Consider the following 226999-nt stretch of genomic DNA (forward strand, 5'->3'; position numbering starts at 1 on the left):
TATGTCCTCACCGTCCATCGACCGGTCGAAGACGCTCGCCAGGCTGAAGACCTGCGGACGCCCCCAGCGCGGGGTGAGCAGCTCCGAGAGGCCGTCCCGATCGGCTTCGTACTGCTCTTCCGTCTTCTCCCGCGCCGTGCCGTCGTCCTCCCAGAATTCCTCGCTCGTCGCCAACTCGGCGATGTGGTAACCGAGTCCTCCGGTGCCGACGTCCGAGCGGCTGTCCTCCGCGGGGAAGTCCTCGGAGCACAGCCGCAAGATCGTGGCGAGGTACAGCGCGCTGGTCATGAGATCCAGTAAAGCGGCCGCCACTGACAATTGGCGTGGCGTCAGGACCGCCCAGTGACGTCAGGCGTCCCGGCGTCGCACGCTCCACGCGCCGGCCGCCAGCGCCGCCGCTGCCCAGGCCGCGGTCACGGCGAGCCCCGTCCACGGACCGAGAGCACCGTCCCACGTCTCGTGGAGGACCACCTGCCCCGCCTTGTCCGGCAGGTAGTCGGCCACGGTGCCCGCCGCCGACCCGACGACGAACGACACGATCAGGAGGAACGGGATCAGGATGCTCAGGGTGGCGACTCCGCTGCGCAGGAGGGCCGCGAGTCCCGCCGCGAGCAATGCCATCAGTGTCAGATAGATACCGCAGCCGACCACACCGCGCAGCCCCTCGCCCCAGGTCAGCCCGTTCGCCCTGGTCCCGAGGACCGCCTTGCCCACGACCAGGCTCACGCCCCCTGTGACCAGGCCGACGACCAACGCCGGTACGCCGATGGCCACCGCCTTGGCCGCGAACCACCGCACTCGGTCCGGTACTGCTGCGAGCGTGACGCGCAGGGCGCCGCCCTGGAACTCGGCCGAGACCGCCTGCGCGCCATAGGTGATCGCCGCGATCTGTCCGAAGCTGACACCGAAGAACGCCGAGAACAGCGGGTCGAAGTCCTGGTCCCCGGAGTCGTCGAGACCGGCGAGCGCGGAGAACGCCGCGGTGGCGAGCAGGACGGCGGCCAGTCCCCACAGGAGCGACCGCAGCGTACGGATCTTGATCCACTCCGCGCGGAGTACGGGTGCGAAGGTCATGGAGAAGCCCCCTTGGGATGTGTCCGGCGTGGTCGGGCCGCTTGAGGCTGAGCCCGCCTCGGTGAGGCCTCTCGAGGCTGTGTCCGTCATGGTCAGGCCTCCTGAGCCTGGGGTGTGGTGGGCGTGGCGGCGAACTCGGTCTCGGCTGCCGTCAGATCCAGGTAGGCCTGCTCCAACGTGCCTTCCTCCGGCGCGAGTTCGAGGATCGGCAGGCCCGCGGCGGACGTGAGGCGGCCGATGTCCTCCACGCGCGCGTCGAGAGCGGTCCAGCAGCCGCCCTCGCCCTCGACGGCCTCGATACCGTGCCGCGCGAGCAGGTCGCTCAACGCGCCGCCGTCCGTGGTGCGCACCCGCACGCGGGGCTGCACGCGCGCGGAGATGAACTCCCGCATGGGCATGTCGGCGAGGAGCCGGCCCCGGCCGAGGACGACGAGGTGGTCGGCGAAGGACGCGGTCTCGTTCATGAGGTGGCTGGAGACGAGGACGGTGCGGCCCTCGCGGGCGAGTCCGCGCATCAACTCCCGGATCCAGATGATCCCTTCGGGATCCAGCCCGTTCGACGGTTCGTCGAGGAGCACCACGGGCGGGTCGCCGAGGAGCGCTGCCGCGATGCCCAGGCGCTGGCGCATGCCCAGGGAGTACGTCTTCACCCGGCGCCGCGCGACGGAGGCGAGCCCCGCCTCCTCCAGCACCTCGTCCACGCGCCGTTCGGGGATGCGGTTGCTCGCGGCGAGCGCCCGCAGATGGTCGCGGGCGGACCGCGATCCGTGCGCGGCCCCCGCGTCGAGCAGTGCGCCCACCTCCCGCAGCGGTTCGTGGAGGGTGGCGTAGGCGCGGCCGCCGACGGTGGCGGTGCCGGACGTGGGCCGGTCCAGGCCCAGTACGAGCCGCATGGTGGTGGACTTTCCGGCGCCGTTGGGACCGAGGAATCCGGTGACACGGCCCGGGAGAACGCTGAAGGTGAGGTGGTCCACGGCTCGCGTGCTGCCGTACTCCTTGGTCAGGTCTTGGACGTCGATGCTGGTCATGGCCCCAGCGTGGCCGGTGCTGACCGCTCGTCACCTCCCCCACCGGTGGAGATCCTCTCCCCCGCTCGGGGGAGGCCCGTTGTCAGTGCCGGCTGGCACGATGACGCAATGGCCCGCTTTCTGCACCCGCTGGTCCGGGGGACGACGTACACACGCTGGCTGCACCTGTGGGTGCCGATGCTGTTCGAAAGTGTGTGGCTGTTCATCGACATGTCAAAGCCGTGGGTGCCTGCGGTCCTGCTGATTCCGCTGGGGCTGATCCCGGCCGTGCGGCCGGGCGAGGGTGTGCAGGCGCGGTTCATGCTGGCGCGGGACGGCGGGGACGCGGCGTTCTCGATCTCGCCCTCGACCACGTGGCGGGACCGCTGGCGGACCGTGCTGTGGCTGGAAGTACGGATGGTCCTGAGCGGGGTGGCATCCTTCATCACCGTCTGGTTGCCCGCGGCAGCCGTCCTCCTGGTCAAGGCCGCGATCGACACGGAACCGATCCACACACCGGTCATGACGGTGACGCTTCCGCAGTGGGCCTACGCGCTGCTCGTTCCGTTGCCGCTGCTCGCCCTGTACGGCTCGGTGGTCGGCCTGGGCGAGTTGATCACGACACTCGCGCGCCGTCTTCTCGGTCCCTCCCCCACCGAGCGGCTCGCCGCCCTGGAGGAGCGCACCGAGCAGCTCCTGGAGCGCAACCGCATCGCCCGGGAGCTCCATGACTCGATCGGCCACGCACTGACCGTGGCCGTGGTGCAGGCAGGCGCGGCGCGGGCGGCCGGGGACCCGGCGTTCACCGATCGGGCCCTGAGCGCCATCGAGGACACCGGCCGGGCCGCGCTGGAGGACCTGGAGCGGGTGCTGGGCGTACTGCGCGAGGCGGAGCGTCCCGCGAGCAGCCGCCCGACGCTGAACGAGGCCGACCGGCTCCTGGAATCGGCGCGTGCGTCCGGGGCGAAGGTCGACGCCGAGGTGACGGGCGCGTTGGAGACCGTGCCGGGTCCGGTCTCCCGGGAGGGCTACCGCATCCTCCAGGAGTCCCTGACCAATGTGCTGCGGCACGCGGGGAGCGTCCCAGTCCGGGTCCGCATCGAGGTCGCCGACGGCACGCTCGGCCTGGAGGTCCGCAATCCGCTGACCGCGGAGATACCCGGGCCCGGCCGGGGCAGCGGCCTGCGCGGCATACGGGAACGGGCCGCACTGCTCGGCGGCCGCGCACGGACGGGACCGGACGCAGGTGACTGGCAGGTGCATGTAGAGCTGCCGTTGCGCTGATCTACGCTGGCCGGATGCCGGTCACCGTTCTCCTTGTCGACGACGAACCCCTCGTACGCGCCGGTCTGCGCGCCGTCCTGGAGGCGCAGCCCGACATCGAGGTCGTCGGGGAGGCGGCCGACGGCGCGGCGGTGATCCCCTTGGTGCGGCAGCTGCGGCCCGACGTGGTCGCCATGGACGTCCGCATGCCCCTCCTGGACGGCATCGAGGCCACACGCGCGGTGCTGCGCACGGTGAGTGACCCGCCGAAGATCCTCGTGGTGACGACGTTCGAGAACGACGAGTACGTCTACGAGGCGTTGCGCGCGGGTGCCGACGGTTTCCTGCTGAAGCGGGCGCGGCCCGCCGAGATCGTGCACGCCGTGCGGCTGGTCGCCGAGGGCGAGTCGCTGCTGTTCCCCGCCTCCGTACGGCAGTTGGCCGCCGAGTACGGGGACGGCGCCGGGAACGCGGCGGCGCGTGCGGCCATGGAGCGGGCCGCCCTGACCGAGCGGGAGGCGGAGGTGCTGCGGTTGATGGCCAGGGGGCTGTCGAACGCGGAGATCGCCGCGCGGCTGGTCGTCGGGACCGAGACGGTGAAGTCCCACGTCAGCGCCGTACTGGCGAAACTGGGAGCCCGGGATCGTACGCAGGCGGTCATCGCGGCGTACGAGTCGGGGTTCGTGGCACCCGGCTGATTCCGACTCGTCGGTAGCAAAGGGGGTCCCCGGCACTCGCCGGGGTCCACCGCGCCGAGTACGATCCGGCCAACACGCGCACGAGCTGGGAGGACGGACGTTGGGGCGGTTGACCGGCGGGGACCCCTCTCTGCTGCGAAGGATCAATTCCGCGGTGGTGCTGCACGCGCTGCGTGCAACGGACTGCGCGACCCTCACCGAGATCACCCGGGTGACGGGCTTGTCCCGGCCCACGGTCGAGGGCGTCGTCGAAGGGCTGATCGAGAACGGACTCGTCGTCGAGAAGGCGGCCGAGGAGGGCGCTGCCCGGCGCCAGGGGCGTCCGGCACGCAGGTTCCGGTTCCGGGCCGAGGCGGGCCATCTGCTGGGCCTGGAGATAGGCCCGCACCGCGTCGCCGCGCTGCTCGCGGATCTGGACGGCCGTGTGCTGGGTGCCATGGCCAAGGACGTGGACGAGAGCGCTTCGGCGGACGAGCGGCTCGAACGGCTGCGGATGGCGGTCGCCGAGCTGCTGCGCCGCGCGGGCATCGCCCGAAGCTCCCTCCGGGCGGTCGGCGTGGGCAGCCCCGGGATCGTGGAGGCGGACGGCACCGTGCGGCTGGGCACGGCGCTGCCGGAGTGGACGGGCCTGCGGCTCGGCGAACGGCTGAGTCGTTCCTTCAAGTGCCCGGTGCTGGTCGAGAACGACGCCAACGCCGCGGCGGTCGCCGAGCACTGGAAGGGCGCGGCCACCGAGTCCGACGACGTCGTGTTCGTACTGGCGGGGCTGAGCCCGGGCGCCGGTTCGCTGATCGGCGGGCGGCTGCACCGGGGGTACGGCGGCGCGGCCGGCGAGATCGGCGCGCTGCATCTGCTGGGCCGCGAGGTCACTCCCGAGACGCTGCTCTCCACCACGGACGAGCCGCTCCACCCGCTCGACGAACAGGCCGTCGCCGAGGTCTTCGCGCTCGCCAAGGGCGGTGACCAGCGGGCCCGTGCGGCGGTCGACCGCTTCATCCAGCGCCTCGTGCACGACGTCGCGGCGCTCGTCCTCGCCCTCGACCCCGAGCTGGTCGTCATCGGCGGCTGGGCGGCCGGCCTGGACGGCGTACTGGAGCCGCTGCGGCGCGAGTTGGCGCGCTACTGTCTGCGGCCGCCCAAGGTGACCCTCTCTCTCCTGGGCGAGGCGGCGGTGGCGACCGGAGCGCTGCGGCTGGCTCTCGATCATGTGGAGGAGCAGCTGTTCGCGGTCGAGGGGACCGTGACGGCGCGCCGTTGACCCAGCACCCCTTGAACGACGTCGCGCCCCGGATTTCTCCGGGGCGCGACGGGTGCGGTTCTGCGGGCCGCTCGGCTCAGGAAACGCGGCGCTCCGGGTCGTGGTGGATCTCCACGCCGCCGGAGTCGCCGAAGGTCAGCCGGCAGGTGTCGGCGCGGTATGTGGCCACCGAGACCGCCGCGGTGCGCCCCTCGGCGAAGAAGCGGGTCGTGACGACGAGGACGGGCGCTCCGGGAAGCCGGTCGAGTTCCTTGGCGTCGTCCGCGCGGGCCGAGCCGAGCTCCACGGCGCGGTCCTGGCCCTCCAGCTCCAGGCGCTGCAGCTCGCGCAGCACGGCACGCGCGCGTGCCGCACCCGAGGGCGCGTCGATCGCGGACAGGTCGGGCACCGAGGACGCCGGGACGTAGAGCAGCTCGGCGGCGACCGGCTGGCCGTGCGTCACGCGCGAGCGGCGCACCGTGTGCACCTGCTCGCCGTGGACGGTCTCCAGAATGTCGGCCACCGACGCGGGCGGGACAGCCACCGCGCAGTCAGCGGGCTGCCAGGCGTCGCCGACCGCGCCCGGCCACACGTGCTGCTCGGATCCGACGGCCACGCCCATGCGCGGCGGGGCGACCGTGGTGCCCACTCCGCGGCGGCGCTGCAGCCGTCCTTCCAGTTCGAGCTGCTCGAGAGCCTGCCGCAGCGTGGCTCGCGCGACGCCGAACCGGGCCGCCAGGTCGCGCTCGTTGGGCAGGATCTCACCCACGGAGAACTCAGAGTCCAGTGCCTCACTGAGCACGGTCTTGAGATGCCAGTACTTAGGCTCCGGCACCGATTCCAGCTGCTGGGTCCCCACCCTGTCCTCCGCAATCGCCGTGGCCCGGCGGCGTTTTAGCGCCCTTGTTTATTAAAGGTTCTTGCACTATCTCTGCGACCATAGGGCCGCCCCCACCCTTGGTCAAGACCAATCCTCGATCGCTTACGGATTGCACAGGTGCGTTGCCGCAGAGCGTTCACAGGGCGTTCGTGCTGGGCGATGTCCGTGACACAACGCCGAAAGCCCCCGTCCAGGAGACGGGGGCTTCGGCGTCGTACGGGTACGGGGCCCGATGCGGCACGGAGTGCCTATGTGGCGGACAGGGACACCAGCTTCTCGGGATTGCGCATGATGTAGACGCACTGGATGCGGCCGTCCACGACGTCCAGCTGGAAGACGCTGTCCGGCTTGCCGGCGGAGAGGACGAGCACCGCGAACCCGCCGTTGATCTCCAGGAAACGGAACGAGGGGGCGGGCACGCCCTTCTTGGCCGCGCCGATGAGGAAGCGCCCCACCTTGTCGGCGGTATCGAGGACCCGCCGCGGTGCCTGGGACAGGCCGCCGCTGTCGCCGACCAGCCGCGCGTCCGGCGCCAGCAGGGACATGAGCCCTTCCAGGTCGCCCTCGGCGGCAGCGGCGAGGAACCGCTCGGTCAGATCGCGGCGTTCGACCGGGTCGACCTCGTAGCGCGGCCGCCGTTCGTCGACGTGCTTGCGCGCCCGCCCGGCGAGTTGCCGCACCGCGGGCTCGCCGCGGTCGAGGACGGCGGCGATGTCCGCGTACGGATAGCCGAACGCCTCCCTGAGGACGAACACCGCGCGCTCCAGGGGCGACAGCGATTCCAGGACGACGAGGACGGCGAGCGAGACCGAGTCGGCGAGCACGGCCCGCTCCGCCGTGTCGGCAACGGTGTCCCCGAAGTCGGTGACATACGGCTCGGGAAGCCACGGTCCCACGTACGCCTCGTTGCGCGACCGCACCTGGCGCAGCCGGTCGATGGCGAGGCGCGTGGTGATGCGGACCAGGTAGGCGCGCGGCTCGCGCACCTCGGTCCGGTCGGCGCCGGACCAGCGCAGCCACGCCTCCTGGACCACGTCCTCCGCGTCGGCCACCCGCCCCAGCATCCGGTAGGCGACGCCCATCAGGATGGGACGGTGCTCTTCGAAGACATCGGTCGCGGTGTCGATCGTCACCGTCCCATCCCACCCGACGCGTCTTGCCGTGTCCAGGCGGAATCGGCACTCACTGGAGCACAATGACCCGCGGGCCACCGGTGGCCCGCGGCCTCGACACTGGAGGAGTGACCATGCGGTACGCGGTTCTGGGCACGGGCGAAGTGGGGCGCACCCTCGGCGGCAAGCTGATCGAACTGGGTCACGAGGTGTCGTTGGGTTCGCGCACGAAGGACAATCCGGCCGCGGTGGAGTGGGCCGACAGCGCGGGACCCGGGGCGGGCCACGGCACGTTCGCGGAGGCGGCCGCCTTCGGCGAGGTGGTCGTGAACGCGGTGGGCGGACAGGTGGCCGTCACCGCGCTGCAAGCGGCCGGCGAGGAGAATCTGAACGGCAAGGTCGTCATCGACGTCTCCAACCCCATCGGGTTCGAGGACGGTCAGGTGCGCCTCTCGCCCGTCGAGTCGGACAGCGTGGGCGAACAGATCCAGCGCTCCTTCCCGCACGCGCGCGTGGTGAAGAGCCTCAACACCGTCAACTGCCATGTGATGGTCGACCCCGCGCTGGTGCCGGGCGAGCACCAGATCTTCGTCTCCGGGGAGGACCAGAGCGCGAAGGAGCAGGTGACGGCGCTCCTCGGTGAATTCGGCTGGCCGCCGCACCGCGTGCTCGACCTGGGCGGCATCCGGACGGCGCGGGCCGCGGAGATGTACCTGCCCATGTGGCTGACCCTGTTCCAGCAGATCGGGCACCCGGAGTTCAACGTGGAGGTACGCAGGGCGCGTTGAGGGACACGCGCGCGTGCCGCTGGACGACACGCGTAGGCGCGTCGCGCGGGTTCGTGGCGGCCGGGGGCTACCCGTCGGTAGCAGTTGCTGACAAGCTGTCTACAAGACTGTCCGTCAGCGTGTCCCAGACGACGAGGAGCAGCCCCATGTCCGCCACGGTCTCCTTCAGCCTCCCCTCATCGCGCGGCCCGAGGACCGTGACCATGTCCTACGCGCGCGTGGGCACCGGAGAACCGCTGCTCCTGCTGCACGGCATCGGTCACCACCGGCAGGCCTGGGACCCGGTCATCCACATCCTGGCGGCCGAGCGCGACGTCATCGCCGTCGACCTCCCGGGGTTCGGCGAGTCACCGGCGCTGCCCGAAGGACTCACGCACGACCTGTCGACGGTGGTGCCCGCGCTCGGCGCGCTGTGCGAGGCGCTGGAGATCGAGCGGCCGCATGTGGCGGGCAACTCCCTGGGCGGGCTGCTGGCCCTGGAGCTGGGCCGGGAGAAGCTCGTACGGTCCGTCACTGCGCTCTCGCCCGCCGGGTTCTGGTCGTCGGTCGAGCGGCGGTACGCGTTCGGCGTGCTGATCGCGATGCGGCAGGGCGCCCGACGCCTGCCGCTCCCGGTGGTGGAGCGGCTCTCTCGTACGGCAGCCGGGCGCGCGGCGCTGACGAGCACCATCTACGCCCGCCCCGGCCGCCGTTCACCCGAGGCCGTCGTCGCGGAGACCCTCGCGCTGGCCCACGCCGAGGGCTTCACCGATACCCTCCGGGCGGGCTCCACCGTCCAGTTCACGGACGACATCCCCGGGCTTCCCGTCACCGTGGCCTGGGGCACCCGCGACCGGCTGCTGGTGCGCCGCCAGGGAATCCGCGCCAAGCACATCATTCCCCGGGCGCGGCTGGTGCGGCTGCCCGGCTGCGGGCACGTCCCGATGAACGACGATCCGGCGCTCGTCGCCCGCGTCATCCTCGACGGCAGCAGCTGAGCGGCGCCCCACAAGGGCCAACGCACCGGATCCCAGGGCGACTCCCGCGCCGACCAGGGCGCTCCCCGCGGCCTGGGCGGCGCCGTACGCGCCCGTGCCGACGAGCGGCGCGGTGCAGGCGGCCGCGACGGGGATGAGCCCGGAGAAGAGCGTGGCGCGCTCCGCACCGATGCGCTGCATGCCCATGTACCAGCACACGAAGCCGACGACCGTGACGACCGCCGCCTGCCACAGCAGTGCGGCGCCCTCGGTCGCGTCCGGCGTCCGCAGCCACGCCCCTCCGCCGGTGAGCACCCCGGCCACCGCCGACTCGACCGCGGCGATCGCGCAGACGGTGGCCGACAGCAGCCTTGGCCCGAGGGGACGCAGCACCGGCACGGCCAGGACCGCGAAGCCGACCTCTCCGGCCAGCGCGCACACCGAGTACGCGATGCCGGCCGCGTCCGTACGACCCCATCCCTGGACAGTGAAGGCGCCCAGCGCGACGAGCAACGCCCCGCACAGGACGCGACGTTGCGGACGACGCCCTTCCTGAAGGGGTACGACAACGGCCACGACCACCGGGGCGCAGCCCACGAAGACGCCGGGAACCGCCGGTTCCGCCGAGCGTTCGGCGGCGATCACCGCGAGGTTGAAGCCGACCATGCCGACCGCCGCGAGCAGCGCGAGGCGCCCCCACTGACGGGCCGCGAGCCGCCTCAGCGGCGCCCCGCCACCGCGGCCGACCAGCGGCAGGAGCAGGACGCAGGCGAGGCCGTAGCGGAGGAACTGGCCACCCGCGTACGGGTAGTGGCCCAGGACGCTGTTGGCGGTGAAGGAGCCTCCGACGAGAACACAGGCGAGGGCGGCGAGCAACGCGCCCCGGGTGGTGGTGGCGTTCATGACGCTGACGCTAGGAAGAGACGTGGTCCGGTTTAAGGTCCACTTCCATGACGTCATCGGGGACCAATTCGAGCGGCCTGTCATCCGGATCGTCGGGACCCTCGCCTTGGGCCGCCGCCTGGGAGCTGCTCGTACCCGCCGCTTCGGCCCCGGCACGCGCACGTGGCCGGACACTCCAGGCGGCGCTGCGCGAGGCGGTCCGTTCCGGTCGGCTCGCTCCGGGCACGCGGCTGCCGTCCAGCCGTGAGCTCGCCGCCGATCTCGGCGTGTCGCGGGGATTGGTCACCGAGGCCTACGAGCAGTTGACGGCCGAGGGGTACCTGCGCAGTGACCGGGGTGCCGGGACCTGGGTCGGCGGCGCGGCCAGGGCGGCGAGTCCCCGCGCGCGTGATCTCGCCCCACGGCCGGCCGGAGCGCGGGCCGACTTCGTTGCCGGGACGCCGGACCTGTCGCTGTTCCCGCGCGCCGCGTGGGCGGCCGCGCAGCGCGGGGTCCTGGCCGAACTCCCCCACCACGCACTGGGCTACCCGGATCCTCGCGGGCTGCCCCGGCTGCGCACCGCCCTCGCCGCATTGCTCGCCCGGCGCCGGGGCGTGGTCGCGGACCCGGAGCGGATCCTCGTCATCTCCGGAGTCGCGCAGGCGATGGCACTGCTCGGATTCGTGCTCCACGCGCGCGGGGTGCGCGATGTCGGCGTCGAGGATCCGGGGAGTCCCGAGCACGGCGCGCTGTACGCCTCGGCCGGCGTCGGCACCGTACCGCTGCCCCTGGACAAGGAAGGGCTGGCCATCGGGCCGCTGGAGGCATCGGGCGTACGCGCGGTCGTGACGACACCCGCCCACCAGTTCCCCACCGGGATCGCGTACTCGGCGCGGCGCCGCGTGGAACTCCTCGACTGGGCGCGCTCGGTGGACGGTCTGGTGATCGAGGACGACTACGACGGCGACTTTCGCTACGACCGTGCCCCGGTGGGCGCCCTGCAAGGGCTCGACCCCGAACACGTCGCCTACACGGGTTCGGTCAGCAAGTCCCTCGCACCGGGGCTGCGGCTCGGCTGGCTGCTCGTCCCCGCTTCCCTGTCCGCCGAGGTCGTCGAACGCAAGCGCACGATGGATCTCGGGAACCCGGTCGTCGACCAGGCACTCCTCGCCCGCTTCGTGGAACGGGGTGACTACGACCGGCAGCTGCGCCGCTGCCAGCGCGCCTACCGGGAACGGCGCGACGCGCTCGTGTCCGCCCTGGAGGAGCACTTTCCGGGCACGAAGGTGTCCGGAATCGCGGCGGGTCTGCATGCGATCGCCGCGTTGCCCGACCGGTACGGTCCTCGGGACCACTTCCTGGAGCGGGCCGCCGCGGCCGGAGTGGCGGTGCGCCCGCTGGCCCACTACGGGGAGCCGGTCGAGGACGGCGTACGGCTGGTGCTGGGGTACGCGCACATGTCGCCGGCTCGGATCCGCGACGGGGTGCGGTTGATGGCGGAGGCGGTGCGCGGCTGAGGCACCTCGGGGCGAGAGCGGAGGCGGTACGTGGCTGAGCCGCCCCGGAGCCCCGGGGGGAGGGCGGAAGGCTCGCGCGGCCGAACCGCCACGAAACCGAGGGCGGAGGGCTGACGCCTCGCGCGGCCGAGCCACCACGAGGCAAGGGCGATTGCTGTGCGCGGTTGATGCGCCCCGCCGTCGTACACCTGTCGCACACCGGTTCCCTTGTCCCTGGGGTCAGTTGTTCACTTGCGGTTTCCGTGTGCGCTGCGACGCCCCAGTAGTTGTGGCATTGCACACTGGCCGAATCCGTCCCTGGAGGCGCATTCATGTCACACCGTCCGCAGAGCCCCTTCCCCGGTCGCCGCAGCGTTCTGCGCGGCTCCCTCGTCGCGTCCGCGGCGCTGGCCCTGCCCACCGCCCTCGGCGCGGCCCCGGCGCTCGCCCTCTCCGGGCGGCCGAAGGCGGGGTGGGGCGTCCAGGCCGGCGACGTGACCTCCAACTCCGGCCTGGTGTGGGTCCGTTCCGACCGCCCCGCCCGGATGATCGTCGAGACGTCCGCGACCGAGTCGTTCCGCAACCCGCACAGATGGCACGGTCCGCTGCTCGGCGCGGACACGGACTTCACGGGGACGACACGGCTGCGCGCGCTGCCCTCGGGCGAGCAGATCCACTACCGCGTTCTGCTCGCCGACCCCGACGACCCGCGGCGCACCGGTGAGCCGGTGGCCGGCACCTTCCGTACGACGCCGGTCGGTCGGCGCGGCGGGGTGCGCTTCCTGTGGTCGGGCGACCTGGCGGGGCAGGGCTGGGGCATCAACCCGGAAATCGGCGGCTACCGGATCTACGACGCCATGGCCAAGCTCGACCCGGACTTCTTCCTGTGCAGCGGTGACAACATCTACGCCGACGGGCCGATCGCGGCGACCGCTGCGCTCCCCGACGGCAGCACCTGGCGGAACATCACGACCGAGGAGAAGTCCAAGGTCGCCGAAACGCTGGCCGAGTTCCGCGGCAACTTCCGTTACAACCTGCTGGACGAGAACCTCAAGCGCTTCAACGCCCAGGTGCCGTCGATCATCCAGTGGGACGACCACGAGGTACGCAACAACTGGTACCCGGGCGAGGTGATCGCGGCCACGGACACGCGGTACACCGAGAAGAGCGTCGACGTACTGGCCTCCCGGGCCCGTCGCGCGTTCAGCGAGTACTTCCCCATCTCGACGCTGCGACCGGGCAACGAGGACGGCCGCGTGTACCGGGTCATGCGCCACGGTCCGCTGCTGGACGTCTTCGTACTCGACATGCGGACGTACCGCAACGCCAACTCGCCCGACAACCAGACCACCGACCCCCAGGGCATCCTCGGCGCCGAGCAGCTGGAATGGCTCAAGCGGGAACTGTCGCGGTCGCGGGCCGTGTGGAAGGTGATCGCCGCGGACATGCCGCTCGGCCTGGTCGTGCCGGACACCACCGAGGGCAAGGCGAACATCGAGGCCGTGGCGCAGGGCGACCCGGGCGCGCCGCTCGGGCGCGAGCTGCAGATCGCCGAGCTGCTGCGGTTCATCAAGTACCGGAAGATCACGGGCACTGTCTGGCTGACCGCCGATGTGCACCACACCTCGGCCCAGCACTACCAGCCGTCGCGGGCCACCTTCACCGACTTCGAGCCGTTCTGGGAGTTCGTCTCCGGCCCCCTCAACGCCGGTGCCTTCCCGGCGAACGCGCTCGACAACACGTTCGGTCCGGAGCGTGTGTTCGTGAAGGCGCCGACCGCCTCGAACGTCTCGCCCGCCGGCGGCTACCAGTTCTTCGGCGAGGTCGACATCGACGGCGACAGCGGCGAGCTGACGGTGCGACTGCGCGAGCAGGACGGGACCGTGCTGTTCACGCAGGTGCTGCAGCCGGGGCACGTGGGGCAGTAGCACGGGCGGGGTGGGAGGCGCGCCGGGCACGGAGGGTCCTGACGCCCTTCGACTCCCGTACCCTCGAACCGCTGGGCCGCGCACCGGAGTCATCCCCCGGTGCGCGGCCCCGTTCGCCCGTCGCCGCACCCCGTTCGCGAGCAAGTTTCCGCAGGTCAGAGCCGATTGTCAGTGGTCGCCTCTACGGTTTTTCCATGACGCGATCTCTGCAGGCCGTGGCCTACACCCGATCCTCCGCGCTGGAATCCGCACCGGGCGGACGGCGCCTGGGACTTGAGACCTCGCGGGGTGCCACGCCCACGGGGTTGGAGGACCATCCGCGGTTCTTCGCGGGCTTTTTGACCTCGCCTCAGGTGGCCGCCGCCGGGTTGCTCGCGGTCGCCGACGTGGCAGCGGCCCGTTACTACCACCGTCAGCTGCGCGCCTCACTGGACCCGGTGGTCACGGGCAACGGCGACCGGCTCCGCTTCGAGTCCTTCTCCGGCTGCGGCGGGGTGTACGCGCGTCTGGACGTACTGACGGCGGGCCTCGACGGCGGCGAGGTCGGACACGGGACGACCAATGTCGACGTCAACAACCCACTGCGCGAGGCACTTTCGCGCATCGGCACGGACGATCCGCTGCACCTTCGGGTCGGCCCCGACGAGATGGCCGTGACCACCCTGGACGGCCCCGTGGTGGAGAAGAAGGTGCCGTTGCCCGACCGCTGGCTGCGCGGTTTCGCCGAGGCCCAGGTGATTGCGGCCGGGTTCGACCTGCGGGCCGAGCTGACGGCCACGGAGGCCGTGCGGTTCCTGCGCTCGCTTCCGCGCGGCACCACGCGCGGGGCCTCCCGCGGCGCGCAGTGGGTGGTACCCGCGGGGCGTGGCCTGCGGCCGACCACCCGGCCGGTGCCGGGAGCAGTCTGCCTGCCCGGCCCCGAGCGGCTGATCGCCCTGCAGCGGGTGCTGCGCCATGCGACGGCCCTGCGGGTGTACGGCCCTCCGATCACAGGTGAGGTCACTGCCGCCGCCGCGTGGGAGGCCGTCCTGCCCGGAATGCGGCTCACGCTCACGCTGTCGCCGGACGCCTCGCGCGGGTTCTCCGGGGAGGGTGGGGTGCTGGACGCCCTCGCCACCGACGAGGCCGCCGAGGACGCGGAGTTGATCGCCGTCCTCCTCGCGTGGGAGCCGCGCATCGACGTCGGCGAGCTGGCCGCCGCCTCGGGCCTGCCGGCCGAGCGGGTGCGGGCCGCCCTGGTGCGGCTCGGCACGTCGGGGCGCGTGGGGTACGACACGGCGGAGGCGGCGTACTTCCACCGCGAACTGCCCTACGACGCCGAGCGCGTGGAACGCCACAATCCGCGGCTGCGTTCGGCCCGCGCCCTTGTCGCCGCGGGGGCGGTCGCCCTGGACGGCGCCCTCGGCACGGTGACCGCCGACGACGGACATGTGCACCGGGTCCGCGACGCGGCCGGGACGCTGAGCTGCTCCTGTTTGTGGTGGGCGAAGTACCGGGGTGGGCGCGGGCCCTGCAAGCACGCGCTGGCGGTGCGGATGGTGCGGCGGGGAGCGCAGGCACGACACGAACAGGTTCTGGTCGACGGGGGCGATGTGCGATGAGCGGCGAAGCGCTGATGAAGGCCGTACGGGCGGGGCAGACGGTAGAGGCAGCGGGTCTCCTTGACGGGATGACCGATGCCGAACGCCGGGCCTGTCTGCCCGCGTTGAAGGAACTCCGCAAGGAGCTGCGCACCGCGCAGTGGAGCGAGTCGTCCCGCAAGGCCTATCCCGCGCTGCACGCGGCGGGGGCCGCGTGTCACACGGGCGCCGCGGGCGCGGCGACCTGGATCGCGGCAGCCGACATGCGCTGGTCCCAGGCCTCCCCCGGGGTGTTCCTCCACGTGCTGGGCGACCGCGAGTCCGCATGGCTCGGCGACGTGGCGCACCGGCTCGCCGAGCGGCCGGTGACATCCCGGATCCCGTATGGGCTGCTGGCCGGGCTCGTGCAACTGTCCGGCTGTGAGGTACCCACCACCGATGCCTATGTGGAGGGCTGGTTCGAACACATCGGCGGTACGTGGCACCACGGGGGCACCGTGGTGGAGCGGCTTCGCCAGGAGCCGCACTTGGCGCTGATGATCGCCGCGCTCTTCGATTCCCTGGACGTGACCGGCCGGGTCGCCTGGCTGTTCGGCGACGGGCCGGGCAGTTGGTACAACGCGCTCGCGCAGCTGGCCAAGGAAGGCACCCTCGACCGCAAGGTGCTGGTCGACGCCTGTGTGGCCCGGCTGCTGCGGGGCGGTGCCCCCGCCGATCAGCGGGTGTTCCTGAAGCTGTTGACCTGCCTCGACCTGACCCGGGACGAGGAGCGGGAGCGCTCCACCGACTGGATCGCGCTCGCTTGCGAGGCGACATCGACGGTGGCGTGGCACGCCCAGTCGATCCTCGCCACCCTGGCGCTGGGCGGCGAGTTGACGCCCCGACAGCTCGCCGAGATGTCGTCCGGCGTGCTCTTCCGCACCGAGAAGAAGCTCGTACGGGCGCAGCTCATCCTGTTGGGCAAGGTGCTCAGGCGCGATCCGTCCACCGCGGCCGAACTGCTGCCGACGGTGGCGCAGGCCTTCGGGCACGAGGACACCGACGTGCAGGAGCGTGCACTGAAACTCGTGGAGCGGCACTTGGCCGGGCTCGACGCCTCTGGCGGCATCCGTGAGCAACTCGCCGAGGCGGCGTCCGAGTTGAGTCCCGGTGTGCGGATCCACGCGGAGAAACTGCTCGGCGCCGGGGCGCTGAGCCGCGCGCCGGTGATCCACGAAGAGGTACTGCCACCCGTGCCGCAGCGCGAGCGGCTCGCTCCGGCGCCGGTTACGGCGGCCGAACTGGCCGAGGAAGTGGGCGCCCTGCTGGCATCGGGCGGCGACGTGGCGGCCTTCGAGCGCACCTTGGACGGTCTGGTCCGGCATGCGTACGACGATCGCGACGGCCTGGTGGAGGCCCTGCGCCCGGTGGTCGCCCGACGCTGGTGGATCGACGCCGATCCGCATTACCCCAACGTGGACGAGTACTTCCGCGAGGCGCCGTACGGCTTGGAGGTCATCCTCGCGACCCTGCTCGGTCAGGTGCGCACGGACACACTTCACGCCGCAGTGCAGCAGGGCACCACGAGAAGCGGCTGCCAGCACGCCGCTCTGTCGCGCGCCTTCGAGGCGCGCCTGTGGGAGGTTGCCCATCGAGTCGCTACCGAACCACTGCCGTTCCTGCTGGCCACACCCACCTGGGGCACGGGGCTGGTGGAGCCGGAGGAGCTGGTGGCCCGCCTCACCGCCTACCGACAGCTCGATGCCCGGCCGGGGACGGCCGACTTCGCGCAGGCGCTTCTGAGGGTGCGACGGGACGACCGTGCGACGGCGGCGGCAGCGGCGGTGCGGGCCCGGGCCCTCGGCACCCCTGAGGGGTACCGGCTGGCCCAGTGGCTCACCGCCGAGGGGCCGGACCTTCCGCTGAGCCGGCGGCGGACCTCGGGCGTTCGCATCCTGGTGGAATTGGGGGAACTCGAAGAGCTGCAGGGACAGTTCCCGCCGGAGTTCCGCCGGCTGGGACGTCCGCTGGCCGTCTTCAAGGACCGCTGGTACTGCCCGCACTGGGACGAGTCGGATCGGCAGCATTGGTCGGCCGTCGTGCCCGAACGGCGGGAGTTGGTGGCCGCTCGCGTACTGGGTGACCTGTCCTCGGTCGCCGTGGACGACAGCCGGCGAGGAGCAGCCGTCCTGCCGCTCCTCGCCGAGGCCGACGGTGAAGCGGGCGAGGCCCTGCACCTGTGCCTGGCGTATGGGCTCGGGGCGCGGCATGCGGAGGACCGGCTCTCCGCTGTGGACGCCTTGCTGGTGCTGGCCGCGCGGGGGCAGCTCGACGCGGGGCGGCTCGGCGGTGACCTCGGGCAGTTGGTGCGCCGGGGGGCAGTGAAGCCGCTGCGGCTGGCCGAGTCCATACGGACGGCGGCGGCCACGGGCGCGTACGCCACCGTCTGGTCGGTGCTCCGCGAGGCGCTGCCGATCCTGCTGGCCGATCTCGCGACGGACGCGACGAGCGGTACGCCCGCGCGCGGGCTCGGGGATCTGCTGGCCGTCGCCGCCGACTGTGCTGAGCGGTCGGGGGCGCGCGGTGATCTCGCGCATCTCTCGCAGGCGGCCGGACGCCGCGGCTCGTCGAAGTTGGTGGCTCAGGCCCGTCGGCTGAGGACCGCGCTGACGCAGGGCGTCGCCGCCTGACCAGGGTCGTCAGCCCAGCCGTCCAACCCGAGCAAAAGAACTGTAAAAAGAACTGCAAAAGGGGCAGAAGTACACTTAACCGATCAGTCACAAACCGTTCGTGATCACGCAACACCCTTCCTTCACAGTGGTTGCATGACTCCAGACATCTCTGATGTGACCCGTGCGAGGCACGGTCGACCCGTCCACCACTGGCGGCGGGACGTCGTCGAACTCGCCGCACTGTTCACGGCCGTCGCGGTCGCGGACGCCGTCGCCAACCTGATCGGGCACGGACCGGATGGCCCCGCCCTGCTGTTGATCTCGGCGATGATCCTTGTCGCCACGGCCGGGTTCCACACATGGTGGGCACGATGCCACGGTCACGCACCGCCGGCGGACGATACCGGCGCCCGGCCGATCGCCGACGTGCGACGGGCCGGGCCGTCCGAGGAAGCCGCCGCGCCGTCGGAGGCTGTCGCCGGAGAGACCGTGCTGTGGCGGATGCGGACGACGGTGAAGGACGCGCCGGGTTCGCTGGCCGCGCTGTGCACGGCGCTGGCGCAGCGGCAGGTCGACATCCTGAGCCTGCAGACGCACCCCCTGGCGGAGGGCACGGTGGACGAGTTCCTGCTGCGCGCCCCCGCGGAGCTGGCCGCGTCCGAGATCACCCGTTCGGTGTCGCAGGCCGGCGGCGCCGGCATCTGGATCGAGCGGGCCGACGCCCACGACCTGGTGGACGCGCCGACGCGGGTGCTCGGCCTGGCCACCCGTACCGCCCTGGACGCCGCGGAACTGCCGCTCGCACTGCGGCAGTTGCTCGGCCGCTGCACCATCCGCTCGCTGCCCGCCAAGTCCCCGGGCTCGGGGCGGGCGCAGGAGGGTGCTCCTGTGGAAGGGGCGCTCGAGGACACGGTGATGCGGCTGCGGGCGCCGGAGGGTGGGGTGATCACGGTGGAGCGGCCGTATCTGCCGTTCACACCGACCGAGTTCGCGCGGGCGCGGGCGCTGGTGGAGCTGGACGCGCGGCTCGGTCCGCGGATCCCGCGCAGCCAGGACATGTTGACGTTGCCTCAGGGCAAGGCCATCACCGTGCGACGCGCCGACGTCTCCGACGTCGAGGCCGCCAAGGCGATGCACGAGCGCTGCTCGTCCCGCACGCTGAGCATGCGCTACCACGGCCCGGTGGGCGACGCGGACCGCTACCTCAACCATCTGCTCAGCCCCCGTTTCGGACGCACCCTCGCCGTGCAGACGGCCTCCGGGCGGATCGTCGGGCTCGGCCACCTTCTGTGGGACGGCGACGAGACGGAGATCGCGCTCCTCGTCGAGGACGACTGGCAGCGACGCGGCGTCGGCAACGAACTGCTCGGCCGCCTCGTGACGATGGCCGTCGAAGCCGGCTGCGAGAGCGTGTACGCCGTCACGCAGGCCTCCAACACCGGCATGGTCGCCGCCATGCGCGGCCTCGGCCTCCCCCTCGACTACCAGATCGAGGAGGGCACCCTGGTCATCACCGCCCGCCTGGACGCGACTCCGGTGGCTTCGCGACTGCCGTACGACGAGGGGCAGCGGGGGGAGCACGCGGTGCGGGAGTAGGTCGAACCGGGAGCGGTCCCGGGCTGGGCGGCACACCTCCGGGCGACCGCCGGGGCCCGTGGCTTCGGATGGTTCGGGAGCCCCGGACCGCCCGCCGTACGGCCACGCGGCTCAGGCACGCATCGCGTGAGGCGCGGGGCCGCGGGGGGATCCATTTGCCCGGGACCAGCACCGCGCAGTCCGGCGGCGGGACCGGCACGGCCAGCGGCTCAGGCAGCCAGGGGCGTGCCGGACGGCCCACCGCACAGGCACCCGGCCGCGCCGCTCAGGCACACATCGCGTGCCGCGCGGAGCCGCGGGGGGATCCATTTGCCCGGGACCAGCCCCGCGCAGTCCGGCGGCGGGACCGGCTCAGGCAGCCAGGGGCGTGCCGGACGGCCCACCGCACAGGCACCCGGCCGCGCCGCTCAGGCACACATCGCGGGCAGCGCGGAGCCGCACACGGGAAGCAGGTACGCCCGCCGCGCGGCCGGGCAGCTCAGGCACGCATCGCAGGCGACACGGGGGCAGGTCACGAGCCTCGTCCCAGCCGCCGCTCAGCCGGTCCTGTGCTAGGCCGCCGCGCAGCCGGTCCAGCCACCGGCCACCAGCCACCAGCCACCAGCCACCAGCCACCGTGTCCCGCCCCCGGCGGCTGCCCAAACCGCAGCGCCCCCAGCCACTACTCAGCCCCCGAGTCCCACCTCACCCCCCTCACTCCCCTCCCCCGATCCCCTCCCCCAACCCCATCAAGCCCCCAACGCCCCCTCCAGATCCCCCCAAAGGTCCTCCACATCCTCCAGCCCCACCGACAGCCGCAGCAGGCGGTCGCTGACCCCCGCGTCGTGGCGGTCCTGGGCAGGGACGATGCGGTGGCTTATGGAGGCGGGGTGCTGGATGAGGGTGTCGACGCTGCCCAGGCTCACGGCGGGGGTGATGAGGCGGACTGCGGCGATGACGTCGTGCGGGTCGCCGTGGACCTCGAAGGCGATCATGGCGCCGCCGATGCGCGGATAGTGGACGCGGGCGACGCGCGGGTCGGCGGCGAGGCGGCGGGCGAGTTCGGCGGCGTTCGAGGACGCGGCCCGGACCCGTACGGGCAGGGTCGCCAGGCCGCGCAGCAGCAGATAGCCGGCCAGCGGATGCAGGACACCCCCCGTCGCGAAGCGGACTTGGCGCAGCCGGCGGGCGAACTCCTCGTCGCAGGCCACCACTCCGGCCATCACGTCGCCGTGTCCGCCCAGGTACTTGGTCGCACTGTGCAGGACGAGGCGCGCGCCGTGTTCGGCGGGGCGTTGCAGCACGGGCGTGGCGAAGGTGTTGTCGGCGAGGAGCGGAACGCGGCCGCAGGCGTGCGCGACGGCGCGCAGGTCGACTTCGGCGAGCGTGGGGTTGGCCGGGGACTCGACCATCACCAGGCCGGTGTCGGGGCGCAGGGCGTCCGCGATGCCCGCCGGGTCGACCCAGGTCACCTCGGTGCCCAGCAGCCCGGCCGTGAGCAGGTGGTCGCTGCAGCCGTACAGGGGGCGGACGGCGACGACATGCCGCAGGCCCATCGCGTTCCGCACGAGCAGTACGGCGCTCAGCGCGGCCATGCCGCTCGCGAAGGCGACCGCGCTCTCGGTGCCTTCGAGGCGTGCGAGGGCGGTCTCGAAGCGGGAGACGGTCGGGTTGCCGAGCCGGGCGTAGACGGGCGGCCCCTCCGGTTCGGCGCCGTCGGCCGCGAACGCGTCGATCCGGGCGGCCTCACCACGGCTGTCGTACGAGGGGTATGTGGTGGACAGGTCGATCGGTGCCGCGTGCAGCCCCTGTGCGGCGAGATCCTCCCGCCCGGCGTGCACGGCCTCGGTGGCCAGCGCCCGAGCCGTGGGCGCGTCGAAGACCTGGCCGGTTCCGTTCAGTCGGTCCGGAGCTTCGTATGTGTCGTACACAACGGAATCCATGGGACGAAGCCTGAACACCGGCCGGGGTCCGAGCGCCGAATCCCGTGTTACGTTCGCGCCATGGCCGATTCTGTCGTACTCGATCCGGTGGATCTCCATCTGCTGCGACTGTTGCAGAACGACGCACGGACGACGTACCGCGATCTCGCGGCCCTGGTCGGTGTCGCGCCCTCGACCTGCCTGGACCGGGTGACGAGGCTGCGCAGGGCGGGAGTGATTCTCGGCCATCAGCTGCGGCTGGACCCGGCGAAGCTGGGGCGAGGTCTGGAGGCGTTGCTGTCCGTGCAGGTCAGGCCGCATCGGCGAGAGCTGGTGGGGCCCTTCGTGGACCGGATAAGGGCGCTGCCCGAGTCCCGTACCGTCTTCCATCTCACGGGGCCCGACGACTACCTCGTGCATGTCGCGGTCGCGGACATGGCGGATCTGCAGCGACTGGTGCTCGACGAGTTCACCTCGCAACGCGAAGTGGCGCGGGTCGAGACGCGGTTGATCTTCCAGCAGTGGGACTGCGGCCCGCTGCTGCCACCCCAACGGGATCCCCACCCCGCCAAGACGCCCACGGACAAGCCCTCGGCGAAATCAGGTTGATACGGGCGCAAGGTCCGGCTTATCGGGCTGACGCCGACCACCTCCTCGTATGAGGATGTCCGCATGTCAGAGACGAAGAGCCCGCTGCCCCGAGAGGTCGCCGACGCCTATGTCGACGATCTCATCGCCCTCGACCCGGTTCTCGGTACGTACCTCGGTGTGAAGGAGAGCTACAGCAAGCTCCCCGACACCTCGCCCGCCGGCCAGGAGGCCGTCGCCGAGCTGGCGCGGGCGACCCTCGCGCGGCTGGACGAGGCGGAGCGGCAGCCCGGCGCCGACCGTGACATAGAGCGCCGCTGCGCCCGGCTGCTGCGCGAGCGCCTCACCGCCGAACTCGCCGTTCACGACGCCGGCGAGGGCCTGCGGTCGGTCGGCAACCTGCACACGGCGGCGCACGGGGTGCGGCAGGTCTTCACCCTCACGCCGACCGATACGGACGAGGACTGGGCCGCGATCGCCGAGCGGTTGCGCGCGGTGCCGGCCGCGCTGGAGGGGTACCGCGAGTCCCTCGCACTCGGTCTGGACCGCAAGCTGTACGCGGGCCCGCGCCCGACCGCGACCTTCATCGAGCAGCTCACCGAGTGGTCGGACACCGACGGGCAGGGCCTCGGCTGGTTCGAGGACTTCGCGTCGGCGGGCCCCGACGCGCTGCGCGACGAGCTGGACACGGCCGCCCGCACCGCCACCGAGGCGCTGGTGGCCCTGCGGGACTGGATGCGCGACGTGTACGCGCCCACGATCGAGGGCGCGCCCAACACGGTGGGCCGTGAGCGCTACGCGCGTCTGGCACGCTACTTCAACGGTACGGATCTGGACCTCGACGAGGCGTACGCGTACGGCTGGGCCGAGTACCACCGGCTGCTCGCCGAGATGAAGGCCGAGGCCGAGAAGATCCTGCCCGGCGCCGAGACTCCGTGGGTGGCGCTCGCGCACCTCGACGAGCACGGCAAGCACATCGAGGGGGTCGACGAGGTCCAGGCCTGGCTTCAGAGCCTGATGGACGAGGCGATCGAGGCCCTGGACGGCACGCACTTCGAACTCGCCGAACCGGTACGGAAGGTGGAGTCCCGCATCGCGCCGCCCGGCGGTGCGGCCGCCCCGTACTACACCGCGCCGTCGGCGGACTTCTCGCGCCCCGGCCGTACGTGGCTGCCCACGATGGGGCAGACCCGCTTCCCCGTCTACGACCTCGTCTCGACCTGGTACCACGAAGGCGTGCCGGGGCATCACCTGCAGCTCGCGCAGTGGGTGTACATCGTCGAGGACCTGTCCCGCTACCAGGCCACCGTCGGCCGGGTCAGCGCCAACTGCGAGGGCTGGGCGCTCTATGCGGAGCGCCTGATGGACGAGCTGGGCTTCCTGACGGACGCCGAGCAGCGGCTCGGTTACCTCGACGCGCAGATGATGCGCGCCGCCCGGGTCATCGTCGACATCGGCATGCACCTGGAACTGGAGATTCCGGCCGACTCGCCCTTCCACCCGGGCGAGCGGTGGACCCCTGAGCTGGCGCAGGAGTTCTTCGGCGCGCACAGCAGCCGTCCGGCGGACTTCGTGGAGAGCGAGCTGACCCGCTACCTCACCATCCCCGGTCAGGCCATCGGCTACAAGCTCGGCGAGCGTGCCTGGCTGCTGGGCCGCGAGAACGCGAAGAAGCGCCACGGCGACGCCTTCGACGCGAAGGCCTGGCACATGGCTGCCCTGTCCCAGGGCTCCCTGGGCCTGGACGACCTGGTGGACGAGCTGTCCCAGCTCTGACGAGACTCGCGGCGGCCGGGCTCACGCCCGGCCGCCATGGGTCGTCCTCCCGTCACCGGGCCTCCGTGATCGACCGCGGGCGTCAGCGGCGGAATCCGCCCTCCGAGTTGATGACCTCCCCGGTGATCCACGCCGCCTCGTCCGTGGCGAGCCATGCGATGAGCCGCGCGGGATCGTCCGGCTGCCCCCAGTGTCCGGCGGGAAACATCGCCGCGACGGCCGAGTGGGCGTCGCCCGTCAGGTAACCGGTGTCCACAGGCCCGGGGTTGACGGTGTTCACGGTGATCGTGTGCTCGGCGAGGGTGGTCGCCAGCGACCGGGTGATCGACGCCAGGGCGCCCTTCTGCAAGGCGTACGCGATCTCGCCCGGCATGCCGCCGGCGATGTCCTGGCCGGAGGTCATCATGACGACGCGGCCGCCCGGCTTGCCCGGCGGCCCTGCGGCCCGGAGTCGGACGTAGGCCTGGACGAGGAGGATCACCGAGCGGGTGTCGACCGCCCAGTGGGCGTCGAGCATCGCGGCGTCGATGGTGTCGAGGGTGCCGTCCGACCCGCTCAACGCGTGGTTGGCGACGAGGATGTCGACACTTCCGCCGAGCGCGTCCGCGGCCGTCCTGATCAGCCGGGCCGCCGCCGTCGGGTCGGACAGGTCGCCCGGCCCCTCGACGACCCGGGCCGCGGGGTCGCCGAGCGCCTCGCGCACCGCGGCGGCCACCTCCTCGGGGCGGTCGGCACCCCACGGCATCGCGGCATCGTGCGGCACGTGGTGGTGCAGATACACGCTCGCCCCGTACGCGGCGAGCCGACGGGCCACGGCACAGCCGATCCCTCCGCGTCTGCCCGCCCCGGTGACAAGGGCGGTCCGGCCGCGCAGCGGGAGCACGTCTCGACGGAGTTCTTCGGGGGTGGGGTACGGGAGTTGGGGCATGACGGACCATGATGAGCGGTGTGCGGTCGTGGTGCACGTGAATTCCCGCGCACCACGCCCTTCCTCAGGACGTCAGCCGGCGCAGTTGTACGAGGCCCAGCCACGTCTCGGGTCCCGGCTCCACGTACGCCGCGCGCACCCCGTACCGCCCCGGCTCCAGCGCGACCCTCAGGTGGTCCGTGCGCGCCGAAGCAGTTCCCGGCCAGGCCGCGTCGAAGAGGACCACGGGACCGGGCACGTTCCACTGCACCTCCGGCTCCCACACCGCCGCCGCCAGCGCCGCGGGGACACCGGAGAGCAGTTCGTCCTCCGACTCGGCGGCGCACCACCGTACGAAGGTGCCGTGCTCGGGCAGGTAGGAGGTCGACGCGGGCTCGTCCCCGAGGACCAGGGCCCTGGTGTCGCCGACGGGCACGAGGCCGATGAACCCGTCGACGTCACAGGCCCGGTCGTAGTCCGAGGACATGTCGTCGCCGTCGGCCCCCGACCAGAACGGCAGCACGACTTCCGGGATCGCTATGAGCGGTCCGCCGCCCGACTCCACCCACTCGACCGCACCCGGGTCCGCGTATCTGGCCATGCGCAGAAGCTACACGGCTGGAATCCCGAGTCGGTCAGCAGCCGCAGTCCTCCGCGTCGACCGGCGCCGTCAGCGGGTCCGCGGCGCGCCGCTCTCGTCCCTCCCAGGTCTGGAACTCGAAGCCCTCGCGTGCCCAGTACTCGAAGCCGCCGAGCATCTCCTTGACCTGGAAGCCGAGTTCGGCGAGGGCGAGGGCGGCGCGGGTCGCGCCGTTGCAGCCGGGGCCCCAGCAGTACGTGACGACGGGCACCGACTTGTCGAGGAGCTGTTCGGCGTGCTCGGGGATGAGCGCGGTGGGCAGGTGGATCGCGCCGGGGATGTGTCCCTGGTCCCACGACTCGGTGGAGCGGGAGTCGAGGACGACGAAGCCGGGGTCGCCGTCGGCGGCGAGGGCGGCGGCGACGTCGGACACGTCGGCGTGGAAGGCGAGGCTCGCGCCGAAGTAGGCGGCGGCCGCGGCCGGGGACGCCGGCGCGACGCGCAGAACGGGGTTCGTCACCGTCACGGAGCTGGTCGCGGCGCCGGTCACAGCGGTGTCAGCGGTCACAGTCATGGTCTGGCCTTCCCTCCTGGGTCCCGCGGATCCGGTGCCGCTGCGCGCACACCAGGTGCCGCTTCCGGCATCCTCCGGTGCTTCTTCCGCACCGGCCCAGCGGGACTTCCTGGCCAAAAATCTACGTCCGGTGATCCACTTCCTGAAGTGGCGATCCACGGCATCACTCTTGATCGGCCGGGGATTTCCCTGCTATCCATCGCACATGACCGCGTATTCCCCGGACGCCACCGACTGGCGCATCCTCGATGTCCTCCAGCGCGAGGGCCGGTCCAGTTTCGCCGAGCTGGCCCGGGCCGTCTCCATGTCCGCGAGCGCGGTCACCGAGCGGGTACGGCGCCTGGAGGAGGCGGGGGTGATCCAGGGATACGCGGCTGTCGTCGACCCGGAGAGCCTGGGCCTGCCGATCCTCGCGTTCGTCCGCCTCAGGTACCCCAACGGCAACTACAAGCCGTTCCACGACCTGGTAGAGGCGACGCCCGAGATCCTGGAGGCGCACCACGTCACGGGCGACGACTGCTTCGTCATCAAGGTCGCGGCGCGCTCGATGAGCCACCTGGAGGAGGTGTCGGGAAGGATCGGTGCCCTGGGTTCGGTCACGACGAGTGTCGTGTACTCCTCACCACTGCCGCGGCGGCCGCTGGGCCACTGAGCCGGGCCCTGTGGGCCGGACCTTGCCGGTCGGGCCCTTTCGGACCTTGCCGGTCAGGCCTTGGCGCACGGGGCCTCGTCAGCCGGGCCTCGTCAGTCGTCGACGCCCCGCTGCCGCACGGCCGACCCCGTTCTCCCCTTCACCACCTCCAGCTGGGCGTGGATGCGCCGGCGCAGGTCCGCGACGTGGCTGACGATGCCGACGCTGCGATCGCGCTCCCCCAGTGAGTCGAGGACGTCGAGAACCTCATCGAGGGTCTGGTCGTCGAGACTGCCGAAGCCCTCGTCGATGAACAGGGCGTCGGAGATTCGGGCCCTGTGGGTACACGAATCCTGACCAGGCAAAACAGGGATTGAAAAGCCCCTCGGAGCGATCTCCGAGGGGCTTTTCATGCTGCCGGGGGACAAGCGGGGGATAACACGATCAAGCGGCGCCCTGCGCCTCATCCCGAGGGTCGGCCCGAACAACCCGCAGATGCCGATCCCCTGTTACTCCCGCGCCCGAGGCGGGTGTCGCATCTTGCTGTACCTCTTCTACCTCATGGATTGGGGCGAGGGGCTGCTGGATTGGGGCGAGGGGCTGCGTGGGGTCTGCCTCGACTGCAGGGGCTTGCTGATCGATGGGCTTCTCAACGCCGTTGCGGCGCGGCACCAGGTCAACGGGTGCAGGTCAACGGGTGCGTTGGCGGCGGCCTGCTCGAACTGTGGCAACAGGCTGGTGTAGGTGTCGGCGGTGAGCTGGTAGCTGCTGTGGCCGAGCAGGGCTTGGATCGCTTTCATCGACAGGCCGGCGGCGAGGCTGAGTGATGCGGCGCAGTGGCGCAAGTCGTGCAGGCGGATTGGTGGCAGGCCAATGCGCTGGATGATCTGTTGAAGGCCTGGAAGACGTTTGTGGGGTGGTGGGGGCGGCCGTCGGGCCGGGTAAAGACGTAGCCGGAGGCGACATATGGTTCGTACTTCTTGGGGCGTTGGCGGTGCTTGTTCTCCCATTCGGCGCGCTGAGCTTGCTGTACGTCGCGCCAGGCAGTGAGCAGAGCCAGAGTGGCGTAGTCGAGAGCGATGGCACGACGGCCACTGCGGCTCTTGGGGGTGTCCTCCCACACGTTGTAGTTGGAGTCGGTGACGAGTTGCCCGGAGATGTAGGCGACGCCTTTGGCCATGTCGAGGCACGGGTTCAGCGGCGGCGAAAAGGTGACGGAAGTCGGCGGGCTCGACAGCGAGTTCTCGTACTGGATCAGCGTGTCGCTGGAGCACGCCGGCTCACCGTTGCCGACGCCGCACCAGAGCGGGCCGGAGACAACCCGAGGAGCATCTGCAATCGCAACCTGTCCGGGCGCGGCGTTCAGCTGGAACTGTCGACGGCTCAGAGGGCAGCGTTCTTCAAGGACGGCGATATGGGCATGGCCAACCGCTCCAACCGATCGGAGGAATTCAACCGGTACGTCGCTGCCGTTCAAACCGCCTACCGGCGGCTGCGTGCCTGAGCCCTGCATGTGGCCCGCCGCCGACTTCCGCTAGCAGGTACGACCTGTGAGGCCTTCGGATGCTGACGCATGGAGCGTGCACTCGGGATGTACGCAGCGCGTGTGTCAGGGCCGCCGTTTCTGTTTCAGTTAATGTGTGGACATGCCGGGCGGATGGGTGTGTGCCAGCGTCCGCACGGACGGCTTCGGCACCAGCGACGCCAGGGGGTGAGAATGTCTCGCGGACGGGCGAATTCCGACTCTCTGACGGCGGTACGTGCGGCAGGTCTCGCCATCCGAAACTGGCCCGGTGCGGCCGCGCTGACTGTCGCGATTGTGGTTTCCATTCGCGACGCTGACCGCGACGGGCCTGCATGTGATTGCGGGCCTGGCAACCTCAACGAGCGTGATCGTGGCGGCGACGGTCGGTCTTCTGATACTCGGCCTTGCCGCAGCGGTCGCATCCCTGGTGCTCCGCTCAGCCGTGTTCCTGGCCAAGGTCGACAAGCACGGGCAGGAGGGTGCCGTCGGACCGGCCGTTCATGTCTCTGGCAACATTCCTCCGGCCGCGGCCTCCAACCCCGGCTCGATCACCCCCGAGGTGGAGACCGAGGACACGACGGAGGTATGGGAGTGAGCACGACCGATCCAGCCCCGTTCCGTGCGAGGACTGCCTGCGCTACCGCGAGCGCACGCACGAGGAGCGACTCGCGTTCCGGAACTTCCTGCACGAGGTCGTCCGCGCCACACACGAAGACCCGTGGTCACCCGAGATCGTGCCGCGGATCGAGGAGCAGATCGCATCAGCCCGACAGGAGATCCGCGACCATGCCCAGTCCCTGCGCGACATCTATCGCACCTTGTTCCATCGCACCCTGGCCGGACTCGCCGTGACTGCCGCGCCCGCCCTGGTGACAACGGTCTTCCCAGTCGTTTCCCCGCTCACCGTCCTGCTCTTCGGCGGCGGGCCGCTCACAGCCGTGCTTCAAGAACCGGTACGCGAACTCCTGACGCACTGGCTGAAGAAGGACCGAGGCACCAGCAGCCTCGCCTACCTCATGGACCTGCCGAAGGCGACGTGAGCTTGCGATTGAGCACCTCGCGATCGAAGGCCTATCGCCGATCGCCTGGGCACCCGCGCGCCTTACGAAGAGGCCGCAGGTCAGCTGGGACGCGGGTCATCACCAAGAGCGAGCGTTCCGCAAAATGACGCAACGGCAGGACGTCTGCGGGCCATGAGCAACTCTGGCCGGGCTCCGACAGGCCTTAGTTATTGGCTGCCTTGCGGAGGGCCGTGATGCACGTGGCGATGGCCGTCTGGAGTTCCTCCAGGCGCTGAAGCATGTCGTCCTCATAGATGGTGTCGATGTCTTCCACGTCGTCGAAGGTCAATTCCTCGAAGACCTTCGTCGCCTTCTGCAGGCTGCTGTAGAACTTCGAACGGCGCTCCTGAACGCGGAGTTCCGGGTCGGCCTCGACGGTCTGGACGACGAGATCCTTCACGCTGTCGTACGCCTCCGAGGCCCACTGCCCGGCCTCTTCGTCGTCGTCCAGCTCATCGATGAGGGACAGATGACGCTCGGCCTCCGCGCGGAGTTCAGCGGGGGCGTCGATCGTCTGCCCGGCCGGGGTCTTGACCTGGCCGTTCTCGACGATCCCGCGGACATAGCCGATCCGGCTGGCCGCCTGCGTCGCGCTGGCGACGGCCTTCTTCAGCTCGTCGGTGCGGGCGATGTCGCGGGCCAGCTCGGTCTGCAGGGCCGGGTCCTCCTTCACCCGGTCGAGGAGTGCGGTCCGCGCGGCCTGGGCGGTGGAGGGGTCGGCGAGGATTGCGGCGCGCAGCGCGGTGGGGTTCTCGGCGACCTCCAGCGCCTTGGTCGGCCGGATGCCCTCGGCCTCGGCCGCCGCGGTGATGGCGGTGCCGCGCTCCGAGGCGGCCCTGGAACGGGAGGAGTAGTACGACAGCCACACGTCGGAGTCCGGCAGCTCGATGTCCTTGCCCGGGACGAGCACCTCAAAGTGCGGGACAAGACCGTCGTCGGCCGCCTTGTCCCACGCCTTGTAGTAGCGCATGACCCGCTCCGCTGAGCAGCCCGCCAGCTCGGCGAACTCCTTCGCGGAGACCTTCGGCGTCTCCCCCGCCACCTGCCCGCCCGGTCGCACGCTCCGCGCCACCTTCAGCGCGAAGGCCCAGCCGCCGGTCCGTGCGTACTCGCCGAACTCGCGGGCGTCCCGGGCCACTGCCTCCGGGATATCGAGCGACGTGACCTCGTCCTCCGCGGCAGTTGGCTCGACCCAGAACTCCTCGTTTCCGGGCAGCCCGGCGGTGGACGGGTCGGTCGCTTCAGATGGAGGGATCACCACGGTCACGGAAACTCTTCCAGTCGGTAGGGGGCGCAAAGCGTCGTGCAGCCTATATGAACGTGCCAGTGCGGCTTTGCTCGCATTGGTTCGCGTGCACGGCAGGCAGACCACCACCCCAGACGTGCTTGGCCCGGAACTCTCCTCCTGCCTCAGCCGTTGTTGAAGTTGAGGCTCCGCGGCATCCCCCGTCTGCGGAGCCTCACCAGCACCTACCCTGCGAGCGGCTCGTACCCGCCTGTCCCGATGTCAGTGGTTGCCACGATGATCGGAGGTGGAGGTGGATGTCGGATGCCATTGACGGCGCAGCACGCTACCCATGGATCAATGGACGCCACGCTGTTGGACCTGGGCTGTGGCGTCGACTGGATGCTCATACATCGTGCTCGGCCCCGAGCGCCGCTCCGGTGCCCAGCTTGCGCCGAGCCCATGCACGCCAAGGTCTCGCCGCGAGGACTGCGCTTCTTCGCGCACGATCAGCTCAACCCTGATTGCGCACACAACGGAGAGAGCATCGAACACCATCTCCTCAAGACCGAGCTGGCCAACCACGTCAGGGCGGCGGGATGGCACGCGCAGCTTGAGGTGAGCGGGTCGGGGTGGCGTGCTGATGTACTCGCCACGTCCCCGGACGGGCGACGCCGCATCGCCTGGGAGGCTCAGTTGTCATCCGCTACGGGAGCGGAACTTGCAGAGCGGACAGAGCGAATGACATCGGAAAACGTCGAGGTGTGCTGGGTGACAGATCGCCGCACACGCCGGCTCGGGACCGTTCCTGGGATACGAGTCGAATGGCGTGACGAAGTGGCTCGCGTTATCGAGGGACACCGCAAGCTCGTCGTTCCGCCCCGGCACCCGCTCTTGGACGAGCAGATACCCGTGGTTGGGGCGGCCTCCGCCGTGGGCCACACCACTCAGCCGGCCAGCGACGAGATGACGTTCACCGAGTACGTCCAGGCGGTTCGCCGGGCGAAAGCGGCGAACACAGCCATCCCTTCGTCACGGTCTTCAACCCAGCTGGCCACCCAGTTACTCATCCAGCCCCTTGCCTACTGGAAAACCGCCGAGCCCATCCTCCTCGCCTCGTTCGTCCGAGCCGTCCTCACCGGAACGGTTGCGTCAGCCCGGCACGGCCCCAGCAACGACAGCCTCGAGACTCTCGCGCGACGCGATGCACGCAGCGTATGGACGACCCAGCGGTACATAGAGCAGGCACGCGCAATCCAAGCCCGAGCTCGGACGCAAGCTGGCCTGCGATAGTTCGGGCCTGTCAGACGGCTGATCAGCCAGGCAGGCGAAGGCTGGACATCCAGCGCGTGGCGAGTGATCACCTAGGCTCGACGGTGGGCGCGGGGCTGGAGCCTCGTGTCAGCTGCTGCATCCCGTATCCCGGCCTCACTCGCGCACTTGACCGTCCCGCTCGATGACCTCACCCCGTACCGGCGGCGCCCCCGACATTGAAGGTCTTTCCCCGGTCTCACCTGGCCGCAATTCGGCGTCCCAGTGAAGGCGGCACCAGACCAGACCCTGGTCGCCCCGCCTCGCAGCGGCGCCCCGCGATCACGCGGCCATCATCAACAGCATCGCGGACATGGCCCCGCCCATGCCGATGTGCGCCGCCAGCGCGGCATCCGGCGCGGCTCCGAGTTTGCGCCGCCGACCATGGCCCGGCCGCGGCGCCGTCCTGGCCCTGTCCCACACCGCGAGCGTCAGGGACGTCAGGAAGACGAGGACCGTGTCCGGCATGGCAAGCAGCCAGCGGCCCCAGCTGAACCGCGAGTCGGAACCCCGCCGACCCTGACTCGTGCCACGGACCCTCGCCCACACTGACGCGCCGATCGACAGCAGGAAGTACACGGCGAGCCCCGCGATCACGAACCGCCACCCGGTGGCGGACCCCGTGGAGGCACTGGTGTCGGCGGCGGCCTTCCCCATGCCCGGCATGTCCATCCCGGACATGGAGCCCATCCCGTGCATCGACTCCATGTCAGCCGCCTGGGCCACGCCCGTCATGCTCGCCATGCGCTCCATCCCCGGCATGTGCGCCATGGAGGAGCCGCCCAGCGCGAGCACCGGTCCGGACGACGTACTCGTCATGGCCAGCGTCATGATCACCATGCCGGCGCTGCCGATGATGAGGTGCACCCAGTGACGGCCCTGCTTCCATCCACATTCGCGCGTGTGCTTGACCGCCATCGCCACACCGCCGAGTCCGAGCAGGCCGAACGCCAGTGCCCACCACATGCCGTAACCCGCGTACCAGCCGACCGTCGCCGGCAGGGCCATGGCGGCCATACACAGACCCATCAGCAGGTCACCACCCGCCGCGAACCGGATCCCGCCGCTGGTGGTCACCACCCGAACCGCACTGACGGCGGCAACCAAAGCGGCGACCACCGCCACGGCCCAACTGAGCGCCACAGTTCCCATGTTCACCATCCCGATGGACCGCTAATTACTAGTGCCCTTAGTACGTCCCGGGGGCGGAAGGCGTTCAGGAAGCCTTTAGTGAACCGGCGCGTCAGTCGAGGGCGCTGCCCTTCTGCCAGGTCTCCCAGTCGACGTTCCAGTCGCCGTAGCCGTTGTTGACCGCCACGGTGTCGACGGAGTTGACCACGGTGACCGGGTCACCGAGGTGGACCTGTTCGTAGAACCACTTGGCGTCCGCCGTGCTCATGCCGATGCACCCGTGACTGCCGTTGACCACGCCGAACTTGCCCTCGTTCCAGGGCGCTGCGTGCGCGTACGTGCCGGACGGGGTGAGCTGGACGTCCCATTTCACCGAGCCGAGGTCGTATGCCTCGGGGCCGAAGATGCCGACGGTGTCGGAGTTCATGCGGATGGTCGGCACCTTGCTCAGGACGACCATCGTGCCGTTCCAGGTCTCGAAGCCCTTCTTGCCGGTGGAGACCTTCAGGGTTCGCAGGGTCTTGCCGTTCTTCGCGACCGTCATGGTTTTCTTCTTGACGTCGACGGTGCTGGTCACGGCGTCGCCGATGGTGAAGTTCACGACGCGCTGCTGGGTGCCGTACACGCCACCACCCGCGTTGACGCCTGCGAGGTCCATGCGCAGGGTGACGTTGGTGCCGGGCTTCCAGTACTTCTCGGGGCGGTAGTCGATGAGGTCTTTGCCGTTGCGGTCCTTCATCCAACTCCAGGCGCCCTCGACCACAGGGGAAGAGATGACCTTGAGCTTGCGCTCGACCGCCGCCTTGTCGTGGATCGGCTTGTTGAACGTGATCGAGACCGGCATCGCGACGCCGACCTTCGTGCCCCTGTCGGGGTAGTACTCGCCGACGAAGGTGTTCTTCGCCGCCTCCGTAGTGAATGAGGCGGTCTTATTGAGGGCCGATCCGCCGGACGCCTTGCCGGTGGCCTTCACTGTGTAGATGGCTCCCGGCGCGAGCGGTGTCGTGGAGGTCCACACGGACTTGCCCTTCGACCAGGTGCCGGCGAGCGTGCCCGGACCGGGTGACCTGACCTCGACGGACGAGAGGGATCCACCCTGGGCGCGCACTGTCACCTTGCGGCTGACCGGAATCTTGGCGTTCGTGTCGCCGGGCTCCACGACTATCGCGGCCGGTGCGCCGTTGTTGCCGTCGGCCCCCGCCTTGCCCGAGTCGCCGTCCGCCTTGCCACCGGCGCTGCACGCGGCCAGGACGACGACGGCAGCCGAGGCGAGCGCAAGTGGCTGCGCGATCCGGCGGCCGAGCCGCGATGTCAGGCACTGTCGCATGAGACTCCCCCTCCCACTCTCTAATAACCTAAGTGCCTTAGTAGACGATCAGCGAGACTTCCCAGTTCCCCTCACGCTCGCCGCCGCCCTCGGATCCCGAGTACCCAGGAAGGGCAACGGCCTGCCCGGCGGAAGGGACTGCACCGAACGTGCAGGTACCCCAAGGGGCAAGACGCCGATCTGGTAATCACGGCACAGGTAGAGCGCCGTCGTCGGCATTGCGTGCCGCGATCCAACGCCGCAGCGGCATTCACAGCGACTCCTCCAGCAGGCGCCGCAGTCGGTCACGGAGACCGGGATTGAGGGCAGCTTCAGTTGCGAAGTGCACGACGACGACGTCCCAATGCTTGCGCAGGACCTCCCGTACGGCGAGGGCGGCCTCGTCCGGCACCGCAGGGGTGTACGCGTAGGCGCGGCGGCGAGGCACGATCGAGCACACCCTTCTCTGCGAGCCGACTCATCATCGTCATCACAGTTGCGTACGCCAGCGGCTGGGCTCGGTCCGCGTTCAACACGCCCATGACCTGACGGTCCGTCACCGGGTGCTCCGTGCCCCCAGCACACCCGCATAACCTCTCCCTCCAGCGCTCCCAGAACCATCGTCAGCGCCTCCTTGAGGCCCATTCCTGCAACGCGAACGTGGGACGCGGAGCGTCCGCCGCCTAGGCGATTCCAGGATCGAGACAACATGGATTGACATAGACACCGTGTCTCGATAAAGCTGGTGGTCGTCACCAGCACCCGGACAAGAAACCGGAACGCCAGACGCAACGGGAAGGACACCGGCATGGCCGGCTCACTCCGCCACCCGCACCACCATCCCGATTCCGCAGGACCGTCCGGGCCCGACGACCTGTACGCCAGCCCACCGCCCTGGGACATCGGCCGGCCACAACCGGCCTTCCTCGCCCTCGCCGAAGCGGGCGCCATCCAGGGCCGGATACTGGACGCCGGCTGCGGAACCGGCGAGCACGTGCTCATGTGCGCAGGTCTCGGCCTGGACGCCACAGGCGTCGACCTTGCCTCACCGGCCTTGCGCAACGCCGAGGAGAAGGCGCGCGAGCAGGGCCGCACGGCGAGGTTCCTCCACTGGGACGCCCTGAAGCTGGCCGATCTCCGGGAAACCTTCGACACGGTGCTCGACTGCGGGCTCTTCCACATCTTCGGCGGCACCGACCGCGCCACTTACGTCGACAATCTCCGAGCCGTGATCCGGCCGGGCGGCCGCTACCTCATGCTGTGCTTCAGCGACCGGCAGCCCGGCGAGTGGGGACGGGTGCACAAGCTCGCACGGGACGAGATCGAAGCCTCGTTCACCGAGGGATGGCGCGTCGACTCCATCGAACCCAGCACGATCGACATCACCACCGACCCGGGCGGCATCCGGGCTTGGCTCGTCGCCCTCACCAGGGTCTGAACATCTCAACTCCCCCCGATCGAACGGGAGGAGCTCGGAAAGGAACTCCATGCCGATCGCGGAAGCCCGTGTCGAGACCGATCGTGCGAGCCGCTACCTCGCCCAGCTCGCCCAGCACGCCCAGCAGATGGGCCGCCACGCGAACTACCGGCCGCGCGCCCACACCAGCGGCAATAGTCACACACCCCCCGAGGTGCAGCACGCCGAATGGACGGACACCCACGGGATCGTGCGCCTGAGCCTGGGCCAGTGGACCATGCAGGCCGCCGCCGACACCCTGATGCTGCGAGCCGAAGCCGACAACGAGGAAGACCTGCAACGGATCCAGGAGCTCCTTGCCCTGCGCCTCGAAAAGATCGGCAGGCGTGACCATCTCACCGTGACCTGGCAACGGCTTGAGGCGACCGGTCTTCAACCGGGCGAGCCCGCCCCGGCGGAAATCCCCCAGCCGAAGAACGAGCTACAGCACACCACGGGCGCCAGACGGCGCTGGCCCATGGGGGTGGTTGGCGGAGTCGTTGCACTGCTCATCCTCGCGCACCTGGTGCTCGGCGGGTCCGTGCTGGCAGTTTCGCGGTGGCTGGGCTGGGGCGCTGGTGCCGTTGTCCTCGTGATCGTCCTCGCGAAGGTCATCGGGATCGGAGCTCTGGCCGCCCGCCACGGCCACCTGCACACCCGAAAGCGCAAAGAGACGGCATGAGGACCGCCCTGTCACAGCTCACCCAAGACAGTGAGTTCCGGGAGGAGTTCGTAACCACCGTCTGCCGTGGTGCCGGAAGTGACCGCGATGGCTCTTCGGGCCGGTCCCGCCACGCGGCGCTGCGGCTCCAGCCGGTCGGCGAGGGCTCTTCAGCCATGTGAGGGATGGGCTGCCGCCTCTGAGTGCGCAACCCTGAAGAACGTGGCAGATAGCGCACCAGCAGCCTTGTCGTCCGTCTCCCCCTTGTCCCCGGCATCTGCCACGGAGGCCGGTGCCCCTTCCCCCGTCTCCCGTACGCCGTCGACAGGACGGCTGATCGGTATCGACCTGGCCCGCGGGCTCGCGGTCTTCGGCATGTACGCCGCCCATATCGGCCCGGAACCTTCGATGGGCGGGCCGCTGGGCTTCGTAATGGAGCTGGCGCGCGGTCGCTCCTCCGCGCTCTTCGCCCTGCTCGCCGGTTTCTCACTCGTGCTCATCACCGGCCGCCCGCACCCGCGGACCGGCCGTGCAGGCCGACATGCGGTGGGCAGGATACTCATCCGCTCCGTCGTCCTGATCGCGCTGGGCTTCGCCCTGACCGCCCTGGGCACCAACGTCGATGTGATCCTCGCCTACTACGGGCTGACCTTCCTCGTCGTCCTGCCGCTGTACCGGTTGAGTGCCGGGGCGCTCGCGGTCATCGCCGCCGCGGGCGCAATGGTGCTGCCCCAAGTCCTGTACGTGATCAATCAGTCGATCGACGGGGGAAGCTGGGCGGACACCGTCATCGGCTGGGACCCGCTGGCCCGGATCAGCGACACGGACGGCTTCATCGACCTGCTGTTCACCGGCGAGTACCCGGTGCTGACTTGGATGCCGTTCGTGATCGCGGGCATGGCGATCGCCCGGCTCGACCTCACCCGCGGCAAGACCCGTGCCCGGCTGGCGCTGGCTGGAGGCGCGCTGGCCGTGCTCGGCTACAGCGGCTCATGGCTGGCCCTGCACCTTGTTCCGCACGCGCTCACGTCCGTCGCTGCCGCCACGGACGGCGGTTCGGCGTCGTCGGCCTGGTGGTCCGACACCGTCGGTGATCTCACCGGTGACACCCGGGCCTGGCTGCTGGTGGCCGCGCCGCACAGCCAGACGACCTTCTCCATCCTCGGCAATACAGGCGTCGCGCTCGTCGTCGTGGCCGCGTGCGTCGCCGCCACGGACCGGATGCCGCGCTTCACGCGTCTGGCCACACCGATCTCCGCGGTCGGCATGGCATCGCTAACCGCCTACGTCCTGCACATCCTCGCCATCCGTGCGGTCGGCATGGAGGAGCAGACTCTTCCGGCACTGGTCGCACTGCTCGCTTTCGTCGCGACCGCCATGCTGCTGGCGACCGTCTGGACGCGACGGTTCCGGCGTGGCCCGCTGGAGTACCTGCTCTACGCCACGACCCGCCTCAGCCGCCACATCAAGTGACCGCCTGGCAGGCGCCGCTCAGTCCTCCATCGGCGCGAGCGCCCACTTCTCCTCGATCCGACCGTAGCGCCAGATCAGCAGCGCGGCCGCCCAGGTGACGACGAAGAGGAGGACGACGGCGTACCCGACGCTGTTGAGGTCGATGCCGCCGACCCACTCCCAGAAGGCGCCGTGCAGGGAGAGCTTCTCCGCGGCGATCGACAGGAGCTCGACCGTGCCGATGATGAGCGCGGCGGCGACGGACAGGCCCGTGATGGTGATGTTGTAGAAGACCTTGCGGACCGGGTTGGAGAAGGCCCAGGAGTACGCGAAGTTCATGAATGAGCCGTCGATCGTGTCGAGCAGGCTCATTCCGGCCGCGAACAGCACGGGCAGGCACAGGATCGCGTACCAGGGGATGCCAGCCCCCGCGGCGCCGGCGGCGAGAAAGAGCAGGGAGACTTCGGTGGCGGTGTCGAATCCGAGGCCGAACAGGAAGCCCAGCGGGTACATGTGCCATGGCTTGCCGACGGCCCGGGTCGCCCGGCTCAGGATCCGCGTCATTACGCCGCCGCCGACGTTGAGTTGGGCCTCCAGGTCCGCCTCGGTGTGGCGGCCGGTGCGCATCCGTCGGAAGACCTTGAGGATGCCGACCAGGGCCACGAGGTTGAAAGCGGCGATGACGTACAAGAAGACGCCGGAGACCGAGGTGCCGATGAAGCCGAGCGTGGCGTGCAGGCTGGAACCGTCGTCCTGCACCGGTCCGGCGAGCGAGCGCACGCCGAGCGCGAAGAGCAGGGCCAGCAGGAAGACGACGCTGGAGTGTCCGAGGGAGAAGAAGAACCCGACGGACAGCGGGCGTTGTCCGTCCGAGATCAGCTTGCGCGTGGTGTTGTCGATTGCGGCGATGTGGTCCGCGTCGAAGGCGTGCCGCATGCCGAGCACGTATGCCGTCACGCCGAGGCCTATACCGAAGGCTCCCTGGCCGCCGCCGAGCTCGAAGTGCTGGGGGACGACGATGAGCAGGAGCGTGCCCCAGCCGATGACGTGCAGAGCGAGGATCGCGGCGGCCAGTCCGCCGGCCCGAGCCCATTCGCGCGGGGTGAGTGCTCCGCGTATCCGCCGGAGGAGGCCCGGCTCGGGCTGGGTCGCAACGGTCATCGTGGTGTCCTTGGTCCAGGTGGTGCGTGAGGTCGTGGTCCATCCTCCAAGGCATTCGATGCTCAGGTGCAAAAGGATTGCAATAACTAAGATGAGTCTGCTGCCAGGCTGATGTGAGCGTTCGGGAGCAGCCGGGGAACTCAGTGACCGGAGTGCCGTGCGCGATGGCCGTGGTGTTCGGGGTGTTGGCGTGGGCTCGTCGACTTCCGCTTGTCCGTTTCGGGGTGGGCGTTGCCCAGCCCGGACAGGGTGACCGTGACCAGGCGGTCGGCGGCGTCGTCGGAGGGCAGGGCGGCAGCAGCCGTGAGGGCGTGGAGGCAGTACGTCGCGAGCTCGTCGGGCGCGACATCGTCCCGGAAGTCGCCTGCCTGTACGCCTGCGGCAAGCAGGTCCCGGATCATGCCGTGGAGCTGCTGCTCGGCGTGGGCGACCCGCTCGTCCCGGTGAAGGAACGCCGCGAGGTCGGTGCCGTGGTGCCCGCGGGAGTGGCGTGAGATGTGAGCGAACGCCCTGAGGACCGCTTCGAGCTGTTCGCTGGCTCCGTCGACCTGGTCACGGACTTCCGCCAGCTGTCCCAGGTGCTCGGTGATCTGGCGGTCGTGCCAGGCGAGAAGGATTGCCTCGACGTCCGGGAAGTACTTGTACAGCGTGGCCCGGCCGATGCCGGCCTGCTCGGCGATCTGCGACATCGTCACGGACCGCACCCCGTGCTCGGCGGCCAGCTCCGCCGTGGTGTTCAGAATCGCGTCGCGCACCGCGCGGCGGTGCGTCTCGATCGTCTCGTTCCACAGCTTCGGCACCGCATCAGTGTACGTGGCGGCGATGTCGATACACGCTCGTGGACATCGTGGACATCGTGTCTCGTAAACTGCGGCCGTCGTCGACCGCTCGGCGACCGAGCACAACGAAGGACTCACCCATGACCGATTCGCCGTCGCCACGGTTCTGCTGCTCGTGCACATGCAGGTGGTCGGGCACGTCGCCGACGCCGCGGCCGAGGCGAGCCTGTCCAGCGGTGACCTCTTCGGGATGAGGGTTCAACTGCTCGCCGATGCCGCCGCAACCCTGGTCGTGCTTCTGGTCGCGGTGGTGCTGTCGGTGTACAAGCCGAGAGGGCTGACCCGCCACGGGTGGCGCAGGCAACAACGCCTGCGCGAGCCGCAGCCCGCTACCGGCAGCGATCAGACGGCAGGGCTTGCAGCTCGCTGAGGCCGATTCATGAAGCGAGCGGCGCGAGTTCGGTGAACGTCTTGCCGCCGTCGCGGGACTCGTACAGGCCCGTCATCGTCGCGGCGAGGATGTGATCGGCGTCGACGGCGGTCAATGCCTGAGGTTGTCCGCCGGGTACGGCCGTGAGCTGCTTCCACGTCCTACCGCCGTCCGCGCTCGTGCTCAGCTTTCCGGACGTGTCGATGCCGAACAGAGCCTTCTCCGTGGGCCAGGACACGAACGCCTGGACCGGACCGGCGCCCTTGCCGAAGGTGCGGCCGCCGTCGGTGCTTTTGACCACGCCCTCCGCCGTGGTGGCCAGCAACTTGTCGCCGGAGGGGCTGACAGCGAGGTCGAGGGCCTCCAGCGTGGCCCGGTCGTCCCAGTTCTTGAGGTCGGTGCTGACTCGGATCCGGCCGCCCTCATAGCCGTAGACGGTGCCCTTCGCCGAGTCCAGGGAGTGGAAGTCGGCGTCTCCGGACAGCGATCGGGACGTCCAGGCGCGGCCGGAGTTCTTGGTCTGGATCAGGCCGAGGTTCCCGGGGCGGTCGCTTCCTTCGGCGCCGTGTCCGCTGGCGATGAAGGTGTTCTTGCCGATCACCGTGAAGCCCATGAAGTCATCCTTGCGGTCGCCGACGAGCTTCGGCTTCTGCCCCTTGGCCACCGTGTGCAGGCCGTCGTGAGTCGCGACGTACACGCGCCCGTCGGCCGGGTCGACGCCCAAGCCGTGGACGTGGGATAGCTCCGACGCCGAGGTCGACGCCGCCGCTTCCTCGCCCGTGTCGGACGACCCGCCCCCGCAGGCCGCGAGGACCAGGGAGGCGAACGCGGCCCCCGCTACGGTGAGCAGGGCGCGGGTGGTCGAACGTGCGGTCACGGAAGTTCCTCAGGTGGTGCGGGTGTTGGTGCTCAGGGCCTGGACGCGGCGTAGAACGGCATGTAGCTGACCTGGGTGATCTCGATGTTCTTGCCCGTGCGTGGGGCGTGAATGGCCTTGCCGTCGCCGATGTAGATGCCGTTGTGCTGGCTGTCGTTGTACCAGTAGATGATGTCGCCAGGTTGCAAGTCCGACTGCGCCACCTTGCGGCCCGCGTCATACATCTGCTTGACGGTGCGCGGCAGCGATACGCCCGCCGAGCGCCAGGCCGCACCCACCAGGCCTGAGCAGTCGTAGGAGTTGGGACCCGTCGAACCCCACTCGTAGGGCTTGCCCAGCTGGGCGTACGCGAAGTCGATGGCGGTCTTGGCGCGACCGCTGGCGGGACCGTTGTAGCTCGCGGGCGCGTCGCTGGTGCCCGCGGCGGCGTCATCGCGCTCCTGGGCGGCCTCCATCCTGGTCCGCTGCTCGGCGGTCAAACTGTTCAGGAGCTTGCGCGCCTCGGTGAGCTTGCCCTGGACCTCGTCCTTCTTCTTCGCGGCCTCGGTCCGTGCCTCATTCAGGGCCTTCAGGCGCTTCGCGGCGTCCGCGCGTTCCTGGGCGAGTTCCCGCTGCTTGCCCTCCAGAGCCCGCAGCGCGGCGGCCTGCCGGTCCCCCGTGCGGCCGAGCGCCTCGGCCTTGTCGAGGTAGTCGTCCGGGTCGCTGGAGAGGAAGAGCTGCACGCTCGGGTCGATGGCCCCGCTGCGGTACTGCGCGGCGGCCAACGGGCCTACTTTCTCCCGCAGTTCGTTGATCTCCTCCTGCTTCCGGGCCAGCCGGTTCTGCGCCCCGTCCACCTCGCGCTGCAGCTTCTCCTGCTGCTCGCGGATGCCGTTGTACTCCTCGGTGGGAGCCTCGGCCTCCTCGTAGAGCTTCTCCACCTGCTTACGCACTTCGTCGAGGGTGGGCTTCGGGGCCGCCTGGCTCTGCGTCGGCAAGAGACTCACGGCACCGGCGGCGACACCGAGGGTTGCTATCCGGGCACGGCTGGGCGACTTCGGCCGACGGTGCGTTCCCATCGCGAGGTGACTCCTCTGCACGTTTGTGGACCGATCGACGGGCCGCGGCCGCCGGGTTGGCGCCGCGGCATCGACCAAGGCAAGTTCGCTAGAACTTAGTAGTTTAGTAGTTCGAGCCGCAAGTGAGCCCGAGTCACAGGGGCCCTATCTGGTGTCGGTCAGCTGAGGCCGGGCGGACAAGCGGCCAGCAGCGGCAACAGCGGCACCACCGCGGCCACGGCGGCCACAGACCCCCAGAACGCGGGGTGAGGGGCCTTACGCGGGCCGAGAACCCGCTTCAGACGGATCAGGACCGTGTGCCCGCCAGCCGCGAACGCGCCCTTCGGGGCGCGGGCCGCCGCCATCTCGTACATCGCCGTGGCCAGCGCCTCAGTGGAGTGACGGCGCAGAGCGCGGTCATCGGCGACCATCTCCAGGAGGAGCGCCGTCTGTTCCCGGGCATGGCGGGCCAGCGGGGTCAGGCAGAACACCGAGTGGAACGCCTCCGCGGCGGCCAGGGTCAAGTGGTGACGTCCTGCGATGTGGCCCTGCTCGTGTTCCAGTACGGCACTGAGCTGCTCTGGCGTGAGCTCGCGTACGGCCGCGTCGCTGATCACGACCCGGGCGTGGCGGCCGGGCAGGCAGTAAGCGGCGGGGATGCCGTACGGCAGGACGGTGGCGCGCAACTGGGCGGAGTGGTGGCCCACCAGGTCCACGGCCTCGCGGTGTCGCGTCCGCGTCCGGCGGGCTCGTACGACGTGGACGACGAAACTCGAAACCAGGGCGACACCGATGGCGGCGGGCAGCGCGACGGCGAGCCGATGCGCCGTCCCGGGGTCGGGCTCGCCCGGGCCGACATGCATCCCACAGGAGTGCAGCAGGCCCACCAGCCCCGCGTGTAGGTGCTCGGCCGGCATGGCCAGGTTGTACGCGGCGAGCGCGGCACCGATCGAGAACGAGACCATCAGCGTGTGCCACACCGCCGCCGCCAGGGCCGGGGCCCGGTACGGCCAGCCGGCGCGCAGCAGCAGGTGCGGAGCGACGAAACCCACGGCCGCCGTGTAGCCGACCAGGACTGGGGCCGCGTTCACGACTTCGCCTGTCGTCCTACGTTCCGCAGGGCCTTGCGCAGGGCGGCCACTTCCTCCTCGGACATTTTCTCGACGAAGTGGACCAGCGCGGCCGGGCGGTCCTTGCTCTCCCCCAAGCCGTCCTCCATCAATGCGGCGGCGTATGCCTCGCGGCTGCGGACCGGCGAGTACAGCCAGGCCCGTCCCTGCTTGCCTCGGAGCAGCCAGCCCTTGTTGTAGAGGATGTTGGTGACGGTCATCACCGTCGTGTAGGCGATGGGGCGGGTCTTGTTGATGTCGTCGACGACCTCACGCACCGTCGCCGGACGGTTCCACGTCCACAGGCGATCCATGATCTCCGCCTCGAGATCCCCCAGCCGCCGCATGGCCCCGACTTCCTTTCGCCACCGAATGCGCAAGCGAGTACGCAGGGCCATAGTAGACGGCTGACCTGCCAGGCTTCCGGGGCGTAAGGGCAGGGTCACAACCGCCCAGTGAGCTCGTAACCCGCTTTGTCGATCGCCTCGCGTACCGGAGCGTCGTCGAAACCTCCTACTTCTGCGGCGTATCGCAGTGTCCGCATGTCGCTGCTATACCCTCGGTGGGTATTACGTGTCCGTGTCCACTCCGGTGATACCCGGGATGCAAGGGGCCGATGATCCATGCCTACGATGGGGCCGTGACACGCCCCGGACAGCTCGCCCGACCGCAATTGGCGTTGCGGTCCTGCGTGCTGCTCGCGTGCACCCTGCTGCTGGGCCTGCTTGGCATGCACGGTCTCGGACCGGTCCCCGCCGCCGCCGGGGCCTCCAAGCACCACCGGATGGGGGCGACCGCGCAGACGAATGTCACGGCCTCGATGCCGGACGAATGCGATCACGGTGACGGCGGCTGCACGGGTCACGCCGCGCATGCGGACCCGACCTGCGCCTCCGCATCCGTCGCCGGGACTCCCGTGGTGGTACCCGTGCTGCTGCCCGATGTGGTGACCTGCACCGAGCAGGCGCAGGCAGGTACCTCTTCATTCGGCAGCGGCCCTGACGGCGGTCGCGCCCCGCCCTCACTCTCCGAACTCCAGCTCCTGCGGATCTAGAGCGGCCCGCACCTCGCCGCGCCCCCTTACGGATGCGGCGCCGTGCTCCGGCATGCCCTTCCCCAGAATCCGAACGCAGGAGCTCAACCATGACTGCACACCGCAAGCTCATCCGTCGTACCGCCCTCGCCGTCACCGCCGGTGCGGCTGCGCTCGTACTGGCCGCCTGTGGCGGCGACAGCGACAGCGGCGGTCACGACATGGGGTCGATGAACTCCGACTCCAGCCCGTCCGCGACCGCTTCGGCCAAGGCCGGCGCCCACAACGACGCGGACATCTCCTTCGCCAAGGAGATGATCGAGCACCACCGTCAGGCCGTCGACATGGCCGAGCTGGCCGCCGGCCGCGCCTCCTCTCAGGAGGTCAAGGACCTCGCCACGAAGATCAAGGCGGCGCAGGACCCGGAGATCAAGACGATGTCCGGCTGGCTCACCTCGTGGAGCGAGAAGGTCCCCGAGGACATGTCGTCGGCCATGCCCGGGATGGACCACGACATGTCGTCCTCCATGCCCGGCATGATGAGCAGCGAGGACATGGACAAGCTGGAGAAGGCCTCCGGCACCGAGTTCGACAAGATGTTCCTCGAGATGATGGTCGAGCACCACGAGGGCGCCATCACGATGGCCAAGACCGAGAAGGCCAACGGCAAGTACGGTCCCACCGTCAAGCTCGCGGACGACGTGATCACGGCCCAGACGGCTGAGATCGAGCAGATGAACAAGATGCTGGGCAAGAGCTGACACATCGCCGGACGGCTGGTAGAGGGAGGAGGCCGAAACCGGTCGGCCTCCTCCCCCGCTCCATCAGACGGGAGCGAGTCGCGGTTCCCCTCGGCACCGGATGCGATGGTGACACGGGCAGGGCTCCGGCCCCATGATGGGTGGGTTATGGGGGGTTCGGTGCGTGTGTCCCTTGCGTGCCACCGCGGCTGGGTGCCGCGTGTGGTGCCGGTGGCGGCTGTCCGGGCCGGGCTGTTTTCCATGCTGGGTACGGCGGTAGCCGTCACCGTCCACCATCTGGCGTTCGACTCCGGGCCCTCGTGGGGCATGCGCGCTCTCGCTGCGTGTCTCCTCTTCGGTGTCGCGTTGCCGGGCGCGGGTCAGGACAAGCCGCTGTCGCGGCAGTTGATGCTCGCGATCGGGACGCAGGCAGTCGTGGGCTACTGGTTCGTACGAACCGATGACGCGGTCACCGTCCCGGCACACGCCGTGTGGCCGACCTCCGTCCACGCGGGCTGGCCCGTGGTTGTCGCCCATGTCGCGCTGACCGTGCTGTGCGCGGTGCTGCTGCATGGCGTCGATACCTGTCGACGGCGTGTGTTGTACGCGGCCGGGCGCGAATGGGAGCACCTGCGCGAGCTGGTGCTCAGGCTGTTCACGCCGGTCCACACTCCCCTCGACCTGAGCGTGGCCGGCGCCGGGTGGCGCCCCGGTCCGCGGCGGGCACCCGGCTGTCGGGTTCAGGTCCTCCTCGCGGACGCGGTCGTCCGGCGCGGCCCGCCCTGCTCCTCCCTGCCGCTCGCGATCTGACGGCCGTACGGCGCACCGGGTGCGCCATGGCTGATGACCTGCGGCGGCAATCGGCATGAATCCGAAAGTTCTGACCTGCCATGCCGGAGCGCGGGCTGCTCAAGGGCGCCGCGCCAGGGGGGAATTCATGTCCAAGACTGTCGTCGTCATAGGGGCGGGCCCGTACGGCCTGTCCACCGCCGCGCATCTGAAGGCGCGCGGCCTAGGTGTCAGGGTGTTCGGCTCGCCGATGGCGAGCTGGGCCGAGAACATGCCGGCGGGCATGCTGCTGAAGTCACCGCCGAGCGCCTCCGTGCTGTCCGCGCCGAAGCCGGGGTTCACGCTGGACGAGTACGCCCGGCAGACAAGGGAGACCCGGCTGACCGGCCACGACCAGGTTCCGGTCGAGATGTTCGTGCGATACGGGCGATGGTTCGCCGAGGAGCTGGTGCCCGAGGTGGAGGACGTACGGGTGCTGGCGGTCGACCGGCAGCACGACGGCTTCCGGCTCAAGCTCGCCTCCGGGGAGGAGGTGCAGTCGTCGGTGGTCGTCGTGGCCAGCGGCATGGACGGGTTCGCGTACGTTCCTGAGCCGCTGGCCGGACTCGTCCCGGACGGGCTCGTCTCACACAGTTCGCTCCACGCCGACCTCGGGAAGTTCGAGGGCCGGAATGTGGTCGTGGTGGGCGCCGGGCAGTCGGCGCAGGAGAGCGCGGCGCTGCTGCACGAGGCCGGGGTCAAGGTCCAACTGCTGGCCCGGACGGACAAGTTGGTGTTCGGGGCGGGGCCCACGCCGGGGCCGCACTGGCAGCCGGACACCCCGCTGGGGCGTTCCTGGGCGCTGCACGCGATCGTCCATCAGGCGGCGGCCTTCCGTTTCCTGCCTGAGTCCACCCGGCTGCACCTGGTGCGGCGGGTGCTCGGGCCGTTCGGTTCGTGGTGGCTCAAGCCGCGCCTCGACGGGGTTGTGCCGGTGCGGCTCGGTCAGCACCTCACAGGCGCCCGGCGCGACGGCGACCGGGTCGTCCTCACCACCCGCGACGGGCAGGGGGATACGCACACACTGGAGACGGATCACGTCCTGGCCGCCACCGGCTATCGCGTCCGCCTCGACGGGCTGGACTTCCTGGCCCCCGAACTGCGCGCCCGGTTGGCCCGCACAGGCGGATTCCCGCGCCTCGACCAAGGTCTGCAGTCGTCCGTGCCCGGCCTGTACTTCACCGGCATCCAGGCGGCGGCCGCCTTCGGTCCGCTGCTGCGGTTCACCTGCGGCACCGAGTTCGCGGCACCGCGGCTGGCGGGAGCAGTCGCGCAGCATACCGCCAGCGAGTAGAAGCGAGCGGAAGGCAGAGAACAAGATCTTCGACCGGCTGTGACCCGCAGGAGGTGGGCCTTCGTCTCCGCGAGGGCCCCCACCGGAAGGCCAGCCCGTAGGCGCCGTGCTGCACGCCCTGTCCATCACCGGGTCCATGACCTGGGAAATCACCCGGGCGTGATCCTCGGCTTCGCCCTGTCCTCCGAGCGGCAAGGACCCTGCTCATCGCCCTTGCCCTCGCTGTCGGGGCTTGTGCCCGGCCCTGTTCTCCGGGCCGCTCAGCCTGTTCGCCCTCCTTGTCCGACTGATATGGCCGGGGGGTCACACCCGGGCGATGAGGTCGTACTGCTCGTCGCTCGCCGCCTCGCCCCGCAGGAGCACCCTCTGATCCTGTGCAGCGTCACAAGGCATAGGAACAGCACGAGTGGTGCCGGCTCTTACAGGGGTGAGGCGGCCGGGCTGAACGTGCCAGCGGCCACCACGCAAGGTGAGGGAGACCGCGGACAGGGGTGGCACCTCGAATTGCCAGAAGGCTGTCGCTGGTGCGCACAGAGCATGGACGAGCGAGGCCCGGACTATGGCCGGTTCGGTGATGACCAATGCGCGGCCCATGTCAGGCGACACGCTGCTCAGCCAGTGGGCGGTCCGACGGCAGAGCCGGCGTACGGACTCGCCTCCGGGCGGCGCGGCATCCGGGTCGGTAAGCCAGGCGGCGTACCTATAGGGGTCGTCCGCGACGACTTCGCCGACCGTGCGACCGTGCCACGTGCCGTAGTCGAAGTCGCGCAGTGCGGGCTCGAGCGTGGCCTCCAGGCCGAGAGCGCCAGCGGTCTCCGCGCAGCGGATCGACGGTGCCCGGACGGCCAGCGAGTACGGAGGAAGTGTTGCGCGGGCGGCGCGTGCCTCACGAACGCCCCCCTCACTGAGGAGACCCTCACCGAAGACTGCATCCCTGGTGGTATGCCCGGCTGGCGTGCACATGAATGTCAGGCTGACTGACATCGGCTTGCCTCCGTCCTGGCCCGGCATGACGCCGGATGGCCTTGTGATCCAGGGTCGGAGATGCGGCCGGTCAAAACTATCCGGCAGGTGTCCGGAACCGCCCCCGCCAACGGGCTGGCGCAGCCCCGCCACCCGGCCGGCTTGGGTGTCGGAAGCCTGCAGGGTGGCCCTCACTGTGACACGCATCGAACAACGGTTCGATAGCAAGGGAGCACGCGTGACCCGGGTATTGGCAAGGGAGCACGCGTGACCCGGGTATTGGTGTTCGACGACGAGGCCCCGATTCGTACGGGTTTTCAGCACATCCTCGATACGGCGGACGACATCGAGGGTGAGACGGCGATTCCTGACGTCGTGCTGCTGGGCATCCGGATGCCGGACGTCGACGGCCTCACTGTCCTTGCAGGCCCCGTCGGAGCATACCGACCGCAGCGGACGCAGGCATGACTCCTCACACCACCACCACGACGACCCGGGTGTCGGCTTGCACGAGGGCCACCACTGACGCACACGCATCTCCACCCGAGGATGCACCCGCTGCTCCACCCCCGGGCCGATCCACCACATATCCCTCCCGTGCTCAACTGGCCTACGTGACCGCCACCTTGCCGCGCATCATGCCCAGTCCCCACGGCAAACCCCTCCCGCCCAAGGAATCGGCAGACCTCTTCCGCGCCTTCGCGCGCGATCTGGCCGCAGGCCGACGCCCCTGGACAGCCGAGACCGCCCGCTTCCTCTCCGACCTGTTCGACCAGCTCGCCAGCTCCTGGGACACCGCCCAAGCCACCGGCCGCGACGATCCCGTACGCGACGCCCTCACCCGCGGTGGCCCGTTCCCTCACGGCCCCTGCCTGGAACTCGGCTCCGGCACTGGCCTGTTCACCCCGCGGCTCACCGCCTCCTTCCCCACAGTGATCAGCATCGACCTGTCCGAGGAGATGCTCCGTCACGCCGCCCTGCGCTCGCCGACCCGCGTGCGCGCTGACGCCAGCGCCCTGCCCGCCGCCGACGCCTCGGCCGCGGTCATCGTCGCCATCGACATGCTCCTGTTCCCCCAGGAGACCGCCCGGGTGCTGGCTCCGGACGGGGTACTGCTGTGGATCAACCAGCTTGGCCAGGACGGGCCGCTGTATCTTCCGGCTCAAGACGTCGCGGACGCCCTTCCCGGCCGCTGGACCTCCGTGGAAGCCGCCGCAGGCTGGGGGAGCTGGGCCACACTACGGCGCATCCGTACGGAGGCCAGTACCTCCTAGGCTCGCAATGGGTCGTCAGCGGGCCACCGAAGATGTTCGAACGGTTCCCCCCGACTCGGCGGGGCTATCCAGCAGCTGCGAGGCATGGGGCCGACCCCGAGTGTGTCGTGGCGGCGGCAACGCCCCCGCCACCGCTACGGGCTCTCCGACGTGCAACGACGATGGCACGGCTATGCCCGTGCCCAAGAAGGGGGCGGCGCACTAACTGCCTGCCGGTTCATAGGCGCTGATGACGTAGAGGGCTTCGTCGTCGATCGCGTTCTTCTCCCAGTCCAGCGATATCCGCACCGGGTACCCGTCGGTCGCGTACTCCGCTTCCGCCGTGTCCGCCTGGTCGCGCCGTGCCTGGTCCAGCTTCTTCAACAGCTCGCCAATGGTGGGTACTTCACCGGGTGACTGCTTCACCACCCGCCGACTGCTCTCGTCGAGGCCGACCGCGTCGGCCACCCGGCCGTCCCGGACCGTCACCCGGAACGTCCCGATCAGGGACCGTTCCCCTTCACTCGACGACAGCGTGTAGGCGTACGAGGGAGGCTCCTGCCACGTGGCCTCGCTCTGCGCTGTGGCGCTCTTCGTCCCAGTGCCTGCAACGGATCCCTGAGACGTCGAACTCTCGGCGCCACAGGCGGTAGTCGCGCACATCAGCGCCCCGATCAGCGCGGCAGCGGACACGAAACGCGGGCTGGAGGTTACAGCGATCACGGTGGCTCCTTCGGAGACGGCTACCGCTACGACGTCGGTCCACACACGAACGTTCGGGCAGCTGCGGCACCTGGAGCCGGACTCCGCTGCCGTATCGCACTCGTCATCGCATTCGTCGGTGCCGCCCGCACTCACGGCCGCCTCGCAATGACCGTAACAACCGTTGCCCACAAGGAAGTTGACGCCGAAAAGCCCCGGCCACTAGCCAAGAACGTCGCCCTCAGCTGCGTCTCCCAGGCGGAACCAACTCCGCGTCGCCGGCCGACCCCATCGCCGCCCTCGTGGTCACCGTCGTCGCGGTCAAGGAAGGCCGCGAGGCATGGCGCGGCGACAACTGCTACGCGGTGCAGATCGGGAGCATCACACAAGCCGAGGAGGAGCGGGACGGCTGCGGATGCGGGCCGGGCTGCTCATGGTGCTCCCCCACCGCACAACTATCGCGGAACATCACACGAGGCACGCTCAGACGTGCCCAACAATTCGAACACATGATTGAATTTCAATCATGGCGCACCACACTTTCCCCGACGATCTGGTCGAGGCCCAGCGCGACTGGAATCGCACGTACGAAGCCCTCGCCCGCCGCAATCCGGCCCGCACGAGGGTGCTGCGTCGCCAGCTGCTGGAGCTATCGCGCCAGCTCGTGGGCCATCCGTTCTGGTCCACCACGGCAGGCAGTTCTCGGACAGCGTGGGCGGAGCTGCGGCGTGAGGCACGAGCCCAACCGGAGTCAGAGGGGTCGTGAAAGCATATTTTGCCCGTACCGCTCAGCCACCGACTCCTTGCATCGCCATCCGGCTGGCAGCGGCCGCGGAGGCCCGCCCAAAGGCCGACGAGGGACGGGAGCGCATGACGAGGAGGAGCGCACGAGCGTCGCCCCCAGACTCAGCAAGTCCGCGAATTCGGAGCGGTAGTCAATCGAATCTATCGGGGCTCGCTACCTGCAGGGACGGACGAACCATCCATTCGACCAAGGTGGCAGCGGCCCTGGAGGCAGTCCGGGGGACGCCCGGGGGACACAAAGACGAAGACGATCAAGGACAGAGCGGGCAAAACAGGGAAAGATTCCATCCTGACAGCCGCCACGCACTGGCGGGTCAGTCGTCGACGCCCCGCTGCCGTACGACCGACCCCGTTCTCCCCTTCACCACCTCCAGCTGGGCGTGGATGCGCCGGCGCAGGTCCGCGACGTGGCTCACGATGCCGACGCTGCGGTCGCGCTCCCGCAGTGAGTCGAGGACGTCGAGAACCTCATCGAGGGTCTGGTCGTCGAGACTGCCGAAGCCCTCGTCGATGAAGAGCGTGTCGAGCCGCACGCCACCGGCCTCGTCCGTGACGACGTCCGCGAGGCCGAGGGCGAGCGCGAGGGAGGCGAAGAACGTCTCGCCCCCGGAGAGCGTCGCCGTGTCGCGCTCCCGGCCGGTCCAGGCGTCGACGACGTGCAGCCCGAGCCCGCTGCGGCCACGGCCCGCACGATCGTCGGAGTGCACGAGGGTGTAGCGCCCGGAGGACATCCGCTGCAGTCGCATCGTCGCGGCGGCGGCGACCTGCTCCAGGCGTGCGGCGAGGACGTACGCCTCCAGGCGCATCTTGCGTTCGTTGTCCGCCGACGTGCCCGCCGCGAGGCCGGCCAGTCGGGCCACCCGGTCGTACTCCTCACGCAGCGGCGCCAGACGGCGGACTCCTCTGGCCGCGCGCGCGGAGAGCCCGTCGAGCTCAGCGCAGCGCCGCGCGGCCGCGTCCTGTGCGGAGGCGGCGTCCCGCAGGCGCCGGGCGGCGGACTCGGCGGTCTGCTCCGCGGCCCTCAGGTCGGCGGGCGGCTGCTGGGCCGCGGCCGCCGTGTCGGCCTCGGCGAGTACGGCGCGTACCGCGGACTCCTCCGACTGCCAGGCGTCCAGCCGCCGTTGGAGCTCCCGGTGGGACGCGTCGTCGAGCAGCGCGGTGGCCGCCGCCTGCGGGGTGTCGAACCCGGTGCGGAAGGCCGCGTCGGCGAGTCGCGCGTCGGCGTCCTTGAGGCGCTGCGCGGTGTCCTCGGCCCCGCGCACGGCATCCGCGGCCTCGGTGAGCAGCGCGACCTGCCGCTCCAGCTGCGCGGCCCGCGCGGTGACGCTTCCGGCGGCGCCGCGCGCCTGCTCCAGCTCCCCTTCCAGACCGGCTCTCTCGCGGTCCAGTGCGTCCCTGAGCGAGGCGCGTGACGCGACGCGGCGGGCGGCCGCCTGTTGTGCGGACAGCCGCCGCTCGTGCTCGCGTTCGGCCTGCTCCCGTGCCTCCCGCGCGGCGTGCAGCCCGGAGGCGGCGGCGCGAGCCTCGGCGTACTGCCGCTCCAACTCCTCGCTCTGTTCGGCGAGTTGTGCCGTCGGCGTGTCCCCCGCCTCGGCACTCGCGGCGGCCAGCGCCTCGCGTACGACACCGAGCCGCCGCTCGTCCTCGGCGACCTCCTCGTCGGCGCGGTGATACGCGGCGAGGGCCCGCTCCTCCGCCTCCCGGTCGACATGTCCGGCGATCTTCCGTGCGGGCGCGGGGTGTTCGGTGGCGCCGCAGACGGCGCAGGGCTCGCCGTCGACGAGACCTGCGGCGAGTTCCGCGGCGATGCCGTTCAAGCGCTGTTCCTTCAGGTCCAGCCAGTGGGCGCGCGCCTGCGTGGCGCGTTCGCGCGAGGCGAGGGCACGCACGGCGGCGGCGTCCGTGTCCTGGGCGAACTGGTCACGCTGTCGGGCCGCGTTGAGCCGCTTCAGCGCCGGTTCGCGCTGGACGGCGAGCTGCTCGGCGAGCGTCGCGGCCTCCTGCGCGGACTCGATCCGTGCCTCGACACCCGCGCGGGTTGCCTCCCATGTGGCCAGCCAGCTCTCGGCCTCCTGGAGCACGTCCTCGTCGGCGCGCTCCTGCCGGTCCAAGTCGGTGCGCTCCTCGACGAGTTCGGTCACTCTGCGCTCGGCCCGGCGTGCCGACTCCAGGCCGCCCAGTTCCTCGGCCGCCTTGCGCGCCGCCGCCGCGAGTCCGGGCACACCGGCGCCGGCGAAGGTGTCCGGCAGGGCAGCACGCGCGTGTGCCTCCTCGGCCGCCGCGCGCCGGTGCTCGGCCTCGGCGGCCTCACGCAGGTCGAGCGCGGGGGCCACCGCCTCGGCCTTGCGGGCGCGCTCCATCCGCGCCTGGGCCTCCCGGTGGGCGTCGGCCCGCTCCTCCAGGCGCGCGGCACGCTCCCGAGCCTCCGCGAACCGGCGCTGCAGGCGGGCCACTTCGCGTACGTCGTCGAGCACCCGGTCCGCCGCGGCCTGCGCGGATTCGGCGGCCATACGGGCGCAGTGGGCGATCGTGAGCCGTTCACGGGAGGTACTGCGGGCCACGGCGGCCCAGGCCAGGACGGAGTCGGCGAGGCCCGGATCGCCGGGCGCCAGGTCGGGCAGGTGAACCTGGACGCTGTCCCCGGCCTCCTGCTGCATCCGGTGCGCGTCGGCCAGCAACGCGGCATCCCCGGCGCGCACTTCGGCTTCGGCCGCCCGCCGCCGCTCGGCGAGGCGCTTCTCGACCTCAGCGAAGCGGTGGGTGTCGAAGAGGCGGCCGAGCAGCTTGCCGCGGGCCTCGGCGTCGGCCCGCAGGAAGCGCGCGAAGTCGCCCTGGGGCAACAGCACGACCTGGCAGAACTGCTCGCGGCTCATGCCGAGCAGCTGGGTGATCTCCTCGCCGATCTCCTGGTGGGAGCGGCTGAGGTCCTTCCAGGAGCCCGCCGTCGCGTCGTACTCCCGCAGCCAGCTCTGCGCCTTTTCGGTCGTCGTGCCGATGCCGCGCTTCTTGGGACGCTCCCACGGCGGCTGCCGGGTGATCTCCAACCGGCGGCCGGCGACGGTGAGTTCGAGGCGGATCTCGGAGCGCGTGGCGGGTGCCGCGTGGTCGCTGCGCAGACCAAGACCCTGGCCACTCTGGCGGGCGCCGGGCACCGCTCCGTACAGCGCGTAGCAGACGGCGTCCAGGACGGAGGTCTTGCCCGCGCCCGTCGGCCCGTGCAGCAGGAACAGACCGGCGGCGGACAGCTCGTCGAAGTCGACCTTCTGGGCCCCGCCGAAGGGTCCGAAGGCGGTGATGTCCAGACGGTGCAGCCTCATCAGTCCCCCTCGCAACCCAGCAGGCGTCGGGCCTGCTCGGAGCCCGAAAGCCATCGGGCCTTTTCTGAGCCCGAAGAGCATCGGGCCATCTTGGAGTCCGCAGGGCGTCGGACCGCCTTGGAGTCCACAAGGCATCGAGCCTTCGTGGAATGCAGTGCGCGTGATGTCACCGGGCGCCCTCCATATGCAGCAGCCGTCGCTTCACCTTGCGACCTCCCGTACGGCCTCGTCGGCGCGGACGGCGTCGAACGCGTCCCGCAGCACGGCCTGTTCGTCCGCGTCGGGGCCCGCGCCGCGCACATGGGCCACGAAGTCCTCCGCGATCTGCTGCTCGCTGCGGCCGGCCAGACGCCGGGCGTAGGAGATGTCCGGGTCCTCGGGCGCCCGCTCCGGGTCGAAGACGAGACTGAGCGTGTGCGGGAAGCGCTCCGTCAGCCGCGCCATGGGGTCGGCCGGGCGCACCGGGTCGGTGAGGGTCGCCTCCATCCACGCCTCCTCGTGGCGCTCCAGCTCCGGGTCGGCGAGCAGGTCGTCCAGGTGGCCCCGGACGCGGGCGAGCGCGCGGGGGACGGGGCAGTCGATCCGCTCCGCGCTCAGGGATCCTTCGGGGCCCAGGTCCACGAGCCACATGCTCTTGCGGTGGTCGGTCTCCGAGAACGAGTACGGAAGCGGGGAGCCCGAGTAGCGCACGCGCTCGGTGATGGTCTGGCTGCCGTGCAGATGCCCCAGCGCGGTGTAGTCGACGCCGTCGAAGACGCCGGCGGGCACGGAGGCGACCCCGCCGACGGTGATGTCCCGCTCGCTGTCGCTGGCCTCGCCGCCGGTGACGAAGGCGTGGGCGAGCACGACGGAACGGGTGCCCGGCGCGCGCGTGGCGAGGTCGGCGCGGACCCGGTCCATGGCGGCGGCGAGCACGGCCTCGTGTCCGGCCTTCTCGACCCCGAACTCGTCCTTCACCAGGGCCGGTTCGAGATACGGCAGCCCGTAGAAGGCCACGTCGCCGTGGGCGTCGGCGAGCACCACGGGTGTGCCGCAGGCCGAGGCCGCGGTGCGCAGGTGTATGCCGGCGCGCCCGATGAGACCCGCGCCGACACCGAGCCGGCGCGCCGAGTCGTGGTTCCCGGAGATCATCACCGTGGGCACACCGAGGTCGGCCAGCCGGTGCAGGGCGTCATCGAAGAGCTCGACGGCGGCGAGCGGCGGCACCGCCCGGTCGTACACGTCCCCCGACACGACCACGGCGTCGACGTCACGCTCGCGCGCGGTCGTGACGAGGTGGCCGATGAACTCGGCCTGGGCGCCGAGCATGTTCACCCGGTGGAACGCCCGGCCGAGATGCCAGTCGGAAGTGTGCAGAAGCCTCATGATCCCCGAGACTAACGGGCGGGTCGGACATCACGGGCGGCTACTCCCGTATCGGCCCGTGCTGCCCCGCCTATGCGTCCCCGTATGCCTCTCCGCCCAGTTCGAACCCGGCCGTCCCGGCGGTGACGTCGGCCAGCCACGCCCGGAAGGCCTCCACGTCGGAGTCCGGCAGCCCGATCTCGATGGTGACCGCCTCTTCGTAACGCACGTCACGCACATCGATCCCGGTGGACCGCAGGTCGTTCTGCACTTTGCCGGCCCGCTGGTGGTCCACCGTCACCGCGGCCAGACGAAAGCGTTTACGCGTGATCGTGCCGAGTGCGTCGAGCGCCTCGCCCACCGAGCCGCCGTACGCCCTGATCAGTCCGCCCGCGCCCAGCTTGACCCCGCCGTAGTAGCGGGTCACGACGGCGACGACGTACCGCATGTCGCGGCGCAGCAGCATCTGGAGCATGGGGACGCCGGCGGTGCCGCCGGGTTCGCCGTCGTCGCTCGCCTTCTGGACGGCGGCGTCGGCGCCGACGACGTACGCGTAGCAGTTGTGCGTGGCGTCCGCGTGCTCCTTGCGGACGCCGGCGATGAACTCCTGCGCCTCCTGCTCGGTGGCGGCCGGGGCGAGGGCGCACAGGAAGCGGGAGCGGTTGACCTCGGTCTCGTGCACGCCGGCCCGGGCCACGGTGCGGTACTCGTCCTGCATCACGCCAGCGTATGCGCTGCACGCGCGCGTGGAGGACGGCGGATCCTCGCGGGGCCGCCCCCGACAGCGGCGCGGGCGACGATGTGGTGGATACTCGCTCGTCGTTGTCCAAAGGCCCCGGCCAGACCATCGGCCCCACGGGGCCCGACCGATCGCAGGGAGATCGCAGCATGACCGGCACCCAGGTGGAGAGTAAGGACGCCGCCGAACCCGACGAACCGGGGCCCTCCGCTGCCACGCCCCGCTGGCGGGCATGGCTCCTGGAGGGCCTGAGCGAACAGTCGGCCCGGCACCCGGGCCCGCACGCCACCCCGGACACCGAGCACCAGGGCCACAAGTGGTGGCGGGTCATGTGCCTCACCGGCGTGGACTACTTCTCCACGCTCGGCTACCAGCCGGGTATCGCCGCACTCGCGGCCGGACTGCTCTCCCCGCTCGCGACGCTCGTGCTGATCGCGCTGACCCTGCTCGGCGCGCTGCCGGTCTACCGCCGCGTCGCGCACGAGAGCCCGCACGGCGAGGGCTCGATCGCGATGCTGGAGCGGCTGCTGCCCTGGTGGGCGGGGAAGATCTTCGTTCTCGTGCTGCTCGGGTTCGCAGCCACCGACTTCATGATCACCATCACGCTGTCGGGCGCCGATGCCGCCGCGCACGTCGTGGAGAATCCTTTCGCTCCGCACTGGATGCACCACGCCAACACCTGGATCACCCTCGTCCTGGTCGCCGCCCTGGGTGCGGTTTTCCTGAAGGGCTTCAAGGAGGCCATCGGCATCGCCGTGGCGCTCGTGGCGACGTATCTCACACTCAATGTCGTCGTTCTGGCCGTCGCCGCCTGGGAGGTGCTGAGCCACCCGGTCAGGATCGGCAACTGGACCGACGCGATGACGGCCGAGCACTCCTCGCCGCTCGCCATGATCGCCGTGGCGCTCCTCGTCTTCCCCAAGCTGGCGCTCGGCATGTCCGGCTTCGAGACGGGTGTGGCGGTGATGCCGCAGGTCACGGGCGACCCGACGGACACGCACGCGAAGCCGGTGGGCCGGATCCGGGAGACCCGCAAGCTGCTCACCACGGCCGCCGTGATCATGAGCGGTTTCCTGCTGCTGTCGAGCCTCGCGACGACGATCCTGATCCCGCAGGACGCGTTCAAGAGCGGCGGCCCGGCGAACGGGCGCGCTCTCGCGTATCTCGCGCACGAGCACCTGGGCGAGGCCTTCGGCACGGTCTACGACCTCTCGACCATCGCGATCCTCTGGTTCGCCGGCGCCTCCGCGCTCGCCGGACTCCTCAACCTCGTGCCGCGCTATCTGCCGCGCTACGGAATGGCCCCGGAGTGGACCCGCGCGGTGCGCCCGCTGGTCCTGGTCTTCATGGCGGCCGCGGTCTTCATCACGCTGTGGTTCCACGCGAACGTCGACGACCAGAGCGGCGCCTACGCGACCGGTGTGCTGGTCCTGATGCTCTCCGCGTCCTTCGCCTCGGCGGTCGCCGTGCACAGGCGGGGCCGGCGGGCCGCCGCGATCGGCTTCGGCGCGATCACCGCGGTCTTCGGATACACCCTGGTCACCAATGTGATCGAGCGTCCGGACGGCATCAAGATCGCGCTGATCTTCATCCTCGGGATCCTGATCACCTCGTTCGCGTCCCGCGTCCGCCGCGCCTTCGAACTGCGCGCCGCCGACGTCACGTTCGACGACGCGGCGGCCCGGTTCATCGACGAAGCCGCCGCGAGCGGCCCCCTGCGGCTGATCGCGAACGAGCCGCAGGAGCACAGCACCCGGGAGTACCGCGCCAAGGAGTACAGCCAGCGCGAGCACACCCACATCCCCGACGGCCGCCCGGTGCTGTTCCTGGAGATCTTCGTCACGGACTCCTCGGACTTCACGGCCGACCTGGCCGTGCACGGTGACGAGAAGCACGGCGTGCGCAGGCTGCGGGTGGAGGGCGCGACCGTGCCCAACACGATCGCCGCCGTCCTCATGCAGCTGCGCGAGCGAACCGGCCAGGTGCCCAACGCATACTTCAACTGGACCGAGGGCAACCCGCTGAGCCACCTCGTGCGCTTCCTCGTCTTCGGCGAGGGCGAGGTCGCCCCGGTCACCCGCGAGGTGCTCCGGCGCGCGGAGCCCGACCCGGAGCGCAGGCCCCGGGTCCACGTCGGCTGAGCCTCAGGGGTGCTTCTTGCCCCTCGGCACGATCAGGTCCGTCAACAGGGCTGTGCCGGGGGTGAGTTCCCGCCAAGTGCTGCCGTGCCAGGCGAGGACCGCGACTGCCGAGGTCGGGAACTTCGTGCGTACGTGGTCCAGCGCCTCGTCGAGCCCGTCCCCGGCGAGTTCGAGGACCAGCTCCTCGAGGCCGGGGTTGTGCCCGATCAGCAGCAACGTCCGGACCTGGTCCGCGACTTCGTGCACGGCCTCCAGCAGCTCCGGTACGTCCGCGCCGTACAGCCGCGCGTCCAGCCGTACGGGCGGCGGGGTGCCCCACTGCTCCGCGGCCAGCTCCCAGGTCCGGACGGCGCGTGCCGCGGTGGAGCACAGCGCGAGGTCCGGCAGGCAGTCGGCCTCGACGAGGGCGCGCCCGGCCGCCGGGGCGTCGCGCCGGCCGCGCGGTGCGAGGGGCCGCTCGTGATCGGCCACGCCCGCGGGCCAGGCGGACTTCGCGTGCCGCAGGACGACGAGTCTGCGCAGCGGGCCGGCTCCGGCGCGCGCCATCACAGCGACGCCCCGATCTCCCGGGTGAGTTCGAGCCCGAGGAGACGGTCCGCGTAGGCGTACGTCTCGAAGCGGGCTCCTTCCGGCACGTCGGACGTCTCCACCCAGCGAAGCACGCCGAGCACACCGGGTACGTCCAGGTCGTCCTCCCAGGCGGCGCGCAGCCGTTGGCGTACGTCCTCGGGGACGGGCCGGGACGGCCGGGTCGCCCAGCCGGCGACCGCACCGCGCCAGCGCGTGAGCGTGTCGTCGGCGTCCGCCAGGGTGGCCGCGTCGAGCCGCACGGGCTCGTCCCTGGGGTGCGCGAGCAGGGCCAGGCGCAGGACGCCGGGATCCACGGAACCGGGATCGCTGCCGGGGTCGACGGGCGCGACCTCGACGCGTACTCCGCCCGTCGCCCCGCCCTCCATCGCCGAAGACTCCGGTGCGAGTACGTGGATGGTCTGTGCCTCGCCCGGCGCCGCCGCGGTGTCGTGGTGGTCCTCGAACGGCCGGATACCGAGGGCCGCGGCACCCGCCCGGAGTTCCGCCCGGTCGGCCCCCGAGCTCAGCGTCGCCCAGACGGGTGTGCCGCCCAGTTCCAGGGCCCGTACGAGGACGTCGGCGACGAGAAGCACCCGTAGGCCTGTGGTGTCGAACCCGGACGCGCGGGCGTGGACGCGGACCAGACTGCGGCGGGCATGGGCGGCGTCGGTGGGCTTGCCCGTTCGGGCGTCGATGATACGGAGCACGAGGTGAGCGTAGGCGGGCCGGAGGCCGGGCGCAGGGAGGTGGGACCTATTCCGGACATGCGTACGTGTTTCAAGATCTGCGGAATCCGTCTTCAGTCAAGGTCTACGGGTCCGGCTTTGGACCGGTCTGTGGATCCGCACCCGGTCGAGCACGGCGACCGCGGAGGTCTCCCCCAGGATGTCCTCGACGCGGGGCAGAAAGTCGCGCAGCCGCCGTTCCTCGTCGACGATCACCACCGCGCAGGGGCCCTTCGCCGCGAGATGGGACGGTCTCGGGTGTCCGGCGCCGAAGCCGGTGAGGCCGTGGAAGACGCTCGCCCCCGACAGTCCCTCCCGCCGGGCCCGGTGCACGAGTTCGGCGTACGCGGGCCGGTGGTGCCAGAGTGCGGCCGCGTCGAGGTGAATGGTGAGGCGCGCGGCGGCGCCGTAGGAGCCGTGTGAGCCGTCGGAGCCGTCCATGAGGTCACCCCTGGTCCGACCGTACTGCGGTCTCGGTCAACCGTCCCCAAGTACCGGACGTACGGGTGCTCTTCGGGCCCGAAAGGTGTGACGGCCGCCCGTACCCCCGAATGCGTCCCGTGGCCGATTCCCCGCCCGTCACCCTCACCGTTGCGCGTCGGCTCCGGATGCGCACCGGATTCCCCGACCCTCACGCAGGGGCCACACACGGGATCCGCGTACCTGGGTTCGACCGGCTTCGGCAAGCCATCACGCGGCGTTCATGGCAACGCCACACATGTGCCCCCGCGGCCTGAATGAGTGGTTCCGCTCAGTGAGTCACTCGGAGGCACCGGAGGGCGCCCCATGGCCGGGACCGAACCCGCGTCCACCATCAATCGCCGTCGCTTTCTGCTCGCCTCGGGCGCCGCCGTGGCAGCCGGGGCGGCGGGAACGACGGGAGCACTTCTCCCGCGTCAGCGCCGGTCTCCTTCCCCGGAGCCCGCTGTACGAGCCGTGGCCCGGCGCCCGGCACCGTACGCGACGACGACCCTGGAGACGACGGCCCGCCTCGGCGGTACCCCGCACTCCGGCACCTACCGGCGGCTGGTCTCGGGTCCCGGCTGGCCCCTGGCCGTAAGGGGAGAGCTCGCCGCTCCCCGTGCCGGCCGCGACGACCGGCGTACCGCGCTCGCGTGCTTCGTCCAGTTCACCGACCTGCACCTCACCGACGTACAGAACCCACTGCGCACGGAGTTCCTGCGGTCGCGCGCGGCCGCCGCGTGGCGGCCGCAGGAGGCGCTCACGGTGGCAGGTGCGGTCGCGCTCGTGGAGCAGGTGAACGCCCTCGGCGGGGGCCCGCACACCGGGCTGCCGCCCGCGTTCGTCATGACGACGGGCGACAATTTCGACAACAACTCCGTGATCGAGCTGGAGTGGTTCCTCACGCTGATGAGCGGCGGCCGGATCACGCCCAACACCGGTGACCCGGCAGCGTACGAGGGCGTCCAGAACTCCGGCCTGCCCCTTTACTGGCACCCGGACGACGCGGCCCTTCGTGACCTGGACAAGCGGCGCGGGCTGCCGCTGATACCCGGCTTCCTGGACGCCGTGACCCGGCAGGTGACCAGCCCGGGGCTCCGCGTCCCCTGGTACTCCACGATCGGCAACCACGACGCTCTGCCCGGCGGTTGTCTCTCGCCGGCGCTCAACGACTTCGCCGTCGGCTCCCGCAAGCTGCTGTCCGTCCCGGCCGCGGACGCCGCCGCCTACGCGAACGCGCTGCGAACGGGCGACGACCCCAAGAGCGAGGTGCTCAAGGCGGTCCTGAGCAGGCACGCGGCCTCGGCACGGACCGTGACGGCCGACGAGCGGCGCCGGGTGTGCACCCCGCACGACTATCTGGCCGCGCATCTCGACCCCGCGCATGCCGGTGCCGGTCCGGTCGGCCACGGCTATACGCAGGACCACGTGGACGGCGAGCGGATGTACTACAGCTTCCGGATCGCCGAGAACGTCATCGGCATCAGCATCGACACGACGTACCGCAGCGGCCACTACGAGGGTTCACTCGGCACCGAGCAGCTCCGCTGGCTGGAACGGACACTGGCCGCGCACAGTTCCCGGTCCTACGACGCGGACGGCCGCCTCGTACGCGATCTGGGTGCCGACGACGCCCACATCCTGGTCTTCAGCCACCACCACAGCCCGAGCATGACGCGCCGCCCCGACGCCGCCCGCACGGACGAGCCGCGGCACGACGGCGCGGAGGTCATCGCCCTGCTCAGCCGGTTCCCGAACGTGGTCGCCTGGATCAACGGGCACAGCCACGTCAACCGGATCACACCGCACGCGCACGGCACGCCCGCGCGCTCCTTCTGGGAGGTCAACACCGCCTCCCACGTGGACTATCCGCACCACGCCCGCCTGTTCGAGCTCGCCGACAACGGGGACGGGACGCTCTCCCTCTTCACCACACTCATCGAGACCGCCGCCCCGCACAGCAGCGCCCCCGCCTTCGACGACCTGTCGGCGGTGGGCCTCGCGTCCCTCTACCGGGAGCTGGCGTACAACGCTCCCGGCCTGGCCGAGGGCATGAAGGCCGGGGTCCAGGAGGGCTGGGCGGGCGGCGCGGGCGACCGCAACACGGAGCTGTTGGGAATCAGCCTGTGACGCTCGCTGTTCGCCCCTGAGCATCCATGACGCCGAGCACCCGTGAAACTCGGCATCCATGACAGGGACCCCTAGGAGGCCGACCATGTACGGCGACCCGGCAACGATCCGCAAGATCCTCACCGAGCTCGGCGACACCTGGGCGATCGTCGGCCTCTCCTCGAACCAGCGCCGCGCGGCATACGGGGTCGCCGACGTCCTCCAGCGCTACGGCAAGCGCATCGTGCCCGTGCACCCGAAGGCCGAGACCGTCCACGGCGAGAAGGGATACGCCTCCCTGAAGGACGTCCCCTTCGATGTCGATGTCGTCGACGTGTTCGTCAACAGCGACCTCGCCGGCCCCGTCGCCGACGAAGCCGCCGTCATCGGGGCCAAGGCCGTCTGGTTCCAGCTCGACGTCATCGACGAGGCCGCCTACGACCGGACCCGGGCCGCCGGGCTCGACATGGTGATGGACTTCTGCCCGGCCATCGAAATCCCACGGCTCGGCTGACCGGCACCGCCCGGGTGTGCCGCGCTCCGGCCGCCCTGCCGGCAAATGCTGTTGACGTCCGGTGGGCCACACCGGTTTCCTGCACCCCGTGCCCACTCTTCGCATCGAACAGCCGGACGACGACGCCCGTCTCAAGGACTGGCAGCACGTCCACAATGTGACCGTCCCGCCCGCCGCCATGTCGCTCGACGACGTACGGGAGCGCGTCCGGCGCAACCGCCTGGAGGTCGCGTATCTCGGCGACGTCCTGGTCGGCTGCACGACGGTGCGTCCGCCCACGAACGACACCGCCACGGCCACGGTGATCGCGCGCGTGCTCGCCGAGCACCGCGGGCAGGGCTTCGGCGAGGAGCTGTACGCACGTGGGCTCGAGCAGGCGCGCGAACTGGGCGCCGAGGTGATCGAGACGGTGGTCCTGGCGGCCAACGAGGACGGTCTGCGGTTCGCGCGGAAGCACGGCTTCGTCGAGATCGAGCGATATGTGCTGCCGGGCGAGACCGCCGAATGGATCGATCTGCGGCTGGCCTGAGCCGGCGACTCCTCCTCCCGCGTGCCGAGGCCGTTCACTTCCCCCGGTCGAGGAAGTCGGCGACGGTCTCCCTGAAGCCGTCCGGATCGTCGAGCCACGGGAAGTGACCGGCGTCCGGCTGGACGGTCAACTCGGCCCGGGGGAAGAGTTCCGCGATGGCAGCGGCGACGCGCGGAAGCGGGCCACTGTCCAGCGCGCCCGCGACGAGCAGCACCCGCGCGTCCCAGGCGGCGACCACCGCGCGGGCTTCTTCGGGATCGAAGGCTTCGCCGGGGGCATAGCGGTCCGCGGCCTCCTCGTTGGTCTGTTCGACGTCGGTCGCCGCATGCGCCTCGGCCTCCGCGTCCCAACGGCCGTAGAAGAACGGGGTGATGGCGTCCCAGTCGGTGTCGCCGGCCGAGCCGGCCCAGACCCGTTCGTAGGCCTCGTGGGCTGCCTCGAACCACGGCTCCGCCTTGCGCAGGGCGGCCGCCTCCCTGCGGTGCTCCTCGGTGAAGTCGACGCCGAGGGCCCGCGCACGGCCGGTGACCAGCGTGAGGGAGCGGACGCGCCGCGGGTACCCGGCCGCGTACAGGAGGGCGAGGTCGCCGCCCGCCGAGTGGGCGAGCAGGTCGACACGTTCAAGCCCGAGGTGCGCGCGGAGTGCCTCGACGTCGCCCACCTGCCGGTCGCAGCGGTACGTCGCCGGGTCGGCCGGGACGCCGGAGTCGCCGGTGCCCCGCAGGTCGAGCCTGATCAGCCGGCGGTGCCGTGACAGTCCACCGAGGTCGCCGAGGTAGGCGGAGGCACGCATCGGCCCACCGGGCAGACAGAGCAGGGGCTCGCCCTCCCCCTCGACGTGGTAGGCGAGTTGGGTCGCGTCGGGGGCGGTGAAGGTCGGCATGGCGCCATCCTCGTGACCGCGTGACGATCACGGCAAGCGGTTTACGCGGCGGGCGACGGGGACCCGCGCACGCGCCCCACCGTGCCCCGCGGGACCTCCGTCCGATACGCCCGCAAACACATGTTCACCTTTACTCCGGCATGCGTGGGCTTTGCTTCCGGTTCGCCGTGTGTACGCCTGCGATTGCTTCCATCGAGGGATGGACCACATCACGTTCCTCGTGGCGGTCGTCATCGTCACGGCGCTGGCCTTCGACTTCACCAACGGGTTCCACGACACCGCGAACGCGATGGCCACGTCCATCGCCACCGGGGCGCTCAAACCGAGAACAGCGGTCCTGATCAGTGGCGTTCTGAATGTCGGCGGGGCGTTCCTGTCCACCGAGGTCGCCAAGACGATCTCGGGCGGCATCGTGGACGACACACTGGTCACACCGGGCATGATCTTCGCCGGGCTGGTCGGGGCGATTCTGTGGAACCTGCTGACCTGGCTGCTCGGGCTGCCGTCCAGCTCCTCGCACGCCCTGTTCGGCGGACTGATCGGGGCGGTCTGGGTCGGTGCCGGTGAGCACGGCGTGCACTTTGACAAGGTTGTCGAGAAGGTACTGATCCCCGCGGTCGCCTCCCCGATCGTGGCGGGCGTCGCCGCGCTGCTGGCCACCTACCTCGCCTACAAGATCACCGCGCGGGCCCGCAAGGAGTCGGTGACCAAGGGTTTCCGGCTCGGGCAGATCGCCTCGGCCTCGCTGGTCTCGCTCGCGCACGGCACGAACGACGCGCAGAAGACGATGGGCGTCATCACGCTGACGCTGATCTCGGCGGGAGCGCTGGGGCACGATGCGGGTCCGCCGGTGTGGGTGATCGCGTCGGCCGGTCTGGCCATCGGGCTCGGCACCTATCTGGGCGGCTGGCGGATCATCCGCACCATGGGCAAGGGGCTGACCGACATCCAGTCGCCGCAGGGCTTCGCGGCCGAGGCCGCCTCCACGACGGTGATCCTCACCTCCGCCCACCTGGGTTTCGCGCTCTCCACCACGCAGGTCTGCTCGGGCGGCATCCTCGGCGCGGGCCTGGGCAGGCGCCTGGCCGAGGTCCGCTGGGGCACCGCGGGCCGCATGGTCATCGCCTGGCTGGTCACGCTGCCCGCCGCCGCGCTCGTCGGCGGGGTGTCGGCGAGCGTGGTGAAGCACGGCGGGAACGTCGGCACCGTGGTGATCGCGCTCGTCGCCGCCGCCGTCGCCTTCTTCATCGTCGTGGCGTCGCGCCGCAATCCGGTGCACGCCGCCAACGTCAACGACCACCACGAGGTCACCATCCGCACCGCGACGCCGACCGACGTCGGCGCCGCCGCCTGAGCCAGGGAGAGTTCCGGACATGCATCTCGACTGGACCGCACTCGGCGAGGTCGCCGCGGTGAGCACCGGAGTTACCGTCGGAGTGGTCGTCGTCTTCGCCCTCGGCGTCCTGGGCCTCGCCCGGGTCGAGGCGGCGCGCGAGGGCGACGGCGGCAGCGACGCGCTGGGGCTCACCCAGGCCGGGCTCTGCTTCCTGGCCTGCGTGGCCGTGGTGGCGTACGGCATCTATCTGATCGTGCCTCAGTTCCACTGACACCGCGGGAAACGGGAAGCCGAAGAAGGGGAGGGCCGGATGACGGAACTGCTGACAGGCATGCGAGTCGACTACAGCGACCACGACGACCCCGTGCTGATCCGCCCGGACGGCAGCCCGGTGGAGACCTGGCGCGAGAACTACCCGTACCCGCAGCGCATGGAGCGCAAGGAGTACGAGTGGCACAAGCGGCTCCAGCAGATCGAACTGCTGAAGCTGCAGAGCTGGATCAAGGAGACCGGACGGCGTCTCGTCATCGTCTTCGAAGGGCGGGACGCGGCCGGCAAGGGCGGCACGATCAAGCGGTTCACCGAGCACCTCAACCCGCGCGGCGCCCGGGTGGTGGCCCTGGAGAAGCCGACCGAACGCGAGCGCGGGCAGTGGTACTTCCAGCGGTACGTCGAACACCTGCCGACCGCGGGCGAGATCGTGCTGTTCGACCGCTCCTGGTACAACCGGGCGGGCGTGGAGCGGGTGATGGGCTTCTGCACGGACGACGAGTACCGCCGCTTCATGCGCCAGGCACCGCTGTTCGAGCGGATGCTCGCGGACGACGGCGTGGACCTGATCAAGTTCTGGTTCTCGGTCTCGCAGGGCGAGCAGCGTACGCGCTTCACGATCCGCCAGGTCGATCCCGTACGGCAGTGGAAGCTGAGCCCCATGGACCTGGCCTCGCTGGACCGCTGGGAGGACTACACCGCCGCCAAGGTCGCCATGTTCCGCGAGACGGACACCGAACAGGCGCCCTGGACCGTGGTGAAGAGCAACGACAAGAAGCGCGCCCGCGTCGAGGCCATGCGCAGCGTCCTGGCCCGCTTCGACTACGCCGACAAGGACGAGGAGGTCGTCGGCAGCCCGGACCCGAGCATCGTGGGCGCGGCGGCGAACCTGCTGGAGGCGGGCGAGGACGACACCGACGACTGAGGGGTACGACCGCCACGGGGGCGTACGGCCTCCCCGTCCGCCCTCAGTCGTGCGCCGGCCGGTCGTTGATGCGGTGGTCGGCCAGGCTCAGCGCCTCGTCGACCACCCGGCGCAGATGGCCGTCGCCGAGCGAGTAGATCACCCGGCGGCCCTCCTTCCGGGTGTTCACGAGCCCGGCGAGACGCAGCCGGGCCAGATGCTGACTGACGGCAGGGCGCGCGGCACCGCACGCCTGGGTGAGCGTGCTGACGTCGGCCTCGCCGCCGGTCAGGGCATGCAGCAGCGCGAGGCGCGTGCGATCGCCGAGGAGGGCAAGGAGTTCGGCCGCGAGCGCGAACTGCTCCTCGCCGGGGGTACGCGGGTGCGCATCATGCGCAGGTGATAGGTGCATGCGTGCGCTCATACGCACATAATGGCTCTGTGGACGCCGACACGTCCACTCCCGCACGGCGGAAGGGGCCCCACGTGAGCGACCGGCACCACCACGAGCACGGCAACGAGCAGCCGCGCACCCACGACCGGCCGCACGGGGACGGCCACCGGCACCCGCACGGCCACGGCCATCCGCACGGTCACGAGCACGGCCCCGACCACCCGCACGAACACGACCGCACTCAGCAGCACCCCCACGCTCACACCCACCCGCGCCCTCACGCGCACACCACCCTCGCGAGCCGCCTGCGCCACCTGCTCACCCCCCACTCCCACGAGACCGCCGACAAACTCGACCCCGCGCTGGAGTCGTCGGCCCAAGGCATGCGGGCGCTCTGGCTCTCCCTGGCCGTCCTTGGCGCAACGGCCTTGACTCAGGCGGTCGTTGTGGTCGTCTCGGGGTCGGTCGCACTGCTCGGGGACACCGTGCACAACGCCGCCGACGCGCTGACGGCCGTACCGCTCGGGATCGCCTTCGTCCTGGGCCGCCGCGCGGCGACGCGCCGCTTCACGTACGGCTACGGGCGGGCGGAGGACCTCGCGGGCATCGTGATCGTGCTGACGATCGCCGCGTCCGGGACGTTCGCGGCCTGGACGGCGGTCGACCGACTGCTCGACCCGCGACCCATGCGGCACATCCCGGTCGTCGCGGCGGCCGCCCTCATCGGCTTCCTCGGCAACGAGTGGGTCGCCCGGCACCGTATCCGCGTCGGCCGCGATATCGGCTCCGCCGCACTCGTCGCGGACGGGCTGCACGCCCGAACGGACGGATTCACCTCACTCGCCGTGCTGGTGGGCGCGGGCGGCGCGGCACTCGGCCTGCAACTCGCCGACCCGCTGGTGGGATTGGCGATCACGGCCGCGATTCTGCTGGTGCTGCGCGATGCCGCCCGCGAGGTGTTCCGGCGCGTGATGGACGCCGTCGAACCGGAGTTGGTGGACCGGGCCGAGCGGGCGCTGCGGGAGGTCGAGGGGGTGCGCGACGTGGGTGAGCTGCGGCTGCGGTGGATCGGACACCGGCTACGGGCCGAGGTGGCGGTCGTCGTGGACGGCGAGGCGACCGTCCGCCGGGCCCACGACATCGCGGTCGCGGCGGAACACGCCCTGCTGCACGCGGTCCCGAAACTCACCGCGGCCCTGGTGCACGCCGATCCGACACCGTCCCCCGGCGAGACGGATCCGCATCTGCCGCTGGCCCACCACGCGCCGTCGTGATCAGGAAGCGGCGCCGAAGACATAGTCCCTGTACGTCGGCCCCTTCGGGCAGGCTCCACACCTCTGCCACGCTCAGCCGCGCGTCCACCGTCGGGTGGGCCGTGCCGCCGCGTGCCACTCCGGGGTCGTGTCGTCGATCTCGTACGAGAAGACCTCCGCCGTAGAGCGCCCGTTCGAGACGGCGACACAGCCGCGCATTCTCCCCGATCAGCGCTCACACACCGAGTTCGTCCAGCACCACCGCGTTCGGCAGCTCCGCGAACACCTTCCCCGGCACCAGCAGCTTCCCGCGCCGTCGGCCGCTGCCCACCAGGACGTACGGCAGCTCGACGACGGCCGAGTCCACCAACACGGGCCAGTCGCCCGGGAGCCCGATCGGCGTGATGCCGCCGTACTCCATGCCGGTCTCCCCGGTCGCCGTGTCCATCGGTGCGAACGAGGCCTTGCGGGCGCCGAGTCGGCGGCGGACCACCCCGTTGACGTCGGCACGGGTGGTGGAGAGGACGACGCACGCGGCGAGCGTGGTCTCGCCGCCACGCCTGCCCGCGACGACCACGCAGTTGGCGGACTGGTCGAGCAGCTCGCGGCCGTAGTGCTCGACGAACGTGGCGGTGTCGGCCCACTGCGGGTCCGTGTCGACGTAGACGATCTGTTCGGCGGGGATGCTGCCCCGCCACTCGCGTACGGCGTCGGCGACCGGGCGGGTGAGTTCGTCGAGGCACTCGGGGGCGGGCGTGGCGTGGTCGAAGTGTCCGATGGGTGCGCGCATGACCGCACGCTAACAGCCGCGTAGGCGCCGCCCGTCGGGTGTCTCAGTGCACGAGCGGGACGGACACCGCCATGACCATTTCGACCGGTACATCGCCGTCATTGGCGTACGTGTGCGGGGTGTTGGCCTCGAAGGAGGCGCTCGCGCCCGCGGGGACTCGGTGCTCGACTCCGTCGACCGTGAGGGTCAGCTCGCCCGCCATGACATGGATGAGCTCGACCGTGCCGGTGGGGTGCGGGTCCGAGGGGCTGCCCTCCCCGGGCATGAGCCGCCAGTCCCACATCTCCAGCGGGCCGGGCGCTTCGGTGCCCGCGAGGAGCCGGTTGTAGCTGCCCGCGTCCGTGTGCCACAGCCGTACCGCCTGCTCGGCCGGGACGATCCGGACCTTGGGGCCCTGCTCGTAGTCGAGGAGGGTGGTGATGCTGACGCCGAGGGCGTCGCCGATCTTGACGACGGTGCCCAGGCTGGGGTTGGTCCTGGCCTGCTCGATCTGGATGAGCATGCCGCGGCTGACTCCGGCGCGAGCGGCGAGCGCTTCCAGGGTGAAGCCGCGCTCGGTGCGCCAGCGCTTCACGTTGCGCGCCAGGGACTGAGTCAGCAGGTCGAGGTCCGACACATTCCGTCCAATATTCTGGATGACAGAGTTCAATCAGGTGAACTATCGTGTGGTGCACCTGATCGTTCACCGAACTGTACTGCGAGGTACCCCGTGACAGCACTCTTCGCCCTGGCCACCAGCCTCCTGTGGGGCCTGGCCGACTTCGGCGGAGGCCTGCTGACCCGGCGTACGCCCGCCCTCACGGTGGTCGTCGTCTCGCAGACCATCGCGGCGGTGGTGCTGGGCGCGATCGTGGTCGCCACCGGCGGCTGGAGCGCGGCAGGACCACAGCTGTGGTTCGCGTTCGCCGCGGGACTGGTGGGACCGGTCGCGCTGCTCTCCTTCTACAAGGCACTCGCCCTCGGCCCGATGGGGGTCGTCTCCCCGCTCGGCTCGCTGGGCGTGGCCGTCCCCATCACCGTCGGACTCGTCCTCGGTGAGCGGCCCGGCCTGACACAGCTCGCGGGAATCGCGGTCGCCGTCGTGGGCGTCGTGCTCGCGGGCGGACCACAGCTGCGCGGCGCCCCCGTGCAGCGGCAGGCGATCCTCCTCACGCTGCTCGCGGCGCTCGGTTTCGGCACGGTGTTCGCGTTGATCGCGGAGGCGTCGTCGTCGGTCACCGGGCTGTTCCTCGCGCTGTTCGTCCAGCGCGTGACCAATGTGGCGGTGGGCGGCACGGCCCTCTTCGTCTCCGTGAAGCGCGGCGCCCGAGCCCTCCCCGAGGGCGGTTTCCCCTGGGGCGCCCTCCCCGCGCTCGCCTTCGTCGGCCTCGCCGACGTCGCGGCCAACGGCACGTACTCGGTCGCCGCCCAGCACGGCCCGGTCACCGTCGCCGCCGTCCTCGCCTCGCTGTATCCGGTGGTCACGGCCCTGGCCGCGCGCGGCATCCTCAGCGAACGGCTGCGGGGGGTGCAGGCGGCGGGCGCGGGCCTCGCGCTGGTCGGCACGGTGCTGCTCGCGACCGGTTGAGTGTCCTTAAGGGCTCAGGACTCGGCGCGTACGTCCCCGGAGGCGCCCTCGGCATCGAGGTCCAGTTCCGCCAGACGCGCCGCGGTCTCCTCGTCCATCCCCGACAGCGCCAGCAACTGCTCCGGCGTCACCCCGTCGGGAATCGGCACCGGCGCCGGTGTCCGCAGCGGCGGCTGCCATCCCTGCACCGGGTCCCAGCGCCGCACGACACGCGCGGGGGCGCCCGCCACGACCGAGTGGTCCGGCACCGCACCGCGTACCACCGCGCCGGCCGCCACCACGACGTTCCGCCCGATCCGCGCTCCCGGCAGAATCACCGCCCCGGTCCCGATCCAGCAGCCTGGCCCGATCTCCACCGGCTCCATACGCGGCCACTGCTTGCCGATGGGCTCGTGCGGATCGTCGTACGAGTGGTTCGTGGACGTGACGTACACGTACGGCCCGAAGTAGCAGTCGCTGCCGATCGTGACCGTCGTGTCGGCGATGACATGACTGCCGCGGCCGAGCACCACACCGTCGCCGATGCGCAGGATCGGGTCGGGGCCGAGGTCGAGGTCGGGCATCAGACCGGCGGTCAGCGTGACCTGCTCGGCGACGATGCAGTGGGCGCCGAGGTGGATCCACGGTTCACCGAAGACCGTGCCGAGCGGGAAGGCCAGTCTGGTACCTGTTCCCATCGCGCCGAAGCGGAGTCGTCCGGGGTGCTCGGCCGTGACCGCACCCGTGCGCTGCACCCAGGCCCAGCCCGCGTGGACGGCGCGCTGCGCGAGGCGGCGCCGCCATGATGAGAACGTGTTCTTGCTCCTGGGCACCCGCTCACGGTACTCAGCGCACGGTGCGCCGATGAGGTCGTACGGCTGTGATCTTCACCCCACCGGGGCCGGGGCGGATGGCATACGGTGCCGGTGTACCGACGAGGAGGAGACGGTGATGACGCAGCAGGCGCTGATCATGGGGATCGGCGGCAAGGATCCGCAGGTGGACCAGGAGGCGTTCGCGGCGCCCACGTCCGTGGTCGTCGGGGACGTCACGCTGCGCGCGGGCGCGAGCGTCTGGTACGGCGCGGTGCTGCGCGCCGACTGCGGTCCGATCGTCATCGGCGCCGGCAGCAATGTCCAGGACAACTGCAGCCTCCATGTGGACCCCGGATTCCCCATCTCCATCGGCGAGCGGGTCTCCATCGGGCACAACGCCGTGGTGCACGGCGCGACGGTCGAGGACGACTGCCTGATCGGCATGGGCGCCACGGTGCTGAACGGCGCGGTGATCGGCGCCGGTTCGCTGGTGGCCGCGCAGGCCCTGGTGCCGCAGGGGATGCAGGTGCCCCCGGGCTCGCTGGTCGCGGGCGTCCCCGCCAAGGTCAAGCGCCAGCTGACCGACGAGGAGCGCGAGGGCATCTCACTGAACGGCACGATGTACGTGGAGCTGGCGAAGGCGCACCGCGAGGCACACAGCGCCGGGTAGAGAAGCGCCCCGTAGGGGCGCGGGGAAGTGCGCGACGAGCCACAGACGGCCCGCACTGTCAGGACGACCTGCGGTCCCAGGACATCATCCCGGCGGAACCTACTCGGCCGCCGGGATGGGCTCCGGCTCCGCCGCCGCGCGCTCACCCGTCGCCTTCTTCGCCTTGCGGCGCACGATCAGCATCGACGCGAGCCCGATGAGTACCGCCGCCACCAGCCCGAGCCACGAGAACCGCTTGAGCCAGGATTCGGCGACCACACCGACGTAGTAGATGACCGCGGTCGTACCGCCGGCCCAGATGATGCCGCCGAGCACGTTGGCGATCAGGAACTTCCAGTACGGCATCCGCAGCACACCCGCGAGCGGACCGGCGAAGATCCGCAGCAGGGCGATGAAGCGGCCGAAGAAGACGGCCCACATGCCCCACTTCTGGAAGGACCGCTCGGCAGTGGCGACATGGCCTTCGCTGAAGTGCTTGGGGAACTTCGCGCCGAGCCAGGCGAGCAGCGGGCGTCCGCCCTTGCGGCCGATGGCGTAGCCGATGGAGTCGCCGACGATCGCGCCGAGGCTGGCGCACGCCCCGAGGATGACGGGGTTGATGCCCGCGTGCTGCGAGGAGAGCAGGGCCGCCGAGACCAGGACGATCTCGCCGGGCAGCGGGATGCCCAGGCTTTCCAGGCCGATGACCAGGCCCACCAGCGCATAGATGCTGACCGCGGGCACCGTCTCGAGCCACTCCTGGACGTGCAAGGCCGGTTCCTCCCGTTTCACTGTGCGTGTCCCGGGCGTGCACCGTACGTGTGCGGTTCGTGATCACCCGGCGTGCGCTCCCCCCTGAGCGCACGCCGGGCAGCCTACCTGGTTCGCCTTACGAGGCGGAGTCCCAGAGGTCGCACCGGTGCTCGTGAGCGACGGTGGTGCTGAGGGTGTTTCCGCCCCCCGAGACGGTCCGCAGCGAAAGCACGGCCCCCGTGCCGTCGGGCATCGCGGGCTGTCCCTCCGCCCGGGGCACGCCACCCCTGATGAACGATCCCCAGTACTGCACCATCTGCCGCGACAGCACCCGCTGCTCCGCGTTCAGCGGTGTGTCGAGCCCGAAGTGCTTGAAGAGGTACTGCACCTCGTTGACGTGGGTCGCGCCGAAGTCGAAGTCCGTGTGCAGATTGCGCAGCGAGGCGAAGGGCGGCGAGGTGCGGTCGGCGAACTCGTACGCGTAGACCGGACCGCGAGCGGCGAGCGCGCCGTCGAGCCGGAGCGCCGGGCAGGCCATCAGGTAGTCGCCGAAGGCGGTGCCGTACGCGATCGTGGGCGAGGGGTAGTCCGACAGCGGGTAGCGCTGGTGCACCCGCTCGCCCTGCTCCGCGCCGAAGACGGCCTTGACGACGGCCGGATACTGCTCGGCGGTGAGTGGTGTCCCGCTCGCGTCGAACTGGCCGAAGGCGAACAGCCGCCCCTCGTCCTCGTTCGCCCCGTTCAATACGGGGACCCGGGCGGCGGCCCCGTTCGCGTACGCCTCGAAGGGCTGCACGGGCAGGAAGTCGCCGCCGACGACGGGTCCCCAGTCGAAGCCGGCCTGGGCCGCGAGAATCTCCTTGGAGGACTTGCCCCGCAGGCAGGCGAGCGAGAGATCGGCGCAACCCACCTTCTTCGCGAAGGCGGCGCCGGCCGAGACGGCCGTCTCGTGGGTGCGTGCAGCGCAGTTCCCGTACGCTCCGCTCTCGACAATTCCCGCGCGGTACAGGCCCTTTGAGACCGGCGAGGCCATCTGGGTGCAGACCGAGCGGCCGCCGGCCGACTCGCCCGCGATGGTGACGCGTCCCGGATCGCCGCCGAAGCGGCCGATGTTGGCGCGCACCCAGCGCAGCGCGGCCTGCTGGTCGAGCGTCCCGAAGTTGCCCGAGACGCCGTCGTGCGCCTCGCCGTCGAGTCCGGCCGTGGCGAGGAAACCCATCGCGCCGAGGCGGTAGTTGACGGTCACGACGACCGCGCCGGTCTGCCGGGCGAAGGTGTCGGGCACGATGTCCTCGCCCGCGCCCGCCGTGAGCCCGCCGCCGTGCAGCCAGACCATCACCGGACGCCGTCCGGCGCCGTCGGGGACGTACACATTGAGGTCGAGGCAGTCCTCGGTGTGGCTGGGCTGTTCGTAGCCGGGGTCCCAACTCGCCGTTTGTACACAGCGGTCGCCGAAGTCCTTCGTGGTGCGCACACCCTGCCAGGGCTCGACGGGCCGGGGGTTCTTCCAACGGAGGTCGCCGACGGGCGGCTCGGCGTACGGGATGCCGAGGAACTGCCGTCCCTCGGCGGTGGTCTCGCCGCGGACCCAGCCCGCGTCCGTGCGCACGAGGGTGTGCTGCGCAGAAGAAGCGGAGGCGGACTGGACCGGTGCCGTGGCGACGAGGACGGTGGCGAGGGCGGTGAGCCCGATGGCCAGGCGGCGTATCACGCGCTCACCTCCGCGGTCGTCCTGAGCCGAAGATCGCGCGAGGACGCACCCACCCACACGATGCGGCGCCCGGTGCCGAGCACCCAGTCGTGCTTCTTCACGTCCCAGGACGAGAGGGTGCGCGCCGATACCCGAACGGTGACCTGGCGCCGCTCCCCCGCCCGCAGCGCGAGCCGCCGATAGCCACCCAACACCCGTACAGCCTGGTCGAGTTGGAGATCCGGCGACGGTCCGACGTAGACCTGGGCGACCTCGATGCCGTCGCGTCGCCCGGTGTTGCGCACGGTGAAGGTCACGTCGAGGCCGTGGCGGGCCCGACGGACCCGCAGACCGTCGTACGCGAAGGAGGTGTACGAGAGCCCGTGCCCGAAGGGGAACAGCGGGCGCACGTCCTCGGCGTCGTACCAGCGGTAGCCGGCGTGGATGCCCTCCGAGTACTCCTCGGTGCCGTCGACGCCCGGGTAGCGGCGTGGATCCCCGGCGACCGGATGATGGTCGTCGTCGACCGCGAAGGACTGGGTGAGACGGCCGCCGGGGTCGCAGTCGCCGAACAGGACGGCGGCGGTGGCGGCCGCGCCTTCCTGGCCCGGGTAGTACATCTGGAGCACGGCGGCCGTGCGCCGCAGCCAGGGCATCGAGGTCGAGGAGGAGGTGTTGAGGACGACGGTCGTCCGGGGGTTCGCCGCCGTCACCGCCTCGATGAGCCGGGACTGGTGCCCGGGGAGCGCGATGGTCGTGCGGTCCAGGCCCTCGGTCGCGTCCTCGTAGGCGAACAGCACGACGCTGTGCGCGGCGCGCGCGGCCTTGACCGCCTCGGCGACGTCCTGCGAGCGGGTCGCGCCGGTGATGCGTCGCAGCCGGAACAGCTGCCCGCCGCTCCCGCCCTTGGCGGTGATCTGAAGCTTGTGCGCACCCTTGGTGAGGTCGAGCGTCTTGCGGCGCACGGCGAGGCCGTCGGGGGCGGCGGAGACAAGGCCGCCCGAGAAGTACTCGCCGAATCCGGGTGCCACCGGGAAGAGGTCCTCGCCGTCGAGGAGCACCTTGGGGCGCTCGCCCGAGTAGTGGATGACGAAGGTCCACTCGTCGGCGTCCGCGACCGTCAGCGTCCCCTCGTACGTCCAGGTCTGGCCGGCGGCGACAGCTTGGGCCTCGGTGTTGAAGGCCGGGTTCGGTGATCCCGCGGGGATGGGCTTTCCGAAGAGGTCCTCGCCCAGCGAGTACGAGACGTGGGCGCCGCGTCCCGCGCGGGACTTGATGGCGTCCAGCGGACTGTCGGCCCGGTCGGGGACGACGTGCGCGCTGCCGCCGCCGCTGATGAAGGGGAGCGAGCCGGTGGGTCCGACGACGGCGATGCTGCGGGCGGCGGCTCCGGTCAGGGGCAGCGCGTGGCCCTCGTTGCGCAGCAGGGTCGCCCCGGCTTTGGCGACCTCCAGGGCCACGGCGGCGCCCGCCTTCGGATCGCGGCCCGGGCGGGGCGGGACGCTTCCGTCGAGCAGCCCGAAGCGGTCCATCACCGAGAGGACGCGGCGCACGGCGCGGTCGACGTACGTCTCGGAGACGCTGCCGTTCTGGACGGCCGTCTTCAGGGCCGCCCCGAAATACGTCCCGTCGGGCATCTCCATGTCGAGGCCCGCGGTGATCGCGGCAGCCGTGCTGTGAGCGGCGAACCAGTCGGTCATCACCCAGCCCTCGAAGCCCCAACGCTCCCGCAGGACGTCGGTGAGCAGGGTCTTGTTCTCGCAGGCGAAGGTGCCGTCGACCTTGTTGTACGCGCCCATGACCGCGCCGGAGCGGGCGGCGATCGCGGCCTCGAAACCGCGCAGTTCGACCTCGTGCATGGTCTGCTCGTCGACCCGCACGTCGATGGACATGCGGTCCTTCTCCTGGTTGTTCAACGCGAAGTGCTTGACGGTGGCGATGAGGCCCTCGCCCTGGATACCGCGGATCTCGGCCGCGACGAGGTCGCCGGCCAGCAGCGGGTCCTCGCTGAAGGTCTCGAAGTTGCGGCCCGCGTACGGGGTGCGGATGAGATTGACCATCGGGGAGAGCAGCACGTCCTGGCCCAGTGCGCGGCCCTCGCGCCCGATGACCTGGCCGTAGCGGCGGGCGAGACCTGGGTCGAAGGCGGAGGCCAGCAGCACGGGGGCGGGCAGGGCCGTCGCGTGCTGGGTGACGCGGACGCCGGCGGGGCCGTCGGCCAGGCGGAGCGGGGGGACACCGAGGCGCGGGACTCCGGGCACGTATCCGGCCTGGCCGAGCGAGTTGGGGTCGGTGGCACCGTGCAGCAGCGAGATCTTCTCGTCGAGGGTGAGCTTCCCGATCAGGCCCTCCACGCGAGGGCCGGCGCCGGATCTGGACTCGGCATGGGCGAACGGGGCGGAACCGGTGGTGGTGGCCGCCGCGGCGACCGCGATGGCGCCGCCCAGCAGTCGCAGGGCCGATCGCCGGGAAAAGGTGTGGGACATGAGCCGTCACTCCTTCGGTGCGCGGGCACATCGTTGTGGACCGCATGTACACGTGCCAACGCCAGTCCACGTTCGGCCCTTGAACGCACTCTGCGTCAGAGCCGACTTGACATGCCGTCAGGCATCAGGGGTACGGCGCGAAAACTATGACTGGAGGTGACTCGTGTCAATGAAGTGAACAGAAACGGCTGACACTCCCACAAGAACCGAAGGGGCGGGCGGCATCCCGACCTCGAAAACCGAAGGGGCGGGCGGCCTCCCGACCTCGAAAACCGAAGGGGCGGGCGGGGTCGCTCCACCGCGAGACCCGACGTGACCGTCAGCGCGTGGCGCGCGTCAGCAGACCCGCGAGCAGCACTTCGAGCAGTTCGCGCAGCACTCCGGTGAAGTCGAGGCGCATGGCGGCCAGTTCAGGGTCGGCCTCATAGGCGGTGAGCATCGCGGCGGACGGCTGCGAGTGGGTCCAGGCCGCGCCGGTCACCATGATCGTGGCGGCGGCGAAGCGCCCCGCCCCGTGGTCGCCGAGTTCGGGCACGCGCGCGTGCACCAGCCCGGCCAGTACGCCGACGTTGGAGATCGCGGCGCGCTTGCACTCCGCGGCGACCTGCGGAGAGACGTTGCGTTCGAGCACCGCCGCCTGTGCGCTGATCAGGTCGCACAGCACCGGGCGCGCGGCGAGGGACGCCGCCAGCATGTCGGCCACCTGGTCGCCGCGCTCGACAGAGGGCGCGGCCGCGTCGACCGCCTGCGCGAGCTCCCCGTCGAGTTGCTCCAGCCACTCCCGCAAGGCGACGTCGAGGAGTTCGAGCAGTACGGCCTCGCGGGACTCGAAGTAGCGCAGCACGTTCGACTTCGCCAGCCCGACGCGGCGGCTCAGTTCGTTGAGGCTCAGCCGCGCGACCGGCATCTCGGTCAGCATCGCGGCCGCGGTGTCCAGGATCGCCTGCTTGCGCACGGCTCGCTGCTCTTCACTGCGGGCGCGCTGGAAGGACGTACTCATGCCCCAAGGCTACAGACCTCCGGTCTGTTGTTATCAGACCAGCGGTCTGCTACCTTCGAAATACAGCAGACCGACGGTCTGTTAAATCTCGAGGAGTCCCCCATGTACACCGTTCCCGACCAGACCGGAAAGCTCGTCGTCGTCACGGGCGCCAACAGCGGCACCGGCAAGGAGGCCACCCGCCGGCTCGCCGCCGCCGGAGCGCACGTGATCATGGCCGTCCGTACGGTCGCCAAGGGCGAGCAGGCCCGCACCGAGATCCTGGGCCGCCACCCGCAGGCCCGGCTCGAAGTGCGCCGCGTCGACCTGGCCGACCTCGCCTCGGTCCAGGAGCTCGCCGACGGGATCCTCGCCGACCACACCCCGCTGGACCTGCTGGTCAACAACGCGGGCGTGATGGCTCCGCCCACCCGCATGACCACCGCCGACGGCTTCGAGCTGCAGATGGGCAGCAACTTCCTGGGCCCGTTCGCCCTGACCCTCCGCCTGCTGCCGGCGCTGCTGGCCGCCGAGGCTCCGCGCGTGGCGACCATGAGCAGCGGCACCGCCAACTACGGCCGGATCGACTTCCGGGACATGCAATGGGAGAGCCGCCGCTACAGCCCGAACATGTCCTACGCCCAGTCCAAGCTGGCCGACCTGATCCTGACCCGGCAGCTCGCCGTCATCGCCGCCGAGCGCGGCTGGAAGCTGCTGAGCACCGGCGCCCACCCCGGCTACACCGTCACCAACCTGCAGACCGCGGGCGCGAGCCTCGGGCGCGACAAGCCGAAGCGGTCGCTGCTCAACGCGCTCGGCTTCCTGCCCAAGCAGCAGGTCGAGCAGGGCACCGAACCGCTTCTGTACGCGGCGACCAGCCCCGACGCCCTGGCGGGCGGCTACTACGGTCCGGGCGGCCGCTTCGGCCTGGTGGGTCCGACGACCACGGCCCGCATCACGCGCAGGGCTCTCGACCCGGCGACCAACGCCCGCCTGTGGACGGAGGCCGAACGCCTCACCGGCGTCGCCCTTCCCGCGACGGCCGCCTGAGGAGACGCGTCGCGAACAGCGGGGCCGGGGCAGCCCCGCATGAACGGCCAAGGGCCTCGACCAGGTCGTACGACCCGATCAAGGCCCTGCGTACGGCGCGTGGCTCAGCCGTTCGGGCGGAGCGTCCAGACCACCGTCATCTCGCCGGTCACAGCTCCGTCACCGCGCTGGATGGCGATGGCGACGGGGAACTCGGGGCGCTGCCCGGCGTCGAGTTCGGCGACGACGTCGGCGGCGGGCCGGCCGAGCGTCGCGGTGGCCGTGACGGGTCCCATCGCGAGCTTCTTGTAGGAGATTTCGGCGCTGACCGCGAGGGGCACGGCGCGCGACAACTGCTCCCCGAACGCGGCGAGGACGATCGCCCCGCTCGCCGACTCCCCCAGCGTGAACATCGCTCCGGCGTGCGGCCCGCCGACATGGTTGTGGTAGTCGCTCTGGTCCGGCAGCGCCACCACCGCCTTCTCCGGACTGGTCTCCACGAACTCGAGGTTCAGGGTCCGGGCCATCGGCACGGTGGCGGCGAGCATCTCGCCGATCGTCATCTGGTCTGCGCTCATGCCACCATGTTACCCGTGAGTAGCAATTCTTGACCAGCTCCCGCCGATGATCGCCGTATCGTTACGCCGCATGTGGCCAGGAGAGCAGCCGCCAGGGGGCGCGCGGAATTCGCAGCAGAACGTCGGCAGCGGGCAGCCGCACACGGGAGGCGGGCAGCCGAATCCGTACCAGCAGCCGGGATATCAGCAGCCCAACCCGTATCAGCAGGCACCGGGACCATGGAACGCCCCGACGGTCACGGCGGGCCCTGCGGCACCACCGCCGACGGGCGGCGACGGCAACAGGACGAAGGTCATCGCGATCGTCGCGGCAACGGCCGTCGTGATCGCCGCCGGAGTGACCGGATTCGTCCTGCTCGGCGGCGGCAAGGACGACAAGGCCGACCCCGAGCCGACCAAGTCCCCGTCCCGGCAGTCGAGTCCGGCGAGCGATCCGCGGGGCACCGACGATGCCGAGATGCCGACCGTCGCCGGCTGGAAGGCCGTGGCGAACCCCAAGCGCGGCATCGCCTTCGACGTACCCGCCGAGTGGGGCCTGAAGTCGACCAGTTGGGTCACGTACGTCTCGCAGGACGACGACCCCAAGGACACGCCCCTCGTCGGTGTCGCGGCCCCGGCCCTCCTCAAGGAGAACTGGTGCGGCTCCGACGAGGACAAGAACGGCACCAAGGATTACACGATGCTCGCCGGCGCCGGAACCAAGCGCAACAACGGTGCGAAGAGCCCCGAGGAGGCCGCCCGCGACGACGCGGCCACCTGGGTCTACGGCGCCTACACCCAGCCCGACAAGAAACTCGTCACGCCAGGTGCGGTGGAGTCGTACACGACGAAATCCGGGATCAAGGGCAGCCTGGCCACCGCCTCGTCGTCGGGTGTGAAGAAATCGAAAAAGTGCGCCACCGACGGGAAGGCCACCGTCTTCTCCTTCAAGGACCCTTCGGGCGACATCGTGTCGTGGGAGTTCTTCGGCGCCAAGGGGGTGTCCGAGGAGGTACCGGACGCGACGGTCCGGAAAATCGTCGCCACCGTACGGCTCTACAAGGTCCCGTCTGACTCCTGACCGGTACATGCCTGACGAATCGCGGTGACCGAAACGTGTCACAGGCGGCACTAGGGTTACTGCCCATGTGGCCAGGAGAGCAGCCGCCCGGGGGCGAGCAGAACCCGCAGGACCAGAACCCGTATCAGCAGCCGGGGTACCAGCAGCCGAATCCGTACCAGCAGCCCGGATATCAGCAGACCGGTTATCAGCAGCCGGGGTACCAGCAGCCCAACGTGTACGGGCAACAGCCCGCGCAGGGGCAGTGGGGCACTCCCTCTCCCGCGGGGGCGCCCGAACCCCCGAGCGGCGGCGGGAACCGGACGAAGGTCATCGCGATCGTGGCGGCCACGGCCGTGGTCGTGGCCGCCGGTGTGACCGGCTTCCTCGTCCTCGGCGGCGACAAGGACGACAAGGCCGACGGTGGCAAGGACTCGAAGCCGTCGGTCAGCCCCTCGCACGACCCGAGCGCGTCGGCCTCGGACGACAACCCGCGGGGCGGCGACGAGGAGAAGCCGACCATCGCCGGCTGGAAGGTCGTCGTCAATCCCAAGTGGGGCACCGCCTTCGACGTGCCCGCGGACTGGGAGGTCGAGTCGCCGGGCACGTCGATCGGCTTCGAGAAGCACAACGCCAAGGCGGGCGACAAGCCCATCATCGTGATGTCGGCGCCCGCGTACTTCAAGTCCAAGTGGTGCTCGTCCGACGACGACAAGGACGGCCGTACGGATGACACCGCCCTCGGCGCCGCGGGCACCAAGGGCGCGAGCGGTGCCAAGAACACCGACGAGGTCGCCGTGAACCAGGTGCCCTGGTGGGTCTACGGCGGATACACGCAGCCGGACAAGAAGAGCATCACCTTCGACAAGAAGGCCAAGCCGTACACGACGAAGTCGGGCGTCGAGGGCAGCATCGCCTGGGCCAGGTCCAAGAACACGCCCCAGAAGGGGAAGTGCGCGAGCGACGGCAAGGCCATCACGTTCGGGTTCAAGAACTCCGCGGGCGACTACGTGGCGTGGAACCTCTACGGAGCCACCGGCGTGGATCAAGAGATCCCCGACGCCACCATCCTGAAGATCCTCAGCACCGTACGGCTGCACGGCGATCCGACGGAGTCCTGAGCCGACGTCCTGAGCCAACTGCCCGGGTGCCCGGCCCTTTTGCGGACCGCCGTGGCACTCGGGTCCCGGGCCCCTCTATCGTTACCGGCCATGTGGCCAGGACAGCAGCCGCCCGGGGGCGAGCAGAACCCGCAGGACCAGAACCCGTATCAGCAGCCGGGGTACCAGCAGCCGAATCCGTACCAGCAGCCCGGATTTCAGCAGACCGGCGCCCAGCAGTCGGGATATCAGCAGCCCAACCCGTACGGGCAGCAGCAGTGGGGGGCTCCGCCAGAGCCCCTCGGCGCGCCGCAAGTCCCTGGGGGCGGCGGTGGCGGAAACAAGACCAGGATCACGGCGATCGTCGCGGCCTCGGCCGTCGTGATCGCGGCCGGGGTCACCGGCTTCCTCGTCCTGGGCGGCGGCAAGGACGACAACGCGGGCGGCGACCCGTCCAAGTCCCCCAAGGCGTCCGCCTCCACGTCGCCGAGCGCGAGCGGCGGTGACGACAACCCGCGGGGCGGCGACGAGGAGAAGGCGACGATCGCGGGCTGGAAGGTCGTGGTGAACCCGAAGTGGGGCACCGCCTTCGACGTGCCCGCGGACTGGGAGGTCAAGACTCCCGGGACCTTCATCGGCTTCGAGGACGAGAAGAAGGGCGACGGCTCCTCACTGATCGGCATGTCCGCGCCCGCCTTCCTCAAGGAAAAATGGTGCACGTCCGACGACAACAAGGACGGGTACGAGAACGACACGGCGCTGGCCGCCGCGGGCACCAAGGGTCAGAGCGGCGCCAAGAACACCGACGACCCCGCGCGCAACGACGCGGCGTGGTGGGTCTTCGGCGGCTACACCGACCAGAAGGACGCCTCCAAGAAGCTGCTCACCATCGGCAAGCCCAAGCCGTACACGACGACGTCGGGCGTCAAGGGCAGTGTCGCGACGACGTACTCGACCGGTGTCCCCAAGAAGGGCAAGTGCGACTCCGACGGCAAGGCGACCACGTTCGCCTTCAAGAACTCGGCGGGCGACATCGTCTCCTGGACGTTCTACGGCGCCAAGGGCGTGTCCGAGGAGGTCTCGGACACGACCGTGCAGAAGATCCTCAGCACGGTACGCCTGCACGGTGATCCGACGGCGTCCTGAGCCGCGCACCGCAGCTCAGGTGGCTCCTGGGCTGTGCCCGGTACTCATGCACATGGTTTGGCAAGTCGAGGCTCGGGCGGCGATAGTCGCCCGGTGACCTCTGCCGCCGACTCCCCCCGACGCCCGCGCCGCCCTTCCTGGGCGGGCCGGAACTACACCCTGCTGACCGCCGCCGCGGTCGTCACCAACCTGGGCAGCCAGGGCGCGCTGATCGCCGCGGCGTTCGCGGTGCTGGACGCGGGCGGCGAGGGGGGCGACGTCGGCCTGGTCGCGGCGGCGCGGACGCTGCCGCTGGTGCTCTTCCTGCTCATCGGCGGCGCGGTCGCGGACCGGCTGCCGCGGCATCGTGTGATGGTCGCGGCCAATGCCCTCAACTGCGTGTCACAGGCGGTGTTCGCGGCCCTGGTCATCGCCGGTCAGGCGCAGCTGTGGCAGATGATGCTGCTGTCCGCGCTCGGCGGCACGGGACAGGCGTTCTTCAACCCGGCGGCCGAGGGCATGCTGATGTCCTCGGTCGGCGGCGAACAGGCGAGCCGCGCCTTCGCGATGTTCCGCATGGCGATGCAGGGGGCGGGCCTCGGCGGCGCGGCCCTCGGCGGGGCGCTGGTGGCCGTGATGGGGCCCGGCTGGGTTCTCGCCGTGGACGCGGTGGCGTTCGCGGTCGCCGGGGCGCTGCGTTCGTTCCTCGACGTCGGCCACATTCCGCCGCGCGAGCCCGGCGGCGGCCTGCTCGCCGATCTGCGCGACGGCTGGCGCGAGTTCATCGGGCGGCCCTGGCTGTGGACGATCGTCGCGCAGTTCTCCGTCGTGGTCGCGGTCGTCGGCGCCGCCGACGCCGTCTACGGTCCGCTGGTCGCCCGCGACAGCCTCGGCGGGCCGGGGCCATGGGGGCTGGCCCTCGGCGCGTTCGGCGCCGGAACCGTCGGTGGCGCGCTGCTGATGACCCGCTGGAAGCCGCGCCGCCTCCTGCTCGCCGGCACCCTCTGCGTCTTCCCACTCGCCGCCCCGGCAGCCGCCCTCGCGGTGCCGGTACCGGTGGGTCCGCTGTGCGCCGTGATGTTCGTCAGCGGCCTGGCGATCGAGGTGTTCGGGGTTTCGTGGATGACCGCGCTCCATCAGGAAATCCCCGAGGACAAGCTCTCGCGTGTCTCGGCCTACGACTGGTTCGGCTCGATCGCGATGGTGCCGCTCGCCACGGCTCTGGCGGGTCCGGCGGAGCAGGCCTTCGGTCGTACGACCGCGCTGTGGGGCTGCGCGACGCTGGTCGTGGTGGTCACGGCGGCGGTGCTGTGCGTGCCGGACGTTCGGAATCTGACGCGGCGGACCAAGCCGGTGGCTCAGGGGACGCCGGTGCTGGAGGTCGTGAATGGATCAGCCGATGCTGAAGGCTCCGTCGGGCGGCTCGGGTGAAGGCACCGCGTTCTCGTCGCGTACGGGTTCGGTGGCGCCGATGAACTCCCGCAGCGCGGGGCCGTGTTCGACACGTGCGGGGAAGGCGTCGGAGGCGGTGCGGCGGGCGAGGGTGGCCGTGTCGAGCGGGCGGTGGGACGCCACGAGCACCGCGTTGCCGAAGCGGCGGCCGCGCAGGACGCCCGGTTCGGCGATGAGGGCCAGCTCCTCGAACACCGTCGAGAACGTGGCGAGTTGGGAGCAGAGGAAGGCGAAGGGCGCCGCGTCGGCGAGGTTGGCGAGGTAGACGCCGTCGGCGCGCAGCACCCGCTCGGCGGCGCGCGCGTACGCGGTGGAGGTCAAGTGCGCCGGTACCCGTGAGCCGCCGAAGACGTCCGCGATCACGATGTCGGCGGAGTCCGGCGGGGCCGCTTCGAGCCAGGCACGGGCGTCCGCGCCGTGCAGGGCGATGCCCACGTCGTCGGGCACGGGCAGATGCTCGCCGATCAGGGACAGCAGACCGCGGTCGGCCTCCACCACGTCCTGCCGCGAACCCGGCCGGGTCGCGGCGACGTAGCGGGGCAGGGTGAGCGCCCCTCCGCCGAGGTGCAGCACGTCCAGGGCGGCCCCCGGTTCCACCACCGTGTCCAGCACATGCCCGAGCCGTCGCGCGTACTCGAACTCCAGATGCGTCGGCGCGTCCAGATCGACGTACGACTGGGGCGCCCCGTCCACCGTCAGCAGCCACGCCCGCTTCCGGTCGACGTCCGGCATCAGCTTGGCGGTCCCGTGATCCACGGCCCGTGTCACGGGTATCGGCTCGTCCACGGGTCCATTGTGCCGTCATACCTCCCGGGGCGGCTGGGCCCTCGCCCCCGTCCCAGCGACGACCCCCGTTTCAGCCCTGCCACACCTCGGCGGCTTCCGCCGCGTGTATCGCGGCCTGTTTCCGCCCGGCGCGGGCCGCGGCCGCCCTGACCGAGGGGTCCAGCGGGTTGCGTCCGAAGGACTGCTTGGCGGTGCGGTCCGGTGTGATGACCGCGACCCGGGCACCGTCCTCGGTGAGCCTGCGGCCCTGCTCGGCGGCTGAGAGGAGGGGGCCGCCGCCGGACGCGATGGGGGCGAGGACGACCACGCGCTCGTATCCGGCGGCGAGGTGCGCGTTGGCCGGGGAGTGGACACCACCGTCGGTCCAGCGGCGGCCCTCGATGGTGACCGGCGGCCAGACACCCGGCACGGCGCAGCTCGCGGCCATGGCGTCCACGAGGGGGACACCACTGTCCCTGTCGAAGACCCGCAGCTCCCCGGTCGCCGTGTCGACGGCGGGCATCCGCAGTGGGCGGTCGGGCCACTCGGGCGAGACGAGCCGGCTCTCGATCGCCGCGCGGCGCTTGGCCTCGGACGGGGTGTCCGCGCCGAGTGCCATCCGCCCGATCTTTCGGCCGTACGCCTCGGGTGTGCGCGACGTCAGCGTCGCCCAGGCGAAGTGGAGGATCTTCGCCGTCCCCAGCCGTCCGGCGATCTCGCTCGTGGGCGCGGCGAGTTGACGCTCGTAGAGCTCTTCCAGCGTCAGCTTGCCCGAGGTGAGCTGGGCGCCGACGGTCGAACCGGCGGACGTACCGATCACCACGTCGGCGTCGGAAAGGTCCACGCCGCTCTCCCCGAGCCCGTACAGCATTCCCGACAGCCAGCCGATCCCGCTGCTGCCTCCGCCGCCGAGCACAAGTGCCTTGCCCGCCATGGCTTCCCGCCTCTCCACGACACTGTCTGCGATCAGTCTCGCGCACGGCACCGACATTCGGACGAGCGGGTGCCCGCCCCTTCCGGGGCGGGCACCCGCGTCGCGCGACCGGCCGCCGGCCGAGCCTCAGCCGACCGAGGTGACCGTCCCCGCGCCGACCGTCCGGCCGCCCTCGCGGATCGCGAAGCCCAGGCCGGGCTCCAGCGGCACCTCGCGTCCGAGCTCCACCGTCATCGTGACGGTGTCGCCGGGCCGGGCGACCGCCGTCTCACCGAGGTCGACGTCGCCGACCACGTCCGCGGTGCGGATGTAGAACTGTGGCCGGTACCCGGTGGAGACGGGTGTCGTGCGCCCGCCCTCACGCGTCGACAGGACGTACACCTGCGCCGCGAAACGACGGCTGGGTACCACGCTGCCGGGCGCGGCGACGATGTGCCCGCGTCGGACCGCGTCGCGCGGAACTCCACGCAACAGCAGCGCCACGTTGTCCCCGGCCTGCGCCTCCTCCATGGGCTTGCCGAAGGTCTCCAGACCGGTGACCACCGTGTCGACGGCGGCGCCGAGCACTTCTACGCGGTCGCCGACCCGGATCGTGCCGCGCTCCACGGCACCGGTGACGACCGTGCCGCGCCCCGTGATCGTGAGCACGTTCTCGACCGGCAACAGGAACGGCGCGTCGAGATACCGCTCGGGCATCGGCACATACGTGTCCACCGCGTCGAGCAGCGCGTCGATCGCCGCCGTCCAACGGGGGTCCCCCTCAAGGGCCTTGAGACCGGACACCCGTACGACCGGTACGGCATCGCCCCCGTAGCCGTGCGCGGAGAGCAGTTCGCGGACCTCCAGCTCCACGAGGTCGGTGAGCTCCTCGTCGCCCGCGTCGGCCTTGTTGAGGGCGACGACGATGTGGTCGACGCCCACCTGCCGGGCGAGCAGCACGTGTTCGGCGGTCTGCGGCATGATCCCGTCGAGCGCCGAGACGACGAGGATCGCCCCGTCGAGCTGGGCCGCGCCCGTGACCATGTTCTTGACGTAGTCGGCATGGCCCGGCATGTCCACGTGCGCGTAGTGCCGGGTGTCGGTCTCGTACTCGACATGCGCGATGTTGATGGTGATGCCGCGCGCGGCCTCCTCCGGCGCCCGGTCGATCCGGTCGAACGGAACGAACGTGCCGGAGCCGCGCTCGGCGAGAACCTTGGTGATGGCGGCGGTCAGGGTGGTCTTGCCGTGGTCGACGTGACCCATCGTGCCGATGTTCAGGTGCGGTTTGGTGCGCACGTAAGCCGTCTTGGGCATGGCTGTACCTCGAAGCCTCTTCAGTGTCAGCGGAACTGAGTGATGGCCCCGGCGCATACGGGCCGGGACGGGGACCCCAAGGACTTGCCGACCCTCCCCCTGCGGGGTCCGCCGGACGATCCGGGAAGGGTCAGCTTCGGGCGCCGTCGACGGCGGCCACGATGATCGGGACGGCAGCCTTCGGGGCATCCGCGACCGCGGATGCTGCGAGGAGGAAGGCGTACCGGAACATGAGGAGATCTTCGCCGATGCGTCTGCCCACGTCGAATGGTTTTCCGCGCCCGGGAGTCGAGTGTTTCGGACGGTGCGTCAGGGTGCCAAAAGTGCCTCAGGGAGTCGGATCAGGTGCCTCAGGGAGCCCGATCAGGGGCCGATGTTCTTGAGCGCCTCGCGCACGGACAGCGGCGCGAGCCTCCCCCGCTCCCGGGCGACGAAGTCCCGTACCGCCTGCGGGTCCGTCTTCGCGTACTCGCGCAGACACCAGCCGATGGCCTTGCGGATGAAGAAATCGGTGTGGCCTGACTGGCGGACGCAGTACCCGAAGAGGCGTTCCGTGTCGGTGGCGTCCTTGTAGCGGAGCTGGTGGAGCAGGGCAGTACGCGCGATCCAGAGGTCGCCGTCCTCGATCCACGCGTCCATGTCGGTCTTCAGCTTCGGATCGGCGGCCACCAGGCCTCCCACTACGTGGGAGGCGAGTGCGTCGACGGTGTCCCACCAGGGGACCGTGCCGACGAGGTGGCGCGCCACCGGCAGGAAGCCCGACGACAGCCGCTTCACATGGCGGCGCAAGTAGTCGACGGCGAAGTAGTGGTACTCGCGCTCGGGCAGCTCCCAGCAGCGCAGCGCGAGCGCCGTGCAGTCGGCCTCGTCGGGTCGGGCGGTGTCCTGGAGGACGGTCCGCGACAGGGCGCGGCGCTCGGGCGTGGTCAGCCCGAGGAAGGGCGCGACGTCCTTCATGTACGCGCGCATCGCCGCGGCCCGTTCCGAATCGGCGGCCGCGGCGTACGTGGCGGTGAGCCGATTCAGCACGGTGTCCGCGAGCGCGCTGTTCGGCACCTCGAACCGGGCACCTGACGTTCCGGAAGCTGTGACGCCCATGAGACGAACCATACGGCGATCACACACACAGGTCGGTTAGTGTCGCCGGATGCTCGATGCCACCACCCGCTCTGGGGGCACCGCCACGGCCACTCCCCAGGCCGCCGCCGCGGAGCTCGCCGTCGCCACGGACATGTCCGTCGCCGCGGAGCTCGCGGTCGCCGCACCCGCAGTCCTGACCGCCGCACGCAGCGGACTGACCGCCCGCTGCGCGAGAGCACTGCTCTCGCCCTGGTCTCGGTTCTCCCTGCTCCTGGTGCTGCTCGCGGCGGCCGCGTCGAGCGTGCTGCTCTTCGAACCGCAGCGGCTGCTCGCCGACGGCTGGCCGCCGCAGCTCGGGGGTGCCGCGGCGGCCGTCGCGTTCGCCGTGGCGTACGGGCTGTGCACGGTCGCGTTCGTGCCCCGGCCGCTGCTCAATCTGGCGGCGGGCGCCCTCTTCGGCTCACAACTGGGCCTGGGCACCGCGCTCGTGGGGACGGTGCTCGGCGCCGGTGTCGCCTTCGGGCTCGGCCGGCTCCTCGGGCAGGACGCGCTGCGCCCGCTGCTGCGCAACCGCTGGCTGAAGGCGGCGGACGGACAGCTCAGCAGGCACGGCTTCCGCTCGATGATGGTGGCCCGGCTGTTCCCCGGGGTGCCGTTCTGGGCCGCCAATTACTGCGCGGCCGTCTCTCGCATGGGCTGGCTGCCCTTCCTCCTCGCGACGGCGCTCGGCTCGATCCCGAACACCGCCGCGTACGCCGTCGCCGGCGCCCGGGCCTCGGCGCCGACATCGCCCGCCTTCCTGATCGCGATGGGCTTCATCGCCGTACCGGCCCTGGTCGGCGCGGTGGTGGCCTGGCGCAAGCGCCATCACCTGCGCGGTCACCAGTAGGCCCCCTCGGGGCTTACAGCCCTTCCAGCACCATCGCGTTGGCGAGTCCGCCCGCCTCGCACATCGTCTGCAGCGCGTAGCGGGCTCCGCGGGTCCGCATGGCGTGGACGAGGGTGGTCGTCAGGCGGGTTCCGCTCGCGCCGAGCGGGTGACCGATCGCGATCGCTCCACCGTGCACATTGACCTTGGAAAGGTCGGCGCCCGTCTCCTGCTGCCAGGCGAGGACGACGGCCGCGAAGGCCTCGTTCACCTCGAAGAGATCGATGTCGCCGAGGGCCAGCCCCGCCTTGCGCAGCACCTTCTCGGTGGCCGGGATGACGCCCGTGAGCATGAGCAGCGGGTCGGAGCCGGTGACGGCGAAGCTGTGCAGCCGGGCGATGGGCCGCAGGCCGAGGCGGGCCGCGGTCTCGCTGGACGTGATGAGCACGGCCGACGCGCCGTCGTTGATGGGGCTCGCGTTGCCCGCCGTGACGGACCAGTCGATCTGCGGGAAGCGTTCGCCGAAGGTGGGGTCGTAGTAGGCGGGCTTGAGCCCGCCGAGTATCTCCGTGGTGCTGGCGGGCCGGACGCACTCGTCACGGGTCACTCCCTCCAGGGGCGCGACCTCGGCGTCGAAGAGGCCGTTGTCCCAGGCCGCGGCAGCCTTCTGATGCGAACCGACCGCGAAGGTGTCCATCTGCTCGCGCGAGATGCCCCACTTGGCGGCGATGAGTTCGGCGCTGATGCCCTGCGGCACCAGGCCCTCGGGGTAGCGCTCGGCGACGCCGGGCCCGAAGGGGTCCTTGCCCGCCGGCACGTTCGACCACATCGGGACGCGGCTCATCGACTCCACACCGCAGGCGACGACCATGTCGTACGCGCCCGACATGACGCCCTGCGCGGCGAAGTGCACGGCCTGCTGCGAGGAGCCGCACTGGCGGTCCACCGTGGTCGCGGGCACCGTGTCGGGGAATCCCGCCGAGAGCACGGCGTACCGGGTGGTGTTCATGGCCTGCTCGCCGACCTGGTCGACGGTGCCGCCGATGACATCGTCGATCAGCGCCGGGTCGACCCCGGAGCGCTCGACGAGGGTGCGCAGCGTGTGGGCGAGGAGCTCCACGGGGTGGACATGGGCGAGGGAGCCGTTCGGCTTGCCCTTGCCGATGGGGGTGCGTACGGCTTCGACAATCACGGCGTCACGCATGGGATTCCTCTCAAGTCTCTGAGGTCAGGGAACCGGCGACCGAGTGAGTTCGCTCTTCAAACTCAATGAGTTTGCTTTCCAAACCCGCTAAGTGACTCGAGAGTAGCTCAGTGGGTTGGACAAACCAACCCACCCCCTAGACTGGTGGCATGAAGGACGCGCGACCCTGCTCGATCGCCGACACCCTCGCTCTCGTCGGCGAGAAGTACTCCCTGCTCGTACTGCGTGAGGTGTCCTTGGGCGCCACGCGGTTCGACCAGCTGGTCCGCAACATCGGCGCCCCGCGCGATGTGCTGACGGCTCGCCTCAAGCGGCTCGTCGACGCCGGCGTACTGGAAAAGGCCGAGTACAGCGACCGCCCCAAGCGCTACGAGTACCGGCCCACCCGGGCCGGTCTGGAACTGGTGCCGGTCCTGATGACGCTCATGGCGTGGGGCGACCGCCACCTCCGCGCCGACGGCGACCGCCCCATGGTGATCGAGCACATCTGCGGCCACGAACTCGTCCCGCAGGTCGCCTGCGCCGAGTGCGGCAAAGAGGTGCGGCAGGAAGACCTGACGGCGCACCCACAGGCCCCGGGCTGGACGGTGACGGGGCCCGCGGCGGCGTAGGGCCCCACAAGCGGCGGGCGGAAGTGCGGCTGATGTCCGCTAAACGGTCCCCGTGTAGACGTCGAGTCGCCCGCACATCCCGAACCGGCCGTACGCGGACGGTTGCTCGGCCCGTACGACGGCGTCGCCGAGGTGGGACGTGTCGCCCCGCTCCAGGCGGTCGAGCTGGTCCCCCGTGGCCGAGGCTGCAGCCTCGGCACCGCGCCGCCACCGCTCGCGCCACTCCGCGAGGCGGGGCCGCACCAGCGCGGCGGCGGCCCGGTGGAACGCGGCGAGCGGCTCGGGCCCGTCCGCGTCGCGCAGCGTCCGGTAGCCCTCCAGGGCGAGGTCGCGCCGGGCCCGGGCGGCCTGCGCCTGCTCCTCCTCGGTCGCGTCCGCCGGGATGACGGTCGCGGCCGCGTAGGTCTCGGGGTCGGTCAGATACTCCGGGGGCAGCGTGAGGACCGCGTCGCCCGCCTCCGGGAGACCGTTGTTCTGCATGAGGACGGTGATGCGCAGGTCGTCCTCGTTGACGAGCCGGTGAATCGTGCCGGGCGTGAACCACGCGACCGTGCCGGGCAGGAGCGGTGTGACCTCGTACCCCGTCGCCGTCAGTGTCTGTACTGATCCGCGCCCGCCGGTGACGACGTACGCCTCCGAACAGGTCAGGTGCAGATGGGGAGTTCCGCCGCGCACGCCGTCAGCCGCGGGCCAGTCGTAGACGCAGAGGTGCGAGACGGCGACGGCTCCCGGGAGTCCGGTGAAGCCGGGGATCACAGCGCTCACCAGGGATGCTCCTCCAGGTACTTGGCGACCTCCTCGCGCTCCCAGGCCCCCTCGGCGACGACCACTCGGTAGCGGCGGGTGAGCGTGTCCCCGGGCGCGAGCTCCAGTTCGTCGAAGAAGGCGAGCGACGGGGCGACGGCGGCGAAGGGTTCGTTGCGGACGAACCAGTGGGCCGGGTGGGCGCCTCGGGAGCCGGTGTGGTCGTTCTCGGGGGCGTGCGCGAAGACGAGGGTCGCGTGGCCGTCACAGCCGTCGTGCTCCCCCGAGTACGCGAGCCACGACGCCTGGCGCCCCATCAGCTCGGGTCCTTCGGAGTCGGGCCCGATGACCCGGCCGTCCCGGAAGGAGCGCGGGCCGCGCCAGAACAGGCCCGTGTAGCCCGCCATCTCCCGCCCGGCGGTGGTGGGACTGCCGAAGCGCAGCGGCTCGTCGCGGCGGTTGGTGACCGCACTGGTCCAGGTCAGCGCCCAGGAGCCCGCCCCGGGATCGACGTCGTGCACCTCGATGCGGCGCTCCTCGTCCGCCCACAGATCACCGTCGTACGGATGCCACGTGAGGCGCTCGGCGATGACCGCACGACCACCGTCCGAGGCCACCTCGTCGAACGTGATGTGCGTCATCGACCCGACGCGCTCCGGGAGTTCGAGATATCCCTTTCCGGGAACGTATGTGTTGCCGCCCCACAGGTTCTGGCCGGAGAGGTGCGAGGCCGTCATCTGGAGACCCTTGTGCCAGCGGTGGTCGTTGGGCCGGTAGTCCGTGACGACGTTGTCGGCCAGCGTCCTGAGCGGATGGAGATACGGCTTCGGGGACTCCCAGGCGGCCTCGGGCCGGTAGACGTAGCTCAACAGCTCCACGCCGCTGGTGACTTCACTGACGGTGATGCGCTCCCCGTGCGTGTGGATGAGGCGCAGGCCACCCTCCGAGGACGTGGTCACGCCGGCACCTCCTGGCCCAGGGACACCTCGGGAACCACAGGCGCCCAGCCGGGCGCGCCGCCGTGCAGAGCCGCGTAGTACGGATCCCCCGGGCCGATCTCCCCCGCGCGGACGGTCGTGTCCGTGAACGCGGACTTGTAGAGCGCGGTGATCAGCTCCAGGCTGGTCCGCCCGTCGGCGCCGCTGCTGCGCGGCCGCTCCCCGGCGCGCATGCTCGCGACCAGCTCCCGCAGCTGAGCGAGATGCGAACTCGGAACGTCCGCGCCGAAGTCCCGCCAGGCCGCGGCATCGGCGTCCGGCACATCCGGAGCCGGAGTGATGCGCCAGTTGTCGTTGCTGTGCCCGTACAGGTGCGTGAGCTCGACGGTCGCGCGTTCGCAGTCGATGCGGATGCGGCTCACCTCGTCGGGGCTCAGGACGCTGTTGACGACGGTGGCCATCGCGCCGCTCGCGAAGCGGACGAGGGCGGTCGAGACGTCCTCCGTCTCCACTTCGTGCACCAGGCGCCCCGCCATCGCCCGCACCTCGCTCCACGGCCCCAGCAGGTCGAGCAGCAGGTCCATCTGGTGGATGCCGTGCCCCATCGCGGGCCCGCCGCCCTCGGTCGCCCAGCGTCCGCGCCAGGGCACGGCATAGTAGCCGGCGTTGCGGTACCAAGTGGTCTGGCAGTGCGCGACCAGCGGACGGCCCATGGCCTTCTCGGCGATCAGACGCCGCACATGCCGGGCGCCCGAGCCGAAGCGGTGCTGGAAGACGATCGACGCGTACGGGCCCCCGTCCCTCCCCTCCTCCGCCTCGACGGCGTCGAAGTCGGCCAGCGTCGGGACGGGCGGCTTCTCGCACCACACCCAGGCGCCGGCGCGCAGCGCGGCGACGGTCTGCTCGCGATGCAGGGTCGGCGGGGTGCAGATGGCGACCAGGTCGGGCCGCTGCTCCTCGAGCATCCGGACCAGATCGGTGTACGCGTGCGGGATGCCCGCCTCGGCGCAGAACTCCCGGACCGGGCCCTCGGCGATGTCGACCGCGGCGACGATCTCCGTCTCGCCCTCCTCGGCGAGCCGCGCCAGCGCCGGGTAGTGGCTCCCGCGCGCGATGGCGCCGGCACCGATGAGGGCGGCCCGGATGCGGCGGCCCTCGAACGCGGCCGCGGGGCGGTTCGGGGAGGTCTCGGGGCTGGTTGCGGTGCGGGTTGTGCTCATGTACGTGATCAGCGCTCCATCGGACGTGACGTCAGACGTTGGCCAACGCATGATGACACCGAGCGGACCTGGCGGCAGCAAGCGCTTTCTCTCCTGCTGCAACGTATGCGGCGGTCCAGCGGCCGGTCAACACCTTGGTCACACCATGGACAGCGTGGCGTGCACACCGGGCATGGCGGCCTCGCTCACACCCTGCGCACGGTTGCCGCGCGCACCGGGCATGGCGGCCTCGGTCACACCCTGCGCACGGTTGCCGCGCGCACCGGGGCACGGCCGCCCGCGTACCGCTGCGAAACCCCTGTGGCCGGGCTGTCACAGACGGACGCTACGCTGCCCTCGACACCCGTGATCACCCGAACGGCGGCACGGCGTGCCCGTCGCCCCTCCCACCATCGGCACTTGGACCACGTAACTTCATGTCTTGGTTTGAATCCCTCATCCTCGGACTCGTCCAGGGGCTGACCGAGTTCCTTCCCGTCTCCTCCAGCGCCCATCTGCGTCTGACCGCGGCGTTCGCGAGCTGGGACGACCCGGGCGCGGCCTTCACCGCGATCACCCAGCTCGGCACGGAGGCCGCGGTCCTGATCTACTTCCGCAAGGACGTGGGACGGATTCTCGCGGCATGGTTCCGCTCCCTCACGAACAAGGCGATGCGACGGGACCACGACGCGCAGATGGGGTGGCTGGTGATCGTCGGCTCCATACCGATCGGTGTGCTCGGGGTGACGCTCAAGGACCAGATCGAGGGGCCCTTCCGCGATCTTCGGGTCACCGCGACGATGCTGATCGTGATGGGTGTGGTCATCGGTATCGCCGACCGGCTCGCGGCACGCGACGAGACGGGCGGGAAGCACCGGGCGGCCAAGCAGCGCAAGACGCTTGAGGACCTGAACGCCAAGGACGGCCTGCTGTACGGCCTCTGCCAGGCGATGGCACTGGTCCCCGGAGTCTCCCGGTCCGGCGCGACCATCAGCGGCGGCCTGTTCATGGGGTACACCCGCGAGGCGGCGGCCCGTTACTCCTTCCTCCTCGCCATGCCGGCCGTCCTCGCCTCCGGCACCTTCGAGCTCAAGGACGCCGCCGAGGAGGGGCACATCTCCTGGGGCCCGACGATCTTCGCCACGGTGATCGCGTTCGCGGTCGGCTACGCCGTCATCGCGTGGTTCATGAAGTTCATCTCGCACAAGAGCTTCATGCCGTTCGTCTGGTACCGGATCGCGCTCGGCATCGTCATCATCGCGCTGGTGGCGACGGGCGGACTGAGCCCGCACGCGGCGGAGTCGTCGGGCTGACGGCTCACACCCCAGGCGCCCCCGGCTCCTCTGCCGTCCTGGGCAGGGCAAGCGCCCAGGGTTCCTCCTCGATCCGCGCCCCGGTGGCGACGTACGCGATCGTCCGGTACCAGCCCGCGAGGACCAGCAGCTCCAGGACCTCCTGTTCGTCGAGATGCTCGCGCAGTCCGCTCCACACCGCGTCGCTCACGCGCGCGGTGGCGTGCAGTTCGTCGGCGGCGCGGAGCAGAGCTGTCTGCCGGGGGGACCAGGCCGGGTCTTCGGGTGCGCCGGTCGCGGTGAGGGTGACCTGTTCCGGGGTGAGACCGGCCGTCTCCGCGTACGTCGCCATGTGGACGCCCCACTCGTACGCGCACCCGGAGCGGGCGGTGACGCGGGCGATCACCAACTCGCGGTCGGCGTCGCCCAGTCGGCCGTGCACAAGGAGGCCCGCGCCCAACGCCCGCATGCGCGAGGCCAGTTCGGGGTGGCGCTCCAGGACCCTGAACAGCATCAGGGGCTCATGCGCGACGCCGGGCGGCATCCACCGGTGCAACGCGCGGTCGGTCTCGGGCTCGTAGGGCGGCGCGACGCCGTCGATGCGCTGTTCCATGTCCCTCAGCCTTGCGCTTCGGAAATCGAAGCGCAAGAGTGAGATGAGCACTTCCGCCGAGGCGTCGGCCACTCCCGGTGAGACGGTCGGCAACTCCAACCGAGGCATCTGCAGCTGCCGCCCAAACGTCAGCCGCTACCCCCAGACGTCAGCAACTCCTACCGACAGGTAGTCACTTGGGCACGACACCCGAACCGGATCGCACCACCGCCGACATCACGATGGCGGGCACCCCCACCCCCGGCCGCCCGGTGCGCGGTTCGGCCACCGGCCGTCCCGTCATGGCGGCCCTGGACCTCCTCGGCCGACGCTGGACGCTGCGGGTGATCTGGGAACTCCACCGCAGCGGCGCCCCGATCGGCTTCCGCGACCTCCAGCGCCGCTGCGACGACATGTCCTCCAGCGTCCTGTCCACCCGCCTCAGGGAACTCCGAGAGGCGGGCATCGCCGCGCCGACAGCCCAGTCGGCCTGGCATCTCACCCCGCTCGGCGAGGACTTGGTGACCGCGATGGGGCCCCTGCTGGAGTGGTCCCGCGCCTGGGCCGAGCGAGAGTGAGCGCGGGGCCCGGACCGGGACAGCAGCGCACGAACGGCGCCTCGACGGCCCCCCGAAAGTCCAGCGACAGCAGGCCTCCGGCCTGGCCATACTCCCCTCCATGGCCTTGACCCAGCAGTTCGCCCGCGCCTGTCCGCTGTACCTGGCGCAGTGTCGCGAGTCGGCCCTGGACTCGCCCGGTGCCGCCCCAGGTTGGGCGGGGCCTCCTTTGGTACTGCCGCAGGACGTCCGCCCATCCTCATCTGGTCGATGTGCTCGAGCGGGCGTTGTCCGGCGACCCCGGAGGCGACATCGGCTTCCTCGACCACGACGAGGTGTACGACCGCATCACCGACCCGCCCGGTCTGCTGGCTCCCGCCGCGGTCGACGAGATCACCCGCGCCCTCGTCGACGTGGACATCGACCACGTCCTCGCGGACCTGCCGGAGTCTGCGGAAGCCGCGGCCTCCGTCGTCGGTTTCGAAGGGTTTCGCGGCGACGTACGGGCGTACCTGGTCGAGCACTTCCTCGCACTGTGCGCCTTCTTCCGCGGCGCACAACTGCGCGGTCAGTGCGTGGTCGTCTGGATCGACTGAGCCCGGCCGACGCGGTGCTCGGTGGACAGCGCGTCGGATTGCCCGCCCGCCGTGACGAAGCACATACGGCATGAGTAGCCGCCCGGTAGCGCACTGTCAGTCCTTGCCCCTAGGCTTGTGCGCATGTCCCCCGATTTCACTCCCTCTGGTTCCGTGCGGTCTGCTGCCGCGTTAAACGAGCAGATCCGCGCCCTGTGGATGCGCGCGGGCGGCTCGCTGTCCGCCCAGGAGCGGGCGGAGTACGAACTGCTGGTCGTGAAGTGGGCAGAAGCGATACGGGGAGAGGTCGTCGAGGCGGCATGAGCGCCGCGGAGTGAGTGCCGACCGGGCCTGACCGCCGACCGGTCGAAGCCGGCGCATCTGCACGGCAGCCGGGCAGTTGAGGCCGATGCATCTCCACGACAGCCGGCCGGCCGAAGCCGGCGCGTCTTCATGGAAGTCGGCCGGCCGAAGCCGGCACGTCCCACCGACAGCCCGCCAGTTGAGGCCGGCACACCCGCGCTTGGGCCGCCAGCCGCCGAGCGGCGCCCCGTCACCGCCCCCGGACACCCGAAGCACAGCCTCCGTCGTGTACGACGAGTCGGCGACATCAACCACGTGATAGCGGCGGCGATTTCCTCGGCCTGGCCGAGGCGGCGGAGCGGAACCGAGGCGGCGGCACGCCCGGCGCGGCCCGGGCCGCCCGGCTCAAAACCCCTCCCGCCTCCCAAGCAAACGATCTACCCTGCTGCTCAATGCCTTGAGCCGGGGCGGATGGCTCGGACGAAGCTTCTGAGCCGGCGGGGACCTGCTCGCGCTCAACAATCAAACGGGTGGGGAAAACAGTGGTTCGCCAATCACGGGTCGGCATGGCCGTTGCCATGCTCATGACCTTCTTTCCGCTCCCCGCATGCGGGTCCGGGCAGGGCCCCCGGGAGGGCGCAGCGGCGGAAGAGACCAGGACGGCTGGTGCACAGGCCAAACCGTTGAGCAAGGCGGACCTGGAGCGGGCGACGATCACGGACACGGATCTCGGCGGCTACGAAGTCAATCGGATCCTGGCTGCTCCCTCCGCGTCTCACAGAACGGCGGATCCTGCCGAATGCACGCCCGTGGTTCAGGCACTGGGCGGAAGCAGCGGCTTCACAGCCACCGCACGCACCGGCCGGATGATTTCCTCGAAGCAGCACGGCCCCGGGGCATCCATGATCCTGTCGTCACACAGCGCCGGGGATGCCGCGCGGGTGATCGACGCATTCCGCACGGCCGCCAAGCGGTGCGAGACCTTCAAAGACATCCGGGCGGACTTCCGCTACGGCGATGCCGAACTCCAGCCCGACCCCGGCTACGGCGATGAATCCGTATCCCTGCGGCTCACACAGCTCGCGGCGGACAGCGAGGACGAGGAGCCCATCCGGGTTCCGTTCGCGGTGGTGGCCGTTCGGCAAGGGACGACGGTCGCCATGTTCTACGAGTTCAACCTCCCCGCAGGGCCAAGGGGCAAGGATCCCGCCGTCGTACCGGAAGCGATCATCAGGGCACAACTGAACAAGCTCAGCAAGCTGACGGTTTCCAAGTGACCGCGGTCGAGCACTGGCCTGGAGCTTCGCGGCGTACGACAGGGAGACCCATGTCAAGCAGTGTTCACAGCCCTTTCGGCGAAGCACGCGTGTCGCCCTCCATCACCCCCACTGACGTCCGTTAGGCTCGCGCCGCCACACAGGTTCCGATCTTCACGGAGGGCAGGACGGCGGGGATCAATCGCGAGCGCGTCGTCAGAACGCTGACGTTCTGGCTGCGTCCAGCCTTCGCATTGCGGGTCCTCAACCGGTTTCAGAAGATCGCGGGTTTCGACCGCTCGATGGCCCTGGCCTCCAGCGCTCTGACCGCACTGATCCCCCTCGCGATCCTCAGCGGCGAGGTCCTGAGCACCTTCGTGCACTACGACGCCGCGGAGCGGATCATCAGGCGCTACAGCCTCACCGGAGCAGGCGCCGAGGCGGTCAACTCCCTCTTCTCCCCCGCCGAGAACACGAGTGCGACCGTGGGCATCTTCGGGGTCGTGTTCCTGACGATCTCGGCGCTGAGCTTCGCGCGAGCCTCGCAGCGGCTCTTCGAACAGACATGGGAACTCAAGCCCCTCAGCGTGCGCAACACGCGCAACGGCTTGTGGTGGATCCTCACCCTCGGTGGCTACGCAGTGGTCACCGGGTGGCTCTCCGCGGTTCTCGACGGGGGTGGGCCAGGCCTGGCGGCGTCGGTGTGCAAGGTACCGGTGACCGCCGTGTTCCTCGTCTGGACCGGCTGGATCCTGTCGGCGAAGCGGATCATCTGGCCCGACCTGATCCCATTCGGCGTCACCGCGGCCGTTCTGACGGCAGCCTATTCGGTGGGCGCAACCATTTACCTGCCGCGTCTTTTCAACTCCTCCGCCTCACGGTACGGGGTCGTCGGCGCCGTCTTCGCGATGATCTCGGCCCTCTTCGGAGCCATGCTCGTCATCGTCGCATCGGCGGCACTGGGACGAGAAGTACGAGACGAGCTCAGCCGGATCCGTCAGGGCCACCGCCCTTCCGACCATGAGGTCCGGCGACAGTGGGACAGCCTGGTCGAGCAGACACGGTCACGCTGGCGCACGGCACGGGAACAGGTCTCTCACCATCGGATCAAGGACTCGGACCAGTGACTCGTTCACAGACCCTTCTGGCTCTGTCAGAGGTCACAACCCAATAGCCGGGTATCCCACGGGACGTCGACATGAGCACCCCGCAGTCACAGCAGGACGGCGCGACAGACGCCGCCAAAGAGCCCACCATGGATATGAAGTCCGTGGTCACCGTCATCCCGGTCGCCGACCTGGTCCTCGACATCGAACCGAGCCCGCGCCGAACTGATCAGCAAGGGTGTTGAGGTGAGCGAGGTCTTTCACCACGTCTACGACGCCGACGACCGAGAACGGGTGGATGGCACCGTTCCTGGGTGTCGCAGCTACGCCGCATTCGCCTCGTTCAGCGACTCAGACGGCAATGGACGGCTGCCGCAAGAGGTCCAGGTGCGACAACCCGGAGGGTGAAAGGTCCCGTACGGCCAAGGAGGTTTCACCATGGACGTCCCCACGTTGACAGAACTTCTGCGTGAGACCGAGGAGCACCACGGCCCGTACGAGGCGACAGCTCCCGAGCACCACTGGGCGGATTGGTATGCCGCGTACATCGTCGCCCGTGAGCACGGCCGGACTCCCGACGAGGCTGCCGACGACGCCGCGCTTCACATGGAAGCACTGCGGCGTTGAAGGGCGTCTAGGACGTCGTCGTCATCGGTGGAGGGCCTCCGGGCAGGCGTGATCACGCCGGCGCGGGCGGATCCGTGGCCAATTCGTCCGCGTGCTCGCCCGTGACCAGGTAGACCACGCGGCGGGCCACCGAGACGGCATGGTCGGCGAAACGCTCGTAATACCGGCCGACCAACGTGACGTCCACGGCTGTTTCCACGCCGTGCAGCCACCGGTCGTCCATCAGGTGCTCAAAGATCATGCGGTGCAGCTCGTCCATACGGTCGTCGTCCTTCTCCAGCCGCAGCGCGGCGTCGACGTCCTGGGTGATGAGCACTTCGGCGGCCTGCGCCATCAGACGCTGCGCAAGCTGGCCCATCTCCAAAATGGTGCGCCGCAGATCGCGCGGGACCGCACGTTCGGGATAGCGAAGCCGGGCCAGTTTGGCCACGTGCTGGGCCAGATCACCACAGCGCTCCAGATCCGCGCTCATACGCAGCGAGGTGACCACGATGCGCAGATCCGTGGCGACCGGTTGCTGCCGCGCCAGCACCGCGATCGCCCGGTTCTCCAAATCCCGTTGCAGATCATCGACCTTTTCATCGGCCGAGATCACACTCTCCGCGAGCCGCAGATCCGCATCCATCAGAGCGCTGGTGGCCCGGCCCATGGCAGAACCGACCAGGTGCGCCATCTCCACCAGCCCGTCACTGATCGACGCCAGCTCCTCGTGATAAGCCGACCGCATTGGGTCCTCACCCTTCAGTCCTACCGCAGCCAGTCTCCGCCCAGTGTCAGCCTCATGTGGCCCGCCGGAACTGCCGTCTCGGGTCCCGTCAAGTCGGCGCCTCCTTCGGTGCCTGTGACGTCCGCTCGGCCCAGACGGTCTTTCCCTGCTCCCAGTAGCGGGTACCCCACTGGTCCGCGAGGCTCACGACGTTCATGAGCACGTCACCGTCGGGCATTCGAAAACACCTCCGCTTTCATCCCCCGGCCCGCTTGCCCGGAGCGCTACACCGATCGGCGCAGGGCGCCTCTGCACCAATTCAAGCGCGCGGCAGTCCACCGGCAACCCGACCGGCTTCCGCCAAGCCCTGCGTGGTGGAGGGGCACATCGACGGGTCGGCGGCCAGAGCCCAGGGTCGCCCGACACCTCGGATCGTTCACGGGCGACAGCGCCCACCGGGCGACCCCGTCGAGGCCGCCGAATATCAGCCGCCGAATATCACCGCACGGCCCTTGGCGTGGCACGCTCCGTGGCCAACACTGAGCCGATGACGCAGCGTGTGGAGCTCGCGACCGTGATGGACCGGTTCGCCGTGGATGGACTTGTCACCGACTACGCGGTGGCGGTGGACGACGGCGACTGGGAGGCGTACCGGGCGCTGTTCGCGCCGGACGGGCGCGCGGACTATCGCTCGGCCGGTGGCATCGAGGGGGACGCCGACCAGGTGGCGGGATGGCTCGCCCAGAGCATGGAGCTGTTCCCGATGCGCCAGCATTTGATCGTCAACCGGCGCGTCCGGTTCGGGATTCTCGAGCAGGACACGGGCGATACGGCCCGGGTCCAGGCGGACTACATCAATCCGATGCGGTTCGCGGGACACGACGGCGGATCCACCGCGCCCGACTTCGTGTGCGGCGGCCGCTACGCCTTCGGGCTGCTGCGTACGGTCGACGGCTGGCGGCTGCGCCACGTGGCCGTCCAGGAGAAGTGGCGCCGCACCCCGCAGACACTTCAGGAACCGGCGGCCACCTGAGCGGACCCGCTGCCCCGTGGCGCCCGCCACAAAAGCGGGCCCCTGCCCCACGGCACCCGCCACAAAAGCGGGCCCCTGCCCCACGGCACCCGCCACCTATGCGGGCCCGGCCCACGACACCTGCCACCAGAGCGGCCCCCTTGCCGACCACACTCACCACCAGAGCGGACCCGCCGATGCCCCCTGTCGGAGATCGTCCCCGACGCGCACACTGGAGGCACGCACCTGGGGAGGGAGGCGCTGCATGAAGAGGCCCGACCAATGGCTCGCCTCTCCTTGGCGGCGCGGGATCATCGCCGCGCTGGCGGGCGCGCTGCCCGTGTTCGCCTTTCCCGCCCCGTCCTGGTGGTGGTTCGCGTACATCGCGCTCGTTCCCTGGATCCTGCTGGCCCGCTCGGCCCCGACCGGCAGGCGGGCCGCGTACGACGGCTGGCTCGGCGGGCTGGGCTTCATGCTCGCCGTGCACCACTGGCTGCTGCCCAGCCTGCATGTGTTCACGGTGGTCATAGCGGCCCTGCTCGGTGCGCTGTGGGCCCCGTGGGGCTGGCTCGTCCGGCGGTTCCTCTCCGGGGTGCCCTCGGCGGGACGGATCGGCGCCGCTCTCGTCGTGCTGCCGTCGGGGTGGCTGGTGGTCGAACTGGCCCGGTCCTGGCAGGGCTTGGGCGGCCCGTGGGGCCTGCTCGGGTCGAGCCAGTGGCAGGTGGAGCCCGCGCTGCGGCTGGCCTCGGTCGGCGGGGTGTGGCTGCTCAGCTTCCTGGTGGTGGCGGTCAATGTCGCCGTCGCCGTACTGGTCGCGGTGCGCGAGTCCCGTATGCCCGCCTTGGCAGGACTGCTCGCGACGGCCGCCGCGACCTCGGCGGCGTGGGTGTGGTCGCCGCGCCCCGATGTGGACGGCCGGGTCCGGATCGCCGTCGTACAGCCCGGGATCGTCGAAGGCATGGGCAGCCCGGCCAAGCGGTTCGCGCGCGAGGAGGCGCTCACCCGTACGCTCGCCGGGCAGAACGTCGACCTGGTCGTCTGGGGTGAGAGCAGCGTCGGCTTCGATCTGGCCGGCCGCCCCGACCTGGCCAACCGGATCGCCGCGCTCTCCCGGCTCACCGGCGCCGACATCCTGGTGAACGTCGACGCGCGCCGCTCCGACCGGCCCGGCATCTACAAGAGTTCGGTCCTGGTGGGACCGCAGGGCCCGACCGGCGACCGCTACGACAAGATGCGGCTCGTGCCCTTCGGCGAGTACATACCCGCGCGCTCCCTGCTCGGCTGGGCGACCTCGGTGGGCAAGGCGGCGGGCGAGGACCGCAGGCGCGGCTCCGAGCAGGTGGTGATGAACGTGGGGCACGGGCTGCGCATCGGGCCCATGGTCTGCTTCGAGACGGCCTTCCCCGACATGAGCCGCCATCTCGCCCAGGACGGAGCCGGAGTGCTCCTCGCGCAGTCGTCGACATCGACTTTTCAGAAGAGCTGGGCACCCGAGCAGCACGCCTCCCTCGCCGCGCTGCGGGCCGCCGAGACCGGCCGCCCGATGGTGCACGCGACACTGACCGGCGTCTCCGCCGTCTACGGCCCGAGCGGTGAGCGCATCGGCTCCTGGCTCGGCACGGACGCGAGCACGACGATGGTGTACGAGGTGCCGCTGGCCCGGGGTGTCACGCCGTACGTCAGGTTCGGCGACTGGCCGGTGCACGCGGCCCTGCTGGTGTTGGCGGCGCTGTGCGCGACGGAAGGCGCCCGCGCGTTCAGAGCGCGGCGGCACGCTCCTGAACCGCACGTACCACCCGCTCGCACAGTTCATGAGTCGCGAGCGCGTCCCGCGCGCTGAGCACCTTGCCCGCACGCACCGCGTCGAGGAAGGCGATCGCCACCTGCTCGATACCGCGCTGCCGGGCCACCGGCACCCAGTCCCCGCGCCGCCGTACGGTCGGCTGCCCCTTGTGGTCGATCACCTCGGCGAGGTTGACCACCTGACGCTTGGTGTCCTGGCCCGAGACCTCGAGGATCTCCTCGTTCGAGCCGCTGAGCCGGTTCATCACGCCGAGCGCCGTGAAGCCGTCCCCGGCCAGTTGCAGCACGATGTGGTGCATCAGCCCGTTCTCGACGCGGGCCCGCACGGTCACGTCGTCGACCGGCCCCGGCACCAGGAACCGCAGGGTGTCGACGACATGGATGAAGTCGTCGAGGACCATCGTGCGCGGCGCCTCGGGCAGACCTATGCGGTTCTTCTGCATCAGGATCAGCTCACGCGGGTGATCGGCGCACTGCGCGTAGGCGGGCGCGTAACGCCGGTTGAAGCCGACGGCGAGACTGACGTTCCGTTCCTCCGCGAGCCGCACGAGCCGCTCGGAGTCGGCGAGTTCGTACGCGAGCGGCTTGTCGACGTACGTCGGTACGCCCGCCTCCAGCAGGCGGGTGACGATCTCGGGATGCGCGACGGTGGCGGCGTGCACGAACGCCGCGTCGAGATCCTGCGCGAGGAGCTCCGACAGGTCGGTGTGTCGCTGCGTCTCGGGAAGGTGAAGGCTGTCGGCGACCTGTCCGAGCGTCGCGGGCGTCCGCGTCTGCAGATGCAGCTCGACCCCCGGCTGGACGCCGAGCACCGGCAGATAGGCCTTCTGCGCGATGTCGCCGAGTCCGATACAGCCGACTTTCACAACAGCCCGCCTCTCGATGGTGCGCCGGTGACCGAGGCCGACCTGCTCTTCTGCCGGGGGTCCGGGGGGAGTCCCCCGGGAAGACACAGCACAGGGGTCTCCTCAAAGGGTGCGTTGCGGGTTCCTGACCTCGGGGGAAGCATACGGCTGCCCGGGCGGCCGCCAGTCGGCGATGCCGTCGAAGCTCCGCAGGAACAACGCGGGTCCGGCCTTGGACACCGCGGCGATCACGGTGTTGCGTACGGCGATGCCGGCGCGGTTGCTCATCATGTTGAGCCGGGCCACCTGGACGGCCTTCCGTACGATGGCGGTCGTACGGGGCTTGCGGTCCGCCGTGTAAGCGGCCAGGTCCGTCCCCTCCGGGCGCGCGTGATGGGCGAGCACGATCGCGTCCTCGATGGCCTGGTTGCCACCCTGCCCGAGGGTCGGCGGCATGGCGTGCGCGGCGTCGCCGAGCAGGGCGACCCGTCCGCCGTGGAAGGCGGGCAGCGGCTCGGCGATGTGGTGGACGTCGTGGCGCAGTACGTCCGCGGGGCCGGCCGCGTCGATCACGGCAGGGATCGGTTGGTGCCAGTCGCCGAACCGGCGCAGGAGCTCCTGCTTCTCGTCGTCGTCCGCTCGCTCCCCGGCGGGGGCCAAGGCCGCGCCGTACGCGTAGACCCTGCCGTCCTTGAGCGGTTGCGTCCCCCAGATCCGGCCCCTGCCCCAGGTCTCGTGTGCGGCGAAGCGCAGCTCCGGTGCCGGGATGACGATGCGCCACGTGGTGAAGCCCGAGTAGACGGGCCCGGGGTGCCGCGGGAAGAGCGCCTGCCGTAGGACGGAGTGGATGCCGTCGGCGCCGACTACCAGCTCGGCCTCCAGATGGCCGTCCGGGGTGCGGACCAGGGCGGGGCGCGTGCCGTTGCCGGGGTCGACCAGGGTCGCGGAGGCCGCCGTGCGCACGGTGCCCTCGGGGAGGCGGGCGGCCAGCCGGTCGATGAGTGCGGCCCGGTACAGGACCACGAGCGGGCCGCCGAAGCGGTCGGCGAGGGCGGCGGCGCTGGTGCGGGACACCCAGCGGCCGTCCGGGGTGCGCATCCCGCCGTCGCCCTGCCAGGCGGCGAGCTCCCGCATCTCGTCGCCCACCCCGATCACGTCGAGCGCGCGCAGGGCATTGGGGGCGAGGGAGATGCCGGCGCCGACCGGGGCGAGCGAGGGGGAGCGTTCCAGGACGGTGACCCGCCAGCCGCGCCGGTGCAGCGCCACCGCCGAGGTGAGACCTCCGATGCCGCCTCCCACGACGACGGCACGGGGTGCCGGGGCGTGCACCTGCGACTGCGCCTCCGCCTGTTGTGCCATGACTCCTCCTCGTCCCCCAAGGGGTCACCGTGGGCGTGCGACGACCGAACCCACTCCGGCTGCCACACATGTCCGAACCCACCTCGGTCACTACAGCTGTAGTAACCGGCCATCTCGACCGTACTACACATGTAGTGCTACGGGTAGGTTGACCCCATGCCCGTACGCAGCGCCGGTGCGTCCCGCGCCGAACTCATCGCCGACACCGCCCTCGACCTGCTCGCCGAGCGCGGTATGCGTGGTCTCACCCACCGCGCGGTCGACGAGGCGGCGGGACTCCCCCAGGGTTCGACCTCGAACCAGGCGCGTACCCGGCTCGCCCTGCTGGAGACCGCCGTACGCAGGCTCGCGGAGCGCGAGGCACAGGTGCTGACGCCCGACGAGATGCCGGATCCACGGGGCGGGCTCGACGGGCTGGCCGACGGGCTCGCGCTCGCCCTGCACCGGTATCTGACGCGCCATCGCGAACTGCTCGTCGCCCGCTATGAGCTGGCCCTGGAGGCCACCCGGCGGCCGGAGTTGCGGGAGTTCTTCGACGCGGCGGGGCAGCGCTTCCGGGATCCGCTGAACGCGCTGGTCACGGCGGCGGGGTCACGCGATCCCGCCCGGCATGTCCTGTCGCTGGTCGCGTGGTGCGACGGGCTGATGTTCTCGTGCGTGGCCGGTTCGTTCCACGACTCCGTGCCGAGCGTCGACGAACTGCGGGAAAGCTTCCGAGAGCTGTTGAGGGGGATGCTGACGCCATGACGACGGAGCGGACCGAACCCGTCACGAACGCCGATGAGCGGTCCGTGCAGGTGAGGCACGCACCACGGCGCCGGCGAGTTGGTGAGGCACGCGCCACGGTGACTGCGGAGGTCGAGACACTCGGTGCCGGGTCATCCTGCTGACGGCGACACCCACCGCAGGAGCGGAAGGATCACCCATGTGGAGCAACCTCCGCTTGTCCGCTCCCCAACGAAGGCCTGACCCAGCAGAGTTGAGCGGGTGCATCGAACGACGACGACCGCAGCGCTCCTGGCCACCGTGGCTGTCACCGCCCTCGCCGGCTGTGTGACCGTCCAGCGATCGCCCGCCTCCGGCCGGCCACCTGCGCCGTCCCGGCCCGACGCGTCACGTCCGGACGGCAAGGCCGAGCCGCAGATCGTGCAGGCACCGGCGCGGGAGGCGCTGGAGCTCGTCGGGCCGTCCCGCAAGCCCTCACCGAGCGCGGCGACACCGCGCCGTACGGCTCCCGCGCCGCCTGCCGCGGCACCGGCGATCCCCCCACGCCGCCCCCGTCCCGCCCCGCGTCCCGAGCCACGGCGGCCCGAGCCCCGCGTCGCCGTCCCGCCCGCAGCCCCCGATGTGCCGCAGAACACGGACGTGTGTGCCCTGGGCAGGAAGTACGGGGGCTGGCAGGCGGACAGCCCGGAGGCGACCATCTGCAAGGGGGCATACGGGCAATGACGGGGGCGGCGCCCTTCATCAGCAGGTGCGTGGCCGCAAGGACGCGCCACGGGTGCCGACGTGCGACCGGTTCCTCCACGGATCGGAGGCAGCCGGGACGCGCACGCTAGGGCCGCTGTCTCGGCGGCCCCAGCGTCTCGCCTCCGGGCCCGCCGAGGCGGTCGGGTCCGCTGTCCTCCCCCGATGGCCCGGCGCCGTCGAGCCGCAGCTCCAGACGGCCGATCGCGGCACGGACACCGTGCCCGTAACTGTCGTCCCCGAGGGCGCCGACCGCGCCGCGGGCCCGGCGCAGATGGGTCCGGGCGGCCTCGGAGCGGCCGAGTTTCACATAGTCGGCGGCCAGGTTCAGATGCAGCGACGGGTAGAACGCGCGCACCGCGAGCGACTGGTGGTGCTCGGCGACCCGCCCGTCGCTGAGCTCCTCGGCCGCCGACAATGCCCGTAGGTCCCAGGCGAGTTCGTCCGAGGGATCGTCCTGCGTGTCGGCCATGTAGTGCGCCAGCGTGCAGCGGTGCAGGGCGTCGCCGTCCTCGCCGATCTCCGCCCACAGGTCCAGGAAGCGGCCCCGTGCCTCCTCGCGATCACCGCCGTGGTGCAGCATGACGACCTGCCCGATCCGGGTCATCATGGCGTCCGGCGCCGCCTGCTCCTGTTGCTCCGCCACCGCGTCCTCCAGGCTCGTCGCTGTCCCTCACGACGCTAGCCCGAGGCACCGACAATCACGCTCAGGCGCCCCCGTGCACCGCTGGGCCAGGCCGGTGACGGTCCGGCCCAGCGGCTCCGGTGTCAGCCCAGGTCCGGGATCTGCCAATCGATGGGGTCGTGGCCCTGCCGGGCCACCGCCTCGTTGATCTGCGTGAACGGACGGGAACCGAAGAACTTCTTCGCGGACAGCGGCGAGGGGTGCGCCCCCTTCACCACCACGTGACGCTCCTCGTCGATCAGCGGGAGCTTCTTCTGCGCGTAGTTGCCCCACAGCACGAAGACGGCCGGGTCGGGCCGGTCGGCCACGGCGCGGATCACCGCGTCCGTGAACTTCTCCCAGCCCTTGCCCTTGTGCGAGTTGGCCTCGCCGGAGCGCACGGTCAGCACCGCGTTCAGCAGCAGCACACCCTGCTCGGCCCACGGCATCAGATAGCCGTTGTCCGGGATCGAGGTGCCCAGCTCCTCCTTCATCTCCTTGTAGATGTTGCGGAGCGAAGGCGGGGTCTTCACGCCCGGGCGGACCGAGAAGCACAGGCCGTGCCCCTGGCCCTCGCCGTGATACGGGTCCTGGCCGAGGACGAGCACCTTCACCCGCTCGTACGGCGTCGCGTCGAGCGCGGCGAAGACCTCCTCCCGCGGAGGGTAGACGGGACCCTTCGCGCGCTCCTCCTCGACGAACTCGGTGAGTTCCTTGAAGTAGGGCTGCTGCAGCTCCTCGCCCAGGACGCCGCGCCAGGACTCGGGCAGCATGGCGATATCGGTCACGTCAACTTCCTCCGATGTGCGGTCACTTCCAGACCACAGAACCTACCGTCGGCCACTGACAATCGGCTCCGGCCCCGCTCCCGCACCACTGGTCCAGCCGGTCCGGCCGTGCGCTACCAGCTGGTCTTGCGGTGCAGCTCCCACATCGTCATGATCGTCGACGGGTCAAGGGCCCGCTCGCCGCCCGAGATGTCCTCGCTCGCGGCCACATACTGCTTGCCCTGCCACAGCGGCAGCAGCCGGGCGTCGTCGACGAGGATCTGCTGGGCCTCCTCGAACTCCTTCACCACGGCGCCTCGGTCGCTCTGGCGGCGCGACTCCGGCAGCAGGGTGTTCGTGATCCGCGGGGCCGCATAGGGCGTACCGAGGGCGTTCTGATCGCCCACGAAGGGCGCGATGAAGTTCTCGGCGTCCGGGAAATCGGGGAACCAGCCACGCCCGAACACCGGGTACTCGCCCTTGCGGTAGCCCGCCTCGTACGTCTTCCAGGGGCGGCTCTTCAGCGTGACGCGGAACAGGCCGGAGCCCTCGAGCTGGCTCTTGAGCTCCCGGAACTCCGGAGCGGTCTCGGAGCCGTAGCGGTCGGTCGTGTACCAGAGCGTGAGCGGGACGGGCTCCTTGATGCCCGCCTCCAGGAGGATCTTGCGGGCCTTGGAGGAACTGGGCTGCCCGTAGTCATCGAAAAAGCCGGTGCTGTGACCGATCAGGCCCGCGGGGACCATGGAGTACAACGGGTCCACGGTGTCCTTGTAGACGTTGTGCGCGACGGCCGGCCGGTCGACGACCTGGGCGATCGCCTTGCGGACCGCGGGCTTCCCGGCCCACGGGTCCTTCGGGTTGAACACCAGGTAGCTGATCTCGGTGCCGGCGCCTTCGAGGAGCTGGATGCCCTTCTGGGAGTCGCGCCCCTGGAGCTCGACGATGTCCGAGGCGGCGAGCCCGCGGTAGGTGACGTCGATCTTCTTGTCCCTGAGCGCTTCGACCATCTGGGCCGAGCCCGGGAAGTAGCGGATGGTGACCGCGTCGTTCTTGCGCTGGGCGAAACCGTCGTAGTGGTCGTTCCTGACCAGTTCGGCCTTCTTGCCCTCCTCGTAGGACTGGAGGCTGTACGGCCCGGACCCGAAGACCCTGCCGTCGGTGCGCAGGGCGTCGGCGGGGTAGTCGTCGGGGTCGACGATCGACATGGCGGGCGTGGCCAGGACGAACGGGAAGGTGGCGTCCGGCTTGTTCAGGTGGAAGACGATCTCCCGGTCGCCCAGCGCCTGGACCCGGTCGAGGCTGCCGAGCAGGCCCGCCGGACCGCCGCGTACCGCGATCTTCTTGATCCGGTCGATGGAGTACTTGACGGCCCGGGCGTCGAGCGTGTCCCCGTCGGAGAACTTCATGTCCGGGCGGAGTTCGCAGCGGTACGTGCGATTGGATCTGTCCGTGAACCCGCAGCTCTTGGCCGCGTCGGGCTGGGGCGTGACCGCGCCGTTGGGATAGCTCAGCAGCGTCTGGTAGATGTTGCGGAACAGCTCCCAGGAGCCGTCCCAGGAGGCGGCCGGGTCCAGCGTGCTGGGAGCGCTGGTGGTGCCCACAACGATCGGTCCCTTGTCGTCGGACGATCCCGAGGAGAGGACGCCACACCCGGCCACCAGGGTTATGGACGTGGCCGCCGCCAGCTGCCGCAGACATCGGTTCCGGTTGAACACGCGCACGCTCCTCGATCTGCCGTACCAAGGGTCGGCAGACCATACCGCAGTGCCCTGCCGGTGGAACCACGTTCCCGGCAGGGCACTTGATCAGCACGGATGTGACTACGTTGTCAGACTTCTGTGAACCCGTCGCGGAAGCCTTGGGCGAAGTCGATCTCGGTCGACGCCGTCGTAGTTTTTGTCAACTCTCCCTAACGCGCGGGCTACTCGACTCCGGCGTTCAGGAACATGCCGCCGTCCACAACGAGCGTCTGGCCGGTGACCCAGTCCGACTGCTGCGAGGTGAGGAACGCGGCGGCGCCCCCGATGTCGGAGGGCACGCCGAGCCGGCCGAGCGGGTAGGCCGCGGCCGCCTCCGCCTCGCGACCCTCGTACAAGGCCGCGGCGAACTTGGTCTTCACCACGGCGGGCGCGATGGCGTTGACCCGCACCTTGGGCGCGAACTCGTGCGCCAGCTGGACGGTCAGGTTGATCATTGCGGCCTTGCTGATGCCGTACGCGCCGATGAACGGCGAGGGGGCGAGGCCCGCGACGGAGGCGATGTTGACGATCGCGCCGCCGTTCTCGCTCTGCCAGGCCTTCCAGGTCTGCTGGGCGAAGCCGAGCGCCGAGACGACGTTGGTCTCGAAGACCTTGCGCGCCACATTGAGGTCCAGCTCGGCGATCGGCCCGAACACCGGGTTCGTACCGGCGTTGTTGACCAGGTAGTCGACGCGCCCGAAGGCCTCCATGGTGCGCTCGACGGCGATGGCCTGGTGGGCCTCGTCGTGGGCCTTGCCGGCGACGCCGATGACGCGGTCGGAGCCGAGGGCCTCGACGGCCTCCTTCAGCGCGTCCTCGTTGCGGCCGGTGATGCAGACCCGATCGCCGCGGGCTACCAGGGCCTCCGCGATGCCGTAGCCGATGCCGCGGCTCGCGCCCGTGATGAGCGCGACCTTGCCCGAGAGTTCGGGAAGTGTGGTCATGTTCGTTTCCCCCGGCCTTAGTTGAGCGGCCCGCCGGCCACGTACAGGACCTGGCCGGAGACGAATCCGGCGGCCTCGCCGGTGAAGAAGGCGATCGCGTTGGCGATGTCGTCGGGGTTGCCGACGCGCTGCACGGGGATCTGGGTGGCGGCGGCTGCCTGGAACTCCTCGAAGCCCATGCCGACGCGGGCCGCGGTCGCCGCGGTCATGTCGGTGACGATGAAGCCGGGCGCGACGGCGTTCGCGGTGACGCCAAACTTGCCGAGCTCGAACGCGAGCGTCTTGGTGAAGCCCTGCAGACCGGCCTTGGCCGCGGAGTAGTTCACCTGGCCGCGGTTGCCGAGCGCCGAGGACGAGGACAGGTTGACGATCCGGCCGAACTTGGCGTCCACCATGTACTTCTGAACGGCTCGCGTCATCAGGAAGGAGCCGCGCAGGTGCACGTTCATGACCGTGTCCCAGTCGGACGCGCTCATCTTGAAGAGCAGGTTGTCGCGGAGCACGCCCGCGTTGTTCACCAGGATCGTCGGCGCACCGAGCTCCTCGGCGATCCGCGCGATGGCGGCCTCGACCTGGGCCTCGTCGGAGACGTCGCAGCCGACGGCGATGGCCTTGCCACCGGCGGCGGTGATCTTCTCCACGGTGTCCTTGCACGCGGCCTCGTCGAGGTCGATCACCGCGACGGCGCGGCCCTCCGCGGCCAGTCGTACGGCGGTCGCGGCGCCGATGCCGCGCGCGGCACCGGTGACTACGGCGACGCGCTGCTCAGTGGTGGACATTGCTGGTTCTCCTCGCCCTTGGAAAAGCCTGTCGGAAGGCCTGTGGGAAAGCCCGTCTCGGCAACCTTGGCACCCTCACGGACACCTCGGCGGTCCTGCAAAGCCTGCGGCTCACGGTACGCCACTCCAGTGAGCGACCGCTTAGTACCTTCAGCAGACGTGACGCTAGAAGCCCTGGCACCCGGTGTCAACGGCACACCGCGTGCGTGTGATCCATTACCTGACCAGCAGGTCGAGCAACCGCTCCGCCTCGGCAGCCGGATCGGCGGTGAGTCCGGTGTGCACGGGCCCCGGCTGGACGACCGTCGAGCGCGGCGCGATCAGCCAGCGAAAACGCCTCCCGGCGTCATCGCGTGCCGCCTGACCAGCGGCTTCTCCTCCGGTACAGACCCCTTCGACGGCGCGCAGCGCGGCCCGTACGCCCGCCACGTCCGCCTCCGGGTCCAGCGCCCGCAGCTTGGTCTCGTCCAGATGTGTCCGCGCCGCGACGAAGGACTTGGCCCGGCAGTACACCAGCACGCCCGCGTTGAAGCACTCGCCGCGCTCGACCCGCGGCACGACACGCAGCAGCGCGTACTCGAAGATGTCCCGCTCGCTCACTTGGCCCCCTCGATGCCCTTGATGCGCTCGTGGATGACGGCGGCGCGCGCCAGGAGCGGCTGCGCGTAGGCGCGGCGCAGCGCGTCGGTCGAGTCGAAGCCGGGCTCGTCGGCCAGCCACTCCTCGGGGATCTCGGCGGTCACCTCGGCGAGCAGTTCCTCGGTGACCAGCGGCGCCAGCTCGGCGGCGGCCGAGGCGATGTCCGGCCCGAAGGGCGCGAGCGCGTGGTCGGAGACGTCGTACGGCTTGGCGGCGGAGGCCCCCGCCCCGGGCCAGTGGTGGTGCCAGATCATGGTGGCGCCGTGGTCGATGAGCCACAGCTCGCCGCTGCGGACCAGCATGTTGGGGTTGCGCCAGGAGCGGTCGACGTTGTTGACGAGCGCGTCGAACCAGACGATCCGGCCGGCCTCCTCGGGGCTCACGCCGAAAGCGAGTGAATCGAAGCCGATCGCGCGGGAGAGGAAGTCCATCCCGAGGTTCAGCCCGCCGCTCGACTTCAGCAGCTCCTGGACTTCCTGGTCCGGCTCGCCGAGTCCCAGGACCGGATCCAGGTCGATCGTCACCAGACCGGGTACGCGCAGGCCGAGCCGGCGGGCGAGTTCACCGCAGACGACCTCCGCCACGAGCGTTTTGCGCCCCTGTCCGGCGCCGCTGAACTTCATGACATAGGTCCCGAGATCGTCGGCCTCGACGAGCCCCGGCAGCGAGCCGCCCTCACGCAGGGGCGTGATGTAGCGGGTCGCGATGACTTCCTTGAGCATCGCCCCAGGCTACTGGGGTGGCCGCGTCCGACGGATGCGGCCCGTGGGCGCCCGCCACGGCCGGATCCCGACGGACGTGCTGTCGACCTGCTGTCGATTTGGCCAAGAAGTCACCAACCCCCTGAACAGGGCACAGGGGCAGGCCGTACTCCTGTACGGATCAGCATCACGTTCGTTGAAGGGAAAGTCAGCATGACCAGCGAATCGCTTCAGCCCGTCTCGGCTCCGGCCCGCCGCACCGTCGTGGCGGCGGTCGGCGCGGCGGGGCTCGCCGTCGCGCTGACCGCGTGCGGGTCGGACGACAAGAAGTCGTCCGGTTCCACCGAGGTGAGCGGGGGCGGCTCCGGAGGCGGCGACAACGCCGAGGCCGGGAACGCCGGCGCCACCGTCCTCGCCAAGACCACCGACATCCCGGAGGGCGGCGGCAAGGTCTTCGCCGACCAGGGGGTGGTGGTCACCCAGCCGACCGCGGGGACGTTCAAGGCCTTCTCCTCCAAGTGCACCCACCAGGGCTGCGCCGTGAAGGGCATCTCGAACGGCGTGATCAACTGCCCTTGCCACGGCAGCCAGTTCTCCGCCACCGACGGCAGCGTGAAGAAGGGGCCCGCGACGACCGCCCTGGCCGCCGCCAAGATCACCGTCGACGGCGAGTCGATCAAGCTGGCCTGATCCCTGGGGACTTCAGCGGTCGGGCTCGCGTGACCCCTGGGAACTTCAGCGGCGCGGTCGCTTGAAGCAGGCCAGCACGTCGTCGGTCGAGGCGATGGTGGCGACCAGGGCGAGCGTGTTGCGGATCATCGCGGGGGTGTAGTCGGAGGGCACCCCCGCGATGGCGTCCGCGGGGACGACGGCGGTGTAGCCGCGGTTCACGGCGTCGAACACGGCATTGGGGATGGCCACGTTGGCCGAGACACCGGTCACCACGAGGGTGCGGCAGCCCACGTTGCGCAGCAGTGGATCGACGTCGGTGCCCGCGATCGGCGAAAGGCCGTGCAGCCGGCGTACGACGAAGTCCTCCTCGGCGACCTCGATGGGCGGCGCGATCCGCACGGCAGTGGTCCCCGTCAGCTGCCGCACGGGCAGCCGCTCGGCCGCGCGGAACAGCCGGGCGTTGCGGCTCGCGCCCCGGCCGTCCGGCCGCCGCTCGGCGATCGCGTGGATGACCTGGACCCCACTTTCGTGCGCGGCGGCCACCAGCCGGGCGACATTGGCGAGCGCCCCCGACGACCGTGCCTCCTTGGCGAGTTCGGGCAGCGCGCTGTCCTGGCCCACGACACCCTGCTGGCACTCCACGGTGAGCAGCACCGTAGTGGCGGGGTCGAGGAGTTCACTGAGCTGTTCGTACGACGGCATGGCTCCCCTTGTCGTCGGAGGTCGCAGCGGGCGAGCGTAACGACCATTGCGTGGGGACGGAAGACGGCCCATGCTCTTTCTGACGTGATGTCAGAGGATCTCTGTCGGCTCGGACGAGGCCGACGTGGAAGAAGAGGGGACCGCATGGCCGTCACTCAGCGCAGGGGCCGGAAGATCATGATGACTCCCGGCGAACTGGACGAGTTCCTCACCACCCAGCGCACCTGCCGCGTCGCGACCGTGTCGAAGGACGGCGCCCCGCATGTGAGCGCCCTCTGGTTCGCCTGGGACGGGACCTCGTTGTGGCTGTACTCCGTGGTGCGCAGCAAGCGCTGGACGGAGCTGCGGCGCGATCCGCGCGTCGCCGTGGTGATCGACTCGGGCGAGGAGTACGGGGACCTGCGCGGCGTCGAGCTGTCCGGCACGGTGGAGTTCGTGGGGGAGGTCCCGCGCACCGGGGAGCTGCGCGCCGAACTCGACGTCCCGGAGACCCTGTTCGCGCGCAAGAACTTCGGCCTGGAGGAGATGCCGCACGACGGCCGCCACGCCTGGGCGCGGCTGACTCCGGAGGCGATCGCTTCGTGGGACTTCCGGAAACTGCCTCCTCAGTAGCGCACTTGCCGCAGTAGTTCACTCGGCTCGGTGGCTCACCGGGCTCCGCGACTCAGCCGACTCTGCGGCTCACTCGACGCCCTCCCCGGCCCTGCGCAAGGCGTCCACCGCCGCCCTGATCGAAGGCCGACGGTCGGCGTCGGCCCGCCATACGACGTAGACATGGCGCCGTACACGCTGTCGCACCGGCACCGTGACGACTCCCTCGGGCATCGGATGGCGCCCGAGCAGCGGAGCCACGCACACCCCGAGCCCCGCGGCGACCAGGCCGAGTTGGGTGTGCGTCTCCGCCGCGCGGTGCCCGATGTGCGGTTCGATGCCCTTGGAGCGCAGCGTGAACATCAGCCACTCGTGGCAGAACTCGCCCTCGCCCCAGGTGATCCATTCGTCGTCGGCGAAATCACCGAGATCCACCTCGTCACGGTCCGCGAGCCGGTGCCCGACCGGCATCGCGACATCGGCCGGGTCGTCGAGGATCGACGCCTTGACCAGGCCGTCGGGCAGCGGCATCGGCTTGTTGTACCAGTCGAGCACGACCGCCAGGTCGAGATCGCCGCGCACGACCCCGGCAACCCCGGCCTCCGGCTCCAGCTCGCAGGAGCGCACCCGCAGTCCGGGGTGATCGGCACGCAGAGCGGCGAGCGCGGCCGGAAACAGACCGCGCGCGGCGGTCGGGAACGCCGACAGCCGCAACTCACCCACCACCTGACCGCGCTGGGCCTCCAGGTCGGACTGGGCGAGCTCGACCTGGGACAGGATCCGCGCGGCATGGTCGGCGAGCAGCCGCCCGGCGTCGGTGAGGCGCACCCCCCGGCCGTTCTTGGCGAGCAGCTGCTGCCCGACCTCGCGCTCCAGCTTGGACATCTGCTGGGAGACGGCCGACGTCGTCACGTGCAGCCCCTCGGCCGCGCCGCTCACCGAACCGTGCCGGGCGAGGGCGTCGAGGGTGCGCAGGCGCTCCAGATTCAACATATAAGCAATACTACGAGATATCGCTCGACAAATCTCGCTTGTGCTAAGAGATCGTCGTGCTTCATCGTTACGTCCATGAGCACCGTCACGAGCCGTCACACCCCCGCCGCCACGACCACGACCCCGCACCGCCGCACCCCTCTCGACTGGCGGATCCGCTTCGGCGCACTCTCCCTGATCTGGGGCTTCAGCTTTCTGCTCATCAAGGTCGGCACGGAGGGCTACGCACCGTTCCAAGTGACCTTCGGGCGGCTGCTGTTCGGGACCGCGGTGCTCGCGGCGGCGATGGCGGTGAAGCGGGAGCGGCTGCCGCGCGGGGCGCGCACCTGGGGGCATCTCGCGGTCGCGGCCTTCCTGCTGAACGCGCTGCCGTTCTCGCTCTTCGCCTACTCCGAGCTGACCATCCCGTCCACGCTCGCGGGCATCTGCAACGCGACCTCGCCGCTGTGGGGCATGGCCCTGTCCCTGGTCGCCCTCTTCGAGGACCGGCCCACCCGACTCAGGGTCGCCGGTCTCGGCATCGGCTTCATCGGCGTGCTGACGGTCCTCGGCGTCTGGCAGGGCTTCCACGGCCTGGACGCCACGGGCACGGCGATGGCCCTGCTGGCCTCGCTGAGCTACCCGATCGGCTGGATCTACGTCCGCCGCACGCTGGCCGGCACCGGTCACTCGCACCTGTCGATGACCGGCGCCCAGCTGCTGCTGGCCACCGCTCAACTGGCTTTCGTGACTCCGCTGTTCACCACGCTGCCGAGCCACTTCCCGATCACGCCGCTGCTCGCGATCGCCGCCCTGGGAGCCCTCGGCACGGGCGTGGCCATGCTCATCCAGTACGGCATCGTCGCGGAGGTCGGCCCGACGACCGCTCAGATGGTCACGTACTTCATCCCGGTGATAGCCACCGCCGCGGGCGTCGCGATCCTCGGCGAGTCGCTGACCTGGTCGACTCCGGTCGGCGCGGTGATCGTCCTCGCGGGCGCGGCGCTCACCCAGGCGAAGACGCGCCGCTGACTCACACGTAACGACGTGCGGGCGCCGGGCCGACAGCGGAGGCGACGGCGTCCGCCAGCGGCTCGATGTCGTCCGGCGTGAGCGTCGAGACAGTGATCCGGACGGCGGGCGGCCCACTCATCCGAAAGCGCGCTCCGGGCGCGACGGCCCAGCCCGCGTGCAGCAATCGCGCGACCGCCCCCGTCTCGTCCGGGACCGGGATCCACACGTTCATCCCGCTGCGCCCGTACGCCTCGACGCCGCGCTCCTTCAGGGCGTGGATCAGCGCGTCGCGGCGCCGCCCGTACGCCGCCGCCACGGCGCCGACGTCCACCGCACCGGACGTCCACAGGTGGACGACGGCCCGCTGGAGCAGATGGCTCACCCAGCCGGGCCCGAGCCTCTGCCGCCCGTGCACATGGTCGACGGTGGCCGGGTCACCGGTGAGGACGGCGAGCCGCAGGTCGGGACCGTACGCCTTGGCGACGGAGCGCACCAGAGCCCAGCTGTGTGTGACCCCGGCGAGGGGATGCAGAGGCAGGTCGACGATCCGATGCCCGTGGTCGTCCTCGATGAGCAGGGTCTCCGGGTACGCCTTGAGCACGGACCGCAGGGCACGCGCGCGCGTGGCGCTCACCGCGGCGCCGGTGGGGTTCTGCGCCCGGTCGGTGACGATCAGGGCCCGGGCTCCGGCCTCCAGCGCACGTCGTACGTCGTCGGGGAGCGGGCCCTCGTCGTCGACACCGACGCCCACCGTGCGCAGCCCGAGTGCCGGGGCGAGGTCGAGCAGGCTGCCCCAGCCGGGGTCCTCGACGGCGACGGCGTCCCCGGGTTTGAGATGGACCGCGAGGACGCGCTCAATGGCGTCGAGCGATCCGGAGGTGACGACGACGGGTCCGTCGGGCACACCGTCCGCGTCGAGGTCGGCGCGCGCGAGCCGCTCCAACTCCGGTGCGACGGCGGCCTCCCCGTACATCACGGGCTCGCGGTCCGACCGCTCGGCGGCCGCCGCGAACGCCTCGGCGAGAGTGGGCAGCAGCGCGCGATCGGGGTTGCCGTCGGCCACGTCCCGCACCCCCTCCGGCACCTCGACCCGGATGTACTCGCGTCCTGTCGTGGCCGGCTTGGAGCGCACCCGGCTGCCCCGGCGGCCCGCGGTCTCGATCACCCCCCGCTCACGCAGCGTGCGATAGGCGGCGGCGACCGTATTCGGATTCACCCCCAGCCGCTCGGCCAACTCCCGCATCGGCGGCAGCAGTTGACCCGGCTCCAGGTCTCCCGCCCCCACCGCACGCTCGACGCTCGCGGCAATCTCGGCTGCGCGACGCCCTTCGATCCGATACTCTCCTAGCACAAAGAAGATTATGCACTAGTGCAATGGAGAACGCAATGCCGGAGACGAGCACCCAGCCGGTGATGAGCACGCAGCCCGGGACGACGCAGCCCGCTGCCTACGCCCCGACCGACCGCACCGTCCCCACCCGCTCCAAGGACCGCGCCGCCTACGACCGCGAGATGGTGCACGCGATACTCGACGAGGGATACGTCTGCCATCTCGGCTTCGTCCGCGACGGTGCGCCGGTCGTCCTGCCCACGCTGTACGGACGCGTCGGTGAGCGCCTCTATGTACACGGCTCGACGGGTTCGCGCCCGCTGCGGATGACCGGCCAGGCCGATCCCGGGCTGCCGGTCTGCCTGACCGTGACCCATGTCGACGGCCTGGTCCTGGCCCGCTCGGCCTTCCACCACTCGATCAACTACCGCTCAGTGGTGGTGCACGGCGTCGCCCACCAGGTGACGGACCCGGACGAGAAGCGCGAGGCCCTGGACGCGCTGGTCGACCATGTCGTGCCCGGCCGCGCGCACGACTCGCGCCCCGCCAACGCCAAGGAACTCGCCGCCACCGCCGTGATCCGCCTCGACCTGAACGAGGTCTCCGCGAAGCTGCGCACCGGCGGCCCGAACGACGAGCCCGAGGACCTCTCGCTCCCCCACTGGACCGGAGTCCTCCCACTGACCAAGGGATACGGTGCCCCGATCCCCGCCGACGACCTGGCACCCGGCATCGAGCTCCCCGACTATCTGGCCACCCTGTGAGGCTGATCCCCCGGGGGCAACCGAGCCCACGGGCACAGGAGGGGCTGAAGTTTTCAGCCCCTCCTGCCCTCTTCAACCCGTCCGGCTTTTGAGGACGAAGCCGTCGAGGCCGAAGCGGGGACCTGGGGGCGACACCCCCATGGGCAGGGCGGCGGGGGCGAATGCCTCCTGCCTGAGTGAGCTCAAGGGTGCAGTCCTGAGCGAGCCCGCCCCCGCTCCTCAGACGAGCACCGTTTCCTTCTCGGATGCCGTGCGCCCGCCGACCCGCGCGCCCCGCGCTTCCGCCAGCGCGAGCCCCGCGACCGAGCCCAGCATCAGCAAGGTGCCGGCGAGGGTTGCCGCGGTCAGCCGTTCACCGAGCAGCCAAACGGCCAGCGCGGCCGCGCTCACCGGCTCCAAGAGCATGATCACGGAGACGGTGGCGGAACGGACGACCGCCGCGCCCGCGAAGAACAAGGCGTAGGCCAGAGCCGTGGGGATCGCGGCGATGTACGCCAACAGGGCCAGGACGTGCGCCGGTTGGGCGGCGTGCGGGACCAGCCCCTCGGCCAGACCGAGCGGCAGCAGACAGACGGTGGTGACGGCGAACGCCCACGCCGTCGTGCCCGACCCGTCGGCTCCGCCGTCGCGCCCCCACCACCGGGTGAGCAGTGTCATCGTGCAGTACCCGGCCGCGGACACGACCGCGAGCACGACGCCCCAGGGGCGCACGGTCGCACCGCCGCCGCCCAGGACCAGGACCCCGAGCCCGGCGAGCGCCCCGGCGACGGCGGCGCCCCCGCCGCGCCCGAGCCGCTCCCCCATGGTCAGCCGCGCGCCGAGAGCGATGAACACGGGCCCCGCGCCCAGGGTGACGACGGTCGCCACCGCGAGGCCGGTCGCCTCGACGGCCGCGAAGTAGGCGGTCTGGAAGACGGCGAGCCCAAAGCCCGTGACGCCGATCCGCAGGGCCTTGCGACCGAGCGGCTCACTGACGGCGGGCGCGACTCGCCGACGGCGCCGCAGCCGCATGGCGAGCAGCAGCACGAGTCCGCCCGCGCAGCGCCAGAAGGAGAGGGCGATGGGCCCGATGTCACTGGCCCGGTAGACCAGTGCCGCGGCCGCGCCCGCGGTGCCCCAGGCGGCACCGGCGACGATCAGATAGAGGAGGCCTCGCCCGATGGGCAGGCCGGATGCAGCGTTCGACACGTGTTCTCTCCGCAGATACGCAGAAGTTCAGGAAGGGACCACGTCGCAGCCCAGGCCGACGGGCAGGGGCGTACGGAAAGGTCCTCGGACTTCTTCTGCGGGCAGCACCGTTCCGCCCGGCTCAGGGCCGGGCGCGGATTCCGGAGGGCCCGCCTCAGACGGCCGGAGGCGGAAGAACGAGCGTCAAAGGCATGGTCAGCACCCTACGCGGCGGTTCCGTGGGCCGACAACTCACGTTCGACGTCGCTCCCGCCGCTCGCGACGGGGCCGTCCGACGGCTTGGCGGGCGCCGACGATTGCGCGATGAACGCGCCGAGCAGCACCACCGAGCCGCCGACGATCTGCGGCGCCGAGAGGTGCTCGCCGAGCAACACCCAGGCGAGGACGGTCGCGATCACCGCTTCGAGACAGGCCACGACGCCCGCGACCTGCGGGGAGAGTCTTCGCACGGAGAGCACTCCGGTGCCGTACGCGAAGACGGTCGCGATCAGCACGATCCAGCTGAGGAGCAGCGCGGCGAGCACGGACGTCCCGTTCATGTCCGCACTGCCCCCGAGCGCGGACCAGTCCATGGTCCAGGGCCGCGCGATGACCGTCAGCACGAGGGCGCCGACGAGCAGCCCGTACGCGATCACGCCGAGCGGGTCCGGCGCCTCGTCGCCCGCGTCGCTGCCCTGGTCGGACAGGACGAAGTAGCCGACCTGGCAGCAGGCGGCGCCCAGCGCGAGGAGCAGTCCGACGGCGTCGAAGCTGAGCCCGGACCACACCTCGACCACGCAGGCGAGTCCACCGACCGCGAGGACGACCCCGAGGGCCGCGGCGCGCGTCACGGGCCGGCGCTGCACGAAGCGCACCCAGCCGAGCACGAGCGCGGGCGCGAGGTATTCGACGAGCAGTGCGACGCCGACGGGGATACGGGAGATCGCGGCGAAGTAGCAGGCCTGGACGCCGGCCACGCCGAGCAGCCCGAAGCCGACGAGCAGTGCGGGGCGCTGCCGCAGCAGGGCCCGATGCCGTACGGCCAGCGGCAGCATCACCAGCGCGGCGCCCGCGACGCGCAGCCACACCACGTGGAGCGGGTCGAGACCCGCCTCGATCAGCGGCTTGGCCGCGACACCCGATCCGCCGAAGGCGACCGCCGACGCGAGCGCGAGGCCCAGGCCGACGCCCCTTCCGCGGTTGCCCTGACTGCCCTGAGACGTATGCACCGGCACATGATGACAGGCGATGACATGAGCGTCATCCCCAATGACACCTGTCTCAACGGCTGGACGTGGATGCGACGATTCGACTTCAACGTCTGCCGCTCTCGGCCGGGCTCAGCGAGCGGTTCTCCCCCGGGCTCAGCGAGTGTCTCTCCGCCGGGCTCAGCGCCCGGCGCTCCGCCCGGCTCACCGCCCGACCCCGCGGGATCACCGCCCGACTCTCCCCCGGGCTCACCGCCCGGCTCCCCCTGGGCTCAGCCCCTGCCCGCCCTGGGCTCAGCAGCCGCCGTCGCCCCGCGAGGCGTACTCCTCGAACCCGGCCTCGATGCGCCCCAATAGCGCCCGGGCATCGACCCCCGCTCGCCCAAGGACCTCCACGGCTCGCGACTGCGGATCGGCGACGACCGCCGCGAGCAGATCGAGACCGCGGGCCCGCTCGTCGCCCCGCAGTACGGCGCGCTCGTACGCGTCCTCCATGGCACCGGCCGCCACCGGAGACCAGCCCGCCTCGGCGACAACGGGCACGGCGCCGGAGTCCTCGACGGTGCCCTGCCAGCGCAGCCCATAGCCGATGCTGCGCTGCACGAGGTAGCCGAGCAGCCGGGCGACCTGCGGCCCGCCGTCGAAGACCGCGCGCACCTCGGGGTCGGACTCCAGCAGCGAGTGCAGCAGATGGGCCGTGTCGATCTGCCGGTCCCCGTCCCGCAGCGCCCTCCTGCGCGCACCAGAGACCACCGAGGCCAGCTCGGCACTGAGCCCGGCTTCGACTTCCGTACGGTTCGGGCCGCTCTCGGCGGCGGACTGCTGGGGAATACGGGATGGCACAACCCCTACCCCATCAGTCTCTGCGAGCCGGGTCATCCCCGGCTGGCAGCATTTGCGCGTCCAACACAGGGTGGGCAACCATGAGCGGGTTCTCCTCCTTACGGATGACTTCGCGCCGATTTCCCCCTGGGGCGCGCGCCGTCTTGCTTCGCGCCCCGCACGCAACCGCGTCGCTCCGGCGCTCGTCCCTCGGGACATGGAGAGCAGGTGCTGGCTGGTGGCCCTGCCGGCGATCGACGGCAGGCAGTACGTGTACCGGGTCTACGCCCCCGAGGACGCGCTGCTCGCCGACCTGTTCTGGGAGGCGTGGCACTGTCACGAGGAGGGTCCCCACCCGCGGGCATGGGACCTGTTCGACGCGGCGATGATACGACGGGTGGGCTGACCCCCTGTTACCACGTCCCCCGCCGCCCCCTCCCGCTGCCGTCTCCCCCGCCACCGCCTCCTCGCACTGCCTCCTGCACAATTTCTGACAGTTCATCAGTATTGAATGTTCCGGGCCTTGCGGCTACGTTCCGCGACACCGTAGCCCGACACGAAGAGGTGGTCGCATGGCCGAAGTCAGCGCGGAAGCTCGCATAGAGGCGCCTGCCGAGAAGGTCTGGGCGCAACTCACGGACTTCTCCTCGTACGGCGAGTGGAACTCGACCCACACCAGCTTCCCGAAGGGCGGCCCCGCGTCACTGGAGGTCGGCGGCACCTTCGAGGAGAACATGAAGCTGATGGGCTTCCCCGCCGAGGTCAACTGGACCATCGAGGAGCTGGAGACCGCCCGCACCCTGGCCATCCGCGGCAAGGGCCCGATGGCGGTGAACGTCGCCACGCGCTACACCCTGACCCCCGACGGCGACGCCACGACCGTGCGGATCGACGGGGAGTTCACCGGCGCCGCCGTCTCGCTGATGGCGGGCAAGCTCAAGGACTCGGCGACGGCCGCCCTCAACGAGTCGCTGCGCAAGCTGGCCGGACTGGTCACCTGAGCCCCGCGCGCTGCCGCCCGGCTCGGCATGGCAACCCGCGCTCCCGTACGCGGAAAGGCGCCCCGCGGATACGCTTCCGCGGGGCGCCGTCAGGTACCACAGCACGCCGTCAGTCCTCGTCGGCGAGGATCAGGTACAGCTTCTTGCGGGCTTCGTTGATGACCGCCACCGCCTTGTCGCGCTGGTCCTTGCTGCCGGTCTTCCAGACCTGACCGAAGGCCTCCATGAGGCCGAAGCCGGCCTGCCGGATCTCGTGCAGCGTCTCCCAGTCGACCCCGCGCCCGGCCTCTTCCCAAGGCGCGTCGGGGCCCTCGTCGGCCGCGCTGCGGCCCGACTCGGTGAGCGAGAACAGCTTCTTGCCGCCCTCGGCCTCGCTGGTGATCAGGCCCTCGTCCTCCAGCAGCTGAAGGGTCGGGTAGACCGAACCCGGGCTGGGCTTCCACGCCCCGCCGCTGCGCTCGGCGATCTCCTGGATCATCTCGTAACCATGCATGGGCCGGTCCTTGAGCAGGGCCAGGATCGACGCGCGCACGTCGCCGCGCCGCGCCCTCCCCCGGGGTCCGCCCCGGCCGCCGCGCCCGCCCCAGGGGCCCGGGCCGAAGCCGGGTCCGCCGAAGCCGGGGCCACCGCCGAAGCCGGGGCCACCGGGACCACCCGGCCCGAAGGGCCCGAAAGCCCCACGCCGTCCCTCGAAGCCGCCCCGACCTCGATGGCCGGGTCCGCCGTGGTGTCCATGTCCGTGTTCATATCCGAAGTCTTCTCCACGGGAACGCATCGCAATCACTCCATTCCATCGTTGATCGGTCGCGATGCGTCAACGATATATCGGAAGCGCTCGCATGACAACCCCTGAGGGCTGGGCAAGGCCGGGCGTCCGGATCAGACTCGCGACATGGGAGATGACGGCGCACGGTCGCTGGACGACGCCTGGGACTGGATGACCGAGTGCGCACGACGCGCGGATGCCGCGACGCGGGAGCGCGGCTCCTGGGTGCCACCGGTGGAGGAGGAGCTGGTGCGGGCCGCGCGCGAGCGAGCTCAGCCGGTGGTATCCGTTCACCAGTCACAACTTCCTCAGGTTCTCGACCGAGCCCGAGTTCTGGACTTCCGTGGAAGCAGCCGCCGGGATCCTCTCCGGATCCATCTCCTTCGACAAAGGCGGCCCGGACGACAGCCCCGTCTTCCGCGTGTGGAGCGGGCAGTTGCTGGGCACCTCCGACCCGGTACTCGTCCTGGTCACCCCTGACGCCGACGCCGCGGTCGAAGCTCTCGTGCGGCTGCTGCCGCCAGACAGCCGGACCGGGTGAGGCGACGACCAGTCCAGCTCCCGGGAATTGGCCTTGGCCGGCGGCTTTGCGACGCGGCTAGCGTCACGCCATGCGGATTCGAATCGTCGACGCCTTCACCGATCGCCCCTTCTCCGGCAACCCGGCCGGGGTCGTCCTCCTCGACACGTTCCCGGACGACGCCTGGCTCCAGAACGTGGCCCTTGAGGTCAACCACGCCGAAACGGCGTTCGCCCACCTCCTCCCCGAGGGCGGCGATGCCAACTGGGCGCTGCGCTGGTTCACGCCCGCCACCGAGGTAGCGATGTGCGGGCACGCGACGCTGGCCACCGCGCACGTTCTGCACACCACGGGCGCCCACGAGGGACCCGTGCGGTTCGCCACGCTCAGCGGCGTCCTCATCGCCACGCCCCACGAGGACGGTTCCATCACACTGGACTTCCCGACCGCGCCGCTCACCCCCGTCGAGGTCCCGGACGGCGTCGCCGAAGCGCTGGGCGCCGAACCACTGACCGCCTTCGACACCGGCCCGAACATCGGCGACCTGGTGGTCGAAGTCGCCGACGAGAAGACCGTCCTGGGCCTCGCCCCGGACCACAAGGCGCTCGCGCGGTACTCCGAGCGCGGCATCATCGCGACCGCCCGCGCCGAAGACCCCTCCCGGGGCTACGACTTCGTCTCCCGCTGCTTCTTCCCGAACGTCGGCATCGACGAGGACCCGGTCACCGGCAGCGCCCACACGGCCCTCGCCCCCTACTGGTCCGAGCGCCTCGGCCGCCCCGACCTCACGGGCCTGCAGGCCTCCCCGCGCTCCGGCCTCGTCCGCACGCAACTGCGCGGCGACCGCACCCTGCTCACCGGCCGCGCGGTCACGGTCATCGAGGGCGAGCTGCGTGCGTAGCGGCACATAGCTCGCACAACGGGAAACAAAATGGGGGCGTACGAGTGTGCCGTACGCCCCCTGAGTCCTGATCACGCAGCTCACACCGGTCACGCCGTGGGCAGCCACCCCACCTTCCCCGCCAGCAGCGCGTACCCCACGAACGCCCCGATGTCGAGCAGCGAATGCGCGACCACGAGCGGGCCGACCCGCCCCCAACGCCGGTACAGGAAGACGAAGACCACGCCCATCGCCATGTTGCCGACGAAGCCGCCGATGCCCTGGTAAAGGTGGTACGAGCCGCGCAGCACCGAGCTCGCCACCAGGGCCGTGCCCGGCGTCCAGCCCAACTGGCCGAGCCGGCGCAGCAGATACCCGACGACGATGACCTCCTCCAGCACGGCGTTCTGCACGGCCGACAGGATCAGCACCGGGTACTTCCACCACACGTCGGGCAGTGCCTCCGGCACCACGGTGAGGTTGAAGCCGAGCCCCCTGGCCGCCAGATAGAAGGCGATGCCCGTGCTGCCGATCACCGCCGCGATCACCGCTCCGCGCCCGAGGTCCGGCCACGGTCGCGTGCGGTCGAAACCGATCACGCGCAGCCCCTGGCCCTCCCGCAGCAGGAAGTGCGCGACCAGCGCGACCGGCACCAGAGCCGACGCGATTCCGAACAACTGCCAGGCCAGATCAAGCCAGGGGCGCCCCGGCGCGGCCGAGGCGTTCAGGGTGGCCGCCTGATCCTTGAGACCCCCCGGTTTGGTGACCGATCCGACAAAGCTGATCAGCGCGGACACCCCGCTCGCACCGAGCGAGAGGCCAAGGACGAGCAGCGTCTCGTCCCGGAAAATCCGTCGTGTCAGCCGCTCCTTCGGAAAAGAATCGGCCACCGACCCCGCCTCCACCTGCACTCCCGCCTCCAGTTGAGTAATCCCGCCTCATCCCCATCTTCGCCCCGCTAGGGTCTCGAAAGAAGTTACGAAGATCGTGCGCGACAGGCCGTTGGGGGGACGGGCGCCGTACGGGGCGTACCTCCCCTTTGTCTGCCTTACGGCTGTCTCACGGCTCGCGGCTCAACAGGGAGGGGCACCATCGTCATGGGACGTCACAGCTTGCCCGACGAGTACGGGGCGGGCGCCGCCGACCCCCGACCCCGCGCGCGCCGGCGCAACGTGGCCATCGCGACGGTGCTCGTACTCACGGTCGCGGCGGGCACGGCGGCCGCGGTCCGCGGTGGCCTGCTCTCCTTCGGCGGCTCCTGCCAGGACCACGCCGTGCGCCTCGAGGTCGCCGCGTCGCCGGACGTGGCACCCGCCCTCAGGGCCACCGCCGACCACGCCCGCAAGAACAACATCACCTCCGACGGCCGTTGCCTCGACGTCAGCGTGACCGCGCGCGAGTCGTACAAGCTCACCGACGCGCTGCGGTCCGGCAAGAAGTCCGACGTCCAGGTGTGGGTGCCGGACTCCGACGTGTGGGTGCAGCGCGTCAGCGAGGACAGCACGGCGACCGATGTGACCAACGCGGGCAACGTCGCGTACTCACCGGTCGGCGTCGCCATGGTCCCGTCGGCCGCGAAGTCCCTGGGGTGGCCCGAGAAGACGTACACCTGGACCGAGTTGGCCGGCGCGACGATGACGAGCGACCGACTGAAACTCGGCGCGGCCGACCCGACGCGCAGTGCGACCGGTCTGCTCGCGCTGACGCAGCTCAGCACCGCCGCGGCGCAGGCCAAGGGCGGGGACACCCAGGCGGCGGCCATGGCGAAGGCCCTCTCGCAGCGCACCTCCGACAGCGACAGCCAGGTCCTGGACACACTCCCCCGCGACTCCTCCGGCACCGAGCAGGGCAATCCGAAGCGCAATCAGGCGCTGATCCTCTCCGAGCAGACGGCGTTCGCGCACAACGCCTCGGCCGACAGCGGCGACGGGCTCGACCTCTTCTATCCCAAGGACGGATCGCCCCAGCTCGACTACCCGTTCACGCTGGTCGACGAGCCACGGCTGAGCACCGACCAGAGTCGCGCCGCCCTGCGCTTCATGACGCTGCTGGGCGAGTCGGAGCCGCAGAAGATCCTGCGGAAGCACGGCTTCCGCACGGACGCCGCGACCGCCTCCAACGCGCTGGTCACCGAGGCCGGCGGCCGCTCCCCGCAGCCGTACGCCCAGGCCTCGGCCGAACCCGCGTCGGCGAAGGCCCTCCAGGAGACCCTCGGCATGTGGACGATCACGGTGCAGAGCGCCCGGATCACCACGGTCGTCGACGCCTCCGCGTCCATGACCGAGCCGGTGCCGGGCACCGACCAGTCCCGTATGGACGTCACCAAGGCATCCCTGCTCCAGGCCCTCGCCACCTTCACCCCCGAGGACGAGATCGGGCTGTGGAAGTTCTCCACGAAGCTCGACGGCGACAAGGACTACCGCGTGCTCGTACCGACGGAACGCCTCGGCGACCGCAAGGGCGGCGGCACCCAGCGGGACAAGCTGTCGGCGGCCTTCAGCGCCCTGGAGCCCGTCCAGGGCGGGGCGACGGGCCTGTACGACACCACGCTGGCCGCGTACAAGGCGGCCATCTCCTCCTATGTGAAGGGGAAGTTCAACGCGCTGGTCATCCTCACCGACGGTGTCAACCAGGACCCGGGCAGCATCTCGCGCTCCAGCCTCGTCGCCCAGCTGCAGAAGCTCACCAACCCGGAGCGCCCGGTTCCGCTGATCGCGATCGCGGTGGGCCCGGACGCCGACAAGGAGGAGGTCGACCAGATCGCCAAGGCGACCGGCGGCTCGGGCCACCAGGTCAACGACCCGTCGCAGATCCACTCGGTGATCCTCAAGGCGATCGTGGCGGCGGGCAGCCAGAGCTGACGCCCTATGGAGGCGAACAACCGAGGACGTCCGCACGCAAGCCCCTCACCCGAGCGGAACCGGCTCCGGCAGCCCCACCGGCCACGTGTGCACGGGCTCCCCGAGGTGCATCAGCTCGCCGTACCGCCGGGTCGTCGCGGCCAGCGCGGCATCCCGCCCGAGCCCCTTCTCCAGGGCCCGGTGGAAGGTGGCGGCCTGCCAGCTGGCGCCGTTCACGCGCAGCCGGCACCGGTCCTCGATCACGCCCAGGTAGAGGTCCCGGTCGGCGGGCTCGACACCCCACGCGTCCAGCCCTGCGGCGGCCAGCGGCAGCAGCTCGTCGCGCACCAGGTTCACGGCGTCCACCTGCGCGGTCCCGCCGTACCGGCCGCGCCGCGGCCACTCCAAACGCGCCTCGATGCCATGACGGCAGGCAGCGTCGAAGTTGGCGGCGGCGGACTCGAACGACAGCCGCGTCCACACGGGCCGCGCCTCCTCGGCCAGCGCGCGCACGAGCCCGTAGTAGAAAGCCGCGTTGGCGATGACATCGGTGACGGTGGGGCCCGCCGGCAGTACCCGGTTCTCGACGCGCAGATGCGGGACACCGTCGGCGATGCCGTACACCGGCCGGTTCCACCGGTACACCGTGCCGTTGTGCAGTACGAGTTCGGCGAGCTTGGGGATGCCTCCGGCGTCGAGGACGGCGAGCGGGTCCTCGTCGTCACAGATGGGCAGCAAGGGCGGGAAGAAGCGCAGGTTCTCCTCGAAGAGGTCGTACGCCGACGAGATCCACCGTTCGCCGAACCAGGTGCGCGGCCTGACCCCCTGCGCCTGCAACTCGGGCGGCCGGGTGTCGGTGGACTGCTGGAACAGCGGGGGCCGCGACTCGCGCCACAGCTCATGACCGAACAGGAAAGGCGAGTTGGCGCCCACCGCGACCTGTGCGGCGGCCACCGCCTGCGCCGCGTTCCACACGTCCGCGAAGCGGCCCGGAGTGACCTGGAGGTGCAACTGCACCGAGGTGCAGGCGGCTTCGGGCGCGATGGACCTCGACGTACAGACAAGGCGTTCCACGCCGTCGATGTCCAGGGCGAAATCCTCGCCGCGGGCGGCCACGATCTGGTCGTTGAGGAGGGTGTAGCGGTCGACGTCCGACAGGTTCGAGGAGACCAGGTCGTTCTGGCCGAGGGTCGGCAGAATGCCGATCATCACTATTCCGGCGTCGACTTCGCTCGCTTTGCGATGGGCATACCCGAGCGAGGTGCGCAGCTCCTCGGCGAGCCGGTCGAATACCCGGCCACCCAATCGGTGGGGGGCAATGTTGACTTCCAGGTTGAACATGGCGAGTTCTGTTTGGAAATCGCGGCTCGCAATCCTTTCCAGTACTTGCGCATTCATCATTCTGGGCATGCCGTCGGGCCCTGCGAGATTCAGCTCGATCTCCAGCCCCATGAGATTCTGCGGACGATCGAACCGCTTCTCCTCCAGCAGCCGCTCCAGCCCCGTCAGACACTGCCGGAGCTTGCCGCGGTAGCGCTGCCGATCGGACAGGTCGAACGGCCCTGCCACGACCTTCTCCCCCATCGAAGTGTCCCTCCTCGGATGGGCAGACCGATGCTCCGGCCCCTGGCGTCCCGGGTCACGGAGGATGATGCCCAGGCAACGCGATCGATAACGCCCTGGAGACACCCTCCGCCCGCTACCCTGTACCGGGTACCCGCGGCACATTCACCGGGCATGATGCAATGTGCAAGTTTCAGCCCGACATGATCTCGTGAAAAACGCCGACGAGAATCGGCCGACCGCTCCGGCGAAGCATTCCGAGGTCATCGCGGCACGTCGGCACAGAATCGGGACGAACCTCGCGTTTCGCCGACCGAATAGTGCCTTGCTCTTCATATTTGGGACGGCTAGACGAAACACCGTCTGAACACGTGTCGTATAAACTCCGCAAACGAGGCAGAGAGTTGGCGCTCGCGGTCCTAGGTCCTGTCGTCAAGGTGACTTACGGCAGGCGACACCCTGTTGGCAGATCCAGACCCCTCGCCCTTCTGACCCCGAGAGCTGACAGCGCCGTCCGCCCCCGCCCTCGCGCCACTGTGCCTGTCGAATGAGAGGCGACCCACCATGCCGCTGCACGTACCCCCGGCTCCCGCGCCCGCCCTGCGCACCGTCCTCACGGCACTCGGTTCCCCCACCGCTGTCCGCGAGGCGCGCACTCCGTCCCTGCGCCTGGCGCAGGGACCCGTCACGCCCGAACTCCCGCTGCCGGTGCACGTCCTGGACCGGATCACTCCCGCGGGCGCCTCCGCCACCCGGCTCGCCGGGTGGCGATTCCTGATCCGCTGCGGGGACCGCTCGGTTGCCGCGGCCGACACCATGCTGACCCCCGACGGCTGGGCCTTCTCGCGCTTCTTCGAGGGCCCGTACATCACCGCCACCGAACGCGCCCTGCGCCAGGCGGAGACCATGCAGCAGCCGTACCAGGCACGTCTGTTGTCCGTGCCCGAGCTCTACATGCTCACGCTCTGGCTGCACGGCGACTGCGCCGCGGACGGCGCCACCGGCCATCCGGCCGCCACCGATCTCCTGGTCCCGCTGGCGCCCGCCCCGCCAGGCATCGCCGCGCACCGCCCGCACCGCGTCGCCGAACTGCTGCCGGTGCTCACCCTCCGGGTCACGCGCGCCCCGCTGCGGAGCTCCCCCGCGGAAGTCCCCGCATAGGTCCGCGCACAAGCAAAACATCCGTGCCCCGCCGCCGTTTTCCCGGCCGCGGGGCACGTTGCTCGTTAGGGCCGCACCCCGCTCGTACGAGGGAAAACGTGCCGCTCAACCCGACCGGACTAGCCCCTTTCGGTCACCTCGAACCACCCGAAGGGGCAGTGCGGTTGGAATGAACCGACCGCACGGGTGATGCGTCATCAACCTGTGAGAAGCGGTGCCGCTAAATCCCTGCGGATTCACGCCCGTAGGGCAACACTGGGTTCCAGACCACACACCAACGGGGGGCGGCCATGACCACATCGAGCCGCGGGACAGACACCACAGCCATCACTCACATCTCAACCCAGCGAAAGATCCCATCCATGTGCCAGCACCAGCCACCCTGTCCGTCAGCCGAATCAGCCGACCGGGAGTCCGCCCGTCTCGTGGCGCACCACCCGGAGCAGGGATGGAGCCTGCTGTGCAACGGCGTTCTGCTCTTCGAGGACACCGGTGAGCTCCTGCCGGACGGCCAGATCATCGCCCCGCACCGCCCCATGGGCAGCGAACACGTGATGACGGCCGCCTGAGCCGCACAACCGGGTGGCCTCACCAGCGAGCCACCCAGACATAAGAGGGGCCGGCCCGGAGACGTACTCTCCGAACCGGCCCCGACGCATGTCCGAGGGTGATCACTCCCCGTAGCCGTCCAAGTCCCGAGCGCTGATCAGTCCTCGTAGGCGTCCAGCGGCGGGCAGGAACAGACCAGGTTCCGGTCGCCGTACGCCTGGTCGATGCGGCGCACCGGCGGCCAGTACTTGTCCGCGGCCGAGACGCCGGCCGGGAAGACGGCCTCCTCACGCGTGTAGGCGTGCTCCCAGTCCCCGCCGAGCGCGGCGGCCGTGTGCGGCGCGCCCCGCAGCGGGTTGTCATCCGCCGCCCACTCGCCCGAGCCGACTTTCTCGATCTCCGCGCGGATCGCGATCATCGCGTCGCAGAACCGGTCGAGCTCGCCCAGGTCCTCGGACTCGGTCGGCTCGATCATCAGCGTGCCGGCCACCGGGAACGACATCGTCGGCGCGTGGAAGCCGTAGTCGATCAGGCGCTTGGCGATGTCGTCGACGGTGACGCCGGTCGCCTTGGTCAGCGGGCGCAGATCGATGATGCACTCGTGCGCGACGAGCCCGCCCGGACCGGTGTAGAGCACCGGGTAGTGCGGCTCCAGGCGCTTGGCGATGTAGTTGGCGGACAGCACGGCCACCTGAGTGGCCCGCTTGAGGCCCTCGCCGCCCATGAGCCGGACGTACGCCCAGGAGATCGGCAGGATGCCCGCGGAGCCCCAGGGAGCGGCCGAGATGGGGCCGACACCGGTCTTGGGACCGGCCGCGGGCTGCAGCGGGTGGTTCGGCAGGTACGGCGCCAGGTGCGCGCGCACACCGACCGGGCCGACGCCCGGACCGCCGCCGCCGTGCGGGATGCAGAACGTCTTGTGCAGGTTGAGGTGCGAGACGTCACCGCCGAAGTGGCCCGGCTTGGCGAGGCCCACCAGCGCGTTGAGGTTGGCGCCGTCGACGTAGACCTGACCGCCCGCCTCGTGCACCTGCGCGCAGATGTCGGCGACATGCTCCTCGAACACACCGTGCGTCGAGGGGTACGTGATCATCAGCACCGCCAGCTCGTCGCGGTACTGCTCGATCTTGGCGCGCAGGTCCTCGACGTCGATCTCGCCGTCGTCGGAGGTCTTCACGACGACGACCTTCATGCCGGCCATCACGGCGCTCGCGGCGTTCGTGCCGTGCGCGGAGGACGGGATGAGGCAGACGGTGCGCTGCTCGTCGCCATTGGCACGGTGGTAGCCGCGTACCGCCAGCAGACCGGCCAGCTCACCCTGCGAACCGGCGTTGGGCTGCAGCGACACGTTGTCGTACCCGGTGACCTCGGCGAGCCGCTCCTCCAGCTCACGGATGAGCGTGAGGTAGCCCTGCGCCTGCTCGGCGGGCGCGAAGGGGTGCAGCTGACCGAACTCGGGCCAGGTGACCGGCTCCATCTCCGTGGTCGCGTTGAGCTTCATCGTGCAGGAGCCCAGCGGGATCATTCCGCGGTCGAGCGCGTAGTCGCGGTCGGAGAGCTTGCGCAGGTAGCGCAGCATCGCGGTCTCGGAACGGTACTGGTGGAAGACCGGGTGCGTGAGGTAGTCGTCGGTCCGCAGCAGCGCGGCCGGCAGCGTGTCCTGCGCCGTCGCGTCCAGCGCCTCGACGTCACCCTTGACACCGAACGCCGTCCACACGGCGCCCAGTTGCTCGCGCGTGGTGGTCTCGTCGCAGGAGAGCGACACGTGGTCGGCGTCCACGAGGTGGAGGTTGACACCGCCCTCGCGCGCGGCGGCGACGGTCTCAGCGGCCTTGCCCGGCACCCGCACGGTCAGCGTGTCGAAGTACGCGCCGTGCACGACCTCGACCCCGCCCGCCGTCAGACCCGCGGCGAGGATCGTGGCATAGCGGTGCGTACGGCGCGCGATGGTCTTCAGACCATCGGGACCGTGGTACACGGCGTACATGCCGGCCATCACGGCGAGCAGCACCTGAGCCGTACAGATGTTGCTGGTCGCCTTCTCGCGGCGGATGTGCTGCTCACGCGTCTGCAGGGCGAGGCGGTACGCCTTGTTCCCGTCCACGTCGACGGACACGCCGACGAGTCGACCCGGCAGGCTGCGCGCGAAGGTCTCGCGCACCGCCATGTATCCGGCGTGCGGCCCGCCGAAGCCCATCGGCACACCGAAGCGCTGCGTCGTACCGACCACGATGTCGGCGCCGAGCTCGCCGGGCGAGGTGAGCAGAGTCAGGGCCAGCAGGTCGGCGGCGACGGTGACGACCGCGCCCATCCCGTGCGCCTGCTCGATGATCGGCTTGAGGTCGCGCACGGCACCGGAGGCGCCCGGGTACTGGACAAGTACGCCGTTGATCTCACGCTCGGCGATCTCGGCGGGGATGCCTTCGCTGAGGTCAGCGACGACGACCTCGACGCCGGTCGGCTCGGCGCGGGTCTGGATGACGGCGATGGTCTGCGGCAGCGCGTCCGCGTCGACCAGGAACAGACCCTTCTTGTTCTTGCCCATGCGCCGGGACAGCGCCATCGCCTCGGCGGCGGCGGTGCCCTCGTCGAGCAGCGAGGCACCGGAGGTCGGCAGCCCGGTCAGCTCGGCGACCACGGTCTGGAAGTTCAGCAGCGCCTCGAGACGGCCCTGCGAGATCTCCGGCTGGTACGGCGTGTACGCGGTGTACCAGGCCGGACTCTCCATGACATTGCGCAGGATCACCGGCGGTGTGAACGTGCCGTAGTAGCCGAGGCCGATCATCGAGTCGAGCACCTGGTTGCGGTCCGCGAGGGAGCGCAGCTCGGCCAGTACCTCGGCCTCGGTGCGCGCGCCCGGCAGGTCCAGGGCGTCGGCGTTCTTGATGACGTCCGGGACCGCGGCGGCCGTCAGCTCGTCGAGCGAGCCGTATCCGACCTGCGCGAGCATCTTGGCCCATGCCTCGGAGTCGGGCCCGATGTGGCGCTGCTCGAAGGGGATTCCCTGTTCGAGCTCGGAGAGCGGAATGCGGTGGGCGGTCATTGCGGAGGCCTCCTGGTCTGACGCGACCTTCGAGGGGCACCCCGGCACGGGTACCCCGACGGCCTCCCCCTCTGTCATCTCAACCTGAGAGCTTCACCGGCCCGTCCGCTGACGACCCGGTTTTCACCGTCGGTGAGAGCGGAGGCCATCGACACCCGCCCTGCTTTCCAGAGTGACCTCGTCCGTGCGGTACGTGAGCCTGAGAGATTCCGGGGAGGATTTGCTCCTTCGGCGCCTCCGATGAAGTCTGGAGGACTCTCCCGCACGGGGTCAGCAGCCGCCTGCCAGCCTACCAGCGAGGACAAGACACGAGCCTTCGAGTGGCCGCCCTCCTGAATGTGCTCTTTTGTAGTGCTTACGGATGAGTTGCGACCAAGAGGAGGGCCCGTGCAGACCGACATCGATCCGCGCAACCTGATCGGCCGCAAGGCGTTCGACCGCAATGGCACCAAGATCGGCACGATCGACGAGGTCTACCTCGACGACGCGACGGGGATCCCGGAGTGGGCGGCCATACGCACGGGCCTGTTCAGCAGGGACGCCTTCGTGCCCCTGGAGCCCAGTGAACTCGTCGAGGGCACCCTGCGCATCCCCTTCGACCGAGCCCTGATCAAGGACGCCCCCGACTTCGGCGTCGGACGCCACCTCTCACCCGAGCAGGAACTCCAGCTCTACCACCACTACGGTCTCGACGTGGCACCCCCTCCGCCGCCGCCGGACCGGGACTTCGGCCGACTCGCGGGCTCGGAGGACACCTGAGGTCCGGGGTCCGAAACCCGGGGCCCCGGCTCCTGCGGTCTTCGCTCCACCAGGGGCAGCGGATCCGCCGGCTCCAGCTGTGGATCGTCGGTCCGGAACGTCCGTACCCGCCCGGGCCCTGCTGAGTAGGGCGTCTCGAACCGCACCGTGACCCGCCCAAGGCCGCTGCCCTGCACCCACCCGTGCCCGTACTCGGCATGCCGCACATCGTGCCCCGCGGGCCACCGCCGCTCAGCGGGCGGCACATGCTCCTCGGCGGACTCCTGCGGCGTCTCCTCAGCGGAATGCTCCAGGACCACCTGCTCTCCCGCGGCGGCCTGCGCCTGTGCGAACAGGTCCTCCTGCGTGTAGTCGGCGAGCCCGGACACGCCCACACCCAGCAGTCGCACGCCACCGGTCGTGTCCACCGCCTCCAGAAGCCGCGCGGCGGCCTCCCGTACGACCGTGGGGTCGTCCGTCGGCCCCCGCAGCGTCTCGGACCGGGTCAGCGTCGAGAAGTCGTACCTGCGCACCTTCAGGACGATGGTCCGCCCCGACAGCCCGGCCCCGCGCAGCCGCCCCACACACCGGTCGGCGAGCCGCTGCACCTCCAGACCGACCCGCACCCGGTCATGGATGTCCACGTCGTACGTGTCCTCGACCGACACCGACTTGGTCTCCCGCTCGGCCACCACGGGCCGCTCGTCGTGGGCCAGCGCCATCGCGTACAGAGCGTGCCCATGGGCCTTCCCCAGCAGCCGTACGAGCTCGTCCTCGCCCGCCTCGGCGATCTCGTCGACGGTGGTGATCCCGGCACGCCGCAGATGGTCACCAGTCGCGGGCCCCACGCCCGGCAGCGTCCGCACCGACATCGGCCCGAGCAGCGCACGCTCGGTCCCCGGCTCTATCAGCACAAGGCCGTCGGGCTTGGCCTGCTCCGAGGCAATCTTCGCGAGCATCTTCGAAGCCGCGAGACCCACCGATCCCGTGAGGCCTGTGACGGCCCGGATGTCCGCGCGCAGCTTCACCCCTGCCAGCCGCGCCGAGCCCTCGTCCCAGGCCGTTCCCCCCGCCTCCAGGTCCACGAAGGCCTCGTCCAGGCTCAACGGCTCCACCAGGGGCGACAGGGCCCCCAGCAGCCCCATCACCTGCTCGCTGACCTCCCGGTAGAGCCCGAAGCGCGGCACGAGATACGCGGCGTTCGGCGCGAGCCGGCGCGCCTGGGCCATGGGCATCGCCGAGTGCACTCCGAAGACGCGGGCCTCGTACGAGGCGGTGGCGACGACTCCGCGCGGCCCGAGCCCGCCCACCACGACCGCTTTGCCGCGCAGGCTCGGCTTGGATGCCTGCTCCGCCGAGGCGAAGAAGGCATCCATGTCGAGATGCAGGATCGTGGGCGCGGTTCTCACATCTCCGATGCTGCCCTACGCCACTGACAATGCCCCGGTACGGCCCGCGCCCGTGGACCTCGCCCGTCGCGGCCGACTCCCCTGCGGCCCCGCCCGGGCCTCAGACGGCCCGGTTGCGGCGTCGCGCCAGCTCGTCCGTAGGGTTGTGTCCGACGAGCGTCTCGCCGGTGTCCACGCGCTCTCCGTGCAGCTGCGAGAGCGCGCTCTCGACGTCCCGCCACACCACACCCACGGCGATCCCGAAGACACCCTGGCCACCCTGCAGCAGCGCGTGGACATCGTCGGGGGACGTGCACTCGTAGACCGTCGCGCCGTCGCTCATCAGCGTCATCCGCTCCAGGTCCCGGAAGCCTCGCTCCCTGAGGTGCTGGACCGTGGTGCGGATGTTCTGCAGCGACACCCCGGTGTCGAGGAACCGCTTGACGATCTTCAGGACGACCACGTCCCTGAAGCTGTAGAGGCGCTGCGTGCCCGACCCATAGGCGGGCCGCACACTCGGCTCGACCAGGCCGGTCCGCGCCCAGTAGTCGAGCTGCCGATAGGTGATGCCCGCGGCGGCGCACGCCGTGGGACCTCGGTAGCCGATCTCCTCGGAAACCGCCCCTCCCTCGCCGGGCACTGCCGTCGGCCGCCGCGGAATGTGATCGGCCGCGCTGCCGTGAAGCGGGTACGGGCCGCTCTCCCCCAGACCGCGTCCGGGGGCACCCCCAGCCGTACCGTCGCCGCTGCTTCTCACGCCGACCTCCGTCCTTGACCTGCCTTCTCGACGGTAGGCAGTCACCAGGGGCGCGTCAACGATCGCCACACTCGGCACGCCGAGTGATAATCACCCTAGGAGTGGTTTCCCGTGCCCCACCGCGGGGAAAGGCTAGCCGAATGCTCTTGGAGCGGACCGGGGCGCACCACACTGGCCGCAGGCAATTGCCGCCCGGAACGTGCTGACGCTTCAGGTCGTCACTGGCTATTGGTCCCGAAGTCCTCGGGCGAGATCTGGTCGAGGAATTCGCGGAACTTCTCCACCTCGTCCTCCTGCTCGTCCGGGATCGCGATGCCGGCGTCGTCGAGCACCCCGTCGCTGCCGTAGATCGGCGTCCCGGTGCGCAGGGCCAGCGCTATGGCGTCGGACGGCCGCGCACTCACCTCGACCCCGCTGGCGAACACCAACTCCGCATAGAAGACGCCCTCACGCAGGTCCGTGATGCGTACTTCGGTGAGCTCCTGGCCGACGGCCTCCAGCACGTCCTTGAACAGGTCGTGGGTCAGCGGTCGCGCGGGGGCCATGCCCTGCTGGGCGAAGGCGATCGCCGTCGCCTCCCCCGGTCCGATCCAGATGGGGAGGTAGCGGTCGCCTCCCACTTCACGCAGAAGCACGATCGGTTGGTTGGAGGGCATTTCGACCCGGACACCTACGACATCGAGCTCGTTCACACAGTAACCCTAGGCCGTGCCCGGGACGTTTGGGTAGTCGGGCACAGAACGGGTGGACGATCCACAGCCTGGGTGGGCGCCCCGGATCAGGGCAAACGCACGCCGAGCGCGGTCTGCACCAGCGCCGCGTGCAGTTTCACCGCGAGCCCCGCCAGCTCCTTCGTACGGGCCTCCGCGTGTGCCCTGGTCTGTGGATTGCGGTGGCGGCGCAGCGGGGCCACCACTTGGTCCACAAGGCCCGCCTCGCGGTCGGCCGCGGCTTTCATCGCGCGCAAATGGCGCGGCTCGATCCCGAACCGCCCCAGCTCGACGACGAGCGCGGCGACGGTCACCGCCTCGGCGTCGTACGCACCGTCCGGAAGCGGCGCGATCAGCCCGTACGACTCCCACTCCTCGAGTTCCTGCTCACCGATCTCCGCGGCCGCCAGCAGCTCGGCACGGCCTACGCGGGCCGCCGTGGGCGCCTCGGGCTCTCCGAAGAGCTCACCGAGCGGCTCACCGTCGCCGGAATCGCGCTGGCGCCCCACGGACGGGAGCCGCACCGGCTCACCGCGCTCCAGGGCGTCCAGATGCTCGCGGATCACTTTCAGCGGCAGATAGTGGTCCCGCTGCATCCTCAGGACGTGACCGAGGCGCTCGACGTCGTTCGCGCTGAACTTGCGATATCCCGAGGGGGTTCGCTGCGGCTCGATGAGCCCCTCCGACTCCAGGAACCTGATCTTGGAGATGGTGACTTCGGGGAACTCGTCACGCAGCACGTTCAGCACCGCGCCGATGCTCATCAGCCCACTGTCCGCGGCGGCGGTGCCGCTGCCGGCACCGCCGCTCGGTCTTTGAAGCATGGACCTTCCTGGGGGTCCCCCCGGACGGAGTCCGGGGGAGGGTCAGATACCCCGCTGGCTCGCGTAGAAGACCAGCCGGTACTTGCCGATCTGCACCTCGTCACCGTTCGACAGAGCGACCTGGTCGATCCGCTCTCGGTTGACGTACGTGCCGTTCAGGCTGCCGACGTCGGCCACCGTGAACGAGCCGTCCGCGGCGCGGCGGAACTCCACATGGCGGCGCGACACGGTCACGTCGTCCAGGAAGATGTCGCTCTGCGGATGACGCCCGGCCGTGGTCAGCTCGCCGTCCAGCAGGAAGCGACTGCCCGAGTTCGGGCCACGGCGCACCACCAGGAGCGCCGAGCCGAGAGGCAGCGCGTCGACGGCCGCCTGCGCCTCCGGGGAGAGCATCGGCGAGGGCGTCTGGCCCGTCACCTCGGCGTCGTAGGCCTCAAGGCCCGAAATGGAGATCGTGGACGTCGTCTCGGACGGACGCTCCGCACCGCCCCGCAGCGGCGCACCACAGTTGGAGCAGAAGCGGCTGTTCTCCGCGTTGCGGTTACCGCACCTCGTACACACCAGGGCCGACATGGACGGATCCTCCTGCCGCGGCTGCCCACCAGGGGCATGGGACGCGTACGGGTCGGAGGCAAACCCTCCACCCGTACTTGAGGCTGACGGTTCCCCGAAACCTATGCGGCCGGACTGGGAAGGGTCAACAGACGGCGCGCCCTGACCACCGGAAATGTCACCGACCTGGTCCCGGAACAGTGGGCGGTCGCCGCCCTGGCCCTCCACGTCTCCATGGCGCGGTGCGCGGTGGCGGGCAGTCGCATTGTCACCGCTGCCCTCTCGCGCGCTCTTGCCGAACAACTTCGCAAACAACTTCACGGGCGATTCCCCTTGACCGAAACAGACCCGCCCGTGGGGCAGGACGAACCCTGATTGAACACACCGGTCGACCCGGACATCCTCACAACGTCCGTATCCACCAGACAGTTTCCACCACGCACCACCCATTCGGTGCGCCGACCCCCCGCAACCTCATGCCCTCGCCGGGCGCCCCCCATGCGGCCCCGGCTCACTGGGAGGACGACCGAGCGTAGTCAGGCCGCTTCGCGGGTCGCAAGGCGTCTACAACGATCTTCGTCGAGCGGTCCACCGTGACGGTGGCCTGCTCCTTCTCCATTGTCTGCACCACGCCTCCGGGGATGTTGAGCGCCGGTTCCAGGTCCTGCGGCTTGCCGATGACCTTGAAACGGTAGGGCTGGGTGATCTTGTTCCCGTCGACCTTCACTCCGCTGCCGGAGTCCGTCAGATAGGTGCTGGCGACGACGCGTACGCCGTTCACCTGGATCGCCTCCGCGCCGGCCGCGCGCAGCTCCTGGATCGCGTCAAGCAGCATGTCCGCCTTGACCGTCCCCTTCGTGTCGTCGATCGTCAGGGTGATGCCGGGTCCCTGCGCAGCCACGGTTCCCGCCAGAATGCCGAGTTGCTTCTCCTTCTCGACCGTCTGCTTGCGAGCCTCCTCGGCCTGGTCCGAGCTGTTCTCCAGCTCGGTGCGCTGATCTTCGAGACCCTGCTTCTCGTCCTCAAGACGCTGAGTTCGGTTGTCGAGTTCATCGAGGATGCGGACGAGATCTTCCTGACGTGCGCCGCGCAGGGCGCTGCCGCTGTCGCTGTTGGAGGCGACCTGGACGGCCAGACCGAAGCCGAGGCCGAACAGCAGCACGGCGACGATGAGTTGCGCGCGGGTCACGCGCGGCGGCCACAGACCCTTGACCATTCGCTGCCGGCCGGTCAGCGACGGTTCGGCATCCTCATCGCGCTTGCCCGGCTCGGAACCCTCGCGAGCCGCCGCGGGCACCTCGTCGGGCAGTTCCTTGCGCAGCCGGTTCTCCGGGGTCTCAGCAGGCTGGGGGGTCTGCGAGGGCTGTGGGGTCTCCTCCTCGTTGCTCATCGGCCTCACGCCCGGAAGACGTGCCGGCGGATCGCCGCGGCGTTGGAGAAGATACGGATGCCGAGGACGACCACGACACCCGTGGAGAGCTGGGCGCCCACGCCCAACTTGTCGCCCAGGAAGACGATCAGCGCGGCCACGACCACGTTCGACAGGAACGACACCACGAAGACCTTGTCGTCGAAGATGCCGTCGAGCATCGCGCGCAGGCCTCCGAACACGGCGTCCAGCGCCGCCACGACTGCGATCGGAAGGTAAGGCTCGACAACCGCCGGAACCTCGGGCCGGACCAACAATCCAGCCACGACTCCCACGACGAGGCCCAGTACGGCGATCACGATGTGCCCTTCTCTGTGCTCGGCTGTGCTGTACGTACGATCACACTCGGTGCGGCGGACAACCGGATGTCGTCCTCGACGGAAATGCTGGTCCGGATGCCGAAGTTCTCCTGCAGGGCGTGCAGATACAGCCCGTCGGCGCTGTTCTGGAACCTGGTGCTGAGCCGCTTGCCGTCCCCCACCGCGAGCACCGTGTACGGCGGCACCAGCGGCTTGTTGTCGACCAGTATCGCGTCACCCGCGGCCCTGATCGCCGACAGGGCCGTCAGCCGCTGTCCGTTGATCGCGATGGCCTCGGCGCCCGACTCCCAGAGCCCGTTGACGACACGCTGCATGTCACGGTCGCGCACGCGTCCGGTGTCGGAGAACCCGGAGGTCTCCCGCGGATTGCCGTCGCCGCCCGTGCTGGCTTCCTTGGCGTCGTTCACGACGAGCTTCACGCCGGGCCCGTGCACATCGGTGGCGCCCGACAGGATGCTCACCAGGTCGGCCTGCTCGCCGCCGTTCTTCTTGAGCGCCTCGCGCTGCCTCGCGCTCACATCGGCACGCAGGGTGTCGACATTGCTCTCGAGCTTGTCGGCGGCAGTGGTCTCTCGCTCGATGCGGTCGATGAGCTCCTGGCGCTCCTTGGCGACGACCGGGGCCGCGATCCGCGCGTTCGCCGCCCCCACGGTCACCACGAGGGCCGCGAGCACCAGACCGGCGGCGAGACCGAGCTTCGCCCGCACCGTCTTCGGCATGCCACCGCCGCCCTCGGCCTTCTTACGGGCGGCCGCCTCGGCGTATCCGTCATCGAGGCTGTGGTCCATGACGTTGGTGAGCAGCGACATGGAGGCGTCCGGGCGCGAGGGGCGCGGAGCGCTGCTCCGAACGGGGGGCTGCTGCGGCATGCCGCACATCGTCGCACGTCGCGGGCGATACCTCCGAATGGCCCCACCGGCGTGCCGGACAGGCCCCCTTGGGGGCACTTGTCCGGCACGCGCGCGTGCTGGGTGTTTCAGCGACCGGCGCTGTCCACGACGGCCGCCCACTCGTCGAGCAGGGCCTCCGCGGAGGCGTCGTCGGGCCCTTCGGCCCACAGATGGGTGACGGCTTCGGCGGGGTCCGGGAGCACCATCACCCAGCGTCCGTCCGTCTCCACGACCCGTACGCCGTCGGTCGTGTCCACGAAGCGGTCTCCGGCCTCTTCCACGACCCGACGCATCACAAGTCCCTTCACGGCCCAGGGAGTCGCGAGATCGCGCTTGAGGACGTGCGCCCGCGGAATCCGCGCGTCGATCTGGCTGAGCGTGAGCTGCGTCCGCGCCACCAGCCCGATGAGTCGTACGAAGGCGGCCGCGCCGTCGAACACGCCGCTGAACTCGGGAATGATGAAGCCACCGCGCCCGTCGCCGCCGAAGATCGTCGACTCCTCGCGCCCGACCCGCGTCAGATCATCGGGAGACGTGGTCGTCCACTCCACCTGCGTGCCGTGGTACGCCGCCACCTGCTCGGCGATCCGCGTGGTGGTCACCGGCAGCGCCACCCGCCCACTGCGCCGCTCCGCGGCCACCAGGTCGAGCATGACGAGCAGGGCCCGGTCGTCCTCGACGATCCGCCCCTTCTCGTCGACGAGCGAGAGCCGCTCACCCACCGGGTCGAAGCGCACCCCGAACGCCGCCCGCGCGGACGCGACGATCTCTCCGAGCCGCACCAGACCGGCCCGCCGGGTGTCCGCCGTCTCCGTAGGCCTCGACTCGTCGAGCCCCGGGTTGATGGTCAGCGAGTCGACTCCGAGCTTGCCCAACAAGCTGGGCAGGACGAGGCCGGCGCTGCCGTTCGAGGCATCCACGACCACCTTGAGCCCGGATTCCGCGATACCGCTGGTGTCGACATTCCTCAGCAGCGACCCTGTGTACGAGTCGAAGACGCTGGACGGGAAGTGCAGATCCCCGATCTCACCGGGGAACGCACGCCGGTACTCCTGCCGCGCGAACACACGGTCCAGCTTCCGCTGCCCACCCTGCGACAGGTCCGCGCCCGCTCCGTCGAAGAACATGATGTCGACGGAGTCCGGCACACCGGGCGTCGTCCTGATCATGATCCCGCCCGCACTGCCCCTGGCGGTCTGCTGCCGGGCCACCGGCAGCGGTACGTTCTCCAGGTCGCGTACGTCGATGGCGCTGGCCTGCAATGCCGAGATGACCGCCCGCTTCAGCGCGCGAGCTCCTCGGGAGTGGTCGCGGGCCGTGGTGACGGTGGAGCCCTTCTTGAGGGTGGTCGCGTACGCTCCCGCGAGGCGCACCGCGAGCTCCGGGGTGATCTCCACATTCAGGATGCCGGACACGCCACGGGCGCCGAAGAGATGCGCCTGACCCCGCGACTCCCAGATCACCGAGGTGTTGACAAAGGCGCCGGCCTCGATGGTCTTGAACGGGTATACGCGTACGTTGCCCTGAATGATCGATTCTTCGCCGACGAGGCATTCGTCGCCGATGACGGCACCGTCCTCGATCCGCGCGGCTCGCATGATGTCGGTGTTCTTGCCGATGACGCAGCCGCGCAGATTGCTGTGCTGGCCTATGTACACGTTGTCGTGCACGACGGCCCGGTGCAGGAATGCTCCGGTCTTGACGACGACATTGGAACCGACGACGGTGTGCTCGCGAATTTCGGCGTTGGCCTCGACCTTGGCGTAGTCCCCGATGTAGAGCGGTCCGCGCAGTATGGCGTCGGGGTGCACTTCGGCGCCCTCGGCGACCCATACGCCCGGGGAGATCTCGAAGCCGTCGATCTCGACGTCGACCTTGCCCTCCAGGACGTCGGCCTGCGCCTTCACATAGCTCTCGTGCGTACCGACGTCTTCCCAGTAGCCCTCGGCGATATAGCCATAGATGGGCTTGCCTTCCTTCATCAGCTGGGGGAAGACATCACCGGACCAGTCGACGGAGACATCGGCCTCGACATAGTCGAAGACCTCGGGCTCCATGACATAGATGCCCGTGTTCACGGTGTCCGAGAAGACCTGCCCCCAGGTCGGCTTCTCCAGGAAGCGCTCGACCTTGCCCTCTTCGTCCACGATGGTGATGCCGAATTCGAGGGGGTTCGGTACGCGCGTCAAACAGACGGTGACGAGCCCACCCTTTTCCTTGTGGAAATTGATGAGGTCGGTGAGATCGAAGTCGGTCAGAGCATCACCGGAGATGACGAGGAAGGTGTCGTCCTTCAACGCCTCCTCGGCGTTCTTGACACTCCCGGCGGTACCGAGTGGCTTCTCCTCATTGGCATAGGTGAGCTCCATACCGAGCTCCTCGCCATCACCGAAGTAGTTCTTGACCAGTGATGCCAAGAACTGGACAGTAACGACGGTCTCGTTGAGCCCATGCCTTTTGAGCAGCCTGAGCACGTGCTCCATGATCGGGCGGTTCACCACCGGCAGGAGCGGCTTGGGCATGCTTGAGGTCATGGGACGAAGGCGTGTGCCTTCGCCTCCGGCCATCACGACGGCCTTCATGTCGGAAGCGTCCTCCTTGAAGAGACGACGGTCTAGCCGACTTCACCCGTCCAGATTGTCCCGCACATTTCGTCCGCGGGCCAACGAGCCACTACAGCCCGCTATCGGCGAGCTCAATCGGCCATGGTGTCCGCCCTGACAAGACGGCGGACCTGAACCACGTAGAGGATCCCTGCCCACCAGTACAGCGTTGTACCCCATCCGGCGAACGCCCATCCGAAAATAGCAGCGAGTGAGGCGATCCATCCACTTGCGTCACTGAGCAGCAGCAACGGGAAGGCGTACATCAAGTTGAACGTGGCAGCCTTGCCAAGGAAGTTGACCTGTGGCGGCGGATAGCCGTGGCGCCTGAGGATGCCCACCATCACCAGCAGAACCAGCTCGCGCGCCAAAAGTACAGCGGTCAACCAGAGCGGAAGAATCTCGCGCCAGGTCAGCCCCACGAGAGTGGACAGAATGTAGAGCCGGTCGGCAGCGGGGTCGAGCAGCCGGCCGAGGCTGCTGATCTGGTTCCAGCGCCGGGCGAGCTTCCCGTCCAGATAGTCGCTGATACCGCTCAGCATGAGCACGAGCAGCGCCCAACCGTCGCTCTTGGGACCGCCGAACTCCGGCCTGAGGATCAGCCACAGGAAGATGGGTACGCCGACAAGGCGCGCCATGCTGAGGATGTTCGGGATGGTGAGGACCCGGTCCGTCTGGACACGGGTCTCCTGGACCTCCACCCGGGGGCCTCCTGTGGGAAACGAGCCAACGATGCCCCCTGACCTTACCCGCAGCCTTCACGCAGTGGTGCGGAGGGGTAGAGAAGCCATCGGAAAACTCCTCGGGAAAACAAAAAAGCTCCGGCTCTTGGGTGATATGCCCAAGAGCCGGAGCTCTAAAAGAAGTTCGGCGGCGTCCTACTCTCCCACAGGGTCCCCCCTGCAGTACCATCGGCGCTGTAAGGCTTAGCTTCCGGGTTCGGAATGTAACCGGGCGTTTCCCTCACGCTATGACCACCGAAACACTATGAAACTGTCAACCGCACCACACCCGGTGGCCCCGGGTATGGGGTTGTTCGTGGTTTCAGAACCAACACAGTGGACGCGAGCAACTGAGGACAAGCCCTCGGCCTATTAGTACCAGTCACCTCCAGCGGTTGCCCGCCTTCCAGATCTGGCCTATCAACCCAGTCGTCTACTGGGAGCCTTAACCCCTCAAGGGGGTGGGAGTCCTCATCTCGAAGCAGGCTTCCCGCTTAGATGCTTTCAGCGGTTATCCTTTCCGAACGTAGCCAACCAGCCATGCCCTTGGCAGGACAACTGGCACACCAGAGGTTCGTCCGTCCCGGTCCTCTCGTACTAGGGACAGCCCTTCTCAAGACTCCTACGCGCACAGCGGATAGGGACCGAACTGTCTCACGACGTTCTAAACCCAGCTCGCGTACCGCTTTAATGGGCGAACAGCCCAACCCTTGGGACCGACTCCAGCCCCAGGATGCGACGAGCCGACATCGAGGTGCCAAACCATCCCGTCGATATGGACTCTTGGGGAAGATCAGCCTGTTATCCCCGGGGTACCTTTTATCCGTTGAGCGACGGCGCTTCCACAAGCCACCGCCGGATCACTAGTCCCGACTTTCGTCCCTGCTCGACCCGTCGGTCTCACAGTCAAGCTCCCTTGTGCACTTACACTCAACACCTGATTGCCAACCAGGCTGAGGGAACCTTTGGGCGCCTCCGTTACTCTTTGGGAGGCAACCGCCCCAGTTAAACTACCCATCAGACACTGTCCCTGATCCGGATCACGGACCCAGGTTAGACATCCAGCACGACCAGACTGGTATTTCAACGACGACTCCACACTGGCTGGCGCCAATGCTTCACAGTCTCCCAGCTATCCTACACAAGCCGAACCGAACACCAATATCAAACTGTAGTAAAGGTCCCGGGGTCTTTCCGTCCTGCTGCGCGAAACGAGCATCTTTACTCGTAGTGCAATTTCACCGGGCCTATGGTTGAGACAGTCGAGAAGTCGTTACGCCATTCGTGCAGGTCGGAACTTACCCGACAAGGAATTTCGCTACCTTAGGATGGTTATAGTTACCACCGCCGTTTACTGGCGCTTAAGTTCTCAGCTTCGCCACCCCGAAGAGTGACTAACCGGTCCCCTTAACGTTCCAGCACCGGGCAGGCGTCAGTCCGTATACATCGCCTTACGGCTTCGCACGGACCTGTGTTTTTAGTAAACAGTCGCTTCTCGCTGGTCTCTGCGGCCACCCCCAGCTCAAGGAGCAAGTCCTCTCACCAGTGATGGCCCCCCTTCTCCCGAAGTTACGGGGGCATTTTGCCGAGTTCCTTAACCATAGTTCACCCGAACGCCTCGGTATTCTCTACCTGACCACCTGAGTCGGTTTAGGGTACGGGCCGCCATGAAACTCGCTAGAGGCTTTTCTCGACAGCATAGGATCATCCACTTCACCACAATCGGCTCGGCATCAGGTCTCAGCCTTGATGTGCGACGGATTTGCCTGCCGCACGGCCTACACCCTTACCCCGGGACAACCACCGCCCGGGATGGACTACCTTCCTGCGTCACCCCATCACTCACCTACTACCACCTTGGGCCGACGGCTCCACCACTTCCCTTTCCCCGAAGGGTCCGGGACGGCTTCACGGTCTTAGCATTAATGGGCTCGATGTTTGACGCTTCACAGCGGGTACCGGAATATCAACCGGTTATCCATCGACTACGCCTGTCGGCCTCGCCTTAGGTCCCGACTTACCCTGGGCAGATCAGCTTGACCCAGGAACCCTTAGTCAATCGGCGCACACGTTTCTCACGTGTGTATCGCTACTCATGCCTGCATTCTCACTCGTGAACCGTCCACCACTGCCTTCCGGCGCGGCTTCACCCGGCACACGACGCTCCCCTACCCATCACAGCCTCCGTTGGGAGTATTGCTGCAATGACACGACTTCGGCGGTACGCTTGAGCCCCGCTACATTGTCGGCGCGGAATCACTAGACCAGTGAGCTATTACGCACTCTTTCAAGGGTGGCTGCTTCTAAGCCAACCTCCTGGTTGTCTGTGCGACTCCACATCCTTTCCCACTTAGCGTACGCTTAGGGGCCTTAGTCGATGCTCTGGGCTGTTTCCCTCTCGACCATGGAGCTTATCCCCCACAGTCTCACTGCCGCGCTCTCACTTACCGGCATTCGGAGTTTGGCTAAGGTCAGTAACCCGGTAGGGCCCATCGCCTATCCAGTGCTCTACCTCCGGCAAGAAACACACGACGCTGCACCTAAATGCATTTCGGGGAGAACCAGCTATCACGGAGTTTGATTGGCCTTTCACCCCTAACCACAGGTCATCCCCCAGGTTTTCAACCCTGGTGGGTTCGGTCCTCCACGACCTCTTACAGCCGCTTCAACCTGCCCATGGCTAGATCACTCCGCTTCGGGTCTTGAGCGCGCTACTATACCGCCCTATTCGGACTCGCTTTCGCTACGGCTTCCCCACACGGGTTAACCTCGCAACACACCGCAAACTCGCAGGCTCATTCTTCAAAAGGCACGCAGTCACGACGCACTGAGTAAACTCAATGCGCGACGCTCCCACGGCTTGTAGGCACACGGTTTCAGGTACTATTTCACTCCGCTCCCGCGGTACTTTTCACCATTCCCTCACGGTACTATCCGCTATCGGTCACCAGGGAATATTTAGGCTTAGCGGGTGGTCCCGCCAGATTCACACGGGATTTCTCGGGCCCCGTGCTACTTGGGTGTCTCTCAAACGAGCCGTTGACGTTTCGACTACGGGGGTCTTACCCTCTACGCCGGACCTTTCGCATGTCCTTCGCCTACATCAACGGTTTCTGACTCGTCCTGTCGCCGGCAGACGACAGAAGAGAGATCCCACAACCCCCCAAGCGCAACCCCTGCCGGGTCTCACACGCTTGAGGTTTGGCCTCATCCGGTTTCGCTCGCCACTACTCCCGGAATCACGGTTGTTTTCTCTTCCTGCGGGTACTGAGATGTTTCACTTCCCCGCGTTCCCTCCACATGCCCTATGTGTTCAGGCATGGGTGACAGCCCATGACGACTGCCGGGTTTCCCCATTCGGAAACCCCCGGATCAAAGCCTGGTTGACGACTCCCCGGGGACTATCGTGGCCTCCCACGTCCTTCATCGGTTCCTGGTGCCAAGGCATCCACCGTGCGCCCTTAAAAACTTGGCCACAGATGCTCGCGTCCACTGTGCAGTTCTCAAACAACGACCAACCACCCATCACCCCCGGTACAACCCGGAGTTCACTGGGGCCGGCACTGAAGGCAGCCGCATTCGGCCGTACCCTCAGACACCCAACAGCGTGCCCGGCACCCTCGCCACTCGTGATCAGCGTTCCACGCCCCGAAGGACAGTACTTGCAGCCCGAGATGACTGAGAGTGCCGAATAATCAACGTTCCACCCATGAGCAACCACCGTCGAACGTGTGCCGACGTAATGGCCCTGGACCACCGAGCAAGCTCGGCGGCCTAGATGCTCCTTAGAAAGGAGGTGATCCAGCCGCACCTTCCGGTACGGCTACCTTGTTACGACTTCGTCCCAATCGCCAGTCCCACCTTCGACAGCTCCCTCCCACAAGGGGTTGGGCCACCGGCTTCGGGTGTTACCGACTTTCGTGACGTGACGGGCGGTGTGTACAAGGCCCGGGAACGTATTCACCGCAGCAATGCTGATCTGCGATTACTAGCAACTCCGACTTCATGGGGTCGAGTTGCAGACCCCAATCCGAACTGAGACAGGCTTTTTGAGATTCGCTCCGCCTCGCGGCTTCGCAGCTCTTTGTACCTGCCATTGTAGCACGTGTGCAGCCCAAGACATAAGGGGCATGATGACTTGACGTCGTCCCCACCTTCCTCCGAGTTGACCCCGGCAGTCTCCTGTGAGTCCCCATCACCCCGAAGGGCATGCTGGCAACACAGAACAAGGGTTGCGCTCGTTGCGGGACTTAACCCAACATCTCACGACACGAGCTGACGACAGCCATGCACCACCTGTCACCCGACCACAAGGGGGGCACCATCTCTGATGCTTTCCGGGTGATGTCAAGCCTTGGTAAGGTTCTTCGCGTTGCGTCGAATTAAGCCACATGCTCCGCTGCTTGTGCGGGCCCCCGTCAATTCCTTTGAGTTTTAGCCTTGCGGCCGTACTCCCCAGGCGGGGCACTTAATGCGTTAGCTGCGGCACCGACGACGTGGAATGTCGCCAACACCTAGTGCCCACCGTTTACGGCGTGGACTACCAGGGTATCTAATCCTGTTCGCTCCCCACGCTTTCGCTCCTCAGCGTCAGTAATGGCCCAGAGATCCGCCTTCGCCACCGGTGTTCCTCCTGATATCTGCGCATTTCACCGCTACACCAGGAATTCCGATCTCCCCTACCACACTCTAGCCTGCCCGTATCGACTGCAGACCCGGGGTTAAGCCCCGGGCTTTCACAACCGACGCGACAAGCCGCCTACGAGCTCTTTACGCCCAATAATTCCGGACAACGCTTGCGCCCTACGTATTACCGCGGCTGCTGGCACGTAGTTAGCCGGCGCTTCTTCTGCAGGTACCGTCACTTTCGCTTCTTCCCTGCTGAAAGAGGTTTACAACCCGAAGGCCGTCATCCCTCACGCGGCGTCGCTGCATCAGGCTTTCGCCCATTGTGCAATATTCCCCACTGCTGCCTCCCGTAGGAGTCTGGGCCGTGTCTCAGTCCCAGTGTGGCCGGTCGCCCTCTCAGGCCGGCTACCCGTCGTCGCCTTGGTGAGCCACTACCTCACCAACAAGCTGATAGGCCGCGGGCTCATCCTTCACCGCCGGAGCTTTCAACCGCAGACCATGCGGTCCGCAGTGTCATCCGGTATTAGACCCCGTTTCCAGGGCTTGTCCCAGAGTGAAGGGCAGATTGCCCACGTGTTACTCACCCGTTCGCCACTAATCCACCCCGAAGGGCTTCATCGTTCGACTTGCATGTGTTAAGCACGCCGCCAGCGTTCGTCCTGAGCCAGGATCAAACTCTCCGTGAATGTTTTCCCGTAATCGGGACGACACCACGAGAGCGGAACCGTCCGAGGAATAATCGAAACAGTTCACAGCGTCCTCGCTGTGCGCCTGCCAGGCATCGCCCGGCAGGACTTTTTCAAAGGAACCTCGTCCCGGCCGATCAGCCGGAGACGGGGTATCAACATATCTGGCGTTGATTTTTGGCACGCTGTTGAGTTCTCAAGGAACGGACGCTTCCTTTGTACTCACCCGAGAAACTCTCTCAGGCTTTCCTCCGGGCGCTTCCCTTCGGTGTTCCAAACTCTATCAGTGTTTCTCTGTCTCTCTGACCACCGTCCTGCGGACATGCAGAACGAGACCCCGAGATAGGATCTGACAAGTTGGGTGCTGCCAGGCAAGGACGCTTGGTTGCGTCGCTCGGCCTCAAGCAGGTGTACGACTCTACATGGGGCCCGGGAGCAGGCGCAAATCGTTTGCGCTGTGCTCTACGGCCGCCAACCGGGACGTCTCATGCGGAACCGGTAGTTCATATGACATACCCTGCTCCACAGTGCGCCGTCCGGGACAGGCAGTGACGGCCCATATAAATCTCCACCCCTGGGAGGCTTCCCATGACCACCGTGACGTCCCCTATTGCAGGACGCGCCATCGGACTCACCGCGGTACCTGATCCCGTGTTCTCCGGGGCGATGGTGGGCCCCGGCACAGCGATCGACCCCGTGCGCGAGCCTTCGGAGGCTGTCGCCCCCGTGGACGGCGTGATTGTGTCGCTTCACCCGCACGCTTTTGTCGTCGTCGACGGCGAGGGTCACGGTGTGCTCACCCACCTGGGTATCGACACCGTACAGCTCAACGGTGAGGGCTTCGAGCTGCTCGTCAACAAGGGTGACACCGTCACGCGGGGTCAGAGCGTCGTGCGTTGGAACCCGGCCGTCGTCGAGAAGGCCGGAAAGTCCCCGGTGTGCCCGATCGTGGCGCTTGAGGCCACCGCCGACTCCCTCTCCGACCTCCAGGAGGACGGAGACACGAAGGCCGGCGACATCCTCTTCACCTGGCGCTGACCTCCAGGCCGTCAAAGACGGCGGCTTGGACAACCACCGCGGCGGCGGGACCCGCCGCACTATCGGAGACGGGTGAGATGGAGACAACGCTGCGAGGCGTCGGCGTGAGCCACGGTGTGGCGATCGGCGAGGTTCGGCACATGGGAACGGCGGTTCTTGAACCGCCTGCCAAGCAGATCCCTGCGGAGGACGCGGAGCGCGAACAGGGGCGTGCCCGCCAGGCCGTGGAGGCTGTGGCAGCCGACCTGATTGCGCGCGGCAATCTGGCGGGGGGCGAAGCCCAGGCGGTGCTCGAGGCACAGGCCATGATGGCCCTGGACCCCGAGCTCATGGCGGATGTGGAACGGCGGATCGCGGTCGGCAGCACAGCGGAGCGCGCGGTCTACGACGCCTTCGCCGCGTACCGCGCGCTGCTGGCCGGCGCCGGTGAGTACCTTGCCGGCCGCGTGGCCGACCTCGACGACGTGCGGAACCGTATCGTCGCCCGGCTGCTCGGGGTGCCCATGCCGGGTGTCCCGGACAGCGACGAGCCGTACGTCCTTATTGCTCGTGACCTGGCGCCTGCCGACACGGCGCTGCTCGACCCCACTCTGGTGCTCGGTTTCGTGACGGAGGAGGGCGGGCCGACCAGCCACAGCGCGATTCTGGCGCGTGCGCTTGGCGTACCCGCCGTGGTCGCCCTCCCCGGTGCCGGTGAGCTCGCCGAGGGCACGTTGATCGCCGTGGACGGCAGCACCGGTGAGATCTTCGTGGAGCCGAGCGCTGAGAAGAAGGCGCAGCTGGAGGCCGCGGCGGCGGAGCGCAAGGCGGCGTTGTCCGCGTCGACGGGTCCGGGTGCCACCTCCGACGGTCACAAGGTGCCGCTGCTGGCGAACGTCGGCGGTCCGGCGGACGTGCCGGCCGCTGTCGAGGCCGGTGCCGAGGGTGTCGGTCTGTTCCGTACCGAGTTCCTCTTCTTGGACGACAGCAAGAACGCGCCGTCCGAGGAGAAGCAGGTCGAGGCGTACCGTCAGGTGCTCGAGGCCTTCCCCGAGGGCCGTGTCGTGGTGCGTGTGCTCGACGCGGGCGCCGACAAGCCGCTCGACTTCCTGACTCCGGCCGACGAGCCGAACCCGGCGCTGGGTGTGCGGGGGCTTCGGTCGCTGCTCGACCACCCCGATGTGCTGCGTACGCAGCTGACCGCCCTCGCGAAGGCTTCGGAGGGGCTGCCGGTCTACCTCGAAGTGATGGCGCCGATGGTCGCGGACCGCACCGACGCCAAGGCGTTCGCGGACGCTTGCCGTGCGGCCGGGCTGCAGGCGAAGTTCGGCGCGATGGTGGAGATCCCGTCGGCCGCGCTGCGTGCGCGGTCGATCCTGCAGGAGGTCGAGTTCCTGTCCCTGGGGACCAACGACCTCGCGCAGTACACCTTCGCCGCCGACCGACAGGTGGGTGCGGTGTCCCGTCTGCAGGACCCGTGGCAGCCCGCGCTGCTCGACCTGGTTGCGCTGTCCGCCGAGGCGGCGAAGGCCGAGGGCAAGAGCTGTGGTGTCTGCGGTGAGGCCGCGTCGGACCCCCTGCTCGCGTGTGTGCTGACCGGTCTGGGCATCACCTCCCTTTCCATGGGTGCCGCGTCCATTCCTTATGTTCGGGCGACGCTTGCCAAGTACACGCTGGCCCAGTGCGAGCGTGCGGCCGCGGCCGCACGTGCCGCGGACACGGCCGAAGAGGCACGTGCCGCGGCGCAGGCGGTGCTGTCCGGCGAGTAACCGGGCCGCGTCTCCGCTCGACCGGGGTCCAGGGGCGCTCCACCCACGGGTGGGGCGCCCCTTCGCGTTCAGTGCGTGTGGCCCGTCCCTTGTCCTTCGTCTCCGAGGTCAGGTGGCACGCAGTAGTCGACACCCGATTCCGGGGAGACGAGGTCACCGGAATCGGCGTCGGTGCAGTAGGCGTCGAAGACTTCCGCGGCGGTCAGGGGTTCCAGGTCTTCGCCGCGCAGGCGCCATCCGTAGACACAGTCGGTGGTGTCGGGCGCGGTGGTGCGCATGACCAGGCCTCCGGCACTCCGTGTCGCGATGCCGAGGGCCAGCACGGTGGTGAATTCGAGGGCTTCTGTCTCGTCGAGGCGGGTACCGCCCTCTGGGGCGCCATCGGCACGGAGTACGGCGACGAGCGTCTCGGGGGCTGTCGAGACGCTGCAGACGAGGTGCAGGTCGCCGCGGCCCGCTGTGTCGATGACGCGGGCGAGCAGGTGGGAGGCGCGGGCGAACGACGCTCGACCGATGTCCTCACCGCAGGACGCGCAGTTGCCGATGCGTGCCAGGAGTGTGGTCGCGTACTCCCAGGTGGCCTTGCGGACTGCCTCGTCGACCAGGTCCGGGACGAGTTCGTCGAGGGGCTGTCCGTCATACGGAACGGTGGGGCCCATAGCGGCCAGCTCGGCGGTGAAGCGTGTGCGGCTGGCCGGGGCGTCGGGTTCCAGGCCGCTTCCGGCGCAGAACTCCGCGTACTCCTCGGGGTCGAAGAGTGCCACCGTGGTGTGGCTGCCCTGGGCGGCGAGGGTCCTGAGCAGGGCTTCCACCTGCTGGAGGTAGGTGGTGTGGTCGTCGAAGGCGAAGGTGCGATAGCGCCGCATCGCCGTGAAGTCTTGTTCGTCGGTCAACAGGCCGATGGTGCCAGCGATTTCGCGGCGCAGAACGCGTCGCATGGTCTGGTGCTGGGTGTGCGCCATGTTTCCCCCTTTGTGCACAGTCGATCAATACTCACTCACAGTAACCGGCGGCACTGACAATGCTGGGCGAGCGAGGTGGTCGCGCACCAGGCGGTGCTGAAACAGGCAGGTCACGGCAATGATCGCGCCGAATGCCGTCCAGCCGAGGGGGCCGGTGGCGATGGCCGCGGTGACAGCCAGTGGCCCGACGCTGCGCTGGGCGGACTGCGCGAGTCCGTGAACGCCCAGGTAGGCGCCCTGGGCCGTCTCGGGGGCGAGGGCGACGGAGAGTTCCCAGGAGACGGTGGCGTGGAGCATCTCGGCGACGGTGAAGGCGGCTGCCGCGGCGGTGAGGAGCAGGGTCGCGGCGACGGCCCCGCCCGTGGCGGAGAGCGCCATGGCGACGCCGCCCAGGGCGAAGACGGCGGAGAGCGGGAGCAGCAGGGCGCGCGCCGCGGCTGTGGTGGCGCCGAACCGGGCGAGGGGGACCTGGAGAGCCACCACCATCACGTTGTTGAGGACCATGAGCAGCGGGGCGAGGCCGTGTGGTGCGTGGTCGGAATGGGCGATCCACAGCGGCAGTCCGACCTTGAACAGGGCGTCGTCGAGGAAGAGGACGGTCTCGGTGGCGACGTACGCGAGGTAGGTGCGGTCACGCCACGGGCCGGCCGGGCGTGTAGCGGGGGCAGGGTCCTTCGATGTGGCGATCGTGCGGGTGGCCGAAGGCGGTTCGCCGCAGCGCGTGGTGACGAGGGCGACGGCCACGAAGGAAAGGGCGTCGCCCACCAGAAGCCACCGGTAGGCCGCGGTGGTGCCGATGGCGAGCGCCCCGGCGGCGGCGAGACCGCCCAGGGCCCAGCCGGCGTTGGCGACAGTGCGGTTGACGGCCTGATAGCGGACGCGGTCCGGTCCCGCGATGCGGGTGGCGTACAGCTTGGTGAGGACGTTGGCGGCGCGGTCTCCGAGACTGCCTGCGGCGGAGAAGGCCAGCAGCAGGGCGTAGTTGTCGGAAGTCAGCAGTGCGAAGGAGGCCAGGGCCCGCAGGAGTTGGAGGGCGATCAGGACGTGGGTGAGCGGCAGACGGTCGGCGATTCGGCCGCCGAGCGGTGCGCCGGCGATGCCTACGGCTCCGGACACGGCGACGAGGGTGCCGACCTCGGCGACGGAGAGACCGGTGACGTAAGTGAAGTACAGGACGGAGACGGATGCCCACAGGCCGCTGCCGATCCGGTCGACGAGGGCGATCCAGAGCATTCTGCGGCCGTCCCGGCCTCCTGGAATGCGTGTCGACCATGCGGCTGCGCGGCGCATCCGACTCACTGCTCCCCCTTGCCTCGCATTATGTATTGATACATATTTGGTAACGTGGCAACACAATATGGGATCAGTGGCACGACGGCCAAGGGAATTGCCTCGTCCGTCGAACGAGGCGTGTCCGAAGGCGCGTTGGAGCCGGGGACGGCGCTGCCTCCGGTGCGCAGACTTGCCGACGAGCTCGGTGTGAGTCCGGGGACGGTCGCGACGGCCTACAAGGACCTGCGGCGGCGCGGGATCGTGGTGACCCGGGGGCGCGGCGGGACCGTGGTCGCCGCCGCGCCCTCGGTCGCGTCGCGGCGGCCGCCGAAAGTGCCGGCCGGACTGCGCGACTTGGCGGGCGGGCATCCGGACCCCGAACTGCTGCCCCATCTGGTGCCACCGTCGCGGCTCTCCCCCGGTGCGCGGTCGCACCGCAGTACACCGCGGCTGGCGCGACTGGAGGACGCGGTCCGGGACTGGCTTGGGCCCGACGGGGTGCCGACGGACCACGTGACGTTCGCGCACGGTGCGCTGGATCTGATCGGGCGGCTGCTGTCGGTGGAGTTGCGGCCGGGCGACGCCGTTGCCATGGAGGACCCCGGATATCACCATCTGCTTGATCTGGTCACGGCATTGGGTTTGCGTACCGTTCCGGTCGCGGTGGACGACGAGGGGATCCTCCCCGAGGCGTTGCGCGGTGCCCTGCGGACGGGTGTACGCGCGGTGGTGTGCAGTCCGCGGGCGCAGAATCCGTACGGCGGATGTTTCTCGGCGGAGCGCCGGGACGCGCTTGTCGAGGTGCTTCAGGAGGAGCCCGATGTGCTGGTCGTGGAGAACGACCACGCGTCCGCCGTCGCGGATGCGCCTTTGCGCACGTTGACCGCGGGTGGTCTGCGGCGCTGGGTGCACGTGCGGACCGTGAGCAAGTTCCTGGGGACCGATCTGCGGTGGGCCGCGGCGGCCTGTGATCCGACGACGCTGGCTCGGCACGACGGTCGACTGCTGTTGACGTCGGGCTGGGTCAGTCACCTGTTGCAGGAGACGGTGTACGGGCTCATGACGGACGACGGCACGCGCGCGTTGGTCGCGCGCGCCCAGAAGACGTACGGGCTGCGGCGCGGCGCCCTCGTCCGGGAGCTCGCGGAGCGCGGGATCGAGGCGCACGGTGAGAGTGGGATGAATCTCTGGGTGCCCGTGCGGGACGAGTCGGCCGTCGTGAACGGGCTGCGGTCGTACGGGTGGTGGGTCGCGGCGGGTGCGCGCTTCCGGCTCGCTTCCGGACCCGGTGTACGGATTTCGGTCGCGGATCTCGAACCCGCCGACGCGGTGCGGGTGGCCTCGGACTTCGCTGCCGTGCTCGGCGAGTCCGAGGCCACCTACGGGGGATGATCAGGCGCGCTTGCGGGCCAGCTCTTCGTAGAAGCGCAGTAGTTCGACGTTGTCCACGGAGCCGACGTTGACCGCCTTCTCCAAGGAGGCGCCCTGGAGGAGGCGTTTGACCGGGACCTCGATGCGCTTGCCCGTGAGGGTGTGGGGCACGCCGGGTACCTCGATGACCTCGTCGGGGACGTGGCGCGGAGAGAGCTGTTCGCGGATGGTCTGCTTGATGCGGTTCAGGAGGGCCTCATCGAGCACGGCTCCTGGGGCGAGGTGCACGAAGAGGGGCATCCAGTAGCCGCCGTCGGGCTGTTCGATGCCGATGACGAGCGACTCCTTGATCTCGGGGAGGCGTTCGACGGCTTCGTAGATGTCGGCCGATCCCATGCGTACGCCCTGGCGGTTGAGCGTGGAGTCGGAGCGGCCGTGGATGATGACGGAGCCGCGTGAAGTGACGGTGATCCAGTCGCCGTGGCGCCACACTCCGGGATACGTGTCGAAGTAGCTGTCGTGGTAGCGGCTCCCGTCGGGGTCGTTCCAGAAGCGGATGGGCATGGACGGCATCGGGTTGGTGACCACCAGTTCACCGACTTCGTCGGTGAGGGGCTTTCCACTGGGGTCCCAGGACTGGAGGTCGGTGCCGAGACCTGGAGCTTGGAGTTCGCCGATGTACACCGGGAGGGTCGGTACGGCTCCCGCGAAGCAGGAGCACACGTCGGTGCCGCCGCTGACGGAGGCGATCCACAGATCCTCGCGGACCTCGTCGTGCAGCCAGCGGAAGCCGTCGGGCGGCAGGGGCGAGCCGGTGGTGGCGACGCACCGCACGCGCGCGAGGTCGAAGTCCCGGGAGGGGTGGACGCCCGCCTTGTGGCATGCCATGACGTACGCCGCGGAAGTGCCGAAGAGGGTCGCCCCCGTGCGTTCGGCGATGCGCCACTGGGCGCCCGTGTCCGGGTAGCCGGGGCTGCCGTCGTACAGGACGATCGTGGTGCCCGTGAGCAGGCCGGAGACGAGGAAGTTCCACATCATCCAGCCCGTGGAGGTGAACCAGAAGAAGCGGTCGTCGGGGCCCAGGTCGCAGTGCAGGCCGAGCTGCTTGAGGTGCTCGACGAGGATGCCGCCCTGGGACTGGACGATGGCCTTGGGGAGGCCGGTCGTGCCGGAGGAGTAGAGCACCCACAAGGGGTGGTCGAAGGGCACCGGCTCGAAGACTGGCTCCACGTCGGCAGAGGTCAGGGCGGACCATTCCAGAGCGCCCTCGGGTGCCTCGGTGCCGAGCAGCGGGATGTGGACTACGGCACGCAGGGTGGGCAGTTCCCGGCGCAGTTCGGCGACGGTGTCGCGGCGGTCGTGCTCCTTGCCGCCGTAGCGGTAGCCGTCGACCGTGAAGAGCACGACGGGTTCGACCTGCTGGAAACGGTCGAGGACACTGCGGGCGCCGAAGTCGGGGGCACAGGACGTCCAGACGCCTCCCACGGCGGCTGTCGCGAGCAGGGCGACCACGGCCTGCGGAATGTTCGGGAGATAGCCGCTGACGCGGTCTCCCGGGCGTACGCCGAGAGCGCGCAGCTCGGCGGCCAGGGAGCCGACCTGGCGGCGCAGCTCGGACCAGGTCACCGGGGTCGGCTCATGGGTCTCGTCGACATACAGGAGGGCCGGCTCGTCCGCACGGGTCTCCGCCGCGCGCAGCGCGTGCTCCGCGTAATTGAGGGTCGCCCCGGGGAACCATTCCGCGCCGGGCATGGAGCGATCGCCGAGCACGCGCGCGTAGGGCGTCGAAAACCGTACGTCGAACCACTCGGTCACGGCTTGCCAGAACGTGTCCAGCTCGTCCACCGACCAGCGGTGCAGCGCCGCGTAGTCGCCGTCGGACGGGGCTCCGTGGTGCTCGGCCGCCCAGGCCTGGAACTTCGTGACCTGCGCCTGGGCGATGCGTTCCTCGGTGGGCTGCCAGAGCGGCGAGGGGTTCGCGATGGACATGGGGCGGCTCCCGGACTGTGCGCGTCGTGTGCGTCTGTCGCGCACGAGCTGGGGTGTGCGCGTCACGCGGCTGACACGGACGATGCCATGTGATCGACTTCTGCACCAGGGTGCGCCACACATAGTCGGCAGAGTGAAGATGTGGCGTCGCCACGGGTGAACGGGAGTTGAACGACTCACCCATTTGGCGCCGGCAATGGCAGGGTGAGCAGCATGGACGGTCGTGACCTGGTGCGTTCGGTGAAGTCGGTCGGTTCGGGGGGTGCCACTCAAAAGTTGCGCATCATGCGGGCCGCGTGGCGCAGGAGGCGTGCCGACGCCACCGGGTTGCCGCGACGGGGCGCCGAACGCGCGCGGGTGCCCGGGCCGGTGCGCGGTGTGGAACCGGGGCCGGGCGGCGGCGTCGTCCGGTTCACGCGGTCCGAGCTGCGGATCATGGTCGCGGTGAGCGGAGCGGTGTTCTGGGGCTGGGACGGGGTCGGCCCGGAGCCGTCGTACGCGCTCGCGGGGCGCTGCCCTGAGCCGGACCCGCGCGCCGTCCTGGAGCCGGACAAGGACGGCGGCTGGCGGGTCGTGGCCGAACGGGCGACCGTCGTCGTCTCACGGCACGGGGCGGTCGAGGTGCGTACCCCCGGTGGCGTGATCCTGCGCCGCGATCTGCCGCCCCGCTGGTGGGAGCCGGTCGACGGCGGCGGAGCCCGCTGGATGCAGCGCTCCGAAGTTGCCGCCGACGCGCGGTTCTTCGGCCTGGGCGGACGCGCGGCGGGCCCCCGGCTGCACGACGGGACGTACCGGCTGTGGAACACGGACCCCGGTCAGGCCTTCGGGCCCGGCGACGATCCGCTGTACATCACCATGCCCGTGCAGATGGTGGTCGCCGATGCTGCCACGCACCTCGTGTTCCACGACACGTCGTGGGACGGCGCGGTGACGCTGCGCGAAGGCGAGGAGGGGGCCGGCTCGGGGCACGACCGGGCCGGGACGTGCGAGCTGCGGATGGACGGCGGCCCGCTGCGCTGCTGGGTGATGGTGGGCACCCCCGCGCGCGTGCTGCACGCCTGGGTCTCGCTCACCGGAGCGCCCGCGCTGCCGCCCGCGTGGGCGCTGGGGCACCAGCACGCGCGGTGGGGCTTCGGCAGCGAGCAGGAGGTGCGGCGGATCGTCGCGGGTTACCGGGAGCGCGGTCTTCCGCTCGACGCGGTCCACCTGGACATCGATCATTACGACGCGCACCAGGTGTTCACGGTCGATCGGGAGCACTTCCCGAAGCTGCCCGTGCTCGCCGAGGAGCTGCGCCGCGAGGGCATCCGCCTGGTTTCGATCGTCGACCCGGCGGTCAAGGCCGAGCCGGGCAACGCCGTGTACGACAGTGGCCTCACCGAGGACGCCTTCGTACGGGATGCCTCGGGGCGGCTCGTGCGGGGTGTCGTATGGCCTGGAGAGTCGGTCTACCCGGACTTCACGCACGCGCGCGTGCGGCGCTGGTGGGGCCGGCTGTACGAGGAGCGGCTCGCGCAGGGGTTCGCCGGGTTCTGGCACGACATGAACGAGCCGACGTCCTTCACGGCGTTCGGGGAGTCGACGCTGCCGCGCTCGGCCCGGCACTCCCTGGACGGACACGGCGGAGACCATCGCGAGGCGCACAACGTGTACGCGCTCGGCATGGCCCGGGCAGCGTACGAGGGTCTGCGAGAACTGGCGCCCCAGGAGCGGCCGTTCCTCTTCTCACGCTCCGGGTGGGCCGGAATGCAGCGCTACGGAGGGACCTGGTCCGGGGATGTGGCCACGGGCTGGCCCGGGTTGCGGGCCTCGCTGTCTCTGGTGATGGGGCTCGGGCTGTGCGGGGTGCCCTACTCGGGACCCGATGTGGGCGGCTTCGACGGGAGCCCGTCACCGGAGCTGTATCTGCGGTGGTTCCAGCTCGGCGCGTACCTCCCTCTGTTCCGTACACACGCGAGCATGCGGGCGGGGCGCAGGGAGCCCTGGGAGTTCGGTGACGACGTCCTGGAGCACGCGCGCGTGGCGCTCGTCGAACGGCGGCGGCTGCTCCCGTACTTCATGACAATGGCGCATCTGGCGCGCCGAACCGGCGCGCCGTACGTGCGACCGGTGTGGTGGGGCGCGCCCGAGGACCGGGCGCTGCGCGACTGCGAGGACGCCTTCCTGCTCGGCGACTGCCTCCTGGTGGCCCCCGTACTGGACCACGGGGCGGACCGGCGGGCGGTGCAGCTGCCTCGGGGGCGCTGGTACGACACGGTCACGGAGGAGGCGTACGAGGGGCCGGCCCAGGTGCTGATCGATGCCCCCTTGTCGCGGATTCCGGTGCTGGCCCGCGCGGGCGCCGTCGTGCCCGTACGGGGGGCCGACGGCGGTCTTGAGCTGGAGGCATGGGCTCCCGCGCGCGGACGCAGCGGGGGCGGGCTCGTCGTGCCGGACGCGGGCGACGGGTGGGAGGAGCCGGAGATCGAGCGCTATGTGACGCGCTGGGAGGGTCGGCACGTGGTCGTACGGCGGGAGGGCGAGGGCGGCCTGAGCGAGCCGCCGTGGCCCGTGCGGGTGCGGGGGCTCGAGGCACATTGACCGGCTCACCGGGCATCCCGAGTGGGCGCTGAGACGTACGGATACGCGGCGGTGCTTCATCGGCACGAGGTCCCGAGCGTGCTTCAGGTGCCCGGGTCCCTCAGAGGTACCGCCCCTCGAACCAGGCCCGCACCGCCAAGGTGTGCAGCGGGAAGGCGAGTTCGGCCGGCCTGCGCAGCAGGTGCCAGCCCTCCGTCTCGTCCGTGGCTGCGGATGGCGGCAGTTCGGCGACAGGGCGCTCCGGGAGGAGTCCGAAGAGGAGCAGATGACCGGCGGGAGAGCTCATCGCGTCGGCGAGCCGTACTTCCCGGCTCGCCGCGTCGATGCCCGTCTCCTCCTTGAGCTCGCGCACGATGGCGTGCCGCCAGTCCTCCCGGTGGTCGATGAACCCTCCAGGCAGGGCGATGCCTCCGCGCGCGGGGGCGATGGTCCGGGTGATGACGACCAGCGAGGTTCCCCTGGCGTCGTACACGGGCTGCAGGGCCACCGCGACCGGCAGCGGATTGCGGTAGGCCACGGTGCCACAGGCGGCGCAGGTGCGGGGCCAGCCGGAGACGGCCTCTCCGTAGGGTGCGCCACAGCTCGAACAGTGCGAGTCCGGTGCGAAGTCGGCGGGCGGGTGCGGGGTTGCGGACACGCCGCGGACTGTATCCGATCACTGGACGGACGTCTTTACCAGAGCGCGCCCTGCTGGGTACGGCGGGACGGCCGGAACCACCCCCGTGGGCCCCGGCCGTCCCCCCGGTACTCCGACGCCCGAGCGGTCCCTGTGGTTCGTCACAACGCCCTGCCCAATTCCCGTTGCCCGTGGCACACTTCTGACGTTCCGTCAGATTCAGTCGTATCCAGTGCCATGGAGGGGTCTTGTCGCGTACACGCACTCCTGTAGTCGCCGGGTGGTTCGCCGGGGAAGGGGAGGACTTCCGTCTCCTCGGTACGCGCTGCTCGGCGTGCTCCTCGGTGTTCTTTCCCCGCGAGGACGCCTTCTGCCGCAATCCGGGCTGCCCTGGCGGCGAGCTGGCCGAGGTGCCGCTGTCCCGGCGCGGCCGCGTCTGGTCGTACACGGACAGCCAGTACCGACCACCGTCACCCTATGTGACCGATCCGGAACTCTCCTGGGAGCCCTACGCGTTGATCGCTGTGGAGCTGGAATCCGAGCGCATCGTGATACTCGGCCAGGCGGTTCCCGGGATCACCGTCGCCGACCTGGCGGTGGGCATGGAGGTGGAGGTCGTCCCCGGCGTCCTGAACGAGGACGCGGAGACGACCTGGACGACGTGGCACTGGCGGCCGACGGGGGAGACGGCATGAAGGGCATGTGGCGTACGGGGGTGACGGCATGACCGACGACGTGGCGGTGCTCGGGGCGGGCATGCACCCGTGGGGCAAGTGGGGGCGCGGGTTCGTCGAGTACGGGGTCGCGGCGGCGCGCGCGGCGCTGGCCGACGCGGGAGTCGACTGGCGGGACGTCGGCTCGATCGTGGGCGCGGACACCGTGCGTGGCGGCTATCCGGGGTACGTGGCCGGGGCGACCTTCGCCAGAGCGCTGGGCTGGCAGGGGGCGCGGGTCACGAGCGTGTACGCGGCGTGCGCGTCGGGAGCGCAGGCTCTCGACACAGCTCGGGCGCAGATCCTTTCAGGCCTCGCGGACGTCGTGCTCGTGGTGGGCGCCGACGCGGCGCCCAAGGGGTTCTTCCGCCCGGCGGGCGGAGACAGACAGGACGATCCGGACTGGCTGCGGTTCCGCGTCCTCGGGGCGACGAATCCGACGTACTTCGGGCTGTACGCACGGCGGCGGATGGCACTCCACGGGGACACGCTGGAGGACTTCGCGCAGGTCAAGGTGAAGAACGCCGCCCTGGGGGCACTGAATCCGCACGCGCGCTACCGCAAAAAGGTCACCGCCGAGGAGGTTGCCGGGTCCGCCGTCGTCGCCGATCCGCTGCGGCTGCTCGACATCTGCGCGACCTCGGACGGCGGCGCGGCCGTGGTGCTGTCCAGCACGGAGTTCGCGCGCCGGCACGGGGCGGCGGATCCCGTGCGGATCCGCGCGGTGTCCACGGTGACGCCGCGCTATCCCAACGCGGTGCTCGATCTGCCCGACATCGCCACGGACTCCGCGGTCGCGGCGGAGCCCGCAGCCGACACCTTCCGGGCGTCGATCGCGCGCGCGGCGTACGAGGAGGCGGGCATCGGCCCCGAGGACCTCTCACTGGCCGAGGTGTACGACCTTTCCACGGCCCTGGAGTTGCAGTGGTACGAGGACCTGGGGCTGTGCGGGGAGGGCGAGGCGGCCAAGCTGCTGCGAGAGGGCGCGACGGCACTCGGCGGGCGCATACCGGTGAACGTGAGCGGCGGGCTCGCCTCCTTCGGGGAGGCCGTTCCGGCGCAGGCCATCGCCCAGGTGTGCGAGCTGACATGGCAGTTGCGGGGCAGCGCGGGTGACCGGCAGGTCGCTGGGGCACGAGTGGGGATCACCGCGAACCAGGGGCTGTTCGGACATGGGTCGTCGGTCGTCGCCGTACGGTGAATCGGCAGGCGTTCGCGGGCAGTCGTCCGGGCGAATGTCCTCGTGCGCTCGTTCCGACAACTGTCTCGTGTGCTTGTTCCGACAACCGTCTCGTGCGCTCGTCCCGGCTGTCCCGTGCGCTCGTTCCAAGAACTGTCCCATGCGCTCGTCCCGGCTGTCCCGTGCGCTCGTTCCAAGAACTGTCCCGTGCGCTCGTCCCGGCGGCTGTCCTCGTGCACCCGTCCCGGTCCCGGCGACCGGCCGCGTGTGCCCGTCCCGGTCTCGACGACCGGCCCGCGTGGGCTGATCCCGGCGGCCGTCCGCACGCCGTGTGACGACCTCGGAATCCTGCGTGAACAGCTCATGAATCGCGCCCGGGCGTGCGCGGGCGGCGCCATCATGCTGCCGTGCCCTCCTGGACGGATACTGTCCGCTTCGCCTTCCAACCGGTCGTCAATCTGACGACCGGAGGGGTTGCGGCGCTGGAGATACTCGCCCGTCCGGAGGCCGGTGACATCCTGGCGCAGGCCCGCCGCGACCCCGAACTCGACGGCCGACTGGCCGCGTTGGCCATCCGGGCAGCGGCCCGCAAGGAGACGCTGCTGCCGCTGCACGTCAATGTGTTCGCCGGAACCCTGGCCGATCTCGGCGGGCTCGCGGCAATGCGCGATGCGGTGCGCGAGGCGGGGCGGCTTCCGTGGGAGGTGACCGTCGACGTCGGGCCGCCGTACACCCATGTGCCGCAGCACGCCCTGCTGGAGGCCGTGGCCGCGCTGCGGGGCGAGGGCTTCCGGATCTGCGCGGACGGAGTGGGCGACGGTGACGTACCCCTGCGGCTGCTCACGGACCTCGCGCCCGAGCTGATGAAGCTCGACGTCTCCCTGCTGACGCGGCCCGCGGCGGTGCGGGCGATGCGGACCCTGTGCGAGCAGTTGGGCGCGCTGCTGTCCGTCGAGGGGGTCGAGACCGAGCTGCAGTGCGCGGCCGCGGTGTCGGCGGGCGCGCAGCTGGCACAGGGCGAGTTGTTCGCGCCGCCCGCTCGGCTGCCCGCGGCGGACGTATACGTTCCCGCCCTCTCCCCCGGCGTCGCGTCGGCGCCCCGGTCGGGGCCGTCCGTACGGCAGTTCGTGCGGCCGGCGGCACTGCTGCCCGCCACCGCCTCCGCGGGGCAGGTGCGGGCGCTGCTCACCGGCTCGACCGACGTGTCCGGGGTGCTGCTCGTGGACTCCTCAGGAATCCCGGTCCGGTCGGTGCACCGGTCGCGGTTCCTGCTGTCGATGTCGGGGCGCTACGGGCATGCCCTGTACGCCGACCGGCCGGCCGCCAAGCTCGGCGATCCGCCGCGCACGGTCGGTGTCGACGCCACCGCGTGGGAGGTTCTCGACGTGGTCGCGGACGGGGAGCGGGACCGCACGTCCGACGACGTCGCGGTCGTCGACCGGCACGGGCGGTGCGTGGGTGTCGTACGGCTGGCGGATCTCGTACGGGCGCTGGCCGAAAACCGGGTCGAGGAGGCCGCGGGGCTCAACCCGCTGACACGGCTGCCCGGTTCGGACGCGATCACCGGCGAGGTGGACCGGCGGATCGCGGACGGCCGGATGTTCGCGCTGAGCTGGCTGGACGTCGACCACTTCAAGCAGGTCAACGACGGAGCGGGGTTCGCGGCGGGCGACGAGCTGATCCGGGCGGTCGGGCGCGCGTTGCAGCACGCGGCGTCCGAAGCGACGCGGGTGGGGCACATCGGCGGGGACGACTTCCTGGTCCTCGCGGACCCGGACACCCTGGACCCGCTGGCCAACTCGGTGCTCGACACGCCCTGGTCGGCGGGCGGACGCATCGTCACGCTGTCGCTGGCCACGGTGCTGTGCGCACCCGGCAGCGTGACCGATCACCGGCAGGCGGCCGCCTGCCTGGCGCCTCTCAAGCAGGCCGCGAAGGCCCTGAACGGGGCGAGTTGGGTGCTGGGGCGCGCGGGTCTGCCGGGCCATGAGATCCGGCGCGGCTCGGGGGCGGCACCCACCCAGCCGTCCGGGCATACGCTGGCGGGCTGAACGCCCCATCCACTGACCGGCTTACCGCCCGACCTGTCGATCGCCGACCCGCCGACCCGCCGACCCGCCGACCCGCCGACCCGCCGACCCGCCGACAGCGAGGGTGCACAGGCCGGTCGACGGCCGGGCCTCGGCGCGTCGACGCCGATCGGGCTCGGCGGTTGCCGTCCCGGAGACGAGGGGCCCGGCCGCAGGCCCGTGCCCGGCCGCGGGGGCGGGCCCCCGGCCGACCCCGCCCCCGCGTCCCCTTTGCGGCCTTCGAACCGTTGCCGTCCGCGACCTTGACGCCCTCTGGGCACCGGTGAACACTTCCGGGTGTCAGTCGGCATCGCCGCATTCGGGCGTCTACAGGCACCGCACCGCTCGGGTTTCCGACCTGTACCCACGGGCCGTCCCCCACGGGCGATTCCGCTGCGACGGCACGCTCGTCACGGACGCCGGGCGGGGCGCGGGACCTCCCTGCCCTCGGCTGAAGTAGCCATGGGAAACGCACCCTGCACGGTGGCCCGGGGCCGATCGCCCCGGGCGAGGCCATAGGAGCCGCCATGAGCAACGGAGACATCATTGTCGGCGAGTTGATCGGCACCGCAATTCTGATCCTGTTCGGCGCGGGAGTGTGCGCCGCTGTCACTCTGAACAAGTCCAAGGCCCAAGGTGCGGGCTGGGTGGTCATCGCCTTCGGGTGGGGCTTCGGTGTGCTCGCCGGTGCGTACACCTCGGCACCGCTGTCCGGAGGACAGATCAACCCGGCGGTGACCATCGGCTTCGCGATCGAGGGCTCCACGAAGTGGGAGGACGTGCCCTTCTACATCCTCGGGCAGTTCGCCGGAGCCATCATCGGAGCCACGCTCTGCTGGCTGCTCTACCTCGGCCAGTTCAACCTCAACGCCGAAGAGGACAAGGCCATCGAGACGCTGGGGATCTTCTCGACGCGGCCCGAGATCAACAACCCCGTGCAGAACCTGATCACCGAGATCATCGCCACCGCCGCCCTGATGCTGCCCATCCTCGGGCTGGTCGGCGGAAGCAAGCACGTCGCGGGCATCGGCGACGCGGGCCTGCCCGTCCTGCTCATCTCCCTCCTCGTCGTCGGCATCGGCCTCTCACTGGGCGGCCCCACCGGGTACGCCATCAACCCGGCCCGCGACCTGGGGCCGCGCCTCACCCACGCGCTGCTGCCGATTCCCAACAAGGGCACCTCGGAGTGGAGTTACTCCTGGATCCCCGTGGCCGGCCCGATCGCGGGTGCCGCCATCGGGGCCGCGATCTACAACGCAGCCTTCTGACGAAGGGGACGTCATGACGGACCATGCCGAGAAGTACGTCGCCGCAATCGACCAGGGCACCACCTCAAGCCGTTGCATCATCTTCAACCAGGACGGCGCGATCGTCGCCGTCGACCAGCGCGAGCACCGCCAGATCTTCCCGAAGCCGGGCTGGGTGGAGCACGACGCCACCGAGATCTGGTCCAAGGTTCAGGCGGTGGTCGCGGGCGCGATCGCCAAGGCCGGTCTGCGCGCCGACCAGGTCAGCGCGCTCGGCATCACCAACCAGCGCGAGACGACGGTCCTGTGGGACCGCGCCACCGGCAAGCCCGTGCACAACGCGATCGTCTGGCAGGACACCCGTACCTCCGCGCTCTGCAACGAGCTGGGCGGTTCGGACGGACAGGACCGTTTCCGCGAGCAGACCGGACTGCCGCTGGCCAGCTACTTCTCCGGGCCCAAGGCGGCCTGGCTGCTCGACAACGTGCCCGGGCTGCGCGCGCGTGCCGAGCGCGGCGAGATCGCCTTCGGTACCATCGACTCCTGGCTGATCTGGAACCTGACCGGCGGCACGGACGGCGGGCAGCACGTCACCGACGTGACCAACGCCGGGCGCACCATGCTGATGAACCTGGAGACGCTCCAGTGGGACCAGTCCATCCTCTCCGCGATGAACGTGCCCGAAGCGGTCCTCCCCGAGATCAGGTCCTCCTCCGAGGTGTACGGCACCGCGGTGGGCCAACTCGCGGGCGTCCCCGTCGCATCAGCGCTGGGTGACCAGCAGGCGGCGGTGTTCGGGCAGGCCTGCTACGACGTGGGGACGGCGAAGAACACGTACGGCACGGGCAGCTTCCTGCTGCTCAACACCGGCAACCGGCCCGTTCCTTCGAAGAACGGTCTGCTGACGACCATGGGGTACAAGATCGGCACCGAGGCGCCGGTCTACTGCCTCGAAGGGTCCATCGCGATCACCGGGGCGCTGGTGCAGTGGTTCCGCGACCAGCTCGGCATCATCCGCAGTGCCGACGAGATCGAGACGTTGGCAGCGAGCGTCGAGGACAATGGCGGCGCGTACATCGTGCCCGCGTTCTCGGGCCTGTTCGCCCCGTACTGGCGCTCCGACGCACGCGGTGTCGTCACCGGGCTCACGCGGTACGTCACGAAGGCGCACCTCGCCCGCGCGGTCCTGGAGGCGACCAGCTGGCAGACCCGTGAGGTCGTGGACGCCATGTTCCAGGACTCCGGAGTGCAGATCACCACCCTGAAGGTGGACGGCGGCATGACCAAGAACAATCTACTGATGCAGCACCAGGCGGATGTCCTCGGGGTGCCGGTGATCCGTCCGAAGGTCTCCGAGACCACCTGCCTGGGTGCCGCGTACGCGGCCGGGCTCGCGACCGGTGTGTGGAACGACCTCGACGAGCTGAAGTCGCACTGGCAGAAGGACGTCGAGTGGACGCCGGCCATGGAGGCCTCCGTGCGCGACCGCGAGTACCACAACTGGCGCAAGGCGGTGGAGAAGAGCTTCGGCTGGCACGAGGACGAGGTCGGCTGAAACAGGGGTCCACGCGCGCGCGTGCGTCTCGCGTGAGCCACGCGCGCGTGCATGACTGCGGCCCGTACCCCGGTCGGCGGGGGTACGGGCCGTACCTCTGCATCGTCGGGCCGTCCTGTGCGTCAGGGCATGACGTCTGCGGGCTGTAGCCGTGCGTCAGGTCGTGACGGTCTGGCGGCGGTCGGCGGCGTACGCCATCGCGTGCTGGACGACTCTGATGAGGACCTCTTTGACGGACTCCCGGTCCCGCGCGTCACAGAGGACGACCGGTACTCCGGGGTCGAGGTCGAGGGCCTGGCGGACGTCGTCGGCGGGGTAACGAGCCGCGCCCTCGAAGCAGTTGACGCCGACCACGAAGGGTATGGAACGCCGCTCGAAGTAGTCGACGGCGGCGAAGCAGTCCTCCAGGCGGCGAGTGTCGGCGAGTACGACGGCGCCCAGCGAGCCGGTGGCGAGCTCGTCCCACAGGAACCAGAAGCGGTCCTGCCCGGGAGTCCCGAAGAGGTAGAGCACCAGGTCCTCGCGGAGCGTGATGCGGCCGAAGTCCATGGCGACGGTGGTGGTGTGCTTGCCCTCCACACCACTGGTGTCGTCGATGGGCCGACCCGCCTCGGTGAGCACCTCCTCGGTGCGCAGCGGTTTGATCTCGCTGACCGCGCCGACGAGGGTCGTCTTGCCCACGCCGAAGCCGCCGGCCACGAGGATCTTGAGCGTGACGGGCTCGACCGGGGGCTTGCCGCGCTCAGAACGCCCGAAGATCATCGAACTCTTCTCCTGCTTGATGGGGGTCGTGCGGCGGTGGGCCGTAGCCCCCGCCGCCGGGGGTTTCGATGACGAGTACGTCGCCGGGGCCGACGTCCGTCGAATCACTTCCGCCAAGTTCGCTGACCGTGCCGTCCGCGCGCTCGACACGGTTGGCGCCGAGCGCTCCGGGCGCGCCGCCCGCCATGCCGTAGGGCGGCACCCGGCGGTGCTGGGACAGCGTGGAGACCGTCATCGGCTCGAGGAACCGGATGCGGCGCACCGCACCGTCACCACCACGCATGCGCCCGGCGCCACCGCTACCCCGCCTGACCGCGAATTCTTCGAGCCGGACCGGCAGTCGCCACTCCAGGACCTCGGGGTCGGTGAGCCGCGAGTTGGTCATATGGGTCTGCACGACGGGCGCGCCGGGGAAACCGTCGCCCGCGCCCGATCCGGAGGCCACGGTCTCGTAGTACTGGTACCGCTCGTTGCCGAAGGTGACGTTGTTCATGGTGCCCGAGCCCTCGGCCTGCACTCCCAGGGCCGCGTACAGGGCGCCGGTGATCGCCTGGGACGTCTCCACGTTACCCGCGACGACGGCGGCCGGGGGCTCGGGGGAGAGCATCGAACCCGGCGGCACCACGATGTCGAGGGGCCGCAGACAGCCGTCGTTGAGCGGGATGTCGTCGGCGACCAGGGTGCGGAAGACGTACAGGACCGCGGCGTTGACCACCGCGAAGGGTGCGTTGAAGTTGGTGGTGAGCTGCGGGGACGTCCCGGTGAAGTCGACAGTCGCGGAGCGATTCACGCGGTCTACGGAGACGCGGACCCGGATGACGGCGCCGGAGTCGGTCTCATAGCCGAACTCACCGTTTTCAAGGGCGTCGATGACGCGGCGTACGGCTTCTTCGGCGTTGTCCTGGACGTGCCTCATGTACGCCTGGACCACGTCGAGCCCGAAGTCCTCGATCATGCGGCCCACTTCGTCGACGCCCTTCTGGTTGGCGGCGATCTGGGCGCGCAGGTCGGCGAGGTTGGTCTTCGGGTTGCGCGAGGGGTAGGGGGCTTCGCTGAGCAGGGCCAGGGTCTCGGCCTCGCGGAAGCGGCCGTTCTCGGCGAGCAGCCAGTTGTCGAAGAGGATGCCCTCCTCGTCGATGGTGCGGCTGTTCGCGGGCATGGATCCCGGTGCGATGCCGCCGATCTCGGCGTGGTGGCCGCGCGAGGCGACATAGAAGAGGATCCGGTCACCCTCCGTGTTCTCCGTGTCGAAGACCGGAGTGATCACGGTGACGTCGGGAAGGTGGGTGCCGCCGTGGTACGGGTCGTTGACCGCGTACGTGTCCCCCGGGCGCATGCTGTCGCCGCGGCGCCGGATGACTTCCTTCACGCTCGTGCCCATCGAGCCCAAGTGGACAGGGATGTGAGGGGCGTTGGCGACGAGGTTGCCGTCGGGGTCGAAGAGGGCGCAGGAGAAGTCCAAGCGCTCTTTGATGTTGACCGACTGGGCGGTGGACTCCAGGCGGGCGCCCATCTGTTCGGCGATGGACATGAAGAGGTTGTTGAAGACCTCGAGGAGAACGGGGTCCGCTTCCGTGCCGAGATCGGAACTCTGCGTGACCGCGACGCGTTCCATGACCAGATGCCCGTCGTCGGTCGCCGCGGCCCGCCAGCCGTCGTCGACGACGGTCGTCGCGCTGGCCTCGGTGATGATCGCGGGGCCGGTGACCGTCTCGCCCGGGGGCAGTTCCTCGCGGCGGTACAGGGGGACGTCGCGCCAGGTACCGCCGGTGTGCAGGCTGACCGTCTCCGAAGCGGCGGAGCGGCCTTCGAGGGCGCTTTCGTAGGGAGCGAGGGCGGAGAGATCGGGGGGTTCGGTGAGACCGGTGGCTTCTACGGAGAGGGCTTCCACGACGACCGGGCGGTCGAGGGTGAAGGAGTAGGTGGCGCGATGACGTTCTTCGAAGGCGCGGGTCATGGTGTCGGGCTCGGTGAGCTCGACCGTGAGGGCTGTATCCGTGCCGTCATAGCGGAGCTGGGCGCGGCGGGTGACCCGGATGCGACCCTCGGGCACGTCCTCGGCGAGGAGCTCGGCGCGGGCGGCACCCTCCAAGTCGTCGGCCGTCTTGAGGATGCCGGGCATCGAGGAGGCTTCCAGGGGCGCCTCCACGGACTGCTCGCGCATGGCCGTCGTATCGGCGAGTCCGATGCCGAGGGCGGACAGGACGCCGGCCATGGGCGGGACGAGGACGGTGCGGATGCCGAGCGAATCGGCGACCATGCACGCGTGCTGGCCGCCCGCACCGCCGAAGGTGGTCAGCGCGTACCGGGTGACGTCGTGGCCCTTCTGCACCGAGATCCGCTTGACGGCGTTGCCGATGTTGGTCACGGCGATCTGGAGGTAGCCCTCGGCGACCTGCTCCGGGGTGCGGTCGTCGCCGGTCCGCTCGCGGATCTCGCGCGCGAGGGCGGCGAACCGGTCGCGGACCAGCGCGTCGTCGAGGGGCTGGTCGCCATCGGGGCCGAACACCCGTGGGAAGTGGGCGGGTTGGATGCGGCCGAGCGCGACGTTGGCGTCGGTGACGGTGAGTGGGCCGCCGCCGCGATAGCAGGCGGGACCAGGGTCGGCGCCCGCCGAGTCGGGGCCCACGCGGTAGCGGGAGCCGTCGAAGTGGAGCACCGAGCCGCCGCCCGCGGCGACGGTGTGGATGTCCAGCATGGGCGCACGCAGCCGGACCCCGGCGATCTGGGTGGTGAAGACCCGCTCGTACTCACCCGCGAAGTGCGAGACGTCGGTGGACGTACCGCCCATGTCGAAGCCGATGACGCGGTCGAAGCCGGCCAGCTGCGACATCCGGGCCATGCCGACGATGCCGCCGGCGGGTCCGGACAGGATGGCGTCCTTGCCGCGGAACTGGCCCGCTTCGGCGAGACCCCCGTTGGACTGCATGAACATCAGCCGCACGCCCTGGAGCTCGTCGGCGACATGCTGGACGTAGCGCCGCAGTACGGGCGACAGATAGGCGTCGACGACGGCCGTGTCACCGCGTGGCACCAGCTTCATCAGCGGACTGACCTCGCTGGAGAGCGAGATCTGCTGGAAGCCGGTGCGGGCTGCGAGCTCGCCGACGGCTTGTTCGTGGGCGGGGTGGAGGTGGCTGTGCATGCAGACGACGGCGACGGCATGGATCCCGGAGTCGTACGCCTCCTGGAGGGGCCCGGCGAGGGCGTCCAGGTCGGGGGCGCGCAGGACCGTGCCGTCGGCGGCGATGCGTTCGTCGACCTCGATGACGCGCTCGTACAGCAGCTCGGGCAGTTCGATGGCGCGGGCGAAGATGCGGGGGCGGTTCTGATAGGCGATGCGCAGGGCGTCGCGGAAGCCGCGGGTGACCACGAGGAGGGTGCGCTCGCCCCTGCGCTCCAGGAGGGCGTTGGTGGCGACGGTGGTGCCCATGCGGACGGCGTCGATGTGCGCGCCCGCGGCGTCCTGACCGTCGCCGCCGAGGAGTTCGCGCACGCCCGCGACCGCCGCGTCGGCATATCTGGCCGGGTTCTCGGACAGCAGCTTGTGCGTGAGCAGGCGGCCGTCCGGGCGCCGCGCGACGATGTCGGTGAAGGTGCCGCCTCGGTCGACCCAGAACTGCCAGCCTGTCACGTCTGTTCCCCGCTTCCGCCCTGCTCAGAGCGCCCGGAGGCCGTTGATCACGTCGCGCAGAATACTCTCGTCCGGTAGTTCGGCAGGGGGTACGGGGCGTGTCACATGGACCATTTCCTCGTCGACCAGGTCCCCGATGAGGACCCGTACCACTCCGATGGGCAGGTCGAGTTCGGTGGCGAGTTCGGCGACCGACTGGGGGGCGTCGCGGCACAGTCCGACGATGTCCACGTGTTCCGGGGACAGCGTCTGGTCCGCTTCCGGGTCGTCGGCGTGCGGTTCCGTGACGACCACCGCGATCAGGTCGAGGCGGTGCTGGGCCGGACTGGTGGTGCGGCCGCGTGTCATGGCGTACGGACGGACCACCGGTCCGGCCTCGTCGTCGAACCAGTGGCGTTTTCCCTGACCGTCTCCGCTCATGTCATCCCACTACCCGCCCGAAGGCAGATCGGTGCGCGGAGTGGCTGCCAGATGTACGCCGACCCGCTTGACGAGGAGTGTCATCTCGTAGGCGACCTGCCCGACGTCGGAGTCCGCGTCTGAGAGGACGGCGAGGCAGCTGCCGTCCCCGGCGGCCGTGACGAACAGGAAGGCCTCGTCGAGCTCGACGACGGTCTGCCGGACGCTGCCCGCCTCGAAGTGGCGGCCGACACCCTTGGCGAGGCTGTGGAAGCCGGAGGCGACGGCGGCCAGGTGCTCGCTGTCCTCCCGGGTCAGGTCCTTGGAGGCCCCGGTGGGAAGGCCGTCGCCGGAGAGCACGATCGCCTTGCGGATGCTGGCAACGCGGTCCACCAGTTCGTCGAGAAGCCAGTTCAGCTCGCCTGACGCCTTGCTGGTCGTGGTGGGTTCTGCGGCCTTCGGTGCGGTCATCGACCGTCCCCCTTTGTCGTTCCTGGTGCTGTGCCGTCCTGGGCCTCGTCGCCCGCGGCGTTCTCCTGGCGGCCGCGCCGCCAGCCCCGCTGGAGCGAGGCCATCCGGTTGCGTACCTCGTCGGCGTCGCGGTCGGCAGGGTCCGCTCCCGTACCGTCGCGGGCCTTGTCGCGCTCGGTGCGGCGTTCGGGGCCGGCCTTCAACTGCGGGGCCAGATTGGCCTGTCTGACGCGGCGGGGCAGCGGGCCCACACCCGATTCTGCCTCTCCCGTCACGGCGTCGGAGCGCGGGGTGGTCTCGTCCGTACTCGGCGACGCGGGGGTGCGACGGGTGCGTTTGGGGAGGGTGGGGGCATCGCGGAGGTCGGGCGCCTCACGCAGACCGGGCGCCTCACGCAGACCGGCGGCTTCTCGCACGCCGGAGGCTTCTCGCAGGCCAGGGGCCTCGGAGCGCTCACCGCCAGGCCGTGCCGGGCTTTCGCCGCGCGCCCCGCGCCGGGCCGGCAGCAGCTTTCCGCCGTCGAGTTCCAGCGCGCCGCGCTCCGCCGGCTCCAGGTTCTGCACCGGCTCCATGCTCTGCCGTGATGCGAAGTCCTCGGCGAGTTCCTCGTCCGTCTCGTCGCGCCGCGACCTCGTCTGGGCCACGGGACGGCCGTGCGAGCTGACGAGCTTGGGGGCCCGGCGCCTCGGCAGCGGGACGGGGGCAGCATCCGGAAGGTCGTCGTCGCCGGAGCGGGCGGGCTCGCCACGGCTGTCACCCGCCTGCTGGTGCTGCTCGCCCGGGACGCCGACGATGGAGCGGCGCGGCCGGAACAGACCGCCGCGCTCGCTCTCCTCGTCGTCGAGGGCGCCCGGGAAACCGGTGAGGGCGTCGAGCCCCCGGTCCACGTCGACCGGCGCCTCCAACTCGACCGGACCGTCCAGGATCGAGGCGGGCAGCCCCGGGAGTCGCACCGGCATCTGGGAGAGCGCGGCCTTGCGGCTCTCCTCGGTCTCGCCCCCCTTGGCGGGCAGCGCGCGGTCGAGGCGGAAGCCGATGCCGTTGGTGTCCGGGACGTCGTCGGTGAGCAGCGGGTCGGGGATGAACACCACCGCGGTGGTGCCACCGTAGGGGGACGGCTGGAGGGAGACGCGGACGTTCTGCCGCTGCGCGAGCCGGCTGACCACGAAGAGGCCGAGCCGGTCGGTGTCGGAGAGTTCGAACTCGGGGGTCTCGGCGAGCCGCAGGTTGGCGTCGAGGAGCGCCTCGGCGGCCATGCCCAGGCCGCGGTCGTGGATCTCCAGGGTGAAGCCGTTGGCGACACGCTCGCCGAGGACCTGCACGGCTGTGTGCGGGGGTGAGAACACCGTGGCGTTCTCCAGGAGTTCGGCCACGAGGTGGGTGAGGTCGGCGACCGCGGGCCCCGTGACGGCGACGCGCGGAAGACGCCGTACCTCGATGCGCTCGTAGTCCTCGACCTCGGCGACGGCGGCGCGGACGATGTCCATGAGCTGGACCGGCTTGCGCCACTGCCGGGACGGGGCGGCGCCGGAGAGGATGACCAGGCCTTCCGCATGGCGACGCATGCGCGTGGTCAGGTGGTCGAGGCGGAAGAGGTCGGCGAGTTCGTCGGTGTCCTCGGTCCTGCGCTCCATCGTGTCGAGCAGGGTGAGCTGCTTGTGGAGCAGGACCTGGCTGCGGCGGGCGAGGTTGACGAAGACCTCGGAGACGCCGTCGCGCAGTTCGGACTGCTTGACCGCGGCCTCGACGGCGGCGCGCTGAAGGGTGTTGAGGGCCTGGCCGACCTCGCCGATCTCGTTCTTGTCGTACTCCAGGCGCGGCACTTCGGTCTCGACGTCGACCTGTTCGCCGGCGGAGAGGCGGCGCATGACGCTGGGCAGCCGGACGCCGGACGCCTCGTGGGCCTCCAGGCGCAGTCGGCGCAGATCGCGGATGAGGCTCCGGCCGATGCGTACGGACATGACGAGCGAGACCAGCACGGCGATGAGCCCGAGGACGCCCGCGATGACCGCCTTGACGATGACGCTCATGGCCACGGGCCGGACGCGGTCCTGATAGCGGTCGCCCGCCTTGTCGTCCAAGTCGCCGAGGTCGTCGAGGACATGCCCGGCCGCACTGTCCCAGCTCTTCGCGGTGACGCCGCGGGGTGCCCCGGCGGCGGAGGTGACGACGGAATGCTCGGCCACGCGCAGGGGCGCCGTGTCGGCGTTCTTCCAATAGCGCTCGAAGCGTTCGCGCTCCGAGGAGGGCAGCAGCGGCAGGCTGATGTCGTAGAGCAGGGTGCGCTGGGCCACGAGGTCGGAGATGTCGCGGATCTCGTCGCGCGAGATACGGCCCGCGACGAGTGCGGAGCCGAGGAGGGCGTCCTCGCGGGAGAGCAGCTCGCGGGCGCGGGTGACGTTGAGGAGGGCGCGGGCCTGCTTGTCCATCGCCACGTTGTCGACGCCGTCGAGGGAGGCCAGGAGGGCGTAGCAGGGGTCCACGAGAAGGTTGTACTGATTGAGGGCCTCGGCGCGGGGCACCGTTCCGTCCTCGACGCTGCGGCGCAGCGAGTCGATGCCGCCGACGGCGTCCAGGAGGGAGGTGAGGCGCCCCGCGGTGCCCGCGCCCATCTCCTCGCGCAGGTCCTCGTCCTTGGCGTTCTTACGGATCTTCGCCACGGCCCGGTCGGTGGCAGTCCTGCTGCGCTTGAGCGCCGCAAGCCCGTCGGAGGCGCGGGGATCGGCCAAATAGACGAGGGTCTGGCGACGTTCCTGCTGGAGGACGCGGACGGTGTCCTCGGTGGGGTAGCCGATCTTCTCCACGATGTCCGACACGTTGAACAGCTGGTTGGCCGCGCGGCCCGTGAGCACGGTCGCAAAGCCCCAGATCGCGGTCAAGGACACCAGCGGCACGAGGAGCAGCGCCACGATCTTCCGGCGGATGGACTTCCCGCGAAAGCGCATGGCCTCCCCCAGCTCGCCCCCCTTTGGCCCGGGGGTACACATGTGCGTCAACAAACGGCGTGAGCCTACTACCGACGCACAGGTAACTCGAAGAGCTGTCCGGGCGCAGCCCCCGCTCGATGGGAACGAGACATGGGCAGTTGTCCGTTCATTGGGGGAGATTGCCTCCCCGAATCCGGCACTTGGAGCCGGATCGGATCGGATCGGTGAACTTGGTCAGTTGGCTGGATTTTTTCGCTCGTTGGGAATCTTCGCAGCATGTCGTTCGTCCTTCTGTACAGGAGATGGGGGCGGAATCGGTCACAGGGGCCGCATGCCGCGCTCAGGCGGCGTAAAGCAGCGCAAGCCGGGCAGCCACTGGGGAGCCGGTGTCGCATGACACCAGTGCGAGGGGCCTGCTGGGCGGTGGGGAGTGACGAGTTGATGGGCACGGCGGAGCGGCGCGTGGCGCCTGAGGTCGGCGATGCGGCGCACCAGACGGCGCGGCGGGGTCCCGAGGCACTGGATCACGACATTCCGGCGCACGGGGGTGGGACCGCTGAGAGCACCGCGGCTCAGGAGCAGCCGCACTACCGGCCGTTGTGGTTCGAGGAGCCCGCGCGGCGGCGCCGGATGCCCGATCCGGTGCGTACGGCCGCGGTGCGGGCGGTGCTGATCATCGCCGTGACGCTGATTCAGGCGATGGTGGCGTTCCTGTGCACGCTGGCCGGATCATGGCTGGCGTTCCCGATGGTCCTCAGCAGCGTGGCGAGCACCGTTGTGGCGACGTGGGCCGCACTCGACGTGTGGGTGACGCGCCAGGTGTGGAACCAGCGCAACGGCGTGGTGTCGGCACCGAGCAGCACCGCCCGGTCCCTGCGGTGCGAGCGGCGCAGGGCACGACGGCAGGCGCGTGCCGCGGAGCGGGCTCAGGAGCGCATACGCCCGGGCGGGACGGGGCAGTTGTCGCACCCGTGAGGGAGCCGAGGTCGTCGAGAACCAGGCGGTGCAGCTCGGCCCGCACCCCGGCCTTGCCCCACTCGGCGATCCGGCGCTGGGCCGCGGCCACCGGCGCAGGGCGAGCACTGACCTGCGAACTCGAAAGCGGCGCGCCCGAGGGCCCGCCCGTTCGCCGACTTGTGACGGTCAGGCCTTGGCGTACTCCCAGCCGCCGCAGCTGTACGGGGTGCCGTCGGACGTGTCCTGCAGGCAGGCGCGGATCTGCAGGGTGGTGCCCTCCGCGAAGGACAGGTTCCAGTCGTGGGCGACGGCGTAGCCGTAGCCGTTGTAGTACGAGTGGGTGGCGGAGCTCGAGTTGTAGCGCCACTGGGCGGCGGTGCCGTGGCCGTCCTTCTTCATGTCGAGGGCGGTGAGGATCTCGCCGTCCTCCGCGAACTCGGTCATCGCGCTCGGCGAGGTGATGGAGTTATAGGCCTCGTAGACGTTGCCGGCGGCCTGTGCCGGGGCGGTGGCCAGGACGAGCGCCGACGCGGAGGCAGCGGCTATCCCAAGGACGGTCGTCAGACGACGGTAGGGCATGCGCAAGGCAGTGTTCCTCTCTTCGGACAGCTGATCGAGCCTGAACTTACATGAGAGGAAAGGGAGTTCATCGCCGAATTTCTCCGTGTCCGGCGGAGCGCCAGGAGACGGGAGGGGGCGTTGGAATCCGTTACGGGTCATCTCAATTGGCCAGGTGGGCCCCGCGTCCGTATCGGCATCCGCAACCGCGTCGGCACGGCACCCGGCACCCGGCACCGCACAGGACGGCCCTCGGCTGTGGTGGGGATCGCTCAGCGGATGGTGCCGGACGAATTGTGGGGGCTGTTCCGGCGGGAGGTGCCGCCGGCGATCGTGTTCGTCGCGATGTGGCTGCACATGGCGGAGCTTCGCCCTGCGTCGTTCGGTCCGTCCGGGACCACGGCCCAGCGCCGGTTCACAGAGCGGAGCAAGGCCGGGGTGTGGGCCGAGCCGCACCGCCTGGTCCTCGACGAACCGGACTTCCGCGGCGACCTGGAATGGTTCTCCGCTGTGCGATCGGCTCGCCCGACACGCGAGCCGACCACGCCCACCTGCGACGATGGTTGGCGGCACGGGGTAACCGGCTGCGACGCCGCTACGAACGCAAGACCGAGCACTTCCTCGCTCTCGCAAGCACCGCCTCCACCCACGCCGCGGAGCCGCGTATCGACACAGTCCCGCGCCCCTAGGGGGTGGCAGGCGCCGGGCGTTTGTACATCCGCGTGGCCGTGATCTCGCTGTGCACCGCCTCGTCCCCCTGAGGCTGCTGCGGCAGCCCCGGGCGGAGGTGTTCCTCCACGCTGATGTACTTCAGGCCGGCCCGCAGGTCGGCGTCGTTGCGCAGGCGGATGACCAGCGGGAACTCGGCGAGCGCGGTCGTGTCGAACAGGCCGGTGGTGTAGAGGAGTTGGACGCCGAGCGCGTCTGACACGGCCCGCTGGAGTTCCAGCAGATACGTGGCGTTGGCGCGGCCGATGGGATTGTCCAGGAACAGCGTGCCGGCGTGCCGGTGCTTGTCGCGGCCTCGGTCGTTCGATCGCAGCGCCGCCATCGTGCAGTACAACGCGATGGCCGCCGTGAGCAGCTGACCGCCGGAGAAGACGTCGCCCATCTGCCCGACGGGGACGCGCTCGGCGCGCAGCACGGCGTCCGGCTTGAGGATCTCGACGGCGACGCCCTTCGGCTGGAGCGCGGCGCTGACTCCGCGCAGCAGCAGCGACATGCCGTCGCGGCGCATGTCGGAGTTCTTCTTGACCGCCGCGCGCGTGGCCTCGTCGACGACCTCGCCGAGCCGCTCGGTGAGCGTCGACTGGTCGGGCTCCTCGAAGCGGATGCGCAGGAACTCCTGCCCGGACCACTCACCGAGCCCCTCGGGAAGCCGGGAGAGCCGCTGAGCGGACCGCAGCGTCGCCAGCGCCGACTCCACGAGCCCGCGCAACCGGTCCACGATCGAGTCGCGGTTGCGCTCCAGCTGCTCCAACTCGTCGGTGAGCACCCGCAGTCGGGGCGCGAACGCGTCCGCCCACTTCTGCGCGTGCTCGGGCAGCGCGGACGCGGGCAGCTCGCGGATCTGCTGCCTGGCGGGGGTGCGTACCTGCTCGTACCGCGTGGAGTTGGCATGCCGTACGAGGATGTCGCTCGCCTCGCGCACGGCGGCCTCGGCGGCGGAGAGGTCGGCGGCGCAGCCGCGCAGGGAGCGACGGGTCTCGGCGGCGGAGTGCCGTGCCTCTTCGAGGGTGCCCGGGTAGGGCTCGGGCTCCTCCTGCTCCTCCTCGACATGCTCCCGCAGCAGGTCCCTGAGCAGGGCGGCCGTCTCGTCGAAGCCGCCGGCCGCGTCCTCGGCGGCGCGGTGGGCGTCGAGCAGCTCGGCGTGCGCCTCGCGCGCCTGGGTCAACGCCTCGGAACGGGAGGCGAGTTCGGCGGTGGCGGTGCGCAGCAGGCTCTGCGCGTGCCCGGCGTCGCGCGGCACCAGCTCCTGCGACAGCTCGGTGTGGGCCTCGCCGTCTTCGGGCGCGTGCCGCTCGGCCTCGCCGCGCAGCCGTCCGAGCTGCTCGCTCGCGGTGGACATGCGGGTCTCCAGGAGCTGCACGAGCTCCTCGGCACGCGCGGCGGCGGCCTGCCGGGAGGGCCCGTCGGAACCGTCCGGCGACTCCAGGAGCTGCGCCGCGCGCGTGCGGACCTTGTTGCTGAGCCGGTCCAGCTCCGCGAGCGCTGCGCTTTCGTCGCTTTCGGCCCGCGCCTGCTCGGCCCGCAGGTCAGCGCCGACGCCGACCTTCTCGTACAGCTGGGATGCGGCCCGGTAGGCCTCACGCAGGGCGGGCAGCGACGACTTCGCCGCGCCCGCCTCGTCCTCCGGTACGTCGTCGGGGGCGCCGGCGGTCTCCGCGCGCTCGGCACGCAGTGCGCGGGCCGTACGGCGGGCGTCGTCGGCGGCACGCTGGGCGGCGCGGCGGTCCTCGTCGGCGGCGCGGGCGCGCTCCAGGCAGACCTGGGCGCGGGCCTCCGACTCCGCTGCCTCATCGGCCAGTTCGCGCACCTTGACCTGCCAGCCGGCGCGCTCGCGCAACCGGAAGGCGAGCCCGGCGAGGGCGTCGGCGGCGCGCCGGGCCCGCTGGGCGGCCTCCTGCCGCTCGTCCCGTACGTGGGCCGCCTCGGCCGCCGCCTCGTCGGCCTCCGCCCGGACGGTGCGCGCCTCGGTCAGCTCGGCCTCGGCCTCCTCGGCGAACGCGCGCGCGTCCCGGGCGGCCGTGGCCAGCTCGACGAGCCGCCCCGCGGGGCAGCCGGTCCGCCAGGACGCGAGTCGCGCGGCCAGCTCGCGGTCCTTGCCGAGCCTGGCCGCGAGCGCCCGGATCTCCTCGTCCCGCTGGGTCGCGCGGGCGCGCAGCGCCTGCCGCTCCTCGTCGGCGGCATGCTCGTCGTGCATGGCGGGGTTCGGCGGTACGAGGAACACGTCGCTGTCGCCCGCGCCGGGGGCCGGAGTCGGGGCGAGCAGTGCGGCGGCCGTACCGACGGCGACGGCGGACCGCGGCAGCAGTGCGGCCTCGTTGAGCGCCTCGCGGGCCCGGGTGTGCGTGTCCGGGTCGGTGATGATCACGCCGTCGACCAGCTCCGGCCTGGCGGCCAGCACGCGCGCGTGGTCGGCGGGGTCGACGGCCTGCGCGAGGTAGCGCCAGCCGGGCAGCGCCGGGATTCCGTGCTCGCCGAGGTACTCGACGGTGGCCAGGACATCCGGCCCGGGCGGCAGCAGCCCGCCGTCACCCAGCGCTCCGAGGATGCGTGCGTCGTCGGCCGCGGCGGTCCGCAGCTCGAAGAGCTGGCGCTCGGCGGAGGCGACACCGTCGTCGAGGAGCTCGCGGAGTTCGTCGGCGTAGTGGTCCAACTGCTCGGGGGTGAGGGGGCCATCGGCCGTGGGCCGGGCATCGGCCCGAGCCTCGCCGTATCCACTGCCCGGGCGGGCGGCCACCGCGCCACCGGCCTGCCGACCGCTGCCCGGGACGGCACCCACCGCGCCACCGGCCTGCCGACCGGATCCACCCCGGACGTCGGGGCCGACCGCCCCGGCATCGGTGCCGTCACCCGCGCCGGTGCGCTTTCCCGCTGTGCGGGCACCGCCCTCGCTGTCGTCGCCGATGCCCTCGGGTGCGGCCCCACGCCCGCCCGGACCGTCGGCTCCCGCTCGCGGCACCGGCACGCGGCCACGCCCGCCGCCGGAGGCGCCCGGCAGGCTCAGGAGCTCCGCCAGCCGCTCCTCCCCCGCCAGCGCCTCCGCCGTACGCCGCTCCGCGTCGTACGCCCGCTCCGCGGCAGTCGCCGCATCGGCCGCGCGTGCCGCCGTGAGCTCCGCGCGGGACTCGGAGGAGGCCGCCTCCCGCGCATGGTCCGAAGCGCGCCGCGAGGCCTCGCGTGCGGTGTCCCAGGCGGCGACGGCCGACTTCTCGGCGTCGCTGGCGGCGAGGGCCGCCCGGGCCGGGTCGGCGTCGGGGGCGCTGTCGTCGAGCCAGCCCGCGCGGACCGCCTCGGCGGTCTCCTGCTCGACCTCGCTCAGCCGCTGGCGCAGATGCCCGACCTCACTGCGGGCGCGCTGCGCGGCGGTGGCCGCGGCGGTCGAGTCGGCGTGCGCGGTCTCGCCGACCTCCTGGAGTCCGGCTGACCGCTCCTCCTCCTCGTTGGCGAGCGCCTCGGCGCCTTCGGCGGCGCGGTGCAGGGCGCGAACGAGGTCGACGGCGGCCTTGGCTCGCGCGGCGAGCGCGGGCGCGGCGTCCCGCTCGGCCTCGCGGATCGCGGCGGCCACGCGCGCGGAGCGGTCGGCGGCGGCGCGGTGCCGCAGCACGGCCTCGGCGGCCTGCCAGGCGGAATGCAACGTGCGCGCGTCGGCCAGCTCACGCTTCTGCGCGGCCGCGGACTTCTCCGCCCCGGCGAGCGCCAACGAGGCGTGCCGATAGGCGAGTTCGGCGGCGATCAGCGCGCTGCGCTCACGGCCGCCCTCGGCATGCGTGACGGCGTACGCGGCGGCGGTCACACGCTGCGCGAGTTCGCCGGCGCGTACGCGTTCCTGCACGGCCCGCGCGGACAGCCGCCGCGCCAGCGTCCGCGTACGCCGCTCGGCGCCCGCGTGGATGTCACGCGCGCGTGCCCGTGCCTCGGCGGCTTCGACGATCCGGCCGAGCAGATCGACGGACCCGGCGGTGAACTCGCGCTCGGCGATCAGCTCGGCGCGCCGCCCCAGCTTGTTGCCGAATCCGCCGACCAGGTCGGCGAGCCCGTCCGTGTCCCGGGTGTCGGTGACGGCGCGCAGCAGCAGATCAGTGAAGTCGGAGTCCTTCTTGACGGCGAAGAGCCCGGCGGCCTCGCCCTCGTCGGCGTTCATCTCCCGCTGGTAGCGGAAGAGTTCGGGGTCGAGGCCCAGGTCGCCGAGGTGCTCGTTCCAGCGGTCGTGGATCTCCTCCCAGTGCACTTCGAGGTGCGGGTACGCCTTGCCCCCCTCGGTGATCGCGTCCCGGAAGCCCTTCATGGTGCGCCGCCGGCCCTGCGCGCCGGAGGCCCCCTCGACGGGCGGACGCACGGCGGTGGCCTCGGCGACGGGCAGGTTGTCCAGGCTCAGCCCCGGCCCGGGCCGGAAGGAGTACCAGGCTTCGGCGAACTTCCTCGGGTCGTTGGAGACCTGCCGCCCCCGCCACTCGCTCACCTTGCCGACCACGACGCACTCGCCGGTCAGCGTGTGCTGCCACTCCAGCGCTACATGCCCGCAGTCGTCCGCGAGCAGGAACTTGCGCAGCACACCGGAGCTCGCACCACCCAGCGTGTTGCGATGCCCCGGGAGCATCACCGAGAAGATCAGCTTGAGCAGTACCGACTTGCCGCCGCCGTTCTCCAGGAAGAGCACGCCCGCGGGCGCCGGCCGGCGCGGCGGCCCGACGGGCTCCTCTTCGAAGAACTCCGCCTGGGTGGGCGCGGGGTCGGGCACGGGCTCGCCGACACCCCGCAGGTCAAGCACGGTGTCGGCGTAGCGCGCACCGGCAGGCCCGATGGAGTAGAGGCGGACCCGGGACAGCTCGTACATGGCGGCGGACTCTCGTCGTAAGTCTTGGGAAGATCGAGGAAGTTCAGGCTGTGCAGCCTGTTCAGGAGTGGAACGGCAGTCCGGCTCCGACAGCCAGCTCAAGATCGTCGGTGTCCTCGGCGGGCAGCAGCGTCGCTGTGCCGTCGGTCACCGGGACGATGCCGAGCTCGAGGAGCTCGGCCATGGCCGCACTGCCCGCCATGTCACGGACCTGAAGCTGATAGCGGGCCGTCGTCCGGTACGTCCCGCCGCCGTCGTCCCCGGTGCGCTGCAGGAACCCGGAGTCGGTGAGGAACGCCACCGCCTTGCCGACGATGCCGGTGGTCGAACCGGCCAGTCTTCGCGCGTCCTTGGTAGCACCGGTGGAGCTGCGCCGCGCCCAGATCCGCCAGGCCGTCTCCAGGCCGGGCGCGTCCGTGGCCGGGTCGGTGTTCTCGCCCTGCTCCTCGGCGCGCTCCTCCAGGCGACGACAGGCCTGCCGTACGAACGCGTCGACACCGTTGACCGAGACGCGCCCGATGTACCCGTCGTCCGCGAGGTCCTCGGGGCGCGGGAACGCCATGGCGGCGACGGCGAGATGCGCGAGCCCGTGCAGGAAGCGGTCTGCGGAGTCGGCCGACGCGCGACGCGCGTAGTCGCCCATCCGGACGGCGAACACCGAGTCCTCCGCCGCGGTCACCGCCATCCCCGCGCGCGGGGACACCTCCAGGACGACCAGCCCGAGCCCGGCGGCCACGGCGTCGGCGAGCCGCGCGAACGGCGGGTCCTCGCGGTAGCGCCGCAGCAGCTCCGCGTACTCCTGGTCGCGCGCGGGCTGCAGCTTGGGCTGCAGCCCAAAGGCAACGAGCCGCGCCGCGTCGGCGGCGTCGGCAGGTGTGACGGGCGCGTTCGCCGGAACGGCGACTGCCTCCGGCTCACTCCACTCGACGTGCTCTGTCACGGTTGGGGCTCCTTGATCTGACATACGAAGCTGACAGGAGGCGCCCAGTAAGGGGCGCAGGGCGTGACATCACGCGGCTCCGCCGCGTGGGCGCGACCGGCCACATGCAGCCCGCGGCGAAGGGACGACCCGCAGTTTCCCGGCGATCCCAGCGGAGCGTTCACGCCGCCTCCGAACGGTCGGCCGCCATCCCGGCCGCATCCAGCAGAGCCATCCCCACGATGAGATCCGCCCCACCGAACTCGGGATCGTCCAGCTCGGTCCCGTCGTCCACGGCGAACAGCAGCTTCTCCTCGCCCTGCCGATAGGCGGTCCCGACCGGCGGACTGGCCGCGTGAACGGCCAACAGGGCAACGAGATACGGGAGTTCGGGATCGCGACGCCGGGCCTCGGCCAGCAGCCCCGACAGCCGCCGCGGCGCATCGGCCGGCAGGTCGAGCAACTCCATGGCGCTCGCGAGCTGCTCCTCGCTGAACCGACTGTCGTCCGGGGTGGCGATGAGATCGGGCTCGGGCATCTCCGCCCCGAGATGCTCCCGCTCCAGCGGCGGCGTCAGCAGTATGTCGACCAGGTCCCCCACCCGTACGGCCACAGGCGTGCGCAAACCGGTCCCGCGCGCGAAGAACGCGTCCGTCACGCGCAGCGCCTGCTCCACGGGCAGCGGCAGCACGGGAGCGACGAGGTGCCCGTAGAGGTCGATCCCCGAGGTCGTCATGGGCGTGGCGAAGGCCTGCCGGTCCTGCTCGGCGCGGAACAGCGGGCCGGCCTCCAGGAGCCGGGACTGCAGCTGCGTGTGCCTGCGGATGCAGTCCTTGACGATGTCGACGAGCTCGGCGGCGCGGCGCTTCTGCTCGGGGTCCTCGGACTCGTCGCGGGCCTTGCGGATGTTGGTGAGGATCGCGTTCTCGTGGCGGTATCGGTCGGCGACGTGGTCGAGGGCCTCGGCGATCATGTCGGGCACGGCCTGGAGCCAGTCCACGGCCCGTACGTTGCGCCGGGTCGCGTCCAGCGCCCTCCTGAGCGTCTCCGAGTACTGCACGGTCCGGTAGCGGGCCTGCTCGGCGGCGAGCTGGGCGTCGGCGAGCCGACCGCGGCTGATCAGCACCTCCAGCTTGACCTCGGCGGCGATCTGCGCGCTGGTGACGTCGGTGTCGAGGGCGCCGACGAGGACGTTGACCGCTTCGTCGGTCGTACGGAGATAGACACTCCCCCCGTATCCGGGCACCTCCTCGATCAGCTTGAAGTCGTAGTCGCGGCGCACATAGGAGCCGTCGGGCGCGAAGGTGCCGTATACGGCGCGGAAGCCGCGGTCGACGCTGCCGACGTTGATCAGGTTCTCCAGCACCCAGCGGGCCACGCGCTCGTGCTCGGCGACGGGCCGCCGCGGGGCCTGGGCGGCGATGCGCGGGATGAGCCTGGCCACTATCTGGTCGTGGTCGGCGCCCGTGTCGAAGTCCATGTTCAGTGTGACGAGGTCGATGGCGGCGAGGGCGACCTCCGCCATGCCGTACACCGTGTACTCACCCGCGAGGTTCGCCTTGCGTACGTCGAGGTCGTGCAGCGGCGCGGTGCAGGCGAGCGCGCGCAGCCGCCGCGCCAGGCCCTCGTCGGCGGCCGGGCCCGGAGCGGGGCGCGGCCCCGCGCTGAGCTGGGGCGGAACGCTGTCCGTCGATGCAGGCGAAGTCACGGTGCACAGACTAGGTCCTCGGTCTGACAACGGTCGAAACGGCGCAGAAGGCCCGGCTGTCACCGCTGCTTCACGATCGCGGCCCGATCCGCGGTGACCTCAGCCGCTCAGCTGGGGAAAGAACGGTGACCTGTACCGCGCAGCCGCGGAACGAGCCGTCGTCCCGTACCTCGCGCCCGTCCCCCGCCTCCTCAGCCGATCCCCTGCCCGCCGTCGGCCACCCGCCGCGCGTACACCTCCACCAGCCCCTTGAGCGAGTCGTCGAGGTAGACCGCGAGCAGCCGCTCGGCTCCGTCCCGGTCGCCCGCCTGGAGGGTCTGGAGGATCTCGCGGTTACGGGCGAGATACGGCTCGTGGAGGCGCCGTGGGTCGTCCACCACATGGAAGGCAAGGCGCAGTTCGGCGAAGACGCTGCGCATCAGCTCGTCGGTGCGGGCGCTCCCGGCGAGCGCGACCAGCTCCCGGTGGAAGTGGATGTTGGCGGTGGAGACGCCTTTCCAGTCACCTTCGCGCGCCGCCCGCCGCCCGTCGGCGACGGCCTGGGCGAGGCCGTCCACGGCGTACGGCGGCTCGGCGAGGCCACGGACCACGGCGCACTCGACGAGACCGCGGGTGCGGTAGATGTCCTCGACATCCTCGACGGTCAGCACCCGGACGAAGACCCCGCGATTGAGCTCGTGCACCAGCAGCCGTTCGTGCGTGAGCAGCCGGAACGCCTCACGCAAGGTGTTGCGCGAGACGCCGAGCGCCCCGCCGATGCTGTCCTCGGACAGTCGCGTGCCGGGCGGGAAGAAGCCCTCGGCGATGCGGCTCCTGAGGATGTCCGAGACCCGCTCGGCGGTGCTCGTGCGGCCCAGCAGGGCGCGATCGTCGGCCAGTCCCGTCAGCTCTGCCATGCCCGGAATTCAATCGCAGATACAAGAACGAAACAACATGGGTATTGAGGGATCGTTCAACGATCCTCTACCTTGGCGGTCAGGCGCCGATCGCACGACCGCACCGCATCCCTCCGCACGGCTGTGGCGCCCACCGCTTCCGCACGGCACGGCCCGGTTCTCAACTCCCGCACGGCACGGCTCAGTCCCCAGCACCCTCCGTCCATCACTGTGAGGTGCCCATGAGCACGACCCCTCCGTCCCAGGCCCTGACGGCCGACGCCCGGCCCGGCACGGGTGAACCCACCGCTCAGGAAGGCGCGTTCGCCTGGCTGCACGCGCTCGGCCCGCGCGGCCGCCGGGCCTTCGCCGGCGCGTTCGGCGGCTACGCCCTCGACTCCTACGACTACTTCACACTGCCGCTCAGCATGGTCGCGCTGGCGGCGTACTTCGGCCTGGACAGCGGCCAGACCGGCCTGTTCACCACGGTCACGCTGGTCGTCTCGGCGGTCGGCGGCGCCGTCGCCGGTGTCGTCGCGGACCGGATCGGACGCGTCAAGGCGCTGATGATCACCGTGGCCACCTACGCGGTGTTCACCGTGGCCTGCGGTTTCGCGCCCAACTACGAGACGCTGCTGGTGTTCCGCGCCCTTCAGGGGCTCGGTTTCGGCGGCGAGTGGGCGGTCGGCGCGATCCTGGTCGCCGAGTACGCGAGCCCGAAGCACCGGGGCCGCACGCTCGGCGCGATCCAGAGCTCCTGGGCCGTCGGCTGGGGGCTCGCCGTGCTCGTCAACACCCTCGTCTTCCAGTTCCTGGACGACGGTCTGGCCTGGCGCGTGATGTTCTGGACCGGCGCGCTGCCCGCGCTGCTCGTCCTGTGGGTGCGGCGCCAGGTGCATGACGCCCCGGAGGCGGCCGAACGCCGCGCGGACAGCGCCGAGAAGGGCTCGTTCGCGGCGATCTTCAAGCCGGGCAGGGCCGGCGCGCCCGGGCTGCTGCGGACGACGGTCTTCGCGGGCCTGCTCTCCACGGGAGTCCAGGGCGGCTACTACACACTGGCCACCTGGGTGCCCACGTACCTCAAGACAGAGCGTGGACTGTCGGTCGTCGGCACCGGGACGTATCTCACCTTCCTGATCTCCGGGGCCTTCATCGGCTACCTCACGGGCGGCTATCTCACCGACAAACTGGGCCGCAAGCGCAACATCCTGCTCTTCGCGATCCTGTCCGCGGCGTGCATCCTCGCGTACGCGAACATCCCCAGCGGCGCCAACACCCTTCTCCTTGTGCTCGGTTTCCCGCTCGGCTTCTGCATGTCGGCGATCTTCAGCGGCTTCGGCTCGTTCCTCAGCGAGCTGTACCCGACGGCGGTGCGCGGCACGGGACAGGGCTTCACGTACAACACGGGACGCGCCGTTGGCGCCGCCTTCCCCACCGCCGTCGGCTTCCTGGCCGACAGCTGGGGCGTGGGCGGCGCGCTGGTCTTCGGCGCGATCGGCTACGCCCTGGCCGCGCTGGCCCTGATCGGACTCCCCGAGACCCGTGGGAAGGAGCTCCTGTGAACGACACCGTCCAAGGCCGCCCGTCGAACCTGCTGGAAATCGACGGCCACGCGCACGCGTGGACCCCCAACAAGGCGCGTGCCCAGTTCCGTTCGGGCATGTCGGGCCCCACAGCCGGAGTCGCCGCGGGCTACACCCAGGCGAACCTGATCTCGGTGCCCGCCGACTGGGCGTACGACATGCTGCTGTTCTGCCAGCGCAACCCGAAACCCTGTCCGGTCCTCGACGTCACCGACGCCGGTTCCTGGACCACTCCGCTCGCTCCGGGCGCCGACCTGCGCACCGACCTGCCGCGCTACCGGGTGTGGGAACACGGTGAGTTGGTCGACGAGCCCACGGACGTGGTCGACCGCTGGCGCGACGACCTGGTCTCGTTCCTCATCGGGTGCAGCTCCACCTTCGAGTGGGCGCTGAGCGAGGCGGGCGTCCCGATGCGCCACATCGAGCAGGGCCGCAACGTCTCCATGTACGTGACGGGACGCCAGTGCCGTCCGGCCGGGCGGCTGCACGGCCCCATGGTGGTGTCGATGCGCCCCGTCCCGCCCGAGCATCTGGCCGCGGCGATCAGGGAGAGCAGCCTGCTGCCCGCCGTGCACGGCAGCCCGGTGCACTGCGGCGAGCCGTCGGGTCTGGGCATCGAGGATCTCTCGCGTCCCGACTTCGGCGATCCGGTGGACGCCGCACCGGACGACATCCCGGTGTTCTGGGCCTGCGGAGTGACCCCGCAGGCGGCCGTGATGGCGTCCCGTCCGCCCTTCGCGATCACCCACGCGCCCGGCCGGATGTTCCTCACGGACACCCGCGACGAGCAGTACCGCGTGGCCTGAAGAACCGCCGACGAAAATTCAGCCGCCGAAGGAGAAACCGCACCTCATGACCCCGATCGATCTCAACGCCGACCTCGGCGAGGGCTTCGGCCGCTGGCGCCTCACCGACGACGAACAGCTGCTGTCCGTCGTCACCAGCGCCAATGTGGCCTGCGGTTTCCACGCCGGGGACGCGGTCACCATGCGACGCGTGTGCGAGCTGGCGGCCGAGCGCGGCGTGCGGATCGGCGCCCAGGTCTCCTACCGGGACCTGGCGGGGTTCGGGCGGCGCGCGATGGACGTGCCGCCCGACGAGCTGGCCGCCGAAGTGGCGTACCAGATCGGCGCCTTGGAGGTGTTCGCGCGCGCGGCGGGCACGCGCGTGTCGTACGTGAAGCCGCACGGCGCGCTCTACAACCGTGTCGTGCACGACGAGGAACAGGCGAGGGCGGTGGTCGACGGCGTGCTGCTCGCGGACGCCACCCTGCCCGTCCTCGGCCTGCCCTCCTCCCGCTTCCTGAAACTGGCCGAGCAGGCGGGCCTGCCCACCGCCACCGAGGCGTTCGCGGACCGCGCGTACACCGAGGAGGGCACCCTGGTGCCGCGCACCCAGGACGGCGCGGTGATCACGGACGCGGACACGGTGGTCGAACGCTCGGTGGGCCTGGCCCGCTTCGGCATGGTGAACTCCCACTCCGGGGAACGCATTCCGGTCCGCGCCCGCTCCTTGTGCCTGCACGGGGACACCCCGGGCGCCGTGGAGCTGGCACGCCGGGTCCGCACACGCCTGGAGTCCTCGGGCGTCCGCGTTGAGGCGTTCGTATGAGGGCGTCTCCGGTCGTCGACGGCATGAGGGCGCTTCTTGTCGGCGACCGCGCCCTGCTCGTCGAGGTCTCCTCCGGCGACGCGGCCCAGGCCCTGCACGCCGAACTGCTGCGCCGCCGCGCGGAGGGCTCCCTGTCGGTGCGGGAGATCGTCCCCGCGGCCCGCACGGTCCTCCTGGACGGCCTGGACGACCCCGCGCGCCTGGCGGAGCGCCTCCCCATGTGGGACATACCCCCGCTGCCCGTGCGCGCGGATGAAGCGGTCGAGATCCCCGTTCGGTACGACGGTCCCGACCTGGCGGATGTCGCGGCTCTGTGGGGTGTCTCCGAGCACGAAGTGCCCCAGATCCACGCGGCGGCCGAATTCCGGGTCGCCTTCTGCGGGTTCGCGCCCGGCTTCGGCTACCTCACGGGACTGCCGTCGCGGTACGACGTCCCCCGCCGGGCGACTCCGCGTACGACGGTTCCCGCGGGTTCCGTGGCGCTGGCGGGCCCGTACACGGGCGTGTACCCGCGCTCGTCGCCGGGCGGCTGGCAACTGATCGGGACGACGGACGCGGTGCTCTGGGACCACGCGCGCGTGCCGGCCGCGCTGCTCGCTCCGGGCGCCCGGGTCCGCTTCGTACCGGCGAGGTACTCGTGACCGGCATGGCCCTCTTCCCATCACCGAGGCGCTCATGACCGACCGTGCCCTCTCCGTCGTCCGTGCCGGGGCCCTGACCACCGTCCAGGACCAGGGCCGCCCCGGCCACGCGCACCTCGGCGTACCGCGCTCCGGCGCCCTCGACGCGCCCGCGGCCGCGCTGGCCAACCGGCTCGTCGGCAACGCCTCCGAAGCGGCCGTCCTGGAGACGACGCTCAACGGCTGTGCCCTGCGGCCGCGTTCGGCGATCACCGTGGCGGTGGCGGGAGCGCCTTGCCCCGTCACCGTGGACGGGCGTCCGGCCGCCTGGGGAGCGCCCGTACGCGTACCCGCCGGAGCACTGCTGGACATCGGCCACGCGCGCGGCGGGCTGCGCAGCTATGTGGCCGTCTCCGGTGGAGTGGCCGTGGACCCGGTCCTGGGCAGCCGCTCCACGGACCTTCTCTCGGGCCTTGGCCCCCCGCCGCTCTCGGACGGCATGGTGTTGCCCCTGGGCCGCCCGGACACGCTCCACGCGCGCGTGGACGTCGTCCCGCACGTCGCTCCGCCCGCCGAGCTGGTCCTGCGCGTGACGCCGGGCCCGCGCGACGACTGGTTCACGGCGTCGGCCTTGCGCACCCTCACCACCGGCGCCTACCGGGTGTCGTCCGCGAGCAACCGCATCGGTCTGCGTACGCAAGGGCCCTCACTGGAGAGGGCCGTTACCGGCGAACTCCCCAGTGAGGGCATGGTTCTGGGCGCCGTCCAGGTACCGCCCGACGGCCGCCCGGTCGTCTTCCTCGCCGACCATCCGACCACCGGCGGGTACCCGGTGATCGCGGTCGTCCGTTCCACCGACCTCCCCGCGGCCGCTCAGGCGGTCCCGGGCACGCCGGTCCGCTTCGTGGCCGTACGCCGCCACTGAGCGCTCCTGCGCAGCCGCTGAACGGTCATGCCGCGTCCGGCTGTTCGGCCACCGACAAGGCGGCCAGCGCCGACGCGACGGCGTGCGAGGCGCTGAGGTCGAGCCGGGCGCTGGTGCCGCGCGCCCGGTGGCGTACCTCGGCGGCGGCGAGGGTGAGCAACTGCGGCAGCAGGTCCGTGCACCGCCGGGCCACCCACCCCGTCCCCGCGGTGGCCAGCCACAACAGACTGGCCGACCGCGTGGGCGCGGGAAACTCGGGCTCGGCCGAGGGCGCGGTACCCGTGGCGATGCCCTGCTGCGCGAGCAACGCGTGGAAGCGGAGGGCGAGTTGCCGGTGCCCCTGCTCACCCGGGTGGAGCCGGTCCGCGCTCCACATCGCACGGTCCGTCAGCCACTCCTCCTCCGCGGCGTGCAGATGCACCGCCCCGTACCGCTCGGACAGCGCGTGCACGACCGTGTTGACGGCCCGCTGCCGGCGGGCCAGCGGGCGTGCCAGCGCGCCCGGCAGCCCGAGCATGGAGCCGGGATCGGGCAGACAGGCCGTCATCACCACCGCGTCCCGAGCCCGGAACGCCGCGTACACCTTGTCGAGCCGCGCTGCCACGGAGTGGATGTCGAAGGTGCAGCGCAAGGTGTCGTTGACACCGATCACGACGGAGACGACGTCGGGCTCCAAGGCCAGCGCCGCCGGTGTCTGCCGCTCCAGCACATCCCGCGTCTGTGCCCCGCTGACAGCGAGGTTGGTGAACTCCACGGGCGTCTGCGCGGGGGCCAGCCCCTGCGCGAGCAGTGCGGCCCACCCCCGCCAGGCTTCCCCGACAGGGTCACCCACGCCTTCCGTCAGCGAGTCCCCGAGGGCCACGAACCGCAGCGGTCTCATCCGACGCCCTCCTGCGCGCGCGGCCGCACCGGAACCGTCGCGTCGTGCGCGGCGAGGAAGCCCTCCACCGCGGCGCCCCAGCCGAAGCACTCGGCACGCGCGCGTGCGGCCCGCCTGCGCTCGCCCTCGGGACGCCCGAGCAGCAGCCGTACCGCGTCAGCGAAGGAGTCCCCGTTGTCCGCCGCGGTGGCCCCGGCGGACCCGACGACCTCCGGAAGGGCGGACAGCGCGCTGGCCACCACGGGCGTACCGCAGGCCATCGCCTCCAGGGCGGCGAGCCCGAACGTCTCGGCGGGCCCGGGGGCCAGGCACACGTCGGCGGACGCCTGCAGCGCACCGAGCACGGCACGGTCGGAGACGTGCCCGAGGAAGGTGACGGGCAGCCTCCGCTCCCGGGCACGCTGTTCGAGCCGGGCCCTGAGCGGTCCGTCCCCGGCGACGACGAGCACGGCCCGCTGTCCGCGCCGCAGCAGTGCCTCCAGCGCGTCGAGTGCCGTACCCGGCCGCTTCTCGACGGACAACCGGGAGCACATCACGAGCAAGGCCTCGTCCACGCGCGCGTAATGGGCGCGCAGCCCGGGGTCCCGCAGCGCGGGGTGGCGGCCCACCAGATCGACGCCCAGCGGGGCACGTACGACATTGCGGGCGCCGATGCGGACGAATTCGCGCTCGGCGAACTCCGTGGTGCACACGACACGCGAATAGGTGTGTGCCGTACGGACGTTGAGGGCGTCGGCGGTCCGCCTGGCCATCCCCTCGGGAAGGCCCCAGGTCCGCAGTACTCCGTCGGCGGTCTCGTGGGAGACCATCACGGCGGGCACCCGGGCCCGGCGTGCCCACACTCCGGTCCAGCGCAGGGTGGTCCGGTCGGAGACTTCGAGGCGGTCGGGGGCGAGCGACTCCAGGAGCCGGGCCACCCGCCGCTTGTCCGTGAGTACGCGATAGCCGCCGGTCCCGGGCAGCAGCGGCCCGGGCAGCGTGATCACCCGGCCCTGTTCGGTGTCGCGGTCGGTGGCGCGCTCGCCGGGGATGATGAGCACCGGTTCGTGCCCGGCCGCCCGGTAACCGGCGCCCAGCTCCCGCAGCGCGGTGCGCAGACCGCCGGACGCGGGGGCGACGAAGTTGGCGAGCCGTACGATGCGCAGGCTCATGCCGCCACCAGCTTCCGTGCCGAGAGCACATCGGCGTAGTGCCCGATGAGCTGGTCGCCCACGGCGGCCCAGGTGCGGCCCTCGACCATGGCACGCCCTGCGGCCCCGTAGGCCGCCCGGAGGGCCGGATCCGAGGTCAGGGCCCACACCGCGTCGCGTACGGCGGCGGCGTCGCGCGGCGGCACCAGCAGCCCCGTACGCCCGTGGGCCACCAGATCGAGCGGTCCGCCCGCGGCGGGCGCGACGACGGGCACTCCGCTCGCCATGGCCTCCTGCACGGTCTGGCAGAAGGTCTCGAAGGGACCGGTGTGCGCGAAGACGTCCAAAGAGGCGAAGATCCGGGCGAGTTCGTCGCCGGTACGACGTCCGAGGAAGACCGCGCCGGGAAGGGCACCCTGCAGGCTGGTTTCGCTCGGCCCGTCGCCGACCACGACGACGCGTACGCCCTCCAAGCCGCAGGCGCCGGCCAGGAGCTCGACCTGCTTCTCGGGGGCGAGCCTGCCGACGTAGCCGACGATCAGCTCGCCGTTCGGCGCCAGTTCACGACGGAGCGCCTCGTCCCGGCGGTCGGGACGGAAGCGGACCGTGTCCACACCGCGCGGCCACAGCCGTACCCGGGGCACACCGTGTGCCTCCAGGTCGTGCAGGGCCGCGCTGGACGGGGCGAGCGTCCGGTCGGCGGCGGCGTGCACGGAGCGTATGCGCCGCCACGCGGTGGCCTCACCCGCGCTGATGTATGTACGGGCGTAGCCGGCGAGGTCGGTCTGGTAGACGGCCACGGCGGGGATGCCGAGCCGGGCGGCGGCCGCCATGCCGCGGACGCCGAGGATGAAGGGGCTGGCCAGGTGGACGATGTCGGCGCGGTGTTCGGTGATCGCCGCGGCGACGCGTCGGCTGGGGAGGGCGACGCGGACCTGGGGGTAGCCCGGGAGCGGTAGGGAGGGGACACGGACGACGGGGCACGGCGCGAGAGCGTCGGGCCCGCTCCCGGCCGCTGTGGCCGGGGCGACGACTAGGGGAGCGTGACCGCGATCGACGAGGTGCCGGGCGGTCTGGAGCGCGCAGTGGGCCACGCCGTTCACATCGGGGGGAAAGGATTCGGTCACGATGACGACACGCATACCCGTGTTGTCGCCGTACTGGACGTGGCCGCGTCAACGTGGATCTTTGCGAACGGTGAACGTCCCATGAGCGTTGCGCTGCACACCCGAGCAGGTCGGCCCCCGTCCATGCCCCACTGCCTCCGGGGTCACCGAACGTTCATACGGCCGGCATGTCGGGCCCGATCCGGCTCCGTACCGCTGTCTGGACGTCCGCCTCCTCGGCCGGATCCGCCGCCAGCCGGCGCAGCTGATCCACTACACGGGCATCACCGGTCTCGGCGTGCCGTGCGGCCACCTCGCGGGTGGTCTCCTCGCAGTCCCACAGGCATTCGACGGCGAAGCCTGCGGCGAACGAGGGGTCGGTGGTGGCCAGGGCGCGGGCGGCGCGCCCGCGCAGATGGGATGACGCGGTCTCGCGATAGATGTGCCGCAGCACGGGTGCGGCGCAGGCGATGCCCAGCCGTCCGGTGCCGTCGACGAGGGTCCACAGGGTCGGCGCGTCGGGGCCTTCGCCCCGTACCGCTTCCCGCAAGGCCCCCAGGACCAGTTCGCTGTCCTGCGCTCCGCCCCGGCAGGCGAGCATCCGTCCCGCGGCGGCGCCCAGGGCGTCGGGCCGGCGCGCCCAGCCTCGTGCCCGGTCGATGGCGGCGACACTGCGGATCCGTTCGAAGGCCTCCACGGCGGCCTCGGCGACGGTCGTCGATCCGTTGGCCACGGCTCCCTCGATCAGGTCGAGGGCGTCCGGATCATTACTGTCGGCGAGATAGCGCAAGGCGGTGCAGCGCGCTCCGTCGCCGCCACTGCGGGCGGCCTCGACGATCTCGGGCCGGTCCTCGGGGCCCGCGACGGCGGTGAGGCAGCGGGCGGCCGGGACATGGAGCGCCGCTCCGCGGTCGATGCCCTGCTGGGCCCAGTCGAAGACGGCCTGGACACTCCACCCAGGGCGGGGCCCGGACGGTCGCATCTGTCGCTGCCAGCGGTCGAAGGAGCCCTGTTCCTGAGCGGCACGCACGCGCGTGCCGATGGATTCGCGCGGATCGTCGGCCCACAGCCGCCAGGGCCGGGGCTCGAAGGCGTCGCGCACGGCGGCGGCGAGTTCGGCCTCGCCCTCCGCGTCGGCCGGGAAGCGGGCGAGTACGGGCGCGGCCAGGGCGCGCAGACCCGCGTCGTCGTCGCGCAGGGCCAGCTCGTCGAGGGCCCAGGCCCAGTTGGTGCCGAAGGCGGCATACCTGCGCAGCAGTTCGAGCGCGTCGCGCCTGCCGTACGAGGCGAGGTGCCCGAGGACCGCGAGGGTGAGCCCCGTGCGTGACTCACACGTGTCGAGGACGTCCTCGGCGTCGAAGAGGTGCCGCTCGATCTCGTCGAGCTCACCACTCAGATCGAGGTAGAGACGGGCGTAGTACAGGGAGCGGTTCTCCACCTGCCAGTCGTGGCGGGGGTCGCTCAGTACACAGTGGTTCAGTGCCGCGAGCGCTTCGGCCCGCGGTGCGGTGAGCGCGTGCAGCGTGCCGTCGCCGCGGCCCCTCTGGAGCAGGCCGAGCAGCGTTCCGCTGGGCGCTATGACCGGATCGAACATGGGAAACAGCCTCACATCAAGCGTCGACGCAACCGGGATCCTGCATTACCTGGCCGCGTGACAACACGTCGGAGCGCCCGCCGTTTCTTGCTTGCTGTAGACCATCTTCCTCTGCCTCTCGTCGGTGGCCCATGCGGGCCGCATCACGGCCCGCGCGGTGCGGCAACACCTGCCCAGCCATCGCGTCCGTGAATCACGACGTCATGATGACCCAGCGGTTCTCGCTGCCGCGACCGCATTTCCGGCGGCCCCGCTCCGCCTCCCCTATTTCTTGCGTTTCGCCTGGTCAGGGCGTTCGAGTCAGTGTGCGCCGAACAATTCGAGCAGTTCTGTCTTACCGAACATGCGTGCCGTGTCGACGGCCGAGGGCGTACCCGCGGCCGGATCGGCGCCGCCGTCCAGGAGCACCCGGATCACGGCCTCCTCGCCCTTGAAGACGGCCCCGGCGAGCGGCGTCTGACCCCGGTCGTTGACCCGGTCCGCCTCGGCGCCACGCTCCAGCAGGGCGCGTACCGCCTCCGCGTGGCCGTGGTACGCGGCGAGCATCACGAGCGAGTCGCCGCGGTCGTTGGTGAGGTTGGCCGGAACGCCCGCGTCCACGTACGCGACGAGCGCCTCGGTCTCGCCACGGCGCGCCAGATCGAAGATCTTGGTCGCCAGCTCCACGACCTCGGGGTCGGGGGCTTCACTCATCGGCCGGACCGCCTCTCACAACGACTACCAACGGGGACTGCGGGAGCTTATGACAGCGAGCGGAGCTGTCGTGCCCGGACCAGTACGGCGACGAGCGGTGCCCCGTACGGGTGAATCGCCAGCGTACTGGCTCCGACAGCACATGACCTGCACCGTCAGCGGCAAAGATCACAGCAGGTTCCGTCGGACGCAACAGACCCGCTCGGGCGGCCCAAGACGGCTCCACCACCCGGGTGAAATCCACCGAAATTCACCCAGTTGCACCTTTTATCGTATGGATACATCCTGTGATCCTGGAAGAACTCATGGTGACTGTCCCCACGAACCAGGAGAGCACAAATGATTCTGTCCATCTCAGGCGTCGTCCTGCTCGGTGTCGTCGTCTTTCTCTTCTTCCGCAAGGACGGCCTCAAGGCGTCGCACTGCCTGGTGTCGACCTTGTTCGGCTTCTATCTGGCCAGTACGGCCATCGCCCCTAGCATCAAGGCCGGCGGGGAGAGCCTGGCGAGCCTCCTCGGCGGGATCAAGTTCTGACGTCCCTCCCCTCACACACGCACCATCAGGAGACAGCAGTGGCTCGGCGCCCTCTCCCCCGCATTCTGAGCAACGGCAGCGCACAGATCGCCCGAAGCCGGGAGCTGGCCCGGACGGCAGCCGACAGCGCCACCGACGTCCTCCACCCGCTGATCACGGTCACCCGTGGACTGCGCCGGCTGGCGGGTGCCGGACGGCGCAAGTGGGCCGCCACTCCCAAGGACCGGCGCGGGCCGCTGCTGTTCCTGGTGGCCTCGGTGATCCTGGTCGTGGCACTGGCGCCCTACGGACCGCTGCTCGCCGTCATCAGCCTGATGGCGGCGGCAGCCTGGACCGGCCGCGACCGCACCTCGTCGGCGCCCACGGGCCCCGACGAGGCTCAGACCGCGCGTCTCCAGTCGCTGTACGAGGCCCTGGTCCCGTACTTCTCGGCGGCCGAGGATCCCGAACCCCTCTACGCCCACGGCGGCGACTGGGAGAAGGCCTTCTCCTCGTACGACTTCGACGACGACGGACGCGTGTCCCGACTCCTCATCCGCTACCCCGCGTACTTCACGGACGGCGAAGCGGAGTCCCGCGCCCGTATCGAGCACCTCCTGCACGCCAAGTCGGGGCGTGGCCGCGAGTACCACTTCGAGTGGGACGAGGAGGGCAACGAACTCACCGTCACCGTCCTTCCGCCCCTCCCCGCCGATATCTCCGCCCAGCGCTTCGTCACCGCCCCGGGCGAGACCGTCCTCGGCTTCACCGACCCGGCCGACGTCCAGCGCACGCTCCCTCTCACCTACGGTGAGGAACAGCGCGACGTTCCCCCGGTCGTCTGGCGCACGGGGATCCGCTCCACGGAGCCGCACCTGCTGGTGGTCGGCGAGCCCGGAAGCGGCACGACCACCCTCCTGCGCTCCATCGCTCTGCAGGCCCTTCAGTGCGGCGACGTCGTCGTCGTGGAGGGGGGCAGCACCGGCGAGTACGCCTGTATGACCGGGCGGGAGGGTGTACTGGCCGTCGAGTGCGGCCTGGCGGGGGCGCTCGCCAGTCTGGAATGGGCCGCGCACGAGACGGAGCGGCGGCTGATCGCCGCGAACCGTGCCCGCCAGGCGGGTCATCCCCCGCCCGACGACACCAAGAACCCGCTGTGGATCCTCCTGGACCGACCCAGCGCGCTGGGCCACCTGGCCGCCGCCGACGGACGCAAGGATCCCCTGGCCCTCCTTCAGGTCCCCCTCCGGCACGGCCGTGCGGCGGGCGTCACGGTGGTCGTGGCCGAGCACTTCGACGGTCTGGACTTCCTCAGCGACGCCATTCGGCAGCACACCCGCGCGCGCGTCGTGCTCGGCACGGCTTCCGCCGCCCAGCTGGAGGCGATCCTGGGTGCGCCACCGCACACGACGCCCACCCGGGACGTGCCGCCCGGCCGCGGGTACGCCCGGCTCGGCACCGGTGCCGTCCTGCGCCTGCAGGTCCCGGCCACGCCGGACCCGTACGACGACGCGACGAGCGAGATCCATCGGCGGGCGGTCCTCGATCTCCTCCCGGAGCGGACGACTCCTGCGGACGCGGAGCCGGTGCCCGCGGAGCCGATGCCCGCGGAGGCGGCGGTGGCGGAGGGCTGAGGCCCGGGGGTTTTTCGCCCCCTGCGCCCCTACCCTCCCCCACTCTCGGCTTCGTTCGAGCGGGAGGACCCCCATCGTCCCTGGGGGCTCCGCCCCCAGACCCCCGTATAGCGCTGACGCGCTCGTCCTCAAACGCCGGACGGGCTGAAGATCTCCGGCGCTGGAGGAGCGGGGGTATGGGGGCGGAGGGGGCGAAAACCTACGCCACGAACGTCCGCGGCGTCTCGTTCCCCCCGCTCGCCCCCGTCTCCACCAACCGCGCCGCCGCAGCCAGCCGCACCGCCGCCTCCTCGGCCACCGCACCCCCCACGGTGAACGGCAACCGCACATACCCCTCGAAGGCCCCGTCCACGCCGAACCGAGGACCGGACGGCACCCGCACCCCCACCCGCTCTCCCACTTCGGCGAGCCGCGACCCCGACAGCCCGCCGGTCCGCACCCACAGCGTGAGCCCGCCCTTCGGTACCGAGAACTCCCACCCGGGAAGCTCCCGCTGCACGGCGGCGACGAGGGCGTCGCGGTTCTCCCGGGCCTGGCCCCGCCGGATGTCCACGGCCTGCTCCCAGCCCCCGGTGCTGAGCAGCCAGTTCACGGCGAGCTGCTCCAGCACGGGCGTGCCCAGGTCGGCGTAGGCGCGCGCGGCGACGAGGCTGCGGATCACATCCGGCGCGGCCCGCACCCAGCCGATCCGCATGCCGGCCCAGAAGGCCTTGCTGGCGGAACCGACGGTGATCACGGTCGACCCGGCGGGGTCGAAGCCGCACACGGGGCGTGGCATGTCCAGCCCCTCGTCCAGGTGCAGCTCGCTCATCGTCTCGTCGACGACCAGGACGGTGCCCGCGGAACGCGCCGCGTCCACGAGACCGCGCCGCTGGTGCTCGTCGGCAAGGGCCCCGGTGGGGTTGTGGAAGTCGGCGACGACGTACGCGAGACGGGGCGCCGCGTCCCGCAGGACCTGACGCCAGCGGTCCATGTCCCATCCGGCGAGGCCTTCGGCCATGGCCACAGGGACCAGGCGAGCCCCGGCCTCGCGCATCAGCTGAAGGATGTTGGCGTAGGAGGGCGACTCGACGGCGATGCGCTCGCCGCGCCCGGCGAAAAGGTGGCAGATCGCGTCCATCGCGCCCATCGCGCCCGTGGTCACCATGATCTGCTCGGGCATGGTCGGAATGCCGCGCGCGGTGTACCGCTCGGCGAGCATCGAGCGCAGGGCGGGCAGCCCGGCGGGATAGTCGCCGTGCGTGTGCGCGTACGGCGGCAGCTCCTCCAGGGCGCCCTGCACGGCGCGGGTGAGCCACGGCTCGGGTGCGGGCAGCGCCGCGCAGCCGAGATCGATCACGGAACCCAGCGCCTCGGGCGGCAGGGGTTCCAGGCCGCGCGCGGGCAGCGGGTTCCCAGCCGGCACGGCGGTCCAGCTGCCCGCGCCACGGCGGGACTCCAGGAACCCCTCGGCGCGCAGCGCCTCGTAGGCCGCGGCTACCGTCGTACGGCTGACCGACAGGGACAGTGCGAGCTCCCGCTCGGCGGGCAGCCGCGCGGCGACCGGCACGCGGCCTTCGAGCACCAGCAGCCGGATGCCGTCGGCGAGCGCGCGATAGGCGGGCGGACGGCGGGTGCCCGGCCCGGCGGGGCGCTCCTGCTGGGAGTTGAGGAGCCGGGCGAGCTGTGCGGCACCCACCGCCGAAGTCCACTGCGCCATGATTCCCAGTCCACCTTCCCCGAATTGGCCATGGATGACGTTTCTTCCCAAGCCACAGAGTGTCATGCGTCAGGCCACTACCACCACTGGGGGGACTTTCATGTCCACACGTTCGGAGTCCAGGCGGCTCCCCCGCCGCCTCGTCCAGCTGTACGTCGGCCTGGCTCTGTACGGCGCGAGTTCGGCCCTGCTCGTGGAGTCGGGCCTTGGTCTGGAGCCCTGGAACGTGCTGCACCAGGGCCTCGCCGAGCTGACTGGTCTGACGATCGGCGTGGTGTCGATCATCGTGGGCGCGGCGGTGCTGCTCCTGTGGATCCCGCTGCGCCAGCGTCCCGGCCTCGGCACGGTCTCGAACGTCTTCGTGGTCGGCATCGCCATGGACGGCACGCTCGCCCTGGTGCCGGACGCGCACACCCTGGCCGTACGGATTCCGCTTCTCGTGGCGGGCATCGTGCTGAACGGCGTGGCGACCGGCCTCTACATCTCGGCCAGCTTCGGTCCCGGCCCGCGCGACGGCCTGATGACCGGTCTGCACAAGCGCACGGGCCGCTCCATCCGCCTCGTGCGCACCGTCCTCGAAGTGGCCGTCGTCGCGACCGGCTTCGCACTCGGCGGCACCGTCGGCATCGGCACGGTGCTGTACGCCGTCGCCATCGGCCCCCTCGCCCAGCTCTTCCTGCGGGTGTTCGCCGTCCGCACGGCACCGGGCGGCAGCACCGTCGTTGCCACCGGTCAACCAGAGCGCGCGATACTGCCCCGGTGAGCACGCGCATACGCCACCCGTACCTCGACCACCCCGGCCCGATCGCCTTCGCGCACCGGGGCGGGGCGGCGGACGGCCTGGAGAACACTCTGGCCCAGTTTCGGCGAGCGGTGGCGGCGGGCTACCGCTACATCGAGACGGACGTGCACGCGACGGCGGACGGCAGGCTCGTCGCCTTCCACGACGCGACCCTCGACCGGGTGACGGACGGGGCGGGCCGGATAGCGGACCTCCCGTGGGAAGACGTGCGCCACGCGCGCGTGGCGGGCAAGGAACCGGTACCCCTCTTCGAAGAGCTGCTCGACACCTTCCCCGAGGTGCGCTGGAACGTCGACATCAAGGCCGAGCCCGCCCTCCGGCCACTGCTCGACCTGATCGACCGCACCGACGCCTGGGACCGCGTGTGCGTGGGCTCGTTCTCCGAGTCGCGCGTCGCCCGGGCCCAGCGCCTGGCCGGGCCGCGCCTGGCGACGTCGTACGGCACGCGCGGTGTGCTCAACCTGCGGCTGCGCTCCTGGGGCATACCGACCGCCGTGCGCCGCTCGGCGATAGCCGCCCAGGTTCCCGAGTCCCAGTCCGGCGTGCCGGTGGTCGACCGCCGCTTCGTACGGACCGCCCACGCGCGCGGGCTGCAGGTGCACGTGTGGACCGTGAACGAACCGGAACGTATGCACCGGCTCCTGGACCTGGGAGTCGATGGCATCATGACCGATCACATCGACACGCTGCGCAAGGTCCTGGAAGACCGGGGCACCTGGTTCTGAGCCTCCTCGCGCGGTCCGTTCACGGGGAAGCGAGGGGCACGGGTGGGCACTGACACCGTGCGGGCACAGCCGGCCGACGAGGCCGCCGAGCGGCGACGCGAGCAACACGGCTGGTACTTCTACGACTGGGCGTGCTCCGTCTACTCGACGAGCGTGCTGACCGTCTTCCTGGGCCCCTATCTGACGTCGGTCGCCAAACACGCGGCGGACGCGGACGGCTTCGTGCACCCCCTGGGCGTCCCCGTTCGCGCCGGATCCTTCTTCGCGTACGCGGTCTCCGCCTCCGTCATCCTGTCGATCTTCGTGATGCCGATGGCGGGCGCGGCCGCCGACCGCACGGGCCGCAAGAAGCCGCTGCTCGCGGCCGCTGCCTATCTGGGCGCCGCGGCCACCACGGGCATGTTCTTCCTCGACGGCGACCGCTATCTGCTGGGCGGCCTGTTGCTGATCGTCGCCAATGCCTCGGTGGCGGTGTCGATGGTCCTCTACAACTCCTATCTGCCGCAGATCGCCCCGCCCGAGGAGCGCGACGCGGTCTCGTCCCGGGGCTGGGCCTTCGGCTACGCGGCGGGCTCACTGGTGCTGGTCGCGAACCTGATCCTGTTCACGGCCCATGACACCTTCGGTGTCTCAGAGTCGACGGCCGTCCGCATCTGTCTGGCCTCGGCCGGCGTCTGGTGGGGCGCCTTCACCCTCGTACCCCTCAAGCGGCTGCGCGATCGCCCTGCGGCCGCTGCCGGGACGGCGTCCGCACACGGATGGCGGCAACTGGCGGCCACGATTCGGGACATGCGCGGCAAGCCGCTCACACTCGCCTTCCTGCTCGCGTACCTCGTCTACAACGACGGCATCCAGACGGTCATCTCGCAGGCTTCCGTCTACGGATCGGAGGAGCTGGGCCTCAGCCAGTCCACCCTGATCGTCGCCGTGCTGCTGGTCCAGGTGCTCGCGGTCGGGGGCGCGCTCGGCATGGGGCGCCTGGCGCGGACGTACGGCGCGAAACGTACGATCCTCGGCTCGCTCGTCGCCTGGACCGTGACGCTCGGCGCCGGGTACTTCCTGCCCGCCGGCGCGCCCGTCTGGTTCTTCGTCCTGGCCGCCGGCATCGGCCTCGTCCTGGGCGGCAGCCAGGCACTGTCGCGCTCCCTGTTCTCGCATCTCGTGCCGAGCGGCAAGGAGGCCGAGTACTTCTCGGCGTACGAGATGAGCGACCGCGGCATGAGCTGGTTGGGCCCACTTCTGTTCGGGTTGACCTACCAGCTGACAGGAAGTTATCGGGACGCGATCATCTCGCTCGTGGCCTTCTTCGTCATCGGATTCGTGCTGCTCGCGCGGGTTCCGGTGAGGCAGGCGGTGCGCGACGCGGGCAATCCCGTACCGGACAGGATTTAGCGCCCGAGGCCAAAGGCCGGTAGTGTACGCGTTTGGCCTGCCAGGCGTACCGTTACTGCGCGTCAAAGATACTGAAACGCTGGGTGACATCTGCTGCCAGATGTGACAAACCGGGCGCCGGTGGGTACAACAAGGGGCGGCTACGACGGCGACGCATGACCCGGAACGGGAATCTTTACCGCCGACCGGACGTTGACCGGATGACGACGACAGCGACACCTGTCCTGTGGGCGACAAGCCCGGGAGGCACGATTCATGAGTGAGCGAGCTCTTCGCGGCACACGCCTCGTAGTGACCAGCTATGAGACGGACCGCGGCATCGACCTGGCCCCGCGCCAGGCCGTGGAGTACGCATGCGAGAAGGGACATCGCTTTGAGATGCCCTTCTCGGTGGAGGCCGAAATTCCGCCGGAGTGGGAGTGCAAGGTCTGCGGGGCCCAGGCACTTCTCGTGGACGGCGACGGCCCTGAGGAAAAGAAGGCGAAGCCCGCGCGTACGCACTGGGACATGCTGATGGAGCGGCGCACTCGCGAGGAGCTCGAAGAGGTCCTCGAAGAGCGCCTGGCCGTTCTCCGTTCCGGCGCGATGAACATCGCGGTGCATCCGCGGGACAGTCGCAAGTCCGCGTAGTCCCTCCGGGGGTTGGGCGGCATACAACGCACGCACGTGACCGCGGGCGCCGTACACGATGTGTACCGGTGCTCGCGGTTTCGCGCGTCCAGTGCGGCCTCGTGGCATGCCTGTCCCTGGGGGCCGCGCCCCCAGGGACAGGCGGAGAACTAGCGGTTCAGCGGCGGGTGCGGGCCCGGCTCCGACGTCGGGCCGCGCAGGTCCTCGTCCCTGATGACCTCGCCCTGGACCACCTTGCCGTCGGGGCGGTGGATGCGGGCCTGCTGGAAGGCGTCGCCGAAGGTGCCGGGCGCGGCCTCGCGCATCTTGCGGTCGAGGGTGCGCTCCGCATAGCGGCTGAGGGCCTTCTGGACGGGCGCGATCAGCAGCAGCAGGCCCACGGCGTCCGAGATGAGACCGGGGATCATCAGGAGGAGGCCGCCGAGCATCATCAGGCCGTTGCCGTTGCCACCCCCGGTCGTGGGGGCGGCGCCGGTCTGCTGCTGTTGGAGCGTCTCGCTGAGGTTGCGGAAGGCGCGGCGTCCGGCCCGCTTGATGACCCCGGACCCGAGGACGAACCCGGCGACCAGCAGCAGGAAGACGGTGAAGCCGCTTGTCGCACCCGCGACCATCGTCAGCAGCCAGATCTCCAGCACCAGCCACGCGGCGATGCCGAGCGGCAGGAAGGTGCGCAGCCGCGAGCGCCGCGGGCGGGCGGGGTACGTGGGAGTCGGAGCGCCAGTCGTCATGCTCCCAGTGTGCCTGGGCGCGGCTCAGTACGGGATAAGTGGATGATCAACAGCGGCTGGGGACCGACAGGGGCGGCCGGCATCGAGACCGGGCGTCGGAACGGCTCGCGGCCCGTGGGACGTCAGAAGGACTTGCCGCCCGTAAGACGTCAGGGGGGCTTGCTCACCGTGCGGCATCAGGACGGCTTGCGGCCTGTGATCCGCGAGACCCGCTCCCCCACGCCCCACGTGGTGACCCGCCACAGTGCCTCCACGAGGATGTCGCGGCTCATCTTGGAGTCGCCGAGTTCCCGCTCGACGAAGGTGATGGGCACCTCGACGACGTGGAAGCCGGCCTTGACGGCGCGGCGGGCCAGGTCGACCTGGAAGCAGTATCCCTGGGAGGCGACCTCGCCGAGGCCGAGGCCTTCGAGGGTCTCGCGGCGGAAGGCGCGGTAGCCGCCGGTGACGTCCCGGATCGGCACGTCGAGCAGGACGCGGGAGTACAGGCTGCCGCCGCGGGAGATGAACTCGCGGGACTTGGGCCAGTTCACGACCCGCCCGCCCGGCACCCAGCGCGAGCCGAGCACGAGGTCGGCGCCCTTGAGGGCGGTCAGCAGGCGGGGCAGCTCCTCGGGCTGGTGCGAGCCGTCGGCGTCCATCTCGACGAGTACGCCGTAGCCGTGCTCCATGCCCCAGCGGAAGCCCGCGAGGTAGGCAGCGCCGAGGCCTTCCTTGCCCTTGCGGTGCAGCACCTGGACGTGGTCGTCCTCGGCAGCCAGCTCGTCGGCGAGCTTGCCCGTGCCGTCGGGGCTGTTGTCGTCGGCCACCAGGACATGCGCCTCGGGCACCGCGACACGCACTCGGCCGACGATCTTCTTGATGTTCTCCGCCTCGTTGTAAGTCGGAATGATCACCAAGGCTGTGCCGAGCGGGCCGAACTGCCTCCCCTGGGCTCCTGCCGCGAGGGTCCCGTCGCCGTCGTTCACTGCTGCCCCTTCGTGTCCATACGCAGGTGTCCACCATAGTGCGCTCAACCTGCGCTGTTGCGTCGCCGCGTTAGTACAGGGGTGTCGATTCGACAAGAGCCGGGTAAGAGTGGGCTCCAGGCAGCGGATGCGTGTGCTCCCGGCTGCGGAAGTCGTGTGCTGCGGATCGGGGCCCGGCGCCCTTCGGGCCGACCAGGGACCCGCTGGCTGCGGATCGACCGAAAGCCGTTGTCTACTGAACGTCCGGGCCCCACCCGGGTCACACCTGCCGACTTGTCGGAACGTTCCCTCGCCTCGTTGCACGGGCGCTGGGCCTGGCTCCCAGTGGTGGTGCGCCGGTGCGGCACACCACCCCTGACCCAGCGGCACTTCGAGGCCGCGCGGAAGTTCCCCGGTCGGACGTCCGGTGGTGGACCCGGCCGAACCTACCGGCCACCTGAGGCCAGCTGTCAACAGCCGCTTGAGCTGCGGCTTTCCCATCAATCACCTGGTCAGTGCGGAGGATACGCAGGTCGCGCGACGCGGCGGCGGGCGATGAGGGGGACCTCGCCACCCCGGGACATCACTCGTTAGGCCGTACGAATACGGTCCGTCCGCCGACCACGGTGCGCAGACAGACGGGCAGGTCGTTCCCGGGGGTCAGATCCGGCAGCCCGGGGGTGCCGGAGCGGGGATCGGTGGACCAGCGCGCGACCCGGTCGTCGGGGGCCTGCACCACGAGCTCGGCGGTGCGCCACACGGCGTAGTCGGCGGGCGCGCCGGGCACCAGGACACCCGCCTCGTCCCGTCCGATCGCCCGCCAGCCGCCACGCGTATGCGCCGTGAACGCGGCGCGTACGGACACCCGGTGCTCGGGCGTGCGGTGGAAGGCGGCGGCACGGACCGTGCCCCACGGGTCGAGGGGCGTCACCGGGCTGTCGGAGCCGAAGGCGAGCGGCACGCCGGTGCGCAGCAGGGCCGCGAAGGGGTTGAGCGTGCGGGCCCTTTCGGCGCCGAGGCGCTGGGCGTACATGCCGTCCTGGCCGCCCCACAGCGCGTCGAAGGCGGGCTGCACGGAGGCGGTGAGGCCGAGCTCGGCGAATCCCGCGATCGTTTCCGGGGTGAGCATCTCGGCGTGCTCGACGCGATGCCGGGCGGCGCGCACGCGCGCGAGGCCGACCTTCTCGGCGGCGGCCCGCACGCCTTCGACCACGGAGGTCACCGCGGCGTCCCCGATGGCGTGGAAGCCCGCCTGGAGGCCCGCCTCGGTGCAGGCCACCACGTGCGCGGCGATCGCCGCGGTGTCGAGGTATGCCGTGCCGGCGTGCTCGGCGTCGGCGTACGACTCGTGCAGACAGGCGGTGTGCGAGCCGAGCGAGCCGTCGACGAAGAGGTCGCCCGCGGCGCCGATCGCCCCCAGTGCCCGCGCCCTCGCCACACCCTCTTCGGCCCGCTCGGCCCAGTAGCCGACCACCCGGGGGCCCGGCTCCTCGGCGGCGAGCCGCAGCAGCCCGGTGAAGTCGTCCTCGGAGGAGATCTCGGGGCCGGCGCACTCGTGCACGGAGCCGATGCCGAGCGAGGCGGCGTGGGCGAGCGCGGCGCGCTGGGCCTCGGTGCGCTGCTCACCGCTGACGGCACCCAGGGCCGCGGCGCGAACGGCGTGGTGGGCATCGCGCGTCAGCAGGCCGTCGGGCGAGTACCCGGCGCGTGCGGTGACCCCCGGGACCAAGTCCAGCAGCGCGGTGGTGACCACGGCGGAGTGCACGTCGATACGGGAGAGGTAGAGCGGGCGCCCGCCGGTCGCCTCGTCGAGTTCGGCACGCGTCGGAGGGCGCCCGCCGGGCCAGCGGGCCGCGTCCCAGCCGTGGCCGAGCAGCACCCGGTCGGCGGGGCGGGCGAGCGCGAAGTCGCGTACGAGGGCGAGGGCCGCCGCCAAGGAGGGGGCGTCCGACAGGTCGAGGCCGGTGAGCGCGAGCCCGGTGGAGGTGGTGTGCACGTGTGCGTCGGTGAACGCCGGGGTGACCAGGGCACCCTCAAGGTCCACGACCTCGTCGACCCCGTCCGCGAAGGCGTCGGCCGCGCCTTCGGAGCCGACCCAGGCGACCTGCCCGCGCTCGACGACCATCGCTGTCGCGAAGGGGTCGGCGGGGCTGTGGACTTCGCCGCGGCGGAGCAGGACGGTCTTGGCGGGCGGGGCGGTGCGTTCACTCATGACGGACAGTCTCCCGCCCGAACCCACCGGTGCTGCACTTGGGGCACGTTTCCCGGGCACCCTGCGCTGCCCACCCTCCCCGCGCTCGGCTCCGCTCGCGCGGGGGGGGCGCCCCCATTGCCCGCGGAACGACTGCCCGCAGCGGTCAGACCCTCCCCCAGCGGTCAGATCCTGGGCGGTCGGGCCTCGTACGGCGTCGACAGCACCACCGTCGTGCGCGTCGACACCCCCGCCAGTGTGCGCAGCCGGGCGAGCAGCTCCTCCAGTTCGTGCGGGGTCGAGACGCGCACCTTGAGGATGTAGTTCTCGTCGCCCGCGACGCTGTGGCAGGCCTCGATCTCGGGGACGTCGGCGAGGCGTTCCGCGATGTCGTCCGGGGCGCTCGGGTCGAACGGCTTCACCGAGATGAAGGCGGTCAGAGGCAGCCCGACGGACTCGGAATCCACGACCGCGGCATAGCCGCGGATGACGCCACGCTGCTCCAGCCGGCGCACCCGCTGGTGCACGGCGGACGTGGACAGGCCCGTGGCCTTGCCCAGGTCGGTGTAACTCATCCGCCCGTCTGCGACGAGCAGCTGCACAATTTGTCGGTCCAGCTCCTCCATGGCGCAAGAACCTACAGGGCCCCTGATCTCCCCGGATACTCAGCGGCGCAGGTCATACCCGGTTTGTGATGTGGCAGAGAGCGTCCTGTGAGCCGCCAGGGGGACAAATCCACCACGCCGGGCACCTGCGGGCGGCATGTGACGAACGCCACAGTGTCACAACCGGGTCCGTGATGTTCTCGTGATTACCGCAGAGACCGGACGGGAAGTGCTTGCTGTGGTCGAGGCCGCAGTGCCTTGTCGGCCCACCCGAGGGGGAGAAACCCATGCAGAGTCTTAAGCGCCCTGGTCGTACCGCGTCCAAGCGGCAGCAGCCCGTTCTCGAGCCCGAGCCGGAGGGCGTCGAACCGGACGCCCTGGACGGCGAGGAGTTCGACGCGTACGACACCTTCGAGATGTACCGGGTCATCTGCCCGGACTGCGCGCAGCCCATCGCGCTGCTGGCGGACGAGGAGGTCCTGCCGGAGCACGCGCTGTGCGCCTCGCCGTGGAACCCGTTCGGGCTCACGGTCTGCTCCGGTACGGGCCGCACGGCGGCCGACGCACGGCCCGCGGACGAGTCCGCCGAACTCCAGGAGCAGGACACGGCCCTCCTGTTGACGCTCCCTCAGGGCCTCGACTGGCGGACGCAGCCGTTCTCGCACGTCGGCGGCCCGGGTTCGCGCCCGATGCGGGTCCCCGAGATGCGGCGCCAGGCCGCCTGACCGGTCCGCGCGCTCAGCGAGCGACTCCCGGTCCCTCCCAGTAGCTGCCCTGCACCATGGCTCGCAGGCTGCCATGGTGCAGGATCAGTGTGTCCGGGTCCGGGGGCACTGCGATCTCGCCGAAGTGCGCCTGGCGGTAGGCGACGCGGAGCATCACGATCGCGTGCCGCAGCGCGGCGTACAGGGTGTAGAAGTCCATGTCGCGCGGTACGTGGCCGGTGAGTTCGGCATAGCGCCGCTCCACCCGGTCGCGGCGCAGGAAGTCGGGCAGTCCGCGCTGGCCGAAGCTCACGGTCAGGTCCTGGAAGAAGCGGTGCAGATAGACGGTCCAGCCGAGGTCGACCTCGCGCGGGGCCTGCGCCGCCATCTCCCAGTCGAGCACCGCCACGGGGTCGAAACCGTCGTAGATGACGTTCCCGATGCGCGCGTCGCCCCAGTTGAACACTGCCTCGCCCTCGTCGCGCGGCCACAGGTCGTCGAGCCGGTCGAAGGCGCTCTCGATGAGGGGCGAGCGTGACAGCCCGTCAACCACCCATGCATAGTAGGCGCGTTGGCTGCCGACGTGACGGCGCAGCGGGCTGCCGTCGCCGGGCAATGCCAGGAAGTCGGCCTCTCGTACCGGGACTTGGTCGTGCAGCCGTGCGAGGAGTCCTGTCGAGGCCGCCTCCAGGCGCTCGCGCTCCTCCTCGCTCGCCGCGTGCAGCCAATTCCCCTCGTACGTATAGGGCATGACGTCCGGAGGCACGCGCCCCTCGATCCGTTCCATGACGAAGAACGGCGCCCCGAGCGGCCCGGGGTCCTCCTCCAGCCACGGCACACGCGGCACGGGTAGATCGGTGTGCTCGGCGACGAGGCGCATCGTGCGGTACTGCCGTGGCATGTCGTACACGGGGAAGACGGTGTACGCCGCCGGGTCCGCCGCGAGTCTCAACGCGCAGGCACGCAGGGGTGGTTCGGGGTGCTCGATGTCGAAGAGCAAGGTCTCGCTCGACATGCCGTTGGACGCGGGGACGCTCACGTTCACCGCCTTGGCGCCGGGCAGACGCGTGGCGAGCCAGGCCGTCAGCCGATGGGCGAGCTCCTCCGGATCACGTGTGGTCGTACGGGGGCGCGGTGCCGTGGCCATGCCACCACTCCAATCAGGGCGTGAACGGGATTCAAGGCCCCACCGGGATCAGGGCGCGACCGCGTCGAACCCGGTGAAGCCGCTCGGATCATGGCGGCCGAACGAGCCGTGCTCGAAGATCCCGTATCCGACCTGTCCGTCCAGCGTGAAGCGGGCGGCATGGTCGATCACCCCGTACGCGGCGAGAGGGTGCGCGGCCGGGTCGGTGAGGTCGTAGACGCGCCGGTCGGTCCAGCCGGGGCCGCGCCAGGTGCCGTGCTGCCAGTCGTCGGCCGGCGGATAGCCCGCCCCGACCGCGAGCGGCGACGAGGTCAGCACCTCCACGCCCAGTTCCAGGGGCTTGCGGTCCACCGGGTCCATGAGGTGGATGACTGCGGAGGCGGGGTGGCGGGTGCCGGAGCGATAGGTGATGTCGGCCTGGGGCCAGCCGAGTTGGAGGTCGCGCACCCCCTGGCGTACGAGCGTCGCGTCGTTGAGCGAGCGGTAGCCGTCGGCGTCCTCCTGGGTGATGACCATCAGGAAGCGGTCGTCGAAGCGGACCGGGCACCAGAGCCAGTGGAAGCCCTCGGTCGGGTTGTCGTCCGCGAGCCGGCCGCCCTCCTCCCCCGGGATCGGTCGCACACCCCAGCTGCGGTCGCGGGTGCCGGTCCACTCGCCCGCCGAGACCGGTATCTCGTCGCCGTCGACGCGGATGCTCCCCTCGACGGCGCCCGCCTGCACGAAGCGGCGCCCCTCCAGGGTGAGCCGGCCGCCGCGGCGCTGGATGTGGTGCGGTTCCCAGAGGGCCGGGAAGTCGGCGGTCCAGGTGAGGTCGTACGACAGGGAGTCGTCGTCCGACTGGAGGCGCAGGCGGCGCAGCGGCTCCTCCACGGTGATCCGCAGCGGCCCCACGGCGAGGTTCATCCTGTCGTCGCCGAGCGCGTCCGACGCCCGTACCGCGTGCAGGCGGTCACCGAGGCGCAGGGTGGCGTACGCGTCGATCACTCCGACATTCGGATAGACGCCGAGGCCCAGGATCAGCAGCGCCCGGCCCCGGTGGTCGAGGACGTGGAAGATGCAGCGGTCGTAGGCGTTCCGGTCGCCGGTCGCGACATGCTTCATGGACAGGGGCACCTGGTGCACGGGGTACTCGTCGAGTGCAACGGGGCGGTCGTCGGGCACGGCAAGCCTCCCTGGACGCACGGTAGTTGACGCCATCCGAAGGGGTGCGACCCCGGCGGCGCAGTTGACGGTACGTCAGATGACCGCCCGGTGCCAGATATCGCGCCTCGGACGAGGCCCCCATATGGGCCAGACGCGAACTCACGCTCGAATCCGCGGGCGGGTGACCTGCTCGCCCGCCGCGCGTTGCCCTGGTATGACCCCCACATATTCTGCGACCGGGCGTCGGCGCCGGATCCTCGTCCCCGCTCCGGCAGAATCGGTTCGGCAGGGGCCTGTGACGGCCCAGGATCCCCCCATCTACCGCGCCATGATCCGCACCTGGGCCGATCGCGGACGCATGCTGCCGGGGCGCCACGACCCGGAGTGGGTCCGGCTGGCGGCACCCTTGGCGATGTACGGGTACGGGCAGTTCAGCGCCGGCCGGGACCCACGGGGCGAGGGCCGGTTCGGCCCGAGTCGCGACCCACGGAGTGACGGGCCGCTCAGCGCGAGTCGGGACCCGCGAGGTGACGAGCGATGACCATCCGCTGGATCTGATTGGTGCCCTCGACGATCTGGAGGACCTTGGCCTCGCGCATATAGCGCTCGACCGGGAAGTCCGCGGTGTAGCCGTAGCCGCCGAGCACCTGGACGGCGTCCGTGGTGACCTTCATCGCGGTGTCCGTGCACAGCAGCTTGGCCATGGCCGCCTGCTTGGAGAACGGCCGGCCCGCGTCGCGCAGCCGTGCCGCGGCCAGGTAGAGCGCCCGGCCCGCCTCGATCTGCGTCGCCATGTCGGCGAGCATGAAGCGCAGCCCCTGGAAGTCCGAGATCGGCCGCCCGAACTGCTGTCGGTCGGTGGCGTACGCCACGGCCTCGTCGAGGGCCGCCTGGGCGACACCAATGGCGCAGGCCGCGATGCCGAGCCGCCCCGAGTCGAGCGCGGACAGGGCGATCGCGAAGCCCTGACCTTCGTCACCGACGCGCCGGTCGTCGCAGACCCGCACCCCGTCGAAGTGGACCTGGGCGGTGGGCGAGCCCTTCATGCCCATCTTCTTCTCGGGCAGCGCGGCGCTCAGCCCCTCGGCGTCGCCGGGCACCAGGAAGGCCGTGATGCCGCGGGGGCCCTCGCCACCGCTGCGCGCGAGCACGGTGTAGAAGTCGGCGATGCCGCCGTGCGTGATCCAGGCCTTGGTGCCCGTGATCACCCAGTGGTCACCGTCCCGCACGGCCTTGGTCCGCAGCGAGGCGGCATCCGAACCGGAGGACGGCTCGGAGAGGCAGTACGCGCCGAGGAGACCGCCGCCGAGCATCGCGGGCAGGTGCTCGACCTGCTGTTCCTTGGTGCCGTAGTTCGCGAGGGCATGGCAGGCGAGGGAGTGCACGCTGACGCCGAGGCCGACGGTGAGACGGGCCGCGGCGAGCTCTTCGAGGACCTGGAGGTAGACCTCGTACGGCTGATCTCCACCGCCGTACTCGGAGTCGTAGGGCAGCCCGAGCAGTCCCGACTCGGACAACAGGCTGAAGACCTCGCGCGGGAAGTGCCCGGCATCCTCCTCCTCGGCCGCCTTCGGGGCGATCTCGCGCTGCGCGATGTCACGGACGAGCGAGATCAGATCCCGGGCCTCGTCCGTGGGCAGTTCACGGTCCACCGGCTGCGGGGCGCGGTCGGGCATGGCGACGCTCTCCTCCCTGTCGGGCACATCGGCGGACGGACGCCTTGGGTGGGGCGACTCCGCCGGGGTCTCACGGGCCTCAGCCGATGCTCCCCTTCCGGGTTACGGAAGCTGCTGATCAGCGGCTGTGGCGCTGTGAGTATGCCCGATCGGAGGCATGGCGTCACCAGTTAACGACCGCTTACTAAAAGAAAGGGAAATTGGTCCGAACCATTGACGCACTGGTCTAGTCCTCCTAGTGTTCCCCTCACGCGTCAGCGCGTTCATGCCAAACGGCATCGGGAGGCCTCGGAGGCCTCCGGCAGGTCCCAGCACCATCGCCCCCACGCTCCCCTCCCCCACGAGGAGACACGATGCTCAGACCGCACCGCTTCCGCCTCCGGGCACTCCTGTCCGCCGCCTGTTGCGCCGTCCTCGGCGCGGGGCTGCTGGCCGGCGCCGGGACGGCGACCGCCGCCCCGGAGACCGGCACCGCCCAGGCCGCCGCGGCCGGTTCCAAGGTCGTCGGCTACTTCACCGAATGGGGCGTCTACGACCGGAACTACCACGTCAAGAACGTCGAGACCTCCGGCTCGGCCGCCAAACTGACCCACATCAACTACGCGTTCGGCAACGTCACCGGCGGCAAGTGCGCCATGGGCGACTCGTACGCGGCGACCGACAAGGCGTACACGGCCGACCAGTCCGTGGACGGCGTCGCCGACACCTGGGACCAGCCGCTGCGCGGCAACTTCAACCAGCTGCGCAAGCTGAAGAAGAAGCACCCGAACCTCAAGGTCCTGTGGTCCTTCGGCGGTTGGACCTGGTCGAGCGGTTTCGGCGAGGCCGCCAGGAACCCGGCCGCGTTCGCCCAGTCCTGCTACGACCTGGTCGAGAACTCCAAGTGGGCGGACGTCTTCGACGGCATCGACATCGACTGGGAGTACCCGAACGCCTGCGGCAACACCTGTGACACCAGCGGCAAGGCGGCCTTCAAGAACCTGATGTCGGCGCTGCGGGCGAAGTTCGGCAGCGGCAACCTGGTCACCGCGGCGATCACGGCCGACGCCACCGCCGGCGGCAAGATCGACGCGGCGGACTACGCGGGCGCGGCGCAGTACGTCGACTGGTACAACCCGATGACGTACGACTTCTTCGGCGCCTGGGACGCGACCGGGCCGACGGCCCCACACTCGCCGCTGAACTCGTACACCGGTATTCCGAAGGCGGGTTACTACACCTCCGCGACGATCTCGAAGCTCAAGGGTCTCGGCATCCCGGCCTCGAAGCTGCTGCTCGGCATCGGCTTCTACGGGCGCGGCTGGACCGGTGTCACACAGGCGGCGCCGGGTGGCACGGCGACCGGCCCGGCGGCGGGAACCTACGAGCAGGGCATCGACGACTACAAGGTGCTCAAGTCGAAGTGCCCGGCGACCGGCACGGTGGGCGGCACCGCCTACGCCAAGTGCGGGAACAACTGGTGGAGTTACGACACTCCCTCGACCATCGCGGGCAAGATGAGCTACAAGAACGCGCAGGGCCTGGGCGGCACCTTCTTCTGGGAACTGAGCGGTGACACCTCGAACGGCGAGCTGATCAAGTCGATCAACTAGTCATATTCGTACGGGACTTGGGGCGGGGGTCGGATGACCTCCGCCCCTCGCTCATACGTCGCGGCGGGCGTCCGAGGGGGCCGGGTACGCGGGGTCGAGCTCCTCGACGGCGCGCATGGCGCCGCCCAGCATCTTGACCAGCAGCTCGCGCACGGTGTCGCGCGGCAGTGTCGGGTGACCGATCCAGTCGAGGGTGGCGCCCTCGACGCTGTAGAGCCAGCCGAGCAGCGCCATGCGGGGCAGCGGCGCGATCTTGCGCCTGCCGTACGCGCCTTCGGCGATGGTCTCGACGATGACTTCGCGCACGCCCTCGCGTATGGCCTGTACTTCGGTGTCGAAACCGACTCCGCCGGTGATGATCGTGCGGTACGCGGCCTGGTTGTGCTCGGCGTAGCGCAGATAGCCGTCGATGGTGCGGTGCACCCGCTCCACGGGGGGCAGTTCGAGTCCGCCCGACGCCCGGGAGATCAGGTCCGCGACCGAGTCCTCGACGATGGCGAGGTAGTAGCCGCGCTTGGACTTGAAGTAGTAGTAGATGAGCCCTTTGGCGACATGTGCCTGCCGTGCGATGTCGTCCATCGACAGCGCGTCGTAGGACGTGTCGGCGAACAACTTGCGTCCGATGGCGATGAGTTCGGCACGGCGCGCAAGGGAGCGGTCGGTGCCGCGCGCCCGAGGGCGGTCGACGCCGCTCTGTTGACTATTATTCAATTTCGGACCTGGTCTCCAACTGCCAGCGGGACACCGGCAGTATGGCAGACCTGTGCCACCTGCTTGTTCGACTCCGATCGACTGCCTCGACCGCGAGGGCGTCGTCTGCTGGAGGGCCGTCTTCCGATTCCGGAGGGCCGTTTTCCGAGAGCTCAGCTCACAGCAGGCCGAGCTGCGTGACGAGCATGGCCAGGACCACGACGAAGGTCCAGCCCGCGACATGTTCGAGGATCTTGGGGCCGTCGTCCTTGGGGCCGCCGGTGCGGGCACGGAGACGGGTGGTGGTGGCGGAGGTCGCGGTCATGGCATCTCGCTGACGTAGTGGTGCGGTGCTGGCCCCCCGCCTCACGTCGGCTCCCCACCGACTCGACCACCTTGCCACCGAAGCGGGTTCCAGCGGTAGAGACCTAGGTCACGCCGCGAGCGCCGATCACTTCGACGTGCTTCGAATGCCGCGTGATTCCACAACGATGTGCGGGGGCTGTGCGTCTCCTCACACGACAGTGGTCAGTCAACCGAAAGGTCCCCGATGAGCACGTTCCGGACGCCTCGCCGCAGAGCTCGCCTGGCCCTGGCGGCGGCGATCACCGTGGCAGCCGCCTTAACGGGTCCGGTCTCGCAAGCCGCTTCCTCCACGTCCCCGTACACCGCTTCCGCCGAAGCCGGCGCCCCGTCCCCGGGAGCGGCAGGCCTCGGCGACCCGATCTTCCCGCTCGACGGCAACGGCGGATACAAGGTCAGCCGCTACCTCCTCGAGTTCGACTGGCAGGCCCCGAAGACACCCTTCGAGGCCGCCACGACGATCAAGGCGACCGCCACCCAGGCACTGTCCCGCTTCGACCTGGACTTCGCCGGGAACACCCTGCACACCGTGACCGTCGACGGGAAGCCGGCCGCCGCCGAACGCGACGGCGACGAGCTGGTGGTCACCCCCGCGAAGCCCCTCGCCCGGGGCAAGGCCTTCACCGTCAAGGTCACCTACACCGCCGACCCGACCCAGATACGCCACCGCGACGACGCCATCGAGGACTACGGCTGGATCCCCACGCCGGACGGCACGGTGCTGTATCCGCAGCCCAACGGCGCCAAGATGATCTTTCCGTCGAACGATCATCCGAGCCAGCGGGCACCGATCACCTTCCGCATCACCACGCCGCCGGACCTCAAGGCGGTCGCCAACGGCGAGCTCACCGACCGCACCGAGCAGGCCGACGGGCGCGTGAAGTGGACGTACGACTCCGAACAGCCGCTGGCGACGCAGCTCGCACAGCTGGCGATCGGCAAGTTCACCTTCGTCGACGGCACGGGCCCGCACGGGCTGCCGATCCGCGACGTGGTCCCGGACGACCTGGTCGCACCGACCGAGCAGTACCGCAAGCTCACCGCCGACCACATCACCTGGCTGGAGGAGCGGCTCGGCCCGTACCCCTTCAACCGGTACGGCCTCCTCGTCGGCGACACCGACCTGGGCGTGGCCCTGGAGACGCAGACGCTCTCCCTGATCCCGAAGGCCGACCTGCTCGGCGACCAGGTCAGCGCCGAGCGGAACCTGGTGCATGAGCTGACCCACCAGTGGACCGGTGACAGCGTCGGCATCAAGACCTGGTCCGACCTGTGGCTGAGCGAGGGCCACGCCCGCTTCTACGAGCGGTTGTACTCGCAGGCGCACGGCGGCGACAGCTTCGAGGCCACGATGAAGACGGCGTACGCGAACCACGACCAGTGGCGCCACGACTACGGCGCCCCGGCCGAGCCCACCGAGCCGAACCTCTTCAAGCGCATGCGGTACGACGGCTCGGCGCTCGTGCTGTACGCGCTGCGCGAGAAGGTCGGCCAGGAGACGTTCGGGAAGATCGAGCGCGCCTGGGTCACCAAGTACCGCGGCAAGATCGCCGGTACGCAGGACTACATAGACCTGGCGTCGAAGGTCGCCGGCCAGGACCTCGACGGCTTCCTGCACCCGTGGCTGTACGGCGCGAAGACCCCACCGATGCCGAACCACCCCGACTGGGTGGTCAATCCGGTCCAGAGCTGAGCGGGCGGGCGGCCCCTGCACGGGAGGGGCCGCCCTGCTTCAGCGAACCCCCACCGCCGCCAGCGCCTTGCGCTGCCGAGCCGACGGATGCGCGGGGAAGTACAGATAACAGACGCCACCAGTACCGGAGACGACCTTCCCGGAGGCGTTGTACCGCTTGGTCCGCAGCCAGATGTTCTCCCACTCACGCCGCTTGTAGACGCGGCGCACCGCGTCGTCGCTCGGCGACGCCGGGTCGTTGGCGATCACATCGCCGTCCGCGGTGAACCCTATGACGGTCATGAGGTGCCCCGAGGTGCCGTACCCCGCCCCCGTCAGCTCGGACTTGAGGAACGACTGGGACGTTATGGCCGGGATGCCGGCGGCGATCAGCGTCTCCAGATCCGTGAGCGAGCCGAGGCGGGTCACCACGCCCTGGAGGTCCTTGTACGTCGCCGCGTAGGCGGCGTTGAAGGGCCAGTTGCCGCAGCCCGCGTACTGGTAGTCGTATGTGAAGCGTGCCGCGTGGCACACCTGGGGATCGCCGTAGTCCGGGTTCACCCAGGCCAGTTGCTCCGCGGTGGGCTTACGGCCCCAGTACTCGATGATCATCTGCGAGGAGGTGGGGCTGCACCAGGCCTCGCCGCCGTTGTCGTATTCGGGGTACTGGCCCGCGTGGATCTCCTGCGAGTAGCGCGGGACGCCCAGTTCCTGGGCGAGGCCCGGTGTGGAGGCCGGGACGGTGAAGCGGTCGGGGACGTCGGAGCCCATCGCGCCGAGCCGCCACACCGTGGGAGTGATCCGGGTGCCCGGGGTGCGGTAGAGGGTCAGCCGCAGCCGGTACGAGACGAGGCGCAGGCCCGAAGCGGCGGCGTCGATGGAGAAGGTGTCTGTCCAGATGCTGCTCTTGCCGTCGCTCTGGTCGTCCACGGACGTCCGCCTGATGTCCTGGTCTCCGGCCGCCCAGCGGCCCATCACATACCAGGGGGTGTCCGTGCCGTCCGAGTACGTGCCGGTCAGCTCGACCTGGAGCCAGGTGCCCGCCGGGGTGTGCGCGTTCCAGGAGGCGATGGCCTCGGTGGACGGGACCGCGAGCCGGTGGACGGGGGAGGTCCAGGTCGCGTACTCCCAGCCGGCGGTCTTGCCGGTGTGCGGGTCCGTGTAGTCGTAGGTGCCGGCCGGGGCGGCGATCACCAGGCCGGGACGGACGCCCGGCACGGCCCGCGTGCCCTGCGCGCTGCCGCTTCGCCAGTCGGTGTACGAGGTCCAGGCACGGTTGTCCACGAGCGATGAGGGCGCTTCCGCCGACCCGGTCGGAGTGGCCGCGGCCGCGGGGCTCGCGGCGCCGGCCGCTGCCGCGGCGACCGCCGCGGCGAGGACGGCTCTGCGGGACGGCTCTGAAGCTCTGGTCATGGGTGGGTGACCCCCAGTTCGTCCGGAAGCGACGGTTCAGGCGCACGGCTGCAAGCGGCGGGTTCAGACGTTGTCCAGTACATGGCCGTGGGCCAACTATGGACGCCGGGGGCCGACTTCTGCCAGCACTTCGGCCCGCGTCGCACCCACCAATATTGGTCGGGACCACTGGCATGACCTGCGACACCCAGGCCCTGTCGTCACCTTCCCGTCGTCCGCCCGCGAGGCAGGCGGGAAGGTGACGGCAGGGCCTGCGCCCCGGTGCGCGGCGCCGCCGCGCACCGGGGTCGAGGGCGGGAGCCGTCAGATGAGGTCCATCGCCGCGACCTCGTCGGGCCGCCCGTAGCTGACCGGCCCCTGGAAGCGGCGGCGCGCCGTGGCGAACCACCACACCGTGGCGATGATCAGCACCGCGGCCAGGGCGATCGACGCGTAGTTGAAGGTGTCGCCGGTGATCGGCGAGACCTGGGGCAGCATGAACAGCACGCTGCTGGCGAGGATCCAGATCACGGCCACCCAGCCGACGAACTTGCTCCAGCGGCCCAGGTGCCACGGGCCGGGCCGGAACTCGTCGCCGAGCCGCAGCCGCAGGAAGATCGGCACGGCGTAGGCGAGGAAGAGCCCGACGACGTTGACGCTGACGATGGCGGTGAAGGCCGTGTGCGACCACCAGCCGGGCACGACAAGGGCCAGCGAGCAGGCAACCGCCAGCCAGACGGCCTTGACGGGGGTACGGGTGCGCGGCGAGACCGAGTGCCACCAGCGGGAGCCCGGCATCGCGCCGTCCCGGGAGAAGGCGAAGATCTGCCGGGTGTTGCTGGTCAGATTGGCCAGGCCGCAGAAGAGCATGGCCCCGATCACGATCAGCAGGATGGCCTTCGCTGTGCCCATGCCAAGCCCATCGATGAGAATCTGCACGGGCGGCGCCGAAGAGCTCGCCACTTGGCCATAGTCATGAATGCTGTATACAAGGGCGAGCATGAGGATCAGTCCGGTGATCGCCGAATAGCCGATCGCCCGCGTGATCCCCTTGGGCGCGTTGACCGTGGCGCGCACCGTTTCCTCGGACATGTGGAAGCTGCCGTCGAAGCCCGTGAAGGTCCAACTGGTGACCAGCAGGCCGAGCATCCCTCCGTAAAGGCCGTTCGTGAAACCGGTGTTGTTGACGAAATGCGTGACGAACGAGGCCGACTGGTGGCCGTCGGGCATCACGATCAGGGTGCTCACGATCACTACGAGCCCGATCAGCAGCCACCACACCGAGATCCGGTTGAGCAGGGCGACCAACTGCACGGTGTAGGTATTGGCCAGACCCTGGAGCACGATGATCAGCGCCGTGATCATGACCGTCTGCTGGGCGGTCGGCTCGTACGAGTGCCACTGCAGGGCGATGAAGGCCTGGATGAAGGTGGCGGCCGCGTACCCGGTGGCGGCCGTGCCGCCCACCTGGCCGACGAAATTCAGCCAGCCCGTGTACCAGGACCAGGCACCCTTGTGGCGCTTGGCGAGCTTCCCGGCGGAGAAATAGAGCGCCCCGCTCGTCGGATAGGCGGAAGCCACCTCCGCCATGGCGGCGCCGATGAACAGCACCATGACGGAGACGCCGATCCAGCCGAAAACGAGAATGCGCGGACCACCGGCATTCATACCGAATCCGAAGGATGAGAAAATACCGGAGATGATGTTGATGATGGTGAAGGAGATCGCGAAATTGTCGAACGCCTGAAATCGGCGTGTGAGCTTTCGCGGATATCCCATCGCATGAAGTGTCGCGTCGTCGTCGAGCGCGGCGGAATCCTCGCCGACCTGACCTCTCGCGCGCGGGGCCGATATCCGTTCTGACACAACTGACCTTTCTGTGGGAGGTGACCGGACGACTGGGGGTGGCTGGGAGACTCGTCCGGGCGGCCCGGACGGCCGGTTCGGGCCGGGTCAGGCAGATCCCGGCACAGGAAGGCCGCAGGAGCGGCGGGCGCGGGAGAGCTGCTCCTCGGGCTCGCCGAACACGCTCCAGGGCATCCGGCAGGCGTAGGGCCCCATGGCCATGAAGACCGCGCGCGCCTCGAACTCGCGCTGGGCCATGAACAGCGCATGGGCCAGATACGCCAGGTCGAGCACCGGCGTGAACCGGTAACCCGGCACCTCGGGAAGCCAGTTCTGATAGATGGCGAGTGCGGTGGAGCGCCACTGGGGCTGCTCCCAGGTGCGGTCGACGAGCAGCTGCGAGGGGTTGTAGCTCTCCACCAGGGCCACCAGCGGAAGCAGCCGCAGCGGCGAGGAGGCGGGGGCTCGCTGACTCAGGAAGGCTGCGACGTCCCAGGCGGCGTTCACCGAACCGCCGTACCGCGTGAAGAAGAACGCCAGGAAGCGGTGGTGGCCCTCGCGGTTCCAGGGGTCGAGGCGGAGGATGTGCGAGAACAGCTGCCAGGGGCCGGGCGGCTGCGTGAGCAGGCCCTGCGGGGCGGGGTCACGCAGGTCGTGCAGCCGGGCCATGGCCAGTTTGGCGACGCAGGGCGTGGGATCGGCGGGTGCCATGGTCGCGGCCCGGTCGCACGCGGTGATCGCGATGCGCTCCAGGGCCTCGGCCCGGTCGTCCTTGGCGTCCGCCGCGCGCAACGCTCGCAGTACGGCCACGCGCGCCCACATCAGCGCGGCCTCGGGGGTCGGTTCCTCGGCCAGCCAGCGTTCGGCGAGGTCGGAGTCGGCGGCCTCGGAAGCCAGGACCAGGGAACGGTGGGCGCGCAGTCCGAAGTCACCGCGTGTCTCCGCCAGGGCTTCGTGGGCGCTCAGATAGCGGCCGGCCCGGACATCCACGCAGACGCTCGCGAGTCTGCGGTCGTCGGCCGCCGGATGCCACACATACTGCCCCTCGAATAACCCCGCGGCCATCTTCCCCTGTCCATCCCCGTACGACGCTTCACAGTTGCGCAACAGGCACCCTACTCAGCATCAAGGGGAACCGGAACGGCGTTTGCGAAATACCTGGTTCCGCCTCGCCCACGGTTATACGGAGAGCGAAAGGATTTCTTGAGGATTGTTCAATGATTAGTTCAATGCGGCACTATTCGGTGCCCACGGATCCGCTGTGAACGCCATCCGGATAGAATGTCCCCCAGGAATATGCCGACATCTCACCGCACCCCGGGAAGCCCCATTCACGACCTCGCCGCACACCTGCGCCGACTGCCGCCTTCCTGCGGCCCCGTCCGCCTGATCGGCGTCGACGGGCACGCGGGCTCCGGAAAAACCACATTCGCCGGGCAGTTGGCGGCGGCACTGGGCGACGCGCCCGTGCTGCACCTCGACGACATAGCGACGCACGAGGAGCTCTTCGCCTGGACGGAGCGGCTGCTGCGCCAGGTGGTCGAGCCGCTGCGCCGGGGCGAGGCCGCGCACTACACCCCGTACGACTGGATCGCCCGGACTTTCGGCCCGGCCCGTGCGCTGCCGCCCGCGCCCGTGATCCTCCTGGAAGGCGTCGGCGCGGGCCGACGCGCGATGCGCCCGTTCCTGGCGCGACTGCTGTGGATGGAGTTGCCGCACGACGAAGCGTGGACGCGCGGGCGGGTCCGGGACGGGGAGGCGCAGAGCGAGTTCTGGGCCGGATGGGTCCGCGCGGAGCGCCAACACTTCACCAAGGACCCCTCAAGGCCGTTCGCCGATCTTCTGGTGCGGCAGTGTTCTGAGGGGTACGAGGTGCTGCCGGGGCCAGTTGAGACGCCAGGACCGGACCACATCATCACTCACGGTGACGGACCATCCGCAGTGTGCTGAACGTGTGAAGACCCCTGCATGAGAAGTTCCCTCAGTGCTTCAACTCGGCTTGACCGGGGGGCCGTACAGGACTTACGTTCTCAATGTGCGGCTTTCGAGGCCGCCCGCAGTCGCGAAGCCCCCGGTTGTTCCCCCGTGATCGGGGGCTTCGTTCTGCCCAGACCCTCTCTTTCCGGGCGCTGCGTGCCGTGATTCGCTCACCCTCGGTCACCGTGCGAAGTGCGCCCCATCTGCTCCCACCTCGTGGAACGGGGTGTGGCGGCACCCTTCGGCCCGCGTATGCACCGCAGGTACGATGCCTCTCGGTGCGACCTTCGGACGGCTGCTCTGCGCACCGATGCAACTCCCGTCCGCGGCACGGCGGTTCGACCAAAGCTGCCGACGGGCACCGGCCCGGCGGCGAGGGGGTGTCCTGATCCACGAGACACTCCCTGACCATCGGGGGCACGGTTTGTGGGGGACGTGATGGACTTCGGCACGCAGGGCCCTCAGGCCCCGGCCGACCTCGCCTGGCTGCGAGGTGTGGATGCCTACACGATGGGCGCCTATCCGCAGGCGGAGGAGGAGTTCCGCGCCGCGGTCCGGATGGACCCTGGCATGGCGGACGGCTGGCTCGGACTGCACGCGCTGCGGGTGGACACGACGACCGCGCTGCTGCGGATGTTCCGGCACCGGGAACGCTTCGGGGAGCAGCGCACCCGGCATCGTCGCACCCTCAACTCCTGGTACTGGCTGGGCTGGTGGGTCCAGCCGGTGCTGGAGAGCCCGCGCGATCTGCTGCTCGCGCACGCCTCGCACTGGCTCGACGGACGACATGTCCCGGAGCTAGACCGGGCGCTTGCGGGTCTTCCGCCCGTCGACGCGGACCCCCAGGTGCGATTCCTGCACGCCTGCCGCGCCTACCTTGTCAAGGACTGGGAGCAGTTGGTCCGGCACACCGATCCGCTGATCAACGATCCCATGCTGGGCATAGAGGCCGGCCTCTTCGGCGGCATGGCGCGCGTCCGCCTCGAGATGTACGGCCAGGCGGAGCCGCTCCTCGCCTCCGCACTGATGCGCTGTCGCAGCGAGCAGCCCCAGCGCAAGGAGCTGCGCTACTGGCTGGCGCGGGCGCACGAGGGCACCGGGCGGTCCGCCGCCGCGCTCCCCCTGTACCGGGCGGTGCACCGGGTCGACCCCTCCTTCATGGACACCTCGGCACGGCTCGCGGCGATCTCCGAGGGCGACGGGTACGACGATGCCGCCGCCGACCTGGCGGCGATCACGCTCGCCGGGGTCGGGCAGGACGTGATGGAGGGCCCGGACGGTGTGGATCCGCTGTTCGGTGCCGAGGGACGGGACCTGAAGCTCTCGGAGCCCGACCTCCCACCACCGGGCGGGCTGCCTCCGGAGACCGATTCGGTGCGCGAGAAGGCCGTGCTGCCGGTGCAGCCGCTGCCCGCCGGGCCGACCGACCCCGCATTACTCGAAGAGGCGCTCGCCGAACTGGAGCGCATGGTGGGCCTGGAGCCCGTGAAGCGCCAGGTCAAGGCGCTGTCGGCGCAGTTGAACATGGCGAGGCTGCGCGCCGGGCAGGGGCTCCCGGTCCAGCCGCCGAAGCGGCACTTCGTCTTCTCCGGCCCCTCCGGCACCGGCAAGACCACCGTGGCCCGCATCCTCGGCCGGGTCTTCTACGCGCTCGGGCTGCTCGGCGGCGACCATCTGGTGGAGGCGCAGCGGGCGGACCTGGTCGGCGAGTATCTCGGCCAGACGGCGGTCAAGGCCAACGAGTTGATCGACTCCGCCATCGGCGGCGTCCTCTTCGTCGACGAGGCCTACTCGTTGTCGAACTCCGGGTACGGCAAGGGTGACGCGTACGGAGACGAGGCCCTGCAGGTGCTCCTGAAGCGGGCCGAGGACAACCGCGACCACCTCGTCGTCATCCTCGCCGGCTACCCCGAGGGCATGGACCGCCTTCTGGCCGCCAACCCCGGCCTCTCCTCCCGCTTCACCACCCGCGTCGACTTCCCCTCCTACCGGCCCCTCGAACTCACCTCCATCGGCGAGGTGCTGGCCGCGGAGAACGGCGACGCGTGGGACGAGGAGGCGCTGGACGAGCTGCGCTCGATCGCCGGGCATGTCGTCGACCAGGGATGGATCGACGAGCTCGGCAATGGGCGCTTTCTGCGCACGCTGTACGAGAAGAGCTGCGCGTATCGCGACCTCCGGCTGTCGCTGTACCCCGGGACGCTGTCCCGTGACGACTTGTCGACGCTGCGGCTGCCGGATCTGATGCAGGCGTACGGGGAGGTTCTGTCGGGGCGGGGGCCGCAGGATCCGTCCACGATGTGACCGGGGTGGCTCGGGGAAGGTTTTCGCCCCCTCCGCCCCTACCCGTCCCGTACCTGGGGGCTGCGCCCCCAGACCCCCGCTAAAAGATCGCGCAGTTCCCCGCGCCCCTTTTAGGGGCGCGGGGAACTGCGCGATCAACCCCCACCCACCCGCAGCCGACAGGCTGGTCGGGGCGGGTAGGGGCGGAGGGGGCGAGATACCCCTTGGCTCAGCTCGCCAGCGCTTCCTCCGGGGTCTCGCTCGGGCGGGGTTCCGAGACGCGTAGGGGCGGAATCTCTCGGTGTGCCGGGTCCCGTACCTCGCCGACCAGCAGCTCCAGGACGTCCTCCAGGGCCACGAGCCCCAGCACCTTGCCCGAAGCGTCGGCGACCTGGGCAAGGTGGGTCGCGGCGCGACGCATCACGGTCAACGCGTCGTCCAGCGGAAG

At 70.3% G+C, this 226999-nt stretch carries 208 protein-coding genes, 3 rRNA genes, 4 pseudogenes and 1 riboswitch (2 of these 216 only partly in view); of the genes and pseudogenes, 96 read left to right on the top strand and 119 right to left on the bottom strand.

Annotated features, from left to right (window positions below):
- The 3 genes from AB5J53_RS08325 to AB5J53_RS08335 all read right to left on the bottom strand — a co-directional run.
- Positions 1 to 288: the 5' portion of a hypothetical protein gene (locus tag AB5J53_RS08325; RefSeq protein WP_369244971.1), read on the bottom strand. 156 nt of this gene lie to the left of the window's left edge; the window shows 288 of its 444 coding nt (coding positions 1-288); the start codon lies at positions 286 to 288; its stop codon lies off the left edge, out of view.
- Between the two features lie 60 nt (positions 289 to 348).
- Positions 349 to 1074 (bottom strand): ABC transporter permease, encoded by a 726-nt coding sequence (locus tag AB5J53_RS08330; protein ID WP_369244973.1) that lies wholly within the window; start codon positions 1072 to 1074, stop codon positions 349 to 351.
- Between the two features lie 92 nt (positions 1075 to 1166).
- Positions 1167 to 2102 (bottom strand): ATP-binding cassette domain-containing protein, encoded by a 936-nt coding sequence (locus AB5J53_RS08335; RefSeq protein WP_369244974.1) that lies wholly within the window; start codon positions 2100 to 2102, stop codon positions 1167 to 1169.
- Between the two features lie 108 nt (positions 2103 to 2210).
- Here AB5J53_RS08335 and AB5J53_RS08340 point away from each other — a divergent pair, with 108 nt between their 5' ends.
- The 3 genes from AB5J53_RS08340 to AB5J53_RS08350 all read left to right on the top strand — a co-directional run bounded on the left by AB5J53_RS08340 (position 2211) and on the right by AB5J53_RS08350 (position 5300).
- Positions 2211 to 3365, top strand: a complete 1155-nt coding sequence (locus tag AB5J53_RS08340; protein ID WP_369244975.1) for a sensor histidine kinase — start codon at positions 2211 to 2213, stop codon at positions 3363 to 3365.
- A 14-nt stretch (positions 3366 to 3379) separates the two neighbouring features.
- The gene (locus AB5J53_RS08345; RefSeq protein WP_369244976.1) at positions 3380 to 4042 is read left to right on the top strand and encodes a response regulator; all 663 of its coding nucleotides are present in this window, start codon (positions 3380 to 3382) and stop codon (positions 4040 to 4042) included.
- 100 nt (positions 4043 to 4142) lie between these two features.
- Entirely contained in the window at positions 4143 to 5300 is a 1158-nt protein-coding gene (locus tag AB5J53_RS08350; RefSeq protein ID WP_369244977.1) for an ROK family transcriptional regulator, read from the top strand.
- A gap of 76 nt (positions 5301 to 5376) precedes the next feature.
- Here AB5J53_RS08350 and AB5J53_RS08355 read toward each other — a convergent pair whose 3' ends face one another.
- Both AB5J53_RS08355 and AB5J53_RS08360 read right to left on the bottom strand, forming a co-directional pair.
- Complete coding sequence (locus AB5J53_RS08355; protein ID WP_369244978.1) at positions 5377 to 6138, bottom strand: GntR family transcriptional regulator; 762 nt, start codon at positions 6136 to 6138, stop codon at positions 5377 to 5379.
- A 269-nt stretch (positions 6139 to 6407) separates the two neighbouring features.
- Positions 6408 to 7292, bottom strand: coding sequence for an RNA polymerase sigma-70 factor (locus AB5J53_RS08360; RefSeq protein ID WP_369244979.1), 885 nt, complete (start codon positions 7290 to 7292; stop codon positions 6408 to 6410).
- 113 nt (positions 7293 to 7405) lie between these two features.
- Between AB5J53_RS08360 and AB5J53_RS08365 the strand changes: the two genes are divergently transcribed.
- Both AB5J53_RS08365 and AB5J53_RS08370 read left to right on the top strand, forming a co-directional pair.
- Positions 7406 to 8059, top strand: coding sequence for an NADPH-dependent F420 reductase (locus AB5J53_RS08365; RefSeq protein WP_369244980.1), 654 nt, complete (start codon positions 7406 to 7408; stop codon positions 8057 to 8059).
- A 146-nt stretch (positions 8060 to 8205) separates the two neighbouring features.
- The gene (locus AB5J53_RS08370) at positions 8206 to 9036 is read left to right on the top strand and encodes an alpha/beta fold hydrolase (RefSeq protein ID WP_369244981.1); all 831 of its coding nucleotides are present in this window, start codon (positions 8206 to 8208) and stop codon (positions 9034 to 9036) included.
- A gap of 45 nt (positions 9037 to 9081) precedes the next feature.
- Here the strand turns inward: AB5J53_RS08370 and AB5J53_RS08375 are convergent.
- Positions 9082 to 10002 (bottom strand): annotated as a pseudogene (locus AB5J53_RS08375) (DMT family transporter); the annotation flags it as partial.
- On the opposite strand from AB5J53_RS08375, the gene AB5J53_RS08380 reads away from it, so the two are divergent.
- The 5 genes from AB5J53_RS08380 (at position 9966) to AB5J53_RS08400 (ending at position 19148) form a co-directional block, all read left to right on the top strand.
- Complete coding sequence (locus tag AB5J53_RS08380) at positions 9966 to 11414, top strand: PLP-dependent aminotransferase family protein (protein ID WP_369244982.1); 1449 nt, start codon at positions 9966 to 9968, stop codon at positions 11412 to 11414. The pseudogene AB5J53_RS08375 and the gene AB5J53_RS08380 sit on opposite strands and share 37 nt — an antisense overlap.
- 311 nt (positions 11415 to 11725) lie before the next feature.
- The gene (locus AB5J53_RS08385; protein WP_369244983.1) at positions 11726 to 13321 is read left to right on the top strand and encodes an alkaline phosphatase; all 1596 of its coding nucleotides are present in this window, start codon (positions 11726 to 11728) and stop codon (positions 13319 to 13321) included.
- Between the two features lie 194 nt (positions 13322 to 13515).
- A complete protein-coding gene (locus tag AB5J53_RS08390; protein ID WP_369244984.1) occupies positions 13516 to 14922 on the top strand; it encodes an SWIM zinc finger family protein in 1407 nt (468 codons plus the stop codon).
- On the top strand, positions 14919 to 17570 hold the full coding sequence (locus AB5J53_RS08395) for a DUF6493 family protein (protein ID WP_369244985.1): 2652 nt from the start codon (positions 14919 to 14921) through the stop codon (positions 17568 to 17570). Before AB5J53_RS08390 ends, AB5J53_RS08395 begins: the two co-directional genes overlap by 4 nt.
- 135 nt (positions 17571 to 17705) lie before the next feature.
- On the top strand, positions 17706 to 19148 hold the full coding sequence (locus tag AB5J53_RS08400; RefSeq protein ID WP_369244986.1) for a GNAT family N-acetyltransferase: 1443 nt from the start codon (positions 17706 to 17708) through the stop codon (positions 19146 to 19148).
- A 728-nt stretch (positions 19149 to 19876) separates the two neighbouring features.
- On the opposite strand, the gene AB5J53_RS08405 is transcribed toward AB5J53_RS08400, so the two are convergent.
- On the bottom strand, positions 19877 to 21070 hold the full coding sequence (locus AB5J53_RS08405) for a PLP-dependent aspartate aminotransferase family protein (protein ID WP_369244987.1): 1194 nt from the start codon (positions 21068 to 21070) through the stop codon (positions 19877 to 19879).
- A 60-nt stretch (positions 21071 to 21130) separates the two neighbouring features.
- On the opposite strand from AB5J53_RS08405, the gene AB5J53_RS08410 reads away from it, so the two are divergent.
- The gene (locus AB5J53_RS08410) at positions 21131 to 21658 is read left to right on the top strand and encodes an Lrp/AsnC family transcriptional regulator (RefSeq protein WP_369244988.1); all 528 of its coding nucleotides are present in this window, start codon (positions 21131 to 21133) and stop codon (positions 21656 to 21658) included.
- A gap of 63 nt (positions 21659 to 21721) precedes the next feature.
- Positions 21722 to 23413 (top strand): DUF885 domain-containing protein, encoded by a 1692-nt coding sequence (locus tag AB5J53_RS08415; RefSeq protein WP_369244989.1) that lies wholly within the window; start codon positions 21722 to 21724, stop codon positions 23411 to 23413.
- 82 nt (positions 23414 to 23495) lie between these two features.
- On the opposite strand, the gene AB5J53_RS08420 is transcribed toward AB5J53_RS08415, so the two are convergent.
- From AB5J53_RS08420 to AB5J53_RS08430, 3 genes are all read right to left on the bottom strand, one after another.
- The gene (locus AB5J53_RS08420) at positions 23496 to 24341 is read right to left on the bottom strand and encodes an SDR family oxidoreductase (protein WP_369244990.1); all 846 of its coding nucleotides are present in this window, start codon (positions 24339 to 24341) and stop codon (positions 23496 to 23498) included.
- A 64-nt stretch (positions 24342 to 24405) separates the two neighbouring features.
- Positions 24406 to 24921: an immunity 21 family protein gene (locus AB5J53_RS08425; protein WP_369244991.1), complete on the bottom strand. Its 516-nt coding sequence runs from the start codon at positions 24919 to 24921 to the stop codon at positions 24406 to 24408.
- Between the two features lie 34 nt (positions 24922 to 24955).
- Positions 24956 to 25474 carry a rhodanese-like domain-containing protein gene (locus AB5J53_RS08430; RefSeq protein WP_369244992.1) on the bottom strand — a complete coding sequence of 173 codons (519 nt, stop codon included), beginning with the start codon at positions 25472 to 25474 and terminating at the stop codon, positions 24956 to 24958.
- Positions 25475 to 25679: 205 nt separating this feature from the next.
- Between AB5J53_RS08430 and AB5J53_RS08435 the strand changes: the two genes are divergently transcribed.
- Positions 25680 to 26126: an Lrp/AsnC family transcriptional regulator gene (locus AB5J53_RS08435; RefSeq protein WP_369244993.1), complete on the top strand. Its 447-nt coding sequence runs from the start codon at positions 25680 to 25682 to the stop codon at positions 26124 to 26126.
- Between the two features lie 92 nt (positions 26127 to 26218).
- Here AB5J53_RS08435 and AB5J53_RS08440 read toward each other — a convergent pair whose 3' ends face one another.
- Complete coding sequence (locus tag AB5J53_RS08440) at positions 26219 to 26470, bottom strand: hypothetical protein (RefSeq protein WP_369244994.1); 252 nt, start codon at positions 26468 to 26470, stop codon at positions 26219 to 26221.
- 189 nt (positions 26471 to 26659) lie between these two features.
- Positions 26660 to 27115: a tyrosine-type recombinase/integrase gene (locus AB5J53_RS08445; protein WP_369244995.1), complete on the bottom strand. Its 456-nt coding sequence runs from the start codon at positions 27113 to 27115 to the stop codon at positions 26660 to 26662.
- On the opposite strand from AB5J53_RS08445, the gene AB5J53_RS08450 reads away from it, so the two are divergent.
- The 3 genes from AB5J53_RS08450 to AB5J53_RS08460 all read left to right on the top strand — a co-directional run bounded on the left by AB5J53_RS08450 (position 27100) and on the right by AB5J53_RS08460 (position 28670).
- Positions 27100 to 27609, top strand: coding sequence for a poly-gamma-glutamate hydrolase family protein (locus AB5J53_RS08450; RefSeq protein WP_369252114.1), 510 nt, complete (start codon positions 27100 to 27102; stop codon positions 27607 to 27609). The two genes, AB5J53_RS08445 and AB5J53_RS08450, sit on opposite strands and share 16 nt — an antisense overlap.
- 391 nt (positions 27610 to 28000) lie before the next feature.
- The gene (locus AB5J53_RS08455; protein ID WP_369244996.1) at positions 28001 to 28225 is read left to right on the top strand and encodes a hypothetical protein; all 225 of its coding nucleotides are present in this window, start codon (positions 28001 to 28003) and stop codon (positions 28223 to 28225) included.
- 139 nt (positions 28226 to 28364) lie between these two features.
- The gene (locus AB5J53_RS08460) at positions 28365 to 28670 is read left to right on the top strand and encodes a hypothetical protein (RefSeq protein WP_369244997.1); all 306 of its coding nucleotides are present in this window, start codon (positions 28365 to 28367) and stop codon (positions 28668 to 28670) included.
- A 184-nt stretch (positions 28671 to 28854) separates the two neighbouring features.
- Here the strand turns inward: AB5J53_RS08460 and AB5J53_RS08465 are convergent, their stop codons facing one another.
- Entirely contained in the window at positions 28855 to 29958 is a 1104-nt protein-coding gene (locus AB5J53_RS08465) for a hypothetical protein (RefSeq protein ID WP_369244998.1), read from the bottom strand.
- Between the two features lie 360 nt (positions 29959 to 30318).
- Here AB5J53_RS08465 and AB5J53_RS08470 point away from each other — a divergent pair, with 360 nt between their 5' ends.
- Positions 30319 to 31209 carry a competence protein CoiA family protein gene (locus AB5J53_RS08470; protein ID WP_369252116.1) on the top strand — a complete coding sequence of 297 codons (891 nt, stop codon included), beginning with the start codon at positions 30319 to 30321 and terminating at the stop codon, positions 31207 to 31209.
- A gap of 300 nt (positions 31210 to 31509) precedes the next feature.
- Here AB5J53_RS08470 and AB5J53_RS08475 read toward each other — a convergent pair whose 3' ends face one another.
- From AB5J53_RS08475 to AB5J53_RS08490, 4 genes and pseudogenes are all read right to left on the bottom strand, one after another.
- Positions 31510 to 32379 carry a DUF5134 domain-containing protein gene (locus AB5J53_RS08475; protein WP_369244999.1) on the bottom strand — a complete coding sequence of 290 codons (870 nt, stop codon included), beginning with the start codon at positions 32377 to 32379 and terminating at the stop codon, positions 31510 to 31512.
- A gap of 91 nt (positions 32380 to 32470) precedes the next feature.
- Entirely contained in the window at positions 32471 to 33685 is a 1215-nt protein-coding gene (locus AB5J53_RS08480; RefSeq protein WP_369245000.1) for an Ig-like domain-containing protein, read from the bottom strand.
- 250 nt (positions 33686 to 33935) lie between these two features.
- The gene (locus AB5J53_RS08485; RefSeq protein ID WP_369252953.1) at positions 33936 to 34112 is read right to left on the bottom strand and encodes a hypothetical protein; all 177 of its coding nucleotides are present in this window, start codon (positions 34110 to 34112) and stop codon (positions 33936 to 33938) included.
- 49 nt (positions 34113 to 34161) lie between these two features.
- Positions 34162 to 34206: pseudogene (locus AB5J53_RS08490) on the bottom strand (hypothetical protein); the annotation flags it as partial.
- Positions 34207 to 34472: 266 nt separating this feature from the next.
- Between AB5J53_RS08490 and AB5J53_RS08495 the strand changes: the two are divergent.
- From AB5J53_RS08495 to AB5J53_RS08505, 3 genes are all read left to right on the top strand, one after another.
- Positions 34473 to 35102, top strand: coding sequence for a class I SAM-dependent methyltransferase (locus tag AB5J53_RS08495; RefSeq protein WP_369245001.1), 630 nt, complete (start codon positions 34473 to 34475; stop codon positions 35100 to 35102).
- A 49-nt stretch (positions 35103 to 35151) separates the two neighbouring features.
- Complete coding sequence (locus AB5J53_RS08500) at positions 35152 to 35802, top strand: DUF2218 domain-containing protein (RefSeq protein WP_369245002.1); 651 nt, start codon at positions 35152 to 35154, stop codon at positions 35800 to 35802.
- A 243-nt stretch (positions 35803 to 36045) separates the two neighbouring features.
- A complete protein-coding gene (locus tag AB5J53_RS08505) occupies positions 36046 to 37254 on the top strand; it encodes a DUF418 domain-containing protein (protein WP_369245003.1) in 1209 nt (402 codons plus the stop codon).
- Between the two features lie 18 nt (positions 37255 to 37272).
- Here AB5J53_RS08505 and AB5J53_RS08510 read toward each other — a convergent pair whose 3' ends face one another.
- Together AB5J53_RS08510 and AB5J53_RS08515 are read right to left on the bottom strand one after the other, a co-directional pair.
- Positions 37273 to 38394, bottom strand: coding sequence for a HoxN/HupN/NixA family nickel/cobalt transporter (locus AB5J53_RS08510; RefSeq protein WP_369245004.1), 1122 nt, complete (start codon positions 38392 to 38394; stop codon positions 37273 to 37275).
- Positions 38395 to 38534: 140 nt separating this feature from the next.
- Entirely contained in the window at positions 38535 to 39194 is a 660-nt protein-coding gene (locus tag AB5J53_RS08515) for a TetR/AcrR family transcriptional regulator (RefSeq protein ID WP_369245005.1), read from the bottom strand.
- Between the two features lie 154 nt (positions 39195 to 39348).
- Here AB5J53_RS08515 and AB5J53_RS08520 point away from each other — a divergent pair, with 154 nt between their 5' ends.
- Positions 39349 to 39603 (top strand): hypothetical protein, encoded by a 255-nt coding sequence (locus tag AB5J53_RS08520; protein WP_369245006.1) that lies wholly within the window; start codon positions 39349 to 39351, stop codon positions 39601 to 39603.
- 7 nt (positions 39604 to 39610) lie between these two features.
- Here AB5J53_RS08520 and AB5J53_RS08525 read toward each other — a convergent pair whose 3' ends face one another.
- From AB5J53_RS08525 to AB5J53_RS08540, 4 genes are all read right to left on the bottom strand, one after another.
- Positions 39611 to 40480 (bottom strand): F510_1955 family glycosylhydrolase, encoded by an 870-nt coding sequence (locus AB5J53_RS08525; RefSeq protein WP_369245007.1) that lies wholly within the window; start codon positions 40478 to 40480, stop codon positions 39611 to 39613.
- A gap of 32 nt (positions 40481 to 40512) precedes the next feature.
- Positions 40513 to 41538 carry an NlpC/P60 family protein gene (locus AB5J53_RS08530; protein WP_369245008.1) on the bottom strand — a complete coding sequence of 342 codons (1026 nt, stop codon included), beginning with the start codon at positions 41536 to 41538 and terminating at the stop codon, positions 40513 to 40515.
- 158 nt (positions 41539 to 41696) lie between these two features.
- Positions 41697 to 42608 (bottom strand): M56 family metallopeptidase, encoded by a 912-nt coding sequence (locus AB5J53_RS08535; protein ID WP_369245009.1) that lies wholly within the window; start codon positions 42606 to 42608, stop codon positions 41697 to 41699.
- Positions 42605 to 42973 (bottom strand): BlaI/MecI/CopY family transcriptional regulator, encoded by a 369-nt coding sequence (locus tag AB5J53_RS08540; RefSeq protein WP_369245010.1) that lies wholly within the window; start codon positions 42971 to 42973, stop codon positions 42605 to 42607. Before AB5J53_RS08540 ends, AB5J53_RS08535 begins: the two co-directional genes overlap by 4 nt.
- Positions 42974 to 43266: 293 nt before the next feature.
- Between AB5J53_RS08540 and AB5J53_RS08545 the strand changes: the two genes are divergently transcribed.
- From AB5J53_RS08545 to AB5J53_RS08560, 4 genes are all read left to right on the top strand, one after another.
- A complete protein-coding gene (locus tag AB5J53_RS08545; RefSeq protein WP_369245011.1) occupies positions 43267 to 43680 on the top strand; it encodes a DUF6153 family protein in 414 nt (137 codons plus the stop codon).
- A gap of 89 nt (positions 43681 to 43769) precedes the next feature.
- Positions 43770 to 44420 (top strand): DUF305 domain-containing protein, encoded by a 651-nt coding sequence (locus tag AB5J53_RS08550; RefSeq protein WP_369245012.1) that lies wholly within the window; start codon positions 43770 to 43772, stop codon positions 44418 to 44420.
- 159 nt (positions 44421 to 44579) lie between these two features.
- A complete protein-coding gene (locus AB5J53_RS08555; RefSeq protein ID WP_369245013.1) occupies positions 44580 to 45209 on the top strand; it encodes a hypothetical protein in 630 nt (209 codons plus the stop codon).
- Between the two features lie 127 nt (positions 45210 to 45336).
- Positions 45337 to 46521, top strand: a complete 1185-nt coding sequence (locus AB5J53_RS08560; protein WP_369245014.1) for an FAD-dependent oxidoreductase — start codon at positions 45337 to 45339, stop codon at positions 46519 to 46521.
- A 303-nt stretch (positions 46522 to 46824) separates the two neighbouring features.
- On the opposite strand, the gene AB5J53_RS08565 is transcribed toward AB5J53_RS08560, so the two are convergent.
- Positions 46825 to 47484, bottom strand: a complete 660-nt coding sequence (locus AB5J53_RS08565) for a histidine phosphatase family protein (protein ID WP_369245015.1) — start codon at positions 47482 to 47484, stop codon at positions 46825 to 46827.
- Positions 47485 to 47751: 267 nt separating this feature from the next.
- Here AB5J53_RS08565 and AB5J53_RS08570 point away from each other — a divergent pair.
- Both AB5J53_RS08570 and AB5J53_RS08575 read left to right on the top strand, forming a co-directional pair.
- Positions 47752 to 47910 (top strand): annotated as a pseudogene (locus tag AB5J53_RS08570) (response regulator transcription factor); the annotation flags it as partial.
- Positions 47911 to 48122: 212 nt separating this feature from the next.
- Positions 48123 to 48758: a methyltransferase domain-containing protein gene (locus AB5J53_RS08575; RefSeq protein WP_369245016.1), complete on the top strand. Its 636-nt coding sequence runs from the start codon at positions 48123 to 48125 to the stop codon at positions 48756 to 48758.
- A gap of 201 nt (positions 48759 to 48959) precedes the next feature.
- Here the strand turns inward: AB5J53_RS08575 and AB5J53_RS08580 are convergent, their stop codons facing one another.
- A complete protein-coding gene (locus AB5J53_RS08580; protein ID WP_369245017.1) occupies positions 48960 to 49460 on the bottom strand; it encodes a DUF6174 domain-containing protein in 501 nt (166 codons plus the stop codon).
- A 505-nt stretch (positions 49461 to 49965) separates the two neighbouring features.
- Here AB5J53_RS08580 and AB5J53_RS08585 point away from each other — a divergent pair.
- Positions 49966 to 50205 (top strand): hypothetical protein, encoded by a 240-nt coding sequence (locus AB5J53_RS08585; RefSeq protein ID WP_369245018.1) that lies wholly within the window; start codon positions 49966 to 49968, stop codon positions 50203 to 50205.
- Positions 50206 to 50557: 352 nt separating this feature from the next.
- On the opposite strand, the gene AB5J53_RS08590 is transcribed toward AB5J53_RS08585, so the two are convergent.
- The 3 genes from AB5J53_RS08590 to AB5J53_RS08600 form a co-directional block, all read right to left on the bottom strand.
- Positions 50558 to 53560 (bottom strand): AAA family ATPase, encoded by a 3003-nt coding sequence (locus AB5J53_RS08590; protein WP_369245019.1) that lies wholly within the window; start codon positions 53558 to 53560, stop codon positions 50558 to 50560.
- A gap of 201 nt (positions 53561 to 53761) precedes the next feature.
- A complete protein-coding gene (locus AB5J53_RS08595) occupies positions 53762 to 54925 on the bottom strand; it encodes an exonuclease SbcCD subunit D (RefSeq protein ID WP_369245020.1) in 1164 nt (387 codons plus the stop codon).
- Positions 54926 to 54995: 70 nt separating this feature from the next.
- Positions 54996 to 55622, bottom strand: coding sequence for a YigZ family protein (locus tag AB5J53_RS08600; protein ID WP_369245021.1), 627 nt, complete (start codon positions 55620 to 55622; stop codon positions 54996 to 54998).
- A gap of 170 nt (positions 55623 to 55792) precedes the next feature.
- On the opposite strand from AB5J53_RS08600, the gene AB5J53_RS08605 reads away from it, so the two are divergent.
- The gene (locus AB5J53_RS08605) at positions 55793 to 57784 is read left to right on the top strand and encodes an amino acid transporter (protein WP_369245022.1); all 1992 of its coding nucleotides are present in this window, start codon (positions 55793 to 55795) and stop codon (positions 57782 to 57784) included.
- 3 nt (positions 57785 to 57787) lie between these two features.
- On the opposite strand, the gene AB5J53_RS08610 is transcribed toward AB5J53_RS08605, so the two are convergent.
- From AB5J53_RS08610 to AB5J53_RS08620, 3 genes are all read right to left on the bottom strand, one after another.
- Positions 57788 to 58333 (bottom strand): histidine phosphatase family protein, encoded by a 546-nt coding sequence (locus AB5J53_RS08610; RefSeq protein ID WP_369245023.1) that lies wholly within the window; start codon positions 58331 to 58333, stop codon positions 57788 to 57790.
- Positions 58330 to 59061 (bottom strand): hypothetical protein, encoded by a 732-nt coding sequence (locus tag AB5J53_RS08615; protein ID WP_369245024.1) that lies wholly within the window; start codon positions 59059 to 59061, stop codon positions 58330 to 58332. Before AB5J53_RS08615 ends, AB5J53_RS08610 begins: the two co-directional genes overlap by 4 nt.
- Before the next feature lie 96 nt (positions 59062 to 59157).
- Positions 59158 to 59520, bottom strand: coding sequence for a DUF190 domain-containing protein (locus AB5J53_RS08620; RefSeq protein WP_369245025.1), 363 nt, complete (start codon positions 59518 to 59520; stop codon positions 59158 to 59160).
- A 345-nt stretch (positions 59521 to 59865) separates the two neighbouring features.
- Between AB5J53_RS08620 and AB5J53_RS08625 the strand changes: the two genes are divergently transcribed.
- From AB5J53_RS08625 to AB5J53_RS08635, 3 genes are all read left to right on the top strand, one after another.
- Positions 59866 to 61671 (top strand): TIGR03767 family metallophosphoesterase, encoded by a 1806-nt coding sequence (locus AB5J53_RS08625; protein ID WP_369245026.1) that lies wholly within the window; start codon positions 59866 to 59868, stop codon positions 61669 to 61671.
- Between the two features lie 85 nt (positions 61672 to 61756).
- On the top strand, positions 61757 to 62164 hold the full coding sequence (locus AB5J53_RS08630) for a CoA-binding protein (protein WP_369252118.1): 408 nt from the start codon (positions 61757 to 61759) through the stop codon (positions 62162 to 62164).
- 88 nt (positions 62165 to 62252) lie between these two features.
- On the top strand, positions 62253 to 62693 hold the full coding sequence (locus tag AB5J53_RS08635; protein ID WP_369245027.1) for a GNAT family N-acetyltransferase: 441 nt from the start codon (positions 62253 to 62255) through the stop codon (positions 62691 to 62693).
- Positions 62694 to 62727: 34 nt separating this feature from the next.
- On the opposite strand, the gene AB5J53_RS08640 is transcribed toward AB5J53_RS08635, so the two are convergent.
- Positions 62728 to 63576: an alpha/beta fold hydrolase gene (locus tag AB5J53_RS08640; protein WP_369245028.1), complete on the bottom strand. Its 849-nt coding sequence runs from the start codon at positions 63574 to 63576 to the stop codon at positions 62728 to 62730.
- A 199-nt stretch (positions 63577 to 63775) separates the two neighbouring features.
- On the opposite strand from AB5J53_RS08640, the gene AB5J53_RS08645 reads away from it, so the two are divergent.
- The 3 genes from AB5J53_RS08645 to ppk2 are packed head-to-tail and all read left to right on the top strand — an operon-like array spanning position 63776 to position 66107.
- Positions 63776 to 64930: an anion permease gene (locus AB5J53_RS08645; protein WP_369245029.1), complete on the top strand. Its 1155-nt coding sequence runs from the start codon at positions 63776 to 63778 to the stop codon at positions 64928 to 64930.
- 19 nt (positions 64931 to 64949) lie between these two features.
- Positions 64950 to 65183 carry a hypothetical protein gene (locus tag AB5J53_RS08650; RefSeq protein ID WP_369245030.1) on the top strand — a complete coding sequence of 78 codons (234 nt, stop codon included), beginning with the start codon at positions 64950 to 64952 and terminating at the stop codon, positions 65181 to 65183.
- A gap of 39 nt (positions 65184 to 65222) precedes the next feature.
- Positions 65223 to 66107, top strand: coding sequence for a polyphosphate kinase 2 (gene ppk2 / locus AB5J53_RS08655; RefSeq protein WP_369245031.1), 885 nt, complete (start codon positions 65223 to 65225; stop codon positions 66105 to 66107).
- A 43-nt stretch (positions 66108 to 66150) separates the two neighbouring features.
- Here ppk2 and AB5J53_RS08660 read toward each other — a convergent pair whose 3' ends face one another.
- The gene (locus AB5J53_RS08660; RefSeq protein WP_369245032.1) at positions 66151 to 66510 is read right to left on the bottom strand and encodes an ArsR/SmtB family transcription factor; all 360 of its coding nucleotides are present in this window, start codon (positions 66508 to 66510) and stop codon (positions 66151 to 66153) included.
- A 62-nt stretch (positions 66511 to 66572) separates the two neighbouring features.
- Between AB5J53_RS08660 and AB5J53_RS08665 the strand changes: the two genes are divergently transcribed.
- The gene (locus tag AB5J53_RS08665) at positions 66573 to 67754 is read left to right on the top strand and encodes a cation diffusion facilitator family transporter (RefSeq protein ID WP_369245033.1); all 1182 of its coding nucleotides are present in this window, start codon (positions 66573 to 66575) and stop codon (positions 67752 to 67754) included.
- A gap of 214 nt (positions 67755 to 67968) precedes the next feature.
- Here AB5J53_RS08665 and AB5J53_RS08670 read toward each other — a convergent pair whose 3' ends face one another.
- The gene (locus tag AB5J53_RS08670; RefSeq protein ID WP_369245034.1) at positions 67969 to 68523 is read right to left on the bottom strand and encodes a YbaK/EbsC family protein; all 555 of its coding nucleotides are present in this window, start codon (positions 68521 to 68523) and stop codon (positions 67969 to 67971) included.
- Positions 68524 to 68566: 43 nt separating this feature from the next.
- Positions 68567 to 69139 carry a helix-turn-helix domain-containing protein gene (locus AB5J53_RS08675; RefSeq protein WP_369245035.1) on the bottom strand — a complete coding sequence of 191 codons (573 nt, stop codon included), beginning with the start codon at positions 69137 to 69139 and terminating at the stop codon, positions 68567 to 68569.
- A gap of 93 nt (positions 69140 to 69232) precedes the next feature.
- On the opposite strand from AB5J53_RS08675, the gene AB5J53_RS08680 reads away from it, so the two are divergent.
- Positions 69233 to 70090 carry an EamA family transporter gene (locus AB5J53_RS08680; protein WP_369245036.1) on the top strand — a complete coding sequence of 286 codons (858 nt, stop codon included), beginning with the start codon at positions 69233 to 69235 and terminating at the stop codon, positions 70088 to 70090.
- Between the two features lie 14 nt (positions 70091 to 70104).
- Here the strand turns inward: AB5J53_RS08680 and AB5J53_RS08685 are convergent, their stop codons facing one another.
- Positions 70105 to 70902 (bottom strand): acyltransferase, encoded by a 798-nt coding sequence (locus AB5J53_RS08685; RefSeq protein ID WP_369245037.1) that lies wholly within the window; start codon positions 70900 to 70902, stop codon positions 70105 to 70107.
- Positions 70903 to 71020: 118 nt separating this feature from the next.
- Here AB5J53_RS08685 and AB5J53_RS08690 point away from each other — a divergent pair, with 118 nt between their 5' ends.
- Entirely contained in the window at positions 71021 to 71554 is a 534-nt protein-coding gene (locus tag AB5J53_RS08690; RefSeq protein WP_369245038.1) for a gamma carbonic anhydrase family protein, read from the top strand.
- A gap of 99 nt (positions 71555 to 71653) precedes the next feature.
- Here the strand turns inward: AB5J53_RS08690 and AB5J53_RS08695 are convergent, their stop codons facing one another.
- From AB5J53_RS08695 to AB5J53_RS08710, 4 genes are all read right to left on the bottom strand, one after another.
- Positions 71654 to 72304, bottom strand: a complete 651-nt coding sequence (locus AB5J53_RS08695) for a DedA family protein (protein ID WP_369245039.1) — start codon at positions 72302 to 72304, stop codon at positions 71654 to 71656.
- A gap of 118 nt (positions 72305 to 72422) precedes the next feature.
- Positions 72423 to 73997: a carboxylesterase/lipase family protein gene (locus AB5J53_RS08700; protein WP_369245040.1), complete on the bottom strand. Its 1575-nt coding sequence runs from the start codon at positions 73995 to 73997 to the stop codon at positions 72423 to 72425.
- Positions 73994 to 76462, bottom strand: coding sequence for a beta-glucosidase (locus tag AB5J53_RS08705; RefSeq protein WP_369245041.1), 2469 nt, complete (start codon positions 76460 to 76462; stop codon positions 73994 to 73996). Before AB5J53_RS08705 ends, AB5J53_RS08700 begins: the two co-directional genes overlap by 4 nt.
- Before the next feature lie 319 nt (positions 76463 to 76781).
- Complete coding sequence (locus tag AB5J53_RS08710) at positions 76782 to 77462, bottom strand: TetR/AcrR family transcriptional regulator (RefSeq protein WP_369245042.1); 681 nt, start codon at positions 77460 to 77462, stop codon at positions 76782 to 76784.
- Between the two features lie 102 nt (positions 77463 to 77564).
- Here AB5J53_RS08710 and AB5J53_RS08715 point away from each other — a divergent pair, with 102 nt between their 5' ends.
- Positions 77565 to 78491, top strand: a complete 927-nt coding sequence (locus AB5J53_RS08715) for an SDR family oxidoreductase (protein WP_369245043.1) — start codon at positions 77565 to 77567, stop codon at positions 78489 to 78491.
- 104 nt (positions 78492 to 78595) lie between these two features.
- Here AB5J53_RS08715 and AB5J53_RS08720 read toward each other — a convergent pair whose 3' ends face one another.
- Positions 78596 to 79033, bottom strand: a complete 438-nt coding sequence (locus AB5J53_RS08720) for a DUF4442 domain-containing protein (protein ID WP_189184650.1) — start codon at positions 79031 to 79033, stop codon at positions 78596 to 78598.
- 85 nt (positions 79034 to 79118) lie between these two features.
- Here AB5J53_RS08720 and AB5J53_RS08725 point away from each other — a divergent pair, with 85 nt between their 5' ends.
- The 4 genes from AB5J53_RS08725 (at position 79119) to AB5J53_RS08740 (ending at position 83743) form a co-directional block, all read left to right on the top strand.
- Positions 79119 to 80108 carry a hypothetical protein gene (locus AB5J53_RS08725; RefSeq protein WP_369245044.1) on the top strand — a complete coding sequence of 330 codons (990 nt, stop codon included), beginning with the start codon at positions 79119 to 79121 and terminating at the stop codon, positions 80106 to 80108.
- A 65-nt stretch (positions 80109 to 80173) separates the two neighbouring features.
- Entirely contained in the window at positions 80174 to 81208 is a 1035-nt protein-coding gene (locus AB5J53_RS08730; protein ID WP_369245045.1) for a hypothetical protein, read from the top strand.
- A 90-nt stretch (positions 81209 to 81298) separates the two neighbouring features.
- Complete coding sequence (locus AB5J53_RS08735) at positions 81299 to 82333, top strand: hypothetical protein (RefSeq protein ID WP_369245046.1); 1035 nt, start codon at positions 81299 to 81301, stop codon at positions 82331 to 82333.
- Between the two features lie 93 nt (positions 82334 to 82426).
- Positions 82427 to 83743 (top strand): MFS transporter, encoded by a 1317-nt coding sequence (locus tag AB5J53_RS08740; protein WP_369245047.1) that lies wholly within the window; start codon positions 82427 to 82429, stop codon positions 83741 to 83743.
- On the opposite strand, the gene AB5J53_RS08745 is transcribed toward AB5J53_RS08740, so the two are convergent.
- The 5 genes from AB5J53_RS08745 to AB5J53_RS08765 form a co-directional block, all read right to left on the bottom strand.
- Positions 83705 to 84550, bottom strand: coding sequence for a spermidine synthase (locus AB5J53_RS08745; protein ID WP_369245048.1), 846 nt, complete (start codon positions 84548 to 84550; stop codon positions 83705 to 83707). The genes AB5J53_RS08740 and AB5J53_RS08745 overlap by 39 nt on opposite strands.
- A gap of 70 nt (positions 84551 to 84620) precedes the next feature.
- Positions 84621 to 85463 carry a patatin-like phospholipase family protein gene (locus tag AB5J53_RS08750; protein WP_369245049.1) on the bottom strand — a complete coding sequence of 281 codons (843 nt, stop codon included), beginning with the start codon at positions 85461 to 85463 and terminating at the stop codon, positions 84621 to 84623.
- Positions 85464 to 85589: 126 nt separating this feature from the next.
- Positions 85590 to 86759 (bottom strand): elongation factor Tu, encoded by a 1170-nt coding sequence (tuf, locus tag AB5J53_RS08755; protein WP_369245050.1) that lies wholly within the window; start codon positions 86757 to 86759, stop codon positions 85590 to 85592.
- A gap of 130 nt (positions 86760 to 86889) precedes the next feature.
- Entirely contained in the window at positions 86890 to 87021 is a 132-nt protein-coding gene (locus AB5J53_RS08760) for a hypothetical protein (RefSeq protein ID WP_369252955.1), read from the bottom strand.
- Positions 87022 to 87122: 101 nt separating this feature from the next.
- Complete coding sequence (locus tag AB5J53_RS08765; RefSeq protein ID WP_369245051.1) at positions 87123 to 87857, bottom strand: DNA alkylation repair protein; 735 nt, start codon at positions 87855 to 87857, stop codon at positions 87123 to 87125.
- Between the two features lie 49 nt (positions 87858 to 87906).
- On the opposite strand from AB5J53_RS08765, the gene AB5J53_RS08770 reads away from it, so the two are divergent.
- A complete protein-coding gene (locus AB5J53_RS08770) occupies positions 87907 to 88728 on the top strand; it encodes a TVP38/TMEM64 family protein (protein ID WP_369245052.1) in 822 nt (273 codons plus the stop codon).
- A gap of 13 nt (positions 88729 to 88741) precedes the next feature.
- Here AB5J53_RS08770 and AB5J53_RS08775 read toward each other — a convergent pair whose 3' ends face one another.
- The gene (locus AB5J53_RS08775) at positions 88742 to 89911 is read right to left on the bottom strand and encodes an acetyl-CoA C-acyltransferase (RefSeq protein ID WP_369245053.1); all 1170 of its coding nucleotides are present in this window, start codon (positions 89909 to 89911) and stop codon (positions 88742 to 88744) included.
- A 149-nt stretch (positions 89912 to 90060) separates the two neighbouring features.
- On the opposite strand from AB5J53_RS08775, the gene AB5J53_RS08780 reads away from it, so the two are divergent.
- Positions 90061 to 90522 (top strand): winged helix-turn-helix transcriptional regulator, encoded by a 462-nt coding sequence (locus tag AB5J53_RS08780; protein ID WP_369245054.1) that lies wholly within the window; start codon positions 90061 to 90063, stop codon positions 90520 to 90522.
- Between the two features lie 39 nt (positions 90523 to 90561).
- On the opposite strand, the gene AB5J53_RS08785 is transcribed toward AB5J53_RS08780, so the two are convergent.
- Genes AB5J53_RS08785 through AB5J53_RS08795 form a run of 3 tightly spaced genes read right to left on the bottom strand, consistent with a single transcriptional unit; the run spans position 90562 to position 93424 of the window.
- Positions 90562 to 91275, bottom strand: a complete 714-nt coding sequence (locus AB5J53_RS08785; protein ID WP_369252120.1) for a cupin domain-containing protein — start codon at positions 91273 to 91275, stop codon at positions 90562 to 90564.
- 8 nt (positions 91276 to 91283) lie between these two features.
- On the bottom strand, positions 91284 to 92225 hold the full coding sequence (locus AB5J53_RS08790; RefSeq protein ID WP_369245055.1) for a PmoA family protein: 942 nt from the start codon (positions 92223 to 92225) through the stop codon (positions 91284 to 91286).
- A complete protein-coding gene (locus AB5J53_RS08795) occupies positions 92222 to 93424 on the bottom strand; it encodes a Gfo/Idh/MocA family protein (RefSeq protein ID WP_369245056.1) in 1203 nt (400 codons plus the stop codon). Before AB5J53_RS08795 ends, AB5J53_RS08790 begins: the two co-directional genes overlap by 4 nt.
- Before the next feature lie 416 nt (positions 93425 to 93840).
- On the opposite strand from AB5J53_RS08795, the gene AB5J53_RS08800 reads away from it, so the two are divergent.
- Positions 93841 to 94716: an undecaprenyl-diphosphate phosphatase gene (locus AB5J53_RS08800; protein WP_369245057.1), complete on the top strand. Its 876-nt coding sequence runs from the start codon at positions 93841 to 93843 to the stop codon at positions 94714 to 94716.
- A 4-nt stretch (positions 94717 to 94720) separates the two neighbouring features.
- Here AB5J53_RS08800 and AB5J53_RS08805 read toward each other — a convergent pair whose 3' ends face one another.
- A complete protein-coding gene (locus AB5J53_RS08805; protein WP_369245058.1) occupies positions 94721 to 95308 on the bottom strand; it encodes a carboxymuconolactone decarboxylase family protein in 588 nt (195 codons plus the stop codon).
- Positions 95309 to 95529: 221 nt separating this feature from the next.
- Between AB5J53_RS08805 and AB5J53_RS08810 the strand changes: the two genes are divergently transcribed.
- The 3 genes from AB5J53_RS08810 (at position 95530) to AB5J53_RS08820 (ending at position 96743) form a co-directional block, all read left to right on the top strand.
- Positions 95530 to 95865, top strand: coding sequence for a winged helix-turn-helix transcriptional regulator (locus tag AB5J53_RS08810; protein WP_369252122.1), 336 nt, complete (start codon positions 95530 to 95532; stop codon positions 95863 to 95865).
- A 179-nt stretch (positions 95866 to 96044) separates the two neighbouring features.
- Positions 96045 to 96440 (top strand): DUF1877 domain-containing protein, encoded by a 396-nt coding sequence (locus AB5J53_RS08815; protein WP_369245059.1) that lies wholly within the window; start codon positions 96045 to 96047, stop codon positions 96438 to 96440.
- Between the two features lie 123 nt (positions 96441 to 96563).
- On the top strand, positions 96564 to 96743 hold the full coding sequence (locus tag AB5J53_RS08820) for a hypothetical protein (protein ID WP_369245060.1): 180 nt from the start codon (positions 96564 to 96566) through the stop codon (positions 96741 to 96743).
- A 234-nt stretch (positions 96744 to 96977) separates the two neighbouring features.
- On the opposite strand, the pseudogene AB5J53_RS08825 reads toward AB5J53_RS08820, so the two are convergent.
- Positions 96978 to 97111: pseudogene (locus tag AB5J53_RS08825) on the bottom strand (SDR family oxidoreductase); the annotation flags it as partial.
- A gap of 141 nt (positions 97112 to 97252) precedes the next feature.
- Between AB5J53_RS08825 and AB5J53_RS08830 the strand changes: the two are divergent.
- From AB5J53_RS08830 to AB5J53_RS08845, 4 genes are all read left to right on the top strand, one after another.
- A complete protein-coding gene (locus AB5J53_RS08830) occupies positions 97253 to 97999 on the top strand; it encodes a hypothetical protein (protein ID WP_369245061.1) in 747 nt (248 codons plus the stop codon).
- 281 nt (positions 98000 to 98280) lie between these two features.
- Positions 98281 to 99105 carry a hypothetical protein gene (locus AB5J53_RS08835; RefSeq protein ID WP_369245062.1) on the top strand — a complete coding sequence of 275 codons (825 nt, stop codon included), beginning with the start codon at positions 98281 to 98283 and terminating at the stop codon, positions 99103 to 99105.
- A 71-nt stretch (positions 99106 to 99176) separates the two neighbouring features.
- The gene (locus AB5J53_RS08840) at positions 99177 to 99329 is read left to right on the top strand and encodes a hypothetical protein (protein WP_369245063.1); all 153 of its coding nucleotides are present in this window, start codon (positions 99177 to 99179) and stop codon (positions 99327 to 99329) included.
- Between the two features lie 193 nt (positions 99330 to 99522).
- A complete protein-coding gene (locus AB5J53_RS08845) occupies positions 99523 to 99711 on the top strand; it encodes a bleomycin resistance protein (protein ID WP_369245064.1) in 189 nt (62 codons plus the stop codon).
- A 52-nt stretch (positions 99712 to 99763) separates the two neighbouring features.
- Here AB5J53_RS08845 and phoU read toward each other — a convergent pair whose 3' ends face one another.
- Both phoU and AB5J53_RS08855 read right to left on the bottom strand, forming a co-directional pair.
- Positions 99764 to 100438: a phosphate signaling complex protein PhoU gene (gene phoU, locus AB5J53_RS08850; protein ID WP_369245065.1), complete on the bottom strand. Its 675-nt coding sequence runs from the start codon at positions 100436 to 100438 to the stop codon at positions 99764 to 99766.
- An 88-nt stretch (positions 100439 to 100526) separates the two neighbouring features.
- The gene (locus AB5J53_RS08855; RefSeq protein WP_369245066.1) at positions 100527 to 100655 is read right to left on the bottom strand and encodes a hypothetical protein; all 129 of its coding nucleotides are present in this window, start codon (positions 100653 to 100655) and stop codon (positions 100527 to 100529) included.
- A 309-nt stretch (positions 100656 to 100964) separates the two neighbouring features.
- Between AB5J53_RS08855 and AB5J53_RS08860 the strand changes: the two genes are divergently transcribed.
- Both AB5J53_RS08860 and lnt read left to right on the top strand, forming a co-directional pair.
- Entirely contained in the window at positions 100965 to 101450 is a 486-nt protein-coding gene (locus AB5J53_RS08860) for a nuclear transport factor 2 family protein (RefSeq protein WP_369245067.1), read from the top strand.
- Between the two features lie 244 nt (positions 101451 to 101694).
- A complete protein-coding gene (gene lnt, locus AB5J53_RS08865) occupies positions 101695 to 103269 on the top strand; it encodes an apolipoprotein N-acyltransferase (RefSeq protein ID WP_369245068.1) in 1575 nt (524 codons plus the stop codon).
- Here lnt and AB5J53_RS08870 read toward each other — a convergent pair.
- A complete protein-coding gene (locus tag AB5J53_RS08870; protein WP_369245069.1) occupies positions 103187 to 104098 on the bottom strand; it encodes a Gfo/Idh/MocA family protein in 912 nt (303 codons plus the stop codon). The two genes, lnt and AB5J53_RS08870, sit on opposite strands and share 83 nt — an antisense overlap.
- Positions 104099 to 104200: 102 nt before the next feature.
- On the bottom strand, positions 104201 to 105436 hold the full coding sequence (locus AB5J53_RS08875) for an FAD-dependent oxidoreductase (RefSeq protein WP_369245070.1): 1236 nt from the start codon (positions 105434 to 105436) through the stop codon (positions 104201 to 104203).
- Between the two features lie 156 nt (positions 105437 to 105592).
- Between AB5J53_RS08875 and AB5J53_RS08880 the strand changes: the two genes are divergently transcribed.
- Together AB5J53_RS08880 and AB5J53_RS08885 are read left to right on the top strand one after the other, a co-directional pair.
- On the top strand, positions 105593 to 106183 hold the full coding sequence (locus AB5J53_RS08880) for a TetR/AcrR family transcriptional regulator (RefSeq protein ID WP_369245071.1): 591 nt from the start codon (positions 105593 to 105595) through the stop codon (positions 106181 to 106183).
- Between the two features lie 240 nt (positions 106184 to 106423).
- Positions 106424 to 106885 carry a hypothetical protein gene (locus AB5J53_RS08885; RefSeq protein WP_369245072.1) on the top strand — a complete coding sequence of 154 codons (462 nt, stop codon included), beginning with the start codon at positions 106424 to 106426 and terminating at the stop codon, positions 106883 to 106885.
- Positions 106886 to 106991: 106 nt separating this feature from the next.
- Here AB5J53_RS08885 and AB5J53_RS08890 read toward each other — a convergent pair whose 3' ends face one another.
- The 7 genes from AB5J53_RS08890 to AB5J53_RS08920 form a co-directional block, all read right to left on the bottom strand.
- Positions 106992 to 107549 carry a hypothetical protein gene (locus AB5J53_RS08890; RefSeq protein ID WP_369245073.1) on the bottom strand — a complete coding sequence of 186 codons (558 nt, stop codon included), beginning with the start codon at positions 107547 to 107549 and terminating at the stop codon, positions 106992 to 106994.
- Between the two features lie 122 nt (positions 107550 to 107671).
- Positions 107672 to 108355, bottom strand: a complete 684-nt coding sequence (locus tag AB5J53_RS08895) for a uracil-DNA glycosylase (protein ID WP_369245074.1) — start codon at positions 108353 to 108355, stop codon at positions 107672 to 107674.
- Positions 108356 to 108468: 113 nt separating this feature from the next.
- A complete protein-coding gene (locus AB5J53_RS08900; RefSeq protein ID WP_369245075.1) occupies positions 108469 to 110049 on the bottom strand; it encodes an ABC transporter substrate-binding protein in 1581 nt (526 codons plus the stop codon).
- Between the two features lie 206 nt (positions 110050 to 110255).
- Entirely contained in the window at positions 110256 to 111017 is a 762-nt protein-coding gene (locus tag AB5J53_RS08905) for an SDR family oxidoreductase (protein WP_369245076.1), read from the bottom strand.
- A gap of 17 nt (positions 111018 to 111034) precedes the next feature.
- Positions 111035 to 111796, bottom strand: coding sequence for a 3-oxoacyl-ACP reductase FabG (fabG, locus tag AB5J53_RS08910; RefSeq protein ID WP_369245077.1), 762 nt, complete (start codon positions 111794 to 111796; stop codon positions 111035 to 111037).
- A gap of 216 nt (positions 111797 to 112012) precedes the next feature.
- A complete protein-coding gene (locus tag AB5J53_RS08915) occupies positions 112013 to 112396 on the bottom strand; it encodes a DUF3037 domain-containing protein (protein ID WP_369245078.1) in 384 nt (127 codons plus the stop codon).
- Positions 112393 to 113157: a HipA family kinase gene (locus AB5J53_RS08920; RefSeq protein WP_369245079.1), complete on the bottom strand. Its 765-nt coding sequence runs from the start codon at positions 113155 to 113157 to the stop codon at positions 112393 to 112395. The genes AB5J53_RS08915 and AB5J53_RS08920 overlap by 4 nt, the downstream gene beginning before the upstream one ends.
- Before the next feature lie 192 nt (positions 113158 to 113349).
- Here AB5J53_RS08920 and AB5J53_RS08925 point away from each other — a divergent pair, with 192 nt between their 5' ends.
- Positions 113350 to 113826, top strand: coding sequence for a Rieske (2Fe-2S) protein (locus tag AB5J53_RS08925; protein WP_369245080.1), 477 nt, complete (start codon positions 113350 to 113352; stop codon positions 113824 to 113826).
- Between the two features lie 45 nt (positions 113827 to 113871).
- On the opposite strand, the gene AB5J53_RS08930 is transcribed toward AB5J53_RS08925, so the two are convergent.
- The gene (locus tag AB5J53_RS08930) at positions 113872 to 114510 is read right to left on the bottom strand and encodes a cysteine hydrolase (RefSeq protein ID WP_369245081.1); all 639 of its coding nucleotides are present in this window, start codon (positions 114508 to 114510) and stop codon (positions 113872 to 113874) included.
- A 144-nt stretch (positions 114511 to 114654) separates the two neighbouring features.
- Here AB5J53_RS08930 and AB5J53_RS08935 point away from each other — a divergent pair, with 144 nt between their 5' ends.
- On the top strand, positions 114655 to 115122 hold the full coding sequence (locus AB5J53_RS08935) for a pyridoxamine 5'-phosphate oxidase family protein (protein ID WP_369245082.1): 468 nt from the start codon (positions 114655 to 114657) through the stop codon (positions 115120 to 115122).
- Positions 115123 to 115191: 69 nt separating this feature from the next.
- On the opposite strand, the gene AB5J53_RS08940 is transcribed toward AB5J53_RS08935, so the two are convergent.
- Entirely contained in the window at positions 115192 to 116094 is a 903-nt protein-coding gene (locus tag AB5J53_RS08940; RefSeq protein ID WP_369245083.1) for a LysR family transcriptional regulator, read from the bottom strand.
- Between the two features lie 75 nt (positions 116095 to 116169).
- Here AB5J53_RS08940 and AB5J53_RS08945 point away from each other — a divergent pair, with 75 nt between their 5' ends.
- Positions 116170 to 117105, top strand: a complete 936-nt coding sequence (locus AB5J53_RS08945; protein ID WP_369245084.1) for a DMT family transporter — start codon at positions 116170 to 116172, stop codon at positions 117103 to 117105.
- Between the two features lies 1 nt (position 117106).
- On the opposite strand, the gene AB5J53_RS08950 is transcribed toward AB5J53_RS08945, so the two are convergent.
- Positions 117107 to 118438, bottom strand: a complete 1332-nt coding sequence (locus AB5J53_RS08950; RefSeq protein WP_369245085.1) for an aminotransferase class I/II-fold pyridoxal phosphate-dependent enzyme — start codon at positions 118436 to 118438, stop codon at positions 117107 to 117109.
- 35 nt (positions 118439 to 118473) lie between these two features.
- On the opposite strand from AB5J53_RS08950, the gene AB5J53_RS08955 reads away from it, so the two are divergent.
- Positions 118474 to 119181, top strand: a complete 708-nt coding sequence (locus AB5J53_RS08955) for a pyridoxamine 5'-phosphate oxidase family protein (RefSeq protein WP_369245086.1) — start codon at positions 118474 to 118476, stop codon at positions 119179 to 119181.
- Positions 119182 to 119400: 219 nt separating this feature from the next.
- Here the strand turns inward: AB5J53_RS08955 and AB5J53_RS08960 are convergent, their stop codons facing one another.
- From AB5J53_RS08960 to AB5J53_RS08970, 3 genes are all read right to left on the bottom strand, one after another.
- Positions 119401 to 120369 (bottom strand): DMT family transporter, encoded by a 969-nt coding sequence (locus tag AB5J53_RS08960; protein ID WP_369245087.1) that lies wholly within the window; start codon positions 120367 to 120369, stop codon positions 119401 to 119403.
- A 203-nt stretch (positions 120370 to 120572) separates the two neighbouring features.
- Positions 120573 to 121583, bottom strand: coding sequence for a DMT family transporter (locus AB5J53_RS08965; protein WP_369245088.1), 1011 nt, complete (start codon positions 121581 to 121583; stop codon positions 120573 to 120575).
- A 267-nt stretch (positions 121584 to 121850) separates the two neighbouring features.
- Positions 121851 to 122399 carry a Clp protease N-terminal domain-containing protein gene (locus AB5J53_RS08970; RefSeq protein WP_369245089.1) on the bottom strand — a complete coding sequence of 183 codons (549 nt, stop codon included), beginning with the start codon at positions 122397 to 122399 and terminating at the stop codon, positions 121851 to 121853.
- A 196-nt stretch (positions 122400 to 122595) separates the two neighbouring features.
- Here AB5J53_RS08970 and AB5J53_RS08975 point away from each other — a divergent pair, with 196 nt between their 5' ends.
- Together AB5J53_RS08975 and AB5J53_RS08980 are read left to right on the top strand one after the other, a co-directional pair.
- On the top strand, positions 122596 to 122784 hold the full coding sequence (locus AB5J53_RS08975; protein ID WP_369245090.1) for a hypothetical protein: 189 nt from the start codon (positions 122596 to 122598) through the stop codon (positions 122782 to 122784).
- Between the two features lie 166 nt (positions 122785 to 122950).
- Entirely contained in the window at positions 122951 to 123379 is a 429-nt protein-coding gene (locus AB5J53_RS08980; RefSeq protein WP_369245091.1) for an SRPBCC family protein, read from the top strand.
- A gap of 109 nt (positions 123380 to 123488) precedes the next feature.
- On the opposite strand, the gene AB5J53_RS08985 is transcribed toward AB5J53_RS08980, so the two are convergent.
- Positions 123489 to 124154 carry a PadR family transcriptional regulator gene (locus AB5J53_RS08985; protein WP_369245092.1) on the bottom strand — a complete coding sequence of 222 codons (666 nt, stop codon included), beginning with the start codon at positions 124152 to 124154 and terminating at the stop codon, positions 123489 to 123491.
- Positions 124155 to 124488: 334 nt separating this feature from the next.
- Between AB5J53_RS08985 and AB5J53_RS08990 the strand changes: the two genes are divergently transcribed.
- Positions 124489 to 124686 carry a hypothetical protein gene (locus tag AB5J53_RS08990; protein ID WP_369245093.1) on the top strand — a complete coding sequence of 66 codons (198 nt, stop codon included), beginning with the start codon at positions 124489 to 124491 and terminating at the stop codon, positions 124684 to 124686.
- Positions 124687 to 124756: 70 nt separating this feature from the next.
- A complete protein-coding gene (locus tag AB5J53_RS08995) occupies positions 124757 to 125566 on the top strand; it encodes a PhzF family phenazine biosynthesis protein (protein ID WP_369245094.1) in 810 nt (269 codons plus the stop codon).
- 89 nt (positions 125567 to 125655) lie between these two features.
- On the opposite strand, the gene AB5J53_RS09000 is transcribed toward AB5J53_RS08995, so the two are convergent.
- A complete protein-coding gene (locus AB5J53_RS09000) occupies positions 125656 to 126456 on the bottom strand; it encodes a CPBP family intramembrane glutamic endopeptidase (protein WP_189184553.1) in 801 nt (266 codons plus the stop codon).
- Positions 126457 to 126642: 186 nt separating this feature from the next.
- On the opposite strand from AB5J53_RS09000, the gene AB5J53_RS09005 reads away from it, so the two are divergent.
- Positions 126643 to 128406, top strand: a complete 1764-nt coding sequence (locus AB5J53_RS09005; RefSeq protein ID WP_369245095.1) for a substrate-binding and VWA domain-containing protein — start codon at positions 126643 to 126645, stop codon at positions 128404 to 128406.
- A gap of 45 nt (positions 128407 to 128451) precedes the next feature.
- On the opposite strand, the gene AB5J53_RS09010 is transcribed toward AB5J53_RS09005, so the two are convergent.
- On the bottom strand, positions 128452 to 129969 hold the full coding sequence (locus tag AB5J53_RS09010; RefSeq protein ID WP_369245096.1) for a glutamate--cysteine ligase: 1518 nt from the start codon (positions 129967 to 129969) through the stop codon (positions 128452 to 128454).
- A gap of 543 nt (positions 129970 to 130512) precedes the next feature.
- Here AB5J53_RS09010 and AB5J53_RS09015 point away from each other — a divergent pair.
- Both AB5J53_RS09015 and AB5J53_RS09020 read left to right on the top strand, forming a co-directional pair.
- The gene (locus AB5J53_RS09015; protein ID WP_369245097.1) at positions 130513 to 131109 is read left to right on the top strand and encodes a hypothetical protein; all 597 of its coding nucleotides are present in this window, start codon (positions 130513 to 130515) and stop codon (positions 131107 to 131109) included.
- Positions 131110 to 131471: 362 nt separating this feature from the next.
- A complete protein-coding gene (locus AB5J53_RS09020) occupies positions 131472 to 131678 on the top strand; it encodes a DUF5999 family protein (RefSeq protein WP_189184557.1) in 207 nt (68 codons plus the stop codon).
- A 137-nt stretch (positions 131679 to 131815) separates the two neighbouring features.
- Here the strand turns inward: AB5J53_RS09020 and gcvP are convergent, their stop codons facing one another.
- Complete coding sequence (gene gcvP / locus AB5J53_RS09025) at positions 131816 to 134701, bottom strand: aminomethyl-transferring glycine dehydrogenase (RefSeq protein WP_369245098.1); 2886 nt, start codon at positions 134699 to 134701, stop codon at positions 131816 to 131818.
- A gap of 177 nt (positions 134702 to 134878) precedes the next feature.
- Positions 134879 to 134974: riboswitch (glycine riboswitch) on the bottom strand.
- A 114-nt stretch (positions 134975 to 135088) separates the two neighbouring features.
- On the opposite strand from gcvP, the gene AB5J53_RS09030 reads away from it, so the two are divergent.
- Positions 135089 to 135460 (top strand): PRC-barrel domain-containing protein, encoded by a 372-nt coding sequence (locus AB5J53_RS09030; RefSeq protein WP_369245099.1) that lies wholly within the window; start codon positions 135089 to 135091, stop codon positions 135458 to 135460.
- On the opposite strand, the gene AB5J53_RS09035 is transcribed toward AB5J53_RS09030, so the two are convergent.
- The 13 genes from AB5J53_RS09035 to AB5J53_RS09095 all read right to left on the bottom strand — a co-directional run bounded on the left by AB5J53_RS09035 (position 135382) and on the right by AB5J53_RS09095 (position 150949).
- A complete protein-coding gene (locus AB5J53_RS09035) occupies positions 135382 to 136848 on the bottom strand; it encodes a DNA polymerase IV (RefSeq protein ID WP_369245100.1) in 1467 nt (488 codons plus the stop codon). The genes AB5J53_RS09030 and AB5J53_RS09035 overlap by 79 nt on opposite strands.
- Before the next feature lie 100 nt (positions 136849 to 136948).
- Complete coding sequence (locus AB5J53_RS09040; protein ID WP_369245101.1) at positions 136949 to 137584, bottom strand: MerR family transcriptional regulator; 636 nt, start codon at positions 137582 to 137584, stop codon at positions 136949 to 136951.
- Between the two features lie 218 nt (positions 137585 to 137802).
- Complete coding sequence (locus AB5J53_RS09045; protein ID WP_006123076.1) at positions 137803 to 138276, bottom strand: bifunctional nuclease family protein; 474 nt, start codon at positions 138274 to 138276, stop codon at positions 137803 to 137805.
- Between the two features lie 86 nt (positions 138277 to 138362).
- Positions 138363 to 139118 (bottom strand): MerR family transcriptional regulator, encoded by a 756-nt coding sequence (locus tag AB5J53_RS09050; RefSeq protein ID WP_369245102.1) that lies wholly within the window; start codon positions 139116 to 139118, stop codon positions 138363 to 138365.
- 42 nt (positions 139119 to 139160) lie between these two features.
- A complete protein-coding gene (locus AB5J53_RS09055; protein ID WP_369245103.1) occupies positions 139161 to 140120 on the bottom strand; it encodes an FHA domain-containing protein in 960 nt (319 codons plus the stop codon).
- 61 nt (positions 140121 to 140181) lie between these two features.
- Positions 140182 to 141060: a DUF881 domain-containing protein gene (locus AB5J53_RS09060; protein ID WP_369245104.1), complete on the bottom strand. Its 879-nt coding sequence runs from the start codon at positions 141058 to 141060 to the stop codon at positions 140182 to 140184.
- 5 nt (positions 141061 to 141065) lie between these two features.
- Entirely contained in the window at positions 141066 to 141398 is a 333-nt protein-coding gene (locus AB5J53_RS09065) for a small basic family protein (RefSeq protein WP_003988855.1), read from the bottom strand.
- Positions 141395 to 142297 carry a DUF881 domain-containing protein gene (locus tag AB5J53_RS09070; RefSeq protein WP_369245105.1) on the bottom strand — a complete coding sequence of 301 codons (903 nt, stop codon included), beginning with the start codon at positions 142295 to 142297 and terminating at the stop codon, positions 141395 to 141397. The genes AB5J53_RS09065 and AB5J53_RS09070 overlap by 4 nt, the downstream gene beginning before the upstream one ends.
- A 98-nt stretch (positions 142298 to 142395) precedes the next feature.
- Positions 142396 to 144891 (bottom strand): sugar phosphate nucleotidyltransferase, encoded by a 2496-nt coding sequence (locus tag AB5J53_RS09075; RefSeq protein ID WP_369245106.1) that lies wholly within the window; start codon positions 144889 to 144891, stop codon positions 142396 to 142398.
- Between the two features lie 113 nt (positions 144892 to 145004).
- Positions 145005 to 145613, bottom strand: coding sequence for a CDP-alcohol phosphatidyltransferase family protein (locus tag AB5J53_RS09080; RefSeq protein WP_369245107.1), 609 nt, complete (start codon positions 145611 to 145613; stop codon positions 145005 to 145007).
- A 164-nt stretch (positions 145614 to 145777) separates the two neighbouring features.
- Positions 145778 to 145894 (bottom strand): 5S ribosomal RNA (gene rrf / locus AB5J53_RS09085).
- 92 nt (positions 145895 to 145986) lie between these two features.
- A 23S ribosomal RNA gene (locus tag AB5J53_RS09090) occupies positions 145987 to 149109 on the bottom strand.
- Between the two features lie 314 nt (positions 149110 to 149423).
- A 16S ribosomal RNA gene (locus AB5J53_RS09095) occupies positions 149424 to 150949 on the bottom strand.
- Together the 16S, 23S and 5S rRNA genes form the textbook arrangement of a ribosomal RNA operon.
- Before the next feature lie 588 nt (positions 150950 to 151537).
- Between AB5J53_RS09095 and AB5J53_RS09100 the strand changes: the two genes are divergently transcribed.
- Both AB5J53_RS09100 and ptsP read left to right on the top strand, forming a co-directional pair.
- A complete protein-coding gene (locus tag AB5J53_RS09100) occupies positions 151538 to 151987 on the top strand; it encodes a PTS glucose transporter subunit IIA (RefSeq protein ID WP_369245108.1) in 450 nt (149 codons plus the stop codon).
- A gap of 77 nt (positions 151988 to 152064) precedes the next feature.
- Positions 152065 to 153735 carry a phosphoenolpyruvate--protein phosphotransferase gene (gene ptsP, locus AB5J53_RS09105; RefSeq protein WP_369245109.1) on the top strand — a complete coding sequence of 557 codons (1671 nt, stop codon included), beginning with the start codon at positions 152065 to 152067 and terminating at the stop codon, positions 153733 to 153735.
- 68 nt (positions 153736 to 153803) lie between these two features.
- On the opposite strand, the gene AB5J53_RS09110 is transcribed toward ptsP, so the two are convergent.
- Entirely contained in the window at positions 153804 to 154697 is an 894-nt protein-coding gene (locus AB5J53_RS09110; protein ID WP_369245110.1) for a hypothetical protein, read from the bottom strand.
- Between the two features lie 24 nt (positions 154698 to 154721).
- Positions 154722 to 155930 carry an MFS transporter gene (locus AB5J53_RS09115; protein WP_369245111.1) on the bottom strand — a complete coding sequence of 403 codons (1209 nt, stop codon included), beginning with the start codon at positions 155928 to 155930 and terminating at the stop codon, positions 154722 to 154724.
- A 111-nt stretch (positions 155931 to 156041) separates the two neighbouring features.
- On the opposite strand from AB5J53_RS09115, the gene AB5J53_RS09120 reads away from it, so the two are divergent.
- Entirely contained in the window at positions 156042 to 157361 is a 1320-nt protein-coding gene (locus tag AB5J53_RS09120; RefSeq protein ID WP_369245112.1) for an aminotransferase class I/II-fold pyridoxal phosphate-dependent enzyme, read from the top strand.
- Here AB5J53_RS09120 and AB5J53_RS09125 read toward each other — a convergent pair whose 3' ends face one another.
- Positions 157362 to 159329, bottom strand: a complete 1968-nt coding sequence (locus AB5J53_RS09125; protein ID WP_369245113.1) for an acetoacetate--CoA ligase — start codon at positions 159327 to 159329, stop codon at positions 157362 to 157364.
- A gap of 213 nt (positions 159330 to 159542) precedes the next feature.
- Here AB5J53_RS09125 and AB5J53_RS09130 point away from each other — a divergent pair, with 213 nt between their 5' ends.
- Positions 159543 to 161909, top strand: a complete 2367-nt coding sequence (locus tag AB5J53_RS09130; protein ID WP_369245114.1) for a TIM-barrel domain-containing protein — start codon at positions 159543 to 159545, stop codon at positions 161907 to 161909.
- A 100-nt stretch (positions 161910 to 162009) separates the two neighbouring features.
- On the opposite strand, the gene AB5J53_RS09135 is transcribed toward AB5J53_RS09130, so the two are convergent.
- Positions 162010 to 162546, bottom strand: a complete 537-nt coding sequence (locus AB5J53_RS09135; RefSeq protein WP_369245115.1) for an NUDIX domain-containing protein — start codon at positions 162544 to 162546, stop codon at positions 162010 to 162012.
- 227 nt (positions 162547 to 162773) lie between these two features.
- Here AB5J53_RS09135 and AB5J53_RS09140 point away from each other — a divergent pair, with 227 nt between their 5' ends.
- From AB5J53_RS09140 to glpK, 5 genes are all read left to right on the top strand, one after another.
- Entirely contained in the window at positions 162774 to 163220 is a 447-nt protein-coding gene (locus AB5J53_RS09140) for a Zn-ribbon domain-containing OB-fold protein (RefSeq protein ID WP_369245116.1), read from the top strand.
- 28 nt (positions 163221 to 163248) lie between these two features.
- Complete coding sequence (locus AB5J53_RS09145) at positions 163249 to 164439, top strand: lipid-transfer protein (RefSeq protein ID WP_369245117.1); 1191 nt, start codon at positions 163249 to 163251, stop codon at positions 164437 to 164439.
- A 386-nt stretch (positions 164440 to 164825) separates the two neighbouring features.
- Positions 164826 to 166469 (top strand): EAL domain-containing protein, encoded by a 1644-nt coding sequence (locus AB5J53_RS09150; protein WP_369245118.1) that lies wholly within the window; start codon positions 164826 to 164828, stop codon positions 166467 to 166469.
- Positions 166470 to 167014: 545 nt separating this feature from the next.
- Positions 167015 to 167755: an MIP/aquaporin family protein gene (locus AB5J53_RS09155; RefSeq protein ID WP_369245119.1), complete on the top strand. Its 741-nt coding sequence runs from the start codon at positions 167015 to 167017 to the stop codon at positions 167753 to 167755.
- 13 nt (positions 167756 to 167768) lie between these two features.
- Positions 167769 to 169289, top strand: coding sequence for a glycerol kinase GlpK (gene glpK, locus AB5J53_RS09160; RefSeq protein ID WP_369245120.1), 1521 nt, complete (start codon positions 167769 to 167771; stop codon positions 169287 to 169289).
- A 156-nt stretch (positions 169290 to 169445) separates the two neighbouring features.
- Here the strand turns inward: glpK and AB5J53_RS09165 are convergent, their stop codons facing one another.
- Genes AB5J53_RS09165 through AB5J53_RS09185 form a run of 5 tightly spaced genes read right to left on the bottom strand, consistent with a single transcriptional unit; the run spans position 169446 to position 177500 of the window.
- Positions 169446 to 170051: an ATP/GTP-binding protein gene (locus AB5J53_RS09165; protein WP_369245121.1), complete on the bottom strand. Its 606-nt coding sequence runs from the start codon at positions 170049 to 170051 to the stop codon at positions 169446 to 169448.
- On the bottom strand, positions 170032 to 173685 hold the full coding sequence (locus tag AB5J53_RS09170) for a hydantoinase B/oxoprolinase family protein (protein ID WP_369245122.1): 3654 nt from the start codon (positions 173683 to 173685) through the stop codon (positions 170032 to 170034). Before AB5J53_RS09170 ends, AB5J53_RS09165 begins: the two co-directional genes overlap by 20 nt.
- A gap of 24 nt (positions 173686 to 173709) precedes the next feature.
- Complete coding sequence (locus AB5J53_RS09175; RefSeq protein ID WP_369245123.1) at positions 173710 to 174105, bottom strand: DUF742 domain-containing protein; 396 nt, start codon at positions 174103 to 174105, stop codon at positions 173710 to 173712.
- 9 nt (positions 174106 to 174114) lie between these two features.
- Positions 174115 to 174555: a roadblock/LC7 domain-containing protein gene (locus AB5J53_RS09180; RefSeq protein ID WP_369245124.1), complete on the bottom strand. Its 441-nt coding sequence runs from the start codon at positions 174553 to 174555 to the stop codon at positions 174115 to 174117.
- Positions 174552 to 177500: a nitrate- and nitrite sensing domain-containing protein gene (locus AB5J53_RS09185; protein ID WP_369245125.1), complete on the bottom strand. Its 2949-nt coding sequence runs from the start codon at positions 177498 to 177500 to the stop codon at positions 174552 to 174554. Before AB5J53_RS09185 ends, AB5J53_RS09180 begins: the two co-directional genes overlap by 4 nt.
- A gap of 423 nt (positions 177501 to 177923) precedes the next feature.
- On the opposite strand from AB5J53_RS09185, the gene AB5J53_RS09190 reads away from it, so the two are divergent.
- Positions 177924 to 178457 carry a hypothetical protein gene (locus tag AB5J53_RS09190; protein ID WP_369252124.1) on the top strand — a complete coding sequence of 178 codons (534 nt, stop codon included), beginning with the start codon at positions 177924 to 177926 and terminating at the stop codon, positions 178455 to 178457.
- A gap of 168 nt (positions 178458 to 178625) precedes the next feature.
- On the opposite strand, the gene AB5J53_RS09195 is transcribed toward AB5J53_RS09190, so the two are convergent.
- The 5 genes from AB5J53_RS09195 to AB5J53_RS09215 all read right to left on the bottom strand — a co-directional run bounded on the left by AB5J53_RS09195 (position 178626) and on the right by AB5J53_RS09215 (position 188080).
- Positions 178626 to 179018 (bottom strand): hypothetical protein, encoded by a 393-nt coding sequence (locus tag AB5J53_RS09195; protein ID WP_369245126.1) that lies wholly within the window; start codon positions 179016 to 179018, stop codon positions 178626 to 178628.
- A gap of 664 nt (positions 179019 to 179682) precedes the next feature.
- Positions 179683 to 184557 carry a hypothetical protein gene (locus AB5J53_RS09200; RefSeq protein WP_369245127.1) on the bottom strand — a complete coding sequence of 1625 codons (4875 nt, stop codon included), beginning with the start codon at positions 184555 to 184557 and terminating at the stop codon, positions 179683 to 179685.
- Positions 184558 to 184618: 61 nt separating this feature from the next.
- Positions 184619 to 185497, bottom strand: coding sequence for a hypothetical protein (locus tag AB5J53_RS09205; RefSeq protein ID WP_369245128.1), 879 nt, complete (start codon positions 185495 to 185497; stop codon positions 184619 to 184621).
- A 160-nt stretch (positions 185498 to 185657) separates the two neighbouring features.
- Positions 185658 to 187184: a hypothetical protein gene (locus AB5J53_RS09210; protein WP_369245129.1), complete on the bottom strand. Its 1527-nt coding sequence runs from the start codon at positions 187182 to 187184 to the stop codon at positions 185658 to 185660.
- Between the two features lie 191 nt (positions 187185 to 187375).
- Entirely contained in the window at positions 187376 to 188080 is a 705-nt protein-coding gene (locus AB5J53_RS09215; protein WP_369245130.1) for a GntR family transcriptional regulator, read from the bottom strand.
- Between the two features lie 221 nt (positions 188081 to 188301).
- On the opposite strand from AB5J53_RS09215, the gene AB5J53_RS09220 reads away from it, so the two are divergent.
- The 5 genes from AB5J53_RS09220 to AB5J53_RS09240 are packed head-to-tail and all read left to right on the top strand — an operon-like array spanning position 188302 to position 192798.
- The gene (locus AB5J53_RS09220) at positions 188302 to 189621 is read left to right on the top strand and encodes an MFS transporter (protein ID WP_369245131.1); all 1320 of its coding nucleotides are present in this window, start codon (positions 188302 to 188304) and stop codon (positions 189619 to 189621) included.
- On the top strand, positions 189618 to 190448 hold the full coding sequence (locus tag AB5J53_RS09225; protein WP_369245132.1) for a putative hydro-lyase: 831 nt from the start codon (positions 189618 to 189620) through the stop codon (positions 190446 to 190448). Before AB5J53_RS09220 ends, AB5J53_RS09225 begins: the two co-directional genes overlap by 4 nt.
- A gap of 46 nt (positions 190449 to 190494) precedes the next feature.
- The gene (locus AB5J53_RS09230; protein WP_369245133.1) at positions 190495 to 191253 is read left to right on the top strand and encodes a LamB/YcsF family protein; all 759 of its coding nucleotides are present in this window, start codon (positions 190495 to 190497) and stop codon (positions 191251 to 191253) included.
- Positions 191254 to 191276: 23 nt separating this feature from the next.
- Positions 191277 to 191894: a 5-oxoprolinase subunit PxpB gene (gene pxpB, locus AB5J53_RS09235; RefSeq protein WP_369252126.1), complete on the top strand. Its 618-nt coding sequence runs from the start codon at positions 191277 to 191279 to the stop codon at positions 191892 to 191894.
- A 34-nt stretch (positions 191895 to 191928) separates the two neighbouring features.
- Positions 191929 to 192798 (top strand): biotin-dependent carboxyltransferase family protein, encoded by an 870-nt coding sequence (locus AB5J53_RS09240; protein WP_369245134.1) that lies wholly within the window; start codon positions 191929 to 191931, stop codon positions 192796 to 192798.
- A gap of 25 nt (positions 192799 to 192823) precedes the next feature.
- Here AB5J53_RS09240 and AB5J53_RS09245 read toward each other — a convergent pair whose 3' ends face one another.
- The 5 genes from AB5J53_RS09245 to AB5J53_RS09265 all read right to left on the bottom strand — a co-directional run bounded on the left by AB5J53_RS09245 (position 192824) and on the right by AB5J53_RS09265 (position 198201).
- Entirely contained in the window at positions 192824 to 193678 is an 855-nt protein-coding gene (locus tag AB5J53_RS09245; protein ID WP_369245135.1) for an SGNH/GDSL hydrolase family protein, read from the bottom strand.
- Complete coding sequence (locus AB5J53_RS09250; protein WP_369245136.1) at positions 193675 to 194829, bottom strand: glycosyltransferase; 1155 nt, start codon at positions 194827 to 194829, stop codon at positions 193675 to 193677. Before AB5J53_RS09250 ends, AB5J53_RS09245 begins: the two co-directional genes overlap by 4 nt.
- Positions 194826 to 195950, bottom strand: coding sequence for a glycosyltransferase family 4 protein (locus AB5J53_RS09255; RefSeq protein ID WP_369245137.1), 1125 nt, complete (start codon positions 195948 to 195950; stop codon positions 194826 to 194828). Before AB5J53_RS09255 ends, AB5J53_RS09250 begins: the two co-directional genes overlap by 4 nt.
- A 139-nt stretch (positions 195951 to 196089) precedes the next feature.
- Complete coding sequence (locus tag AB5J53_RS09260) at positions 196090 to 197508, bottom strand: HEAT repeat domain-containing protein (protein WP_369245138.1); 1419 nt, start codon at positions 197506 to 197508, stop codon at positions 196090 to 196092.
- A gap of 300 nt (positions 197509 to 197808) precedes the next feature.
- On the bottom strand, positions 197809 to 198201 hold the full coding sequence (locus tag AB5J53_RS09265) for an ankyrin repeat domain-containing protein (protein ID WP_369245139.1): 393 nt from the start codon (positions 198199 to 198201) through the stop codon (positions 197809 to 197811).
- Between the two features lie 339 nt (positions 198202 to 198540).
- Here AB5J53_RS09265 and AB5J53_RS09270 point away from each other — a divergent pair, with 339 nt between their 5' ends.
- Together AB5J53_RS09270 and AB5J53_RS09275 are read left to right on the top strand one after the other, a co-directional pair.
- The gene (locus AB5J53_RS09270) at positions 198541 to 198735 is read left to right on the top strand and encodes a hypothetical protein (RefSeq protein ID WP_369245140.1); all 195 of its coding nucleotides are present in this window, start codon (positions 198541 to 198543) and stop codon (positions 198733 to 198735) included.
- A 38-nt stretch (positions 198736 to 198773) separates the two neighbouring features.
- Positions 198774 to 200348, top strand: a complete 1575-nt coding sequence (locus tag AB5J53_RS09275; protein WP_369245141.1) for a hypothetical protein — start codon at positions 198774 to 198776, stop codon at positions 200346 to 200348.
- Between the two features lie 199 nt (positions 200349 to 200547).
- On the opposite strand, the gene AB5J53_RS09280 is transcribed toward AB5J53_RS09275, so the two are convergent.
- Positions 200548 to 202047, bottom strand: coding sequence for a PLP-dependent aminotransferase family protein (locus AB5J53_RS09280; protein ID WP_369245142.1), 1500 nt, complete (start codon positions 202045 to 202047; stop codon positions 200548 to 200550).
- A 100-nt stretch (positions 202048 to 202147) separates the two neighbouring features.
- On the opposite strand from AB5J53_RS09280, the gene AB5J53_RS09285 reads away from it, so the two are divergent.
- From AB5J53_RS09285 to AB5J53_RS09300, 4 genes are all read left to right on the top strand, one after another.
- Complete coding sequence (locus AB5J53_RS09285) at positions 202148 to 202810, top strand: YitT family protein (RefSeq protein WP_369245143.1); 663 nt, start codon at positions 202148 to 202150, stop codon at positions 202808 to 202810.
- Positions 202807 to 203574, top strand: coding sequence for a glycerophosphodiester phosphodiesterase (locus tag AB5J53_RS09290; protein ID WP_369245144.1), 768 nt, complete (start codon positions 202807 to 202809; stop codon positions 203572 to 203574). The genes AB5J53_RS09285 and AB5J53_RS09290 overlap by 4 nt, the downstream gene beginning before the upstream one ends.
- 42 nt (positions 203575 to 203616) lie before the next feature.
- Positions 203617 to 204966, top strand: coding sequence for an MFS transporter (locus AB5J53_RS09295; protein WP_369245145.1), 1350 nt, complete (start codon positions 203617 to 203619; stop codon positions 204964 to 204966).
- Positions 204967 to 205221: 255 nt separating this feature from the next.
- Positions 205222 to 205596: an RNA polymerase-binding protein RbpA gene (locus AB5J53_RS09300; protein ID WP_003977404.1), complete on the top strand. Its 375-nt coding sequence runs from the start codon at positions 205222 to 205224 to the stop codon at positions 205594 to 205596.
- A gap of 149 nt (positions 205597 to 205745) precedes the next feature.
- Here the strand turns inward: AB5J53_RS09300 and fxsA are convergent, their stop codons facing one another.
- The 4 genes from fxsA to AB5J53_RS09320 form a co-directional block, all read right to left on the bottom strand.
- Positions 205746 to 206324 carry an FxsA family membrane protein gene (gene fxsA / locus AB5J53_RS09305; RefSeq protein WP_369245146.1) on the bottom strand — a complete coding sequence of 193 codons (579 nt, stop codon included), beginning with the start codon at positions 206322 to 206324 and terminating at the stop codon, positions 205746 to 205748.
- 176 nt (positions 206325 to 206500) lie between these two features.
- Complete coding sequence (locus AB5J53_RS09310; protein WP_369245147.1) at positions 206501 to 207292, bottom strand: polyprenol monophosphomannose synthase; 792 nt, start codon at positions 207290 to 207292, stop codon at positions 206501 to 206503.
- Positions 207293 to 207854: 562 nt separating this feature from the next.
- Positions 207855 to 209483, bottom strand: coding sequence for an amidohydrolase (locus AB5J53_RS09315; RefSeq protein ID WP_369245148.1), 1629 nt, complete (start codon positions 209481 to 209483; stop codon positions 207855 to 207857).
- A 164-nt stretch (positions 209484 to 209647) separates the two neighbouring features.
- Positions 209648 to 210088, bottom strand: a complete 441-nt coding sequence (locus AB5J53_RS09320) for an Lrp/AsnC family transcriptional regulator (RefSeq protein WP_369245149.1) — start codon at positions 210086 to 210088, stop codon at positions 209648 to 209650.
- A gap of 266 nt (positions 210089 to 210354) precedes the next feature.
- On the opposite strand from AB5J53_RS09320, the gene AB5J53_RS09325 reads away from it, so the two are divergent.
- On the top strand, positions 210355 to 210792 hold the full coding sequence (locus AB5J53_RS09325) for a hypothetical protein (protein WP_189188096.1): 438 nt from the start codon (positions 210355 to 210357) through the stop codon (positions 210790 to 210792).
- A 13-nt stretch (positions 210793 to 210805) separates the two neighbouring features.
- Here AB5J53_RS09325 and AB5J53_RS09330 read toward each other — a convergent pair whose 3' ends face one another.
- Positions 210806 to 211918 carry a phosphotransferase family protein gene (locus AB5J53_RS09330; protein ID WP_369245150.1) on the bottom strand — a complete coding sequence of 371 codons (1113 nt, stop codon included), beginning with the start codon at positions 211916 to 211918 and terminating at the stop codon, positions 210806 to 210808.
- 48 nt (positions 211919 to 211966) lie between these two features.
- On the bottom strand, positions 211967 to 213079 hold the full coding sequence (locus AB5J53_RS09335) for a hypothetical protein (protein ID WP_369245151.1): 1113 nt from the start codon (positions 213077 to 213079) through the stop codon (positions 211967 to 211969).
- 196 nt (positions 213080 to 213275) lie between these two features.
- On the opposite strand from AB5J53_RS09335, the gene AB5J53_RS09340 reads away from it, so the two are divergent.
- A complete protein-coding gene (locus AB5J53_RS09340) occupies positions 213276 to 213602 on the top strand; it encodes a hypothetical protein (protein WP_369245152.1) in 327 nt (108 codons plus the stop codon).
- Here the strand turns inward: AB5J53_RS09340 and AB5J53_RS09345 are convergent.
- The gene (locus AB5J53_RS09345; RefSeq protein ID WP_369245153.1) at positions 213565 to 214737 is read right to left on the bottom strand and encodes an acyl-CoA dehydrogenase family protein; all 1173 of its coding nucleotides are present in this window, start codon (positions 214735 to 214737) and stop codon (positions 213565 to 213567) included. The two genes, AB5J53_RS09340 and AB5J53_RS09345, sit on opposite strands and share 38 nt — an antisense overlap.
- A 353-nt stretch (positions 214738 to 215090) precedes the next feature.
- Here AB5J53_RS09345 and AB5J53_RS09350 point away from each other — a divergent pair, with 353 nt between their 5' ends.
- Positions 215091 to 216329, top strand: a complete 1239-nt coding sequence (locus tag AB5J53_RS09350; protein ID WP_369245154.1) for a glycoside hydrolase family 18 protein — start codon at positions 215091 to 215093, stop codon at positions 216327 to 216329.
- Between the two features lie 51 nt (positions 216330 to 216380).
- Here AB5J53_RS09350 and AB5J53_RS09355 read toward each other — a convergent pair whose 3' ends face one another.
- Positions 216381 to 217040: a TetR/AcrR family transcriptional regulator gene (locus tag AB5J53_RS09355; protein ID WP_369245155.1), complete on the bottom strand. Its 660-nt coding sequence runs from the start codon at positions 217038 to 217040 to the stop codon at positions 216381 to 216383.
- A 157-nt stretch (positions 217041 to 217197) separates the two neighbouring features.
- On the bottom strand, positions 217198 to 217344 hold the full coding sequence (locus AB5J53_RS09360; RefSeq protein ID WP_369245156.1) for an SCO1431 family membrane protein: 147 nt from the start codon (positions 217342 to 217344) through the stop codon (positions 217198 to 217200).
- A 225-nt stretch (positions 217345 to 217569) separates the two neighbouring features.
- Here AB5J53_RS09360 and AB5J53_RS09365 point away from each other — a divergent pair, with 225 nt between their 5' ends.
- On the top strand, positions 217570 to 219075 hold the full coding sequence (locus AB5J53_RS09365) for a M1 family metallopeptidase (protein WP_369245157.1): 1506 nt from the start codon (positions 217570 to 217572) through the stop codon (positions 219073 to 219075).
- Between the two features lie 39 nt (positions 219076 to 219114).
- Here the strand turns inward: AB5J53_RS09365 and AB5J53_RS09370 are convergent, their stop codons facing one another.
- The 3 genes from AB5J53_RS09370 to AB5J53_RS09380 form a co-directional block, all read right to left on the bottom strand.
- On the bottom strand, positions 219115 to 220467 hold the full coding sequence (locus AB5J53_RS09370) for a peptidase C39 family protein (RefSeq protein WP_369245158.1): 1353 nt from the start codon (positions 220465 to 220467) through the stop codon (positions 219115 to 219117).
- Between the two features lie 303 nt (positions 220468 to 220770).
- Complete coding sequence (locus tag AB5J53_RS09375; RefSeq protein ID WP_369245159.1) at positions 220771 to 222312, bottom strand: amino acid permease; 1542 nt, start codon at positions 222310 to 222312, stop codon at positions 220771 to 220773.
- Positions 222313 to 222399: 87 nt separating this feature from the next.
- A complete protein-coding gene (locus tag AB5J53_RS09380) occupies positions 222400 to 223356 on the bottom strand; it encodes a hypothetical protein (RefSeq protein ID WP_369245160.1) in 957 nt (318 codons plus the stop codon).
- A 231-nt stretch (positions 223357 to 223587) separates the two neighbouring features.
- Here AB5J53_RS09380 and AB5J53_RS09385 point away from each other — a divergent pair, with 231 nt between their 5' ends.
- Both AB5J53_RS09385 and AB5J53_RS09390 read left to right on the top strand, forming a co-directional pair.
- Positions 223588 to 224241 (top strand): uridine kinase, encoded by a 654-nt coding sequence (locus AB5J53_RS09385; protein ID WP_369245161.1) that lies wholly within the window; start codon positions 223588 to 223590, stop codon positions 224239 to 224241.
- 465 nt (positions 224242 to 224706) lie between these two features.
- Positions 224707 to 226572: an AAA family ATPase gene (locus tag AB5J53_RS09390; RefSeq protein ID WP_369245162.1), complete on the top strand. Its 1866-nt coding sequence runs from the start codon at positions 224707 to 224709 to the stop codon at positions 226570 to 226572.
- Positions 226573 to 226780: 208 nt separating this feature from the next.
- On the opposite strand, the gene AB5J53_RS09395 is transcribed toward AB5J53_RS09390, so the two are convergent.
- On the bottom strand, positions 226781 to 226999 hold the end of the coding sequence (locus AB5J53_RS09395; RefSeq protein ID WP_369245163.1) for a hemolysin family protein. It continues 867 nt past the right edge of the window; the window shows 219 of its 1086 coding nt (coding positions 868-1086); its start codon lies off the right edge, out of view; it ends in the stop codon at positions 226781 to 226783.

Source organism: Streptomyces sp. R41, assembly GCF_041053055.1.
Lineage (GTDB): Bacteria > Actinomycetota > Actinomycetes > Streptomycetales > Streptomycetaceae > Streptomyces.

Excerpts from the sequence above, each read along its gene's own strand:
- AB5J53_RS08330 (WP_369244973.1), bottom strand. The coding sequence starts at position 1,074 with ATGACCTTCGCACCCGTACTCCGCGCGGAGTGGATCAAGATCCGTACG.
- AB5J53_RS08335 (WP_369244974.1), bottom strand. The coding sequence starts at position 2,102 with ATGACCAGCATCGACGTCCAAGACCTGACCAAGGAGTACGGCAGCACG.
- AB5J53_RS08340 (WP_369244975.1), top strand. The coding sequence starts at position 2,211 with ATGGCCCGCTTTCTGCACCCGCTGGTCCGGGGGACGACGTACACACGC.
- AB5J53_RS08345 (WP_369244976.1), top strand. The coding sequence starts at position 3,380 with ATGCCGGTCACCGTTCTCCTTGTCGACGACGAACCCCTCGTACGCGCC.
- AB5J53_RS08365 (WP_369244980.1), top strand. The coding sequence starts at position 7,406 with ATGCGGTACGCGGTTCTGGGCACGGGCGAAGTGGGGCGCACCCTCGGC.
- AB5J53_RS08370 (WP_369244981.1), top strand. The coding sequence starts at position 8,206 with ATGTCCGCCACGGTCTCCTTCAGCCTCCCCTCATCGCGCGGCCCGAGG.
- AB5J53_RS08380 (WP_369244982.1), top strand. The coding sequence starts at position 9,966 with ATGACGTCATCGGGGACCAATTCGAGCGGCCTGTCATCCGGATCGTCG.
- AB5J53_RS08385 (WP_369244983.1), top strand. The coding sequence starts at position 11,726 with ATGTCACACCGTCCGCAGAGCCCCTTCCCCGGTCGCCGCAGCGTTCTG.
- AB5J53_RS08390 (WP_369244984.1), top strand. The coding sequence starts at position 13,516 with ATGACGCGATCTCTGCAGGCCGTGGCCTACACCCGATCCTCCGCGCTG.
- AB5J53_RS08395 (WP_369244985.1), top strand. The coding sequence starts at position 14,919 with ATGAGCGGCGAAGCGCTGATGAAGGCCGTACGGGCGGGGCAGACGGTA.
- AB5J53_RS08400 (WP_369244986.1), top strand. The coding sequence starts at position 17,706 with ATGACTCCAGACATCTCTGATGTGACCCGTGCGAGGCACGGTCGACCC.
- AB5J53_RS08405 (WP_369244987.1), bottom strand. The coding sequence starts at position 21,070 with ATGGATTCCGTTGTGTACGACACATACGAAGCTCCGGACCGACTGAAC.
- AB5J53_RS08410 (WP_369244988.1), top strand. The coding sequence starts at position 21,131 with ATGGCCGATTCTGTCGTACTCGATCCGGTGGATCTCCATCTGCTGCGA.
- AB5J53_RS08415 (WP_369244989.1), top strand. The coding sequence starts at position 21,722 with ATGTCAGAGACGAAGAGCCCGCTGCCCCGAGAGGTCGCCGACGCCTAT.
- AB5J53_RS08420 (WP_369244990.1), bottom strand. The coding sequence starts at position 24,341 with ATGCCCCAACTCCCGTACCCCACCCCCGAAGAACTCCGTCGAGACGTG.
- AB5J53_RS08425 (WP_369244991.1), bottom strand. The coding sequence starts at position 24,921 with ATGGCCAGATACGCGGACCCGGGTGCGGTCGAGTGGGTGGAGTCGGGC.
- AB5J53_RS08430 (WP_369244992.1), bottom strand. The coding sequence starts at position 25,474 with ATGACTGTGACCGCTGACACCGCTGTGACCGGCGCCGCGACCAGCTCC.
- AB5J53_RS08435 (WP_369244993.1), top strand. The coding sequence starts at position 25,680 with ATGACCGCGTATTCCCCGGACGCCACCGACTGGCGCATCCTCGATGTC.
- AB5J53_RS08445 (WP_369244995.1), bottom strand. The coding sequence starts at position 27,115 with ATGGGAGAACAAGCACCGCCAACGCCCCAAGAAGTACGAACCATATGT.
- AB5J53_RS08470 (WP_369252116.1), top strand. The coding sequence starts at position 30,319 with ATGCTCATACATCGTGCTCGGCCCCGAGCGCCGCTCCGGTGCCCAGCT.
- AB5J53_RS08475 (WP_369244999.1), bottom strand. The coding sequence starts at position 32,379 with ATGGGAACTGTGGCGCTCAGTTGGGCCGTGGCGGTGGTCGCCGCTTTG.
- AB5J53_RS08480 (WP_369245000.1), bottom strand. The coding sequence starts at position 33,685 with ATGCGACAGTGCCTGACATCGCGGCTCGGCCGCCGGATCGCGCAGCCA.
- AB5J53_RS08495 (WP_369245001.1), top strand. The coding sequence starts at position 34,473 with ATGGCCGGCTCACTCCGCCACCCGCACCACCATCCCGATTCCGCAGGA.
- AB5J53_RS08500 (WP_369245002.1), top strand. The coding sequence starts at position 35,152 with ATGCCGATCGCGGAAGCCCGTGTCGAGACCGATCGTGCGAGCCGCTAC.
- AB5J53_RS08510 (WP_369245004.1), bottom strand. The coding sequence starts at position 38,394 with ATGACCGTTGCGACCCAGCCCGAGCCGGGCCTCCTCCGGCGGATACGC.
- AB5J53_RS08530 (WP_369245008.1), bottom strand. The coding sequence starts at position 41,538 with ATGGGAACGCACCGTCGGCCGAAGTCGCCCAGCCGTGCCCGGATAGCA.
- AB5J53_RS08540 (WP_369245010.1), bottom strand. The coding sequence starts at position 42,973 with ATGCGGCGGCTGGGGGATCTCGAGGCGGAGATCATGGATCGCCTGTGG.
- AB5J53_RS08550 (WP_369245012.1), top strand. The coding sequence starts at position 43,770 with ATGACTGCACACCGCAAGCTCATCCGTCGTACCGCCCTCGCCGTCACC.
- AB5J53_RS08560 (WP_369245014.1), top strand. The coding sequence starts at position 45,337 with ATGTCCAAGACTGTCGTCGTCATAGGGGCGGGCCCGTACGGCCTGTCC.
- AB5J53_RS08565 (WP_369245015.1), bottom strand. The coding sequence starts at position 47,484 with ATGTGCACGCCAGCCGGGCATACCACCAGGGATGCAGTCTTCGGTGAG.
- AB5J53_RS08575 (WP_369245016.1), top strand. The coding sequence starts at position 48,123 with ATGCCCAGTCCCCACGGCAAACCCCTCCCGCCCAAGGAATCGGCAGAC.
- AB5J53_RS08585 (WP_369245018.1), top strand. The coding sequence starts at position 49,966 with ATGGCGCACCACACTTTCCCCGACGATCTGGTCGAGGCCCAGCGCGAC.
- AB5J53_RS08590 (WP_369245019.1), bottom strand. The coding sequence starts at position 53,560 with ATGAGGCTGCACCGTCTGGACATCACCGCCTTCGGACCCTTCGGCGGG.
- AB5J53_RS08595 (WP_369245020.1), bottom strand. The coding sequence starts at position 54,925 with ATGAGGCTTCTGCACACTTCCGACTGGCATCTCGGCCGGGCGTTCCAC.
- AB5J53_RS08600 (WP_369245021.1), bottom strand. The coding sequence starts at position 55,622 with ATGCAGGACGAGTACCGCACCGTGGCCCGGGCCGGCGTGCACGAGACC.
- AB5J53_RS08605 (WP_369245022.1), top strand. The coding sequence starts at position 55,793 with ATGACCGGCACCCAGGTGGAGAGTAAGGACGCCGCCGAACCCGACGAA.
- AB5J53_RS08620 (WP_369245025.1), bottom strand. The coding sequence starts at position 59,520 with ATGGACGGCTCCGACGGCTCACACGGCTCCTACGGCGCCGCCGCGCGC.
- AB5J53_RS08625 (WP_369245026.1), top strand. The coding sequence starts at position 59,866 with ATGGCCGGGACCGAACCCGCGTCCACCATCAATCGCCGTCGCTTTCTG.
- AB5J53_RS08630 (WP_369252118.1), top strand. The coding sequence starts at position 61,757 with ATGTACGGCGACCCGGCAACGATCCGCAAGATCCTCACCGAGCTCGGC.
- AB5J53_RS08640 (WP_369245028.1), bottom strand. The coding sequence starts at position 63,576 with ATGCCGACCTTCACCGCCCCCGACGCGACCCAACTCGCCTACCACGTC.
- AB5J53_RS08645 (WP_369245029.1), top strand. The coding sequence starts at position 63,776 with ATGGACCACATCACGTTCCTCGTGGCGGTCGTCATCGTCACGGCGCTG.
- AB5J53_RS08650 (WP_369245030.1), top strand. The coding sequence starts at position 64,950 with ATGCATCTCGACTGGACCGCACTCGGCGAGGTCGCCGCGGTGAGCACC.
- ppk2 (WP_369245031.1), top strand. The coding sequence starts at position 65,223 with ATGACGGAACTGCTGACAGGCATGCGAGTCGACTACAGCGACCACGAC.
- AB5J53_RS08660 (WP_369245032.1), bottom strand. The coding sequence starts at position 66,510 with ATGAGCGCACGCATGCACCTATCACCTGCGCATGATGCGCACCCGCGT.
- AB5J53_RS08670 (WP_369245034.1), bottom strand. The coding sequence starts at position 68,523 with ATGCGCGCACCCATCGGACACTTCGACCACGCCACGCCCGCCCCCGAG.
- AB5J53_RS08690 (WP_369245038.1), top strand. The coding sequence starts at position 71,021 with ATGACGCAGCAGGCGCTGATCATGGGGATCGGCGGCAAGGATCCGCAG.
- AB5J53_RS08705 (WP_369245041.1), bottom strand. The coding sequence starts at position 76,462 with ATGTCCCACACCTTTTCCCGGCGATCGGCCCTGCGACTGCTGGGCGGC.
- AB5J53_RS08710 (WP_369245042.1), bottom strand. The coding sequence starts at position 77,462 with ATGAGTACGTCCTTCCAGCGCGCCCGCAGTGAAGAGCAGCGAGCCGTG.
- AB5J53_RS08715 (WP_369245043.1), top strand. The coding sequence starts at position 77,565 with ATGTACACCGTTCCCGACCAGACCGGAAAGCTCGTCGTCGTCACGGGC.
- AB5J53_RS08720 (WP_189184650.1), bottom strand. The coding sequence starts at position 79,033 with ATGACGATCGGCGAGATGCTCGCCGCCACCGTGCCGATGGCCCGGACC.
- AB5J53_RS08725 (WP_369245044.1), top strand. The coding sequence starts at position 79,119 with ATGTGGCCAGGAGAGCAGCCGCCAGGGGGCGCGCGGAATTCGCAGCAG.
- AB5J53_RS08730 (WP_369245045.1), top strand. The coding sequence starts at position 80,174 with ATGTGGCCAGGAGAGCAGCCGCCCGGGGGCGAGCAGAACCCGCAGGAC.
- AB5J53_RS08735 (WP_369245046.1), top strand. The coding sequence starts at position 81,299 with ATGTGGCCAGGACAGCAGCCGCCCGGGGGCGAGCAGAACCCGCAGGAC.
- AB5J53_RS08750 (WP_369245049.1), bottom strand. The coding sequence starts at position 85,463 with ATGGCGGGCAAGGCACTTGTGCTCGGCGGCGGAGGCAGCAGCGGGATC.
- tuf (WP_369245050.1), bottom strand. The coding sequence starts at position 86,759 with ATGCCCAAGACGGCTTACGTGCGCACCAAACCGCACCTGAACATCGGC.
- AB5J53_RS08765 (WP_369245051.1), bottom strand. The coding sequence starts at position 87,857 with ATGGGCGTCACAGCTTCCGGAACGTCAGGTGCCCGGTTCGAGGTGCCG.
- AB5J53_RS08770 (WP_369245052.1), top strand. The coding sequence starts at position 87,907 with ATGCTCGATGCCACCACCCGCTCTGGGGGCACCGCCACGGCCACTCCC.
- AB5J53_RS08775 (WP_369245053.1), bottom strand. The coding sequence starts at position 89,911 with ATGCGTGACGCCGTGATTGTCGAAGCCGTACGCACCCCCATCGGCAAG.
- AB5J53_RS08780 (WP_369245054.1), top strand. The coding sequence starts at position 90,061 with ATGAAGGACGCGCGACCCTGCTCGATCGCCGACACCCTCGCTCTCGTC.
- AB5J53_RS08795 (WP_369245056.1), bottom strand. The coding sequence starts at position 93,424 with ATGAGCACAACCCGCACCGCAACCAGCCCCGAGACCTCCCCGAACCGC.
- AB5J53_RS08800 (WP_369245057.1), top strand. The coding sequence starts at position 93,841 with ATGTCTTGGTTTGAATCCCTCATCCTCGGACTCGTCCAGGGGCTGACC.
- AB5J53_RS08805 (WP_369245058.1), bottom strand. The coding sequence starts at position 95,308 with ATGGAACAGCGCATCGACGGCGTCGCGCCGCCCTACGAGCCCGAGACC.
- AB5J53_RS08810 (WP_369252122.1), top strand. The coding sequence starts at position 95,530 with ATGGCGGGCACCCCCACCCCCGGCCGCCCGGTGCGCGGTTCGGCCACC.
- AB5J53_RS08820 (WP_369245060.1), top strand. The coding sequence starts at position 96,564 with ATGTCCCCCGATTTCACTCCCTCTGGTTCCGTGCGGTCTGCTGCCGCG.
- AB5J53_RS08835 (WP_369245062.1), top strand. The coding sequence starts at position 98,281 with ATGGCCCTGGCCTCCAGCGCTCTGACCGCACTGATCCCCCTCGCGATC.
- AB5J53_RS08840 (WP_369245063.1), top strand. The coding sequence starts at position 99,177 with ATGAGCACCCCGCAGTCACAGCAGGACGGCGCGACAGACGCCGCCAAA.
- AB5J53_RS08845 (WP_369245064.1), top strand. The coding sequence starts at position 99,523 with ATGGACGTCCCCACGTTGACAGAACTTCTGCGTGAGACCGAGGAGCAC.
- phoU (WP_369245065.1), bottom strand. The coding sequence starts at position 100,438 with ATGCGGTCGGCTTATCACGAGGAGCTGGCGTCGATCAGTGACGGGCTG.
- AB5J53_RS08855 (WP_369245066.1), bottom strand. The coding sequence starts at position 100,655 with ATGCCCGACGGTGACGTGCTCATGAACGTCGTGAGCCTCGCGGACCAG.
- AB5J53_RS08860 (WP_369245067.1), top strand. The coding sequence starts at position 100,965 with ATGACGCAGCGTGTGGAGCTCGCGACCGTGATGGACCGGTTCGCCGTG.
- lnt (WP_369245068.1), top strand. The coding sequence starts at position 101,695 with ATGAAGAGGCCCGACCAATGGCTCGCCTCTCCTTGGCGGCGCGGGATC.
- AB5J53_RS08875 (WP_369245070.1), bottom strand. The coding sequence starts at position 105,436 with ATGGCACAACAGGCGGAGGCGCAGTCGCAGGTGCACGCCCCGGCACCC.
- AB5J53_RS08880 (WP_369245071.1), top strand. The coding sequence starts at position 105,593 with ATGCCCGTACGCAGCGCCGGTGCGTCCCGCGCCGAACTCATCGCCGAC.
- AB5J53_RS08905 (WP_369245076.1), bottom strand. The coding sequence starts at position 111,017 with ATGACCACACTTCCCGAACTCTCGGGCAAGGTCGCGCTCATCACGGGC.
- fabG (WP_369245077.1), bottom strand. The coding sequence starts at position 111,796 with ATGTCCACCACTGAGCAGCGCGTCGCCGTAGTCACCGGTGCCGCGCGC.
- AB5J53_RS08920 (WP_369245079.1), bottom strand. The coding sequence starts at position 113,157 with ATGCTCAAGGAAGTCATCGCGACCCGCTACATCACGCCCCTGCGTGAG.
- AB5J53_RS08925 (WP_369245080.1), top strand. The coding sequence starts at position 113,350 with ATGACCAGCGAATCGCTTCAGCCCGTCTCGGCTCCGGCCCGCCGCACC.
- AB5J53_RS08930 (WP_369245081.1), bottom strand. The coding sequence starts at position 114,510 with ATGCCGTCGTACGAACAGCTCAGTGAACTCCTCGACCCCGCCACTACG.
- AB5J53_RS08935 (WP_369245082.1), top strand. The coding sequence starts at position 114,655 with ATGGCCGTCACTCAGCGCAGGGGCCGGAAGATCATGATGACTCCCGGC.
- AB5J53_RS08940 (WP_369245083.1), bottom strand. The coding sequence starts at position 116,094 with ATGTTGAATCTGGAGCGCCTGCGCACCCTCGACGCCCTCGCCCGGCAC.
- AB5J53_RS08945 (WP_369245084.1), top strand. The coding sequence starts at position 116,170 with ATGAGCACCGTCACGAGCCGTCACACCCCCGCCGCCACGACCACGACC.
- AB5J53_RS08955 (WP_369245086.1), top strand. The coding sequence starts at position 118,474 with ATGCCGGAGACGAGCACCCAGCCGGTGATGAGCACGCAGCCCGGGACG.
- AB5J53_RS08975 (WP_369245090.1), top strand. The coding sequence starts at position 122,596 with ATGGAGAGCAGGTGCTGGCTGGTGGCCCTGCCGGCGATCGACGGCAGG.
- AB5J53_RS08980 (WP_369245091.1), top strand. The coding sequence starts at position 122,951 with ATGGCCGAAGTCAGCGCGGAAGCTCGCATAGAGGCGCCTGCCGAGAAG.
- AB5J53_RS08985 (WP_369245092.1), bottom strand. The coding sequence starts at position 124,154 with ATGCGTTCCCGTGGAGAAGACTTCGGATATGAACACGGACATGGACAC.
- AB5J53_RS08995 (WP_369245094.1), top strand. The coding sequence starts at position 124,757 with ATGCGGATTCGAATCGTCGACGCCTTCACCGATCGCCCCTTCTCCGGC.
- AB5J53_RS09005 (WP_369245095.1), top strand. The coding sequence starts at position 126,643 with ATGGGACGTCACAGCTTGCCCGACGAGTACGGGGCGGGCGCCGCCGAC.
- AB5J53_RS09010 (WP_369245096.1), bottom strand. The coding sequence starts at position 129,969 with ATGGGGGAGAAGGTCGTGGCAGGGCCGTTCGACCTGTCCGATCGGCAG.
- AB5J53_RS09015 (WP_369245097.1), top strand. The coding sequence starts at position 130,513 with ATGCCGCTGCACGTACCCCCGGCTCCCGCGCCCGCCCTGCGCACCGTC.
- AB5J53_RS09020 (WP_189184557.1), top strand. The coding sequence starts at position 131,472 with ATGTGCCAGCACCAGCCACCCTGTCCGTCAGCCGAATCAGCCGACCGG.
- gcvP (WP_369245098.1), bottom strand. The coding sequence starts at position 134,701 with ATGACCGCCCACCGCATTCCGCTCTCCGAGCTCGAACAGGGAATCCCC.
- AB5J53_RS09050 (WP_369245102.1), bottom strand. The coding sequence starts at position 139,118 with ATGCTTCAAAGACCGAGCGGCGGTGCCGGCAGCGGCACCGCCGCCGCG.
- AB5J53_RS09055 (WP_369245103.1), bottom strand. The coding sequence starts at position 140,120 with ATGGGTGGTGCGTGGTGGAAACTGTCTGGTGGATACGGACGTTGTGAG.
- AB5J53_RS09060 (WP_369245104.1), bottom strand. The coding sequence starts at position 141,060 with ATGAGCAACGAGGAGGAGACCCCACAGCCCTCGCAGACCCCCCAGCCT.
- AB5J53_RS09070 (WP_369245105.1), bottom strand. The coding sequence starts at position 142,297 with ATGTGCGGCATGCCGCAGCAGCCCCCCGTTCGGAGCAGCGCTCCGCGC.
- AB5J53_RS09075 (WP_369245106.1), bottom strand. The coding sequence starts at position 144,891 with ATGAAGGCCGTCGTGATGGCCGGAGGCGAAGGCACACGCCTTCGTCCC.
- AB5J53_RS09100 (WP_369245108.1), top strand. The coding sequence starts at position 151,538 with ATGACCACCGTGACGTCCCCTATTGCAGGACGCGCCATCGGACTCACC.
- ptsP (WP_369245109.1), top strand. The coding sequence starts at position 152,065 with ATGGAGACAACGCTGCGAGGCGTCGGCGTGAGCCACGGTGTGGCGATC.
- AB5J53_RS09110 (WP_369245110.1), bottom strand. The coding sequence starts at position 154,697 with ATGGCGCACACCCAGCACCAGACCATGCGACGCGTTCTGCGCCGCGAA.
- AB5J53_RS09115 (WP_369245111.1), bottom strand. The coding sequence starts at position 155,930 with ATGCTCTGGATCGCCCTCGTCGACCGGATCGGCAGCGGCCTGTGGGCA.
- AB5J53_RS09125 (WP_369245113.1), bottom strand. The coding sequence starts at position 159,329 with ATGTCCATCGCGAACCCCTCGCCGCTCTGGCAGCCCACCGAGGAACGC.
- AB5J53_RS09130 (WP_369245114.1), top strand. The coding sequence starts at position 159,543 with ATGGACGGTCGTGACCTGGTGCGTTCGGTGAAGTCGGTCGGTTCGGGG.
- AB5J53_RS09145 (WP_369245117.1), top strand. The coding sequence starts at position 163,249 with ATGACCGACGACGTGGCGGTGCTCGGGGCGGGCATGCACCCGTGGGGC.
- AB5J53_RS09155 (WP_369245119.1), top strand. The coding sequence starts at position 167,015 with ATGAGCAACGGAGACATCATTGTCGGCGAGTTGATCGGCACCGCAATT.
- glpK (WP_369245120.1), top strand. The coding sequence starts at position 167,769 with ATGACGGACCATGCCGAGAAGTACGTCGCCGCAATCGACCAGGGCACC.
- AB5J53_RS09165 (WP_369245121.1), bottom strand. The coding sequence starts at position 170,051 with ATGATCTTCGGGCGTTCTGAGCGCGGCAAGCCCCCGGTCGAGCCCGTC.
- AB5J53_RS09175 (WP_369245123.1), bottom strand. The coding sequence starts at position 174,105 with ATGAGCGGAGACGGTCAGGGAAAACGCCACTGGTTCGACGACGAGGCC.
- AB5J53_RS09180 (WP_369245124.1), bottom strand. The coding sequence starts at position 174,555 with ATGACCGCACCGAAGGCCGCAGAACCCACCACGACCAGCAAGGCGTCA.
- AB5J53_RS09185 (WP_369245125.1), bottom strand. The coding sequence starts at position 177,500 with ATGCGCTTTCGCGGGAAGTCCATCCGCCGGAAGATCGTGGCGCTGCTC.
- AB5J53_RS09190 (WP_369252124.1), top strand. The coding sequence starts at position 177,924 with ATGGGCACGGCGGAGCGGCGCGTGGCGCCTGAGGTCGGCGATGCGGCG.
- AB5J53_RS09195 (WP_369245126.1), bottom strand. The coding sequence starts at position 179,018 with ATGCCCTACCGTCGTCTGACGACCGTCCTTGGGATAGCCGCTGCCTCC.
- AB5J53_RS09200 (WP_369245127.1), bottom strand. The coding sequence starts at position 184,557 with ATGTACGAGCTGTCCCGGGTCCGCCTCTACTCCATCGGGCCTGCCGGT.
- AB5J53_RS09215 (WP_369245130.1), bottom strand. The coding sequence starts at position 188,080 with ATGGCAGAGCTGACGGGACTGGCCGACGATCGCGCCCTGCTGGGCCGC.
- AB5J53_RS09220 (WP_369245131.1), top strand. The coding sequence starts at position 188,302 with ATGAGCACGACCCCTCCGTCCCAGGCCCTGACGGCCGACGCCCGGCCC.
- AB5J53_RS09230 (WP_369245133.1), top strand. The coding sequence starts at position 190,495 with ATGACCCCGATCGATCTCAACGCCGACCTCGGCGAGGGCTTCGGCCGC.
- pxpB (WP_369252126.1), top strand. The coding sequence starts at position 191,277 with ATGAGGGCGCTTCTTGTCGGCGACCGCGCCCTGCTCGTCGAGGTCTCC.
- AB5J53_RS09240 (WP_369245134.1), top strand. The coding sequence starts at position 191,929 with ATGACCGACCGTGCCCTCTCCGTCGTCCGTGCCGGGGCCCTGACCACC.
- AB5J53_RS09245 (WP_369245135.1), bottom strand. The coding sequence starts at position 193,678 with ATGAGACCGCTGCGGTTCGTGGCCCTCGGGGACTCGCTGACGGAAGGC.
- AB5J53_RS09250 (WP_369245136.1), bottom strand. The coding sequence starts at position 194,829 with ATGAGCCTGCGCATCGTACGGCTCGCCAACTTCGTCGCCCCCGCGTCC.
- AB5J53_RS09255 (WP_369245137.1), bottom strand. The coding sequence starts at position 195,950 with ATGCGTGTCGTCATCGTGACCGAATCCTTTCCCCCCGATGTGAACGGC.
- AB5J53_RS09260 (WP_369245138.1), bottom strand. The coding sequence starts at position 197,508 with ATGTTCGATCCGGTCATAGCGCCCAGCGGAACGCTGCTCGGCCTGCTC.
- AB5J53_RS09265 (WP_369245139.1), bottom strand. The coding sequence starts at position 198,201 with ATGAGTGAAGCCCCCGACCCCGAGGTCGTGGAGCTGGCGACCAAGATC.
- AB5J53_RS09270 (WP_369245140.1), top strand. The coding sequence starts at position 198,541 with ATGATTCTGTCCATCTCAGGCGTCGTCCTGCTCGGTGTCGTCGTCTTT.
- AB5J53_RS09280 (WP_369245142.1), bottom strand. The coding sequence starts at position 202,047 with ATGGCGCAGTGGACTTCGGCGGTGGGTGCCGCACAGCTCGCCCGGCTC.
- AB5J53_RS09285 (WP_369245143.1), top strand. The coding sequence starts at position 202,148 with ATGTCCACACGTTCGGAGTCCAGGCGGCTCCCCCGCCGCCTCGTCCAG.
- AB5J53_RS09300 (WP_003977404.1), top strand. The coding sequence starts at position 205,222 with ATGAGTGAGCGAGCTCTTCGCGGCACACGCCTCGTAGTGACCAGCTAT.
- fxsA (WP_369245146.1), bottom strand. The coding sequence starts at position 206,324 with ATGACGACTGGCGCTCCGACTCCCACGTACCCCGCCCGCCCGCGGCGC.
- AB5J53_RS09315 (WP_369245148.1), bottom strand. The coding sequence starts at position 209,483 with ATGAGTGAACGCACCGCCCCGCCCGCCAAGACCGTCCTGCTCCGCCGC.
- AB5J53_RS09320 (WP_369245149.1), bottom strand. The coding sequence starts at position 210,088 with ATGGAGGAGCTGGACCGACAAATTGTGCAGCTGCTCGTCGCAGACGGG.
- AB5J53_RS09325 (WP_189188096.1), top strand. The coding sequence starts at position 210,355 with ATGCAGAGTCTTAAGCGCCCTGGTCGTACCGCGTCCAAGCGGCAGCAG.
- AB5J53_RS09330 (WP_369245150.1), bottom strand. The coding sequence starts at position 211,918 with ATGGCCACGGCACCGCGCCCCCGTACGACCACACGTGATCCGGAGGAG.
- AB5J53_RS09340 (WP_369245152.1), top strand. The coding sequence starts at position 213,276 with ATGACCCCCACATATTCTGCGACCGGGCGTCGGCGCCGGATCCTCGTC.
- AB5J53_RS09345 (WP_369245153.1), bottom strand. The coding sequence starts at position 214,737 with ATGCCCGACCGCGCCCCGCAGCCGGTGGACCGTGAACTGCCCACGGAC.
- AB5J53_RS09350 (WP_369245154.1), top strand. The coding sequence starts at position 215,091 with ATGCTCAGACCGCACCGCTTCCGCCTCCGGGCACTCCTGTCCGCCGCC.
- AB5J53_RS09360 (WP_369245156.1), bottom strand. The coding sequence starts at position 217,344 with ATGACCGCGACCTCCGCCACCACCACCCGTCTCCGTGCCCGCACCGGC.
- AB5J53_RS09365 (WP_369245157.1), top strand. The coding sequence starts at position 217,570 with ATGAGCACGTTCCGGACGCCTCGCCGCAGAGCTCGCCTGGCCCTGGCG.
- AB5J53_RS09370 (WP_369245158.1), bottom strand. The coding sequence starts at position 220,467 with ATGACCAGAGCTTCAGAGCCGTCCCGCAGAGCCGTCCTCGCCGCGGCG.
- AB5J53_RS09380 (WP_369245160.1), bottom strand. The coding sequence starts at position 223,356 with ATGGCCGCGGGGTTATTCGAGGGGCAGTATGTGTGGCATCCGGCGGCC.
- AB5J53_RS09385 (WP_369245161.1), top strand. The coding sequence starts at position 223,588 with ATGCCGACATCTCACCGCACCCCGGGAAGCCCCATTCACGACCTCGCC.
- AB5J53_RS09390 (WP_369245162.1), top strand. The coding sequence starts at position 224,707 with ATGGACTTCGGCACGCAGGGCCCTCAGGCCCCGGCCGACCTCGCCTGG.